At 64.0% G+C, this 225,956-nt stretch carries 218 protein-coding genes, 3 tRNA genes and 1 riboswitch (2 of these 222 cut by a window edge); of the genes, 124 read left to right on the top strand and 97 right to left on the bottom strand.

The genetic code is table 11. From position 1 onward, the window contains the following. From DQG18_RS01610 to hemE, 7 genes are all read right to left on the bottom strand, one after another. Positions 1–789: the 5' portion of a ParA family protein gene (locus DQG18_RS01610; RefSeq protein ID WP_116652470.1), read on the bottom strand. The gene continues 12 nt to the left of window position 1, outside the view; only the first 789 of its 801 coding nucleotides appear in the window; it begins with the start codon at positions 787–789; its stop codon lies beyond the left edge, outside the window. A gap of 36 nt (positions 790–825) precedes the next feature. Beyond that, positions 826–1,494 carry a 16S rRNA (guanine(527)-N(7))-methyltransferase RsmG gene (gene rsmG, locus DQG18_RS01605; RefSeq protein WP_116652469.1) on the bottom strand — a complete coding sequence of 223 codons (669 nt, stop codon included), beginning with the start codon at positions 1,492–1,494 and terminating at the stop codon, positions 826–828. Next, positions 1,491–3,359, bottom strand: coding sequence for a tRNA uridine-5-carboxymethylaminomethyl(34) synthesis enzyme MnmG (mnmG, locus tag DQG18_RS01600; RefSeq protein ID WP_116652468.1), 1,869 nt, complete (start codon positions 3,357–3,359; stop codon positions 1,491–1,493). The genes rsmG and mnmG overlap by 4 nt, the downstream gene beginning before the upstream one ends. A gap of 104 nt (positions 3,360–3,463) precedes the next feature. Beyond that, the gene (mnmE, locus tag DQG18_RS01595) at positions 3,464–4,783 is read right to left on the bottom strand and encodes a tRNA uridine-5-carboxymethylaminomethyl(34) synthesis GTPase MnmE (protein WP_116652467.1); all 1,320 of its coding nucleotides are present in this window, start codon (positions 4,781–4,783) and stop codon (positions 3,464–3,466) included. Between the two features lie 45 nt (positions 4,784–4,828). Beyond that, complete coding sequence (gene rho / locus DQG18_RS01590) at positions 4,829–6,094, bottom strand: transcription termination factor Rho (RefSeq protein ID WP_116652782.1); 1,266 nt, start codon at positions 6,092–6,094, stop codon at positions 4,829–4,831. A gap of 174 nt (positions 6,095–6,268) precedes the next feature. After that, on the bottom strand, positions 6,269–6,703 hold the full coding sequence (hemJ, locus tag DQG18_RS01585; RefSeq protein ID WP_116652466.1) for a protoporphyrinogen oxidase HemJ: 435 nt from the start codon (positions 6,701–6,703) through the stop codon (positions 6,269–6,271). Beyond that, positions 6,700–7,737 (bottom strand): uroporphyrinogen decarboxylase, encoded by a 1,038-nt coding sequence (gene hemE / locus DQG18_RS01580; RefSeq protein ID WP_116652465.1) that lies wholly within the window; start codon positions 7,735–7,737, stop codon positions 6,700–6,702. The genes hemJ and hemE overlap by 4 nt, the downstream gene beginning before the upstream one ends. A gap of 473 nt (positions 7,738–8,210) precedes the next feature. On the opposite strand from hemE, the gene DQG18_RS01575 reads away from it, so the two are divergent. The 4 genes from DQG18_RS01575 to dnaQ are packed head-to-tail and all read left to right on the top strand — an operon-like array spanning position 8,211 to position 10,958. Then, positions 8,211–8,834, top strand: a complete 624-nt coding sequence (locus DQG18_RS01575) for a Maf family protein (protein WP_116652464.1) — start codon at positions 8,211–8,213, stop codon at positions 8,832–8,834. Continuing rightward, the gene (locus DQG18_RS01570; protein WP_116652463.1) at positions 8,831–9,661 is read left to right on the top strand and encodes a shikimate dehydrogenase; all 831 of its coding nucleotides are present in this window, start codon (positions 8,831–8,833) and stop codon (positions 9,659–9,661) included. The genes DQG18_RS01575 and DQG18_RS01570 overlap by 4 nt, the downstream gene beginning before the upstream one ends. A gap of 1 nt (position 9,662) precedes the next feature. Beyond that, positions 9,663–10,253, top strand: coding sequence for a dephospho-CoA kinase (gene coaE / locus DQG18_RS01565; RefSeq protein ID WP_116652462.1), 591 nt, complete (start codon positions 9,663–9,665; stop codon positions 10,251–10,253). A 12-nt stretch (positions 10,254–10,265) separates the two neighbouring features. Further along, a complete protein-coding gene (gene dnaQ, locus DQG18_RS01560) occupies positions 10,266–10,958 on the top strand; it encodes a DNA polymerase III subunit epsilon (protein ID WP_116652781.1) in 693 nt (230 codons plus the stop codon). Between the two features lie 234 nt (positions 10,959–11,192). On the opposite strand, the gene secB is transcribed toward dnaQ, so the two are convergent. Next, complete coding sequence (gene secB, locus DQG18_RS01555) at positions 11,193–11,717, bottom strand: protein-export chaperone SecB (RefSeq protein ID WP_116652461.1); 525 nt, start codon at positions 11,715–11,717, stop codon at positions 11,193–11,195. Positions 11,718–11,845: 128 nt separating this feature from the next. After that, positions 11,846–12,274 (bottom strand): FxsA family protein, encoded by a 429-nt coding sequence (locus tag DQG18_RS01550; RefSeq protein ID WP_116652460.1) that lies wholly within the window; start codon positions 12,272–12,274, stop codon positions 11,846–11,848. Between the two features lie 220 nt (positions 12,275–12,494). Between DQG18_RS01550 and DQG18_RS01545 the strand changes: the two genes are divergently transcribed. From DQG18_RS01545 to DQG18_RS01535, 3 genes are read left to right on the top strand one after another with little or no spacing between them, the layout of a single operon-like run. Beyond that, on the top strand, positions 12,495–13,214 hold the full coding sequence (locus tag DQG18_RS01545; protein ID WP_116652459.1) for a Tim44/TimA family putative adaptor protein: 720 nt from the start codon (positions 12,495–12,497) through the stop codon (positions 13,212–13,214). Between the two features lie 24 nt (positions 13,215–13,238). Continuing rightward, the gene (locus tag DQG18_RS01540) at positions 13,239–13,853 is read left to right on the top strand and encodes a Smr/MutS family protein (RefSeq protein ID WP_116652458.1); all 615 of its coding nucleotides are present in this window, start codon (positions 13,239–13,241) and stop codon (positions 13,851–13,853) included. Then, positions 13,850–14,221 (top strand): helix-turn-helix domain-containing protein, encoded by a 372-nt coding sequence (locus DQG18_RS01535; RefSeq protein WP_116652457.1) that lies wholly within the window; start codon positions 13,850–13,852, stop codon positions 14,219–14,221. Before DQG18_RS01540 ends, DQG18_RS01535 begins: the two co-directional genes overlap by 4 nt. Before the next feature lie 186 nt (positions 14,222–14,407). Here the strand turns inward: DQG18_RS01535 and hslU are convergent, their stop codons facing one another. The 3 genes from hslU to hslV are packed head-to-tail and all read right to left on the bottom strand — an operon-like array spanning position 14,408 to position 16,751. Next, the gene (hslU, locus tag DQG18_RS01530; RefSeq protein ID WP_116652456.1) at positions 14,408–15,721 is read right to left on the bottom strand and encodes an ATP-dependent protease ATPase subunit HslU; all 1,314 of its coding nucleotides are present in this window, start codon (positions 15,719–15,721) and stop codon (positions 14,408–14,410) included. After that, entirely contained in the window at positions 15,714–16,226 is a 513-nt protein-coding gene (locus tag DQG18_RS01525; protein WP_116652455.1) for a GNAT family N-acetyltransferase, read from the bottom strand. The genes hslU and DQG18_RS01525 overlap by 8 nt, the downstream gene beginning before the upstream one ends. Then, entirely contained in the window at positions 16,227–16,751 is a 525-nt protein-coding gene (gene hslV / locus DQG18_RS01520; protein WP_116652454.1) for an ATP-dependent protease subunit HslV, read from the bottom strand. A 233-nt stretch (positions 16,752–16,984) separates the two neighbouring features. Here hslV and hisB point away from each other — a divergent pair, with 233 nt between their 5' ends. The 8 genes from hisB (at position 16,985) to coaA (ending at position 21,862) form a co-directional block, all read left to right on the top strand. Continuing rightward, on the top strand, positions 16,985–17,572 hold the full coding sequence (hisB, locus tag DQG18_RS01515; protein ID WP_116652453.1) for an imidazoleglycerol-phosphate dehydratase HisB: 588 nt from the start codon (positions 16,985–16,987) through the stop codon (positions 17,570–17,572). Between the two features lie 41 nt (positions 17,573–17,613). After that, positions 17,614–17,982, top strand: coding sequence for a DUF2628 domain-containing protein (locus tag DQG18_RS01510; protein ID WP_116652452.1), 369 nt, complete (start codon positions 17,614–17,616; stop codon positions 17,980–17,982). After that, positions 17,979–18,629, top strand: a complete 651-nt coding sequence (hisH, locus tag DQG18_RS01505) for an imidazole glycerol phosphate synthase subunit HisH (RefSeq protein WP_116652451.1) — start codon at positions 17,979–17,981, stop codon at positions 18,627–18,629. Before DQG18_RS01510 ends, hisH begins: the two co-directional genes overlap by 4 nt. Continuing rightward, positions 18,626–19,357: a 1-(5-phosphoribosyl)-5-[(5-phosphoribosylamino)methylideneamino]imidazole-4-carboxamide isomerase gene (gene hisA / locus DQG18_RS01500; RefSeq protein WP_116652450.1), complete on the top strand. Its 732-nt coding sequence runs from the start codon at positions 18,626–18,628 to the stop codon at positions 19,355–19,357. The genes hisH and hisA overlap by 4 nt, the downstream gene beginning before the upstream one ends. Next, entirely contained in the window at positions 19,354–19,686 is a 333-nt protein-coding gene (locus DQG18_RS01495; protein ID WP_116652449.1) for a hypothetical protein, read from the top strand. The genes hisA and DQG18_RS01495 overlap by 4 nt, the downstream gene beginning before the upstream one ends. A gap of 106 nt (positions 19,687–19,792) precedes the next feature. Further along, on the top strand, positions 19,793–20,581 hold the full coding sequence (hisF, locus tag DQG18_RS01490) for an imidazole glycerol phosphate synthase subunit HisF (RefSeq protein WP_116652448.1): 789 nt from the start codon (positions 19,793–19,795) through the stop codon (positions 20,579–20,581). Further along, positions 20,578–20,901 (top strand): phosphoribosyl-ATP diphosphatase, encoded by a 324-nt coding sequence (locus DQG18_RS01485; RefSeq protein ID WP_116652447.1) that lies wholly within the window; start codon positions 20,578–20,580, stop codon positions 20,899–20,901. The genes hisF and DQG18_RS01485 overlap by 4 nt, the downstream gene beginning before the upstream one ends. A 13-nt stretch (positions 20,902–20,914) precedes the next feature. Continuing rightward, positions 20,915–21,862, top strand: a complete 948-nt coding sequence (gene coaA / locus DQG18_RS01480; RefSeq protein WP_116652446.1) for a type I pantothenate kinase — start codon at positions 20,915–20,917, stop codon at positions 21,860–21,862. A 292-nt stretch (positions 21,863–22,154) separates the two neighbouring features. On the opposite strand, the gene DQG18_RS01475 is transcribed toward coaA, so the two are convergent. Next, positions 22,155–23,156 carry an adenosine kinase gene (locus DQG18_RS01475; protein WP_116652445.1) on the bottom strand — a complete coding sequence of 334 codons (1,002 nt, stop codon included), beginning with the start codon at positions 23,154–23,156 and terminating at the stop codon, positions 22,155–22,157. Positions 23,157–23,225: 69 nt separating this feature from the next. After that, complete coding sequence (nth, locus tag DQG18_RS01470; RefSeq protein ID WP_425454201.1) at positions 23,226–23,882, bottom strand: endonuclease III; 657 nt, start codon at positions 23,880–23,882, stop codon at positions 23,226–23,228. 90 nt (positions 23,883–23,972) lie between these two features. On the opposite strand from nth, the gene DQG18_RS01465 reads away from it, so the two are divergent. Then, positions 23,973–24,455 carry a DUF2244 domain-containing protein gene (locus tag DQG18_RS01465; protein WP_116652443.1) on the top strand — a complete coding sequence of 161 codons (483 nt, stop codon included), beginning with the start codon at positions 23,973–23,975 and terminating at the stop codon, positions 24,453–24,455. 54 nt (positions 24,456–24,509) lie between these two features. Further along, the gene (locus DQG18_RS01460) at positions 24,510–25,379 is read left to right on the top strand and encodes a methylated-DNA--[protein]-cysteine S-methyltransferase (RefSeq protein WP_425454200.1); all 870 of its coding nucleotides are present in this window, start codon (positions 24,510–24,512) and stop codon (positions 25,377–25,379) included. Between the two features lie 368 nt (positions 25,380–25,747). Here the strand turns inward: DQG18_RS01460 and DQG18_RS01455 are convergent, their stop codons facing one another. From DQG18_RS01455 to hrcA, 8 genes are all read right to left on the bottom strand, one after another. Then, a complete protein-coding gene (locus DQG18_RS01455) occupies positions 25,748–26,362 on the bottom strand; it encodes a 2,3-bisphosphoglycerate-dependent phosphoglycerate mutase (protein WP_116652441.1) in 615 nt (204 codons plus the stop codon). 22 nt (positions 26,363–26,384) lie between these two features. After that, positions 26,385–27,194: a 4-hydroxy-tetrahydrodipicolinate reductase gene (gene dapB / locus DQG18_RS01450; RefSeq protein ID WP_116652440.1), complete on the bottom strand. Its 810-nt coding sequence runs from the start codon at positions 27,192–27,194 to the stop codon at positions 26,385–26,387. Further along, positions 27,191–27,892 carry an orotidine-5'-phosphate decarboxylase gene (gene pyrF, locus DQG18_RS01445; RefSeq protein ID WP_116652439.1) on the bottom strand — a complete coding sequence of 234 codons (702 nt, stop codon included), beginning with the start codon at positions 27,890–27,892 and terminating at the stop codon, positions 27,191–27,193. Before pyrF ends, dapB begins: the two co-directional genes overlap by 4 nt. An 82-nt stretch (positions 27,893–27,974) precedes the next feature. Continuing rightward, the gene (locus tag DQG18_RS01440) at positions 27,975–28,526 is read right to left on the bottom strand and encodes an NADPH-dependent FMN reductase (protein WP_116652438.1); all 552 of its coding nucleotides are present in this window, start codon (positions 28,524–28,526) and stop codon (positions 27,975–27,977) included. 128 nt (positions 28,527–28,654) lie between these two features. Further along, positions 28,655–29,782 (bottom strand): molecular chaperone DnaJ, encoded by a 1,128-nt coding sequence (dnaJ, locus tag DQG18_RS01435; RefSeq protein WP_116652437.1) that lies wholly within the window; start codon positions 29,780–29,782, stop codon positions 28,655–28,657. A gap of 344 nt (positions 29,783–30,126) precedes the next feature. Beyond that, complete coding sequence (gene dnaK, locus DQG18_RS01430) at positions 30,127–32,040, bottom strand: molecular chaperone DnaK (protein WP_116652436.1); 1,914 nt, start codon at positions 32,038–32,040, stop codon at positions 30,127–30,129. A gap of 212 nt (positions 32,041–32,252) precedes the next feature. Then, the gene (grpE, locus tag DQG18_RS01425; protein ID WP_116652435.1) at positions 32,253–32,900 is read right to left on the bottom strand and encodes a nucleotide exchange factor GrpE; all 648 of its coding nucleotides are present in this window, start codon (positions 32,898–32,900) and stop codon (positions 32,253–32,255) included. Between the two features lie 92 nt (positions 32,901–32,992). Further along, positions 32,993–34,072, bottom strand: a complete 1,080-nt coding sequence (gene hrcA / locus DQG18_RS01420; RefSeq protein ID WP_245958332.1) for a heat-inducible transcriptional repressor HrcA — start codon at positions 34,070–34,072, stop codon at positions 32,993–32,995. Between the two features lie 117 nt (positions 34,073–34,189). On the opposite strand from hrcA, the gene rph reads away from it, so the two are divergent. From rph to hemW, 3 genes are read left to right on the top strand one after another with little or no spacing between them, the layout of a single operon-like run. Then, a complete protein-coding gene (rph, locus tag DQG18_RS01415) occupies positions 34,190–34,912 on the top strand; it encodes a ribonuclease PH (RefSeq protein ID WP_116652433.1) in 723 nt (240 codons plus the stop codon). Next, positions 34,909–35,544, top strand: a complete 636-nt coding sequence (rdgB, locus tag DQG18_RS01410; protein WP_116652432.1) for an RdgB/HAM1 family non-canonical purine NTP pyrophosphatase — start codon at positions 34,909–34,911, stop codon at positions 35,542–35,544. Before rph ends, rdgB begins: the two co-directional genes overlap by 4 nt. Continuing rightward, entirely contained in the window at positions 35,541–36,692 is a 1,152-nt protein-coding gene (gene hemW / locus DQG18_RS01405) for a radical SAM family heme chaperone HemW (protein ID WP_116652431.1), read from the top strand. Before rdgB ends, hemW begins: the two co-directional genes overlap by 4 nt. Here hemW and DQG18_RS01400 read toward each other — a convergent pair. After that, positions 36,689–37,993 carry a penicillin-binding protein activator gene (locus DQG18_RS01400; RefSeq protein ID WP_116652430.1) on the bottom strand — a complete coding sequence of 435 codons (1,305 nt, stop codon included), beginning with the start codon at positions 37,991–37,993 and terminating at the stop codon, positions 36,689–36,691. The two genes, hemW and DQG18_RS01400, sit on opposite strands and share 4 nt — an antisense overlap. Before the next feature lie 86 nt (positions 37,994–38,079). On the opposite strand from DQG18_RS01400, the gene rsmI reads away from it, so the two are divergent. The 4 genes from rsmI (at position 38,080) to DQG18_RS01380 (ending at position 41,216) form a co-directional block, all read left to right on the top strand. Further along, entirely contained in the window at positions 38,080–38,961 is an 882-nt protein-coding gene (rsmI, locus tag DQG18_RS01395; RefSeq protein WP_116652429.1) for a 16S rRNA (cytidine(1402)-2'-O)-methyltransferase, read from the top strand. Further along, entirely contained in the window at positions 38,930–39,307 is a 378-nt protein-coding gene (locus tag DQG18_RS01390; RefSeq protein WP_116652780.1) for a YraN family protein, read from the top strand. The genes rsmI and DQG18_RS01390 overlap by 32 nt, the downstream gene beginning before the upstream one ends. Positions 39,308–39,331: 24 nt before the next feature. Further along, entirely contained in the window at positions 39,332–40,273 is a 942-nt protein-coding gene (gshB, locus tag DQG18_RS01385) for a glutathione synthase (RefSeq protein ID WP_116652428.1), read from the top strand. Between the two features lie 316 nt (positions 40,274–40,589). After that, a complete protein-coding gene (locus tag DQG18_RS01380; protein WP_116652427.1) occupies positions 40,590–41,216 on the top strand; it encodes a MarC family protein in 627 nt (208 codons plus the stop codon). 18 nt (positions 41,217–41,234) lie between these two features. On the opposite strand, the gene DQG18_RS01375 is transcribed toward DQG18_RS01380, so the two are convergent. After that, positions 41,235–42,077, bottom strand: a complete 843-nt coding sequence (locus DQG18_RS01375; RefSeq protein ID WP_116652426.1) for a glycoside hydrolase family 25 protein — start codon at positions 42,075–42,077, stop codon at positions 41,235–41,237. A gap of 92 nt (positions 42,078–42,169) precedes the next feature. Continuing rightward, positions 42,170–42,556, bottom strand: a complete 387-nt coding sequence (locus DQG18_RS01370) for a response regulator (RefSeq protein ID WP_116652425.1) — start codon at positions 42,554–42,556, stop codon at positions 42,170–42,172. Positions 42,557–42,768: 212 nt separating this feature from the next. Between DQG18_RS01370 and DQG18_RS01365 the strand changes: the two genes are divergently transcribed. Further along, a complete protein-coding gene (locus DQG18_RS01365; RefSeq protein WP_116652424.1) occupies positions 42,769–44,292 on the top strand; it encodes a YifB family Mg chelatase-like AAA ATPase in 1,524 nt (507 codons plus the stop codon). A 221-nt stretch (positions 44,293–44,513) separates the two neighbouring features. Here DQG18_RS01365 and DQG18_RS01360 read toward each other — a convergent pair whose 3' ends face one another. The 3 genes from DQG18_RS01360 to DQG18_RS01350 form a co-directional block, all read right to left on the bottom strand. Then, positions 44,514–46,088 carry a peptide chain release factor 3 gene (locus DQG18_RS01360; protein WP_116652423.1) on the bottom strand — a complete coding sequence of 525 codons (1,575 nt, stop codon included), beginning with the start codon at positions 46,086–46,088 and terminating at the stop codon, positions 44,514–44,516. 437 nt (positions 46,089–46,525) lie between these two features. Then, positions 46,526–47,821 carry an isocitrate lyase gene (gene aceA / locus DQG18_RS01355; RefSeq protein ID WP_116652422.1) on the bottom strand — a complete coding sequence of 432 codons (1,296 nt, stop codon included), beginning with the start codon at positions 47,819–47,821 and terminating at the stop codon, positions 46,526–46,528. A 326-nt stretch (positions 47,822–48,147) separates the two neighbouring features. Continuing rightward, positions 48,148–48,375 carry a hypothetical protein gene (locus DQG18_RS01350; protein ID WP_157969955.1) on the bottom strand — a complete coding sequence of 76 codons (228 nt, stop codon included), beginning with the start codon at positions 48,373–48,375 and terminating at the stop codon, positions 48,148–48,150. A 169-nt stretch (positions 48,376–48,544) separates the two neighbouring features. Between DQG18_RS01350 and DQG18_RS01345 the strand changes: the two genes are divergently transcribed. Together DQG18_RS01345 and DQG18_RS01340 are read left to right on the top strand one after the other, a co-directional pair. Then, entirely contained in the window at positions 48,545–49,948 is a 1,404-nt protein-coding gene (locus DQG18_RS01345; protein ID WP_116652420.1) for a helix-turn-helix domain-containing protein, read from the top strand. A 105-nt stretch (positions 49,949–50,053) separates the two neighbouring features. Then, entirely contained in the window at positions 50,054–50,479 is a 426-nt protein-coding gene (locus tag DQG18_RS01340) for an organic hydroperoxide resistance protein (RefSeq protein ID WP_116652419.1), read from the top strand. 117 nt (positions 50,480–50,596) lie between these two features. On the opposite strand, the gene DQG18_RS01335 is transcribed toward DQG18_RS01340, so the two are convergent. From DQG18_RS01335 to DQG18_RS01320, 4 genes are all read right to left on the bottom strand, one after another. Then, positions 50,597–52,192, bottom strand: coding sequence for a glycoside hydrolase family 43 protein (locus tag DQG18_RS01335; RefSeq protein ID WP_116652418.1), 1,596 nt, complete (start codon positions 52,190–52,192; stop codon positions 50,597–50,599). A gap of 188 nt (positions 52,193–52,380) precedes the next feature. Beyond that, positions 52,381–53,688, bottom strand: coding sequence for a xylose isomerase (xylA, locus tag DQG18_RS01330; protein ID WP_116652417.1), 1,308 nt, complete (start codon positions 53,686–53,688; stop codon positions 52,381–52,383). Continuing rightward, the gene (gene xylB / locus DQG18_RS01325; protein ID WP_116652416.1) at positions 53,685–55,151 is read right to left on the bottom strand and encodes a xylulokinase; all 1,467 of its coding nucleotides are present in this window, start codon (positions 55,149–55,151) and stop codon (positions 53,685–53,687) included. Before xylB ends, xylA begins: the two co-directional genes overlap by 4 nt. A 138-nt stretch (positions 55,152–55,289) precedes the next feature. Then, entirely contained in the window at positions 55,290–56,333 is a 1,044-nt protein-coding gene (locus tag DQG18_RS01320; protein ID WP_198669623.1) for a LacI family DNA-binding transcriptional regulator, read from the bottom strand. 155 nt (positions 56,334–56,488) lie between these two features. Between DQG18_RS01320 and DQG18_RS01315 the strand changes: the two genes are divergently transcribed. The 15 genes from DQG18_RS01315 to DQG18_RS01245 all read left to right on the top strand — a co-directional run bounded on the left by DQG18_RS01315 (position 56,489) and on the right by DQG18_RS01245 (position 73,668). Next, positions 56,489–57,355, top strand: a complete 867-nt coding sequence (locus DQG18_RS01315; RefSeq protein ID WP_116652414.1) for a GNAT family N-acetyltransferase — start codon at positions 56,489–56,491, stop codon at positions 57,353–57,355. A 51-nt stretch (positions 57,356–57,406) separates the two neighbouring features. After that, positions 57,407–60,124: a DNA mismatch repair protein MutS gene (gene mutS, locus DQG18_RS01310; RefSeq protein WP_116652413.1), complete on the top strand. Its 2,718-nt coding sequence runs from the start codon at positions 57,407–57,409 to the stop codon at positions 60,122–60,124. Next, positions 60,084–62,900, top strand: a complete 2,817-nt coding sequence (locus DQG18_RS01305) for a [protein-PII] uridylyltransferase (RefSeq protein WP_245958331.1) — start codon at positions 60,084–60,086, stop codon at positions 62,898–62,900. The genes mutS and DQG18_RS01305 overlap by 41 nt, the downstream gene beginning before the upstream one ends. Next, on the top strand, positions 62,897–64,459 hold the full coding sequence (gene murJ / locus DQG18_RS01300) for a murein biosynthesis integral membrane protein MurJ (RefSeq protein WP_116652411.1): 1,563 nt from the start codon (positions 62,897–62,899) through the stop codon (positions 64,457–64,459). The genes DQG18_RS01305 and murJ overlap by 4 nt, the downstream gene beginning before the upstream one ends. 49 nt (positions 64,460–64,508) lie before the next feature. Beyond that, complete coding sequence (trpS, locus tag DQG18_RS01295; protein ID WP_116652410.1) at positions 64,509–65,540, top strand: tryptophan--tRNA ligase; 1,032 nt, start codon at positions 64,509–64,511, stop codon at positions 65,538–65,540. A 79-nt stretch (positions 65,541–65,619) separates the two neighbouring features. Next, on the top strand, positions 65,620–66,120 hold the full coding sequence (locus DQG18_RS01290; RefSeq protein ID WP_116652409.1) for a universal stress protein: 501 nt from the start codon (positions 65,620–65,622) through the stop codon (positions 66,118–66,120). Between the two features lie 110 nt (positions 66,121–66,230). Further along, a complete protein-coding gene (locus DQG18_RS01285; RefSeq protein WP_116652408.1) occupies positions 66,231–66,797 on the top strand; it encodes a NifU family protein in 567 nt (188 codons plus the stop codon). Between the two features lie 139 nt (positions 66,798–66,936). Next, positions 66,937–67,533 (top strand): tRNA (adenosine(37)-N6)-threonylcarbamoyltransferase complex dimerization subunit type 1 TsaB, encoded by a 597-nt coding sequence (tsaB, locus tag DQG18_RS01280; RefSeq protein ID WP_157969954.1) that lies wholly within the window; start codon positions 66,937–66,939, stop codon positions 67,531–67,533. Continuing rightward, on the top strand, positions 67,530–68,009 hold the full coding sequence (gene rimI / locus DQG18_RS01275; protein ID WP_116652406.1) for a ribosomal protein S18-alanine N-acetyltransferase: 480 nt from the start codon (positions 67,530–67,532) through the stop codon (positions 68,007–68,009). Before tsaB ends, rimI begins: the two co-directional genes overlap by 4 nt. A gap of 34 nt (positions 68,010–68,043) precedes the next feature. After that, a complete protein-coding gene (locus tag DQG18_RS01270; protein ID WP_116652405.1) occupies positions 68,044–68,481 on the top strand; it encodes a Fur family transcriptional regulator in 438 nt (145 codons plus the stop codon). A 223-nt stretch (positions 68,482–68,704) separates the two neighbouring features. Then, positions 68,705–69,499, top strand: coding sequence for a lysophospholipid acyltransferase family protein (locus DQG18_RS01265; RefSeq protein WP_116652404.1), 795 nt, complete (start codon positions 68,705–68,707; stop codon positions 69,497–69,499). A 14-nt stretch (positions 69,500–69,513) separates the two neighbouring features. Beyond that, the gene (miaB, locus tag DQG18_RS01260) at positions 69,514–70,899 is read left to right on the top strand and encodes a tRNA (N6-isopentenyl adenosine(37)-C2)-methylthiotransferase MiaB (protein WP_116652403.1); all 1,386 of its coding nucleotides are present in this window, start codon (positions 69,514–69,516) and stop codon (positions 70,897–70,899) included. Between the two features lie 48 nt (positions 70,900–70,947). Continuing rightward, entirely contained in the window at positions 70,948–71,979 is a 1,032-nt protein-coding gene (locus DQG18_RS01255) for a PhoH family protein (protein WP_116652402.1), read from the top strand. Beyond that, positions 71,976–72,458 carry an rRNA maturation RNase YbeY gene (gene ybeY / locus DQG18_RS01250; protein ID WP_116652401.1) on the top strand — a complete coding sequence of 161 codons (483 nt, stop codon included), beginning with the start codon at positions 71,976–71,978 and terminating at the stop codon, positions 72,456–72,458. The genes DQG18_RS01255 and ybeY overlap by 4 nt, the downstream gene beginning before the upstream one ends. 154 nt (positions 72,459–72,612) lie before the next feature. Beyond that, on the top strand, positions 72,613–73,668 hold the full coding sequence (locus tag DQG18_RS01245; protein WP_245958330.1) for a hemolysin family protein: 1,056 nt from the start codon (positions 72,613–72,615) through the stop codon (positions 73,666–73,668). Between the two features lie 187 nt (positions 73,669–73,855). On the opposite strand, the gene DQG18_RS01240 is transcribed toward DQG18_RS01245, so the two are convergent. The 3 genes from DQG18_RS01240 to DQG18_RS01230 form a co-directional block, all read right to left on the bottom strand. Continuing rightward, on the bottom strand, positions 73,856–75,445 hold the full coding sequence (locus DQG18_RS01240) for an MBL fold metallo-hydrolase (protein WP_116652400.1): 1,590 nt from the start codon (positions 75,443–75,445) through the stop codon (positions 73,856–73,858). Positions 75,446–75,448: 3 nt separating this feature from the next. Further along, the gene (locus tag DQG18_RS01235; RefSeq protein WP_116652399.1) at positions 75,449–76,000 is read right to left on the bottom strand and encodes an ActR/PrrA/RegA family redox response regulator transcription factor; all 552 of its coding nucleotides are present in this window, start codon (positions 75,998–76,000) and stop codon (positions 75,449–75,451) included. Between the two features lie 72 nt (positions 76,001–76,072). Beyond that, a complete protein-coding gene (locus DQG18_RS01230) occupies positions 76,073–77,413 on the bottom strand; it encodes an ActS/PrrB/RegB family redox-sensitive histidine kinase (RefSeq protein ID WP_116652398.1) in 1,341 nt (446 codons plus the stop codon). Positions 77,414–77,646: 233 nt separating this feature from the next. Between DQG18_RS01230 and DQG18_RS01225 the strand changes: the two genes are divergently transcribed. Both DQG18_RS01225 and DQG18_RS01220 read left to right on the top strand, forming a co-directional pair. Beyond that, on the top strand, positions 77,647–78,072 hold the full coding sequence (locus tag DQG18_RS01225; protein WP_116652397.1) for a DUF2852 domain-containing protein: 426 nt from the start codon (positions 77,647–77,649) through the stop codon (positions 78,070–78,072). A gap of 172 nt (positions 78,073–78,244) precedes the next feature. Further along, on the top strand, positions 78,245–78,979 hold the full coding sequence (locus tag DQG18_RS01220; RefSeq protein ID WP_116652396.1) for a M48 family metallopeptidase: 735 nt from the start codon (positions 78,245–78,247) through the stop codon (positions 78,977–78,979). A 231-nt stretch (positions 78,980–79,210) separates the two neighbouring features. Here DQG18_RS01220 and DQG18_RS01215 read toward each other — a convergent pair whose 3' ends face one another. From DQG18_RS01215 to mutM, 7 genes are all read right to left on the bottom strand, one after another. Further along, entirely contained in the window at positions 79,211–81,265 is a 2,055-nt protein-coding gene (locus DQG18_RS01215) for a transglycosylase domain-containing protein (RefSeq protein ID WP_116652395.1), read from the bottom strand. 167 nt (positions 81,266–81,432) lie between these two features. After that, positions 81,433–83,862 (bottom strand): DNA topoisomerase (ATP-hydrolyzing) subunit B, encoded by a 2,430-nt coding sequence (gene gyrB / locus DQG18_RS01210; RefSeq protein ID WP_116652394.1) that lies wholly within the window; start codon positions 83,860–83,862, stop codon positions 81,433–81,435. Positions 83,863–83,962: 100 nt separating this feature from the next. Further along, on the bottom strand, positions 83,963–85,084 hold the full coding sequence (recF, locus tag DQG18_RS01205) for a DNA replication/repair protein RecF (RefSeq protein ID WP_116652393.1): 1,122 nt from the start codon (positions 85,082–85,084) through the stop codon (positions 83,963–83,965). 84 nt (positions 85,085–85,168) lie between these two features. After that, on the bottom strand, positions 85,169–86,287 hold the full coding sequence (dnaN, locus tag DQG18_RS01200; RefSeq protein ID WP_116652392.1) for a DNA polymerase III subunit beta: 1,119 nt from the start codon (positions 86,285–86,287) through the stop codon (positions 85,169–85,171). Between the two features lie 152 nt (positions 86,288–86,439). Continuing rightward, entirely contained in the window at positions 86,440–87,864 is a 1,425-nt protein-coding gene (dnaA, locus tag DQG18_RS01195) for a chromosomal replication initiator protein DnaA (RefSeq protein ID WP_425454209.1), read from the bottom strand. Positions 87,865–88,666: 802 nt separating this feature from the next. Continuing rightward, positions 88,667–88,933, bottom strand: a complete 267-nt coding sequence (rpsT, locus tag DQG18_RS01190) for a 30S ribosomal protein S20 (protein ID WP_116652390.1) — start codon at positions 88,931–88,933, stop codon at positions 88,667–88,669. Positions 88,934–89,089: 156 nt separating this feature from the next. Further along, entirely contained in the window at positions 89,090–89,971 is an 882-nt protein-coding gene (mutM, locus tag DQG18_RS01185; protein WP_116652389.1) for a bifunctional DNA-formamidopyrimidine glycosylase/DNA-(apurinic or apyrimidinic site) lyase, read from the bottom strand. A 215-nt stretch (positions 89,972–90,186) separates the two neighbouring features. On the opposite strand from mutM, the gene ubiE reads away from it, so the two are divergent. The 7 genes from ubiE (at position 90,187) to DQG18_RS01150 (ending at position 96,529) form a co-directional block, all read left to right on the top strand. Further along, complete coding sequence (ubiE, locus tag DQG18_RS01180) at positions 90,187–90,951, top strand: bifunctional demethylmenaquinone methyltransferase/2-methoxy-6-polyprenyl-1,4-benzoquinol methylase UbiE (RefSeq protein WP_116652388.1); 765 nt, start codon at positions 90,187–90,189, stop codon at positions 90,949–90,951. A gap of 209 nt (positions 90,952–91,160) precedes the next feature. Beyond that, positions 91,161–92,705, top strand: a complete 1,545-nt coding sequence (ubiB, locus tag DQG18_RS01175; RefSeq protein ID WP_116652387.1) for a 2-polyprenylphenol 6-hydroxylase — start codon at positions 91,161–91,163, stop codon at positions 92,703–92,705. A gap of 3 nt (positions 92,706–92,708) precedes the next feature. Beyond that, a complete protein-coding gene (coaBC, locus tag DQG18_RS01170) occupies positions 92,709–93,923 on the top strand; it encodes a bifunctional phosphopantothenoylcysteine decarboxylase/phosphopantothenate--cysteine ligase CoaBC (RefSeq protein WP_116652386.1) in 1,215 nt (404 codons plus the stop codon). 122 nt (positions 93,924–94,045) lie between these two features. Next, positions 94,046–94,636 (top strand): hypothetical protein, encoded by a 591-nt coding sequence (locus DQG18_RS01165; RefSeq protein ID WP_116652385.1) that lies wholly within the window; start codon positions 94,046–94,048, stop codon positions 94,634–94,636. Next, complete coding sequence (gene dut / locus DQG18_RS01160) at positions 94,617–95,090, top strand: dUTP diphosphatase (protein ID WP_116652384.1); 474 nt, start codon at positions 94,617–94,619, stop codon at positions 95,088–95,090. The genes DQG18_RS01165 and dut overlap by 20 nt, the downstream gene beginning before the upstream one ends. Continuing rightward, positions 95,050–95,784 (top strand): DUF2259 domain-containing protein, encoded by a 735-nt coding sequence (locus tag DQG18_RS01155; RefSeq protein ID WP_157969953.1) that lies wholly within the window; start codon positions 95,050–95,052, stop codon positions 95,782–95,784. Before dut ends, DQG18_RS01155 begins: the two co-directional genes overlap by 41 nt. Before the next feature lie 10 nt (positions 95,785–95,794). After that, positions 95,795–96,529, top strand: a complete 735-nt coding sequence (locus DQG18_RS01150) for a HesA/MoeB/ThiF family protein (protein ID WP_116652382.1) — start codon at positions 95,795–95,797, stop codon at positions 96,527–96,529. 55 nt (positions 96,530–96,584) lie between these two features. Here DQG18_RS01150 and fabB read toward each other — a convergent pair whose 3' ends face one another. The 9 genes from fabB to DQG18_RS01105 all read right to left on the bottom strand — a co-directional run bounded on the left by fabB (position 96,585) and on the right by DQG18_RS01105 (position 103,287). Then, on the bottom strand, positions 96,585–97,814 hold the full coding sequence (gene fabB / locus DQG18_RS01145; RefSeq protein ID WP_116652381.1) for a beta-ketoacyl-ACP synthase I: 1,230 nt from the start codon (positions 97,812–97,814) through the stop codon (positions 96,585–96,587). Positions 97,815–97,858: 44 nt separating this feature from the next. Continuing rightward, positions 97,859–98,374 carry a 3-hydroxyacyl-[acyl-carrier-protein] dehydratase FabA gene (gene fabA / locus DQG18_RS01140; protein ID WP_116652380.1) on the bottom strand — a complete coding sequence of 172 codons (516 nt, stop codon included), beginning with the start codon at positions 98,372–98,374 and terminating at the stop codon, positions 97,859–97,861. Between the two features lie 133 nt (positions 98,375–98,507). Continuing rightward, positions 98,508–100,007: an RNA polymerase factor sigma-54 gene (gene rpoN / locus DQG18_RS01135; RefSeq protein WP_116652379.1), complete on the bottom strand. Its 1,500-nt coding sequence runs from the start codon at positions 100,005–100,007 to the stop codon at positions 98,508–98,510. Positions 100,008–100,107: 100 nt separating this feature from the next. After that, on the bottom strand, positions 100,108–100,860 hold the full coding sequence (lptB, locus tag DQG18_RS01130; protein WP_116652378.1) for an LPS export ABC transporter ATP-binding protein: 753 nt from the start codon (positions 100,858–100,860) through the stop codon (positions 100,108–100,110). Further along, complete coding sequence (locus DQG18_RS01125) at positions 100,857–101,375, bottom strand: LptA/OstA family protein (protein WP_116652377.1); 519 nt, start codon at positions 101,373–101,375, stop codon at positions 100,857–100,859. Before DQG18_RS01125 ends, lptB begins: the two co-directional genes overlap by 4 nt. Beyond that, positions 101,372–102,037: a hypothetical protein gene (locus DQG18_RS01120; protein ID WP_116652376.1), complete on the bottom strand. Its 666-nt coding sequence runs from the start codon at positions 102,035–102,037 to the stop codon at positions 101,372–101,374. The genes DQG18_RS01125 and DQG18_RS01120 overlap by 4 nt, the downstream gene beginning before the upstream one ends. 20 nt (positions 102,038–102,057) lie before the next feature. Continuing rightward, positions 102,058–102,672: a ribonuclease D gene (locus DQG18_RS01115; RefSeq protein WP_116652778.1), complete on the bottom strand. Its 615-nt coding sequence runs from the start codon at positions 102,670–102,672 to the stop codon at positions 102,058–102,060. Positions 102,673–102,779: 107 nt separating this feature from the next. After that, a tRNA-Leu gene (locus DQG18_RS01110) sits at positions 102,780–102,866 on the bottom strand. 70 nt (positions 102,867–102,936) lie between these two features. After that, entirely contained in the window at positions 102,937–103,287 is a 351-nt protein-coding gene (locus tag DQG18_RS01105; protein ID WP_116652375.1) for a GFA family protein, read from the bottom strand. 183 nt (positions 103,288–103,470) lie between these two features. Between DQG18_RS01105 and DQG18_RS01100 the strand changes: the two genes are divergently transcribed. The 10 genes from DQG18_RS01100 to DQG18_RS01055 all read left to right on the top strand — a co-directional run bounded on the left by DQG18_RS01100 (position 103,471) and on the right by DQG18_RS01055 (position 113,852). Further along, positions 103,471–104,436 (top strand): complex I NDUFA9 subunit family protein, encoded by a 966-nt coding sequence (locus DQG18_RS01100; RefSeq protein WP_116652374.1) that lies wholly within the window; start codon positions 103,471–103,473, stop codon positions 104,434–104,436. 140 nt (positions 104,437–104,576) lie between these two features. Then, positions 104,577–105,257 carry a glutathione S-transferase family protein gene (locus DQG18_RS01095; protein ID WP_116652373.1) on the top strand — a complete coding sequence of 227 codons (681 nt, stop codon included), beginning with the start codon at positions 104,577–104,579 and terminating at the stop codon, positions 105,255–105,257. Continuing rightward, positions 105,254–106,372 (top strand): tRNA epoxyqueuosine(34) reductase QueG, encoded by a 1,119-nt coding sequence (queG, locus tag DQG18_RS01090; protein ID WP_116652372.1) that lies wholly within the window; start codon positions 105,254–105,256, stop codon positions 106,370–106,372. The genes DQG18_RS01095 and queG overlap by 4 nt, the downstream gene beginning before the upstream one ends. Further along, positions 106,369–107,241: a Rossmann-fold NAD(P)-binding domain-containing protein gene (locus tag DQG18_RS01085; protein ID WP_116652777.1), complete on the top strand. Its 873-nt coding sequence runs from the start codon at positions 106,369–106,371 to the stop codon at positions 107,239–107,241. Before queG ends, DQG18_RS01085 begins: the two co-directional genes overlap by 4 nt. 31 nt (positions 107,242–107,272) lie before the next feature. Continuing rightward, a complete protein-coding gene (gene rbfA, locus DQG18_RS01080; protein ID WP_116652371.1) occupies positions 107,273–107,680 on the top strand; it encodes a 30S ribosome-binding factor RbfA in 408 nt (135 codons plus the stop codon). 12 nt (positions 107,681–107,692) lie between these two features. Beyond that, positions 107,693–108,610 carry a tRNA pseudouridine(55) synthase TruB gene (truB, locus tag DQG18_RS01075; RefSeq protein ID WP_116652370.1) on the top strand — a complete coding sequence of 306 codons (918 nt, stop codon included), beginning with the start codon at positions 107,693–107,695 and terminating at the stop codon, positions 108,608–108,610. A gap of 78 nt (positions 108,611–108,688) precedes the next feature. Beyond that, positions 108,689–110,434 carry a sensor histidine kinase gene (locus tag DQG18_RS01070; RefSeq protein WP_116652369.1) on the top strand — a complete coding sequence of 582 codons (1,746 nt, stop codon included), beginning with the start codon at positions 108,689–108,691 and terminating at the stop codon, positions 110,432–110,434. Between the two features lie 154 nt (positions 110,435–110,588). Then, complete coding sequence (gene rpsO / locus DQG18_RS01065; protein ID WP_116652368.1) at positions 110,589–110,858, top strand: 30S ribosomal protein S15; 270 nt, start codon at positions 110,589–110,591, stop codon at positions 110,856–110,858. 300 nt (positions 110,859–111,158) lie between these two features. Then, positions 111,159–113,294, top strand: a complete 2,136-nt coding sequence (gene pnp / locus DQG18_RS01060) for a polyribonucleotide nucleotidyltransferase (protein WP_116652367.1) — start codon at positions 111,159–111,161, stop codon at positions 113,292–113,294. Between the two features lie 129 nt (positions 113,295–113,423). After that, positions 113,424–113,852 (top strand): YciI family protein, encoded by a 429-nt coding sequence (locus DQG18_RS01055; protein WP_116652366.1) that lies wholly within the window; start codon positions 113,424–113,426, stop codon positions 113,850–113,852. Positions 113,853–114,144: 292 nt separating this feature from the next. On the opposite strand, the gene DQG18_RS01050 is transcribed toward DQG18_RS01055, so the two are convergent. Continuing rightward, a complete protein-coding gene (locus DQG18_RS01050) occupies positions 114,145–115,152 on the bottom strand; it encodes a 2-hydroxyacid dehydrogenase (protein ID WP_116652776.1) in 1,008 nt (335 codons plus the stop codon). 156 nt (positions 115,153–115,308) lie between these two features. Here DQG18_RS01050 and DQG18_RS01045 point away from each other — a divergent pair, with 156 nt between their 5' ends. Continuing rightward, entirely contained in the window at positions 115,309–115,878 is a 570-nt protein-coding gene (locus DQG18_RS01045; protein WP_245958328.1) for an SH3 domain-containing protein, read from the top strand. An 18-nt stretch (positions 115,879–115,896) separates the two neighbouring features. Here the strand turns inward: DQG18_RS01045 and irrA are convergent, their stop codons facing one another. After that, positions 115,897–116,337 carry an iron response transcriptional regulator IrrA gene (irrA, locus tag DQG18_RS01040; RefSeq protein WP_281270367.1) on the bottom strand — a complete coding sequence of 147 codons (441 nt, stop codon included), beginning with the start codon at positions 116,335–116,337 and terminating at the stop codon, positions 115,897–115,899. A gap of 223 nt (positions 116,338–116,560) precedes the next feature. On the opposite strand from irrA, the gene hpf reads away from it, so the two are divergent. Continuing rightward, positions 116,561–117,130, top strand: coding sequence for a ribosome hibernation-promoting factor, HPF/YfiA family (gene hpf, locus DQG18_RS01035; protein WP_116652364.1), 570 nt, complete (start codon positions 116,561–116,563; stop codon positions 117,128–117,130). A 95-nt stretch (positions 117,131–117,225) separates the two neighbouring features. Beyond that, positions 117,226–117,690: a PTS sugar transporter subunit IIA gene (locus DQG18_RS01030; protein WP_116652363.1), complete on the top strand. Its 465-nt coding sequence runs from the start codon at positions 117,226–117,228 to the stop codon at positions 117,688–117,690. A gap of 59 nt (positions 117,691–117,749) precedes the next feature. Here the strand turns inward: DQG18_RS01030 and DQG18_RS01025 are convergent, their stop codons facing one another. Continuing rightward, on the bottom strand, positions 117,750–118,049 hold the full coding sequence (locus tag DQG18_RS01025) for a DUF1150 family protein (RefSeq protein WP_116652362.1): 300 nt from the start codon (positions 118,047–118,049) through the stop codon (positions 117,750–117,752). A 13-nt stretch (positions 118,050–118,062) separates the two neighbouring features. Next, entirely contained in the window at positions 118,063–118,485 is a 423-nt protein-coding gene (locus tag DQG18_RS01020) for an Hsp20 family protein (RefSeq protein ID WP_116652361.1), read from the bottom strand. A gap of 123 nt (positions 118,486–118,608) precedes the next feature. Between DQG18_RS01020 and DQG18_RS01015 the strand changes: the two genes are divergently transcribed. From DQG18_RS01015 to DQG18_RS01005, 3 genes are all read left to right on the top strand, one after another. Continuing rightward, positions 118,609–119,457: a glycosyltransferase family 2 protein gene (locus DQG18_RS01015; RefSeq protein WP_157969952.1), complete on the top strand. Its 849-nt coding sequence runs from the start codon at positions 118,609–118,611 to the stop codon at positions 119,455–119,457. A gap of 106 nt (positions 119,458–119,563) precedes the next feature. Beyond that, positions 119,564–120,031, top strand: a complete 468-nt coding sequence (locus DQG18_RS01010; protein WP_116652359.1) for a TadE family protein — start codon at positions 119,564–119,566, stop codon at positions 120,029–120,031. Continuing rightward, positions 120,003–121,742, top strand: a complete 1,740-nt coding sequence (locus DQG18_RS01005) for a pilus assembly protein TadG-related protein (protein ID WP_198669622.1) — start codon at positions 120,003–120,005, stop codon at positions 121,740–121,742. The genes DQG18_RS01010 and DQG18_RS01005 overlap by 29 nt, the downstream gene beginning before the upstream one ends. A 213-nt stretch (positions 121,743–121,955) precedes the next feature. On the opposite strand, the gene DQG18_RS01000 is transcribed toward DQG18_RS01005, so the two are convergent. Both DQG18_RS01000 and DQG18_RS00995 read right to left on the bottom strand, forming a co-directional pair. Then, positions 121,956–122,031: transfer RNA gene (locus tag DQG18_RS01000), tRNA-Ala, on the bottom strand. A gap of 166 nt (positions 122,032–122,197) precedes the next feature. Continuing rightward, positions 122,198–122,629: a TIGR02300 family protein gene (locus DQG18_RS00995; RefSeq protein ID WP_116652357.1), complete on the bottom strand. Its 432-nt coding sequence runs from the start codon at positions 122,627–122,629 to the stop codon at positions 122,198–122,200. A gap of 227 nt (positions 122,630–122,856) precedes the next feature. Between DQG18_RS00995 and aroA the strand changes: the two genes are divergently transcribed. The 8 genes from aroA (at position 122,857) to trpB (ending at position 130,640) form a co-directional block, all read left to right on the top strand. Further along, positions 122,857–124,206 (top strand): 3-phosphoshikimate 1-carboxyvinyltransferase, encoded by a 1,350-nt coding sequence (gene aroA, locus DQG18_RS00990; protein ID WP_116652356.1) that lies wholly within the window; start codon positions 122,857–122,859, stop codon positions 124,204–124,206. After that, a complete protein-coding gene (locus DQG18_RS00985) occupies positions 124,203–124,847 on the top strand; it encodes a (d)CMP kinase (protein WP_116652355.1) in 645 nt (214 codons plus the stop codon). Before aroA ends, DQG18_RS00985 begins: the two co-directional genes overlap by 4 nt. A gap of 226 nt (positions 124,848–125,073) precedes the next feature. Further along, the gene (gene rpsA, locus DQG18_RS00980) at positions 125,074–126,777 is read left to right on the top strand and encodes a 30S ribosomal protein S1 (protein WP_116652354.1); all 1,704 of its coding nucleotides are present in this window, start codon (positions 125,074–125,076) and stop codon (positions 126,775–126,777) included. A gap of 139 nt (positions 126,778–126,916) precedes the next feature. Beyond that, entirely contained in the window at positions 126,917–127,855 is a 939-nt protein-coding gene (sppA, locus tag DQG18_RS00975) for a signal peptide peptidase SppA (protein ID WP_116652353.1), read from the top strand. Between the two features lie 70 nt (positions 127,856–127,925). After that, positions 127,926–128,207 (top strand): integration host factor subunit beta, encoded by a 282-nt coding sequence (locus tag DQG18_RS00970; protein WP_116652774.1) that lies wholly within the window; start codon positions 127,926–127,928, stop codon positions 128,205–128,207. Positions 128,208–128,397: 190 nt separating this feature from the next. Further along, a complete protein-coding gene (locus tag DQG18_RS00965) occupies positions 128,398–128,748 on the top strand; it encodes a lipopolysaccharide assembly protein LapA domain-containing protein (RefSeq protein WP_116652352.1) in 351 nt (116 codons plus the stop codon). Positions 128,749–128,753: 5 nt separating this feature from the next. Continuing rightward, on the top strand, positions 128,754–129,407 hold the full coding sequence (locus tag DQG18_RS00960; protein ID WP_116652351.1) for a phosphoribosylanthranilate isomerase: 654 nt from the start codon (positions 128,754–128,756) through the stop codon (positions 129,405–129,407). A 12-nt stretch (positions 129,408–129,419) separates the two neighbouring features. After that, the gene (gene trpB, locus DQG18_RS00955) at positions 129,420–130,640 is read left to right on the top strand and encodes a tryptophan synthase subunit beta (protein WP_116652350.1); all 1,221 of its coding nucleotides are present in this window, start codon (positions 129,420–129,422) and stop codon (positions 130,638–130,640) included. An 80-nt stretch (positions 130,641–130,720) separates the two neighbouring features. On the opposite strand, the gene DQG18_RS00950 is transcribed toward trpB, so the two are convergent. Beyond that, positions 130,721–130,794 (bottom strand) — tRNA-Gly (locus DQG18_RS00950). A 415-nt stretch (positions 130,795–131,209) separates the two neighbouring features. On the opposite strand from DQG18_RS00950, the gene DQG18_RS00945 reads away from it, so the two are divergent. The 3 genes from DQG18_RS00945 to DQG18_RS00935 all read left to right on the top strand — a co-directional run bounded on the left by DQG18_RS00945 (position 131,210) and on the right by DQG18_RS00935 (position 134,256). Further along, entirely contained in the window at positions 131,210–132,247 is a 1,038-nt protein-coding gene (locus DQG18_RS00945) for a glycine betaine ABC transporter substrate-binding protein (RefSeq protein WP_116652773.1), read from the top strand. 84 nt (positions 132,248–132,331) lie between these two features. Further along, a complete protein-coding gene (locus DQG18_RS00940) occupies positions 132,332–133,201 on the top strand; it encodes an ABC transporter permease (RefSeq protein ID WP_116652772.1) in 870 nt (289 codons plus the stop codon). Beyond that, positions 133,201–134,256: a quaternary amine ABC transporter ATP-binding protein gene (locus DQG18_RS00935; protein WP_116652349.1), complete on the top strand. Its 1,056-nt coding sequence runs from the start codon at positions 133,201–133,203 to the stop codon at positions 134,254–134,256. The genes DQG18_RS00940 and DQG18_RS00935 overlap by 1 nt, the downstream gene beginning before the upstream one ends. Before the next feature lie 272 nt (positions 134,257–134,528). On the opposite strand, the gene DQG18_RS00930 is transcribed toward DQG18_RS00935, so the two are convergent. Next, positions 134,529–135,641, bottom strand: a complete 1,113-nt coding sequence (locus DQG18_RS00930; protein WP_116652771.1) for a 2'-deoxycytidine 5'-triphosphate deaminase — start codon at positions 135,639–135,641, stop codon at positions 134,529–134,531. 247 nt (positions 135,642–135,888) lie between these two features. Further along, positions 135,889–135,969, top strand: a riboswitch (SAM riboswitch). Positions 135,970–136,011: 42 nt separating this feature from the next. Here DQG18_RS00930 and metZ point away from each other — a divergent pair. Beyond that, a complete protein-coding gene (gene metZ, locus DQG18_RS00925) occupies positions 136,012–137,217 on the top strand; it encodes an O-succinylhomoserine sulfhydrylase (RefSeq protein WP_116652770.1) in 1,206 nt (401 codons plus the stop codon). A gap of 398 nt (positions 137,218–137,615) precedes the next feature. Here metZ and DQG18_RS00920 read toward each other — a convergent pair whose 3' ends face one another. Further along, a complete protein-coding gene (locus tag DQG18_RS00920) occupies positions 137,616–138,164 on the bottom strand; it encodes a GcrA family cell cycle regulator (RefSeq protein WP_116652348.1) in 549 nt (182 codons plus the stop codon). 485 nt (positions 138,165–138,649) lie between these two features. On the opposite strand from DQG18_RS00920, the gene DQG18_RS00915 reads away from it, so the two are divergent. From DQG18_RS00915 to DQG18_RS00895, 5 genes are all read left to right on the top strand, one after another. Next, positions 138,650–139,837 (top strand): aspartate aminotransferase family protein, encoded by a 1,188-nt coding sequence (locus DQG18_RS00915; RefSeq protein ID WP_116652347.1) that lies wholly within the window; start codon positions 138,650–138,652, stop codon positions 139,835–139,837. A gap of 48 nt (positions 139,838–139,885) precedes the next feature. After that, on the top strand, positions 139,886–140,812 hold the full coding sequence (gene argF, locus DQG18_RS00910) for an ornithine carbamoyltransferase (RefSeq protein ID WP_116652346.1): 927 nt from the start codon (positions 139,886–139,888) through the stop codon (positions 140,810–140,812). A 46-nt stretch (positions 140,813–140,858) separates the two neighbouring features. Further along, positions 140,859–141,848, top strand: a complete 990-nt coding sequence (locus tag DQG18_RS00905; RefSeq protein ID WP_116652345.1) for an Hsp33 family molecular chaperone — start codon at positions 140,859–140,861, stop codon at positions 141,846–141,848. Between the two features lie 483 nt (positions 141,849–142,331). Then, positions 142,332–143,723: an efflux RND transporter periplasmic adaptor subunit gene (locus DQG18_RS00900; RefSeq protein ID WP_116652344.1), complete on the top strand. Its 1,392-nt coding sequence runs from the start codon at positions 142,332–142,334 to the stop codon at positions 143,721–143,723. Next, complete coding sequence (locus DQG18_RS00895; protein ID WP_116652343.1) at positions 143,723–146,878, top strand: efflux RND transporter permease subunit; 3,156 nt, start codon at positions 143,723–143,725, stop codon at positions 146,876–146,878. The genes DQG18_RS00900 and DQG18_RS00895 overlap by 1 nt, the downstream gene beginning before the upstream one ends. Before the next feature lie 7 nt (positions 146,879–146,885). On the opposite strand, the gene DQG18_RS00890 is transcribed toward DQG18_RS00895, so the two are convergent. The 9 genes from DQG18_RS00890 to DQG18_RS00850 all read right to left on the bottom strand — a co-directional run bounded on the left by DQG18_RS00890 (position 146,886) and on the right by DQG18_RS00850 (position 157,013). Next, positions 146,886–147,314, bottom strand: a complete 429-nt coding sequence (locus tag DQG18_RS00890) for a PACE efflux transporter (protein WP_116652342.1) — start codon at positions 147,312–147,314, stop codon at positions 146,886–146,888. Between the two features lie 101 nt (positions 147,315–147,415). Then, positions 147,416–149,158, bottom strand: a complete 1,743-nt coding sequence (locus DQG18_RS00885) for an ABC transporter ATP-binding protein (RefSeq protein ID WP_116652341.1) — start codon at positions 149,156–149,158, stop codon at positions 147,416–147,418. Between the two features lie 252 nt (positions 149,159–149,410). Beyond that, on the bottom strand, positions 149,411–150,103 hold the full coding sequence (gene phoB, locus DQG18_RS00880; RefSeq protein WP_198669621.1) for a phosphate regulon transcriptional regulator PhoB: 693 nt from the start codon (positions 150,101–150,103) through the stop codon (positions 149,411–149,413). Between the two features lies 1 nt (position 150,104). After that, a complete protein-coding gene (gene phoU, locus DQG18_RS00875; RefSeq protein WP_116652340.1) occupies positions 150,105–150,806 on the bottom strand; it encodes a phosphate signaling complex protein PhoU in 702 nt (233 codons plus the stop codon). Between the two features lie 12 nt (positions 150,807–150,818). Further along, on the bottom strand, positions 150,819–151,649 hold the full coding sequence (gene pstB / locus DQG18_RS00870) for a phosphate ABC transporter ATP-binding protein PstB (RefSeq protein ID WP_116652768.1): 831 nt from the start codon (positions 151,647–151,649) through the stop codon (positions 150,819–150,821). Between the two features lie 35 nt (positions 151,650–151,684). Further along, entirely contained in the window at positions 151,685–153,049 is a 1,365-nt protein-coding gene (gene pstA / locus DQG18_RS00865; RefSeq protein WP_116652339.1) for a phosphate ABC transporter permease PstA, read from the bottom strand. After that, positions 153,049–154,425, bottom strand: a complete 1,377-nt coding sequence (gene pstC / locus DQG18_RS00860) for a phosphate ABC transporter permease subunit PstC (RefSeq protein WP_116652338.1) — start codon at positions 154,423–154,425, stop codon at positions 153,049–153,051. The genes pstA and pstC overlap by 1 nt, the downstream gene beginning before the upstream one ends. A 61-nt stretch (positions 154,426–154,486) precedes the next feature. Then, entirely contained in the window at positions 154,487–155,500 is a 1,014-nt protein-coding gene (locus tag DQG18_RS00855) for a PstS family phosphate ABC transporter substrate-binding protein (protein WP_116652337.1), read from the bottom strand. A 241-nt stretch (positions 155,501–155,741) separates the two neighbouring features. Next, positions 155,742–157,013 (bottom strand): sensor histidine kinase, encoded by a 1,272-nt coding sequence (locus DQG18_RS00850; protein WP_116652336.1) that lies wholly within the window; start codon positions 157,011–157,013, stop codon positions 155,742–155,744. Positions 157,014–157,207: 194 nt separating this feature from the next. On the opposite strand from DQG18_RS00850, the gene ppk2 reads away from it, so the two are divergent. Together ppk2 and DQG18_RS00840 are read left to right on the top strand one after the other, a co-directional pair. Further along, a complete protein-coding gene (ppk2, locus tag DQG18_RS00845) occupies positions 157,208–158,050 on the top strand; it encodes a polyphosphate kinase 2 (protein ID WP_116652335.1) in 843 nt (280 codons plus the stop codon). A gap of 35 nt (positions 158,051–158,085) precedes the next feature. Beyond that, positions 158,086–159,006: a sugar kinase gene (locus tag DQG18_RS00840; RefSeq protein ID WP_198669635.1), complete on the top strand. Its 921-nt coding sequence runs from the start codon at positions 158,086–158,088 to the stop codon at positions 159,004–159,006. A gap of 120 nt (positions 159,007–159,126) precedes the next feature. Here the strand turns inward: DQG18_RS00840 and DQG18_RS00835 are convergent, their stop codons facing one another. Further along, entirely contained in the window at positions 159,127–159,669 is a 543-nt protein-coding gene (locus tag DQG18_RS00835) for a DUF924 family protein (RefSeq protein WP_116652333.1), read from the bottom strand. Between the two features lie 79 nt (positions 159,670–159,748). Here DQG18_RS00835 and DQG18_RS00830 point away from each other — a divergent pair, with 79 nt between their 5' ends. Together DQG18_RS00830 and DQG18_RS00825 are read left to right on the top strand one after the other, a co-directional pair. Continuing rightward, positions 159,749–160,846, top strand: a complete 1,098-nt coding sequence (locus tag DQG18_RS00830; RefSeq protein WP_116652332.1) for an ATP-dependent DNA helicase — start codon at positions 159,749–159,751, stop codon at positions 160,844–160,846. A 163-nt stretch (positions 160,847–161,009) separates the two neighbouring features. Then, positions 161,010–162,131 (top strand): NADH:flavin oxidoreductase/NADH oxidase, encoded by a 1,122-nt coding sequence (locus tag DQG18_RS00825; protein WP_116652331.1) that lies wholly within the window; start codon positions 161,010–161,012, stop codon positions 162,129–162,131. A gap of 14 nt (positions 162,132–162,145) precedes the next feature. On the opposite strand, the gene DQG18_RS00820 is transcribed toward DQG18_RS00825, so the two are convergent. Then, complete coding sequence (locus DQG18_RS00820; protein WP_245958327.1) at positions 162,146–164,536, bottom strand: glycoside hydrolase family 2 protein; 2,391 nt, start codon at positions 164,534–164,536, stop codon at positions 162,146–162,148. 11 nt (positions 164,537–164,547) lie between these two features. After that, complete coding sequence (locus DQG18_RS00815) at positions 164,548–165,423, bottom strand: helix-turn-helix domain-containing protein (protein ID WP_116652766.1); 876 nt, start codon at positions 165,421–165,423, stop codon at positions 164,548–164,550. Positions 165,424–165,522: 99 nt separating this feature from the next. Here DQG18_RS00815 and pobA point away from each other — a divergent pair, with 99 nt between their 5' ends. Next, on the top strand, positions 165,523–166,695 hold the full coding sequence (gene pobA, locus DQG18_RS00810; RefSeq protein WP_116652330.1) for a 4-hydroxybenzoate 3-monooxygenase: 1,173 nt from the start codon (positions 165,523–165,525) through the stop codon (positions 166,693–166,695). A 76-nt stretch (positions 166,696–166,771) separates the two neighbouring features. After that, a complete protein-coding gene (locus DQG18_RS00805) occupies positions 166,772–167,287 on the top strand; it encodes a DUF2937 family protein (protein ID WP_157969951.1) in 516 nt (171 codons plus the stop codon). A 309-nt stretch (positions 167,288–167,596) separates the two neighbouring features. Here DQG18_RS00805 and DQG18_RS00800 read toward each other — a convergent pair whose 3' ends face one another. Beyond that, positions 167,597–169,516, bottom strand: coding sequence for a heavy metal translocating P-type ATPase (locus DQG18_RS00800; protein WP_245958347.1), 1,920 nt, complete (start codon positions 169,514–169,516; stop codon positions 167,597–167,599). 95 nt (positions 169,517–169,611) lie between these two features. Beyond that, entirely contained in the window at positions 169,612–170,535 is a 924-nt protein-coding gene (locus tag DQG18_RS00795; RefSeq protein WP_116652327.1) for a LysR family transcriptional regulator, read from the bottom strand. Between the two features lie 201 nt (positions 170,536–170,736). On the opposite strand from DQG18_RS00795, the gene DQG18_RS00790 reads away from it, so the two are divergent. From DQG18_RS00790 to DQG18_RS00780, 3 genes are all read left to right on the top strand, one after another. Beyond that, a complete protein-coding gene (locus tag DQG18_RS00790) occupies positions 170,737–170,958 on the top strand; it encodes a heavy-metal-associated domain-containing protein (RefSeq protein ID WP_116652326.1) in 222 nt (73 codons plus the stop codon). 86 nt (positions 170,959–171,044) lie between these two features. Beyond that, positions 171,045–172,994, top strand: a complete 1,950-nt coding sequence (locus DQG18_RS00785) for a heavy metal translocating P-type ATPase (RefSeq protein WP_116652325.1) — start codon at positions 171,045–171,047, stop codon at positions 172,992–172,994. A 95-nt stretch (positions 172,995–173,089) separates the two neighbouring features. Then, the gene (locus DQG18_RS00780; RefSeq protein ID WP_116652324.1) at positions 173,090–173,734 is read left to right on the top strand and encodes a DUF924 family protein; all 645 of its coding nucleotides are present in this window, start codon (positions 173,090–173,092) and stop codon (positions 173,732–173,734) included. Positions 173,735–173,738: 4 nt separating this feature from the next. Here the strand turns inward: DQG18_RS00780 and DQG18_RS00775 are convergent, their stop codons facing one another. After that, a complete protein-coding gene (locus tag DQG18_RS00775) occupies positions 173,739–173,954 on the bottom strand; it encodes a heavy-metal-associated domain-containing protein (RefSeq protein ID WP_425454199.1) in 216 nt (71 codons plus the stop codon). 161 nt (positions 173,955–174,115) lie between these two features. On the opposite strand from DQG18_RS00775, the gene DQG18_RS00770 reads away from it, so the two are divergent. From DQG18_RS00770 to nagA, 11 genes are all read left to right on the top strand, one after another. Beyond that, a complete protein-coding gene (locus DQG18_RS00770) occupies positions 174,116–176,647 on the top strand; it encodes a heavy metal translocating P-type ATPase (protein ID WP_116652322.1) in 2,532 nt (843 codons plus the stop codon). A gap of 68 nt (positions 176,648–176,715) precedes the next feature. Then, the gene (cueR, locus tag DQG18_RS00765) at positions 176,716–177,168 is read left to right on the top strand and encodes a Cu(I)-responsive transcriptional regulator (RefSeq protein ID WP_116652321.1); all 453 of its coding nucleotides are present in this window, start codon (positions 176,716–176,718) and stop codon (positions 177,166–177,168) included. Positions 177,169–177,273: 105 nt separating this feature from the next. Beyond that, positions 177,274–178,554 carry an extracellular solute-binding protein gene (locus DQG18_RS00760; RefSeq protein WP_116652320.1) on the top strand — a complete coding sequence of 427 codons (1,281 nt, stop codon included), beginning with the start codon at positions 177,274–177,276 and terminating at the stop codon, positions 178,552–178,554. Between the two features lie 84 nt (positions 178,555–178,638). Then, entirely contained in the window at positions 178,639–179,529 is an 891-nt protein-coding gene (locus DQG18_RS00755; RefSeq protein WP_116652319.1) for a carbohydrate ABC transporter permease, read from the top strand. Next, the gene (locus tag DQG18_RS00750; RefSeq protein WP_116652318.1) at positions 179,526–180,365 is read left to right on the top strand and encodes a carbohydrate ABC transporter permease; all 840 of its coding nucleotides are present in this window, start codon (positions 179,526–179,528) and stop codon (positions 180,363–180,365) included. The genes DQG18_RS00755 and DQG18_RS00750 overlap by 4 nt, the downstream gene beginning before the upstream one ends. Further along, positions 180,362–181,243 carry an ROK family protein gene (locus DQG18_RS00745; RefSeq protein WP_116652317.1) on the top strand — a complete coding sequence of 294 codons (882 nt, stop codon included), beginning with the start codon at positions 180,362–180,364 and terminating at the stop codon, positions 181,241–181,243. Before DQG18_RS00750 ends, DQG18_RS00745 begins: the two co-directional genes overlap by 4 nt. Then, positions 181,240–181,986, top strand: coding sequence for a GntR family transcriptional regulator (locus DQG18_RS00740; RefSeq protein ID WP_116652316.1), 747 nt, complete (start codon positions 181,240–181,242; stop codon positions 181,984–181,986). The genes DQG18_RS00745 and DQG18_RS00740 overlap by 4 nt, the downstream gene beginning before the upstream one ends. A 19-nt stretch (positions 181,987–182,005) precedes the next feature. Next, positions 182,006–182,797, top strand: coding sequence for a sugar isomerase domain-containing protein (locus DQG18_RS00735; protein WP_116652315.1), 792 nt, complete (start codon positions 182,006–182,008; stop codon positions 182,795–182,797). Positions 182,798–182,861: 64 nt separating this feature from the next. Then, positions 182,862–183,971, top strand: coding sequence for an ABC transporter ATP-binding protein (locus DQG18_RS00730; protein ID WP_116652314.1), 1,110 nt, complete (start codon positions 182,862–182,864; stop codon positions 183,969–183,971). Further along, positions 183,971–184,996 carry an SIS domain-containing protein gene (locus DQG18_RS00725; RefSeq protein ID WP_116652313.1) on the top strand — a complete coding sequence of 342 codons (1,026 nt, stop codon included), beginning with the start codon at positions 183,971–183,973 and terminating at the stop codon, positions 184,994–184,996. The genes DQG18_RS00730 and DQG18_RS00725 overlap by 1 nt, the downstream gene beginning before the upstream one ends. Then, positions 184,993–186,162, top strand: coding sequence for an N-acetylglucosamine-6-phosphate deacetylase (gene nagA / locus DQG18_RS00720; RefSeq protein WP_116652312.1), 1,170 nt, complete (start codon positions 184,993–184,995; stop codon positions 186,160–186,162). Before DQG18_RS00725 ends, nagA begins: the two co-directional genes overlap by 4 nt. Here the strand turns inward: nagA and DQG18_RS00715 are convergent. From DQG18_RS00715 to DQG18_RS00665, 10 genes are all read right to left on the bottom strand, one after another. Beyond that, entirely contained in the window at positions 186,135–186,701 is a 567-nt protein-coding gene (locus DQG18_RS00715) for an NADPH-dependent FMN reductase (protein WP_116652311.1), read from the bottom strand. The two genes, nagA and DQG18_RS00715, sit on opposite strands and share 28 nt — an antisense overlap. A 111-nt stretch (positions 186,702–186,812) precedes the next feature. After that, entirely contained in the window at positions 186,813–187,007 is a 195-nt protein-coding gene (gene ccoS / locus DQG18_RS00710) for a cbb3-type cytochrome oxidase assembly protein CcoS (RefSeq protein WP_116652310.1), read from the bottom strand. Further along, a complete protein-coding gene (locus DQG18_RS00705; protein WP_116652309.1) occupies positions 187,000–189,216 on the bottom strand; it encodes a heavy metal translocating P-type ATPase in 2,217 nt (738 codons plus the stop codon). Before DQG18_RS00705 ends, ccoS begins: the two co-directional genes overlap by 8 nt. Continuing rightward, positions 189,213–190,007, bottom strand: a complete 795-nt coding sequence (locus DQG18_RS00700) for a DUF2189 domain-containing protein (RefSeq protein ID WP_116652308.1) — start codon at positions 190,005–190,007, stop codon at positions 189,213–189,215. Before DQG18_RS00700 ends, DQG18_RS00705 begins: the two co-directional genes overlap by 4 nt. Before the next feature lie 210 nt (positions 190,008–190,217). Next, positions 190,218–191,084: a cytochrome-c oxidase, cbb3-type subunit III gene (gene ccoP, locus DQG18_RS00690; RefSeq protein WP_116652306.1), complete on the bottom strand. Its 867-nt coding sequence runs from the start codon at positions 191,082–191,084 to the stop codon at positions 190,218–190,220. Next, positions 191,081–191,245, bottom strand: coding sequence for a cbb3-type cytochrome c oxidase subunit 3 (locus DQG18_RS00685; RefSeq protein WP_425454198.1), 165 nt, complete (start codon positions 191,243–191,245; stop codon positions 191,081–191,083). The genes ccoP and DQG18_RS00685 overlap by 4 nt, the downstream gene beginning before the upstream one ends. Next, positions 191,245–191,976, bottom strand: coding sequence for a cytochrome-c oxidase, cbb3-type subunit II (ccoO, locus tag DQG18_RS00680; protein ID WP_116652304.1), 732 nt, complete (start codon positions 191,974–191,976; stop codon positions 191,245–191,247). Before ccoO ends, DQG18_RS00685 begins: the two co-directional genes overlap by 1 nt. A gap of 4 nt (positions 191,977–191,980) precedes the next feature. Further along, positions 191,981–193,633 carry a cytochrome-c oxidase, cbb3-type subunit I gene (gene ccoN, locus DQG18_RS00675; protein WP_116652303.1) on the bottom strand — a complete coding sequence of 551 codons (1,653 nt, stop codon included), beginning with the start codon at positions 193,631–193,633 and terminating at the stop codon, positions 191,981–191,983. Between the two features lie 180 nt (positions 193,634–193,813). Beyond that, a complete protein-coding gene (locus tag DQG18_RS00670; RefSeq protein WP_116652302.1) occupies positions 193,814–194,503 on the bottom strand; it encodes an NnrU family protein in 690 nt (229 codons plus the stop codon). Positions 194,504–194,581: 78 nt separating this feature from the next. Then, positions 194,582–195,022 (bottom strand): pseudoazurin, encoded by a 441-nt coding sequence (locus DQG18_RS00665; RefSeq protein ID WP_116652765.1) that lies wholly within the window; start codon positions 195,020–195,022, stop codon positions 194,582–194,584. 303 nt (positions 195,023–195,325) lie between these two features. Here DQG18_RS00665 and nirK point away from each other — a divergent pair, with 303 nt between their 5' ends. From nirK to DQG18_RS00650, 3 genes are all read left to right on the top strand, one after another. Further along, positions 195,326–196,477 carry a copper-containing nitrite reductase gene (gene nirK, locus DQG18_RS00660; protein WP_116652301.1) on the top strand — a complete coding sequence of 384 codons (1,152 nt, stop codon included), beginning with the start codon at positions 195,326–195,328 and terminating at the stop codon, positions 196,475–196,477. Positions 196,478–196,665: 188 nt separating this feature from the next. Further along, entirely contained in the window at positions 196,666–197,544 is an 879-nt protein-coding gene (locus tag DQG18_RS00655; RefSeq protein WP_198669620.1) for a formylglycine-generating enzyme family protein, read from the top strand. A gap of 81 nt (positions 197,545–197,625) precedes the next feature. After that, positions 197,626–198,324 carry a Crp/Fnr family transcriptional regulator gene (locus DQG18_RS00650; protein WP_116652299.1) on the top strand — a complete coding sequence of 233 codons (699 nt, stop codon included), beginning with the start codon at positions 197,626–197,628 and terminating at the stop codon, positions 198,322–198,324. Here the strand turns inward: DQG18_RS00650 and DQG18_RS00645 are convergent. Continuing rightward, positions 198,248–198,496 (bottom strand): DUF1858 domain-containing protein, encoded by a 249-nt coding sequence (locus DQG18_RS00645; RefSeq protein WP_281270377.1) that lies wholly within the window; start codon positions 198,494–198,496, stop codon positions 198,248–198,250. The genes DQG18_RS00650 and DQG18_RS00645 overlap by 77 nt on opposite strands. Before the next feature lie 184 nt (positions 198,497–198,680). Between DQG18_RS00645 and DQG18_RS00640 the strand changes: the two genes are divergently transcribed. Next, complete coding sequence (locus DQG18_RS00640) at positions 198,681–199,880, top strand: NnrS family protein (protein ID WP_116652297.1); 1,200 nt, start codon at positions 198,681–198,683, stop codon at positions 199,878–199,880. Beyond that, the gene (locus DQG18_RS00635) at positions 199,877–200,278 is read left to right on the top strand and encodes a YbaN family protein (protein WP_116652296.1); all 402 of its coding nucleotides are present in this window, start codon (positions 199,877–199,879) and stop codon (positions 200,276–200,278) included. Before DQG18_RS00640 ends, DQG18_RS00635 begins: the two co-directional genes overlap by 4 nt. On the opposite strand, the gene DQG18_RS00630 is transcribed toward DQG18_RS00635, so the two are convergent. The 7 genes from DQG18_RS00630 to DQG18_RS00600 all read right to left on the bottom strand — a co-directional run bounded on the left by DQG18_RS00630 (position 200,273) and on the right by DQG18_RS00600 (position 205,969). Next, positions 200,273–201,262: a hypothetical protein gene (locus DQG18_RS00630; RefSeq protein WP_157969950.1), complete on the bottom strand. Its 990-nt coding sequence runs from the start codon at positions 201,260–201,262 to the stop codon at positions 200,273–200,275. The two genes, DQG18_RS00635 and DQG18_RS00630, sit on opposite strands and share 6 nt — an antisense overlap. Further along, positions 201,262–201,525: a spike base protein, RCAP_Rcc01079 family gene (locus tag DQG18_RS00625; RefSeq protein ID WP_116652294.1), complete on the bottom strand. Its 264-nt coding sequence runs from the start codon at positions 201,523–201,525 to the stop codon at positions 201,262–201,264. Before DQG18_RS00625 ends, DQG18_RS00630 begins: the two co-directional genes overlap by 1 nt. A gap of 82 nt (positions 201,526–201,607) precedes the next feature. Further along, positions 201,608–202,411 carry an aldo/keto reductase gene (locus DQG18_RS00620; protein WP_245958326.1) on the bottom strand — a complete coding sequence of 268 codons (804 nt, stop codon included), beginning with the start codon at positions 202,409–202,411 and terminating at the stop codon, positions 201,608–201,610. A gap of 72 nt (positions 202,412–202,483) precedes the next feature. Then, positions 202,484–202,762 (bottom strand): hypothetical protein, encoded by a 279-nt coding sequence (locus tag DQG18_RS00615; RefSeq protein ID WP_116652293.1) that lies wholly within the window; start codon positions 202,760–202,762, stop codon positions 202,484–202,486. A gap of 401 nt (positions 202,763–203,163) precedes the next feature. Next, positions 203,164–203,634 (bottom strand): hypothetical protein, encoded by a 471-nt coding sequence (locus DQG18_RS00610; protein ID WP_116652292.1) that lies wholly within the window; start codon positions 203,632–203,634, stop codon positions 203,164–203,166. A gap of 154 nt (positions 203,635–203,788) precedes the next feature. Beyond that, positions 203,789–204,913 carry a 5-methyltetrahydropteroyltriglutamate--homocysteine S-methyltransferase gene (locus tag DQG18_RS00605; protein ID WP_116652291.1) on the bottom strand — a complete coding sequence of 375 codons (1,125 nt, stop codon included), beginning with the start codon at positions 204,911–204,913 and terminating at the stop codon, positions 203,789–203,791. Positions 204,914–205,045: 132 nt separating this feature from the next. Further along, on the bottom strand, positions 205,046–205,969 hold the full coding sequence (locus DQG18_RS00600) for a methylenetetrahydrofolate reductase (RefSeq protein WP_116652290.1): 924 nt from the start codon (positions 205,967–205,969) through the stop codon (positions 205,046–205,048). Positions 205,970–206,199: 230 nt separating this feature from the next. On the opposite strand from DQG18_RS00600, the gene DQG18_RS00595 reads away from it, so the two are divergent. The 4 genes from DQG18_RS00595 to DQG18_RS00580 all read left to right on the top strand — a co-directional run bounded on the left by DQG18_RS00595 (position 206,200) and on the right by DQG18_RS00580 (position 210,130). Beyond that, positions 206,200–207,159: a VOC family protein gene (locus tag DQG18_RS00595; protein WP_116652289.1), complete on the top strand. Its 960-nt coding sequence runs from the start codon at positions 206,200–206,202 to the stop codon at positions 207,157–207,159. A gap of 153 nt (positions 207,160–207,312) precedes the next feature. After that, positions 207,313–208,161 (top strand): formyltetrahydrofolate deformylase, encoded by an 849-nt coding sequence (gene purU, locus DQG18_RS00590; RefSeq protein WP_116652763.1) that lies wholly within the window; start codon positions 207,313–207,315, stop codon positions 208,159–208,161. A 302-nt stretch (positions 208,162–208,463) separates the two neighbouring features. Then, positions 208,464–209,330, top strand: coding sequence for an NAD(P)-dependent oxidoreductase (locus DQG18_RS00585; RefSeq protein ID WP_116652288.1), 867 nt, complete (start codon positions 208,464–208,466; stop codon positions 209,328–209,330). A 65-nt stretch (positions 209,331–209,395) separates the two neighbouring features. Next, positions 209,396–210,130: a GntR family transcriptional regulator gene (locus DQG18_RS00580; protein ID WP_116652287.1), complete on the top strand. Its 735-nt coding sequence runs from the start codon at positions 209,396–209,398 to the stop codon at positions 210,128–210,130. A gap of 128 nt (positions 210,131–210,258) precedes the next feature. Here the strand turns inward: DQG18_RS00580 and DQG18_RS00575 are convergent, their stop codons facing one another. From DQG18_RS00575 to DQG18_RS00565, 3 genes are all read right to left on the bottom strand, one after another. Next, positions 210,259–210,570: an antibiotic biosynthesis monooxygenase gene (locus DQG18_RS00575; RefSeq protein WP_116652286.1), complete on the bottom strand. Its 312-nt coding sequence runs from the start codon at positions 210,568–210,570 to the stop codon at positions 210,259–210,261. 78 nt (positions 210,571–210,648) lie between these two features. After that, positions 210,649–212,211 (bottom strand): autoinducer-2 kinase, encoded by a 1,563-nt coding sequence (gene lsrK, locus DQG18_RS00570; RefSeq protein ID WP_116652285.1) that lies wholly within the window; start codon positions 212,209–212,211, stop codon positions 210,649–210,651. Beyond that, on the bottom strand, positions 212,208–213,155 hold the full coding sequence (locus tag DQG18_RS00565) for a sugar-binding transcriptional regulator (RefSeq protein ID WP_116652762.1): 948 nt from the start codon (positions 213,153–213,155) through the stop codon (positions 212,208–212,210). The genes lsrK and DQG18_RS00565 overlap by 4 nt, the downstream gene beginning before the upstream one ends. Positions 213,156–213,361: 206 nt before the next feature. Between DQG18_RS00565 and lsrA the strand changes: the two genes are divergently transcribed. From lsrA to DQG18_RS00540, 5 genes are all read left to right on the top strand, one after another. After that, complete coding sequence (gene lsrA, locus DQG18_RS00560) at positions 213,362–214,855, top strand: autoinducer 2 ABC transporter ATP-binding protein LsrA (RefSeq protein ID WP_116652284.1); 1,494 nt, start codon at positions 213,362–213,364, stop codon at positions 214,853–214,855. Continuing rightward, entirely contained in the window at positions 214,848–215,897 is a 1,050-nt protein-coding gene (locus DQG18_RS00555) for an ABC transporter permease subunit (RefSeq protein WP_116652283.1), read from the top strand. The genes lsrA and DQG18_RS00555 overlap by 8 nt, the downstream gene beginning before the upstream one ends. After that, entirely contained in the window at positions 215,894–216,913 is a 1,020-nt protein-coding gene (locus tag DQG18_RS00550; RefSeq protein ID WP_116652282.1) for an ABC transporter permease subunit, read from the top strand. The genes DQG18_RS00555 and DQG18_RS00550 overlap by 4 nt, the downstream gene beginning before the upstream one ends. Next, positions 216,910–217,932: an autoinducer 2 ABC transporter substrate-binding protein LsrB gene (lsrB, locus tag DQG18_RS00545; RefSeq protein WP_116652281.1), complete on the top strand. Its 1,023-nt coding sequence runs from the start codon at positions 216,910–216,912 to the stop codon at positions 217,930–217,932. The genes DQG18_RS00550 and lsrB overlap by 4 nt, the downstream gene beginning before the upstream one ends. Before the next feature lie 72 nt (positions 217,933–218,004). Continuing rightward, positions 218,005–219,252, top strand: coding sequence for a class II aldolase/adducin family protein (locus DQG18_RS00540; RefSeq protein WP_116652280.1), 1,248 nt, complete (start codon positions 218,005–218,007; stop codon positions 219,250–219,252). A 204-nt stretch (positions 219,253–219,456) separates the two neighbouring features. Here the strand turns inward: DQG18_RS00540 and DQG18_RS00535 are convergent, their stop codons facing one another. Beyond that, entirely contained in the window at positions 219,457–220,221 is a 765-nt protein-coding gene (locus DQG18_RS00535) for an IclR family transcriptional regulator (protein ID WP_157969949.1), read from the bottom strand. On the opposite strand from DQG18_RS00535, the gene DQG18_RS00530 reads away from it, so the two are divergent. The 6 genes in view from DQG18_RS00530 to DQG18_RS00505 are tightly spaced (at most 51 nt apart) and all read left to right on the top strand, a layout consistent with a single transcriptional unit that may run on beyond the window. Further along, positions 220,214–221,359: an ABC transporter substrate-binding protein gene (locus DQG18_RS00530; protein WP_157969948.1), complete on the top strand. Its 1,146-nt coding sequence runs from the start codon at positions 220,214–220,216 to the stop codon at positions 221,357–221,359. The genes DQG18_RS00535 and DQG18_RS00530 overlap by 8 nt on opposite strands. A 33-nt stretch (positions 221,360–221,392) precedes the next feature. Continuing rightward, positions 221,393–222,163 (top strand): ABC transporter ATP-binding protein, encoded by a 771-nt coding sequence (locus DQG18_RS00525; protein WP_116652761.1) that lies wholly within the window; start codon positions 221,393–221,395, stop codon positions 222,161–222,163. After that, complete coding sequence (locus DQG18_RS00520) at positions 222,160–222,924, top strand: ABC transporter permease (protein WP_116652277.1); 765 nt, start codon at positions 222,160–222,162, stop codon at positions 222,922–222,924. Before DQG18_RS00525 ends, DQG18_RS00520 begins: the two co-directional genes overlap by 4 nt. Beyond that, positions 222,924–224,114 carry a thiolase family protein gene (locus DQG18_RS00515; RefSeq protein WP_116652276.1) on the top strand — a complete coding sequence of 397 codons (1,191 nt, stop codon included), beginning with the start codon at positions 222,924–222,926 and terminating at the stop codon, positions 224,112–224,114. The genes DQG18_RS00520 and DQG18_RS00515 overlap by 1 nt, the downstream gene beginning before the upstream one ends. A gap of 51 nt (positions 224,115–224,165) precedes the next feature. Then, positions 224,166–225,323, top strand: a complete 1,158-nt coding sequence (locus DQG18_RS00510) for an acyl-CoA dehydrogenase family protein (RefSeq protein WP_116652275.1) — start codon at positions 224,166–224,168, stop codon at positions 225,321–225,323. A gap of 37 nt (positions 225,324–225,360) precedes the next feature. Further along, a protein-coding gene (locus DQG18_RS00505; RefSeq protein WP_245958325.1) for a class I adenylate-forming enzyme family protein crosses the window boundary here: on the top strand, positions 225,361–225,956 show its beginning. The gene runs 922 nt beyond the window's last position; 596 of the gene's 1,518 nt are visible here — the first part of the coding sequence; it begins with the start codon at positions 225,361–225,363; its stop codon lies off the right edge, out of view.

The following is a 225,956-nucleotide window of genomic DNA, read 5'->3' as shown; positions in this document are numbered from 1 at the left end:
CAACTGCCGCTCGCGCTTGATGACTTCGGTGGCCAGCCGCAGATAGGCCTGGCTGCCCGCGCATTTGAGATCGTAAAGAAGCGCCGGCTTGCCATAACTGGGCGCCTCACTCAGCCTTACGTTGCGCGGAATGACCGTATCATAAACCAGCCCGCCCATATGCTCGCGGACATCGCTCAACACCTGCTCCGAGAGGTTGTTGCGCTTGTCATACATGGTCATCACCACGCCCTGGATCGACAGGCCCGGATTGAGAGTCGAGCGGATTTGTTCAATGGTTTGAAGCAGTTGACTTAACCCCTCCAGCGCAAAGAACTCGCATTGCAGCGGCACCAGCACCGCATGGGCGGCCGTCAGGGCATTGATGGTCAAGAGATTGAGCGAGGGTGGACAATCGATGAGCACATAGGTGACCGGCCGCCCCTCGATCAGCACTTCACCGGCCGAGCGCAGCGCTTCGCGCAAGCGGAAGGCCCGGTCGCGTTCATTGGCGATGGTCAGCTCCACCCCCAGAAGATCCATGGTCGAGGGCACGACGGCCACATTGGGCACGTTTGTCGCGACCGCTGCCTCGGCAACGCCGGCTTCTCCCAGCAAGAGGTCGTAGGAAGAGCGCTCACGCTGGGCGCGCGAAAGACCCAACCCTGTGGACGCATTACCCTGCGGATCGAGGTCGACGATCAGCACCCGTTCGCCGATCGCAGCGAGGGCGGTTGCCAGATTGATCGCCGTCGTCGTCTTGCCGACGCCGCCCTTTTGATTGGCAAGAGTAAGAATACGCGGTTGCATGTGGCCTCCGAACCCCCAAAAAGGGCTCATTTCCGATCACGTGATCCGTTCAAGGGCAGAAATTTCGAGAATGACGCCCTGAGGATCGACCTTACCGGGATGCTTTACCACATCGCTGCGCCAGACTGAATCCGCTTGCCGCAGTTCTTCACCATATTCCCGTCCCTTATGGAGAAACCCCCGGGTTCCCTCCTGCCAGAACGGCGCAATATAGCCAAACAACACTGGCAGACCGGCCAGCGCGCGGGCGGTAACCGCATGAACCGGGCCGATTTTGGGCTTTTCGGCCTCTTCGATCCGCACGGTGTGGACAGTGGCCGGAAGGTCGAAATCCCGGATAACGGCCCGCAAGAACGCGCATTTACGGGCCCGCGATTCGATCAAATGAAGGTGAACGGGCCGATCCTTGAGCGCAATTGCCAGCGGCAGGGCCGGAAATCCGCCTCCCGAGCCGATATCAAGCAGATTGGCCGGCGCATGGGCGCGCAAATGCGCATCCATCAGTGGAAGAAGTTGCAGCGAATCAAGAATATGGCGTTCCCAGAGAACAGAGACTGTTTCACGTGAAACCAGATTCTGCATCCCCTGCCATTTCTCGACGCTTTCACCAAACGCTTCCAGATCGGCAAGCACGGCCTCAGGCAAACGACCGAAAAACGGCTCGTAGGGTTCAAGCGTCGTGCGGCGGGCAGAAGAACCGGTCATCCCGCCTTCCTGTTGTCCATGGTCCCCCGGCGGATCACCGCCAAGATCAGCGTCACCGCCGCAGGGGTGACGCCCTCGACCCGCTGGGCCTGGGCGATGGTCTGCGGCCGTGCATCGATCAGCTTTTGCTTCATCTCGTTGGAAAGTCCGGGCAGAGTGGCGTAATCGAGCCATTCGGGGATCTCCCGCGCCTCGTCGCGCTGCACCGCCGCGACATCCGCCCGCTGCCGCTCGAGATAGACGGCGTACTGCGCATCAATCGCCAGTTGCTCGTAAGTCTTTGTTTCCATTGCTGAAACATCCGGCCAGATCGCCTCGATCTGGGCGCGGTCGGTGGTTGGATAGCTCATCAACTGGAAGGCGGTGCGGCGCACGCCATCGGCGTTGACGCTCACCCCGGCCCGTCGCGCCTCGGTGGGCGTCACGGCCAGCGACTGCAGGAAGGTGCGGCCCCGATCGAGCTTTTCCATGCGGGCGGCAAAATGGGCCCGTCGGGCTTCGCCGACAAGACCGATATCGACGCCAAGCTGCGTCAGCCGCTGGTCGGCATTGTCCACCCGCAAATGGAGCCGGTACTCGGCGCGGGAAGTGAACATGCGATAGGGTTCGGTGACGCCTCGCGAAATAAGGTCGTCGATCATCACCCCCAGATAGGCGTTGGTGCGCGAGAGGATCAGCGGCGCGCGGCCGAGCGTTGCGAGCGCCGCATTGGCCCCGGCCAGCAGTCCCTGCGCGGCGGCTTCCTCATAACCGGTCGTGCCGTTGATCTGGCCGGCCAGATAGAGCCCCGGCAGCGCGCGCAACATTAACGAGGGGGAAAGTTCGCGAGGATCGACGTGATCGTATTCGATGGCATAACCGGGCCGCTTTATAACCACGTTTTCGAGCCCCGGCATGGTCTGGAGGAACGCAAGCTGTACCTCTTCGGGCAGCGAACTCGAGACCCCGTTGGGGTAGACCGTCGTATCGTCCAGCCCTTCGGGTTCGAGAAAGACCAGATGGCTGTCCTTGTCGGCAAAGCGTACCACCTTGTCCTCGATTGAGGGACAATAGCGCGGGCCCTTCGAATGGATGCGCCCGCCATAAAGCGCCGAACGGGAGAGGTTCTCGGTGATGATGCGGTGCGCTTCGGGCGTGGTCCGGGTTTCAAAGCAGGTGATCTGCGGCGTCGTGATCGCCTCGGTCAACGCCGAAAACGGCTCGGGCGGATTGTCCCCCTCCTGCTTTTGAAGGACGGAAAAATCGATGGAGTTCGCATCGAGCCGGGCCGGGGTGCCGGTCTTGAGGCGCCCGAGCCTCAGGCCGAGCGCCTCAAGGCGCACGGAAAGCCCCAATACCGGCTTTTCACCGGCCCGGCCGGCGGGAAAGCTTTCTTCGCCCTGATGGATCAGCCCGCGCAGAAACGTTCCGGTCGTGAGGACCACGGCCCGCGCACCGATCCTCCGGCCATCGAGCAACACGACGCCCCGCGCCGCGCCATCCGTGACGATCAGATCGTCCACCTCCCCCTCGATAATGTCGAGATTGGGCGTTGCCACGAGTTCGGCCTGCATCGCTTCGCGGTAAAGCTTGCGGTCCTGCTGGGCGCGGGGGCCGCGTACGGCAGGACCCTTGCGGCGATTGAGCACCCGGAACTGGATGCCGCCCCGGTCGGCGACGCGCGCCATCAGCCCGTCAAGCGCATCGATCTCACGCACCAGATGCCCCTTGCCCAGCCCGCCGATGGCCGGGTTGCAGCTCATTTCGCCGATGGTTGCAAACCGATGGGTAACGAGCGCAGTCGGCACACCCAGCCGCGCCGAAGCCGCCGCGGCCTCGGCCCCGGCGTGCCCGCCCCCGACAATGATCACCGCGTAATCGCTCATGGCACCCAAGCTTGTTGTTTCACGTGAATCGCGTTGTGTTCATCTTCTGCCCTGTTTCACGTGAATCCTTCTTGCAGCATCGGCGCCAGGGCGTTTCACGTGAATCATTTCCCGATGCAGAAACCGGCGAACAGCCTGTCGAGCACCATTTCGCTGTCGATCAGCCCGACCAGACCGGCCAGACTATCGGATGCGGCCCGCAGATCCTCGGCACACAGTTCGGGTTGCTCGATATGGGTAATGGCGCTTTCGATGGCAAGCACGGCAGCAGCAATCGCGTCACGATCCCTTAAATGGCTGACAAGGCTCGCTTCGCCGGTCCCCAGATGGCTGTCAATATGGCGTTCGAGCCGTTTTAGCAAGTCCGGCATGCCCTCTCCGGTCCTGACCGACAAGGAAAGATCGGCTGTGGCCGTCGTGATGTCCAGATCGGATTTCGTGCCGATGGTCCAGAGCGGGGTTTCCGACAGGACGGGCGTGCCACCGGGCGGGGCCGTGTCGGGGGCCGTGAGCCAGAGGACGAGATCGGCGTTCTCCATGGCCTGCCGGGCGCGCTTTATACCCTCGGCCTCCGCAAGACTGTCGGTGTCGCGCAAACCCGCCGTGTCGGTCAACACGACCAGCCTGCCACCCAGATCGATCAGGACGTCGCGGGTGTCGCGGGTGGTGCCCGCTTCGGCAGTGACAATGGCAAGGTCCGAGCCGGCAAGCGCGTTCAAAAGGCTCGATTTTCCCGCGTTGGGCGGGCCGGCAAGGACGATCCGGAACCCCTCACGCACGATGCGGCCGCGCGTAAACCCCGCCAAAGCCTCGGCGAGTTGGGCCTTGAGGGCCAAAAGCCCTGGCGCGAAGTGATCGGGAAGGGTAAAGGGGACGTCGTCTTCGTCGGAAAAATCGAGGTGGGCCTCAATCTCGACCCGCGCGGCCAAAAGGCCGTCACGCCAGACGAGAATCTGCCCGGCGAGCCCGCCCTCCAGCCGGGCCAGGGCCTGACGGCGCTGGTGTTCGGTCTCGGCGGCCAGAAGATCGCCGAGCCCCTCGATGGCGGTGAGATCGAGCTTGCCGTTTTCAAAGGCGCGCCGGGTGAAATCTCCAGCCCCGGCCAGCCCGATTCCCGGTATCGAGCTGAGCGCATCGAGGATGGCCTTGACCCCGGCGGGCGAGCCATGGACCTGGAGTTCGGCGCAATCTTCCCCGGTAAAGGAACGGGGCGCGGGAAAGACCGCAACGATCCCCTTGTCGAGCAGCAGCCCCGAACCTGGATCCCTGAGCGGTAACAGCGCCATATGGCGCGGCGCGGGCAGTTTTCCGCACAGCGCCCTGACCGCATCGAGGCTCCGAGGCCCCGACAGCCGGATGACCGCCACGCCCGAGGGCAAGCTGCCCGAGGAAAGCGCAACAATCGTTCTATTGGCCTGGGGCATCGCTGAGGACCGGATAAACGACCGCCGACCGCGCCTGGACGGCGATCAGGTGTTCATCGAATCGAAAAATTCGCCGTTGGTCTTGGTCTGGCGGAGCTTGTCGAGCAGGAATTCCATGGCATCGACCGTCCCCATGGGATTGAGGATGCGGCGCAGTACGTACATCTTGCGCAGCACATCGGGTTCGACCAGCAGCTCTTCCTTGCGGGTGCCGGACTTGGTGACGTCGATGGCCGGGAAGACGCGCTTGTCGGAAACCTTGCGGTCGAGCACAATTTCCGAGTTGCCGGTGCCCTTGAACTCCTCGAAGATCACCTCGTCCATGCGGCTGCCCGTATCGATGAGGGCCGTCGAGATGATGGTGAGCGATCCACCGTCCTCGATATTGCGCGCCGCGCCGAAAAAGCGCTTGGGGCGCTGGAGCGCATTGGCATCGACACCACCGGTCAGCACCTTGCCCGAGGACGGGACGACCGTGTTGTAGGCGCGGCCCAGCCGGGTGATGGAATCGAGCAGGATCACCACGTCCCGCTTGTGTTCGACCAGGCGCTTGGCCTTTTCGATGACCATTTCGGCGACCTGCACGTGGCGTGAGGCCGGTTCGTCAAAGGTCGAGGAGATGACCTCGCCCTTGACCGAGCGCTGCATGTCGGTGACTTCCTCGGGCCGCTCGTCGATCAAAAGCACGATCAGATAGCACTCGGGATGATTGCTGGCGATAGATTGTGCAATATTTTGCAACAGTACCGTTTTACCGGTACGGGGCGGCGCAACAATGAGGGCACGCTGTCCCTTGCCGAGCGGGGCGACCAGATCGATGACGCGGGCCGAACGGTCCTTGAGCGTGGGATCGTCGATTTCCATGCGCAGCCGCTCGTCGGGATAGAGCGGGGTGAGGTTGTCGAAATTGATCTTGTGACGGACCTTTTCGGGTTCCTCAAAATTGATGGTGTTGACTTTGAGCAGCGCAAAATAGCGTTCGCCTTCCTTGGGCGAACGGATCTGACCCTCGACGGTATCCCCGGTACGCAGGCCGAAACGGCGGATCTGGGAGGGGCTGACATAGATATCGTCAGGACCGGGCAGATAGTTCGCATCGGGCGAGCGCAGGAAACCGAACCCGTCCGGCAGGACCTCAACGACCCCCTCCCCGATGATCTCGACGTCGCGCGAGGCCATCTGCTTCAATATCGCAAACATCAGCTCCTGCTTGCGCAGGGTGTTCGCGTTCTCGATTTCGAGCTCTTCGGCATAGGACTGCAGTTCGGCCGCTGGTTTGGCCTTGAGGTCCCTGAGCTTCATGAATTCCATGATCAGCCTTTTGGGGGATTGGGGAAGGACAAGAGAAAGGAAGGGGGCGGGTACGATCGCCGCCTGAAAGGTCACAACGAATGTGTGAGTTGAGCGATTCAATAACCATTCGCTGGCGCGATTGCAAGCAGAACCGCTCTGGATGGCGCGGGGAATTTCCCCCGCGCGCCCCGCTCAGAACGGCTTGACGATCACCGCAACCACGATGACGATCATCAAAACGGTCGGAATTTCGTTGATCGCCCGGAAATAGCGGGCCGACTTGGTGTTCCGGTCCTGGGCGAACGCTTTGAGGTGCCGGGCCAGCAGCCCGTGATAGCCTGAAAGCAGAATGACGAAGACCGCCTTGAGCCACATCCAGCCGGCTGAAAAATCGACCACCTTGAAATGAAAGGCGAGCGTCAGCCCGAAAAGCCAGCTTGCGATCATCGCCGGGGTCATGATGGCCCTCAACAGCCGTCGCTCCATCACCTTGAAGGTTTCAGAGGTCTCCGATCCCTTGGCCGCGTCGGCGTGATAGACGAAAAGCCGCGGCAGATAGAGCGACCCGGCCATCCAGGCGATGACCGAGATGACGTGAGCGGCGAGCGTTATGGCGTACCAGTTCATGCTTTGACGATATCGATGAGGCGGGAGACGTTTTCGATCGGGGTCTGGGGCACGATGCCGTGCCCGAGGTTGAAAATATGGGGGCGATGGGCAAAGCCGTCAACGATTTCCCGCGCCCGGCTTTCCATCTGCGCCCCGCCGGCCACCAGCCGCAAGGGGTCGAGATTGCCCTGGACGGGGATTTTGGAGTCGAGGTTCTCGTTGGCGAAGGCAAGCGGCGTCGCATAATCGAGCCCGATGACATTGACCCCGGTTTCCCGTGCAAACCGGCCGATCATCCCTGCCGCGCCGCGCGGAAACCCGGTGATCACCGCATCGGGAACCGCGGCGCGCACCTTCTCCACCAACGCCTTGTTGGGCGCAATCACATAAGATTCAAAGGCGTTTTCATCGAGATTGAGTGCCCAGCTCTCGAAGATCTGCACCATATCGGCACCGGCTGAAAGCTGGGCGATAAGATAGGTGGCGGAAACCTCGACGAGAAGATCGATGAGCCGCGCAAAGGCCTCCGGGTGGTTGAGCGCGAAAAGCCGGGCGGCGGCCTGATCGGGCGAACCCCGTCCCCCGATCATATAGGTGGCAACGGTCCATGGCGCGCCGCAGAACCCGATAAGGGTCTTTTCCGGCGCCAGTGCGGTTTTCGTTCGTTCAAGCGTTTCAAAGACCGGGGCGAGATGGCCAAGGACCGCATCGGGGTCGAGCCGTCCCAGCGTCTGCGGGGTGATGGGATCGAGAACCGGGCCTTCACCCTTTTCAAAGCGCACGTTCTGGCCAAGGGCGTCGGGGATGACGAGAATATCCGAAAAGATGATCGCGGCATCGAGATCGAACCGCCGCAAGGGCTGGAGAGTGACCTCGCTTGCCAGTTCAGGTGCATAGCAGAGATTGAGGAACCCGCCGGCCTTTTCGCGGACTTCCCTGTATTCGGGCAGGTAGCGTCCCGCCTGGCGCATGATCCAGATGGGTGGTTTTGGCTGGCGCAAGCCGCGCGCCGTATCGAGCAACGGCTTTCCCGTCGGTGCTGGTGCGGTCATTGAAATCCTCGTGGGGCGCGCTTGGCGCCGGAACAAAGAAAGGCTGGGCCCTTAAATAAGACTCTCAAAAGAGTCTGCTTATTCTTCTTGGCTGTGTTTTGCACCAATTGTGCCGGCCCCACAACCGGACGGGCCAGCCCGGCGCTGCGGCATGATGCCCTTCTCGACCTGCGTGGAAAACCAGCGCCGCAAAAAAGGAAAAATCCCGGATAGCGCCGCCCGTTAAGGCTTTGTTAACCTCTAGCCCTGTGCATAGTTAACCGAACGTTAACCATAACCGCCCCCTGCTTCCGGGACAAATATCCCCGTTCTTTTCCACATCCCTTCAAACCGTCCACAGCTTAACCACCTGTTAACCAATTCCCGCCCAGCGGGCATAATCTTATCCACGCCGCCCGGCCCGGCCCGAACCGCTTTCCCTTTGGACAACGGTGTGGAAAAAGCGGACTCCGAACCATCCGGATTGCCCAGCCATGCTGATCCTTGCCTCCAAAAGCCCGACGCGTAAAACCCTGCTCGATGCTGTGGGTATCGCCTTTTCCGTCCAGACCGCCCCGGTCGATGAACGGGCGATTGAAAGCCATCTTGCGGTGGACGGCGCCGGCAAGGCCGATATCGCCCTGGCTCTGGCGCGCGAAAAGGCGCTGGCCGTGAGCCGGACGCGCCCGCAGGCTCTGGTGATCGGCGCCGACCAGACGCTCGATTGCGAGGGGCTCGACCTCCACAAGCCCGATTCACGTGAAACGGCCCGCCGCCAGTTGCAGGAGCTGGCCGGGCGCACCCATCACCTGCACGCCGCCGCGGCGCTCGCAAGGGGTGGTGATATCGTCTGGGCGGCGCGCGACAGCGCGGAAATGACCATGTGCGATTTTTCCGCCGCCGAGCTTGAGCATGTTCTCGATCTCGAGGGGGAGGCTATTCTAGGCTCGGTCGGCGGCTACCGGCTCGAAGGGCCTTCGGTGCGGCTCTTTTCTGCGGTAAAGGGTGACTACTTTACCGTGCTCGGCCTGCCGCTTCTTGCCCTGCTCGACGGCCTGCGCCGTCACGGTCCAGAATTGCTTGGGCCGAAATCCTTTGACCCCGGAACCGGAAAATGACCATCAAAGCCTTCGTCATCGGCCACCCGATCGCCCATTCCCGGTCGCCTCTCATCCATGGCACCTGGCTTACGCGGCACGGTATCGATGGCAGTTACGAGCCCATCGATGTCGCCCCCGAGGGTCTCTGGGCTTTCATCGATGCCTTGCGCAAGGGTGCGTTCGTTGGCGGCAACGCCACCATCCCGCACAAGGAAGCGCTGGTCTCGCTCTGCGACGCGGTCGACCCGCTGGCCGAAAAGATCGGCGCGGTCAATACGCTCACCGTCAGCAATGGCCGGATTCTGGGCTCCAATTCCGATTATCTGGGGTTTCTTTCAAACCTCGATGCGACCGGCCCCGGATGGGACGAAAACCTTGAACGGGCGATCGTCCTTGGCGCAGGGGGCGCCTCGCGCGCCATACTGGCCGCGCTCGAGGCGCGAAAAATTCCCGATATCGTGCTGCTCAACCGCAATCTGGCGCGGGCCGAAAGCCTTGCGGCCGAGTTCGGGGGCAATATCACCCCGGCCCCGCTCGATGAGTTTGCCCGCTTCGCCCCGGCGGCGGGGCTGGTGGTCAACACCAGCGCGGTGGGAATGGGCGGTACGCGCTTCGAGGGGCTCGACCTTGGGGCGCTGCCCGGCCACGCGGTGGTCAACGACATCGTCTATACCCCGCTCGTCACCCCGCTTCTGGCCGATGCAAAGGCGCGGGGCTTGCGGACAGTCGATGGTCTGGGCATGCTGCTTTATCAGGCCGTCCCCGGCTTTGCCGCCTGGTTCGGCACAACTCCCGAGGTGACGCCCGGCTTGCGCGCAATCGTGCTCGGGGCGATGGGGCAATGAGATGCTGCGGGTAGGGCTCACCGGGTCGATGGCGACCGGCAAATCGACGGTCTTGGCGGAAATCGCAAGACTTGGCATCCCCACCTATTCGGCCGATGCCGCCGTCCACGCACTTTATGCCGGCGAAGCGGTTCCCCTGATCGCGGCGGCGTTTCCCGGCACGGTGACGAGCGGCGAGGTCGACCGCAAGAAACTGGGGCGGGCGCTTGCCGACCGGCCCGAAAGCCTGGGCGAACTGGAATCCATCATCCACCCGCTGGTGCGCGAAAAGGCGATCGATTTTCTCGATGCCGCCGAGGCGCAAGGGGCGGACATCGCCGTGATCGAGATCCCGCTTTTGTACGAAACCGGGGCCCGCTACGGGCTCGACCGGGTGATCGTCACGGCCTGCGATCCGGCCATCCAGCGCCAACGGGCGCTGGCCCGGCCCGGGATGAGCGGGGAAAAGCTCGATTTTCTCCTTTCCCGCCAGCTCGATCAGGCCGACAAGAAAGCCCGTGCCGATCACGTCATCGACACGTCGGGGACGATGGACGATACGATCGCACGGACGCGGGCCGTGATCGAACTGTTGCGGACCCAAAGGCGATAGGGGCGAAAAATGCTGCGCGAGATCGTGCTCGATACCGAAACGACGGGGCTCTCCCCCCAGGGGGGTGACAAGCTGGTGGAAATCGGCTGCGTCGAGCTGGTCAATCACGTGCCGACCGGCAGGAACCACCACGTCTACATCAACCCCGAGCGCGACATGCCCGAGGAAGCCTTCAAGGTGCACGGGCTCTCCGAGGATTTTTTGCGCGACAAGCCGGTTTTCGCCGATGTGGCGGCGGCCTTTGTCGATTTTCTCGAAGACTCCACCCTCATCATCCACAACGCGCCTTTCGATATGGGCTTTCTCAACGCCGAACTCGCGGCGGCGGGCCGTCCCAAACTCACCAATCCGGTGATCGACACGGTGATGCTGGCCCGAAAAGTCCATCCGGGCGCGCGCGTCAGTCTCGATGCGCTCTGCAAGCATTACGGCATCGACAATTCGCGCCGCACGCTGCACGGCGCGCTGCTCGATTCGGAAATCCTCGCCGAAGTCTACCTCGAACTGATCGGGGGGCGTCAGGTGGCGCTGGCGCTTTCGGCGGAGGCGCAACTGAGCCAGAAGGTGAGCGGCCACCGCGCCCCGGCGCGCCAGAGGCCAGCGCCCCTCTCCCCGCGCATCACCGAGGCCGAACACGCCGCCCACCTCGCCTTTGTCGCGGCGATGGGTGAAAAGGCCATCTGGGCGCAATACGAAGAGGGCTGACGGAACGGCATGGCCGGCGTCGTGGTGGGACCGTGCTGGATTGCCGGCAATAAATGCCGGAATGACATCGGTGTGGCCGGCACGATCCCAGCCCCCATCTCCAATGTCATCCCGGGATTTATTCCCGGGGACCAGAGCGATGCAAACCGGGTCCGATTTCATTAAAAACCGAAGAAAAAACCCCGGCGGGGGTGAGCCGCCGGGGTTTTTATCGTTTACAGCTCAAGTCCGGCCCTAATTGACCGTTGCGGGCGCCTCGCCATCGCCGCCCGCCTGCTTCTGGCGCTCGGCGGCCGCCGCAAGGTTGCGCCGGAAGAGCGCAAGGAAATCGACCGGCTCGAGCATCAGGGGCGCGAACCCGCCTGACTGGATGGTCGAGGCGAGGACCTGGCGCGCAAAGGGGAAGAGCAGCCGCGGGCCTTCGACCATCAGCAGCGGGGTCAACTGGTTTTCGGGCACGTTCTTGACGCGGAACACCCCGCCATAAACCAGCTCGACCGCATAGACCACGGCGCCCTCGCGCTCGGTCTTGACGTTGAGGCCGATCTCGACGGCGTAGGATTCGTCGGACTGCTTTTTGACCTGAACGTTGATGTTGACGTTGGAGGTCGGTGCCTTGGCGCCGGGCAGAAGCGAGGCGGGCGCGTTCGGGCTTTCAAAGCTCAGATCCTTGATATACTGCCCGGCAATGCCGAACTGGGGCGCGTTCGCCGGATCGGTTGCCGCGGCGTTTTCCGGGTTCGGTTTGTCCTCAGCCATTTTGGTCCTTCTTATGCTCAAGAATGTGCCGGGCCCGTCCTGCGGGGGCGGCACGCCGGATTGGGCGTCTGGCTAGCACTTTTGGCGTTTCATCACAAGCCGAGCGGGCCGGGAGCACGGCAAAAGCCCTAGCGCCAGGAATCGGGATCGAGGTCGATCGATTTGGTCCCCGGACCCGGCTGCGATGGCCGATAGCTCGAGACCACCACCATGTTGCGGCTCAAAAGCGCGTAAAGGGCGCCGCGCACCGGCGGGACGAGCAGCAAGAGCCCCACCGCATCGGTGACGAACCCCGGTATCACCAGAAAGAGCCCGGCCAGCGCCAGCATCATGGCCTCGGCAAAAGCCTTGGCGGGCACCTCTCCGCGCGCCATCATTGCCCGGGAGTCAAGAATCAGTCCCATGCCCTGCCAGCGGATGACGAGCATCCCGGCAACGGCCGTCAGAACGATCGCGGCCAGGGTCGCCAATATCCCGATCTGCCCGCCGACCCAGATAAAACCGGCGATTTCGATAAAAGGCACGAGCATGAGGAAAATGACGATGAGGCGGCCCATTGGCTCCCCTTTCCGCGGGTGATCGCGTATGCTTGTTCAGGTCGGGGGCGCTTGAAACTGGTTTGCACGCGCCGATTGCTTATATATAGGTCAACCGGATTTCAGTTTCGACCCGTCCCTTGCCGCAATCGGACGTTTCTTTCCGGTGTGGCGGCCCTTGTGATCGGGGACGGAAAAGCGCGGGGGCCTGCCCCCCGCATGGGAGCTAAGAAAAAGACTCATGGGCGAATTCCTCGATTTCCCGACCATTATCGTCATCGTCGTCGCCATCGTCGTGCTTTTGCGGCTGCGCTCGGTGCTGGGCACGCGCACCGGCAATGAGCGCCCGCCTTCGGTGCGCTATGAAAACATCTCGCGCACCCGGCCCAGCAATGACGACACCGTCATTCCATTGCCCACGCGCAAACCCCAGGCGCCCGACGCCGATGCCGAGCGCGCCCAGCGCAAGCTCGAGGCCGAGATCGAAAAATATGCCCAGGGCAAGCCGGCCATCGCCCAGGGGCTCAGGGCTGTCGCCGAGGCCGATCCCAATTTCACGCCCAAGAGCTTTATCGAGGGCGCCAAATCCGCCTATGAGATGATCGTCACCGCCTATGCCGCGGGCGACCGCAAGTCGCTCAAAATGCTGCTCGACAAGGACGTCAACGACAGCTTCGAGACAGCGATCGCCGAGCGCGAGGCGCAAGGGCACACGGTCGAATTCACCTTTGTGGGCCTGTCCAACATCGAATTTACCGAGGTCGAGCTCGACCGGCGCAACGCCATCGTGACCCTGAGGATCGATGCCGAAGTGGTTTCGATCACCCGCGACAAAGAGGGCGACGTGGTCGAGGGCACGCCGGGTCAGGTCGTTGCCATCGCCGATGAGTGGACCTTCATGCGCAACACCCGCTCGCGCGACCCCAACTGGAAGCTGGTTGCGACCAACGATCTCGAATAGTTCTGCAAGAAGGCGTCTTTGGCCATGGCGCGCAAACCGCCCGGAGCGCCCAGGGGCAGGAAATCGGGGGCCCTGCGTGACATCGTCCTTTGGGCGGCGGTGGGCGAGACGGTCGACCCGTTGGCGCGGCGCAAGAGCACCGATCCGCGCGCCGCGCTTTTAAAGGCGCTCGAAACCCCCGGCCCCGCCGAAAAGAAAAAGCCCGTCCCCGATCTGCCGTCCTTTGCCGCCCCGCCTCTGCCCTCGCGGGGGGCCCTGATCGCCGCATCGACCGTTCCCGCATGGCAAAAACCCATCGAACCCAATCTCAGGCGCCGGGTCGAGCGCGGGCGCGAGCCGATCGATGCAACGCTTGACCTGCACGGCATGACGCAGGTCCGCGCCGAGGCAGCGCTCGAACGTTTCGTCAAGGCCTGCGCCGCGCGCGGCGACCGCACCCTGCTGGTCATCACCGGCAAGGGGATCAAAAAGACCGGCTATCTGCAATTGGAGCAGAAGGGCGTGCTGCGCGAAATGGTGCCGCGCTGGCTCAACGCGTGTGACCTCGCCCCGCTGGTCGCCGGGATCGAGACCGCCCATCAGGGCCATGGCGGGGGCGGGGCGCTTTACGTACGCTTGAAACGCAGGAGAACCACATGACCCCGCTGGGCGCCAAACTGCGCCGCCTGCGCGCCGAGCGCGGCATTGCCCTCAAGGACATGGCGAAGGCCCTCAACGTTTCGAGCGCCTATCTCTCGGCGCTCGAACACGGGCACCGGGGCAAGCCCACCTGGTTCCTCGTCCAGCGCATCATCGCCTATTTCAACGTCATCTGGGACGAGGCCGAGGAAATCCAGCGGCTGGCCGAGATCTCGGACCCCAAGATTTCCATCGACACCGCCGGCATGGCGCCCGAGGCGACCGAATTGACCAACGTCCTGGCCCGCGAGATCGGCCGGCTCGAGGTGGCCGATTTGAAGGCCCTGCGCGACGACGTTGTGCGGCGGGCGGTGCGGGACAAGGGATAGCCAATGCTTCTCCCAAGAAAATAGTGGCATCGCTCTGGACCCCGGGAATAAATCCCGGGGTGACATTGGAAAAGCGGGAAATCTTGCAGAAAACACCATTGTCATTCCGGGATTTATTCCCGGCAATCCAGTGCGATTTCTCCAGAATGGCGGAAGCCAGGCGTTTCCGCGAGAACCTGAACTACTCTAAAGAATATACCGGCTGAGATCCCGGTCCCCGGCCATGCGGCCCACAGTATCGCGTACCGTTTCGCCGGTGATGGTGAGCGCGGTTCCGCCCTTGTCGGGAGCGGTGAACGAGATGTCCTCGACGAGTTTTTCAAGTACCGTCTGGAGCCGCCGCGCTCCGATGTTCTCGATGCTGCCATTGACCTCCACCGCCACATCGGCGATGGCCTCGATGGCATCGGGGGTGAACTCGAGGGTCACGTCCTCGGTGCCCATCAACGCCACATATTGCCGGATCAGCGAATATTCGGTGTCCGAGAGGATCTCTATGAAATCGGCACGGCTCAGCGCCTGCAATTCCACCCGGATCGGCAGGCGGCCCTGAAGTTCGGGCAGAAGGTCCGAGGGCTTGGAGACGTGGAAGGCGCCCGAGGCGATGAAAAGGATATGGTCGGTCTTGACCGGCCCGTATTTGGTCGCAACGGTCGTCCCCTCGATCAGGGGCAGCAGGTCGCGCTGCACGCCCTCGCGCGAGGGCCCGCCCGTCACCCCGCCTTCCTTGGCCGCGACCTTGTCGATCTCGTCGATAAAGACGATGCCGTGGTTTTCGACCAGCTCGATCGCTTCGGCGGTCAGCTTGTCCTGGTCGAGCAGCTTGTCGGCCTCCTCGTTGATGAGGATATCGTAGCTGTCCTTGACCTTGACGGTGCGCTTCTGCCCCTTGTTGCCGAACGCCTTGCCCAGCATGTCGGAAATGTTGATCATCCCCGCCCCGCCGCCCGGCATGCCGGGAATGTCGAACATGGGGAGCCCTTGCGGGGGGCCTGTCACCTCGATCTCGATATCCTTGTCGTCGAGCTCGTTGGCGCGCAGCTTCTTGCGGAACGCGTCGCGCGTCGAGGGCGTCGCCGATTGCCCGACCAGCGCATCGATGACGCGTTCCTCGGCGTTGAGGTGGGCCTTGGCCTTGACTTCAGTTCGCTTCTTGTCCTTGACGATCACCAGTCCCGCCTCCACGAGGTCGCGGATCATCTGCTCGACGTCGCGCCCCACATAGCCCACTTCGGTGAACTTGGTGGCCTCGACCTTGACGAAGGGCGCCTGGGCCAGCCTTGCGAGGCGGCGCGAGATTTCGGTCTTGCCCACGCCCGTCGGCCCGATCATCAGGATGTTCTTGGGGCTGACCTCGCGCCGCATGTCCTCGGGCAGTTGCTGGCGGCGCCAGCGGTTTCGGAGCGCAATGGCGACGGCGCGCTTGGCGTCGGCCTGTCCAACGATATAGCGGTCGAGTTCGGAAACGATCTCGCGGGGGGAAAAACTGTTTTCACTCATCTTCTTTGTCCAAAAAGCACACCATCTGGTGCTCGTCGATAAATCTGCCATCCACCAAAAGCGCGCGCGGCTGCGTGCCATAGGTGGAAAACCCGAAACGCTCATAAAGCCGCAGCGCGGGGCGGTTTTCCGTCCAGACGCCCAGATGGACCTGCAGCGCACCCTCGGCCCGCGCATGGGCGAGAACGGCGCCGATCAGCAGGTCCGAAGTGCCCTTGCCGCGCGCCGGGGGGCTGACGTAAACGCCGAAGATCCAGCCCAGATGCCGGGTCTTTTCACCCGGCTGGGGCAGGTAATTGGCGCAGGCGACCAGGCGGTCCGCGTCAAAAACCCCGAAAAACGCCCGTTCGCCGGCCAAGAGCGCCTGCCAATCGGCAACGGGCCGATCCCGGGCCTCTTCAACCGATTCTCCGAACGCCACCGGCGTGTCGGCCAGCGCCTCGAGCCGCAGGCCGCGATAGGCTTTCGCATCGTCCGGGCCGAGCCGCTTGACACTCAACCCCATCTAGGCGGTCTCGAGGGTTTCGACGGTGAGATCGCCATTGGTGTAAACGCAGATGTCGGCGGCGATCTTCATGGCGGTACGCGCGATATCCTCGGCGCTGTTCTCGCTTTTGGCGAGTGCACGCGCCGCGGCCAGCGCGTAATTGCCGCCCGAACCGATGGCCGCGATCCCGTCTTCGGGGGAAAGCACATCCCCCGTGCCGGTCAGGATCAGCGTGTCGGTCTTGTCGGCAACGATCATCATGGCTTCGAGCCGGCGCAGATATTTGTCGGTGCGCCAGTCCTTGGCCAGTTCGACGCAGGCCCGCATGAGCTGCCCGGGATATTGTTCGAGCTTGGCTTCGAGCCGCTCGGAGAGCGTAAAGGCGTCGGCCGTTGCGCCCGCGAACCCGGCGATCACCGCGCCGCCGGCCAGCCGCCGCACCTTTTTTGCCGAATGCTTCATGACCGTCTGGCCCAGCGTGACCTGCCCGTCTCCGGCCAGCGCCACCGCGCCGCCCTTGCGAACCGATACGATTGTCGTCATCGGATTTGCCTTTCAACTCCTGGTGTGGTGCATCTCATCTTTGGTTGTCGCGCTTCCGAACCGCAAAAGTGGATACCACTTGTGCTGGAAACGCTCCCGCGACGCACGCCCGTTGGCCCTTTATTTAGGGTCGTACGGCATAAATGCAAATCCCTGGACGGCACCGGGGGGCTTTTCGCCGGCGAGGCGACCTGTTACAGCCATGGCGACGTTCAATCTGGAGGGCACGGCCCATGCGCAAGGCGAGCCTTGAGCGCAAGACCAATGAAACCGAGATCGCCGTTTTTGTCGATCTCGACGGCACGGGGCGGCGCGAGATCGAAACCGGGGTCGGCTTTTTCGATCACATGCTCGACCAGCTTTCGCGCCATTCGCTGATCGACATGACGGTTGCGGCCAAGGGGGACCTTCATATCGACGACCACCACACGGTCGAGGATGTGGGGATCGCGCTCGGGCAGGCGGTGCGCGAGGCGCTGGGCGACAAGAAGGGGATCGTGCGCTATGGCGCGTCCGATCTTGTGATGGACGGCACGAAATCCTCGGTGGCGCTCGACGTTTCGGGGCGTCCGTTCCTCGTCTGGCGCGTCGAATTCACCAGCCCAAGGATCGGCGCGTTCGACACCGAACTGGTGCGTGAGTTCTTCCAGGCCTTTGCGATGAACGCCGGGATCACCCTTCACGCCGAGACGGCCTATGGCGACAACAATCACCACGTCGCCGAAAGTCTTTTCAAGGCACTGGCCCGTGCCTTGCGGCAGGCCCTCGAGATCGATCCGCGCGCAGCGGACGAAATTCCCTCGACCAAGGGCGCGCTTTAGAGCGTTAATGAAGACCTGGAGCGACGCGATGAAGAGCGACCATGACGGTATTTGCCATTCATTCCAGACCCGATGACGGGCCCGAGGCCATCGCCGCCGTGCCCGACCGGTTCGTGTGGACGGCGTTTATCCTGACGCCCGTCTGGGCGCTGGCCAAGCGCGCTTTCTGGTTTTTCGCCCTCTGGCTGGCCGTTGCCGCGGGCCTGTGGTTCGCGCAGACCCATATCGGGGCCGATGCCGCGCTCCTGCTTTATCTCGTCTTTGCCCTCTGGTCCGGTTTTGCCGCCCCTGCGATTGCTTCGCGCGCGCTCAAGCGGGCCGGCTGGCTCACCCATGGCGATCTTGCCGCCCCCGATCTCGAGACCGCCGAGCGCATGTGGCTCGAGCGGGTCTATGGGCCCCGCGCGTGAGCGGGACGCTCGCCATCGTCGATTACGGCGCGGGCAATCTGCGCTCGGCGCAGAAGGCGTTTTCGCGCGCCGCCGGGGAGACGGGCGTTGAAATCCTCGTTACCGCCGACGCTGAAAAAGTCGCCAGGGCCGACCGTATCGTGCTGCCGGGGGTGGGCGCCTTTGCCGATTGCATGGCCGGGCTCGCCGCCGTGCCGGGGATGGTCGAGGCGCTCGAGGACGCTGTTCTCAAGAGGGGCCGCCCCTTTTTCGGCATCTGCGTCGGCATGCAGCTTCTGGCCAGCATCGGGCGCGAAAAGGTCGAGACCAACGGGCTTGGCTGGATTCCCGGTGCCATTGAAAGACTGGTGCCGGCCGATCCGGGGCTCAAGATCCCCCATATGGGCTGGAATACCCTGAGGCTCGAAAAGCCCCATCCCCTGTTCGACGGCATAGAAACGGGCCCCGAAGGGCTGCACGCCTATTTCGTCCATTCCTACCATTTCGTGCTCGAAAATCCCGACGACCGGATTGCGCTGACCGATTACGGCTTGCCCGTCATCGCGGCGGTGGGGCGCGACACCGTCTTCGGCACCCAGTTCCATCCCGAAAAGAGCCAGGCGCTCGGCCTTGCGCTCATTTCCAACTTCCTCAAGTGGACGCCATGATTTTATTTCCCGCCATCGATTTGAAAGACGGCCAGTGCGTGCGCCTGAAACTGGGCGACATGGATCAGGCAACGGTCTTTAACGACGATCCCGCCGCCCAGGCGAAAAGTTTCGAGGAGCAGGGGTTTGAATATCTGCACGTGGTCGATCTCAACGGCGCCTTTGCCGGAGAGAGCGTCAACGGGGCGGCGGTCGAGGCGATCCTTGCGGCGGTCGATTTTCCCGTGCAGCTCGGCGGCGGCATCAGGACGCTCGCCCATATCGAAGGCTGGCTCGAAAAGGGGCTGGCCCGCGTCATTCTCGGCACCGTCGCGGTGCGCGACCCCGAGCTCGTCAAGGCCGCCTGCAAGGCTTTTCCCGGCCAGGTGGCCGTGGGGATCGACGCACGCGGCGGCAAGGTGGCGGTCGAGGGCTGGGCGGAAACCTCCGAACTGGCGGCAATCGAGCTGGCCGCGCGCTTCGAGGGGGCCGGGGTCGCCGCGATCATCTATACCGACATCGACCGCGACGGTGTCTTGAAGGGCATCAACTGGGAAGCGACATTGGAACTGGCCAGTGCCACCGCCATCCCGGTCATCGCCTCGGGCGGGCTGGCCTCGATGGACGACATCGCGCGCATGACCCGGCCCGACGCGCAGATCCTCGAAGGCGCCATTTCGGGCCGCGCGCTCTATGACGGGCGCATTGATTCACGTGAAGCACTGGCGCTGTTGCGGGCGGCGGTGTGACCGCGCCCCGGCGGCGCTTCCCCTGGGGGCGCTATGTGGTCCTTCTTGCCGTCATCGCCCTGCTTGCGCTCTTTCCGGTGGTTTCGGTCTATGTGGCGTATCTTGTCGCGGACGCCAATGGATGCAGGCTCGACGAGGCAGGCGTCTACCCCTGCAGCGTTTACGGCGCGGATGTCGGGGGGTATCTGGCCTTCATGGCGCTGCTGGGCTGGCTGATGCTCGCCAGCGTGCCGCTGGGCGGCATAGCCCTATGTCTATGGTCGGCAGCGCTTCTCATCCACCTCACAATCCGCTACATGCGGGGAAAAAGGGAAAAACCGCAGCCATGACCCTTAAAGCCCGAATAATCCCTTGTCTTGACGTGAAGGATAGCCGGCCTGCCCGCAGCGGCGCAGCCGCGAGGACAGCGAAAACTGAAAATGGAGCGGCCGTCCGATGGCGCTGAAGGTCCGTATCATCCCCTGTCTTGACGTAAAGGACGGCCGCGTCGTCAAGGGCGTCAATTTTGTCGATCTGGTCGATGCCGGCGATCCCGTCGAGGCGGCGATCGCCTATGACGCGGCGGGGGCCGACGAACTCTGCTTCCTCGACATCGCCGCCTCCCATGAGGGCCGCGAGACGATTTTCGACGTGGTGGCGCGCACCGCCGAACACTGCTTCATGCCGGTGACCGTGGGCGGCGGCATCAGGAGCATCGAGGATATCCGCAAGCTGTTGCTTTCGGGCGCCGACAAGGTCTCGATCAATTCCGCCGCCGTCGCCGACCCCGATTTCATCGCCCGGGCCGCCGACAAGTTCGGTAACCAGTGCATCGTCGTTTCGGTTGACGCCAAGCGCGGCCAGAGCGGCACCTGGGAGATCTTCACCCATGGGGGACGAAAGCCCACCGGGATCAATGCGGTCGAATTTGCCACAAAGGCCGTGGAGCACGGGGCGGGCGAACTGCTGGTGACCTCCATGGACCGGGACGGCACGCGGGAAGGGTTCGATCTCGATTTGACCCGCGCCATTGCCGACGCCGTCGAGGTGCCGGTGATCGCCTCGGGCGGGGCGGGAACCCTCGATCATCTGGTCGACGGCGTCCTCAAGGGTCACGCCGCCGCCGTCCTTGCCGCATCGATCTTCCATTTCGGTACCTATACGATCGGGGAGGCCAAGGCCCATATGGCGCGGGCCGGCATTCCGGTGCGCATGGACCAGCCCGAAAGGGAAAAAGCACGATGAGTTTTAGTATCGAGGCGCTCGAAAAGCGTCTGGCCGAACGCGCTTCGGCTTCACCCGAGGAAAGCTACACCGCCCGGCTCGTTGCGGCGGGCGTTGAAAAATGCGCACAAAAGCTCGGCGAGGAGGCGGTCGAAACCGTGATCGCCGCGCTGGGTGCCAACGAGGCGGAACTGATCAAGGAAAGCGCCGATCTCATCTACCACCTTCTGGTGCTGCTGCGCGCCCGGGGGGTGGAGCTTTCCGAGGTGATTGCCGAACTCGACCGCCGCACGGCGATGAGCGGGCTGGCCGAAAAGGCCGCGCGACACAAGAAGGGTTGAGCGGAAACCACCGATGTCCCAAAGGCTGAGCTACGCGCCCTATATCACCTTTACGATTCAAGAGTGGGCAAGGCTGCGCGCCGACGAGCCGATGACGCTCGAGGCGGCAGACATCAAAAGCCTGCGCACCCTCAACGACCCCATTTCGCTCGCCGAGGCCGAGATCGTCTATCTGCCCCTGACGCGCCTCTTGTCGTTTTACGTCGAGGCGATCCAGAACCTGCACGCGGTGTCCTCGCGCTTTCTGGGTCACAACGGCAAGAAGGTGCCCTTCATCATCGGGGTGGCGGGCTCGGTCGCGGTGGGCAAATCGACCACGGCCCGCATCCTGCGCGCGCTTTTGCGGCGCTGGCCCTCCTCGCCCCGGGTCGATCTGGTCACCACCGACGGCTTCCTTTACCCCAACAAGGTGCTCGATGCGCGCGGGCTGATGGAGCGTAAGGGGTTTCCCGAAAGTTATGATCGGGCCGCGTTCGTCGATTTCCTCGCCGCGATCAAGTCGGGCAAGCCCCGGGTATCCGCGCCCGTCTATTCCCATCTGGTCTATGACGTGGTGCCGGGGGAGCAGGTGGTCGTCGAAAGCCCCGACATCCTGATCGTCGAAGGGCTCAACATCCTCCAGCCGGGCGATCTGCCCCGCGCGGGAACGCCCATCGTCTTTGCCTCCGACTTCATCGATTTTTCCATCTATATCGATGCCGACGAGGCGGTGCTCGAAGACTGGTATGTCGAGCGCTTCATGAAACTGCGCCAAACCGCCTTCCGCGACCCCAAGAGCTTTTTCCGGCGCTTTGCCGAACTCTCCGAACCCGCCGCCATCGGCACCGCGCAAACCATCTGGACCAATATCAACCTGCCCAATTTGCGCGAAAACATCCTGCCCACCCGCAGCCGGGCCGATCTGGTGCTCAAAAAAGGCGCCGACCACGCCATCCACGAAGTGGCGCTGCGTAAAATCTAGATCGTTTCGGGTTTCGATCGAAACGATCGGCTTGTCTCCGTCGCTATCCCGGGCTCGACCCGGGATCCATAGCAAACCATCCAGCACAGTGGACTTTGCAGCATGGGCCCCGGCTTTCGCCGGGGCAGCAAAGGAGCTTGAGGCAGATTCCGACAAAATCCGAAATGCTCTGGAGCTCCGGGCCACTCCAATTGTAAGTTCTCCGTCGTCACCCGGTTTATCCGGGTGACCCAGTCGCCCCGAGCGCTCGATTGCCCGGGACACGCCGGGCAATGGCGGAGGAAATGGATACTTAGACCGCGATCCCCTCGCCGCGCGCCATGGCCTTCAAATCCGCAACGGGCCGCGCGCCGATATGGGAGATGACTTCGGAGGCGGCGAGGCAGCCCAGTTTCAACGCCTCTTCCATCGACTGCCCGCGCGCATTGGCCAAAAGGAAACCGGCCGCGAAAAGATCGCCCGCCCCGGTCACATCGACCACCTCGTCCACCGGGAAGGCCGGGACCGAGACGATCTCGCCATTGGCGATCGCCATCGCCCCGCGCGACCCCATGGTGACGGCGGCGACCTCCGCGTCCTTGGCCAGTTCGCGCACCGCGACGTTGATGTCGTCGGTCTCATAGAGCGCCTTGGCCTCCTCGATATTGGCAAAGACGTAATCCATGGTTTTCGAGCGGATGAGATCGAGGAACTCGGCCCGGAAGCGGTTGACGCAGAAGGGATCGGAAAGCGTGATCGCTGCGGCGCGCTCGTTCTTGTGGGCGAAATGGGCGGCAAGGACGAACGCCTTCTTGGCCTCGGGAGGGTCCCACAGATACCCCTCCATATAGGTGATCGCCGCCGCGCCCACCGTCTCCTCGACGATGTCGGTCTCGTTAAGGTGCTGGCAGGCGCCCAGATAGGTGTTCATGGTGCGCTCGCCATCGGGGGTGACGAGGATCATCGAGCGCGCGGTGGCCGGGCCGTCGACCAGATCGTCGGTGCCGAAATGAATGCCGTGCCTTTCAAAGTCGGTGCGAAATATCGCGCCCAGCTCGTCATCGGCGACCTTGCCCACGAACGCCGCCCGCCCGCCGAGCGCTGCGACCCCCGCAGCGGTGTTGGCCGCTGACCCGCCCGGAATCATCTTCTTGTCGCCCGGCATCCGGGCGTAAAGATCGGCGGAACGTTCGGCATCGATCAGGTGCATGATCGATTTGGTCATCGCTTCGCTGGTGATGAAATCGTCGGGAACGGGGGCGATCACATCGACGATGGCGTTGCCGATGGTCAGGACGTCGAACCGGGTAGTCATCGGCACTCCGAATGGTTTTATGAGCCTTGCCCATCGCTTAGGCCAAGCCGGGGCGCGGTGCAACCGCCATCAGACCGTGGTCTTGGCGGGGTAGCGGCACCACTGGGCGATGATGCAGCGCCAGCATTCGGGCTTGCGGGCCTTGCACACATAGCGCCCGTGCAGGATCAGCCAGTGATGGGCGTGCAGCAGATAGTGTTCCGGCACGCGCTTTTCGAGCTTTTTTTCGACTTCGAGCGGGGTCTTGCCGGTCGCGAGCCCCGTGCGGTTGCCGACCCGGAAAAGATGGGTGTCCACCGCGATGGTGGGCTGGCCGAACCCGATATTGAGCACCACATTGGCCGTCTTGCGCCCCACCCCGGGCAGCTTTTCGAGCGCCTCGCGGGTGGAAGGGACGTCGCCGCCATGCTCCGCGATCAGCATCCTTGAGAGCAGGTAGACGTTTTTCGCCTTGTTGCGGTAAAGCCCGATGGTGCGGATATGCTCGCGGATCGCATCCTCGCCCAGCGCCACCATCTTTTCGGGCGTATCGGCGATCTCGAACAGGGCCCTGGTTGCCTTGTTGACGCCCACATCGGTCGCCTGCGCCGAAAGCACGACGGCCACGAGGAGGGTGAAGACGTTGACATAGTCAAGCTCGCCCTCGGGCTCTGGATTGTCGCGCGAAAAGGCCGCGAAGATTTCGGCGATCTCGGCTTTGGAGGGCGTGCGGCTTTTTGTGCTCAAGGAAAAACGGGCTTTGCGGTTGTGTTCTGGCCTCCATCGTCTTTTAGTCAATGGGTTGCATCAGGCAAGCCCCGGGGCCAATTATAGACGATGGACGCCACCCACGACGGACAAAACCCTCTCTTTTCAGCGCTCCTCACCCCCCACCGGTCGATGGACGGCAGGGGCCTGCGCTGGGTCATCGCCCTTGCCGCTGTGATGGCCTCGATCCCGGGGCTGACCTTTTACGCCATGGGCGCCTGGCCGATCGTGGGGCTTTTGGGGCTCGACGTGCTGGTGCTGTGGTGGGCGCTGTCGGCTTCGCTCAAATCAGGCGACGCCTATGAGGAGATAACCCTTTGGCCCGACGCGCTCGACATCCGGCGCGTGAGCGCCAAGGGCAGGGAAACCAGCGTTTCGTTCAATCCCTTTTACGTCCGGCTTGCGGTGGTGCGCGACAGTGACAACCGGGTAACGGCCTTGAGGCTTGTGACGCGGGGCGGGGAGACCGAGATCGGGCGCTTCCTTACCCCCTCCGACAAGGACCAGTTCGCAAGGGCCTTTGCCAACGCGCTTCATCGCGCCAAGACCTGACGTCAAAAACGGGTCGTCATCTCTTCGTCCCGACCCTAGATTGGGGTTATGAACATGAACCTTGCCATAAACATCCCCGATCCCGCCGCAAGCACCTACGGGCAGATCGCGCGTGCGATTGAATACCTCTCGACGCCGGGCCCCGAGACCCCCGACATTGCCGGGCTCGCCAACGCGCTCTCGATGAGCGAGCGCGCGCTGACCGAGATGTTCCGCAAATGGTGCGGGCTGACCCCGAAAAGCTTTGCGCAGGCCGTGGCGCTCGACCATGCGCGCAAATTGCTGCGCGAGAACATGAGCGTGCTCGATACGACCTACGAGGTGGGGCTGTCCGGCCCCGCCCGGCTCCATGATCTGTTCGTCACCTACGACGCGGTGCCCCCCGGCATCTACCGGGCGCGGGGCGCGGGCCTCGAAATGGCCTGGGGGCTGGCTCCCTCGCCTTTTGGGCAGGTGGTGTTGATGACGACGCAATATGGCGTTGCCGGCATCGCCTTTGCCGATGAAGGGCGCGAAGAGGCTGCCTTTGAGGATCTGGCCGGCCGCTGGCCCAATGCCCGATACCGGCGCGACGACAGCGCGGTGCTGCCCGTCGCCCGGCGCATTTTCGATCCCGTTCACTGGAACCCGGACCAGCCCGTGCGGTTGGTGATGATCGGCTCGCAATTCGAGATCAAGGTCTGGGAAACGCTTTTGAAGGTGCCCGCCGGGCACGCCGCGACCTATGGCGAGATCGCCCGCTCGATCGGCAAGCCATCCGCCGCGCGCGCCGTGGGCCGGGCGGTGGGGCGCAACCCCATTTCCTTCGTCGTCCCCTGCCACCGCATCGTGGGCTCCACCGGCTCGCTCACCGGCTATCACTGGGGGCTGGTGCGCAAGCGCGCCATATTGGGCTGGGAGGCAGGGCTGATTTCTGGCGGATAGCGCCTGCGCCCAAGTCGGGCACCGATGCTTCGGTTCCATCGCTTCCATGGGCAGGGCTATCGCATATGGATTTGCGCGTGTGGCATCACCCCTCCCCATCAAGGGGAGGGTGTTTCCTTTGCTTGGCCGTCTTCCTACGCACAAGGCCAGCACCTCCCCCCTTGTGGGGGAGGCTGGGAGGGGAGAGCTCTGCCCCTCAAGGGGAGGGGGCGAAAGAGGCGGGGCTGGTTTCCGGGGGGTAAGCGATAAGCCGGACGAGCCAAGCGAGGACCCCGCGCAACGTTTTGCGCGCCCCGCCGGAGGGCCAGCGAAATCCATAGGGCGGATCTAGCCCGTCATGGATTTCGCGGTGCGGCCCGTGAGGCAGATCAAAGCTCCTCGGTCGAAACCCGCTTGCCCGCCGCATCGATCCCGTAAAGGATCGGCGCGCCGGTGGCGATTTCGCGCTTGAGGATCGCTTCCTCGTCCAGCTCTTCGAGCACCATCACCAGCGCGCGCAGGGAGTTGCCGTGGGCGGTGACGAGCACGGTCTTGCCGGCTTTCACCAGCGGTTCGATCTCGGCCTCGTAATAGGGCAGGACGCGCGCGGCGGTATCCTTGAGACTTTCGCCCCCCGGCGGGGGCACGTCATAGGAGCGGCGCCAGATATGGACCTGTTCCTCGCCCCATTTTTCCCGCGCGTCGTCCTTGTTGAGCCCGGCCAGATCGCCATAGTCGCGCTCGTTGAGCTTTTGGCTGCGGTGGATGGTGAGCTCGGTAATCCCCATTTCCTTGAGCATGAGGTCGAGCGTGCGCTGCGCGCGGGTGAGATCGGACGTGAAATAGGCGTCCGGCACGATGTTCTTTGCCTTGAGCGCCTGCCCGGCCTTTTTGGCTTCCTCGATCCCCTGCTCGGTCAGACCGGGATCCTTCCAGCCCGTGAACAGATTGAGAAGATTCCACTCGCTCTGGCCGTGGCGCACGAGGATGAGGGTGCCGGTCATGGTCTGCCTTTCAGATTTATCGTCAGTCGAGGCCGAGGACGTCGGCCATTGAATATAGTCCCCCGGGCTTGTCTTGCGCCCAGAGCGCGGCGCGGACCGCGCCATTGGCGAACAGCGCGCGGTCCTCGGCCACATGGGAGAGCACAAGGCGTTCGGCCGGGCCCGCAAGGATCACCGCATGATCCCCGACCACCGACCCGCCGCGCAGGGTTGCAAAACCGATCGTCCCCTCTTCGCGCGCGCCGGTATAGCCCTCGCGCGACATGACGGCCTTGTCCTTAAGCGTAATGCCGCGCCCCTCTGCCGCCGCCTCGCCGAGCAAGAGCGCCGTCCCCGAAGGAGCATCCACCTTGTTGCGGTGGTGCATTTCGAGCACCTCGATGTCGAAATCGGGCGCAAGGCTGGCCGCGGCGCGCCTGACGAGCGCGGCAAGGAGGTTGACCCCCAGGCTCATATTGCCCGATTTGACGATCCTTGCCCCCGCTTCGGCGGCCCTTGCGATCGCGGCGTCCTCGGCTTCCGAACATCCCGTGGTGCCGATGATGTGGATGAGCCCGCGCCCGGCGATTTTTTCCGCCAGCGCGACGCTTGCCGCCGGCACGGTGAAATCGAGCACCGCATCGGCCATCTCAATCGCGGCGTCGATGTCGTCGGTGATGGCGACCCCTAGCGGCTCGAGCCCGGCATGGACCCCGGCGTCCCGTCCGATCAGCGGGGCGCCGCTGCGCTCGAACGCTGCGGCAAGCTCCGTTCCGGGGTGGGCGGCGACGGCCCTGATGTTGGCGGCGCCCATGCGCCCGCCCGCGCCCGCTACCGCGATTTTAAGGCTCATGGCGCGCCCTCTCCTGCCGTGGCCATTTCGGCCAGAATGTCTTGCGCGGTCCGGCGCGGGTCGGGGGCGGCGATGATGGGGCGCGCAACGACCAGATGGCTGGCGCCCGCCCGCACCGCGTCGCGGGGCGTCATCACGCGCTTCTGGTCGCCCGAGGCGCTGCCGCCCGGGCGGATGCCGGGGGTGACGACGGCCATGCCGGGCCCGACGATCTCGCGGATCTTCCTCGCCTCGAATGCCGAGGCAACGAGCCCGCCCATCCCCGCATCGCGCGCCTGGGCGGCGCGGCGGGCAACGAGGTCTTCGATGCTCAGGCCATAGCCGGCGTCCCTCACATCGGCTTCGTCCATCGAGGTGAGGACCGTGACCCCGAGCAGGCACAGTGGCGAGCCCGCCGCTGCCCGGACCGCTGCCGCCATCGCCTTTGGATAGGCGTGGAGCGTGAGCATCGTCGCGCCCGTCCGGGCAATCGCGGCGACGCCCTTTTCCACCGTGTTGTCGATATCGAGGAGTTTTAGATCGAAAAACACCCGCTTGCCGGCGGCGATCAGCGCCTTGCCCAGCGCAAGCCCGTCTCCGCCATAAACGAGCTGGTAGCCGATCTTGAAGAAATCGGCGGTCCCGTCGAGCTGCTCGACAATTTTTTCGGCGTCATGGCGCGTGGAAACGTCGAGCCCGACGATCAACTCTCCGGCCATTGGCGGTGCTCCCCCGATTGTCCTGGGTGTAGTGTTGCCCCGAATTGCCATGGAACCGCATGGCGCGCAAGGGTGGGTTGGATCAGATTCCACCGCGCGAAAAATGCGTCAGCTCCGCGACCATCCGGTCCATCTTTTTCTCGATCGGCTTTTCGGCGATCTTGCCGTCCTCGGTGAAGGCCGTGCTGGACGGGCCGATGCCCAAAAGGGTCGGGACGACGAGCGTACCGATCTTGGTGAGCGAATCGCGCAAGTGGGACTGCGCCCAGATGGTCCCGTACTTGCCCGACGAAACCCCGCCGACACCGAACACTGCATGGGCGAATGGCCAGGGCTCGACCCGCGAGAGCCAGGTGATGGTGTTGACCAGAAGCGGGGGCAGACCGCCATTGTATTCGGGCGTTGCGATGAAGACGATGTCGTGGCTGGTAAAGAGTTTCGCCAGCGCCACCGCGCTTTTGGGTACGTTGTCGGGTTCGAGATCCTCGTTGAAGACCGGCATCTCGAAATCCTTGAGCGAGATCGCCTCGACCTCGACCCCCGCCGCTTTCAGCCGCTCGCCCACCAAGGCCTGCAAATGCTCGTTATGCGATCCCTTGCGGATCGACCCTGAAAGCGTGAGCGCGGTGGTCATGGCAGGCTGTCCCCCTTTTTAGAGTGTTTCCAGCATAAGTGGTATCCACTTATGCGGTTCGGAAACGCGATATAAAAAAGACCTAGAGCCCCAGTTTTGAGTCCATCAAAACAGGGGCTCTAGCATCTTCAAGCCTCGAACATCTTCTTGAGCTTGTCAAAGAAACCTTCCGATGTCGGCGAGGTATTGGCGTTGGAGATCGCCTGGAATTCCTCGAGCAGTTCGCGCTGGCGCGCCGAGAGCTTTTGCGGGGTCTCGACATCGAGCTGGACGTAAAGATCGCCCACCTGCGACGAGCGCAGCACCGGCATGCCCTTGCCTCTGAGCCGCACGCGGTTGCCCGGCTGGGTGCCGGGATCGACCTTGACGCGGGCCCGGGTGCCTTCGACGGTCGGCACCTCGAAATCGCCGCCCAGCGCCGCCGTCACCATCGAGATGGGAACGCGCGCGTAAAGGTCCGCGCCGTCGCGCTGGAACAGCTGGTGGGGCCTGACCGAAACGAAGATGTAAAGATCGCCCGCCGGCCCGCCGCGCAGCCCCGCCTCGCCCTCACCCCCCAGCCTTATGCGCGTACCGTCCTCGATGCCCTTGGGAATGTCGACGCTGAGCGTACGGCTTTTCTGCCTCCGCCCCTGCCCGTGGCAGTCCGTGCAGGGCTGGTCCATGGTTTCCCCGCGCCCATGGCACTGGGGACAGGTCTGCTGGATGGTGAAAAAGCCCTGCGAGGCGCGCACCTTGCCGTGCCCGTTGCACATCTTGCAGGTGGAAAAGCCGGTGCCGGGCTTGGCGCCCGATCCATCGCAGGTCTCGCAATGAACCAGCGTCGGCACGTCGATATCGACGCTGGTGCCGGTAAAGGCGTCCTCGAGGCTGATTTCGAGATTGTAGCGGAGGTCCGAGCCGCGCTGGCGCCCGTCGCGCGAGCGCTGACGGCCGCCGCCCCCGCCCATGAAATCCCCGAAGATGTCCTCGAAGATATCGGACATCGAGGACGAGAAATCCTGCCCGAACCCCTGCCCCCCGGCCGCGCCATTGAAGGCTGCGTGCCCGAACCGGTCATAGGCGGCGCGCTTTTGCGGGTCCTTGAGGGTGTCGTAGGCTTCCGACACTTCCTTGAACCTGGCTTCCGCCGCCGAATCGCCGGGATTGCGGTCGGGGTGGAACTGCATGGCGAGCTTGCGGTAGGCCGATTTGAGCGCGGCCTCGTCGCAGCTCTTCTCGACCCCGAGCACGGAATAAAAATCTGCCTTGGACATCTAGAGGCCCCCGTTCCCATCAAAGGCGCTGTCATTGGATATGCTTCGGCTAACGCCGAATCCCCCCTCCCCTTGCTGCGCTCGCAAGGGTCCACTGGACCCTTGCGTTCCGGCGATGCCGGAACCGCTTGCAAGTCCCCCACAAGGGGGGAGGTGCTTGCCTTGTGCGTAGGGAAGTATCCAGGAAAAGGAAGCACCCTCCCCTTGATGGGGAGGGGTGGGGAGGGCTGAGGCGGGGTGAAGCCACAAGCGCGAATGCATATGCGATAGCTCTACCTTCAAGGGAATGGCAGAAGGCCCCGGATCGATGTCCGGGGCCTTTGCCCAGTGATTCACGTGGAACGTCATGCCGACTTCTTGTCGTCGTCGTCGTCCTTGACCTCTTCAAAGTCCGCATCGACCACGTCGTCCTCGGCGGCGTCCGCGGTCGCGGCGGCTTCGGCGGCCTCCGCCTGGCTGGCCTGATACATGGCTTCCCCGAGCTTCATGGACGCCTGGGCCAGCGCGTCGGCCTTGTCCTTGATCGCCTCGGCGTCATCGCCTTCAAGGGCGGTCTTGGCTTCGGCGATCGCGGCCTCGATTTCGGCCTTCACGTCCGCGCTCACCTTGTCGCCGTGTTCGGCAAGCGACTTTTCGGTCGAATGGACGAGGCTTTCGGCCTGGTTCTTGGCCTCCACCGTCTCGCGGCGCTTCTTGTCGGTTTCAGCGTTGGCTTCGGCGTCCTTGACCATCTTCTCGATGTCGTCGTCCGAAAGCCCGCCCGAGGCCTGGATGCGGATCTGGTGCTCCTTGCCGGTGCCCTTGTCCTTGGCCGAAACGTTGACGATGCCGTTGGCGTCGATATCGAAGGTGACCTCGACCTGGGGCACGCCGCGCGGCGCGGGCGGAATGCCCACCAGATCGAACTGGCCCAGCATCTTGTTGTCCGCCGCCATTTCCCGCTCGCCCTGGAACACCCGGATCGTCACCGCCGACTGGTTGTCCTCGGCGGTGGAGAACACCTGGCTCTTCTTGGTCGGGATGGTGGTGTTGCGATCGATCAGGCGCGTAAAGACACCGCCCAGCGTCTCGATGCCCAGCGAGAGCGGGGTCACGTCGAGCAGCAGCACATCCTTGACGTCGCCCTGGAGGACACCCGCCTGAATGGCGGCGCCCATGGCCACGACCTCGTCGGGATTCACCCCCTTGTGCGGCTCCTTGCCAAAGAAGTTCTTCACTTCTTCCTGCACCTTGGGCATGCGGGTCATCCCGCCCACCAGAACGACCTCGTCGATCTCGCCGGCGGAAATCCCGGCATCCTTCAACGCGGCGCGGCACGGCTCGATGGTGCGCTTGACCAGATCCTCGACGATCGACTCGAACTTGGCGCGGGTGAGCTTTAGTTGCAGGTGCTTGGGGCCCGAGGCGTCCGCCGTGATGAACGGCAGGTTGACCTCGGTCTGGGAGGCCGAGGAAAGCTCGATCTTGGCCTTTTCGGCGGCTTCCTTGAGCCGCTGCAGCGCCAGCTTGTCGCCGCGCAGGTCGATCCCCTGCTCCTTCTTGAACTCGTCGGCCAGATAGTCGACCAGCCGCATGTCGAAGTCTTCGCCGCCAAGGAAGGTGTCGCCATTGGTGGATTTGACCTCGAAGACCCCATCCCCGATTTCAAGGATCGAGATATCGAAGGTGCCCCCGCCAAGGTCATAGACCGCGATGACCCCCGATTCGCGCTTTTCAAGCCCATAGGCGAGCGCGGCGGCGGTCGGTTCGTTGATGATGCGCAGAACCTCAAGGCCCGCGATGCGGCCCGCGTCCTTGGTCGCCTGGCGCTGGCTGTCGTTGAAATAGGCCGGAACGGTGATCACCGCCTGGGTGACGTTTTCCCCCAGATAGCTTTCGGCGGTTTCCTTCATCTTGGTGAGGATCATCGCCGAGATTTCCGACGGCGAGGACTTCTTGCCATCGACCTCGACCCAGGCGTCGCCATTGTCGCCCTTGGAGATCTTGAAGGGGACGAGCTTTTTATCCTTTTCCACCATCGGGTCGTCATAGCGGCGCCCGATCAGGCGCTTGACCGCAAACAGCGTCCCTTCCGGGTTGGTGACCGCCTGGCGCTTGGCCGGCTGGCCCACAAGGCGTTCTCCGTCGGGGCTGAACGCCACCATCGAGGGCGTCGTGCGCGCGCCTTCCGCGTTTTCGATCACCCTGGGGGTCTTGCCGTCCATGACGGCGACGCACGAATTGGTCGTGCCCAGATCGATACCGATTACCTTAGCCATTCATAATGCCTCTCTTTTACGAGCGAACCCTTTGGTCTGACCCTTCCGCCACTGCCGCGCCCGTTTCGAGCGGCATCGCAACAGATGATCGAAAAAGGCCGGGTTCCTCTTGGGATGCGTTGGTCCAAACTGCCCATATCCGGGCCTTGCTGCTATATAAGCAGGGGCCCGGACCCCTTCAAGCTTGCCGGATGGGGGATTTTCCCGCCGGTTCAGGCGGTCTTGTCGACCCCCTCGCCGGAGTCGGGGTCGATGCCGGTTTCCGGTTCCGGGGCGGGGGTCGCGTTGCGCCTGGGGCCGCCCTTGGAAACGCCCACCATGGCGGGCCGCAGCACCCGCTCGCCAATGGCGAACCCGGCCTGGACGACCTGGACGACGGTGCCCTCGGGCACCGAGGGATCGGGCACCTCGAACATGGCCTGATGCCTGTGTGGGTCGAATTTCACGTCCTGCGCCTCGATGGGGGTCACCCCGTTCTTTTGCAGCAGCCGCTGCATCTCGCGCTCGGTCATCTCGATTCCCTCGATGAGGGATTTGAGCGAGCCGTCCGCGTTCTCGCGCGCTTCGGCGGGCACGGCCTGCAGGGCCCGTGAGAGATTGTCGGTGGCCACCAGCATGTCGCGGGCGAACCCGGTGATGGCATAGGCGCGCGTATCGGCGATTTCACGCTCGGTGCGCTTTCTGAGGTTTTCCATCTCGGCCGCCATGCGCAACACCTTGTCGCGCAACTCGGCGTTTTCCGCTTCCGCGGCAGCGAGCAGTTCTTCGGCGGTCGGCCCGGCCGCGGCAGCCGATTGCCCGGCGTCCGTTTCCGGATTTTCGTCGGCCGCGTTGGCCGGATCCTGATCGTTGGTCATCATCACGCTTTGAAAAAGGTGTCAGGGAAAAATGGATTGTCCGCCATATCGGCCAGCGGGGGGCGAAATTCAACCCCCGTCGCAGACCCGCCCTTTTATTTCCGCCCGATCAGGCGGCTGACCACGTGGGCGGTGTAATCAACGACGGGCACGATGCGCGCATAGTTGAGCCGGGTCGGCCCGATGACCCCCAATACCCCCACCACCTTGTCGGTGGCGTCCTTGTAGGGGGAAAGCACCACCGATGACCCCGAGAGCGAAAAGAGCTTGTTTTCCGATCCGATGAAGATGCGCACCCCTTGCGCGGCCTCGGCATCGTTCAACAGCTCGATCAGCCCTTTTTTCGATTCGATCTCGTCGAAAAGCTGGCGCACCCGCGCCAGATCACCGGAGGCCATGGTGCTGTCAATGAGATTGGCGCGCCCGCGCACGATCAGCGTCGGGGGGCCGGCCTCGGCCTCGATCATCGAGGCGAGCCCGGAATCGACGAGCCTGCCGGTGATCTCATCGAGCTCGCGCGCCTGTTTCTCGTTCTGGGCGTCGATCGCCTCGCGCGCCTGCTTGAGCGTCTTGCCCGCGACGTGATGGGCCAGATAGTTCGACGCCTGCTGCAGCGCGCTCGGGGTCAAGCCCGGCGGCAGCGCGATGATGCGGTTTTCCACCTGCCCGTCCTGGCCCACAAGGATGGCCATGGCGCGTTCGGGATCGAGCCGGACGAATTCGATATGCTTCAAGATCATGTCGGCCTTGGCCGCGATCACCAGGCCCGCACCATGGGAAAGCCCCGAGAGCAGCACGCTCGCCTCGTTGAGCAGGTCCTCGATCTTGCCGGCCCGCGCCCCGCCCTCGATATTGCGCGAAATGTTTTCGCGCTCCGTCTCGTCCACCGCGCCCACTTCGAGCATGGCGTCGACAAAAAACCGAAGGCCTTCCTGGGTGGGGGCGCGGCCCGCCGAAGTGTGCGGGGCGGCGATCAGCCCCAATTCCTCGAGATCGGCCATCACATTGCGCACCGAGGCGGGGGAAAGCTGCATGTCGAGCATTTTGGAGAGCGCGCGGCTGCCTACCGGCTCACCGGTTTCGATATAGCGCTCGACCAGCCTGCGGAAAATATCCTGGCTGCGCGCTGAAAGCGCTTCGAGAAAATCCGATGATCGCGGGTCGGGCCTGTGCATATTCACCATTTAGGAAAAAACAGGACCCGCGCCAAGGGCGGTGCGCTTGTTCGGCGGCCAACGAGGCGTTAAGAGGCGTTTAACCATTTTCGGAAGACCAGAACAAAAGAGTTTCCCATGCGGCCCAGCGGACGCGCCCTAGATCAGTTGCGCGAAGTTTCCTTGTCTCCGGGCGCTGCGCCCCAGGCGGAAGGCTCATGCCTTGTCGCGTTCGGGCGCACGCGGGTTCTGGTCACGGCAACCGTGGAAACAACGGTGCCCTCCTGGCGGCGCGGCATGGGCGAGGGGTGGGTGACCGCCGAATACGGCATGCTGCCGCGCGCCACCGGCACGCGCACCCGCCGCGAGGCGGCCAGCGGCAGGCAATCGGGGCGCACCCAGGAAATCCAGCGCCTCATCGGGCGGTCCTTACGCGCCGTGGTCGATCTGGCAAAGCTGGGCGAAAACCAGATCATTTTGGATTGCGACGTGCTCGAGGCCGATGGCGGCACCCGTACCGCCGCCATCACCGGTGCGTTCGTTGCGCTCAGGCAGGCGGTGGACTGGATGGGCGCTCGCTCTCTCTTGAAGGCCGATCCGATCCGCGATCACGTGGCGGCGGTCTCGTGCGGGGTTTATCGCGGGACCCCCGTGCTCGATCTCGACTATCTCGAGGACAGCGAAGCGGAAACCGATGCCAATTTCGTTCTGACAGGCGACGGGCGGTTCGTTGAAATCCAGGGCACCGCCGAGGGCGAACCCTTTTCGGCCGACCAGTTCGCGCAGCTCCTGGCGCTGGCGCAAAAGGGTATTTCCGAACTGGTCGTCCTCCAGAAAGCGGCGCTGGAGGCGGCAGGATGAGCGATTTCAGGCTTTCACGCGGCGACCGGCTGGTGCTCGCGACCCACAATGCGGGCAAGCTGGCCGAATTTCAGGACATGCTCAAGGATTTCGGCCTCGATATCGTCTCGGCGGGTGAACTGGGGCTCGACGAGCCCGAGGAGACCGGCACGAGTTTCATCGAGAACGCGCGCCTGAAGGCCCACGCGGCGGCCCGGGCCACCGGCACCGTCGCGCTTTCCGATGATTCGGGGATTTCGGTCGACGCGCTCGACGGCGCGCCGGGGGTCTATACCGCCGACTGGGCCGGGGTGCCGCGCAATTTTCTGAACGCCATGCAAAGGGTCGAGGACCTTCTGGCCGAAAAAGGCGCGACCGAACCCGATCAGCGCCGCGCCCGGTTCAATGCGGTCTTGTGCCTCGCGCTGCCCGATGGGCGCGACATGATCTTTGAAGGCATCGTACCGGGCACGCTGGTCTGGCCGCCGCGCGGCGATCTGGGGCATGGCTACGACCCTGTATTCCTGCCCGATGGTCACCAAAAAACCTTCGGCGAGATGACGCCGGAGCAAAAGCATTCCTGGGCGCCCGGCAAGGAGGGGCTTTCCCACCGCGCCCGCGCCTTTGCCAAATTCGTAAAGGCCGTCCTTTGAGCGCCAACACCGCCTTCGGGGTCTATGTGCACTGGCCGTTCTGCGCGGCCAAATGCCCCTATTGCGACTTCAACTCCCACGTCCATCGCGGCGCGTTCGACGAGGAGAGTTTCGTTTCCGCTTATATACAGGAAATCGAGACGACGGCGGCCCGCGCGCCGGGGCGGCTGGTGGAATCGATCTTTTTCGGCGGCGGAACCCCCTCGCTGATGAACCCCCGATCGACGGCTGCGATCCTCGATGCGATCGCCAAAAACTGGCAGGTCTCCGACACCGCCGAGATAACGCTCGAAGCCAACCCCACCTCGGTCGAGGCGGACCGTTTTCGCGGCTACCGCGCCGCCGGGGTCAACCGCGTTTCGCTCGGCGTCCAGTCGCTCAGGCCCGAACCGCTGGCGCGGCTGGGGCGGCTCCACACCGTCGATGACGCGGTGGCCGCCGTAAGGCTCGCGCAATCGATCTTTCCCCGTTCGAGCTTTGACATCATCTACGCCCGCCCCGACCAGACGCTCGATCAATGGGATGACGAGCTGACCGACGCGCTGGCGCTTTCGGCGGGCCATCTCTCGCTCTACCAGCTCGGCATCGAGCCCGGCACGCGCTATTTCGATCTGTTTCGGGCTGGAAAGCTCAAAATGCCGTCCGAGGACCTTTCCGCCGATATGTTCGAGCTGACCCAGGCGCGCACCGTGTCCTACGGACTGCCCGCCTACGAGATTTCCAACCACGCACGGCCCGGCCAGGAAAGCCGCCATAATCTCATCTACTGGCGCTATGGCGAATATGCCGGGATCGGGCCGGGCGCCCATGGAAGGCTGCTGATCGGCGGGGTGCGCCACGCAACGGCGGCCGAGAAGATGCCGTTCAAATGGTGGGACAAGGTGATGGAGGCCGGCGACGGGCTGGTCAATGACGACAATCTCACCTGGGACGAGGAGGGGGACGAATATCTCGTCATGGGCCTGCGTCTGCGCGAAGGGATCGATCCCAACCGCTACAGGGCCCTCGCCCGCCGTCCGCTGACCGAGATCCAGATCGCTCACCTGATGGATATCGGCTTTATCGAAACCCTCTCCAATGGCCGCTTGCGCGTGACCGAAAAGGGCTGGCCGGTGCTCGACGCAGTGGTCGCGGATCTGGCGGCCTAATAAGCGCGCGGCAAAAGACTGCTGCCCACCGGGGGAATAGCGCCGCCGCCCGCCGATGAGCCCGCCGCGTTCCGCGTCAATCCGCCGAGGCGGGCCGGATCGGCGATCTCGGCCCCTCCCGCCGCTACCCGGTTGATGACCAGCCCGTATTCCCCGCGCCCGTCGTAATGGAAACGGAACAGCCCGTCGCGGCCATTGAAGCCGGCGGGCGAAAGCAGCACATGGGGGCCATAGCGCGGCTGGGTCCCCGAGAGCGCCGAATTGGAGGCCAAAAGCACCGCCGAATAGGCGATCGTTGCAAGCTGGCCGGGTTCGCTCCCGAACCGGGCGCGATAATCGGGCGTGATCGCTTCAAGCCCCGCCGGATCGATGGAAGGGTAGAACGCACCCGCAAGCCAGAGTTGGGAATGGATGGGGCCGTCCCCCGCCCATTCGCTCGACCCCACAATCATCAGCTGTTCGCGCGGCACCCCCGCCGCTTCGAGCAGGATGGCAAAGCTGGGGGCCGTGGCGCGGTCGGGCAGAAAGAGCGTATCGATCTGCCCGGCCATCATTTGCGGCACCAGGGCCTCGACCTGCCTGCGCGCCTCGGCCTCATTGGCAAAGGCAAAAACCCCGCGCACCGGCATGCCCAGTTCGCGCGCCGCGCGCTGGAAGGCATCCCCCATCGCCTCGCCATAGGCGTTGGCGGGCACCAGCGCCGCCGCCGCGCGTTTGCCTTGCGCGCGGGCAAAGGAAAGTCCGCGCATGGTTTCGGTTTCGGGCAACACCGATAAAAGGTAAACGCCGGGCCGGGCCACCGAACCGGTGTTTGAAAACCCGATCAGCGGAATATTGGCGGCCTGCGCCACCGCGCCCGCGCCCCGAACGGCGCCCGCGCGCAACGGCCCCAGAACAAGGCTTGCCCCTTCATCGACCGCCTCTTGCGCGGCGGCGCGGGCGCGGGTCTCGTCGGCCCCGGAATCCTTTAAGACGATATGGATATTGGCCGCCCCCGACCGCTCGATGAAATCGACCGCCAGCCGCGCGCCATTGGCCATGGCGCGCCCCGCACTGGCCGCGTTCCCTGCGCCCGAAAGCGGCAGGATCAGCGCAACCCGCACCGGCCCCCTGCCGATCACCTCGCCCCGCGCCGGGGCAAGCGTTGAGGATGCGGCGGCCGGCTGGGCATCGGGGGCGGGAAAATCGAGCCCACGCGGCAGCCCGAATTCGGCGGACGGCGAACAGGCTGCAACGCCAAGCGTTGCCACGCCCAGAGCGAAGCGGGCCAGAACGAAAAGCGGGTTGCGGGTTGCGGCCATGGTGGCCCGGAGTCTGACCTGATTCGCCGCCTCGACAAAGCACCCCGCCCCGCCTAAGACTGCCCTTCGGGAAAAAGGGGCCGGATTTGACGTCAAGCCATTACGCCATAGCCAGCCAGACCATTGCACCGGTGCGGCCCGCGCCGGGGCTTTATCTCGTCGCCACCCCGATCGGAAACCTTCGGGATATCACCCTGCGCGCCCTCGATATTCTGGCCAGCGCCGATCTGGTGCTGTGCGAGGATACGCGCCACACCGCCCGGCTTTTCGATGCCTACGCCATCAGGACCCCGCGCTCCCCGCTCCATGAGCACAACGAGCGCGCGCGGGTCGCCGACATTCTTTCGCGGCTCGAAGCGGGCGCGGTGATCGCGCTGGTGTCGGACGCTGGCACCCCGCTCTTGTCCGATCCCGGCTTCCCGCTGGTCCGCGCCGCGCGCGAAAAGGGCCTGCCGGTCTTTCCGGTCCCCGGTCCTTCCGCACTGCTCGCGGCGCTGGCCGGCGCGGGGCTGCCCACCGATGCCTTTTCCTTTTTCGGCTTCCTGCCGCCAAAAACCGGCCAGCGCGTCAACGCGCTTTCCCCCCTCGCCGCCCACCCCGAAACGCTGGTCTTTTACGAATCCCCCCGCCGGCTGGGCGCGGCGCTCGCCGATATGGCCAAAGCGTTCGGTACGGGCCGGCAGGGCGTGGTCGCGCTGGAGCTGACCAAGAAATTCGAGCGCTTTATCCCGGGCACGCTGGGCGAACTCGCCGACCGGTTTTCGGGCGAGACAAAGGGCGAGGCGGTGATCCTCGTTGCCGGCGCGGCCAAGGGGGAGACGGCGGGCGCCACCGACTGGCGCGCCGAACTGGAAGCCGCCCTCAAGGACAATCCGCTGCGCGTCGCGGTGGACGAGATCACCGCCCGGCACGCCCTCAAGCGCAAGGAGGTCTATGATGCCGCGCTCGCGCTCAAAGCCCGCACCTGAACGCTTGCGCGCCGAACGCGCCGGGCGGCGCGCCGAGACGCTGGCCGCGCTCTATCTGAGGCTCAAGTGCTTCTCTATCCTCTCACGGCGTTTAAAGACCCCGGTTGGGGAAATCGATATCGTCGCGCGGCGGGGCGCGCTGCTGGTCTTTGCCGAGGTCAAGCACCGCAAATCCATCGACGCTGCCGCATTCGAGGCGGTCAACACGGCCCGGATCGCAAAGGCCGCACAATGGTTCCTTGCCACCCGCCCCGAATTTTCAGGGCTGGATTGCCGATTCGATGTCATAGTGCTGGCAAAGGGCCGCTGGCCGCACCATCTGGAAAATGCCTTTTCCCTGTCCTGATCTTTTACGTCCCGGAGTTCTTCCATGCCGCTTTCCATCGCCGTCCAGATGGACCCCATCGAAACCATCAACCCCCTGGGCGATTCGAGCTTTGCCCTGATGCTCGAAGCCCAGGCGCGCGGCCATGAGCTGTTCTATTACACCCCCGCCTCGCTCGCCCAGCGTGGAACGAGCGTCACCGCGCGGGTGCACGCCATCAAGGTCGACGACAAGGACAAGGGCCTCCATTTCGCGCTTGAGGACTGGCAAAAGACCGACCTTGCAACGCTCGACGTGATCCTGCTCCGCCAGGACCCGCCTTTCGACATGCACTATATCACCACCACCCACATGCTCGAGCTGGTCCACCCCAAGACGCTGGTGGTCAACCACCCGCGCGAGGTGCGCAACGCCCCGGAAAAGATCCTCGTCACCAGCTTTCCCGACCTGATGCCCGATACCCTCATTACCCGCGACGAACGGGAAATCCGCGCCTTTCGCGCCGAATTCGGCGATATCGTTCTAAAACCCCTGTTCGGCAATGGCGGGGCGGGCGTGTTCCGCATCAAGCCCGACGACGAAAATCTCGGCTCGCTCCTTGAAATGTTCGAGGCCAATTTCCGCGAACCCTTCATGGTGCAGCGCTATCTCCCCGAGGTAAGGAAGGGCGACAAGCGCATCATCATCGTCGATGGAAAGCCGGTGGCCGGGCTCAACCGCGTGCCCCAGGAGGGCGAAGTGCGCTCCAACATGCACGCTGGCGGTCGGCCCGAGCTTTCCGAATTGACAAAACGCGAACACGAGATCTGCGAGATCATCGCCCCCGAGCTTAGAAAGCGCGACCTCATTTTCGTGGGCATCGACGTCATCGGCGATTACCTCACCGAGATCAACGTCACCTCCCCCACCGGGATTCGTGAGGTGAAGCGCTTCGGCGGCCCCGACATCGCGGCGATGATCTGGGACGCCATCGAGGCGAGGCGCTAGCGTTTCCAGCATAAGTGGATACCATTTATGCGGTTCGGAAACGCGATATAACAAAGACCTAGAGCTCCTGTTTTGATTCCATCAAAACAGGAGCTCTAGGGTGTTTCAGGTTTTGATGGAAACGCAAATACGGCGGACGCGCTTTGCATCGCACTGGACCCCGGGAATAAATCCCGGGGTGACATTGGAGATAGAGATTGGGATCGTGCACCGACCCGCACCATTTCCACCAAAGCCTGAAAAGACCTGGGAGCGCTTCCGGCAAAAGTGGGCGCGACAGGGAGGAAACTGATTCACGTGGAACAGGGGGGCTGAAATGACCGCGACGTTCTTTGTCGCCTTTGCGACCTTTTTCGCAACGGTCGGGGTGGCCGACATCGCCTTCATCTTTGCCGGACTCACCCAGGGCAATACCAGCCGCGAGCGGTTCGTCTTTGCAACGCGCGGCGTTGCGATCGCCACGGCCATCCTGCTGTTTTTCGGGCTGGTGGGCAGCGTCATCCTCGATCTGTTCGGCATCACCCTACCCGCCCTGCGGGTGGCGGGCGGCATCCTGTTGCTGCTCATTGCCATCGACATGGTGTTCGCGCGCCATTCGGGCGGCACCGGGACGACCGACGAGGAAGAGGCCGAGGGCCGCACGCGCCGCGATATTTCCGTCTTTCCCCTCGCCATGCCGCTCCTGGCCGGGCCCGGCGCGATCAGCGCGGTGATCCTTCTGACCACCGGGGCGGGGAGCGATATCGAGTTCTGGCTGGTGCTCGTGGCGCTGGTCGCGACGCTCTTTATCGCCTGGCTGACCCTTTTGGTCGCCATTCCGATCCAGAAGCTCATGGGCCTGACCGGGCTGTCTGTCCTCACCCGGATCGTGGGGATACTGCTCACCGCGCTCGCCGTGCAGTTCGTCTTCGACGGCATCCGCGATTCGGGGCTCCTGGGATAGAGCCCCGACACACATCGATTATTTGAGGATCGTGCACCGGCCCTGGCTGGCCAGCGCATGGTAATTACGCGGGTCGCACCCGGTCATGAAGAACTGGATCCAGTCCTGTTCCGAACCGTTGAAGGCATTGCGGTCCACCCCGCCGCGCACCCCCGGCACGAGCCCGGTCTGGGTATACTGCCAGAAGGTGAAGGGGCGGTTCTTGTAGCGCTCGTGGGGTTGGGCGGCGACCGAGCGCAGCCACATGGGGTTGTCGAGCGGCACGCCCTCGAGCACGTCGCGGTGGAAATTGATGTCGGTATAGATGATCGGCACCTTGCCGGTATGGGCTTCCATCCCGGCGAGCATGATGCGCACCTTTTCGAGCACCTCCTCGCGGGTCAGCGAGTGGCGGCAGGACGATCCGTTGTTCCATTCAAGATCGAGCACCGGGGGCAGCGCATCGGTTTCCGCCGGAACGTTGGCGGCAAACCACGCCACCTGTTCGGATGCAGGCCGGCACCAGTAAACGAAGTGATAGGCCCCGCGCGGAATGCCCGCCTCGCGCGCTTTGCGCCAGTTCTCGTGAAAGCGCGGGTCGAGATGGTCGCCCCCGTCGGTCGCCTTGATGAAGGCAAAGCGGGTTCCGGCCCGCGCCACCGCCTGCCAGTCGATCGTGCCCTGATGCCGGGAGACGTCGATGCCGTGGATGGGCATCGAATGGGCCCGCGCCACCCCCGGATGGGGTTTGCTGTCGCCTTTCGAGGGATAGTAGTTGTGACCGCACGCCGCGAGCGTGCCCGCCAGCACCAGCCCCCCCAGCAATGCCAGGACCCCGCGAGCCGGAATTTTGCGCGAGATGGACAGGGCGGCGAGGCGCATGGCGGCAGAATCCCTTCAATTTGCATAAAATGCCGAGTGAAAGGGTTTCTTGCCGCCTTTTCCGTTAAGGCGGCCCTCACAAAAAGCGTTAATCAGGCGTTAAGGCCCTTGCGCCGCCGTGCCGTCAGCGCCCGCGCCCGTGCAATGACGGCCCGCGTGTCATAGGGCTTGGCGAAAAACCGCCTGGGGTCGAGCCCCCCGGCCCGGCGCTGCCCGGAAGTGACCAGCACCGGAAGATCGGGCCGCGTCTCGGCCACCATCCGGGCAAGGTCGAGCCCGTCGTGGCGGCCCGGGGTTTCGATATCGGTGAAAACGAGCCCGATATGTCTCCGCTCGGCGAGAATATCGATCGCTTCATCGGCGGTGCCCGCCTCGATTACCGCGAACCCGGCGTCCGAAAGCGCCAGCGCGGTATCGAGCCTCACAAGGGGGTCGTCCTCGACCACCAGAACGGCCCCGCCGGTATATGTGGTTTTCATCTTTTTTCTCCTGCCTCCCCGCCCGTCATCTGCAAATGGGGGCGGAAGGACTGATCTTTTTTCCTTTCCCGTTCAATGCTGCCGCAGCCACGCTGGTTCCCGGGTATCGGGCCGTTCCTGTGCAAATGTTCTATAAATGTTCTTGCCGATCCCCTCTAGCGCTGCTAGCCTTGCTCATAAAGTCTGAGCGCGCCGGAGCCATAGGGGGTGGCATGGCCACGTCGATCACGACTGTCGCATTCGAGGGCATAAGGGCCGTCCCCGTTGACGTACAGGTGCAAATCTCGCCCGGCCTGCCCAGATTCAATATCGTGGGCCTGCCCGACAAGGCGGTGGGCGAAAGCCGCGAGCGGGTGCGCGCCGCGCTGATCGCCTCGGGGCTGGCCCTGCCCGCCAAGCACATTTCCGTGAACCTGGCTCCCGCCGATCTTCCCAAGGAGGGCAGCCATTACGATCTGCCCATCGCGCTGGGCCTGATGGCGGCGATGGGCGCCATCCCCGCCGATATGCTCGAAAGCTATTTCGTTCTGGGGGAATTGGCGCTCGACGGGCGCGTTTCGCGTGTTCCCGGCATCCTGCCCGCCGCCATTGCCGCCAACGCCGAGGAAAAGGGCATCATTTGCCCTTCTGCCTGCGGGCCGGAAGCGGCATGGGCCAGCCCTGATATCGACATCATCGCGATTGAAAGCCTTTTTGCGCTGGTCAATCATCTGGCCGGGCGCCAGATCGCGGCGCGTCCCGTTCCGCAAAAGGCGCTCGCCGTCGAGGGCGAGGACGATCTTTCCGACATCAAGGGGCAGGAGGTGGCGCGCCGTGCGCTCGAGATCGCGGCGGCAGGCGGGCATAATTTCCTGATGATCGGGCCGCCCGGTGCGGGAAAATCCATGCTCGCCCAGCGCCTGCCTTCGATCCTGCCCGCGCTCTCGCCCCTCGAAATGCTCGACGTCTCGATGATCGCCTCGATCGCGGGAAGCCTGCGCAACGGGGCGCTTTCGGACCGCCGCCCGTTCCGCGCCCCCCACCACTCCGCCTCGATGGCCGCGCTCGTCGGGGGCGGGCACAACGCAAAGCCCGGCGAGATTTCGCTCGCCCATAACGGCGTGCTGTTTCTCGACGAATTGCCCGAATTCCAGCCTCAGGCGCTCGACAGCCTGCGCCAGCCGCTCGAAACCGGGGAAACAGTCATCGCCCGCGCCAACGCGAAGGTCTCCTACCCGGCCCGCGTCCAGCTCATCGCCGCCATGAACCCGTGCAAATGCGGCATGGCGGGAACGCCCGGCCACACCTGCCGCCGGGGCGACCGATGCGCCGCCGACTATCAGGGGCGGATCTCGGGTCCGTTTCTCGACCGCATCGACATCAGGATCGACGTACCCGCCGTTTCGGCCGCCGACATGCTCGCGGGGGCAGGCGCGGGCGAAGCGAGCGCGGCGGTAGCGGCCCGGGTCAAAAAGGCCCGCGATATCCAGCGCGCCCGGTATCAGGCGCTGGGCGCTGCGGGCACCTTTACCAACGCCGCGGCCTCATCGCGGCTGATCGAGACGGTGGCCGCCCCTGACTCCGAAAGCCGCGCGCTTCTTTTGAAAGCCGCCGAAGCCTTTTCGCTCTCGGCCCGCGCCTATCACCGGGTCCTGAAGGTCGCGCGCACCCTCGCCGATCTTTCGGGCAGCCAGGCGGTGCAAAAGCCCCATATCGCCGAAGCGCTGAGCTACCGGCTCAACATGGCGGCCAGTTAGATCGGTTCAGGTCTTGATGGAAACGGCATGCCGGGGCGGTTGGGGTTGGATCGCGCTGGATTCCTGGGAACGGGTCCCCGAATGACATTGGCGGTTTTGGCCGATACCTGCCCCATTCCCGCTTGTCACCCCGGGATTCATTCCCGGGGTCCAGACCGAACCCACCGCAATCGCGAGCCTCGAGGAATCCGTCAAACCCTGACGCTCCAGGAAAAAATTCCTCAGGCCGCCTCGCCCCGGTCCTTGGTCGCCATGAACCCAAGTTCGGGGAAATCCTTGGCGCAGCGGTCGATCTCCCACTGGCTGGGGGCGAGAAACACCGGGTCGCCATAACGGTCCTCGGCGATGTTGAGCCGATGGAGCGCGGCAAATTTCTCGAACTGGGCCTCATCGCTGACCCGCACCCAGCGGGCGGTGACATATTGGGTCGGCTCGATTCGGATGGGCACCGAATATTCGGCCAGCGCCCGGCTGGTGAGGACTTCGAGCTGCAACGGGCCGACCGCCCCCACATAATAGCCCGCCCCCAGCGAAGGCTTGAACACCTGCACCACGCCCTCCTCGGCCAGATCGGTGAGGGCTTTTGCGAGCTGCTTGGTCTTTGAGGCATCGGCCAGATGCACCCGCCGCAACAGTTCGGGGGCGAAATTGGGAATGCCGGTGACCGTCACGTCCGGCCCCTCGGTCAAGGTGTCGCCCACCGAGAGCGTGCCATGATTGGGTATGCCCACCACGTCCCCGGCCAGCGCTTCGTCGGCCAGTTCGCGCTCGCGGGCGAAAAAGAACATGGGGTTGGCGATCTTGAGATCCTTGCCCGAGCGTACGTTCTTTAGCCGCATGCCGCGTTTAAGGCTCCCCGAAGCGACGCGCACGAAGGCGACGCGGTCGCGATGGTTGGGGTCCATATTGGCCTGCACCTTGAAAACGAAGCCCACGCATTTGTCCCCGGCCGGATCGACCGGCTCCGGCTTTGCCGGCTGGGCGCGTGGCGGCGGCGCGAACCGGCACACCGCCTCGAGCAGGTGCCTTACCCCCACGGCCTTCAGCGCCGAACCGAAATAGACCGGGCTCAGATGCCCGGCCAGGAACGCCTCGCGCTCGAAGCGGGGCAGCGATTCGCGCGCCAGCTCCAGCCCTTCGATCGCGCCGCTTATGGCAAGGTTCTGCGAGCCGGCGAACCTCTCCACCAGCGCCTCGACCCCCGGCGCGTCGTCGGAAATCGCGCCATCGGGGGAGACGAACCGCCCCCCCTCGAGATCGATCATCCCGGAAAAATCCACCCCCGCCCCCACCGGCCACATCATGGGCGCGGTGTCGAGCGCCAGCGTTTCCATGATTTCATCGAGGATTTCGAGCGTATCGCGCGCCTCGCGGTCGATCTTGTTGATAACCGTGATGATGGGGATGTCGCGCAGGCGGCACACCTCGAAAAGCTTCCGGGTCTGCGCCTCGATGCCCTTGGCCGCGTCGATCACCATGATCGCCGCGTCGACCGCGGTGAGGGTCCGGTAGGTGTCCTCGGAAAAGTCCGCGTGGCCCGGGGTGTCGAGCAGGTTGAGCGTCAGCCCCATATGTTCGAAGGTCATGACCGACGAGGTGATCGAGATACCGCGTTTCTGCTCGATCTCCATCCAGTCCGAGCGCGTGCGGCGCCGTTCGCCGCGCTCCTGCACCTCGCCGGCCAGATGGATGGCCCCCGAGGATAAAAGCAGCTTTTCGGTCAGCGTCGTTTTACCGGCGTCCGGGTGCGAGATGATGGCAAAGGTACGGCGCGAAAGATGGCCTGTGGCGGTCAAGCGATGAACTCCGGGGGCTCGCGGGAAGATTTTCTCGCCGCTCTCCTATCGCAAAACCGCCCGCTTGCGAAGCCATGCGATTCGGGGCTTGCCGGGCCCGGGTGTCCTATATCCGCGGCACTCGATGGGGTTGGTTTTATTGCCCGGCCGGTTCGCTTGTGGCAGGGCCTCCCTTCGGGGGGGGGCGATCGGTTCAGGTTCCGATGGAAACGGCATCGTTTAAGGCTCTCGCGATTGGGGCGGGCATCGGCCAAAATCGCCAATATCGGTCCGGGACTCGTTCCCGGAAAACCAGTGCGATCCAACCCCAATCGCCCCGGCAGGCCGCTTCCATCAAAAGCTGAACCGCCCCCCGCGCCAGCATAGAAAAAAAGGATTCACGTGAAGCAATCGCAATGCTTCACGTGAATCACGAAGGGCGTGAATTGAGCCGCCGGTCAGTGGAACTGGGCCGTTTCGGTTGAGCCCGACATGGCGGTGGTTGCAGCCTTGCCCTGGCTGATCGCGGTGGCCACCGCGTCGAAATAGCCGGTGCCGACCTCGCGCTGGTGGCGCGTTGCCGAAAAGCCGTGCGGCTCGGCGGCGAACTCGGCCTGCTGCAGTTCCGAATAGGCCGCCATGCCGCGCGCCTTGTAACCACGCGCCAGGTTGAATGTGGTGAGCGAAAGGTTGTGGAACCCGGCCAGCGTGATGAACTGGTATTTATAGCCCATGGCGCCCAGCTCGCGCTGGAAGGCCTCCATCTCGCTTTCCCCCATATATTTCGCCCAGTTGAACGAAGGCGAGCAGTTATAGGCCAGCATCTGGTGGGGGTGTTCCTTGCGGATCGCCTCGGCAAAGCGCCTGGCGTCCTCAAGCGAGGGCGTCGAGGTCTCGCACCAGATGAGGTCGGCATAGGGCGCATAGGCGAGCCCGCGCGCGATCGCCGCCTCGAACCCGCCCCTGAGCCGGTAGAAGCCTTCCTCGGTGCGCTCCCCGGTGATGAACGGGGCGTCGTATTCGTCGATATCTGAAGTGATGAGCTGGGCGGCCTCGGCATCGGTGCGCGCCATGATCAGCGTGGGCACGTCCATCACGTCGGCGGCGAGCCGGGCGGCGTTGAGGGTGCGCACGAAGGTGCGGGTGGGCACCAGCACCTTGCCGCCCAGATGCCCGCATTTCTTCTCGCTTGCCAGCTGATCCTCGAAATGGACCGCCGCCGCGCCCGCCTCGATCATCGCCTTCATCAGCTCAAAGACGTTGAGCGCCCCGCCGAATCCGGCTTCGGCATCGGCGATGATGGGCACGAAATAATCGATATCGGCCTCGGACTTGCCCTCGAACCGCTCCATGGTCTGGATCTGGTCGGCGCGCTGCAGCGCCTTGTTGATGCGCCTGACGATCGCGGGGACCGAATCGGCGGGGTAGAGCGACTGGTCGGGATACATGTTCCCGGACGTGTTGGCGTCCGCCGCGACCTGCCAGCCGGAAAGATAAATGGCCTTGAGGCCGGCCTTCACCTGCTGGGTGGCCTGATTGCCGGTAAAGGTGCCCAGTGTCGGCAAATAGTCCTCTTTTTGAAGCAGCTCCCAGAGCCGCCGCGCCCCGTTCTCGGCCAGCGTATGGCGGATGGAAAGCGAACCTTTGAGCTTTACGACATCGGCGAGCGTATAGTCCCGCCGGACGGTGCGCCAGCGGTCCGGGGCCCAATCAGGGGCCGGGAAGGTCTCGGGTGTGTGGGGTTTATCGAGCATTTCTGAAAGTCTCCTCGGTTAATAGAGTCTGGTGGGGTTGGTTACCTCTGCAGCCCCCTCATCCGACCCGGCTTTGCCGGGCCACTTTCGTCATTCAAATCGCTCCACCGGAGCGATTTGCCCTTCGGGACATTCCTCAATCCCACAAGGGGAGAAGGGGATTCGGTGGATATATCGGCTCTTGTGCCCCCTCTCCCCTCGTGGGAGAGGGGCCGGGGGTGAGGGGGCAGCGATGCAGGCGGATAGCGCCAAGGTCGTTTCAGGTTCTGGAAACGGCCCGCCGCAACCGCGGGAACGTCGACGATTCCGTCAAACACTGATCTGCTTTAAGCCCCGGCCCGCCGCGCAAAGGTCGCCGCGATCATCGTCGCGCCCTCGAACAGCGTTTCGCCTCCGGCCAGGGTAAAGCTGTGCCGCCCCCCGCGATGGACGATGGCGTATTGGCGTTCGGCGAGCCCCTGGGCGGCAAAGCTGGCCATCACTTCGGCCATCGATGGCGCGATGATGGTGATGAAGTCTTCCTCGCCGGGGCTGGTGGTGGTCATAGCGGTCATCGCCTTCTCTCCTCAAAACAGGTTGCAAGCGTTGCGCCTGCGCTTGAGTAAAGAATTGACAAGAACGGCGTTTGTTGCAAGAAAATACGTTAAATCAGCATGTTAAGCTGCAAAGTCTTGCAAAGAATTGCATCGGAAACTGTAAAGTTTGTAAAGAGGAGGGCCGGGTATGGCCGCGAGCGAACCGCAGATCGGGGGCAGGCTGAGGCGCCTGCGGCGCCTGAAGAAGGTGAGCCAGGCCCAGCTCGCCGAGGCGCTCGCCATATCGCCCAGCTATCTCAATCTGATCGAGCACAATCGCCGCCGTATCACCGTGCCGCTCCTGTTCCGGGCGGCCGGCTATTTCGGGGTCGAGCCGGGCGAGCTGGCCGAAAGCGATGACGGGCGGCTGGCCGGGGACCTGATGGAAGTGTTCGGCGACGATATCTTCGCCGACGCCGATCTCACCAATCACGATATCCGCGATCTTGCCGCCAGCCACCCCGCCGTCGGGCGCGCGGTGCTCAAGCTGTTCGACCACGTAAAGCATCTGCGCCGCCCCGAGACCCATGTCGAGGCGGCCCATGAGACGGGCCACAATGTGGTGACCGAAGCCGTCTCCGATTTTCTCCAGGAAAACGCCAACCATTTTCCCACGCTCGAAGCCGCCGCCGAACGCGTCCGCCACGATATCGACAACGCCGCCGAGGGGTTCGAGCAAGGGCTCAGGGCCTGGCTTTTCAACGTCTTCGGCATCGAGACGCGGCTGGTGTCGCTCCCCAATGGCGTGATGCGGCGGCTCGCGGACGGGGGGCGCGTGCTGTCGGTCGCCGATACGCTCGAGCCCGAATCCGCGCTTTTTGCCATGGCCCAGCAGGCAGCGCTCCTATGCGCGGGGACCGAGATCGATCACCTGATCGAAACCAGCACCCTGCCCCAGCCCGATGCCATTCCCCTCGCCCGCAACGTGCTGGCCTCCTATATGGCGGCGGCGCTAATCATGCCCTATGAGGCGTTCTTTACCGCCTGCCGCGACACGCGCTACGACATCGAGCGGCTGGGGCGGCGCTTCCGCGCCAGCTTCGAGCAGGTCTGCCACCGGATGACGACCCTCCAGCGCCCCGGCATGGCGGGCATTCCCCTCCATCTGGTGCGCACCGATATCGCGGGCAACATCTCCAAGCGCTTTTCGCTTTCGGGCATCCACATCCCGCGCCATTCGGGCGCCTGCCCGCGCTGGAACGTCTATTCGGCGTTCCTCAATCCCGGCCAGATCAACATCCAGCTCTCGCAAATGCCGGACGGGCAGCGCTATTTCTGCATCGCGAGAGCCATCGCCAAAGGCGGCTACGCCCACAACGCCCCGCGCCGTCACATCGCCATCGGGCTGGGGTGCGCCATCGCCCACGCCCCGGCCATGGTCTATGCCGACGGCATCGATCTCGACGCCCCGGCGGGCGCGGTGCCCATCGGGGTCGGCTGCCGCATCTGCCCGCGAAAGGAATGCGGCCAGCGCGCCCACCCCCCGGCCGATCACCGCTTTTCCGAATCGACCGCCGAGCGGCTGGAAAACCTTTATATGCAGCGGGGCTGAACCCGGCGTGTCCCGGCCGCGTTGTCGAAGGGGGGTGATTCGACCGGGTGGAAAAATCGTCTAAACTACACCTCCTCCCCGCCAAACCAGCCAAGGAGCATGGACATGGAAATCCTTTATACGGCACACGCAACCGCAACCGGCGGGCGCGAGGACGGCCACTCGAGGACCGATGACGGCAAGGTGGACGTCAAGCTCTCGACGCCAAGGGAAATGGGCGGCTCGGGCGGCGCGGGCACCAATCCCGAACAGCTCTTTGCCACCGGTTATTCCGCCTGCTTTCTTGGCGCCATGAAAGCGGCTGCCGGCAAGGACCACAAAAAGCTCCCCGACGATTCATCGGTCTCGGCCGATGTGGGGTTTGGCAAGCGCGACGACGGCGAGGGCTTCGGGCTCAAGGTGACGCTCACCGCCAGGGTGCCCGGCATGAGCGCCGAGGAGGTCCGTGGCCTGATGGACCGCGCCCACGTCATCTGCCCCTATTCCCACGCCACCATGGGTAATATCGAGGTCAATCTCGTCGCCGGGTAGGCGCGCAAGCGCCGGTCCCTCCCTCGCCTCCCCGGCGAAAGCCGGGGTCCATCTTGCCTCACTGCTCGCGGCTGCAATGGGTCCCGGCTTTCGCCGGGACAGCGAAGGGGGGTGCCGCTACCGCAGCGGCCTGTAGGTGAAATAGGAAAAATCCGCCGGCCGCGCGCTGCCGTTGAGATCGTGCGCGGCCATGCCGATGAAGGCCCCGGTAAAGCTGCCGTGCTCGGCGTGCCCCCCGCACTCGTCCGAAAGGATCGAGGCATCGAGCGGAGGCCCCGCTTCCTGCCAGTCGCCCTTCGGTTCCGCCCAGTAAAACTGCAGCCGCCCATTACGGATCGCGGCCTTGAGCCGGATGGCTCCGGTCCGGAGCAGGGCGATGGGCGCGCCGGCAAAGGTGAGATTCCCGTCCGGGTGGCTGGCGAGCGAACTCATCAGCAACAGTTCGCGCTTGCCGTTCTCGTCCCCGCTCACCGCGCAATAGTGGAAATTATAGCGCCCGTAATAGGCGATGAGCCCGGCGAACTCGCGCTCGTCGGCCGGATCGAACGTCAATTCGGTCTCGGCCTCGTAATCGAAATGGGTCTGGCGGCGCGCCACCAGCGCCTGCTCGAACCACGAGGCGATCGATTCGCGTCCGAACAGACGCAGCCCGTTGTCTGTTATCTCGAAGATACGGCCGGTGTCCGGCGTTCTGAGCCACTGGAAATCGATGTCGAGCGGCGTGCCCGCCTCAAACCGGTAGTGCTTTTCCGCCCAGAAGGCCTCCTCGTCCCATGTGCCGGGCAGATCGACCTCGGCGGCGGGCACATTGGTGCCGTGCTTGAGATAGAGCCAGTCGTCCTCCTTCCACACCGCCTCCTGGATCGCCGTCTCCCTGCCCAAGACGCAGCGGCGCTTCTGGGTCGTGGGGCGGCCCGTCAGGTGAACGATATAGGTGCGTCCGTCCGGGGTCTCGACGATGTCCCCGTGCCCGGCCCGTTGCAGCGGGTTGAGCGGTGTGTCCTTGGCGGTGACGATATATGTGTCCGGGTGCAGCTCATACGGCCCCTCGATCGTGCGCGAGCGCGCAAGGGTGCAGGCGTGGTCATACCCCGTGCCCCCCTCGGCGGTTAAAAGATAATACCAGCCATTGCGCCGATAAAGATGCGGCCCCTCGACGAGCGCCAGTTCGGTGCCCCTGAAGATGTTCCTGCGTTCCCCCACGAGTTTTTGGGTTTGGGGGTCCCATTGCTGCAGCGCGATCCCGGTAAACTTGTGGGTGCGGCCCCGGTGGTCCCAGAGCATGTTGAGGAACCACTTTTTTCCGTCCTCGTCGTGAAACAGCGAAGGATCGAACCCCGAGGAATTGACGTAAACCGGGTCCGACCACGGGCCCATGATGTCGGTTGCGGTGACGATATAGTTGTGCGCGTCCTTGAACGAGCCGTCCTTGCGCTTGACGTCGGTATAAACCAGCCAGAATTTTTCCCCGTCATGGGAAAGGCACGGCGCCCACACCCCGCAACTGTCTGGATTGCCGCGCATGTCGAGCTGGCTCTTCCGGTTGAGCGGCCGGGCGATCAGCGTCCAGTTGGCGAGGTCTTTCGAGTGATGGATCTGGACGCCCGGATACCACTCGAAGGTCGAGGTCGCGATGTAATAGTCCTCGCCCACCCGGAGGATGGAGGGGTCGGGGTTGAAGCCGGGCAGGATGGGATTGGGGCGAACGGGCATTTTGTGGGGTCTCCTCCCCTTTGGCGGGCACGGCTGCACCGCTGCACCCCTCATCCGACCTCCGCTTTGCTCCGGCCACCTTCTCCCTCAAGGGGAGAAGGGTAACCCTGCGGATGTCTCGGCTCTTGAGCCCCCCTCTCCCCTTGAGGGAGAGGGGTTGGGGGTGAGGGGTGCTGCGATGCTTGCCGTCAAACGAAACGATTAACGAGGTTCTCGAGATATTCCTGTCGGCCCGATCTTGGCTGCGGGTTGATATTATCCCTTTCGACCCTCGCCGCGATCTCGGCAAGGCTGAGCTTTCCATCGAGCATGTCTCGCCCGAGCCCCGCGTTCCAGCCCGCATAGCGTTCGTCGAGCCGCCGGTCGAACTCGCCGTCCGCGATCAGCGCCACCGCGCCCTTCAACCCGCGCGCCAGCGTATCGAGGCCCAGGATATGGCCGTGCAGCAGGTCTTCGGCGTCGAGCGACTGGCGGCGCACCTTGGCGTCGAAATTGAAGCCGCCCTTGCCCAGCCCCCCTTGCTTGAGGATGTAATAAAAGGCCAGCGCCATTTCCCCCGGATTGTTGGGGAAGTGGTCGGTGTCCCAGCCCGATTGCAGATCGTTGCGGTTGGCATCGACCGAGCCGAGGATGCCCAGTGATGATGCCACGGCCAGTTCGTGCTCGAAGGAGTGCCCGGCAAGAAAGGCATGGCCCACCTCGATATTGCACTTCACCTTCTTTTCGAGCCCGTATTTCTCAAGAAAGCCATAGACCGTCGCGACGTCGTAATCGTACTGGTGCTTGGAGGGCTCCTGCGGCTTGGGTTCGATGAGGATCTGGCCGGTAAAGCCGATCTTTTCGGCGTGCTCGATCACCAGCGTCAGGAAACGGGCCATCTGGTCCTGTTCCCGGCCGATTTTTGTATTGAGGAGCGTCTCATAGCCCTCGCGGCCGCCCCAGAGCACGTAGTTCTCCCCGCCCAGCTCGTGGGTCAGCTCGAGCACGTTTTTGACCTGCCCCGCCGCATAGGCGAAGATTTCCGGGTCCGGGTTGGTCGCCGCCCCTGCCATGTAGCGGCGGTTGGAAAAAAGGTTTGCCGTGCCCCAGAGGAGTTTCGTGCGGCTGGTTTCCATCTTTTTGGCAAAAACTTCCCCGATGGCGCGCACGTTTTTATTGCTCTCGGCGAGCGTTGCGCCTTCGGGCGCGATGTCGACATCGTGGAAGCAGAAGAAGGGTGCGTCGATCAGCTCGAAGAACGCGAACGCCACTTCGGCCTTGAGCCTTGCGCCCTCCATGCCCTTGTCAAACCAGGGACGCTCGAAGGTACGCCCGCCGAACGGATCCCCGCCTTCCTGGGCAAAACTGTGCCAATAGGCAATGGCGGGGCGGATATGGTCTTCCATCCTTTTGCCGGCGATGATTTCGTCCTTGTTGTAATGGCGGAAGGCCAGCGGGTTCCGGCTTTCGGGGCCCTCGAACTTGACCTGCGACAGGCCCTTGAAAAAATCGGTCATAGGGTGCGGGCCTCCTCGATGCCCTCATAAAGCGCGCGATAGCGCCGGTAGTGTTGATCGTATGCCGCCGACAACGCGGTGTCGGGGGCGATGGTGGTCCTGATCGGCGGCATGGTCATCACCTGTGCCGGATCGGCGCCGGTCGCAGCGCAAAGACCCAGACGGGCGGCGCCCAGCGCGCCGCCGAAATCGCCGTCCACGGGGACCGCGATCTCCATATCAAGATTGGTGGCCAGCATCTTGAGCCAGAGCGCCGATTTCGACCCCCCACCCACCGCAAGCAGCCGGTCGATCTTCGTGCCCGCATCGGCCAGCACGCGCTGGCAGTCGCGCATGGCGAAGGTGACGCCTTCCATCACGGCCTGCGCCAATTGGGCGGTGTCGGTGGATTGGCTGAGCCCCACAAAGCTCCCGCGCGCATCGGCGTTGTTGTGCGGGGTGCGCTCGCCCGAAAGATAGGGCAGGAAGATCTCTTCGCCCGGTCCCGAAAACTGGGCCTCGGCCTCGCCCGAAAGTTCGGCCTGCTTTTTCCCCGTGATGCGGGAAAGCCAGTTAAGCGAATCGGTCGCCGACAGGATCACCCCCATCTGGTGCCAGGTGTCCGGGATGGCGTGGCAGAAGGCGTGCACCGCCCCTTGCGTATTGGGCGAGAATTTTTCGTTGGAGACGAACAGCACACCCGAAGTGCCCAATGAGACAAAACCCTCGCCGGGCCGGATCGCGCCGATCCCGCAGGCCGCCGCCGCGTTATCGCCCGCCCCGCCCGCGACGATGACAGGCCCCGTCATGCCCCAGCGCGCGGCAAGATCGGATTTGAGCTGGGCGGACGGCGCCGAGCCTTCGACAAGGCGCGGCATGTGCTCGCGGGCGAGCCCGGTGACGCCCAGAAGCTCGTCCGACCAGTCGCGCTTTGCCACATCGAGCCAGAGCGTTCCGGCGGCGTCCGACATCTCTTCGACGTGCTCGCCGGTCAGCAACAGCCGCACATAGGCCTTGGGCAGCAGGATTTTTTTGATTTTTTGGTAGATATCGGGCTCGTTCTTGCGCACCCAGGCGATTTTCGGGGCGGTGAAACCGGGCATGGCGATATTACCCGCGATATCGCGCAGGGAAGGAAGCGCGGCTTCCATTTCCGCGCACTCGGCCGCCGAGCGCCCGTCATTCCACAAGATGCACGGGCGCAGCACGTCATCGTTCTCGCCCAGAAGCGTTGCCCCGTGCATGTGGCCGGACAGCCCGATGCCCTTGACCGCCGCCAGTTCCCTTGGGTGGCTTTGCTTGAGCGTGTCGATGGCGCCCAGCGCTGCCGTCCACCAATCGGCGGGGTTCTGTTCCGACCAGCCGGGTTTGGGGCGCACCGGCTCGACGGCGGGGGCGGACGCTTCCCCGAGCGGAGTGCCGTCCCCTCCGATCAGCAGCGCCTTTACCCCCGACGTGCCGATATCGAGACCAAGATAGGTCATCTTCCCAATCCTCCCATACGCCGCGACGATGATTTTGGCGTACGTACCTCATTTCATTCCGCCGCTTCAATCCCGTGACGGCGCGGAGGTCCGTTCCCGGGCGGGCAGCGTTGCAGCTTCAGGCTGTGTAACCCTCACCTAGCGCAGATTATCGCGCAAGAAAACCTTAATCTCAATGGGGGTTTCGGGCGGGGCGGCGTCGGGCCCCAGCACCAGCCGCCGCATCGCCGCCCATACCGCGCGCACCTCGTCTTCCGGGCTCTGGTCGAGCACCACGTCGATCACGCCCGAACCAAGGCCGGCCCGCGTCGGCCCGGTGAGTTCATGGGCGACGAACCGCACCTTGCCCGCCAGCCCCGCCTCGGCGAGCGCCATGATGAGCCCCGCATTGCCCGCTCCCACATTATAAACCCCGGCGATGTCGGGGTTCTCCCGGAAAAAAGCCAGCGCATTTTCATAGGTGAGCGCGAACGCGTCCTGCCCCTCGATCGGCCCCGATATCTCAAGGCCGGGAAATTCGCTGCCGATGATGTCGCGGAACCCCGAAACGCGCTCGGCGTGGTCGATCAGCCCCATCGATCCGGCCACCAGCACCACCCTGCCGCCATTGGGGCAGAACCGCCCCATCAGCCCGCCCGCCGTGCGCCCCGCCGCCACGTTGTCGATCCCGACAAACGCGTGGCGGGCCGAACCGGGCAGGTCCGAAACCAGCGTCACGATCTTCAATCCCCGCCCCACCGCCCGCGCCACCGCCGCGTGCACGGCCGGCTTGTCGATGGCAACGATCACCGCGCCGTCATGGGTTTCCGCATCGATCGCATCGAGTGCGTCGGCCAGCGCCTGGGCGTCGATCGAGCGGATGCGGTCAAGTTCGAACACCATGCGTTCGCCCCGCGCCTGCGCGCCGACGGTCTCGACCGCCTCGGCGAGCCTGGCCATGAACTGGTTGGTGCCTTCGGGCAGAATGAACGCCAGCCTTATGTCGCGCGCCCGCGCCAGCATCGAGGCCGTGAGATCGCGCCGGAACCCGATCCGGGCGATGGCCTCCTCGACGCGCGCAACGGTTGCGGGCCGGACGCCGGGGCGGCCATTGAGCACGCGGTCGACCGTTGCCAGCGACACCCCCGCCGCCCGCGCCAGATCGTGGACCGTTATCCGCCCGCCTGCTGCCTCGATCGCCAAACCGCCTCCGCAAAAGTGCCAAAACCAGAAAAGAGGTACGCTACTCATTGCAGCCCGGTCCCGAACCCGTCAAGCCTTGGCGAGCGATTTTGCCCGCGCCCCGACCTGGGTTATAAAATCGGGGCGAAAGCCCGCTCACAGGACCTGTTTTCCCCTTGGCCTCCACCGCCCCGTGCCACACCAAAGCCTTTCCCGATGACGCGCCCTTTCTGGCGCGCATGGGCTCGCTCGAAGTCCGGCTGGCGACAAGCGATGAGGAAAAGCGCGCCGCCTGGGCGCTCCGCCATAGGGTCTTCGTCGCTGAACGCGGCCTTGCCCTCCATCCTGCGGGGCTCGAAACCGACCGGTTCGATCCTTTTTGCGATCACGTCATCGTCCGCGACCTTGCCCATAGGGGACCCGGTGGTCTCCCCCCTGTCGTTGGCACCTATCGTGCCCTGCGGCCCGAAAAGGCGGTCGAGGGGTTTTACGCCGACGCCGAATTCGACCTTGCCCCGCTTTTCGCGCGGCATGGCGGTTTGCGCTTTTGCGAGGTCGGGCGCTCCTGCGTTGCCCGGCCCCACCGCACCAAGCGTACGCTCGAGGCGCTCTGGCGGGGGCTTTTCGTTTACGCGAGGCGGCACGGGATCGACGTCTATTTCGGGGCGGCGAGCTTTCCGGGCACCGATCCCGCGCCGCACGCCATGGCGCTCTCCTGGCTGTGCCACAACGCTGCCCACCCGCACTGGTCCGCACCGGCCCGCCCCGCCGGCGCGGTTGCGATGGACCGTATCGCCCCGGCGGCGATCGATGCCCGGGCCGCCCTGCGCGACATGCCCCCGCTTTTGCGCGGCTATCTGCGCATCGGCGCCCATGTGGGCCGGACCGCTTATATCGATCCGGTTTTCAGCACCATCGACGTCCTCGTCCTCGCCCCGCTCGCCAACGCGCCCATCCTCTGGCGCCGGCGATTTGAAACCCTTACCGGAGAAGGCTTTGACAACCGCGGCGCCCCGGTTGGAATCGCCCCCGATATGCTCTAGGTTCCCTGATTTTCAGCTCCTCGGCCCTTGGCGAGACCGTTCGGAACGCTCATGGATACATCCGCGCAACAGGCAGCTTCTCCGGCGCCCCAAACGGGGGCGCTCACGCCCATGATGGCGCAGTATTTCGAGATCAAGGGCGTCAATCCCGGTTATCTCCTGTTCTACCGCATGGGCGATTTTTACGAGCTGTTCTTCGAGGACGCCGAGATCGCCGCCCAGGCGCTGGGCATCACCCTCACCAAAAGGGGCAAGCACCAGGGCGAGGATATTCCCATGTGCGGGGTGCCGGTCCACGCCGCTCAGGACTATCTCAAGAGGCTGATCGGACTGGGCCACCGCGTCGCGGTCTGCGAGCAGGTCGAGGACCCCGCCGAAGCCAGAAAACGCGGGTCGAAATCGGTCGTCAGGCGCGATGTCGTAAGGCTCGTGACCCCCGGCACCCTCACCGAGGACGACCTCTTGCCCCGGGGCGGCAACAATTTTCTTCTCGCCATCGCCCGCATCCGGCACGGGGACGAAGGCTTCGCGCTCGCCTGGACCGACATTTCGACCGGTGAGATGCTGGTCACCGATTGCGCGCCCGAGGCGCTCTCCGACGAGATCGGCCGCATCGATCCCGCCGAAATGATCGCCCCGGCACCCCTTGCCGACGATCTGGCCGCCGAGCGCGCCCTGCCGCCTGATCTCATCTCCCGTCTCCTTGCCCGCGACCCGGACCATTTCGATTCCGAAACGGGCGCGCAAACCCTGCGCGACGCCTTTCCCGGCGCCGTCGATCCCACCGCGTTCTCGCGTCCGGCCCGCGCCGCGCTCGGGGCGCTGATCTCCTATGTCGCCGAGACCCAGAAGGCTTCCGGCGTGGCGCTCCGGCCCCCGCTTTTCCAGCACGGCGCGGCCCATATGCGCATCGACATGGCGACCCGCGCCTCGCTCGAGCTTCTGGTCACCCAGCGCGGGGAAACGAAGGGCGCGTTGCGCGACGCCATAGACATGACCGTCACCCAGGCCGGGGCCCGCGCCTTTGCCCAGCGCCTTGCCGCCCCGCTGGTCGATGCCGAGGCGATCAATGGCCGGCTCGACATGGTCGAGCGGCTGGCGGGCGACACGGAGCTGATCGCCAATCTGCGTGCCGCGCTGAAATCGGCCCCCGACATCGCCCGGGCGCTGACCCGGCTCCATCTCGATCGCGGCGGCCCGCGCGATCTTTCCGCCATCGGGCGCGCCATCGCGCAGGCCCGGACGATCGCGGCAACCCTATCTGCTTCGGTCACCGATCTTGCCCCCCTGCCGCAGGGGCTCACCGGCATCGCCGAAACCCTCGACGGGGCGCCCCAGGATATCGCCGATGAACTGGCGAGGGCGCTCGCCGACGAGGTGCCGCTTTTTGCCCGCGACGGCGGGTTCGTTGCTACCGGATACGACGCCGATCTCGATACCCAGCGCCAGCTCGGCTCGGAAAGCCGCAAGGTCATTGCGCAATTGCAGGCCGAACTCATCGCGCTGACCGACCTCAAATCGCTCAAGATCAAGCACAACAACGTGCTCGGCTTTTTTGTCGAAGTGCCCGCCAGCCATGGCGGCAAGCTGATGAACGGGGCCCACGACAACCGCTTCATCCACCGCCAGACGCTGGCCAACGCCATGCGGTTCACGACCTCCGAGCTTGCCGATCTCGAAGGCCGTATCGCGCGGGCCAACGACATCGCGCTCGGGATCGAAACGAAAATCTTTGCCCGGCTGCGCGAGACGGTACTGGCCCGGTCCCCCCTGCTGCAAGCGGTGGCCGACGCCCTCGCCGCCCTCGACGTCAGCACAGCGCTCGCCCTTCTTGCCGTCGAGCGCGGCTATGCCAGGCCGAAAATCGATACCTCCATGGCGTTCGAGATCGAGGCGGGCCGCCATCCGGTGGTCGAGCGCACCCTCGCGCGCGAGGGCAAGAGTTTTGTCGCCAATGATTGCGCGCTGTCGGGCGATGGCGACGAAGGGGGCCAGCTCTGGCTCGTCACCGGCCCCAATATGGGGGGTAAATCGACCTTTTTGCGCCAGAACGCCCTGATCGCCATCCTTGCGCAGATGGGCGCGTTCGTTCCCGCCCGTTCGGCCCATATAGGGGTGGTCGACCGGGTCTTTTCCCGCGTGGGCGCCTCCGACGACATCGCTTCGGGGCGCTCGACCTTCATGGTCGAAATGGTCGAGACTGCTGCGATCCTCGATCGCGCCACCCGCCGGTCTCTCGTCATCCTCGATGAGATCGGACGCGGCACGGCGACGTTCGACGGGCTTTCGATCGCCTGGGCGTGCGTCGAGGCGCTGCACGAGACGACCGGCTGCCGCGCGCTGTTTGCAACCCACTATCACGAACTGACGGCGCTCTCGCAGACGCTTTCGCGGGTTTCCAACCACACGATGAAGGTGCGCGAATATCAGGGCGATGTGGTCTTTCTCCACGAGGTTGGGCCCGGCGCTGCGGACCGCTCCTACGGCATCCAGGTGGCCCGGCTCGCCGGGCTCCCCGCGCCCGTTATCGCGCGCGCGAAAAATGTGCTCGAAACGCTCGAGAACAAGGGCACCGTCAATCCCGCCACGGCGCTCGGCGACCTGCCGCTTTTCGCCCAGACCCCCGCGACCCCGATCTCGCCTCAACCTCGTGATAACCCGGTCCTTGCTATGATCGAGACCGCGCGCCCCGATGAGATGACCCCGCGCGAGGCGCTGGAATGGATTTATGAGCTCAAGAAAGCGCGACATGCCGACGGTGATCGCTGAACGCGAGACGACAAGGACGCGCGCAAAAACGGCCCTCGATGCCGGGACGATCCTTGAGGGCGTCCTCGAAGCGCTGGGCGACACGGACCCTTCGAGCCCCGAGGCCCGCGCGCTGGTGCTCGACCATTTGCGCGTAGCGCTCAAGGCGGCCCGCCAGGCGGCCGAAGCCGAACTGATCGCAACCCATAAGGGGACAAGGTGCGCCCAGGCTATCTGCGCCGCCCAGGACGAGATCGTCCGCGCCGCCCATCTCTGGGCCACAAGCTACGTCTTCCCCCATCACCCCCCCTCCCGCTCCGAGGCGCTGGCCATTGCGGCGGTGGGCGGGTACGGGCGCGGCACGCTGGCGCCGGGTTCGGACATCGACCTCCTGTTCATCCTCCCCGAAAAGCAGACGCCCTGGGGCGAGAGCGTCACCGAATTCGTCCTCTACATGCTCTGGGACCTGGGCCAGAAGGTCGGCCACGCGGTGCGGTCGGTCGAGGATTCGATCCGCATGGCGCGCTCGGACATGACGGTGAGGACCGCAACGCTCGAAAGCCGGTTCCTGACCGGTGACAAGGCGCTGTTTAACCGTATGCGGACCCGGTTCGAGGATGAGATCGTCGCCTCCACCGGCCCCCAGTTCATCGCCGCCAAGATGGCCGAGCGCGACGCGCGGCACGAGGCGCAGGGCAACACCCGCTACGTGGTCGAACCCAACATCAAGGACGGCAAGGGAGGCTTGCGCGATCTCAATACGCTTTACTGGATCGGTAAATATTTCTATCGCGTGGGGACGGCGGCCGAACTGATCGGCAAGGGGGTGTTCTCGCGCGCCGAATACCGGCTGTTCGTGCGCGCCGAGGATTTTTTGTGGGCGGTGCGCTGCAACCTCCATTTTCTCTTGAAGCGCGCCGACGACCGGCTGACCTTCGAGATCCAGCAGGAAATGGCCGAACGGCTGGGCTATGCGGGCCGCGCCGGCATGCTGGGGGTGGAGCGCTTCATGAAGCGCTATTTCCTCGTCGCCAAGGATGTGGGGGATCTGACCCGCATCTTCTGCACCAGCCTCGAATTTACCCACGCCAAGCGGGTCTCGGGCTTCGGGCGCGTCTCCGCTCGGCTCGGGGCGAACCGCACCGTCATTCGCGGGGAAACCGATTTCGTCCTCGAGCACGGCCGTATCACCGTCGCGCGGCCCGAAGTCTTCGAGGACAACCCGGTCAATCTCTTGCGCATCTTCCAGGTGGCGGGCCGCGAGGGGGTGATGTTCCACCCCGACGCGCTCAAGAAGATCACCCGCTCGATGCGCCTGATCGATGCAAGGCTGCGCGCCAGCCCCGAGGCCAATGCGTGCTTTCTCGATATCCTCACTTCCCCCGAATCGGTCGAGCGCGTGCTGCGCCGCATGAACGAATCCGGGGTTTTGGGCCGGTTCGTGCCCGAATTCGGCAAGATCGTCGCCCTGATGCAGTTCAACATGTATCATCACTATACGGTCGACGAGCACCTGATCCGCGCCGTGGGCGTGATGGCCGATATCGAAAACGGCAAGCTCAGGGACGACCTGCCGCTCACCTACGAGCTTCTGCCCCATCTGTCCGACGTGCGCCTCGTCTATGTCGCGCTGTTTTTGCACGATATCGCCAAGGGCCGCCCTCAGGATCACTCGGTGGCCGGCGAGGCCATCGCGCGAAAATTCTGCCCGCGCCTTGGGCTCTCGCCCGCCGAAACCGATACCGTCGCCTGGCTGGTGCGCCATCATCTGGTGATGAGCGAGATCGCGCAAAGCCGCGATATCCAGGACCCCGAAACGGCGAGAAGCTTCGCCGAGATCGTCCAGTCGCCCCAGCGGCTCGCGCTTTTGATGATTCTCACGGCCTGCGACATCAAGGCGGTGGGACCGGGGGTGTGGACCGGCTGGAAGGGCTCGCTCCTGCGCGCGCTTTATTACGCGACCGAACCCCTGCTCTCGGGCGGGCACTCCCAGGTCTCCCAGCGCGACCGGGTGCGCGACGCGCAAGAAGCGCTCAAGACCGCCCTCAGCGACTGGCCCCGGGACGGGCTCGAAGATTATCTCAAGCGCCACTACACCAATTACTGGTTGCGGGCCGAACCCGAGCTTCAGGTCGCCCACGCAAGGATGATCGAACGGGCCCGGGCCCGAAGCTCCGCCTTTGCCGGGTCGATTGCCATCAAGAGCTTTGAATCGATCACCGAAGTGTCGTTTTACACCCCCGACCACCCGCGCCTGCTCTCGCTGATCGCGGGGGCCTGCACCATGTCGGAAGCCTCGATCATCGGCGCGCAGATCTTTTCGACCCGCGACGGGCACGCGCTCGACACCTTCCGCCTGCGTCGCGCCTTTGCCACCGACGAGGACGAAAAGCTCCGCGCCAACCGCATCATCGAAACGGTGAGGGCGCTGCTTGAGGGGCGCAAATACCTGCCCGCCGACCTCGGCCACGGCTCGCGCTACAACAAGCGCCTGCAGCCCTTTTCGGTGCCCACCGAGATCATTATCTCCAATTCGCTGTCGAGGAAATTCACCGTCATCGAGATTTCCGGGCTCGACCGCACCGGGCTGTTGTTCCACCTCACCCGCGTTCTGTCCGATCTCAACCTCACCATCGGCTCGGCCCATATCGGCACCTATGGCGAAAAGGCGGTGGACGTTTTCTACGTCACCGACCTGACGGGCGGAAAGATCGTCTCCAGCACCCGTCAGCGCCGCATTCGCGAGGCGCTCGAAGCGGTGTTTGCCGCCGGCGCGAACGAAAAGGCCCGGCGTTGAACCTCTATCGGAACTTTTTTTCCGTCTCGGCCATGACGCTTCTGAGCCGGGTGTTCGGCTTTGTCCGCGACATGCTGATGGCCGGTGTTCTGGGCGCAGGACCCGCCGCCGACGCCTTTTTCGCAGCCTTCCGCTTTCCCAATCTTTTCCGCCGGCTCTTCGCCGAAGGGGTCTTCAACACCGCCTTCGTGCCGCTTTTCGCCCGCGCGCTCGAGGAGGAGGGGAAAGAAGCGGCCCGCGAACTGGCCGCGCGCATCATCTCCTGGCTCGTGGTCTTTCTCGTCGCCGTCACGGTTCTGGCCGAGATTTTCATGGAAGCGCTGCTCATGCCCTTCGTGCCGGGGTTCCTGAGCGATCCCGAAAAATTCGAGCTGACGGTGCTGCTCACCCGTATCTGCTTTCCCTATCTTGCCTGCATGAGCCTGATGGCCGCCTATGGGGCGATACTGAACGGGCTGGGAAAATTCCTCGCCGCCGCCTTTGCCCCCGTGCTCCTGAACATCGTGACCATCATCGTTCTTCTGGGGTTGGTGCTCTATCAGAGCGGCAATCCGGAATTCGACGCCATCTGGGTCGCGATCGGGGTGATGGCGGGCGGTGTCGTCCAGCTTTTGCTGGTCGTCTGGGCGGTGAGGAAAACCGGCTTTACGCCGCGCTTTTCGCTTCCCCGCATCGATCCCGCAATCCGCCGTTTCTGGTTTCTGGCGGTGCCCGCCATCTTTGCCGGCGGCATCACCCAGATCAATATTTTCGTCGGCACCATCATCGCTTCACAGGCCGACAGCGCCATTTCCTATCTTTATTACGCCGACCGGCTCTACCAGCTGCCGCTCGGCATCATCGGCATCGCCATTTCGGTGGTGCTTTTGCCCGAGCTGGCGCGGCACCTCAAAGGCGGGCGGCTGGCCGAGGCGGACCGCTCCCAGCAATCGGCGCTGCTGATCTCGATGCTCCTGAGCCTTCCCGCCGCCACCGCGCTGGTCGTCCTTGCCGTGCCGGTCATCTCGGTGCTGTTCGAGCGCGGGGCGTTCGATGCGGCGGCAACGCTCGCCACCGCCGATGCGCTCATCGCCTTTGCCTGGGGCCTGCCCGCCTTTGTCCTGATCAAAGTCTTCCAGCCTGGTTTTTTCGCCCGCGAGGATACCCTCACCCCCACGCTCCTTGCGGCCATATCGGTGGCGGTCAATATCGCGGTCTCGCTGGCGCTTTTCCCCGCGCTCGAACATGTGGGCATCGCCATCGCCACCAGCGTCTCGGCCTGGCTCAACACCATCATGCTTGCCGGGCTCTTGTGGCGGCGCGGGCATTTCCAGCTCGGCGCGCCCCAGTTGCGCCGCCACGGCCTCATCCTGGCCGCCGCGCTCATGATGGCGCTGCTCGTCTGGGGCACGTCTTTCGTGCTTGCCCCCTGGCTCGCCCCGCAATCGGGGCTTGTGGCCAAGGGTCTGGCGCTCGCAGCTTTGGTGGGGCTTGGGCTCGTGGTGTATTTCGGCCTCATCCACGTCACCGGCGTCCAGCGGCTCGGGAGTCTGCTGGGGCGCTTGCGGCGGACGGGCTGAGCGGCTAAACCGGCGTTTTCCCGCACCGCCAGGCTCACAAAGAAAAACCATGTCCATCAAAAATCGCGTCTTTTCCGGCATCCAGCCCTCGGGCGACCTGCACTTGGGCAATTATCTCGGCGCCATCCGCCGTTTCGTGCCGCTGCAGGAAACCCACGAGTGCATCTATTGCGTCGTCGACATGCACGCGATCACCGTCTGGCAGGACCCCGACGAGCTTCGCCGCGCCACCCGCGAGGTCGCTAGCGCCTTCATTGCGGCGGGGATCGATCCCAAAGCCCATATCGTTTTCAACCAGAGCCAGGTCATCCAGCACGCCGAACTGGCGTGGGTCTTCAACTGCATCGCGCGGATCGGCTGGATGAACCGCATGACCCAGTTCAAGGACAAGGCGGGGAAAAATTCCGAGAACGTCTCGCTCGGGCTTCTGGCCTACCCCTCCCTGATGGCCGCCGACATCCTGCTCTACAAGGCCAGCCACGTGCCGGTGGGCGACGACCAGAAGCAGCATCTGGAACTGACCCGCGACATCGCGGCCAAATTCAACAACGACTATGCCGCCTCGATCGCCGCGGAAGGGCTTGCCGAAGAGTTCTTCCCCCTGACCGAGCCGCTGATCGCCGGGCCCGCCACGCGCATCATGTCGCTCCGTGACGGGAAAAAGAAAATGAGCAAGTCCGACCCCTCGGACGCCTCGCGCATTTCCCTGCTCGACGATGCCGACGCGATCGCCAAAAAGATCAAGCGGGCGACCACCGACCCCGAACCGCTCCCCTCGGACGAAAAGGGTCTTGAAGGGCGCCCCGAGGCCGACAATCTGGTCGGCATCTACGCCGCGCTCTCGGACAAATCCAAGGCTGACGTCCTCGCCGAATTCGGCGGCGCCGGCTGGGGCGTCTTCAAGCCCGCGCTGGCCGATCTCGCCGTTTCGGTACTCGCGCCCATGGCCGGGGAAATGCAGCGGCTGATCGATGACCCCGAAACCATCGACGCGGTGCTGCGCGAGGGCGCCGACCGCGCCCGGGTGCTGGCCGAGGAGACGATGACCCAGGTGCGCCGGATCGTGGGCTTCATCCGCTAGGATCAGCGTTTTGCTTGCGCCCCGCTCATGGCCTGTGGCAGCATGGCCCCTTCCGGGAACGACGAACGGATGATCGCGCTTGGCCGAGACCCAGGACCACGACGGCAACGACAACGAATACAAACGCAAATTCCTCGTTGTCGTCGATGACACCCCCGAAGCGGCCAAGGCGGTGACCTTTGCCGCCCTGCGCGTGCGCCGTACCGGCGGCACGGTGGTGCTTTTGTCCATCATCGAGCCCGACCACCACCAGCACTGGCTGGGGGTCGAGGAGATCATGCGCTCCGAAGCCTGGAACGCGCTCAATACCCTGCAATCGCGCCAGGTGGCGCGCATCGCCGCCTTCGGCTCGATCAAGGTGGAAAAGGTGATCCGCGAGGGCAAGAAGGTCGACGAGGTGGAAGCCCAGATCGCCGAGGACCCCGATATCGCCATTCTGGTGCTCGCCGCTGCCGATTCCGCCGAAGGCCCCGGCCCGCTCGTCGCCTCGATCGCCACGCGCGGCGCCAATGCCTTCCGCGTGCCGGTGACCGTCGTGCCGGGCACCATATCGGACAGCGACCTTGCCGCCTTGTGCTGAAACCCGGCCCCGCGGCGCCCCCGATCGGCGCCACCCCCTTGCATTTGGCGCTCAAAAGACTATTTTGGAACCATTCTAAAGAGTTTTTCGCCCGCAACGAGGCCCGAGCCATGTTCATCCAGACCGAAGCCACCCCCAATCCGGCAACGCTCAAATTCCTGCCCGGCCGCGAGGTTCTGGCCGGCGAACCGCGCGATTTCCGCGATCCCGGCACCGCCCGCATCTCTCCGCTCGCTTCGGCTGTCTTTCTGGTCGATGGCGTAACGGGCGTGTTCCTGGGCGCCGATTTCGTCTCCGTCACCAAGGACGACGCGGTCGAGTGGTCCCATATCAAGCCCGCCATCCTCGGCGCGGTGATGGAACATTTCATGAGCGGCAAACCGATCCTTGCCGAAAGCGCGGCGGCGGACGCCGCCCCCCGGGTCGAGGAGTTCTTCGAGGACGAGGACGTCGAGACCGTCGAGGTGATCAAGGAATTGCTCGACACCCGCGTGCGCCCTGCCGTTGCCATGGACGGCGGCGATATCATCTTCCGCGGCTATCGCGAGGGTACGGTGTTCCTGCACATGCAGGGCGCCTGCTCGGGCTGCCCCTCGTCCACCGCGACGCTGAAATCGGGCATCGAGAACCTGCTGCGCCATTTCGTCCCCGGCGTCGAACAGGTCCAGCAGATTTAAATTCAGGACAACCTGCCCTTTCGCCCCGGCCACCGGCCGGCGGTACGGGCAAAAAAGCTCCGGCCTCACACCTGAGACCCAAGGCCCTGCAAGCCCAATCCGCTTGCGGGGCCTTGCTTTTGGTTCTATCGGAATGGCCATGACCACGCCCCTGACCCTTGCCATCGACACCTCCCGCGAGCGCCTGCAACTGGCGCTGGTGCTGGCCGACGGCCATGTCGATGCCGACATCGCCGATATCGCAAAGGGCCACGCCGAGATCATCATGGACCGGATCGGGGGGCTGCTTTTGCGCAACGGGCTCGCCCATAAGGACCTTGAACGGGTGGCGGCCACCACCGGCCCCGGCTCGTTCACCGGCTTGAGGATCGGGCTTTCCGTGGCCCGCGGCCTCGGCCTTGCCCTTGATATCCCCGCCATCGGCGTTTCGACCCTCGCCGCCATATCGCTCGGCCACGGGGGCGGGGGCGAGATCATCCTCGATGCGGGGCGCGGCGAGGCCTATGTGCAGCGCTTTTCGGCACCCGGCGTTGCAATGGATGAACCCTGTCTCACCGACCTGTCATCCGCGCTCGCCGCCGCCGCCCGATCGGCCCCCGACGATTGGCGCGTCGATGTCGCCGCCTTGGCCCGCTTCGCCGCCAGTGCCGACCCGCAGGCCTTTCCCTCCGATCCGGTCTATATCCGCCCTGCCGATGCCAAGCCCCAGACGAGGGGCAAGGTGGCGCGCCGATGAGCATCTGGATGGCGCCCGGCGGGCTGCATGTCGCGCTCGGGGAACCCCGCGACGCCCAAGCCCTGGCAAAAATCCACGCGGCGGGGTTTTTTCGCGGCTGGCCGAAAAACGATTTCGCCTCCTATCTCGCCGATCCCCGTATCACCCCCGCCTATGTCGTGATCGACAAACGCCGTGCGGTCCACGGTTTTCTGATGCTGCGGCTTGCCGGCGATGAGGCCGAACTGTTGACCATCGCCGTCGATCCCGCGCGGCGCGGCAGGGGGCTGGGGCGGGCGCTCCTCGAAGCGGGATTTTCGGACCTCGCGGCCACCCCGATAAGGCGCATGTTCCTCGAAGTCGATGAAACCAACGCCAGCGCCATAGCGCTTTATGATCGCTTCGGGTTCACCCGCATCGGCACCCGCAAGGGGTATTACCCCAAGGCCGACGGGAGCGCGGCGACCGCGCTTGTCATGCGCGCCGATCTCGGCTAACCCGATACCGTCACGACAAAGGCGGGAGTGGCGCATGGGAACGGGTCCGGCCGCTGAGGCAACCCTTGAAGAGCAGTGCGTTGCGCGCAACATGCGCATGACCGAGCAGCGCCGGGTGATCGCCCGCGTGCTCGAGGCCGCGTCCGATCATCCGGACGTCGAGGAACTCTACCGCCGCGCCGCCGCGATCGACCCGAAAATCTCGCTTTCGACCGTTTACCGCACCGTCAACCTGTTCGAGGAAGCCGGGCTCGTCACCAAGCACGATTTCAAGGACGGCCGGGCGCGCTTCGAGCAGATCCCCGACGAACACCACGACCACCTGATCGACATCCGCTCGGGCAAGGTCATCGAATTCCGCAACGAGGAAATCGAGGCGATCCAGGAAGTGATCGCCAAGAAACTCGGCTACAAGCTGGTCGACCACCGGCTCGAACTCTACGCGGTGCCGCTCGGTGACAAGGATGGTTAACGCGGGTGCCGGAGGCTTTGCGCGCTGTAGGCTGATCCGGCCTTGGCCTCATGCATCGCAGCACCCCTCATCCGAGCTTTCGCTTACGCGAAAGCCCACCTTCTCCCTCAAGGGGAGAAGGGGATTCCGTGGATGTTTCGGCTCTTGAGCTCCCCTCTCCCCTTGAGGGAGAGGGGCCGGGGGTGAGGGGTGCGGCGCGCAAGCGCCGTCACCGGTTCCTCAATTGATCCTCCGCGTTCTCTATCTCTCCTTCCTCACCATCCCCTTCCTCCTCGTCGGCGCGCCCGTCCAGTTCGTGCTCATCAAGGCCGTCCCGCGTCTGTCGCACCTCCTGCCGCAACTCTTCCTGCGTCTGGTCGCCTTCGGGCTGGGCCTCAAGATCACCGTCCACGGCAGGCCGGCCGCCGGTCCGGTGCTGCTTTTATCCAACCACATCTCCTGGCTCGACATCGTTGCGATCGGCGCCACGGTGCCCGTGCGGTTCGTCGCCAAATCCGAGGTCGCGGCCTATCCGCTGGTGGGGCTTTTCGCGCGGCTGCAGCGGACCATCTTCGTTGATCGCGCCAGAAGGGCCGAGACGGGCCGCATAGCGCGGGAAATGAGCGGCGCGCTTGGGGCGGGCGATGCCGTGCTGCTCTTTGCCGAGGGCACCTCCGATATCGGCACCCACGTCCTGCCCTTCAAATCCGCCCTGGTCGGCGCGGCGGAAAAGGCGATTGCCGCAAGGGGCGGCAAAGCCGTCGCCATCCAGCCGCTCGCCATCGCCTATGGCGCCATCTCGGGCCTGCCGCTGTCGCGCAACGAGCGGGGAAAGATCGCGTGGGTGGGCGCTATGGGGGTTCATGACAATCTGGGCGCCATCCTCGGTTCGGGGCTCAAATCGGTCTCCATCGCCTTTGGCGCGCCGCTTGCCGGCCAGAATGGCCGCAAGGCGCTGGCCCGGCAAGCCGAGGGGCAGGTGCGGCAAATGCTCGTTGCGCTCAACCGTGGACTGGCTTTGCCAAGGGCGGGGGATTGATGTAAAGGGGCGCAATGAGCGCGAAATCCACACCCCGGAACCAGCCCAGAAAGGTCTTCATCAAGACCTATGGCTGCCAGATGAATGTCTATGACTCCGATCGCATGGTCGATGCGCTGGGCGCCGATGGCTATGTCGAGACCAAGGTGATGGACGACGCTGATCTGGTTTTGCTCAACACCTGCCATATCCGCGAAAAAGCCTCCGAGAAGGTGTTTTCGGAACTGGGCCGCATCCGCGATTTCCGCGATGAACGCGGGGCGGGGGCCAAAAAAATGCTGATCGGGGTCGCCGGGTGCGTCGCCCAGGCCGAAGGCGAGGAGATCATGGCGCGCGCGCCCGCCGTCGATCTCGTCATCGGCCCGCAATCCTACCATCGCCTCCCCGATCTCGTCTCCAGAGCCCATAACGAGCGCGTGATCGACACCGAATTTCCCGAGGAAGACAAGTTCGCGCATCTGCCCGCCCCCAAAAGGGAGGTGACGATCGCGCGCGGTCTCACCGCCTTCCTCACCGTTCAGGAAGGATGCGACAAGTTCTGCTCGTTCTGCGTCGTTCCCTATACGCGCGGCGCCGAAGTCTCACGGCCCGTCGCTCAGGTGCTCAATGAAGCCCGCGGGCTGGCCGGGGCGGGCGTGCGCGAGGTGACGCTGCTGGGCCAGAACGTCAACGCCTATCACGGGCTCGATGACAAGGGCCGCCCGGTGGGGCTCGGGGCCCTGTGCCACATGCTCGCGGAAATCGAGGGGCTCGAGCGCATCCGCTACACCACCTCCCACCCCCGCGACATGGATGACGAACTGATCGCCGCCCACCGCGACCTGCCGCAATTGATGCCCTATCTGCACCTGCCCATCCAGTCGGGCTCAGACGGTATCCTCAAGGCCATGAACCGCAGGCACACGGCGCGCCAGTATCTCGACCTCATCGATCGCATCCGCGCGGCGCGTCCCGATATCGCGCTTTCGGGCGATTTCATCGTCGGATTCCCCGGCGAGACCGACGCCGATTTCGCCGATACGCTGGCGATCGTCGAAAAGGTCGGCTACGCCTCGGCCTATTCGTTCAAATATTCCATCCGCCCCGGCACGCCCGGCGCCGAAATGGACAATCAGGTCGACGAGGCGGTGAAAACCGAGCGGCTTGCCGCCCTTCAGGCGGCCATCACCCATAAGCAGCAGGCGTTCAACGCCGGCTGTGTGGGGCTGACCCTGCCGGTTCTGATGGAAAAGCCCGGCCGCATGCCCGGTCAGGTCGCCGGACGCTCGCCCTATCTCCAGCCCGTCCACGTTATGGCGGACGCCGCGCTGATCGGGCAGATCGTGCCGGTGAACATCACCGCGCAGGGAAAAAATTCACTTTCGGGCACAATTGTCACAGCGGATCGATTGGCTGTCTGATAGCGTTGTTGGGTGTTGGCGGCCCCATTGCCGTCCGGAGCTTGGCGTTTGATACGAAATCTGCGGCCCGACCGATCCCCCGCCTCCAGCCTCGAACTGGCCTTCGAGGATAACCGGCTCGTCTCCCAGCTTTATGGCGAATTCGACCAGAACCTCGCCCTCATCGAGCAGCGACTCGGGGTGGAGGCCAATTCGCGCGGCAACCACGTCATGCTGCGCGGCGGGCCGGGCCCGGTCGATCAGGCGCGCCGCGCGCTCGAATCGCTTTACGACATGCTCGAGGAGGGCAAGCCGGTTTCCCCCGGCGACGTCGATGCGGTGATCCGCATGATCGAGACCGAGGACAGCCAGCTTTCGCTCCCCACGCTCGAGAAAAAGGGCAAGGTGCGCATGGCCCAGATCGCCACGCGCAAGGCGACCATCGTTGCAAGAAACCCCGCCCAGGACGGCTATATCCGCGCCATGGACCGGTTCGAGCTGATCTTCGGGGTCGGCCCGGCGGGCACCGGCAAGACCTATCTGGCCGTGGCATACGCCGCAACGCTGCTCGAGCGCGGCGAGATTTCGCGCATCATCCTCTCGCGCCCGGCCGTCGAGGCAGGCGAGCGGCTGGGATTCCTGCCCGGGGATCTCAAGGAAAAGGTCGATCCCTATCTGCGTCCGCTTTACGACGCGCTTTACGACATGATGCAGCCAGAGGTGGTCGAGCGCTGTCTGGTGGCGGGCACCATCGAGGTCGCCCCGCTCGCCTTCATGCGTGGGCGCACGCTCTCCAACGCGGCGGTCATTCTCGATGAGGCCCAGAACACCACCTCGATGCAGATGAAGATGTTTTTGACCCGGCTGGGCGAGAATTCGCGCATGATCGTCACGGGCGACCCCACCCAGGTCGATCTACCGCGCGGGGAGAAATCGGGGCTGGTCGAGGCCCTGCACCTGCTTTCAGGCGTCGAGGGCATCCACATCTCGCGCTTTTCCGACAAGGACGTCGTGCGCCACGAACTGGTCGCGCGGATCGTGCGCGCCTATGAGGGCGCCACCGGAAAGCCGCCATCGGGCGAAGGGCCGCTCGCGGTTTGAGCTTCCCCCTCGAGATCGATATCGCTATCGAGGCGGGCGGCTGGCCCGACGGGCTCGAACCGCTCGCCCAGGGTGCCCTCCGGGCCGCGCTCAAGGGTTCGGGCCATGCCCTTTCCGGGCCCGCCGAATTGAGCGTGCTCCTCACCGACGATGCCCATCAGCGCGCGCTCAACCGCCAGTGGCGGCAAAAGGATGCCTCCACCAACGTCCTCTCCTTCCCCCTGCTCGACCCCGACGCGCCCCTGGAAGGGTTGCTGGGCGATATCTCTCTTGCCCATGAAACGCTGTTGCGCGAGGCGGACGCGCTTTCAAAGCCTTTTGAAGATCATTTCGTCCATCTTCTGGTCCACGGCATGCTCCATATTCTGGGCTTCGACCACGAGACCGAAAGCGAGGCTCTTGTCATGGAACGACATGAGACCGATATTATGCTGGAATTGGGCTATGCCGATCCTTATGATGGGCAGGAGCTTTTATGAGGGCCGTGCCGCCCTTTTTCAGAACGGCACGATGCGCAATGTGAAATGGAGTGCCGCCGGATCGGACGCCTCGAGTGAGATTCGCGAAAAGTTGCAGACTTTTCCGGTTCGATCTCACGACCAAGCAAAAACGAGCTGTCCTCCGCACCCCGCAATGAACGACATAGATCAACCTAGCGCCGCGGCGCAACGGCCGCATCGCCCCTCGGGCGACAACACTTTACCCACAAATGACAAGCGCCCCTCGATATGGGCAAGGCTGCGCGCGCTCCTGTCGGCGCGCTCATCCTCGCTGCGCGCCGAGATTCAGGAGGCGCTCGAGGCCCCCGAGCAGACCGAGGAAGACGGCTTTTCGGCCTCCGAGCGCACGATCCTGCAAAACGTGCTCAAGCTGGGTGACATGCGCGTCGAGGACGTGATGGTGCCGCGTGCCGATATCGAGGCGGTGGATGCCCAGGTGATGGTGGGCCAGGTCATCGCCCGGTTCCGCGAGGCGGGCCATTCGCGCATGCCGGTGTTCGAGGAAAGCCTCGACAATGTCGTGGGCATGATCCACATCAAGGACGTGCTCGACCGGGTGACCGAGGCGGCAAAGCCCGCCGCCGGAAACGGCAATGGCAGCGGCGCTGCAACCAGCCCCGTCAAGTTCGTCACGCCCGCCCTCAAGCAAAAGATCGGCAAGCTCGATCTGGTGCGCAAGGTGCTGTTCGTGCCGCCCTCCATGCCCGTGACCGATCTTCTGGCCTCCATGCAGGCCACCCATATCCATATGGCCGTGGTGGTGGACGAATATGGCGGCACCGACGGGCTGGCGACCATCGAGGACCTGCTCGAAGCGGTGGTCGGCGACATCGAGGACGAGCACGACGAGGACGATTCGGCCGCCCTCAAGACCATCGACGAGGACACCTTCCTTGCCGACGCGCGGGTCGAGCTGACCGAACTGATCGAGACCATCGGCTCCGACTTCGACCCCGGCGCCTATGCCGAGGACGTCGATACGCTGGGTGGACTGATCTTTGCGCTGGCCGGGCGCGTGCCGGTGCGCGGTGAGGTGGTTTCAAAGCTCAAGGGTTTCGAGTTCGAGATCACCCGCGCCGACCCCCGCCGCGTGCGCCAGGTCCGCATCACCCGCAAAAAGCGCAAGCAACGCCTCCTGATCGCCGGCCCCAAGACCGAAGCCGCCCCCGAGCAGCGGGTGGCCCAATAGGCGCGCAGCCCCAAGGGACCGTGGTTGTGTCAGCCGCGGTCTGGACCCCGGGAATGAATCCCGGGGTGACTTTGAAGAGCATTGATGCCGGACAAGAACATTATTGTCATTCCGGGATTTATTCCCGGAATCCAAGGCGATTTCACCCTCATTTCGGGATTTTCCGATCCTGTCGAAACGGGAAGCGTTAACTGCCGGCCAGCGTTTTCTTGAGCGTTTCCATTACCCTCGCGCGTTCCTCGTCATCGGCCGCCGCGCGCAGGCGGTCCGACAGGGAAATGATGAATTCGGCATAGGCATTGTGCCAGTCATGGACCATCTGTTCGTGGCTGATGCGCTTGGTTGCCGAATGGACGATTTCGCCCGCCCGGCCCGCCAGAAGCGTCACGGCATCGTCGAGTTCGGGCAGGATCACCTGGTCGGACGCCAAGCCGTTTTGCAGCAGGGCCGTTCTCAGCGTCTGGCGCGGCTCCTCGTCGCCATGAACGAGGAATACGGCCCCCGCCACGGGCTTGCGCTTTTCGATCCAGTCGAGAAGTTCGGAATGGTCCGCATGGGCCGAATAGTTCTGGATGGTCCGCACCGTTGCCCGCACCGGCACCAGAGTGCCGTGGATGCGCACTTCTTTCGCGCCGGACTGGATGACCTGCCCCAGCGTGCCCTGCGCCTGATAGCCCACGAACAGGACGGTGGCGTTGTGGCGGAAAAGATTGTTGCGCAAATGGTGCTTGATGCGCCCCGCCTCGGCCATCCCCGAGGCCGACATGATCACCGCCCCGCCATGGATGGCGTTGAGTCCCTTGGATTCCTCGACGTCCTCGATGATGCGGAAGCGCGGGTCGGCGAACAGTTCGTCAGCCGAAAGGTCCATGTCCTCGAACCCGTCCGCGAACTTGCCGAACACCCCGGTCACCCGGCTGGCAAGGGGCGAATCGAGCGCCACGAGGCTGGGGTTGATGGTCCCTTGCTTGATCAGAACCCCGATGTCGTGCAGCAATTCCTGGCTGCGCTCGACAGCGAAGGTGGGGATGATGAGGTTGCCCCCGCGTGCCATGGCGTCGTTGATTTCCGTTGCCAGCGCCGCGCGGCGATTTTCCAGCGTATAGGCGTCTCGCTCGCGCCCGCCATAGGTCGATTCGCACACGACGTAATCGAGCCCGGACGGGGATTCGGGTTCGAGATAGAAGGTCTTTTCATTGGGCCCGATATCGCCGGAAAAAAGGATGCGGACGGGGCGTTCCCCGCCATCCTCGATCTCCACCTCGATCGAGGCCGAGCCAAGAATATGCCCCGCGTTCCAGTAGCGCGCCCGCACCCCCGGTCCGGGTGCGATCCATTCGCCATAATCGACGTCACGCAGGTGCTTGAGGGCTTTTTCGGCGTCTTCGAGTTCGTAAAGCGGCTCGGCGGGCGGCTCGCCCCGGCGCTGGCGCTTCTTTGTTTCGCGCGCCGCCTCGCTTTCCTGAATGCCCGCCGCGTCGGCCAGCAGGAATTTGAGCAGCCCATTGGTGGGCGCGGTCGAAAAGATCGGGGCGCGCGACCCGTTGCGGTACAGCCGGGGCAAAAGCCCCGAGTGATCGATATGGGCGTGGGTGAGCAGCACGTAATCGATATCGGAAGGGGTGAAGGGGAAGGGCTTGTAGTTGAGGTCGCGGACCGATTTGTTGCCCTGGAACAGCCCGCAATCGACAAGGAACGCCCCCTTGTCGTGGGTGATGCGGTAGCATGAGCCGGTGACCGTTCCGGCCGCGCCGAAAAAGGAAAGCTGGACCGCCATGATCTATCGCGGCGCCCGTTTGGCGAGGATGCGTTGCAGCGTGCGCCGGTGCATGTTGAGCCTGCGGGCGGTTTCCGAGACGTTGCGGTCGCACAATTCGTAAACCCGCTGGATATGCTCCCAGCGCACCCGGTCGGCGCTCATGGGGTTTTCCGGCGGCTCGGGCTTGACCGCCTCATCGGCCAGAAGCGCCTTTACGATATCGTCGGCGTCGGCCGGCTTGGCCAGATAGTCGACCGCGCCCAGCTTTACCGCCGTCACCGCCGTCGCGATATTGCCGTAGCCGGTCAGGACCACTGCGCGCGCATCGGGGCGCTTTTCATGAAGCGCCGAGACCACCTCGAGCCCGTTGCCGTCCTCGAGGCGCAGATCGACCACGGCAAAGGCGGGCGGGCCGGCCTTCACCGCCGCGAGCCCCGCCGCGACGCTCTCGGCCACCGAAACGATGAATCCGCGCTTGTCCATGGCGCGTTCGAGCCGGGTGAGAAAGGGCTGGTCGTCATCGACCAGAAGCAGCGTGCGCTCGCTCTCGTCAAGGCCGGACAGATCGGTCATCGCATGAACTTTCCGCTGTTTTTTCTTTCTTTTATCGCCAAACCGGCGCCAAGGTCAAAGCCGTTCGCCCGGCTATTCCGCCGCCGCCTCGAGCACGGCGCGCGCCCAGGAAATCTCGACGCAGGCGTGCCCGTTGGGTTTTGCGTTGAAAAACCGCAAGCTTGCCCCCGTGCGCTCGAGCAGCGTCTTGGCGATGAAAACGCCCAGGCCCAACCCACCTGCGCCGTCCGGGTCGCGCGGGTCCGGCTCGCCTTTTTCGCGCCAGCGCGAGGTCAGGAACGGTTCGCCCAGCCGGCTCAGAAGTTCGGGCGCAAAGCCCGGTCCGTCATCGGTGATGGTGATGGTGGCGCGCTTTGCGTCCCATCCCGCCCCGATGGTCACTTCCCGCCGCGCGAACTGCACCGCGTTCTCGATGAGATTGCCCAACCCGTAAAGAAGACCCACATCGCGCGGAACGACAGGCTCTTCACCCCCATGTCCAAGGCGGGCGATGGAGATGGATTTGCCCGCCCCCGCTGCCGAGCCTTCATGCGGCTTGGTCAACTCGGCGATGATGTCCGAGAGCGGCACGTTGTCGAAGATGGCCGCCCCCGTGGGCTTGAGGCTGCGCAATTTGCCAAGGATGGCGCGGCAGCGCGCCACCTGATCGAGGATAAGGTCGAGATCGGCGGCCAGATCCGCGTCCCTGGCCTCGCGCCTCACTTCCTTGGCCGCAAGGGCGATGGTTGCCAGCGGGGTGCCCAGCTCGTGCGCGGCGGCGGCGGCCAGCCCGTCGAGGGCCGAAAGCTGCTGCTGGCGCGACAGCGCCAGTTCGGTCACTGTCAGCGCATCGGCAAGCTGGCGCGCCTCGTGCGCCACCTTGTTGATATAGCCGGCAATGAACCCCACCCCGCACAGGATCGCCGCCCACACCCCCAAAAGATAGAGCGCCGGCGGTGAAAAGGGCGCGGCGGGGTCCCAGGGGATCGGCAGGTGAAACAGCGCCAGCGCCGAGGCGATGAGTGCCACCAACCCCACCAGCAGCAGCGTTTCGCGCGAGGGCAGCGTCGAGGCCGAAACCGAGACGGGAGCCAGCAATAGCAATGCAAAGGGGTTGCCCAGCCCCCCGGTGAGATACAAAAGCCCCCCCAGTTGCAGGCAGTCGAAGGCAAGCTGGTAAAAGGCCAGGCGGCTGTTTGGCCGGTGCCCGGGTCCGAAGCGCACCAGAAGTCCGGTGTTGATCGCAACCGAAGCCGCGATCAGCACGAGGCAGGCGATGAGCGGCAAGCGATAGCCGAGCCCGAAATGGACGATGAGAACGCTCAGCAACTGGCCGGCGACCGCCAGCCAGCGCAGCAGAACCAGCGTTCCGAGCCTTAAGGGCCGCGCCGCGCGCGGAATGGGGAAAAGATCGGGTTCAGATAAAACGCTCATCGTGGGACGGGTCCTTTTTTGCGCGTGGGCGTTTTGTTAGGCGCTCTAAGTGGGCACCACTTATTCGGTTCGGAACCGCGATAAATCAAAGACTTGGAGCTTCCGTTTTGATTTCATCAAAATAGGAAAAGCTCTAGCACAGGATTTCAAGAGGAAAAAATCGCAAATCTTCGTCTTGATCGCGCGCCCCCGCTTTCCCAAATGACTCTCATTCGAGACTGGAGACACCGACAATGAACACCGCATTGATCAAACCCGAGTGGTCCGCGCTGACCATCGCGCTGATGGTGCTCGGCTTCATCATCTTCTGGCCTCTGGGATTTGCCGTTCTGGCCTATATCCTGTGGGGCGAATATTTCGGCGGCAGCAAGGAGCAGGCCGAAACCTGGCTCAAGAACAAGAAGGGCGCCTTCAAGTCCAGGGGCGGCTGCCATGGCCGCGCCCGGCATCGCCACCAGGCCACCGGCAACGCGGCTTTCGATGACTACCGCGCCGAGCAGTTGCAGCGCCTTGAGGACGAGCGCCGCAGGCTCGAAGAGGAACGCGAGGCTTTCGAGCAATATCTCGCCAATCTTCACAAGGCCCGCGACCGCGAGGAATTCGACCGCTTCATGCGCGAGCGCAATGCCGGCCCCGCCGAGGGTGGCCAGGCGTACTGACAAGACTGAAAAAATACCCATCGGGCCTTCGGGTTTCCTCCTCCCGTCCTGAAGGCCCCAACGGCACACGCCCTTCCCTCCGGCGTGTGCCGTCTTTTTTTCTCCGCCCGGTCCCGCCGCAAGGCATAATGAGCCCAGCGAATCGTGTCTTTTTTAAAGGATCGGTGTCCCGATGGGGCTCAGAACCCTTTTGAACCCCCGCTTTCCGGCCAGCGTTGCGCTCAGCATCGATGGCAGGGATGTCACCGTTGCCGTCAGGGTCTCGGACCGGGCCAAAAGCTATCGGCTGTCGATTTCTCCGCGCTCGGGCCCGGTGCTGACCGTTCCCCGCCGGGGCCGCTGGGCCGATGCCGAAGCGTTCCTCGTCCGCCATACCGGCTGGCTGGGTGCAAGACTTCAAAGCGCATCTCCAGCCGCAAGGCTCGAAGACGGCGGCAGCGTGCCCCTGCGCGATGTCGCCCACCGCATCGTTTCGCTCGACCGCCCGCGCGGGCTCGTCATGCGGATCGAGGGGGCGGATGGCCCCGAAATCCACGTGCCCGGCGGGTCCCTTCATTGTCGGCGGCGCCTCCTCGACTGGCTCAGGGCGCAGGCCCGCACCGATCTTGAAGCGGCCTGCGCCATCCACGCGGCCAATCTGGGGGTTGAGGTGGCCGGGATCGCGCTGCGCGACCAGTCCTCGCGCTGGGGCTCGTGCTCGTCGGCGCGAAGGCTCAATTTCAACTGGCGGCTGGTGATGGCCCCGCCCTTCGTCCTCGACTACGTCGCCGCCCACGAGGTCGCCCATATCCTCGAAATGAACCACGCCCCCCGCTTCTGGCGCACCGTCGAACGGACGCTCCCGGACTATGAAAGAGGCAGGGCCTGGCTCAAGGCCAACGGGCAGGGCCTGATGGCGATCGATTAGAGCGTTTGGAGTTTGGCTGAATCATCGGCGTGGCGGCGGCTTTGCTCTGGACCCCGGTAATAAATAACGGGGTCCAGCGCGATCCGGGCCCAACCATCCGGCATATCGTTTCCATCAAAGACTTGGAGCTCCTGTTTTGATTCCGCCAAAACAGAAGCTCCAGGTGATGGAAAATTTTAACTGAACGGATTGAACGCGATCCGTTCAATCCGTTCAGTTATGATCCGGCCGTCAATTTGCGAAGATCGAATTGAGCAGGGTGCCGATATTGTCGTTGGCCGGCGCCTGCCCCTCTTGGGGCACGTAGACCGCGTTGGGGTCCGCCACCCGGTCCTGAAGGCGCACATAGGAGCCCGGCAGGTCGGCGACCTGCAAGCCCTCATGGGCCTTGGTCATGAAATTGCGCCAGATCTGGGCGGGCACCTGGCCGCCATAGACGCTGGTCGAAGAATCGTCGTCATTGCCCAGCCACACCCCGCCGACCCAGTTTGCCGTATAGCCCACGAACAGGGCATCGCGGTTGCGTTGCGAGGTGCCGGTCTTGCCCGCCATCGGCCAGTTGCCCAATTGGGCGCTACGCCCGGTGCCCGCCTCGACGCCGGTCCTGAGCATGTCGTTCATCATGCCCACCTGCTCGCTGGTCATCACCTGTCCGGGCCCGGAAGGGACCGCTTCATAGAGCACATCGCCATCGGTGGTGGTGATGCGCGTTATGACATTGGCGATCACCCCGTGCCCGCCATTGGCAAAGGGGGCATAGCCCGCCGTCAACTCGAGCAGCGAAACCTCCTGGGTGCCCAGCGCAATGGCCGGCACGGCCATGAAATTGGAGGAAAAGCCCATGCGATAGGCGGTCTCGACGATGTTTTCGGGGCCCACATCGATGGCCAGCCGGGCAGCGACCGTGTTGATCGAATAGGCGAGCGCATCGCGCAGCAGCACCGGTCCGACATAGCGGTCGTTGGAGTTCTGCGGCGACCAGCCATTATACTCGAACGGCTCGTCGATCATCAGCGTGTCCGGCGTATAGCCCTGCTGGAGCGCTGCGAGATAAACGAAGGGCTTGAAGGCCGACCCCGGCTGGCGGCGCGCCGTCACCGCGCGGTTGTACTGGCTCTGGGTATAGTCCACCCCGCCCACAAGCGCCCGCACCCGCCCCTCGGTGTCCATGGCCACCAGCGCCGCCTGGTTGAAGTTGCGCGCCTCGGCATATTCGAGCACCGCCTCGCGGATCACGAATTCGGCGTGCTTTTGCAGTTCCCAGTCGATGGTGGTCTGGACGACCACGTCCTCATGCACTTTGCCCAGATAGGCGTTCATCAGCGTTTCCACCCAGTCCGCCACGTAATATTCCGAGCCCGCCACGCGGGTCGGCACGCTGGTGCGGTCCTCGTCGATAGCGGCGGCGTCCGCCTCGGCCTGGGTGATGTGGCCCTCGCGCACCATGTTGGCGAGCGCCAGCCGCTGGCGTTCGATGGCGCGTTCGGGGTGGCTCTTGGGGTTGTAGGTCGAGGGCGCCGGCAGGATGCCGGCCAGCATCGCGGCCTGTCCGAGCGAAAGGTTGCGCGCCGAAATTCCGAAATAGGTCTGCGCCGCCGCCTCGATCCCGGTCGCGCCCGAACCGAAATGAACGCGATTGAGATAAAGCTCGAGAATTTCTTCCTTGGTGTAATGATTTTCGAGCCAGACCGCGAGCAGCGCCTCCTGCACCTTGCGGCCCAGCGTCTGGTCGGGGGTCAAAAACAGGTTCTTTGCCACCTGCTGGGTGATGGTCGAGGCCCCGCGCGTCACGCGCCCGGCGCGCACGCTTTCGACCGCGACCGAAGCAAGCCCGATGGGATCGACGCCGAAATGGGAAAAAAAGCGCCTGTCTTCCGAGGCGATCACCGCCAGCGGCACGTAATAGGGCAGTTCGTGATAGGAAAGCGCCTCGCCCCCGGTCTGGCCGCGGTTGGAGAGCAACTGCCCGTTGGAGGCCAGCACCCGGATATTGGGCGGACGCTCGGGCACCGCCCAGGTGTCGGACGAACCCAGTTCCGCGCCGTAATAAAGGATGATCCCGCCCACCGCGATGCCGCCCAGAATGGCCATCGAGAAGGCGAAATAGATGGTGCTGATGAAAAACCCGCCAACCCCGGAGCGGCGCTTTTTCGGCTTTTTCGGTCCCCTGGGCGGGCGTCCCTTTTGCGGCTTGGCCGCAGGCCTGGCGCTGCCGGGTTTTTTGCCCTTGCCGCTATCGATGCGGTCATCGGGGGAAAGGCGAAGGTCCATGGGCGGTTCACTCATCGGGCCACGTGGGGATCATCATGGGCAAGGAACGGGAGCGGGGTGCCGATAGATGTCGTGGCGATGCGGCATGCCCCTTGGTTGCAAACGTTCTTCGTCCTCAATTGTGGCCGGTTTATGCGTCTGTTTCCACTCCGGATGAAAGGTGTTGCATCGGAGCAACGCCGTCAGATGTCGAGGTTGGAGACCGAAAGTGCATTGTCCTGGATGAAGTCGCGGCGCGGCTCGACGAGATCTCCCATCAACTGGGAAAAGATATTGTCCGCATCGTCGGTTTCCTTGACCTGGACCTGCAGGAGCGTGCGCGCATCGGGGTCCATGGTGGTTTCCCAGAGCTGTTCGGCGTTCATCTCGCCCAGCCCCTTGTAACGCTGGAGCGAAACGCCCTTCTGCCCGGCGCTTATCATGGCTGAAAAGAGCGAGCGGGGCCCGTAGATCTCGGTCGATACGTCCTTGCGGGCAAGAGTCGGCACCCCGCCATAGATCTCGTCGAGCTTGCCGGCCAGCGCCCGCAGCTTGCGCGCATCGGCGGACCCCAGAAGCGCGGCATCGAGCGCATGGGATTCGGCAACGCCCCGGACGACGCGGGTAAAGACATAGCCCCCCTCCCCGTCGAGTTCGGCTTTCCAGGTCCGTTCGGTTTCGTCCGACATGCGGTTCAACCGGTTGGCGACCCGGTCGGCCAGCCCCTGGGCGGCGGCCGTGTCTTCCATGGCGGCGGGATCGAGCGCGCCCACGACCGCGGCCTGCTCGATCATCTGGCGGTTGTATTTGGTGTTCTGGGCATCGATCAGGTGGAAAAGATCGCGCGCCTGCTCGACGATCCCCAAAAGGTCGGCACCGGCATGGGCAAAGCCCGCCCTTGTGGTCAGAACCGCGTCCTCGACCCCGGAGGCCAGGAGATAGTCCTCGCGCGCCCGCTCGTCCTTCAAATATTGTTCCGAGCGTCCGCGCGTCACCTTATAGAGCGGGGGCTGGGCGATATAGAGATGGCCGCGCTCGATCAATTCGGGCATCTGGCGGTAAAAGAAGGTCAGCAGCAGCGTGCGGATATGGGCGCCGTCCACGTCCGCGTCGGTCATGATGATGATCTTGTGATAGCGCAGCTTGTCGGGGTTGAACTCCTCACGCCCGATCCCGGTGCCGAGCGCCGTGATGAGCGTCCCAACCTGATCCGACGAGATCATGCGGTCGAACCGGGCGCGCTCGACATTGAGAATCTTGCCGCGCAGGGGCAGCACGGCCTGGGTGGCGCGGTCGCGGCCCTGCTTGGCCGACCCGCCCGCCGAATCGCCCTCGACGATGAAGATTTCCGCCTTGGCCGGATCGCGCTCCTGACAGTCGGCGAGCTTGCCGGGGAGCGAGGAGATTTCCAGCGCCGATTTGCGGCGGGTCAACTCACGCGCCTTGCGCGCCGCCTCGCGGGCGGCGGCCGCTTCGGCGACCTTCGAGACGATGGCCCTGGCTTCGCCGGGGTGTTCCTCGAACCACTGGTTGAGTCTGTCGTTGACGACACTCTCGACGACCGGACGGACCTCCGAGGAGACCAGCTTGTCCTTGGTCTGGGAGGAGAATTTGGGATCGGGCACCTTGACCGAGAGCACGCAGGTCATCCCCTCGCGCGTGTCGTCGCCGGTCAGCGAGACCTTTTCCTTTTTAAGCACGCCGCTTTGCTCGGCATAGCCCGTCACCTGCCGGGTGAGCGCGCCCCTCAGGCCTGCAAGGTGCGTGCCGCCGTCGCGCTGGGGGATGTTGTTGGTAAAGCACAGCACGTTCTCGTGGTAGCCATCGTTCCACCACAGCGCCACCTCCACCGTGATGCCGTCCTTTTCGGCCGAGATGAAGATGGGGGGATCGATGAGCGGCGTCTTGTTCTTGTCGATATAGCGCACGAACGCTTCGAGCCCGCCCTCGTAGTGAAGGTCGGCCTCGACCGGTTCGGGGTGCCGCAGGTCTTTGAGGATGATGTGCACACCCGAATTGAGGAAAGCCAGTTCGCGCAGCCGGTGCTCGAGGGTCTTGTAGTCGAATTCGATCATGGTGAAGGTTTCGGGCGAGGGCATGAAGCTCACCTCGGTGCCCGAGCGGCCCTCATAGGCGCCGGTGACCGCCAGCGGCGCGTCGGCCACCCCGTGGGTGAAGCTCATCTCGTGCACCTTGCCCTCGGCGCGGATCTTGAGCTTGAGCCAGACCGAGAGCGCGTTGACCACCGAAACGCCGACCCCGTGCAGGCCGCCCGAGACCTTGTAGGAGTTCTGGTCGAACTTCCCCCCCGCATGGAGCTGGGTCATGATCACTTCGGCCGCCGACACCCCTTCTTCCTTGTGGATGCCGGTGGGAATGCCCCGCCCGTTGTCGGTGACGGTGACCGAGCCATCGGCGTTGAGCGTGACGGTCACGAGATCGGCGTGGCCGGCCAGCGCCTCGTCGATGGCGTTGTCGACCACCTCGGTGACCATGTGATGCAGGCCCGTGCCGTCGTCGGTGTCCCCGATATACATGCCGGGGCGCTTCCTGACCGCATCGAGGCCCTTGAGGACCTTGATCGAATCCGCGCCGTATTCGCCAGTGCCGGAAAGCTCGGGTGTATCGCTCATGGGAAGAGAATCAGCTCTTTTTGGGACAGATGAATCTTCTATCCGATCCGCCCCCGTTCCCCAAGTCTTTGGAGCCCGATTGCGCCGGATTTGTTGGGGTTTAACCGCCCAGCGGGGCCACGTGGCCCTCGCTGACCGAAAAACGCTGCGCCCGGGCGCCAAGTTCGTCGAAAAGCACCGGATCGGTTCCCGTCATCCAGCATTGGGTTTCGAGCCGTTCGAGCGCATCGAACAGGGCCGCCCGGCGCCTGGGATCGAGATGGGCGGCGATCTCGTCGAGCAAAAGGATCGGGGTGATCCCGGTCATCTGCTGGACGAGCCGCGCGTGGATCAGCACCAGCCCGATCAGCAGCGCCTTTTGCTCGCCCGTCGAGCACAGCCCCGCCGGCATCGCCTTGCCGCCATGGGTGACGGCAAGATCGACCCTGTGCGGTCCCAATGTGGTGCGTCCCGCCGCCCGGTCAAGGGCGCGCGCATCCCTCCAGCGCGCGATCAGCCCGGCTTCGAGCGCGCTCGAGGTTTCGGGCGCAAAATCCTCGAAAAGCGGGGAGAGGTCGAAAAGCGCTTCGGGGAATCCGGTGTCTGCGACATTGGCCGTCATCACCGCCTGCAGATGGCCAAGCGAATCGGTGCGCGCGAAATGGACGGCGCTGGCGATCTCGGCCATCTGCGCCTCGATGGCCGACAGCCAGGCCGGGTCGCCCCCCTCATCGAGCAGCCGGTTGCGCTGGCGCATGGCCTTGTCGAAATCATTGACCGCCGCCGAATGGCCGGGAATGAGGGTCGTCACCAGCCGGTCGAGGAATCGCCGCCGGTCCGAGGCGGGGCCGGAAAAAAGCCCGTCCATGGCCGGGGTCAGCCACAGGATGCGCAGATAGTCGCTCATCTCCTCGACCGAACGCGCATTCGCCCCGTTGATGCGCACCCGCCGCCCGCCCGCATCGCCTGTTGCGCCGGTTCCGATATCGGCGGGCCCGAAGGGAGTCTCGATGGTCGCGGCCACCGCCCATATCCCGTCGCTGCCCGAAAGCGCCAGCGTTTCAAAGGCGGCGCGGCGCAACCCCCGTCCGGGCGAGAGCAGCGAGATAGCCTCGATGAGGTTGGTCTTGCCCGCCCCGTTCTCGCCCACCAGCACCACATGGCGCGGATCGAGGTCGAGCGCGGCGCTGGTGTAGTTGCGAAAGGCCGAAAGGCGCAGGCGGGAGATGTAGCGGTCGGGCATGTGGTCTGGCGAATAGGGAACAGGGAATAGCGAATAGGGCGGGCCAATCGGCTATTGGCTATTCGCCACTCACTATTCGCTCCCTTATACCCGCATCGGCATCAGGACGAACAGCGCCTGGGTGTCCCCCTCTTCGCGGACCAGGGTCGGCGAGCCTGCGTCGTTGAACAGGAACACCGCGTTCTCCGTGCGGATCTGGGAAATGATCTCGAGCAGGTAGCGCGCGTTGAACCCGATCTCGAATCCTTCGAGATCGAACCCGGCGGGCAGTTCCTCGTTGGCGGTGCCGTGGTCGGGATTGGTGACGGTCAATTCGAGCTGGCCGGGGCTGAGCGCGAGCTTCACCGCCTTGCCGCCGCGCTCCGAGGCGATGGTCGAGACGCGGTCGACGGCGCGCGAAAGGCTGTCGCGGTTGATCACCAGCTCCTTGTCGTTGTTCTTGGGCGTCACCCGCTCGTAATCGGGGAACGAGCCCTCGATGAGCTTGGAGAGCAGTACGACCCCGCCAAGGGTGAAACGAATCTTGGTGTCGGACAATTCCACCGTCACCTCGCCCTCGATGCCGTCGAGAAGCTTTAAGACCTCGGCGACGGTCTTGCGCGGCACGATGATGCCGGGCATGCCCGCCGCGCCCTTGGGCGCCTCGGCCTCGACCCTGGCCAGCCGGTGCCCGTCGGTCGCCACCGCCCGCAGCACCACGCCTGCCTCGCTGTCGACCGTGTGCATGAAGATGCCGTTCAGATAGTAGCGGGTCTCTTCATTGGAGATGGCGAACTGGGTGCGCTCGATCAGATCCTTGAGCGTTTCGGCGGGAATCGCGAAGGTGTGGGTGAAGGCGCCCGATTTGAGGTCCGGGAACCCGTCGGGGTTGAGGCACTGGAGGTGGAAGCGCGAGCGGCCCGAGGAAATCTGCATCTGCTCGTTGCCATCGGTTTCGAGCACGACGTCGGCGCCGTCCGAGAGCTTGCGCACGATCTCGTAAAGCGTGTGGGCGGGCACGGTGGTGATGCCGGGCGTGCCGGTCATGGCCGGAACCGTCTCGGTCACCTCGATGTCGAGATCGGTGGCGCGCAGGTCCAGTCCCTCGGCGGTGGCGCTCATCAGGACGTTGGCAAGGATGGGATAGGTATTGCGCCGCTCGACCACGCGGTGCACATGCCCCAGCGATTTCAACAGATGGTTGCGCTCAAGCGTGACCTTCATCGCTTACCCTTACCGTTTTCAAAACCGTTCGCCGTCCGGCAAAATACCGGGCGCAGACCCTGCATCGCTTGGGCGCAAAAGGCAAGGCCCCAGCCTGTCGCAGGGGCCTTAAACCAGAAGGGTTTCAAGAGATTTTTACGCGGGCGCGGGGCCTACTCCTCGAGCATGCGTTTTAGGAGTTCGATCTCCTGGGTGAGTTCGCCATCCTCGCTCATCAATTGCTCGACCTTGCGCACCGAATGCAGGACCGTGGTGTGGTCGCGCCCGCCGAACCGGCGCCCGATCTCGGGCAGCGAGCGCGCCGTCAGCGATTTGGCCAGATACATGGCGATCTGGCGCGGGCGCACCACGTCGCGCGAGCGGCGCGAGGAGAGCAGGTCGTTGCGCGGCACCTTGAAGTGGCGGGCGACGATCTTCAAAATATCCTCGATCCGGACGCGCGGGGCCTCGCGGTTGCGGATGAGGTCCTGGAGCGTCTTTTCGGCCAGCCCCACCGTGATGGGCTCGCGGGTGAGCTGGTTGGCGGCCACCAGCCGGTTGACCGCCCCGTCCAGATCCCGCCCATGCGAGACGATGGAGCGGGCGACATAGTCGATGACCGCGTCGGGAAACACGACCCCCGAGAAGCGCGCGGCGGCCTGGTTGGCGCGCTTGGTGACGATGGCGCGGCGCAGTTCGGCATCGAACGGGGCGATGGGAATGACCACCCCGCCCGAAAGCCGGGAGCGCACGCGGTCGTCGAGCATTTCGAGATCGCGCGGAGGGGCGTCGCCCGCCACAACGATCTGCTTGGTGCCCGAAATGAGCGTCGAGAGCGTATGGCCGAACTCGGTCGCCGACTTGCCTTGCAGGAACTGCATGTCGTCAATCAGCAAAAGGTCGATGCGCCTGAGCCACTCCTTGAAGGCCAGCGCCGACTGGTGCTTCACGGCGGTCATGAAGTGGTACATGAAATGATCGGCGGTGAGATAGACGATATTGCGCGTGCCTTCAGCCGCCCCCGCCGCCCAGGCGATGGCGTTGAGAAGGTGGGTCTTGCCCAGCCCCACGGTCGAATGGATATAGACCGGATTGAAGGTCACCGCGTTGTTGGCGGCGGCCGATGCCACCTGCCGGGCCACCCCCAGCGCCATCTCGTTGGCGCTTCCGGCAACGAAGCTCTCGAAGGTGAGCTTGCGGTCGAGCGCGCTGCCCACCAGCGCGTCGGGGCGCTGGACGAGCGGCTGGGCCATCTGGGTCAAAGGCTGGACGGGCCGCACCTCGGCGGGCGCCGTGTCCTGGCTGTCGGGTTCGGCCTGGGCCACGAGCCGGGGGCGGGCCTGCCCGTTGACCCTCACGGTGATATGGAGCCGGGCGATCGCGGAATCCTCGGCGGCGAACGCCTCCATGATCTTTTCGAGATAGTTGGACTGGATCCAGGAGCACAGGAATCGGGTGGGAACGGAAAGGTGGGCGAGATCGCCGACCACTTCCTCAAGTTCGAGCCGGGCGAACCATGAGGTGAATACATCCTCGCCCACCGCTGCCCTCAGCCGCGCCCGCACGCGCAACCACACCTGATCGGCGTTCACCGCCATAGCTTTCACCCCGCTTTTCGCCCCTGCCGCCTCGCGCGGTTCGGTCCCCGCGTTCTGGTCTTGTCCCTGCGGCCGGTTTCCCCAAGTCGCGCGATCGGTTGCCGCGATCGATTCCATTTTCGTTGAGCCTCTTCTTAACAGTTGGGCCGCCCGTCCCCGGCAGCCGATTTCCCCATTCTTTCCGTCCGCTTCCGGACAACAGAACTCCCTCACCCCACGAGTTCAATCGTGGGGATGGGTGTTACAACCAAGTTGAAAGCGGCGCCGGGGCGCCATCGGGCATGACCGAAACGCGTCATGCCGAAATAATGTCGGAAATTTTTAAAGGAGCATGTCTGCTGGAGTATCCGGCTTCGGCAGTAAAGTGCTTATGCCAAGATGTGATCCGTGCATTCCTACCCCCGTTATTTCCAGGCAGCGGTTGCGTTCGTCTTGAAGTCCGCCGCTCTCGTTTTCGTCCAATGGGGCCATTTTAGACAGCCAAATTTTAGCGCACAACCGCTGAATTCGTCAAAATTGGGCTTGACTCGCATTCCTGCCGGGCCGGGGGTTTTGTCGCCGTCGTGGAGGGAAAAGTAAGGGTATGTGACTCCTTGCTGAATCAAGTCCCGAAGCCCTGCGGCACAGCCGGATTAATTTTTCTCCCCCCGCGTGGCAAAGGCCAGGGACGAGGTGACAATGACGGATGGATGACGGAATCGTCTTTGAGATTCAGCCCACGAAAAAGCCCTCACGAGGAGGGCTTTGGAAACTTGTTCTAACCGCTTCTTGTATACATCGGGCGCGGAAAACGTCGATTCGGTCAGGCGCCGATGGTCTTGACCCGCCGTGCGAGCCGGGAAACCTTGCGGCTGGCCATGTTCTTGTGGAACACGCCCTTGCCGGCGGCGCGCTGGAGCTCGGATTCGGCAGTCCTGAGCGCGGCGGCGGCCTCGTCCTTGTTGCCCGCCGCGATCGCTTCCTCAACCTTGCGCAGGAAGGTGCGGACGCGGCTGCGGCGCGCGGTGTTGACAGCGGTCCGCGTTTCGATCTTGCGGGTGGCCTTCTTGGCCGAAGGGGTATTTGCCATTCTTTATCGTCTTTCCTCGTGGCGCCCGGCCAAGCCAGCCGGGGAAAATGCCTTGCGTGCTCATTCCCGCTTATGAAAGAGGCGAGCACAACCGGAATGGCCGGGGCGCTGCCACGGCCGGTGAAGGCCGCTCTATAGGGGGGCGCCTCAAAAGAGTCAATGCTGACAGGAGGGGCAGAAAAAGCTCGAACGCCCCGCCTGGACGATGCGGGCGACAGTGCCCCCGCACCGGGGTTTCAGACACGGCTCCCCCTCGCGGCCATAGACGGCGAAGCTGTGCTGGAAATAGCCCGGGGTGCCGTCCGAGGTGCGAAAGTCGCGCAAGGTCGATCCGCCCGCCTCGAGCGCTTCCTCGAGCACGCCGCGGATGGCGGGCACGAGGGCCAAAAGCTCCGTGCCCGGCGCGCCATTGAGGGCAACGACGCTCCCGCCGGGCCGCCTTGGGTCGATCCCGGCGCGGTGGAGCGCCTCGCATACATAGATATTGCCCAGCCCGGCAATGATCCTCTGGTCGAGCAGCAATGTCTTGATCGGCCCCTTGCGGCCCTGGAGCGCGCTGGCCAGCCCATCGGCGCTCAACTGATTGCCGAGCGGTTCGGGCCCGAGGGGGGCGGTAAACGGGTTGGCGGCGTCCGGCGCGTAAAGTCCCATGAACCCGAAGCGGCGCGGATCGGCATAGGAAAGGGTGAGCGGCCCGTGATGGGGGTGGACGAGCCGGGCGGCAAGATGGACGTGACGCCCGCTTTTATCCCCCTCATCGCGCCGGGAGGGCTCGGCGATCGGGTGATCGGACACCAGATACGCCCCGGTCATCCCCAGATGGGTGAGCCAGACCGCGCCGCCCGAAAGGGTAAAAAGCAGATATTTGGCGCGCCGGTCGAGCGTTTCGATGGTCTGGCCGGCAAGCGCTGTGGCGAACCCCTGGGGAAAGGCAAAGCGCAGGTTTTCCCGGTAGAGCGTCACCCTCTCGATCCGCGCGCCTCTGAGGAAGGGATCGAGCCCGCGCCTTACCGTTTCAACTTCCGGCAATTCGGGCATGGGATTTTACTGACTCTTTGGAGGATGCGACGCGGCTGAAACTTGGTCCGTTCGGATCACGTTTCAGCTCATTTATATATCGATCGTGCGGCCGAACCGGAAAAGCCTTCAACTTTTCCTGACCGCACTCCATCCATTCCACGCGCCCGAGGCTTGCTTTATGGTGGCCGCGAGGGTCATAACCCCTTTGAGGCGCGCAAAACAAGAGACCGGACATGCAAGAGGCCCAGACCACCACCCATTTCGGCGCCCGCACCGTTCCCCTCGCGGACAAGCAAGGGCTGGTCAACGACGTCTTTTTCAAGGTCGCCTCGCGCTACGATCTGATGAACGACCTGATGAGCGGGGGCGTGCACCGGCTCTGGAAGGACCGGATGGTCGCCCGCCTCGCCCCGCCCCGTCAGGGCGCCCGCCCCTATCGCGTGCTCGACATGGCCGGGGGGACCGGGGACATCGCCATGCGCATCCTCGATGCCAGCCACGGCCATGCCGAGGTGACCGTTTCCGACATCAATGGAGAAATGCTCGCCGTAGGCGCCGAGCGCGCGAAGGGCTGGCGCTACCCCTCAAGGGTGAAATTTGTCGAGGCCAACGCCGAGGAGCTGCCCTTCCCCGATCGGAGTTTCGAGGCCTATACGATCGCCTTCGGCATCCGCAACGTGCCGCGTATCGACAAGGCGTTGAAGGAAGCCCACCGGGTTCTGGTGCGCGGCGGGCGGCTGCTGGTGCTCGAATTCTCAAGCGTCGACCTGCCGGGGCTCGACAAGGTCTACGAGCTTTTTTCCGATCACGTCATCCCGCCCATGGGAAAGCTGGTGACCGGGGATGCGGACCCCTATCGATATCTCGTCGAATCGATCCGCAATTTTCCAAAACCCGAGGTGTTTTCCTCCATGATCGCCGAGGCCGGGTTCAGGCGCGTGACCCATACGCCATTGTCGGGCAACATCGCTGCGCTCCACGGAGCCTGGAAACTCTAGCGCGATGAGGGTTTGGCGGAACGGGCGGGGTCAGGCGCCAATGGGACTTTTGCACTGGTCCCCGGGAATAAATCCGGGGGTGACATCGGAGAATGGGGTGGACTTGCAAAAAACATCAATGTCATTCCGGTATTCATTACCGGAATCCAGAGCGGTTTCGCCCGATACACCTGCCGGTCCGCACCCGAAAAAAGCTGAAACGGTCTAGCATGGGATTGGGCGCTTATTTCCGGCTGGTGCGCGCCGGTTTCGTTCTGGCGCGCGAGGGGGCGTTCTCGCTGGCCGAGGATCAGCCCATCCCGCCATCGGCAAAGGCTCTTGTCGGCTTTGCCCGGCTGATCGAAAAGCGCGAGGTGCGCCGGACCGGGCGCGTGGCAAGGCTGGCCAACGCCCTCAACCGGCTCGGCCCCACCTATGTCAAGCTCGGGCAATTGCTCGCCACCCGCCGCGACATCGTGGGCCCGGACGTCGCCGACGATCTGGCAAAACTCCAGGACGCCATGCCGCCCTTCGACCCCGCGCTCGTGCCGGGATTGCTCAAGGAAGCGCTGGGCGACAAGGCCGAGGCGCTGACCGATATTTCTCCCCCGGTCGCCGCCGCCTCCATCGCCCAGGTGCACAAGGCAACGCTCGTTCATGAGGATGGGCACAAGGAAACCGTTGCGGTAAAGCTGCTGCGCCCCGGCATCGAGGCGCGCTTCCGGCGCGATCTCGACGGGCTTTACGCGCTGGCCGGCGCCGCCGAACGCATCGTGCCCGGCGCCAGACGCTTCCGGGGGCGGCACGTGGTCGATACCCTTGCCCGGTCCGCCGCGCTCGAAATGGATCTGCGCATGGAGGCCTCGGCCATTTCCGAAATGGCCGACAACACCAGGGACGACCCCGGCTTTGCCGTGCCGGTCGTTCACTGGGGCCAGTCGGCGCGCTCGGTGCTGACGACCAACTGGATCGAGGCCATCCCCGTGCGCGAGACGGCGCGCATCGATGCGGCCGGGCTTTCCCGGCCCGATCTCGCCCACGCGCTGGTGCGCGGCTTTTTGCGCCACGCCATCCGCGACGGCTTTTTCCACGCCGACATGCACCCGGGCAATCTGTTCGCCGACCCCGGGACCGGGGCGATCGTGGCGGTCGATTTCGGCATCATGGGCCGGCTCGGCAAGCGCGAGCAGCGCTTTCTGGCCGAGATTCTCTATGGCTTCATCCAGCGCGATTACGACCGCATCGCCGAACTCCACATCGAGATCGGCTATGTGCCCTCGACCCATGCGATCGCCGATTTCGCCCAGGCCCTGCGCGCCATCGGCGAGCCGCTGGTGGGGCGGGCCGCCGACGAGATTTCGATGGCCCGGGTTCTGGGGCAACTGCTCGATGTGACCGAGCTGTTCGATATGGAGGCGCGGCCCGAACTGGTGCTATTGCAAAAGAACATGGTGCTGGTCGAGGGCACGGCGCGCATGCTCGACCCGCGCTTCAACATGTGGGACGCCGCCGAACCGGTGGTGGGCGAATGGGTGCGGCGTGCCGTAGGACCGATCGGGCGGGGCGAAATTCTTCTCGATGAGGGCAGGGCGCTTCTGGGCGCGGTCCGCCGCCTGCCCGGGATCGCCGCCCGCGCCGAGCGCGTGCTTGCCGATATCGAGGCCGACCAGCAAAGGGCGCGAACGCGCGATCCCTTGCTGACGGCGCTCAAATGGGGTGGACTGCTGGTTCTGGGCCTTGCGGCCCTCGTGCTCCTTTTTCAGCTTGTGGGATAGGCCATGCTCGCCGGAAAGCACATCCTCGTCATCATCTCGGGCGGTATAGCGGCCTATAAGGCGATCGAGTTGATCCGCCTCATCCAGAAGGCGGGCGGCACGGCGCAGGCGATCCTGACCCAAAGCGCCACCCATTTCATCTCCCCGCTCACCGTCTCGGCGATCTCGGGCCGCCCGGCGCTGACCGAGCTGTTCGACCTCACCCGCGAGACTGAGATCGGCCATATCGAGCTTTCCCGCTCGGCGGACCTGATTGTGGTTGCGCCCGCCACGGCCAGCCTCATCGCAAGGATGGCCAACGGGCTGGCCGACGATCTCGCCTCCACCTGCCTTCTGGCCACCGACACCGATATCCTTGTCGCCCCGGCCATGAATGTGCGGATGTGGGACGCCGCCGCGACCCGGCGCAACATCGCGCTGCTGGAAGCGGACGGGGTGAAGATCGTCGGGCCCGACGCGGGCGAAATGGCCTGCGGAGAATATGGGCCGGGCCGGCTGGCCGAGCCCGAAACCGTTCTGGCGGCAATCGAGGGATATTTCTCACAAAGCTCCGCGCTCCGGCCGCTTGCCGGCAAAAAGATCGTCGTCACCTCCGGGCCGACGCGCGAGCCCATCGACCCGGTGCGTTATATCTCGAACGCCTCCTCGGGCAAGCAGGGCGTCGCCATCGCCGAGGCACTGGCCGGGGAGGGGGCGGATGTGGTGTTTGTCACCGGGCCCGCCGAGGCGGCGAGCCCCAGGGGATGCACCATCGTCCCGGTCACAACGGCGCTCGAGATGGAAGCGGCGGTCCAAAAGGCATTGCCCGCCGCCGGAGCGGTCTTTTGCGCGGCGGTCGCCGACTGGCGCGTCACCAACCCGTCGGGTCAAAAGTTCAAGAAGGACGCGGACGCAACCCCGCCCCGGATCGAATTTGCCCCCAATCCCGATATCCTCAAGACCGTGGCCGCACTGCCGGAAGGAAAACGCCCGCGTCTGGTTGTCGGCTTTGCCGCCGAAACCGGCGATCTCCGCGCCCGCGCCCGCGCCAAGCGGGAGAAAAAGGGCTGCGACTGGCTGCTCGCCAACGATGTGAGCCCGGGCAGCAGGGTCTTTGGGGGCGAGGACACCGCGATCCTCTTTTTTTCCGATGAAGGGGAAGAGGACTGGGGAGCGCTTTCAAAGCACCAGGCCGCCGCCCGCCTGGCTAAACGTATGGCCCTGACGCTCAAGGACTAATTTCTCGTCCCCCGCTTGCCTTGGCGGCGGTTTGCAGCGAGAGTGCGGGAAAATACGGGACCGCCGCCCATGAGCGCGGCAGAGGGTCTGGACAACAGGGTTTGGACGACGAAAGGTACACAATGCTGCATTTTCCCCTTGTACGGCTTTCGGGCGCGGCCGCGCTGGCGCTCTCGCTGGCCGCCTGCATGGACATTTCGATGGAAGTGGAGGTCCTGAGCCAGAGCGAGGCCAAGGGCACCATGGCCACAACCGTGGGGGCGGACATCTATCAAATGCTCGCCGCCCAGCAGGATGAGACCGATGAGGGGTTCTGCGACGATGGTGAACTTGTCGAGACGCCCGAGACCGTCTCGTGCGTCACCACCACTTCGGGACCGTTTGACGAGTTCGAGATGGGCGACGACGGCGAGAGCCCCACGATCGAGGCGATCGGGGGCGGCCAGGTCCGCGTCAGCTTCCCGCTCGGCGGTCTTGCCGACGAGATCGGCGAAGGGGTGGGCGCGGGCGAGGACCCCGAGACGCTGGCCATGATGGCCTCGATGTTCGAAGGCGCGCAGATCACCCTGACCATATCGGGCGGTCCGGTCCTCGATACCAATATGGAACTGGCTGCCGATGGTAATTCGGCGGCCCTGACGATCATGTTCACCGAGCTTTTGACCGGCGATCTCGATCTGCCCGAGGAGGCCTATGCCGTCGTCCAGAAATAGGGCGGTGGTCCGGCTCGAATGGTTCGCGCACGGCAAGGGACTGGCCTTGCCCGCGCGGCAGACGGCGGCGGCGGCCGGATACGATCTTTGCGCCGCGCTGCCTCAAGGCGAAGCGTTCGTTCTTGCGCCGGGCGCCCATGGGCTGGTGGCATGCGGCTTTGCGCTGGCCCTGCCCCCCGGTTTTGAAGCGCAGATACGTCCGCGTTCGGGGCTGGCGGCCAAGTCCGGCGTCACCGTTCTCAATGCGCCCGGCACCATCGATGCGGATTATCGCGGCGAGGTGAAGGTCATTCTCATCAATCACGGCGCAGCCCCTTTTGCCGTCAGGCGCGGCGACCGCATCGCCCAGATGGTGATTGCCGAGGTCGCGCAAAGCGAAATTGTCGAAGTCGAGGAACTCGAGGAGACGGCGCGTGGACAAGGTGGTTTCGGCTCTACGGGCGTGGGCGCTTAGCATCGGGCTGGCGCTTGTGCCGGGTGTGGCGATGGCGGCGGAAAGCGCGCAGTTCAACGCGCTGGGCTTTTCCGCCGACGGGCGCTATTTCGCCTTCGAGCAGTTCGGTATCCAGGACGGCTCGGGCTTTCCCTATACCGACATCTTCCTCATCGATCTCGATAGCGACAGCTTTGCCGGCGGCACCCCGGTGAGGGCGCGCATCAATGAGGAAACCGCGCCGCTCTCGGTGGCGCGTCAGAAAGCGTTTTCCGAGGCTGGCGAGGCGCTCAACGCCCATGACATCACCCGCCCAGCCATCCCGATCGTCCTCAGGGGCGATGGTGCGCTTAACGATGAGGGGCTCACGATCACCTATGGCCTGCCCTCTTTCGGGCTGGCGCAAACCCGGGGTGAGTTCACCCTCAGCCTCGATATCTTCAAGGCGCCCTCGACGGTCGATTGCGAGCTTTTCGAGGGCGATCCGATGGGTTACGCGCTGACCCGCGAGGCGGACGGCGAAATGGCCCAAATCCATCGCGACACGCGCGTACCCGCTTCGCGCGGCTGCGTCGTCACCTATAAATTCTACGGCGTCTACCTGCCCTTCGAGGCCTATGAGCACGATTCGGCGGTCGCGGTGCTTTCGGTGTGGGCGCACGGCTTTGAAGGTCCCGACCGGCGGTTCATCGCCCTGCCCGTCGGGGACCGCTGACAAAAAAGCGATGACGCTGACGCCTGACGAAAGCGCCCGTTACGCCCGCCATCTGGTCTTGAAAGGGATCGGGGGACCGGGCCAGCAACGGATCAAGGCGGCACGGGTGCTGGTCGTGGGGGTCGGGGGGCTGGGCAGCCCGGTCATCGCCTATCTCGCCGCCGCCGGGGTGGGCGTTCTGGGAGCTGTCGACCCCGACACGGTTTCGCTCTCCAACCTGCAGCGCCAGATCCTTTTTTCCGACGCCGATGCGGGGGCGCTCAAAACGGAAGGGGCGGAGCGCTTCGTTTCCGCGATCAACCCCCATGTGCGGTTCACCGCCCATCCCGAATGGATCGATGAGGACAACGCCGCGGGGATCATCGGGGGCTATGATCTGGTCCTCGAGGGCACCGACAGTTTTCCGACCAAGCGCCTCGTCGCCCAGGCCTGCGCGGCGGCGAAAATCCCGCTGGTCACCGGATCGCTGGGCCAGTTCGACGGCGCGCTTACCGTTTTGATGCCCTACCGCGGCGCCAACCCCGGTTTTGCCGATCTCTACCCCCAGGACCCCTCGCCCGAGGACAGCCCGCCGTGCGAACTGGCGGGCGTGCTCAACGTCCTGCCGGGGGTGCTGGGGACGATGATGGCCAATGAGGCGCTGAAACTGATCGTGGGGTATGGGGAGCCGCTGACCGGCAAGCTGCTCGTTTATTCCGCACGAAGCGGGGAGACGACGGTGCTGCGATACGGCAAGGGCCCGTGATATCTCCCTCATCGCCCACGGGCGATGAAGGAAAAACAGCGCAGGAGCGGGTGGTTCAGACCAGGTCCGGGTGCCGGAAGACCAGCGTTGCGTTGGTGCCGCCGAAACCAAAGCTGTTCGAGAGCACGATGCCCAGATCCACGTCGTCGCGGCGCTGGCGCAGGATGGGCATGTCCGCGAATTCGGGGTCGAGCGTTTCGATATTGGCGCTTTCGCAGATGAAGCGGTGCTTCATCATGAGCAGTGAATAGATACACTCCTGCACGCCCGTTGCGCCCAGCGAATGCCCGGTCAGCGACTTGGTGGCCGAAAGGGGCGGGCACTTGTCCTCATTGCCGAACACTTCGCGCAGCGCCTCGATCTCCTTTTTGTCTCCGACCGGCGTGGAAGTGGCGTGGGGGTTGATGTAGTCGATCTTTTCCCTGACCGTTTCGAGCGCCATCTTCATGCAGCGCACCGCGCCCTCGCCGGAGGGGGCGACCATGTCGTAGCCATCCGAGGTCGCGCCATAGCCGACGATCTCGCCATAGATCGTCGCGCCGCGCGCCTTTGCGTGTTCGAGTTCCTCAAGCACGAGCACGCCCGCGCCGCCCGCGATCACGAACCCGTCGCGATTGGCGTCATAGGCGCGCGAGGCGGTCTGGGGGGTGTCGTTGAAGTTCGAACTCATCGCGCCCATGGCGTCGAACAGGTTCGACATCGACCAGTCGAGGTCCTCGTGCCCGCCGGCAAAGACGATGTCCTGCTTGCCGAGCTGAATCTGTTCGTAAGCATTGCCGATGCAGTGCTTGGAGGTGGCGCAGGCCGAGGAAATCGAATAGTTGACGCCAAGGATGCCGAAAGCGGTGGCCAGCGTTGCCGAAGCGGTCGAACTCATCGCCTTGGGCACGGCCAGCGGCCCGATGCGCCTTGGGCTCTTGTTGGTGCGGGTGATGTCGGCGGCCTCGACCACCGCGCGGGTGGACGGCCCGCCCGAACCCATGACGATCCCGGTGCGCGGGTTCTTGATGTCTTTTTCCTCGAGCCCGGCCATCGCGATGGCTTCGGCCATGGCGATGTAGTTCCAGGCCGCGCCCTTGGCCATGAAGCGCGTCGTGCGCCGGTCGAGAACGGAGAACGGATCGAGCGTGGGGGCGCCATGCACCTGGCAGCGGAACCCGTATTCGACATAGTCCTCGGCGCGCGAAATACCGGGCCGCGCGGCCTTGAGGCTATCGAGAACCTCCGGGATAGTGTTCCCGATCGAGGAAACGATCCCCATTCCGGTGACGACAACGCGCTTCATCTTCGCCTCTTCTTTTCTGGCCCCTGCCAACTGGCTTGAGTCTTTTAAAGGCTGCCCATGTCGGTAAAAAGGCCGACCCGCATGTCCTTGGCCTCGTATATGGTGCGCCCGTCGGCCTTCACATAGCCGTCCGCGATCCCCAGCGTGAGCTTGGAGCGCATGACGCGCTTGATATCGACGCCATATTCGACCGACTTGACGTCATTGGTGATCTGCCCGGTGAACTTGATCTCGCCGGCCAGCGCGCGTCCACGCCCCGGCGAGCCGGTCCAGCCGAGGAAAAACCCGGTCATCTGCCAGAGCGCATCGAGCCCCAGACAACCCGGCATCACAGGGTCGTTGTGGAAATGGCATTTGAAGAACCACAGGTCCGGCGTGACGTCGAGCTCGGCGCGCACCTGGCCGCGCGAAAACGCGCCCCCCTCCTCATCGATCCGCGTGATGCGGTCGAACATGAGCATGGGCGGCAGGGGAAGCTGTGCATTGCCCGGCCCGAACAGCTCTCCGCGCCCGCAGGCCAGAAGCTCTTCGTAGTCGTAGGAATGGGCACGGTCCGCCATGGGCTCCCCTTTGTTGAATGCAAACCTGTGTAGAGGGCATTGCCCAAGGGGGTCAATAGAGCATTTGGGTATAGCTCACAGGCTGGCGGGGCTTTTCCACGGTCCTTGAGGGGCGGGAGCGGGGCGGGCGCCTTCAGGCCATCTGCGCCTTTTTCTGCCGGCGCCGGACGACCGACGAGGCGATGTTCATCCCCTCGCGGTATTTGGCGACCGTGCGCCGCGCCACCTCGATCCCCTGTTCGGCCTTGAGCGTTTCGGCGATCGTGTCGTCCGAAAGGATCGCGGTGGGGCTTTCCGCGTCGATGAGCTGTTTTATGCGGTGGCGCACGGCTTCGGCGGAATGGTCCTCGCCGCCGCTGGCCGAACCGAGCGCGGTGGTGAAGAAATATTTCATCTCGAACAGCCCGCGCGGGGTCGCGACATATTTGTTGGCGGTGACCCGCGAAACGGTCGATTCGTGCATCTCGATGGCAGCGGCGACCGTCTTGAGGGTCATGGGGCGGAGGTGGGCGACGCCGCGCTCGAGGAACCCATCCTGTTGTTTGACGATCTCGGTCGCGACCTTGAGGATCGTCTGGGCGCGCTGGTCAAGGCTCCGCGTCAGCCAGTTGGCGGTTGCAAGGCAATCGACCAGAAAACTCTTTTCCCCCGCATCGCGGGTCTTTTTCGAGACCGAGGCGTAATAGGTGCGGTTGACCAGCACCCGAGGCAGCACATCGGCATTGACCTCGACCTGCCAGTTGCCTCCCGGCCCGCGCCTCACGAAGACATCGGGGATCACCGCCTCGACCGGCGCGCCATCGAACGCCCGGCCGGGCTTGGGATCGAGCGCGCGCAATTCGGCCAGCATATCGGCAAGGTCCTCCCGGCTGGCCCCCAGCGCCTTGCACAGCCCCGAAAGATCGTGGCTTGCGATCATCTCGAGCCGCGCAAGGAGCCCCGCCATCATGGGGTCGAGCCGGTTCCTGTCGCGGAGCTGGATGGCAAGGCATTCCCCCAGATCGCGCGCGAAAACCCCCACCGGATCGCAGCCCTGCAGTTTTGCGAGCACCGCCTCGATCGTTTCGACCGGCGCGCCGAGTTGTTCGGCGATCCCCGCGCAATCGGCAACGAGGTAGCCGCGCTCGTCGAGATTGTCGATGAGGCTCCGGGCGATCAGCCGCTCGGCGGGGTCCTTGACGATCAGCGCCACCTGCCCGGCCAGATGATCGGCAAGCGTGGGCTTTGCCGGGACGTACTGGTCGATATCGGGGGCATCGAGCCCGGCATAGGCGGACTTCCCTTCCGGCCACATATTCGATTGCGACAGCGAATCCTGGCCCGACTGTTCGGGAAAGACGTTGGCGACATCGGTGTCGAGACTGTCGGCGATCGAGACGGCGCTTTGCAGTTGCGCGCCCTGGTCGACCACGTCCTCATAGGGATCGATCTCGGCGGGCCGCTCGCGCTCGAGCGGGGTATCGCCATCGCCGCCATCCTCGCGTTCGAGCAGCGGATTGCGCAGCAGTTCGGCATCGACAAAGGCCGAAAGCTCCAGATGGCTGAGCTGCAAAAGCCGGATCGAGGCCATCAACTGGGGGGTCAGCGTCAATGTCTGGGATTGCCGGACGTCGAGCCGCGGCGATAGCGCCATGATCAAAAATCCCCACTTGCCATCGAGAACCGGGCGGAGAGGGGATTCTAGGAGATTCTATTCCCCCATACAAGTTTTGTGCCATCTGGCGGGAGCGAGCCTAGAGCGTAAAGCTCTCGCCCAGATAGACCCGCCTTGCGTCGGGGTCGGCCATGATGGTTTCGGGGCGGCCCTGGATCATAACCTTGCCCCCATGGATGAGGTAGGCCCGGTCGACCAGCCGGAAGGTCTCGCGCACCTGATGGTCGGTGATCAGGACCCCGATCCCGCGTCCCGTCAATTGCTTGACCAGCCCCTGGATATCGGCGACCGCGATGGGGTCGATCCCTGCGAAGGGTTCGTCGAGCAGCATGAATTTGGGGTCGGCGGCCAGCGCCCGTGCGATCTCGACCCGCCGCCGCTCGCCCCCCGAAAGCGCCAGCGCATCCGCGTCGCGCAGGTGGGAAACGGAAAATTCCTCGAGCAGCGCATCGAGCCGGGCATGGCGTTCGCGCCTGTCCCTTATATGGCCTTCGAGGACGGCGAGGACGTTGTCCTTGACGCTCAGCCCGCGAAAGATCGAGGCTTCCTGGGGCAGATAGCCGATGCCGAGCCGTCCGCGCTGGTAAAGAGGCAGATGGGTGATCGGCAGTCCGTCGAGCAGCACTTCGCCCTTGTCGGGCCTGACCAGCCCCATGATCATGGTAAAGACCGTGGTCTTGCCCGCCCCGTTGGGGCCGAGCAGGCCCACCGCCTCCCCGCGCCGCACAGCGATCGAGACGTCGCGCACGACGGCCCGCTTTTTAAAGCTCTTGGCCAGACCGTGCGCCACGAGCCAGCCGGTCTGGTCGATCCTTGCCCCGCTGGTGCTCATCCGCCGCCCGGGGTGAAGACGCCGGTGACGCGCCCGCCGGACGCGCCGGGACCGCTCGAGAACGAGGAGGTGCCCGCCCGGGTGTCGATGACCAGCCGCTGGCTTTCCACCGTGCCCGATGCGTTGACCACGACGACATCGCCGGTGAGCGTCAGGGTGCGGGCGGAAAAATCGTAAAAAGCCTCGTTGCTCTGGGCGGTCTGTCCGTCAAATATCATGTCGATGCGCCCGCCCGAGGCGGTGAAGTTTTCAAGATCGCTCGGCCCGCCCTCGCCATAGACCGCCAGCACCCGGGGGCCACGCATTTCCATCGTGCCCTGGATGATGACGACATTGCCGGTAAAGAGCGCGGTGTTCTCGTCCTCGGCGATTTCGAGCGCGTCGGCGGAAATGTTGACCCGTTCGTCGGCCTGGGCCGAAAGCCCGCCGAACCCGGAAGGGTCGGCGGCGGTCTGGGCCGCGGCGGGCGTTGCGCTGGCCAGCACCGCAAGAAATATCGTATGGATCGGTTTCATAAGCCAGGCTCCTGGGCGAAGGGGTCGCGCTCTTGTCCATCGTCGGGCGCCGGAATCATCTGCAGGCGCACGCCGCCAAACTGCCAGATCGCGCCGCCCATGTCGTGCCTCATCGTTGCCGCATCGAGCCGGTTGCCGCCCGAAAAGGTGAAACGCACCGGCCCGTCACTGGTGATGATCTGGCCGGGCCAGTCCACCTCGACGCCTGCCAGCACACCGGCCGCCCCGGTCGAATCGGTGACGAGCACGTCCTCGTTGGAAACCAGCCGCTCGGCGCTCATCGTCCATTGCGCGGTCGAAAATTCGATTTCGGCGCGGTAGCCGCCCCCGCCGGCAAGATCGACCCTGAGCCCGTAAAGATCGGCGATGTCGAGATCCCCGATCCGGCTTTCGGCGCGTTCGGCGTTCATCTTGTAGACCGTTCCGGTCGCCGTGCGCCCCTCGAAACGCGGCGCGGCGATGACCAGCGTATCGTTTTCGAGCCTGATCCCGGCGACCGGCAGGGCATCGGCGACCATCGAAACCCCGATCTGGACCACCGGGATCGAAAGGAGCAGTAAGGCGAGGGCCGGCACGGCAACCCGCAGGACGCCGATGCGCCGGTTATGCCGGGCGAGGCGGGCATGGATGTCGTGCCGTATGCCGGGGTTTGCCGCGCTCATCGGGACCTCACCCTTTTTAATCAGCTATGGGCAAAGATATCGGTTTCGGGCCAGCCGGCCAGATCAAGCCTTGCCCTTGTGGGCAGGAAGTCAAAGCAGGCTTTCGCCATGTCGGCCCGGTCCTCGCGCGCCAGCATGCGGTCGAGATGGCGGCGCATGTCGTGGAGATAAAGAACGTCCGAGGCCGCGTAGTCGAGCTGGGCCTGGGTCAGCGTTTCGGCGCCCCAGTCCGAACTTTGCTGCTGCTTGGACATATCGACCCCCAAAAGCTCGCGCGCCAGATCCTTCAACCCGTGCCGGTCGGTATAGGTGCGCACGAGCTTTGAAGCGATCTTGGTGCAATAGACCGGCTCGGGCATTACCCCGAACGCGGCATAAAGCGCGGCCATGTCGAACCGGGCGAAATGAAAGAGTTTTGTGACGCCGGTATCGGCCAGAAGCGCCTTGATGTTTGGAGCATCGGTCTGGCCCGGCGCGATCTGGACGATGTCGGCGGTGCCGTCGCCCGGCGAGAGCTGCACCACGCACAACCTGTCGCGCGCCGGGTTGAGCCCCATGGTTTCGGTGTCGATGGCCACCTGGCGGCCATAGCGGGAAAGATCGGGCAGGTCGCCCTTGTGCAGCCGCACGCTCATGATCCCGGTCGCTCCCTCGCGCTTTATGGAATGGTGCGGGCTTGATGCCACAGGCAACACCCCCTTGCCTAGCCCGGCAAGGGCGAAAACCATATCGGGTCGAGAGATGGTGCCCGGAAGAAGACTCGAACTTCCACTCCCTTGCAGGAACCAGCACCTGAAGCTGGCGCGTCTACCAATTCCGCCATCCGGGCAACGGCGCAACTCACTAGAGCGGCCCCGGGGGTTTGTCAATGAGAAGCAGAGGGCGCCGGCGATTTTGTTTCAGTAAGAAGCGCCGTCGAAGCTGGTGACCGTATCGGGATCGTACTCTGCGCCCTCAAGGCAGTTGACATTGACCATATAGAGCGCGTTGCCCTCGCGGTCCCGGCCATTGGCGAAGGCCTCGACCCCGCACACCGAGCAGAAGGTGTGATCGATGACCTTCTTGTTGAAGCGATAGCTCGTGAGCCGGTCCTTTCCGCTCACCAGCGTAAAGTTTTCCGCCGGGACCGGTTGCAGCACCCAGCCCAGACGCCGGCAGCGCGAACAGTTGCAGCGCAGGAGCGAATCGAGTTCGGTCTGCGCGGAAAACCGCACGGCGCCGCAATGGCAGCTGCCTTCATAGATCGGCATCGAGGTCCTCCGGTGTCTTCGTCAAGATCAGAACAAATATAGAACAAGTAGTTTGCCCCGGTCAAGCGCCGCTCGAGGGGCGCGCATCTGCGCCATCAAAGCGATTGAAACCGGGCGGGGCGGGGGCTAAAAGCCTTTGATGTCAGTATCGGCCACAATTTTATCAGACAGGGCACCTCACCGATGAGCGAAACGGGCAAGCTGGTCACGGTCTTTGGCGGATCGGGTTTTGTGGGTACGCAACTGGTGCAGGAACTCGCCCGGCGCGGCTATAGCGTGCGGGTCGCCGTCCGCCGCCCCGATCTTGCCGGCCATGTGCGCATGTACGGCTTTCCGGGCCAGATCCAGCCGGTTCAGGCCAATCTGCGCTACCCCCAGTCGGTGCTTGCCGCCGCGCGCGGATCATCCGTGGTCATCAATCTGGTGGGCATTCTTTTTGAAAAGGGCCGCCAGAAATTCCGTGCCGTTCAGGCCATGGGCGCCAAAAACGTCGCCGAGGCGGCCAAGGCGGCGGGTGCCGAACGCCTGATCCACATGTCGGCCATCGGCGCGGACGCCGGTTCGCCCTCGGCCTATGCCCGCTCAAAAGCTGCCGGTGAGGCCGAAGCGCTCAAGGCCTTCCCCGGCGCCATCATCGTGCGCCCCTCTCTCATCTTCGGGCAGGACGACAATTTCTTCAATCTCTTCGGGATGCTCGCCCGCATGTCCCCTGTCCTGCCGGTCATCCACGGCGAGACGAAATTCCAGCCCGTCCATGTCGGCAACGTCGCCGAGGCGATGGCCAATCTCGTCCAGGGCGCGGGCAAGCCGGGGGCGGTCTATGAGTTCGGCGGGCCGGAAGTCGTGACCATGCGGGAAATTCTCGAGCGCGTGAACGCCGAAACGCTGCGCAATCGCCCGCTCGTGGCCCTGCCTGCGGGAATGGCGAAACTGATGGCGTCGCTGGCCGCTATCCTGCCGCGCCCGCTCCTCACCTCCGATCAGGTGGTTCAGCTGGGCATCGACAATGTGGTGTCGCAGGACGCGGCAAGGGCAAAACGCACGCTTTTGGCGCTCGGGGTCACCCCCACGACGATCGATGCGGTGATCCCGACCTATCTGTGGCGCTTCCGCAAGCATGGCGAGTTCGACCGCCGGATCGCGGCCTGAGCGTTAACAGGCGCTTAACCGATAATGGCCAATTGGCGGCATAACAGGAGCCGGGGCATAAAAAGACCTTGATTGACGCCCATGACGGGCGGCTAAATCCACAGCGATCACGTGTTGTCCGGGAGCGAGAAGCGCCGCCCATGCCCCAGCTTTTGCATCACAAGCTCGATCCCAATTCGCGCATCATCCGCCTCATGCTCGCCGAATACGGCATCGAAGTGGAGCTGGTCGATACCGCGCCCTGGCGGCGCGATCCCGATTTTCTCGACATCAACCCCGCCGCCACCGTGCCGGTGATGCTCGACGAGCCGTTTGCGCCCGTCGTCGGGGTTCTGGCCGCGATTTCCCATGTCGAGGCCAATTTTGGCCCGGAAAACCACATCGAACCGCTTTTGCCCGAGCACCCCGGCCAGCGCGCCGAAACCTGGCGGCTGCTCGAATGGGTGCTTTTGAAGCTCAACGCGGAAGTGACGACCTATCTGCTTGAGGAAAAGCTCATCAAGCGCGATTTGCGTTCGGGCGCGCCAGACCCCGCCGTGCTGCGCATCGCCAAGGCCAATCTCAACGAACATCTGGCCTATTTCTCCTGGCTGCTCGCAACCCGCCGCTGGCTGGCCGGGGAGGTGATGACGGTGGCCGATTTCGCACTCGCCGCCCATTTTTCGGTCCTCGACTATATGGGCGATATCGACTGGGCCAGGGCGGGGGACGCCAAGGACTGGTACGCGCGCATCAAGTCGCGCCCCGCCTTCCGCCCGCTGCTTGCCGACCGCGTGGTCGGCATGCCCGCCGCGCCCGCCTATGCGGACCTCGATTTTTGAGCGCAGACGTCCAGAGCATCGTCCGGGAGCTGCGCGCCCGCGCCTCTGCTCTGGGTTTTGACGCCTTCGGCATCGCGCCGGCCTCGGCCCGGCCCGATCTGGAGGATAAATTGCACACCGCGCTGGCCCGCGGCTGGCACGGCGACATGGAATGGATGGCCGAAACCGCGGAGCGCCGCGCCCGGCCGCAAAACCTCTGGGCCGATGTGCGCTCGGTCATCATGGTGGGGATCAATTACGGCCCCCGGACCGATCCCCTTGGCCGGCTCGCCGACACGAGGCTCGCCAATATTTCCGCCTACGCCCAGATGCGCGACTACCACGATGTGGTCAAGGGCAAGATAAAGGAGCTGGCCGGGCTTCTGGCCCGCCGCGCCGGGGCCGAGGTCAAGGTGTTCGTCGATACAGCCCCGGTGATGGAAAAGCCCTTGGCCGAAGCGGCCGGGCTCGGCTGGCAGGGCAAGCATACGGTGCTGGTGTCGCGCCAGTACGGCTCGTGGCTCTTTCTGGGCGCGATCTATACCAGCGCCGACCTGCCCCCCGATGCCCCGCACGCCGAAAGCTGCGGCACCTGCACGCGGTGCCTCGATGTCTGCCCCACCGATGCCTTCCCCGCGCCCTTCCAGCTCGATGCCCGCAAGTGCCTTGCCTATTATTCGGTCGAGCACAAGGGCCAGATCCCGCTCGCAATGCGCGAGCCCATGGGCAACCGGGTGTTCGGGTGCGACGATTGCCTGGCGATCTGCCCGTGGAACAAGTTCGCAAGCAGCGCGCGCGAGGCAAAGCTTCAGGCGCGCGACGAAATCGCCGATCTGAGCCTTGCCGACCTGCTCGCGCTCGACGATCCGGCTTTTCGCCGCGCGTTTTCCGGTACCCCGGTCCGGCGGCTGGGCTGGGCGCGGCTGATGCGCAACGGGCTGGTCGCGGCGGGCAACAGCGGGGACAGGACCCACCTGCCGCGTGTGCGAAAATTTCTCGATCACCCCGACCCGCTGATCAGGGGGATGGCGGTCTGGGCGCTCAAAAAGCTCGATCCCGGCGAGGCGGGCGCACGCAAGGCAACGGCACGGGCGGTGGAAACCGATCCCGGAGTGAGGGCGGAATGGAGCAACTGAACGTTCTGGTCTTTGGTGCGGGCTTTTCGGGGCTGGCGGCCATCGAGGCGATAAGATGGCGCAACCCCACGGCAAGGGTTGCGGGCACCACCCGCGACCCGGCAAAAGCCGCCCGTCTCGACGCGCTGGGCATTGCCGCCCACCTTTTTGACGGCGCTCCCGACCCGGCTTTGGAGGACGCGATCCTCGGGGCGACCCACATTCTGGTGTCGATCGCGCCCGGTGCGGGCGGCGACCCGGTGCTCGATGCGGCCTCCGGGATCGTCGAAAGGGCGAAAGACCTGCAATGGATCGGCTATTACTCCACCATCGGGGTTTATGGCGATGCGGGCGGGGATTGGATCGACGAGAGTTTCCCGACCCGGGCCCTCAATGCGCGCATCGACTGGCGGCTGAAGGCCGAAGCGCAATGGCAGGCGCTCGCCCAAAGTCGCGGGGTGCCGCTGGCCATCCTGCGGCTGGCCGGGATTTACGGGCCGGGCCGGTCGGCTTTCGACAAGCTCCGCGCCGGCACCGCACGGCGGATCGTCAAGCCCGGACAGGTCTTCAACCGCATCCATAACGCCGATATCGGCGAGATCACGGCGCTGGCCGCCGCACGGGGGCTTGAGGGTATTTTCAATATTGCCGATGACGAACCGGCGCCGCCCCAGGACGTGGTTTGCCACGCGGCGGCCCTGCTGGGCATCGATCCGCCGCCCGAAACCGATTTCGACACCGCCGATCTCCCCCCGCTCGTGCGCTCGTTTTATGCCGGCAACCGCCGCGTCGCCAACGGCAAGATCAAGGCCGCGCTGGGCTATGCAATGGGCCATCCCACCTATCGCGACGGGCTCGCCGCCATCCTTGCGGCGGAAAGTGGGCGTTGACGGGGGCCCAAGAGAAGCTTATCTCGCGCCCATGGCTAAGAAGGCAAAGACATCGGCACCGTCCCAGCGCATGCTGCGCGTTGCAGAACGCGTGCGGCATGAAATCGCGTCCCTGTTGCAGCGCGGCGAGATCATCGACCCGCTGCTCGAGGTGAGCACGATCACCGTCCCCGAAGTGCGCATGACCCCCGATCTGCGGATCGCCAATGTCTATGTGATGCCGCTGGGCGGGGAAAATACCGCCGATGTGGTGGATGCGCTCAATACCCACGCAAAATTCATCCGTGGCCGGGTGGCCCCGCTGCTCAACCTCAAATACGCGCCCGAATTCCGCTTTTTCGTCGACACGACCTTCGATGAATATGGCCGGATCGATGCCATCCTGCGCTCGGATCGCGTGCGGCGCGATCTCGAGGCGCGCGACGACGAAGAAGAATAAGGAAACCGACCGGTGAGCCAGGCTCCGCAAAAGCGCCCAAAGCGCAATCTCTCGGGCTGGCTGGTCTTTTCCAAGCCCTATGACATGTCCTCGACTGAGGCGGTGGGCAAGCTGCGCTGGCTCTATGGCGCCAAAAAGGCCGGACACGCCGGAACCCTCGACCCCTTGGCCACCGGCATCCTGCCGATCGCCTTCGGCGAAGCCACCAAGACCGTGCCCTATGTGCAGGACGGCATAAAGCTCTACCAGTTCGATATCGTCTGGGGCAGCCAGACCTCGACCGACGACATCGAGGGCGAGGTGATCGCAACCTCCGACGTGCGTCCCGAAAGGGCCGCGCTCGAAGCGGTCCTGCCGCGCTTTACCGGGCTTATCACGCAGGTCCCTCCAGCCTTTTCGGCCATCCGCATCGGGGGCGAGCGCGCCTATGATCTGGCGCGGGCCGGTGAAACGCCCCAGATGCCGCCCCGCGAGGTCGAGATCGAGACGATCGAGATCGTCTCCCACGGCCCCGAAAGATCGCGCCTTGCGGTCACCTGCGCCAAGGGCACCTATGTGCGCGCATTGGCCCGCGATATCGCCGAAGCGCTCGGGACCAGGGGCCATGTCGGCGCGCTGCACCGCGCGCGGGTAGGCGAATTTTCCGACGAGATGGCGGTCAGCCTTGAGAGCATCGAGGCCCTCGAGGGCGCTGCGCGGGACCAGTTCCTCCTCCCGGTCGCCGCCGGGCTGTTCGACCTGCCCGAAATAAGGCTCGATGAGCGTCAGGCGGCAACGATCCGGCTGGGCAATCCGGTGCTTCTGACCGGGCGGGATGCGCCGGTCGCGCTCGAGGAGGCCTGGGCGAGCTGCCGGGGCGAGGCGGTGGCGGTCGGTTTTGTCGAAAAGGGCCAGTTCAAGCCCCGCCGCGTCATCCTTGCGGGTGGCTGACCGGCTTATGACCTTTACCCGGGCGGGCTGACAGGTTACCTCTTGGCGCTCAAGTCGAGGTTTTCGGACGGACCCGGAATGAGCGTAAACGCAGCGGAAAAACCCGCGCCGCAGAACGGGGACCGGACCGCCGTGCCACCAAAGCCCCCCTTGCGCCGGTCCTATCCGGTTCTGATCTATCTGATCGTGCTCGTTGGCGTGCTCGTCGTGCCGATCCTGGGATTCACCGCCGTTCTGCTCCAGCGCCACAACGTCGCCCAGGAGGAGATCGTCGAGACCTTCACCGTCGCCACCACCCGTTCGGTGGTGCAGGCGGTCGAGCGCGAAATCGCCGGGATGATCACGACCCTGCGCGTTCTCGCCCGCGCCGAATCCCTGCTCGAAGGCGACCTGGCAGCCTATCACGCCCACGTGCAGGCCGCGCTGGCCGGTACGGGATCGAACCTTCTCCTCGTGGATACAGCCCTCAGGCAGTTGATCAACACCCGCGTCGCCTACGGCGCGCCGCTGGGACCTATGTCCGACCCCCAGTCGGCACTTCGTGCTTTTGCGACCCCCGACGCCATCGTTTCCGAGCTGTTTTTCGGGGCCACGGCCGATCGTTACGTGTTCAACGTCATGATGCGCCGGGAGCCGCCCAACGAAGACCAGGTGGTGATCCTCACCCAGGAAGCCTCCAGCCTTTCCACCGCGCTTTTGACCCGCGAACTGCCGCAGGGCTGGCACGTCGCGCTGGTCGACGGGCACAACCGGGTCATCGCCGCTTCCCAGGACAGTGCCGTGGTAGGCGACACGCTGTTCGTTCCCCTGCTCGAAGGCACCGGCACCTCGATGCGCTGGCGCGAGCGGCCGATCGACGGCGAAAGCTACAGGACCATCACCCAGCGCTCGATCCTTTCGGGCTGGTATGTGGTCGCCTGGGCGCCGGTCTGGGTGGTTCAGCAGCCGTTGCGCTCATCGCTTTTGTGGCTGCTGGCGGGTGGAGCGGCGCTCATCGGCATCGCCGCAATCGCCGTCTTCATCCTTGCGCGCCGCATCGCGCGCTCGGTGCGCGGGCTGGCGCGCGAAGCCAAGCGGCTCGGCTCCGGCGCCGATTTCGAGCCCACCTATTATCCCGTACTCGAGCTTTCCCAGGTTTCCCAGGCGCTGGCCGATGCCGCCCGTCAGCGCAAGAGCGCCGAAACCGAGGTGCGGTTCCTGATGCGCGAGGTTGCGCATCGCTCCAAGAACCAGTTGACGGTCATCTCGGCCATGGCCAAGCAGACGGCGCAAGGGGCCGAGACGGTCGAGCAGTTCGTCGAGGGCTTCCAGCATCGCATCTACGGGCTGGCGCGTTCCACCGACCTGCTTTTGACCCACGGCACCCAGGGGATCGGGCTGCGCGAGTTGATCAGCGCCCAGATCGATCCCTTCCGGCCCGAAAATCCGGCGCGCGTCACAAAGACGGGCCCCAATATCCTGCTGAACGTGCAGTCGGCGCAGGTATTGGGCATGGCCGTCCATGAACTGGCAACCAACGCGGCCAAATACGGTGCCTTTTCGGCGCCCGACGGCACGCTGGTGGTGGACTGGAACCGCGCGGGCGCCGGCAGGCTCCATGTTTCGTGGCGTGAGACGGTACCCGGCTTTGCCCCGCCGCGCGAGCGCAAGGGGTTCGGTACGGTGGTGCTCAAGACCATGGTGAGCGGTGCGCTCAAGGCCGACGTCGAACGCCGCATTCACGACGATGGCATCGAATGGGTGTTCTCGATCCCGCTCGCCGAGATCGATCCCGACCGCCAGCCCGCCGGAATCGAGGACGAGCCCGATAGCGGCGAGGTCTGACAGGGGCGGCGCGGAAATAAGCGCTTCTCTTTTTGCCCCATTTGCCCTATAGGGACCCCGATCGGCGCGGCATCGCCCGCCCGGTTCATAAGGCCATACCTGGACGACATCCCGGCTATGGCGGCTTTTCCTCCTTGAATAGAAAGGACTCCCGATGTCGATCACTCCCGAGCGCAAGGCTGCGCTGATTGCCGAATATGCAACCAAGGCCGGCGACACCGGTTCGCCCGAAGTTCAGGTTGCGATCCTCACCGAACGCATCAACAACCTGACCGAGCACTTCAAGGGCCACGCCAAGGACAATCATTCCCGCCGCGGGCTTCTCAAACTCGTTTCCACCCGCCGCTCGCTGCTCGACTATGTCAAGCGCGGCGACGAGGCGCGCTACCAGAGCCTGATCGGAAGGCTCGGCATCCGCCGCTGAACGAAAATCTTGCGATGCGGGACCGGCCACCGGCCCCGCATCGGCGTTTTGAACAGGCGCTTTCCGGCATGGAGCCGGGACCGCTCGTAAAAGCCGGAAAAATCCGGCGCAACCGGCCTGGCGCCCCTTTTGGGGCATGGCAGGATCGCCGGGAACTTCGCAAACCCAAATCTTGCCGGAGTTCCTCGCCATCTTGTCCATGTTCCGTCCAGAGGGCGTCCCGGCCCTTTATGCTGCCCCCGTTTCCCGCGCCGGCGATGAACCGGCCGGGTGAGGGGCGCGTTGAAAGGACGAAAGCCAATGGCTATCAATTTCGATTATCACAAGGTCGAACTCGACTGGGGCGGCCAGCCCCTGACGCTCGAAACCGGCAAGGTCGCCCGTCAGGCCGATGGTGCGGTGGTCGCAACGCTGGGCGAGACCGTCGTGCTCGCCACCGTGGTTTCGGCAAAAGAGCCCAAGGCAGGCATCGATTTCTTCCCGCTGACCGTCAACTACCAGGAAAAATACTTCGCCGCGGGCAAGATCCCCGGGGGCTATTTCAAGCGCGAAGGCCGCCCGACCGAAGCCGAGACGCTCACCTCGCGCCTCATCGACCGCCCGATCCGCCCGCTGTTTCCCGCCGGATACAAGCACGAAACCCAGGTCATCATCACCACGCTCCAGCACGATCTGGAAAATGAGCCTGACGTTCTGGCGATGGTTGCGGCCTCGGCTGCACTGACCATCTCGGGAATTCCCTTCATGGGCCCGATCGGTGCGGCGCGCGTGGGCTACATTGACGGCGAATACGTGCTCAACACGCCCATCGACAGGCGGTCGGATTCAAAGCTCGACCTCATCATGGCCGGCACCGCCGACGCCGTGTTGATGGTTGAGTCGGAAGCCAAGGAGCTTTCCGAGGAAGTGATGCTGGGCGCGGTGATGTTCGGCCACGCCCAGAGCCAGAAGGTGATCGATGCGATCATCAAGCTGGCCGAGCTGGCCGCCAAGGAGCCGCGCGAGTTCGAGCCCGAGGACCAGTCGGCGCTTGAAACCGAAATGCTCGCCTTCATCGAAGCCGAACTGCGCGACGCCTACAAGAACACCGACAAGCAGACCCGCTATGGCGCGGTCGATGCCGCCAAGGCCAAGGTCAAGGCGCACTTCCTGCCCGAAGAGGGCGAGGGCCGGTATACGCCCGAACAGGTCGGCGCGGTCTTCAAGTCGCTCCAGGCCAAGGTCGTACGCTGGAACATCCTCGACACCAAGACCCGCATCGACGGGCGCGATCTGGAAACGGTCCGTCCCATCGTCTCCGAGGTCGGCGTCCTGCCCCGCACCCACGGTTCGGCCATTTTCACGCGTGGTGAAACCCAGGCGCTGGTCGTTGCAACGCTGGGCACCGCCGATGACGAGCAGTTCATCGATTCGCTCGAGGGCACCTACAAGCAGAACTTCCTGCTTCACTACAACTTCCCGCCCTATTCGGTGGGTGAAGCGGGCCGCATGGGTTCGCCCGGCCGCCGCGAGATCGGCCACGGCAAGCTCGCCTGGCGCGCCATCAATCCCGTGCGCCCCTCGGCCGAAGAGTTCCCCTATACGCTGCGCGTCGTTTCGGAAATCACCGAATCGAACGGCTCGTCCTCGATGGCGACCGTGTGCGGCACCTCGCTTGCGCTGATGGATGCGGGCGTGCCGATGAAAAAGGCGGTGGCCGGTATTGCCATGGGCCTGATCCTTGAGGGCGAGAAATTCGCTGTCCTCTCGGACATCCTTGGTGACGAGGACCATCTGGGCGACATGGACTTCAAGGTGGCCGGCACCGCCGATGGCGTCACCAGCCTGCAGATGGACATCAAGATCGCCGGGATCACCGAGGAGATCATGAAGATCGCGCTGGCGCAGGCCAAGGGCGGCCGCACCCATATCCTCGCCGAGATGGCCAAGGCCATCGACACCGCGCGCGCCGAAGTGGGCGAATTCGCCCCGCGCATCGAAACCCTCAAGATCCCGACCGACAAGATCCGCGAAGTGATCGGCACCGGCGGCAAGGTGATCCGCGAGATCGTCGAAAAGACCGGCGCCAAGGTCAATATCGAGGACGATGGCACGGTGAAGGTCTCGTCTTCGGATGGCAAGCAGATCGATGCCGCCATCAAGTGGATCAAGTCGATCACCGACGAGCCCGAGGTCAACGCCATCTATCAGGGCACCGTGGTCAAGACCGCCGATTTCGGCGCTTTCGTCAATTTCTTCGGTTCGCGCGACGGGCTCGTGCACATCTCCCAGCTCGCCGACCAGCGCGTGGGCAAGACCACCGACGTCGTCAAGGAAGGCGACAAGGTGTGGGTCAAGCTGCTTGGCTTTGACGAGCGCGGCAAGGTGCGCCTCTCGATGAAGGTCGTCGACCAGGAGACCGGCAAGGAAAAGACCGGGGACGACAACGGGGACTGAGGCAGTCCGCCATCCTACCCATATCGGCCCGGCGCGTTTCGACGCGCCGGGCTTTTTTTATGCTGCCATGTCGGTCGGGCGCTCACCGGCGCGTCGTTTATCGTAGAGCGTTTTGAAGGAGAGAAAACCATGCGCTTCATGGTCATGATAAAGGCATCGCCCGATACCGAAAAAGGCGCCGAGCCGGAAGAGGGTCTGCTGCTTGCCATGGGCAAGTACAATGAGGAACTGGTCAAGGCCGGTATCATGCGCGAGGGCGGCGCGGGGCTGATGCCGACCGCAAGGGGCGCCCGCGTCCAGGTGAGGGACGGCAAGCCGCTGGTCACCGACGGCCCGTTCGCCGAAATCAAGGAAGTGATCGCCGGATTCTGGCTCTGGGAGTGCGCCTCGCTCAAGGAGGCCATCGACTGGGTCGCCAGATGTCCGATCGCTCACGGACAGGACCGCTTCGAGATCCGCCAGCTCTACGAGCTCGAGGATTTCGCCACCGAAGGCGAAGGCTATGAGCAGCACAGGAAGGTCGAGGCGGCGATGGCGGCCCAACAGCGTCAAGACTGAAAAACGGTTTTTTGCCGGCTCGTTTCAGATTTTGATGGAAACACCCAGCTTCCGCCATCCTGGAGGAATTGCGCTGGATTTCGGCAATAAATGCCGGAATGATAATGGTGTTTTCTGCTAACTCTCCCCCTCCAATGTCACCCCGGGATTCATTCCCGGGGTCCAGACCGAACCCGCCGCAATCGCCAGAGCCCCGACGATTCCGTCAAAACCTGAAATGCTTTAGCTCGGCGGACGGCACAAGGATCGCCTGTGAAACCCGCGGGGCTGACACTGGTGCCCGCGGCTTAGCCTAAATCGGCGATTTGGCGTCCGGCAGGACCCGGTGCGGGGGCGGGTGGCCGTCGAGGAAGGTGCGGATGTTGACGATCACCGTCTCGCCCATCTCGATGCGGCTTTCGAGCGTTGCCGAGCCCATATGGGGGGTGAGGATCAGCCGGTTGGCGCGCGCCAGTTCCAGAAGGCGCGGATTGACGCCCTTCTTGTGCTCGAAGACATCGAGCGCCGCTCCCGCCAGATGGCCCGTTTCGATCATTTCGGCCAGCCCCTCCTCGTCCACCAGTTCGGGCCGCGAGAGATTGACCAGCACCGCGCCCTTTTTCATGCGCGCCAGCCGTTCGGCCGAAAGGATATGAAAAGTGTCGCGCGTATGGGGGGTGTGGAGCGAAACGATGTCGGCGATCCCCAGCATCTCGTCGATCTCTGGCCACCAGGTCGCTTCGAGCGGTTCCTCGATCTGCGCCGATTTGCGCACGCGCCCGCAATAGTGGATCGAAAGCCCGAAGGCCCTGGCCCGCCGCGCCACCGCCATGCCGATCCGCCCCAGCCCCACGATGCCCAGCGCCTTGCCCGCGACGCGCTGGCCCAGCATCCATGTGGGCGACCAGCCCGACCATGTCCCGTCCTCGAGCAGGACCTGAGATCCCTCGATCAACCGGCGCGGCACCGACAGCATCAGCGCCATCGCCATGTCGGCGGTGTCTTCGCTGAGCACCGAAGGGGTGTTGGTGACCGTGATGCCGGCCTGATGGGCGGCCTCGATATTGATGTTGTCGAATCCGTTGCCGAACTGGGCGATCAGCCTTAGTGAAGCGGGGAGGCTGGCGATGAGGTCGGCATCGATCCGGTCGGTGATCGAGGAGACGAGCACATCGCAATCGTGTGCCCGCGCCACCAGCGCGGTGCGGTCGAGCGGGGTGTCGCCGATATTGACCTCGGTGTCGAACAGCGCGGCCATGCGCTCTTCGACAACGCCAGGCAGGCGGCGGGTGACAAAGACCTTGGGGCGGGCGCGCGTCACACGATTACCGGATTTGAGGCCATAACTCGCCTGCCTTTCAGCGACCATTAATTCGGGTGCGCTACTCAATAGAAAAAAAGCGCTCGCGTGGAAAGCCCTGCCCGTCGCGGGGCCGGGGCGCAAAGCCGCCCCGCGATCATGGGAACCGTATAGAAAATGCCAGTCTTGACCCTGCCCTTTGCCCGCCTTGCCGCCGCCGCCATGCTGGTTCTGGGGCTCGTGGCGCTGCCGGCCGGACCGGCGCTGGGGCAGGGCGAAACGGTCACCGGCCCGTCGACCGGCCTGCCGCTGCCGCGATTCGCATCGGTTTCCAACGCCGGCACCAATGTGCGCGTCGGCCCGGGCACGCGCTACAATATCGCCTGGGTGTTCCTAAAGAGCAGCGTGCCTGTGGAAATCGTCCAGGAGTTCGATGTCTGGCGCAAGATCCGCGACGTGGAAGGCGCCGAAGGCTGGCTGCACCAGAGTCTGCTCTCAGGGACGCGCACGGCGATCGTCGCCCCATGGTCGGACGCGGGACAGGTGGCGCTGCGCGCCGACGACGATCCCGAGGCAAGTGCGCGCGCCTGGCTTACCCCCAATCTTATCGTCACGCTCAATGGCTGTACCGGGACGGTCTGCGAAGCCCAGTTGACCCACGCGGACAAGAACGGGCGCAGCACCCAGTACAGGGGCTTTGTCGAGCAATCCGCGCTCTGGGGTGTTTATCCGGGCGAGGCTTTTTAAGACGCCAGACACGGAGCGTCAGCGGTTGCCCTTCACCCGCACGATCACGTCGACATGGGTCACCGTCATGCCCTCGGGCGCCTCGGGGAGCCCGCTGATCTGGATCGAGTTGGAGGGGATATCGATGATCCGCTGCTCGTCCTCGATGAAGAAGTGGTGGTGGTCGGTGGTGTCGGTATCGAAATAGGAGCGCGACGCATCGATCGAGATTTCGCGCAGCAGGCCCGCCTGCCGGAACTGGTGCAGCGAATTGTAGATCGTGGCCAGCGAGACCTGCACGCCCGCTGTCTCGGCCTCGGAATGAAGCTGCTCGGCATTAACGTGGCGGTGTTCGCCCGAAAACAGCAGTTCGGCCAGCGCGAGGCGCTGCCGGGTGGGCCGCAATCCGGCCATGCGCAGCACGGCCATGAGGCACGGGCCGCGGGAGGTTTCGGTCGGTGCAGGTCCGGTTCGGCTCATAAATCGGGCCTATCGCTCAGTTTTACACTCATTCCCTTATAGTCAGCCGGTCCATCAGAGACAAGCGGCAGGGCCCGCCGGGGTTTTGCACCGGCGGCCCGGCTCGGGCCCGGAAGCGATTGCCAGCGCCAAGAGACGGGTCTAGACTCGATGGTACGGACACGGGCGCACCAAAGCGCCGGTTCCCTGTGGCTATCGTCAACGAAACCGGGAGGTTTTCCCCATGGCCCTTCGAGTCTCTGGAAAGAATATGGATGTCGGCGAATCGCTGCGCGGCAAGGCGGTCGATTATTTCGATGCGATGGTGGGGAAGTATTTTGACGGCGGCTATAACGGGCACCTTACCCTCGAGCCAGAGGGTATCGGGTTCCGCGCCGATTGCCAGGTCCACCTCGATACCGGCGTGATCCTCCAGGCGAGCGCTTCGGCAAACGATGCGACCGCCGCTTACGAGGCCATGACCGGTCATATCGAAAAGCGCCTGCGCCGGTACAAGCGCAAGCTCAAGAATCACCGCAGGAACGTCAATGGCAATGAGGGCGACTATGCCGCCTATGTCCTTGCCGCCCCCCAGGGCACCGAGGAAATCGACGAGGATTTCGCGCCCCCGGTGATCGCCGAATCCACCGAAAGCCTGAGAACCATGAGCGTGGGGGATGCGGTCATGGAGATCGACCTCACCGGAGCTGATGTAATTGTGTTCCGACATGCTGGACATGGGGGCATGAATGTGGTTTACCGCCGCGCTGACGGAAACATTGGATGGATTGATCCATCGCTCTCTTCAAATTGAGCGCGTGTCAGACCCGGTCCGCAGCGTCAAGGCGGCGGTGACCTGACTCCAGAGACATGATTCTCCACGCCCACAAACACCCGAAGGCACGATAAATGGAACTTGCTGACATTGTGTCGCAGGACGCGATCGTTCCCTGCGCGAAAGTCGCGAGCAAACGCCAGCTCCTCCAGCTTCTGGCCGAAAAGGCGTCCGAGCTGACCGGTATCGACACGGCGGTGATCTTCGAGACCCTGGCCAATCGCGAGCAGCTCGGTTCGACCGGGCTGGGCAGCGGCATCGCCATCCCCCACGGCAAGATCAAGGGTCTTGCCGGGGTCACGGCGGTCTTTGCCCGTCTGTCCCAACCCATCGATTTCGATGCGGTGGACGACCAGCCGGTCGATCTCGTCGTGATGCTGCTTGCCCCCGAAGGGTCGGGCGCCGACCACCTCAAGGCCCTGAGCCGCGTGGCGCGCCTCTTGCGCGCCGAAGGCGTGGTCGATCGCCTCCGCACCACCAAGGACGAGGCAAAGCTGCGCGATATTCTGGTGACCCCGATCGAGGCGAACGCCGCCTGAGGCTCCCTGCGCCGGGTCACCCCGACAAACCGGGTGGTGACGGCGGGGAAAGTTCGCCGCTAATGTAGCGTTGCCAGGCTCACTTCGTGCCCGTCGATCCAGTCGAGGATCGCCTCGCGGCTGTCCGCGATCAGTACCGGCGCGCCATCGGCGCTCATCAGCAACTCGAGCACCTGCTCGGTCGGGGCAAGGCCCGCCTGGGGGATGAAATGGGCAAGCTCGCCCGCCCGCATCTGACGCCAGAAGACGATATCTCCCGCGCCCAGCGCCGCAAATTCAGCCGGCGTCAGGATCTTGAGCGGTTCGGCCGCGTGCCCGGGGGCATCGGTGAACGCGCGTTTTTCATTGGCCTTGTTCATAACGCATACCTTTCTATTCGATCGACGTGATGTCGATCCGGCGCGCCACGGGCTTTGTGACAGGCCGGTACACGGTGATGGCAAGCAAGCCGTTTTTAAGCTCGGCGCCTTCCACCCGCATGCCGTCGGCAAGAAGGAATGTGCGCTGGAACTGTCGCGCGGCAATGCCGCGGTGCAGGTACTGGCGCGCACCATCCTCGGTCTGCCGACCCCGCACGATGAGCTGATTATCCTCCGCAATCACTTCCAGATCGTTACGCGCGAACCCGGCAACGGCGATGGCGATGAAATAACGCTCGCCCTCGCCCTCAACGGCTGTGCGTTCGATATTGTAAGGGGGATACCCTTCGGTGGCCTTGGCCAGCCGGTCGAAGCGTTCCTCGAACGCGTCGAACCCCAGCAGGAACGGTGCGGAAAACAGCGATACGCGGGACATTTCGTCGGTCTTTGTCCTTGATGATCAAGCAACGTGCCACCGGGCCCGACTTCTCAGCACCGCGATGGTCTGGCTATGATATGGGTTCAGGACGCCAACGTTCAAGTGAACCCCTGCCCCGCCATGACACAAGCCGCCGAACCCGTCTCCATCGTCATGCCCGCTTATGGGGCGCAGGCAACGATCGGCTGGGCCGTGCAATCGGTTCTCGACCAGACCTACAAGGCGTTCGAGCTCATCATCGTCGCCGATGACGACACCGATTACGAGGCGGTGCTGGGCCGGGAGGGAATCGCCGATCCGCGCCTTGTCTTTACCGCGAGCGGTGCAATCGCGGGCGGGGCTTCGCCGGCCCGCAACATCGGGATCGGGAAATCGCGCTATCGCTATGCGGCCCTGCTCGATGCCGACGACCGCTTTGTGCCCCGGAAGCTCGAAACGATGATGCCCGCCGTCATCGCCCACGGACTGGCATCGAGCGCGCTCAACATCGCGTTGCCGGACGGCAAGGTTCTGCGCCGGGTGGGGGCGGGAGGGGACCGGCTGCTGACGCCGTCCGACTACAAGTTCACCAATTTTTCCGGCGATTCGATGCTGGTCTACGACCGCCGGCGCGCCGATCCGCGCTTCGATCCGCCCATGATCTGGATGGCGGACCTCGATTTTCTCCTGCGTCTGTTTGAGACGATCCCGGCCTGCTACCATTTCGGCACGCCGCTTCACGATTACGTCAAGATGCCGCTTTCCCAGTCCAACGCCCCCGACGTCGCCGAAAACATGATCGCCAGCAAGACCCTTTTGCGCGACCGGCTGGCCTCGGGCTATTACCGCGAACCCTATGAGGGGGCGTTTTCGGGCGTCGACCGGTTTTTGGAGCTTTCGCTCGCCGCCGAACGCGGTTTTGCCCCCGACCCGGCAAAACCGGCTTCGCTGTTCGAGGACCATATCGAGCCGCTGCTCAGGCAGCGATAAAACCCTGATCGGGGTTTTACGGCGCTGCCCGTAAGCCATCCCCAAACCTTCACCGTGCAAGCCTTCCCCCTGCCGCCTCCAAACGGCTCTTTCCAAGGGGTGGACAATGGCGCGTGGACGAAAGCATGAAGCAAGCCGGTTCGGGGACGCGGGGGGTGCCTCCGCCGTCGAATTTGCCCTGGTGATGCCGGTCTTCCTGCTGCTGGTGCTCGGCGCGCTTGCCTATGGCATCTATTTCGGCGCGGCCCATTCGGTCCAGCAACTGGCCGCCGATGCCGCCCGGGTGGCGGTGGCCGGGCTCGACGATTGCGAGCGGGGAGACCTCGTCCGCACCTATATCGACGATAACGCATCGAGCTATGTGCTGATCGAGCGCCACCGGCTCTCGGTCAGCGCCGCGCAAAGTTCCGCCGATCCCGGCCAGTTCCTGGTCGAACTGGCCTATGACGCTTCGAGCCTGCCGGTGTGGAACATCTATCCGCCCATCCCCATGCCGGGCAAGACCATCCGCTACGTCTCGACCATCCGCAATGGAGGGGAAGGCCATGGCCCGCCGCTGCCATGCGATCGCTGATTTTTTGCGCGCGACGGGCGGCAATATCGCCGTTTCCGCAGCGCTGCTGTTTCCCCTGCTGCTCGCCGCCGCCGCGCTGGTCGTCGACGAGGCGGCGCTTTATCATGAAAAGCGCCAGATGCAGGCCGCCGTCGATCTTGCCGCCATCCACGCCGCCGCCGATCCGCCAAGGGCGCTGGAGTTGGCCCACCAGACGCTTCTGGACCAAAAGGCGGTCGATGCCGCGATCCCGCTTGCCGAACTGGCCGCCCCGACCGGACCCCTGCGCGTCCAGACGGGGCGCTATACGCCCGACCCCGCACTGGCGGCCGGCGCGCGTTTCGAGCCCGGCGTCAGCCCCGCCAACGCGGTGGCGGTGCATCTGCGCGCGCCCGGAACGCTCCATTTTGCGCGGCTTTTCATGGACGAGGCGCCCGACATCGCAACGAGCGCGCTGGCCAGCGCCACCCCGCGCGCCGCCTTTTCCATCGGCTCGCGGCTGGCGCGCCTCGATGAAGGGCTCGTCAACGCGCTTCTGGGCCAGCTTTTGGGCACGCAGCTTTCGCTGAAGCTGCTCGATTATGAGGCCATCGCCAGCCTCGATATCGGGCTTTTGGACTTTCTCGATGCGCTCGCGGGGAAAATCGGGGTGTCCGCCGGCACGTATGGGGCGGTGTTGGGCGCAAATGTCGCGCTCGCCGACATCGCATTGGCGCTGGCCGCCGCCGCGGGGGGCACCGATCCGGCGGTACTCGACCTGCTGGCCGATCTGGCGGGTGTGATCGATGACGGTCTTTTCGTCGAAATGGCAAGGCTGGTCGCCGCCGACGGACTTGCCGGGGTGGCGGTCGGCACGCCCATGGCCGGCGCGGCTGCGACGATCAACGCGTTCGACCTGCTGACCGCCGCCGCGCTGCTTGCCGACGGCCAGCGACAGGCCGCCTTCGCGCTCGAACCGGGCCTGCCGGGCATTGCCGGGGTCACGGCGCATCTTGCGGTGGGTGAGCCGCCCCAGGCGGCGTGGTACATTTATGGGCCCACGGGCAGTGTCGTGCGCACCGCGCAGGTGCGATTGAAGTTCGATATCGACATCGGCGGTGAATTTGACGGTGGTTCGGGCGGCGTTCTGGGCGATCTTCTCGGCGGTGTTCTGGGCATCGTCCCGCTCCAGATCAGGTTACCGGTCTATGCTGAACTCGCCTTTGCCCAGGCGGAACTGGCAGCGCTCGATTGTCCGGCCGGACGTCCCGATCTGGGCACGGCGACGCTCGCGGTGCGGCCGGGTGTCCTGCGGCTTGCGGTGGGCGAGACCGTCCCGGGCAGCTTTTCCGATACCGCGAGCCCGCTCGTTGTGACGCGCGGGGCGATCGTCAATGTCGCGGGGCTGGCAAGGGTCACCGCGCTGGCCGATGTCCAAGTGGCGCAGACCAGCGCGCATAGGGTCCGGTTTTCCCATGCCGATGTGGAGAACGGCACGGTCAGGACCGTGGGCACGACGACGCCGATTGCCTCGCTCACCCCGTCCCTGCTCAGCCGCCTCGATCTCAGGCTCGAGCCCTTCACCGTGTCCCTGGGCGGCGTTCTGGGCAGGGTCGAAACCCTTCTTGGGCCCGTGACGAACGCGCTCGACAGGATTCTTGTGACCCTTCTGGGGGTGATGGGGCTCTCGGTCGGCGAAGCCGATGTGCGCATGCACGGCTTTGACTGCCGCGCGGCAACGCTGGTCGGCTAGACCGCTTCAGGCTTTGATGGAAACGATCGGCTTGCCTCTGTCGCTTTCCCGGCGAAAGCCGGGAACCATAGCGGACCATCCATCAGAGAGCGTGTTGAAACATGGCCCCCCGGCATTCGCCGGGGAAGCGATGGGAGAGGGTGACTGCTTCCGTCAAAATCCGAAGCGATCCAACTCTCTGATTCCTGATGTCTGAAATCTGACTTCCGGAATTGGTGGAGCCAAGCGGGATCGAACCGCTGACCTCCTGCATGCCATGCAGGCGCTCTCCCAGCTGAGCTATGGCCCCATCTCTTAAGTGAGATCGCGTTCGATCTCACGATGCCCGAAGGTCGCTCTCTCGGACGGCGGCGAACCTATGTGAGAGTGCCGGGGGAAGCAAGAGCAAAATTTCGCCCCCGGCACAAATTGTGACGCCCCGGACCCGTGAGCCGGAGGCGGCAGGGCAAAACCCCTTATCTTTCGTCTTCGTCGACCTCGACGTCGAAATCGATCTGGTCGTCCTCGTCGTCCGTTTCAAGGAAGGTGTCGTCGTCGTCCCCGCCCAGATCGTCCTCGACATCGACATCCTCGACGTCCGGAATCTCGTCGCCCTCATCATCATCGTCGTCGTCATTGTCCTCGGCGTCGTCGAGCGAAATGACTTCGGCGCCGGCGGCCTGCGCGGCGGGATCGATATCGGCCTCTTCGCTCGCCTCCTCGTCCTCGGCCTTTTCGGCGGTCTTGGCGCCGAATTTGACCGACGCCTTTTCGTTCGCCGCTTCAAAGAACGACAAGGGATAGGACTTGCCCGTATAGGGCGAGACGATCGGGTCCTTGTTGAGATCGTAGAATTTCTTACCCGTTACAGGGCAGGTCCGCTTGGTACCGCGTTCATCACTGGCCAAGGCAATTCCCCATAGGCTTATTGAAGGGTTTGTCGGTGCGGGAAGTCTCCAGGCCGGTTTCCGGACCCCCGCCCCATATTGCCCGTCCGGTTACCTTGAAATTTTCGGCCCTGTCAAACCCAAAATGCGTGATCGCGTCCGTGCCGTTGGCACCCCGCCCCGATCATGCTAATGCCGGGCGCGATCAACCTCATCGCGCCGCAAGGCCCAGCCAAGGGTTTTACCCAGTGTCACACGCCCTTCCTCCCCGTTCCCGTTCTGCCTCCGGTGGCGGCGCTCTCAATGGCACGATCAGGGTGCCGGGCGACAAATCGATCTCCCATCGCGCCATGATGTTCGGTGCCATGGCGCGCGGCCGGACCACGGTTTCAGGCCTGCTCGAGGGCGACGATATCCTGGCCACCGGCAAGGCCATGCAGGCGCTGGGCGCGCGGATCGAAAAGGCGGGCGATGTCTGGCATATCGACGGGCTGGGTGTGGGCGGTTTCCTCGCGCCCGAGCACGATCTCGATTTCGGCAATGCGGGGACCGGTGTGAGGCTCGCCATGGGGCTGGTTGGCACTTCGCCCTTCGCAACCCGTTTCGTGGGCGATGCTTCGCTCACCGCCCGCCCCATGGGGCGCGTGCTCGATCCGCTGCGCGCCATCGGGGTCGAGGTGATCGAACACCACGACAACCGGCTGCCCATCGCCCTGCGCGGCCCCCGAACCCCGCTGCCCATCCGCTATCGCGTGCCCATGGCCTCGGCCCAGGTCAAGAGCTGCATCCTTCTGGCCGGGCTTGTCATTCCCGGCGAGACGGTGGTGATCGAGCCGGTGATGACCCGCGACCACACCGAAAAGATGCTCGAAGGATTCGGCGCCGATATTTCGGTTGCGACCGATGCCCAAGGCGTGCGGACCATCACCGTCATGGGCCTGCCCGACCTCAAGGGCCAGGAGCTCATCGTCCCGGGCGATCCGTCCTCGGCCGGCTTCCCGCTGGTGGCGGCGCTGATCGTGCCCGGCTCGGACGTCGTGATCGGGAACGTGCTGATGAACCCCACGCGCACCGGGCTCATCGATACGCTCGTTGAGATGGGTGGGGACATCGCGATCGAAAACCGCCGCGTCTCGGGGGGCGAGGAGATCGCGGACCTGCATGTCAGATATTCGCGGCTCAAGGGCGTGCGCGTGCCCGAGAGCCGCGCGCCTTCGATGATCGATGAATATCCGGTGCTCGCGGTGGCCGCCGCGTTCGCCGAGGGGCGGACGGAAATGCCCGGTATCGAGGAATTGCGCGTCAAGGAATCCGATCGCTTGGCGGCGGTGGCGCGCGGGTTAGAGGCCAATGGCGTTGCCTGTGAGGAAGGCCATGACTATCTCGTCATCGAGGGCAAGGGCCGTGTGCCGGGTGGCGGCACGGTCGAAACCCATCTCGACCACCGCATCGCCATGAGCTTCCTCGTCATGGGGCTTGCGTCGGACAACCCCGTGACGATCGATGACGACCGCATGATCGCCACCAGCTTTCCCAGCTTCATGGATGATTTCACCCGGCTGGGCGCCAGCTTTTCACCCGACGGGGAAGCGGCGTGATCATCGCCGTCGATGGACCCGCCGCCTCGGGCAAGGGCACGATCGGGGCGGCGCTGGCCGCCCATTACGGCCTGCCCCATCTCGATACCGGCCTGCTCTATCGCGCGGTGGGCGAGGCGGTCGCCGCCTGGATCGACGATCCGCAGATCGAAGCCATCGCCACTCGCGCCGCCCAGGCGCTCGATCTCGATGCGCTCGATGGCGAAAAGCTCATCGGCGCGGACGCGGGCGTAAGGGCGAGCCGGATCGCGGTCTTTCCCGGCGTCCGGCAGGCGCTGTTCGATGCCCAGCGCGAATTTGCCCTCAAGCCGGAGGGCGCGGTGCTCGACGGGCGCGATATCGGCACGGTGATCGCGCCCGAGGCCGACGCCAAGCTCTTTATCGTCGCCGATGCCCAGATCCGCACCGAACGGCGCGCTCGCCAGCTCGAGGCGCGCGGGGCGACCGTCGACAGGGCAAGGATGCTCAGGGACATCACCGCGCGCGACGCGCGCGACGCCGCCGCGCCCCATGGCGGATTCCGGCCCGCCGACGATGCGGTCTTGCTCGATACGTCCAATTTGGATATAGAGGCCGCCATCAAGGCAGCCATCGCAGTGGTCGAGGCGGCCATTGCCCGCAAGGCGGCGTCCCGGACGTAAAGGGAAAAGCCAAATCCAAACTTGCGGCTCTGGAACCGTAGCGGACCTGCGGGGAAGCGTTGTAGACGCCTCCCAGCTTGCCGGCTGAAAGCCCTAACATTGCGCGATGAGATGTCCGCGCGGCTCCCCTTGGGGTGCCGAGGCGGGCTGTGGCCATTGCGGGGCGATAAATAGTCAACACCAACCCAAGAAATGTTCCGGGGCTGTCCCCCGGATCGGAGTTTTAATGGCCAACCAGACAGCATCCGCTGAAGATTTTGAAAAGCTCCTGCTCGAGAGCTTCCAGGACATCGACCCCGCCGAAGGCACCGTGGTCAAGGGCACGGTCGTCGCGATCGAAAAGGATCTCGCGATCATCGACGTGGGCCTCAAGACCGAGGGCCGCGTGCCCCTGAAGGAATTCGGCCAGGCCGGCCGCGACGGCACCATCACCGTGGGCTCGGAAGTCGAGGTCTATGTCGACCGCGTCGAGAACGCCATGGGCGAGGCCGTCCTTTCCCGTGAAAAGGCCCGCCGCGAGGAAAGCTGGGTGCGCCTCGAAGCCTTTTACGACAAGGGCGAAAAGGTCGAAGGCCAGATCTTCAACCAGGTCAAGGGCGGCTTCACCGTCGATCTCGATGGCGCCGTGGCCTTCCTGCCGCGCTCGCAGGTCGATATCCGTCCCATCCGCGACATCGCCCCGCTGATGAACGTTCCCCAGCCCTTCCAGATTCTGAAGATGGACAAGCGCCGGGGCAATATCGTGGTTTCGCGCCGCGCCATCCTCGAGGAAAGCCGCGCCGAGCAGCGCTCCGAGATCGTCCAGCAGCTCGAAGAGGGCCAGGTGGTCGAGGGCGTGGTCAAGAACATCACCGATTACGGTGCGTTCGTTGACCTTGGCGGTATCGACGGGCTGCTGCACGTCACCGACATCGCGTGGCGCCGCGTCAACCACCCCAACGAGGTGCTCTCGATCGGCGAGACCATCAAGGTCCAGATCATCCGCGTCAACCAGGAGAGCCACCGCATCTCGCTGGGCATGAAGCAGCTTCAGGCCGACCCGTGGGAAGGCATTGCCGCCAAATACCCGATCGGGGCCAAGTTCACCGGCCGCGTCACCAACATCACCGACTACGGTGCGTTCGTGGAACTGGAGCCGGGCATCGAAGGCCTGATCCACGTCTCGGAAATGAGCTGGACCAAAAAGAACGTCCATCCGGGCAAGATCGTCTCCACCTCCCAGGAAGTCGAGGTGATGGTGCTCGAGGTCGACCCCGAAAAGCGCCGCATTTCGCTCGGTTTGAAGCAGACCCTCGCCAATCCGTGGGAAAGCTTTGCCGACAAGTTCCCCGTGGGCGCCGAGATCGAGGGCGAGGTCAAGAACAAGACCGAGTTCGGTCTGTTCATCGGGCTCGACGGCGATGTGGACGGCATGGTCCACCTTTCCGACCTCGACTGGAACCGTCCGGGCGAAGAAGCGCTCGAGGACTATAACCGCGGCGATATCGTCAAGGCCAAGGTTCTCGACGTCGATATCGAAAAGGAGCGCATCTCGCTCGGTATCAAGCAGCTCGGCACCGATTCCTTCGAGGCTGCTGCAACCGGCGCGGACGGGCTGCGCAAGGGCGCCATCGTTACCTCCGAAGTCACCGCCGTGACCGATGGCGGCCTCGAGGTGCGGATCGCCGATACGGACCTCACGGCCTTCATCCGCCGTTCGGACCTGAGCCGCGACCGCGAAGACCAGCGCCCCGAGCGGTTTGCTGTCGGCGAAAAGGTCGATGCGCGCATCACCCAGTTCGACAAGAAGACCCGCAAAATCGGCCTTTCGATCAAGGCGCTCGAAATCGCCGAGGAAAAGGAAGCGGTGGCCCAGTATGGCTCGTCCGATTCCGGTGCTTCGCTCGGCGACATTCTTGGCGCGGCCCTCAAGGGCCAGGACAAGAAGTAACACGCATTGTGTGTTCGACTTTCAGGAGGCCCGCGCTACCGCGCGGGCCTTTCTCGTTTCGGGGACGGCGCGCGGCTTGCATTGGCCCCCGTGAGTCGTTAGCCCTATCCGCTCTCACGCGCATGTCGAAAGGCCATAGATGACCCAGCTTGGCGACGATCCCCTCCACGCCATCCCCGCGACCCGCGCCATAAGGCGCTCGCGCGGGCGCTGGCGGATTTTTGCCTTTCTGGCGCTTGCTCTGGCCATTCTCGTCGGGGTTTCGCGCTTCGGCCCCGATTTTTCCGCCCCCGGCGAGGCGGTTGCCCGGGTCGAAATCAACGGCACCATCGCAACGGATCGCGACCGGACCGAGCGGATCGCCGCGCTTGCCGACGACGACAGCGTCAGGGCGGTGATCGTTGCCATCAACAGCCCCGGCGGCACGACGGCGGGCGGCGAGGAGCTTTACGAGGCGCTGCGCGCCCTGTCGTCGGCAAAGCCCACTGTTGCCGTCATCAACGAGCTTGGCGCCTCCGCCGCCTATATGACCGCCATCGGCACCGATCATATCCTTGCGCGCCGGCTCTCGATCGTGGGCTCGATCGGCGTTCTCTACCGCCATGTCGACGCCGGACGGCTGCTCGACACCATCGGCATCGATCTCGACAAGATCGCCTCGGGACGGCTCAAGGCCGAGCCCGAATTCGACGCTCCCATGAGCCCCGAAGTCCGCCGCAGCCTCGAGGCGCTGGTCGAGGACAGCTTTGCGTTTTTCCTCGATCTGGTCGCCGAGCGGCGCGGATTGACCCGTCCCCAGGCGCTGGCGCTGGCCGATGGCCGCATCATGACTGGGCAGATGGGGCTTGAAACCGGGCTTGTCGACGCGCTGGGCGGGGAGGCCGAGGCGCGCCAATGGCTCGACGAGACCCATGGCGTCGATACCGGGCTTGCCGCCTTCACCGCATGGCCGCCGCCCTCGCGCACCGGCTGGCTGCGCCAATGGCTGGGCCATGGCGCCGCCGACGCGCTGGGGCTGGGCGCGGGCGGGGCGATCGCGCTTGACGGGCTGATCTCGCTTTGGCACCCTTCACCCTGAAAAAACAAAGGCGGAACAAGGCACAATGGTGCCGGCCAGCCCAAAAACGCGCCGGGAGGCGCATCATGGAATGATCAAGTCCGAACTTGTTGAAAAACTTGCCGCGGAAAATCCGCATCTGTTCCATCGGGACGTCGAAAACATCGTCAATGCGATCCTTAACGAGATCGGCGATGCGCTGGCGCGGGGGGATCGGGTCGAGTTGCGCGGCTTCGGGGCGTTCTCGGTCAAGAACCGCCCGGCGCGTCAGGGCCGCAACCCACGCACCGGCGAACAGGTCGCGGTGGACGAGAAATACGTGCCCCAGTTCAAGGCGGGCAAGGAAATCCGCGAGCGCCTCAACGGCAAATAGATCGCGGGTCCCGGATTCATCGCGCTTGCGGACCGGATCAATGATATCCATCTAGAGCGTTTACAGAACAGGTGGATACCACTTGTCCGGTTCGGGAACGCGATAAATCAAAGACCTGCTGGAGCTTCTGTCTTGATTCCATCAAAATAGAGGCTTTAGGCTGGAAACGCTTCAGGGAAAGACGATTTCAATGCGCAAACGCATCATCGGCTGGCTCGTGCTCGTGCCGCTTTGCGCGATCATCTTCATCTTCGCGCTGGCCAACCGGCACATGGTCGCGGTCAATTTCAACCCGCTGGTCTCCGCCGCCGAGGGGACGGCGGGCTATGGCGTGCCGCTATTTCTCGTGATCTATGCGGCGCTGTTTTTCGGCATCGCGCTGGGCGGGATTGCCGTGTGGTGGACGCAAGGGACCCATCGCCGCTCCGAAAAGCGGCTCAAAAGGGAAAATGTGCAGCTCAAGGCCGACCTCGACGCGGCCCGCCGCGCTCCGGCCCGCGAGCCCGACCCCGCGCTTGCCGCCGCGGACGACCTGGCCTGATCTCCATGGCTTACGATCCGGTTATCAAGATCTGCGGGATCAGGACCCCCGATATCCTCGACCACGTCATTGCCGAGGGTGCGGCGATGGTGGGCTTCAACGCCTTCCCAAAAAGCCCGCGCTTTATCGAAGGGGCGGGCATGGCGGACCTCGTCAAAAGGGCCGCCGGGCGGATCGAAACCGTCGTCCTTTTGGTCGATCCCGATGATGCGGCTCTCGATGCCGCCGCCGCGAGCGGGGCGGGCTGGCTGCAATTGCATGGCCGGGAAACGCCCCGAAGGCTTGAGGCGGCGCGGGTGCGGACGAAAAAAAAGATCATCAAGGCGCTTCCCGTCGGCAGCGCCGAAGACGTTGCGGCCATCCCCGCTTATGCCCGGGTCGCCGACCGGCTGATCCTCGATGCAAAACCGCCCGCTGATGCCACACGGCCCGGCGGGCTGGGCGCAACCTTCGACTGGACGCTGCTCACCGGGCTTGACCGGTCCATCCGCTTCATGCTTTCGGGTGGCCTCGACCTCGACAATGTGGCGCGGGCCATACGCGAGGTCAGGCCCTTCGGGCTCGATGTCGCCTCGGGCGTCGAGCGCGAAAAGGGCGTCAAGGACAAGGCGCTGATCTCGGCCTTCATCGCCAATGCGCGCGCCGCGGCGCGGGAGTGAAAGAAAAGAAAAATGAACAAGCAACCCGCCAATTCCCTGCGCCAGGGGCCCGACGAGAACGGCAAGTTCGGCATTTTCGGCGGACGGTTCGTCGCCGAAACGCTGATGCCGCTCATCCTCGACCTCGAAAAATCGTACCGCGCCGCGCAAGAGGACCCCGAATTCCTTGCGGAAATGGACGATCTGCGCACCCATTTCGCGGGCCGTCCCTCCCCGCTTTATTTCGCCGAGCGCATGAGCGCGGAACTGGGCGGCGCGCGCATCTATTTCAAGCGCGAGGATTTGAATCATACCGGCTCGCACAAGCTCAACAACTGCCTCGGCCAGATCCTTTTGGCCAAACGCATGGGCAAGACGCGCATCATCGCCGAAACGGGGGCCGGGCAGCACGGGGTGGCGACCGCCACGGTCTGTGCGCGGTTCGGGCTGCCCTGCACGATCTTCATGGGCGCCACCGACGTCGAACGCCAGATGCCCAACGTCTTGCGCATGAAGATGCTGGGCGCCGAGGTGCGGCCCGTCACCGCCGGTGCGGGCACCCTCAAGGACGCCATGAACGAGGCGCTGCGCGACTGGGTGACCAATGTGGACACCACCTATTACCTGATCGGCACCGCCGCCGGGCCCCATCCCTATCCCGAAATGGTCAGGGACTTCCAGAAGGTGATCGGAGAGGAAATCCGCACCCAGATCATGGAGATGGAAGGCCGTCTGCCCGACGCGCTGGTCGCCTGTATCGGGGGCGGCTCCAACGCCATCGGCACCTTCCACGACTTTCTCGACGAGCCGGGCGTCAGGATTTTCGGCGCGGAAGCGGCTGGGTACGGGCTCGATGTCGAAAACGGCCACGCCGCCTCGATGGCCGGCGGGCGTCCGGGGGTTCTGCACGGCAACCGCACCTATCTCCTCCAGGACGAGGACGGGCAGATTCTCGAGGGCCATTCGATTTCCGCCGGGCTCGACTATCCCGGCGTCGGCCCCGAACACGCTTTCCTGCGCGATACCGGCCGCGTCTCCTATGTACCGGTCACCGACCAGCAGGCGCTCGACGCCTTCATGGCCTGCACCAAGTTCGAGGGCATCATCCCCGCGCTTGAAAGCGCGCACGGGCTTGCTCATGTGATGGAACTGGCCCCTGCCATGAAGCCCGACGAGGTGATCGTCCTGTGCCTGTCGGGCCGTGGCGACAAGGACGTGGAATCGGTCGGCAGGCAGCTCGGCATGACGCTCTGAGCCTGATGGGCACCGTAAGGGCGCTCGCGCGGCCGGGTGCGATCTGTTGGCTATGTTTCGCGGTTAAGCAGAGGACAAAATGGAGCGGGTGAAGGGAATCGAACCCTCGTCGTAAGCTTGGGAAGCTTCTGCTCTACCATTGAGCTACACCCGCATCCTTAAGGACCAGAGCAGGCCGGAAAATGATCCGGCAGCATCCGGTGCCATCGCTCGCTTCTAGCTGCAATTGTGCCGCCGGGCAAGGCCATTGGCAGTTGCGCCGCTTTGAAATTCGGCGGACGACCTGCCGCTTTTCTGCCTGACCTGCGGGAGCGGGGGCAGGCTCGGAAAGCATCTTTTTCCAAAAAAACACAATCGATTTTTGTCAACAAAGTGGCGCTATCAGTTCTTGGGCAGATTTCCCGAATACAAAAAAAGTAATATGTTTAAAATTATGATTCTGATCCGGATGTAAACGGAGACATTCTTTCTTCTCTTATACAGTTGTCTTTCAAGTATTCGTTGATTTGACAGGGAAACCGCACGTTGTTAGCGTCCGCGCCACTATAAACATGGCTGGAGGCATCATTATGCTTTTTAAATCGGGTGGCGTTGCCGCCGCGATGGGTGTTGTCGCACTCGCAGGGACGCTTTTTGCGACCACATCCATACCGGCGCTTGCGCAGGAAACCACTTGCGGCACCGACCGTAACATCGACATCGCCGAAATGACCTGGCCCTCGGCCGCAGCCCTCGCCCATATCCATGCGATGATTCTGGGCGAAGGGTTCGGCTGTAATGTCGAGGTCGTGGCGGGCGATACGGTCCCGACTTCCGCCTCCATGCTCTCGCGCGGCACCCCGGCGCTGGCGCCGGAATTGTGGACCAGCGCCATCGAGGAGCCCTGGGAGCGCGGCATCGAGGAGGGCATCGTCGTCCAGCTTGCCGACGCCATCACCGACGGCACGGTCGAGGGCTGGTTCATCCCCCGCTATACACTGGAAGCGCATCCCGAACTGACCACCGCCGAGGCGGTGATCGAGCATCCGGACCTGTTCCCCGACCCTGAAAACCCCGGCGAGGGCCGGCTTTATTCCTGCCCGCCGGGCTGGGTGTGCGAACTGTCCACTTCGGCGCTGTTCGAGGCGTTCGACATGGAAAACAAGGGCTGGAACCTCTTTTCCCCCGGTTCGGGCGGCGCGCTCGATGCTTCGATTGCAAGGGCCTTCACCCGCGAGGAGCCGATCCTTTTTTACTATTGGGGTCCGACCTCGATCCTTGGCCAGTTCGACGCCGTTCAGCTTGACCTGGGCCCGGTCGATATCGAGGCCTATACCTGCAATACCGACACCGATTGCCGGGAACCGGCCGGTGTGTCGGCCTATCCGTCCTCCCCGGCTGTGATCGGAGCTGCCGCATGGCTGCCCGAGGAGGCGCCCGAGGTTGCGGCCTATCTGGCCAAGGCGGGGCTCACCAATGCCCAGATCAGTTCGCTCCTCGTTTATGGCGAGGAGAACATGGCGGACGCTGCCGAGACGGCCGAGAACTTCCTGCGCACCGAACAGGACCTGTGGACCTCATGGGTCCCCGACGACGTCGCCGAGCGCGTGCTGGCCAGTCTTGGCTGAAGCTGAAAGCCGATAACACTTAATCGCGGCCGGGCCATCGCCCGGTCGCGTTTCCTTTTACGGGCAACAGCACAAGGGATGGCAATGTTTCCCGAACTGATCGATACGCGCCCCCTCCGCCGCGCAGTGGATGACGGGCTCAACTGGGTCGTGCGCAACTGGGGCGGCGAGCTCGAGGCGGCGGCCTATCCTCTTTTGATGTTCCTCAACTGGATCGAGCGCCTGCTGCTGGCAACCCCGTGGTGGCTCATCGTCGCCATCCTCGTGGGGCTGGCGTTCCTCGCCACCCGCAACTGGAAACTGCCCGTCGTGGTGCTGGTGGCGCTCGTGTTCATGGGCATCATGGAGCTCTGGCGCGACGCCATGGTGACGACGGCGCTGATGCTGGCCGCAACGCTGACCGCGATCGTCATTTCCATCCCCATCGGGGTCTGGATGTCGCGCTCGATGCGGGTCCGCCAGATCGTGACCCCGGTGCTCGACCTCATGCAGACCATGCCCAGCTTCGTCTATCTCATTCCCGCCGTCATGATCTTTGGGCCGGGCAAGATCCCGGCGCTGCTCGCCACCATCGTTTATGCCTCCCCGCCCCTGATGCGTCTCACCGATCTGGGGCTGCGCAATGTCGACCCGGCGGTGATGGAAGCCAGCCGTGCCTTTGGTGACACCCCCACCCAGCGTCTGTTCGGCGTTCAGGTGCCGCTTGCGCTCCCCACCATCCTTGCGGGCGTCAACCAGACGACCATGATGGCGCTCGCCATGGTGGTGATCGCCTCGATGATCGGGGCGGGCGGGCTCGGCTATCAGGTGCTGCAGGGCATCGGGCGGCTCGAGGTGAGCCGGGGCCTTTTTGCCGGGCTCGGCATCGTCGTGCTCGCCATCGTTTTCGACCGCATCACGCAAGCCTATGGCAAACGGCTCCAGGAGCGGTTTGGTCTCGGGGAGGTCCGGTAATGGATACCAACGGCACGACAGCAGACCTCGCCATCACCATGCGTGGGGTCACCAAGATTTTTGGGCCCGCCCCCGAAACGGCACTCGCCCTTCTCACAAAAGGCAAGTCCAAGACCGAGGTACAAGCCGAAACCAACCATGTCGTGGGTCTGGACGATGTGAGTCTGGACATCGAACGGGGCCAGATTTTCGTGGTCATGGGGCTTTCGGGATCGGGAAAATCCACCCTCATCCGCCACGTCAACCGCCTGATCGACCCGACTGCCGGCAAGATCGTCGTCAATGGCGAGGACGTGCTCTCGATGAGCCTTGACCAGTTGCGCACCTTCCGGCGCACCTCGATCGCCATGGTGTTCCAGAAATTCGGGCTGCTCCCGCACCGCTCGGTGCTCAGCAATGTCGCCTATGGCCTTGAGATTCGGGGCGTCGGGAAAGCCGAGCGGCTGGAGCGGGCAGCCCATTGGGTCGAGGTGGTGGGGCTGTCGGGCTATGAACGATCGCGCCCCCGCCAGCTTTCCGGTGGCCAGCAGCAGCGCGTGGGGCTCGCCCGGGCGCTGGCCATGGACACCGACATATTGTTGATGGACGAGGCGTTTTCCGCCCTCGATCCGCTGATCCGTTCCGGCATGCAGGAACAGTTGATCGAGCTGCAGTCCTCGCTCAACAAGACCATCCTGTTTATCACCCATGATTTCGACGAGGCGCTCAAGATCGGCAACCGTATCGCGGTGCTCAAGGATGGCGCGGTGCAGCAGGTCGGCAAGCCCGAGGAAATCGTGCTCAACCCGGCCAACGCCCATATCGAGGAGTTCGTGCGCGACGTGAACAAGGCCCGTGCCATCCACGTGCGCACCATCATGGAAAAGGGTGCGTTCGAGCCTTGCGAGCACACCGTCCCCATGGATGCCCGCTGCGAGGACGTGCTGCCCTGGTTCGCCGAACACCAATGGGTCGGCGTCACCAATGCCGATGGCGGCCAGATCGGCCGCGTGAGCGCGAGACAGGTGATCCGGGCGCTGGCGAAATATTCGCCGGATGTGGCCGATCCGGTCTGAGATGGGCAAGCTTTTTTAGCCGGCATCGCTGCCCCTTCTCCCGACCCATTCCCACGGGGCAGAGCTATCGCATATGGATTTGCGTGCGTGGCTTCACCCCTCCCCATCAAGGGGAGGGTGTTTCCTTTTCCTTGGCTGTCTCCCTACGCACAAGGCCAGCACCTCCCCCTTTGTGGGGGAGGATGGGAGGGGGGATTCGGCGGCAGCCGAACCATATGCGATATAACAACCCCACGCCGGGGTGAGGGGGCCAACGATGCCGGAAACGCGCCTCAACCCTCAGCCGGAAACGCCCTGAAATGCTTTGAAAGCTTGAGGCTCTGGGCCTGATAGTTGGACCCCAGCGCGGTGCCGTAAAGCTCGGCGGGCCGCTCGGCCATCTTTTCATAAAGCAGCCGCCCCACGGTCTGGCCGTGGCCCAAAAGAAACGGCACCTCGCGGCTCCGCACTTCCAGCACGGCGCGCGAGCCCTCCCCGCCCGCCGCCGAATGGCCGAAGCCGGGATCGAAGAACCCGGCGTAATGGACGCGGAACTCACCCACCAAAGGATCGAACGGCACCATCTCGGCGGCGTAGTCGGGGGGCACGTGAACACTCTCGCGTGAAACGAGGATATAGAACTCGTCGGGATCGAGGATCAGCTCGTTGTCGCCGCGATTATAGAGCGGCTCCCAGTAGTCGAGCACATCGAGCGCGTCCTTCCTGTCCACATCGACCACCGCCGTGTGGCGCTTGGAGCGGAACCCGATCAGCCCGCCGCGCCCGTCGCCCTTGAGATCGATGGATAGTGCCACGCCCTCGCCCACATCCATGTTGGGGTCGAAAACCAGCGTTTCCTTCTTGTGCAGCGCCTTGTGCTGGGCGATCGAGAGGCGCGGATTTCCCGAGCGGAACCGCATCTGGGACAGCCGCGAGCCGGTCCTTACCAGCACCGGGAAGGTACGCGGCGAGATTTCGATATAAAGCGGGCCCTTATAACCGGCCGCCACCGTATCGAAGCTGCGCGCGCCGTCGGTGATGACGCGGGTGAAGATATCGAGCCGTCCGGTCGAGCTCTTGGGGTTGGCGGCCGCCGCCACCTCTTTGGGCAGGTCGAGGCTTTCGAGCAGCGGGACGATATAGACGCAGCCGCGCTCGAGCACCGCCCCCTTGGTGAGATCGATTTCGTGCAGCTTTAGGTTTTCCACCCGCTCGGCCACCGTCTTTTCGGGACCGGGCAGAAAGCTCGAGCGCACGCGCAGCGCCTTTTCGCCCAGCCGCAGGTCAAGGCTTGCGGGCTGGACCTGATCGGCGTCGAACTTCTTGCCCGAAGCAATGGCGCCGGTCCTCGCGAGTGCCTTGATGAGCCGCGCCGAAAAAATCCCCTGTGGCCACGCTTCGCTCATCCTCACCCGCTCCTTTTCCTCGCGCATGCCAAACTCCGTATGTCACCCCGGGATTTATTCCCGGGGCCCAGCGCGGAACCACCAACGCGCTCAGTGTATGCCGCTGCCGCTATTCTGGATTCCGGCAATGAATGCCGGAATGATATTGGAGAGAGCAGCAATATCGTCTGGTTCAGGCTTATCAACCGGGGCGATTGACGCCAAGCCGCATTTGGGTCTAACAACATCGCTGTCCGCAGCTTTTAGGCTCCGGCGAGGTGGTGATTTGGCCGGTCCGATTGCAGGCCACCTTAAAACAAGCTGCTAAAGAGACCCGTTTTCCGCCGGCCGCGATCGCACGCGTGCCGGTTTTTTCGTTTCGAGGTGGCCCATGCCCAAGGAAAAGAACCCGCTTTACGACCACAGGCGCCGCAAGGCGCAGACCATGCTGGTTCACGGCGGTATGGAGCGCAGCCAGTACGGAGAAACCTCCGAGGCCATCTTTTTCAATTCCGGCTTTGTCTATCCCACTTCCGAAGGCGCCGAAGCGCGCTTTGACGGCACCGAGCCCGGCCACATCTATTCGCGCTTTTCAAACCCCACCGTCGAGACGTTCCAGACGCGCGCCGCGCTGCTCGAAGGAGCCGAGGCGGCGCGCGGCACGGCCTCGGGCATGGCCGCCGTCACGACGGCTGTGCTCAGCCAGGTGCGGGCCGGCGATCATGCGGTTGCCGCCCGGGCGCTGTTTGGCGGGTGCCGCTACGTGATGGAAGACTATCTGCCGCGCTGGGGCGTTGAAACGACGCTCGTCGATGGCCGCGACCCGGAAAATTTCACCCGCGCCATGCGGCCCAACACAAAGCTGGTGTTCGTCGAAACCCCGACCAATCCAACGCTCGATCTGGTGGATCTGAGGGCCGTCGCCGATATCGCACACGCCCATGGTGCGGTGCTCGTCGTCGATAACGTCTTTGCCACCCCCATCTGGCAAAAGCCGCTCGAACTGGGCGCCGATCTCGTCGTTTATTCGGCGACCAAGCATATGGACGGGCAGGGACGCGCGCTGGGCGGGGTCATCCTTGGCCGCAGGGAGCTGATCGAGGGCGATATCCACACCATCATCCGCCAGACCGGACCCTCCATGTCCCCGTTCAACGCCTGGGTGCTGCTCAAGAGCCTTGAAACCCTGCCACTCCGCGTCAAGGCGATGACCGATGGCGCGGCCAGACTGGCCGATTTTTTTGCCAGCCACCCCAAAATCGAGCACATAAGCTATCCCTTCCACCCCAGCCATCCCCAGCACGAACTGGCGAGGCGCCAGATGGGCGGCGGCTCGACGCTGATCGCCCTCACGGTAAAGGGCGGCAAGGAGGCGGCGTTCCGGATGGCCGACGCGCTGGCGATCGTTGCGATCTCCAACAATCTGGGCGACGCCAAATCGATCATCTCCCACCCCGCAACCACCACCCACCAGCGTTTTTCGGACGATGCAAAGGCCGAAATGGGCATCAGCGCGGGCCTGCTGCGCCTGTCGGTGGGGCTGGAAGATCCCGACGACCTCATCGCCGACTTCACCTACGCGCTCGACGAGGCATAGGGCGCGGCCTTTTCGCCAAGCGCTACACCTGCCCGTCGTCGGGAGTGTGTACCGAGGTTTTCCATCGCCTTCCTCTCCCTTGAGGGCAGGGCCAACGTATATGCTTCGGCTTACGCCGAATCTCCCCTCCCAACCTCCCCCACAAGGGGGGAGGTGCTGGCCTTGTGCGTAGGGGAGCAGCCAAGCCAAGGAAACACCCTCCCCTTGATGGGGAGGGTGGGGGAGGGGTGAGGCCACACACGCAAATCCATCTGCGATAGCACTCCCTCAAGAGGGAGGGAGCGAAAGAGCCGGAGCGCGCGCCTTCTCTCAAAAGTCCAAGTAAACGCTCCCCGTCATTGCCCGCTTTATCCGGGCAACCCGGCCTAAACCCTGCCGGATAGCGAGGGGGAACTCGATCAGCGCTTCTTGCGCTCGACCTGGTGATAGGCGCGGCGGGCGTGGAACTCGCAGTAGGGCTTGCCCTCTTCCGCATTGCGGCCGCAGAAATGGAACTCGCTCGACATGGGATCGCCGATCGGCCACTTGCAGGTCTTTTCGGAAAGCTGGAGCAGGGAAATGCGCTCCTCGGGCGGGATGTAAAGCTCGGTGGCTCGGGTCTGCACCTCGGCCACCGTCTCGGTTTCAAGTTCGGTGTCGATCTTGAGGGCGGTGGCGCCCACTACCGGTGCGGCGCTGGTACGGCGCTGGCTCACCGCGCTGACGCTGGCGCGCGCGGCCGGCCCTGCACCCGATGAGGGTCGGCGAGGCGGCGCTGCGCGCGGCGCCTTGGGGCGCGAGGCGACATTGGCGGGCTTGGCGCGGGCCGAAAGTTTGAGCCTGTGCACCTTGCCGATCACCGCGTTGCGCGTTACCCCGCCACTCAACTCCCCGGCGATCTGGCTGGCGCTCAGGCCTTCCATCCAGAGTTTCTTGAGAAGGGCTACGCGTTCGTCGGTCCAGGTCATGATCGATAAGGCTCCCAAGCTGAATGACGATTCAGAGTCCGATCCCGTGCCGCGAGACGCGTCCGCGGGCCGAGATACTAGGTCTCGTAGAGTGATTGGGGTCCGCACACGAGATATCGTGCTCCCAATGGCGGCCATCCTACACAAGCGGTGGAATCGCTTGCAAGAGAGCCAAGCGAGTTTCCCAAGATAATCCCCGTGCAATTGCGAACGGGGATGGAAATCGGGGAAAGCTGTTGCACGCGGCACACAGCCCGCCCTCCCCGCAATGGCTAGCAGCAGATTGTGGCCAGTGTGAGTCCAGACCCGCCGGGAGGGCCGGAAACAGGGCATTCTCGCACGCTCCATCATTGACTTTTCTGGCGTCCGGGATCATAAGCGGACAAGGAAAAGCGCGTGTCTGGACCGATTGGCCGGGCGCGTTTTTCGTTTTGGGGATATCCCTTTCGTCACGACGACACCAATTCGAGAAGGTAGCATTCAGCATGTCTGCGCTCTACGGCACGTATGCCCGGTCCGAACTCGCCTTTGTGCGGGGCGAGGGCATGCGATTGTACACCGCGGACGGCACGGCCTATCTCGATTTCAACGCGGGGATCGCGGTCAACGCGCTCGGCCATGGCGATCCGCACCTTGTCGAGACCATCAAGGCCCAGGCCGAAAAGCTCTGGCACGTCTCCAATATCTACGTGATCCCCGAGCAGGAACGGCTGGCCCGGCGGCTGGCCGAGGCGACCTTTGCCGACAAGGTGTTCTTCACCAATTCGGGCGCCGAGGCGCTCGAATGCGCCATCAAGACCGCGCGGCGCTATTTCTGGGACAAGGGGGAAACGGAACGGGTCGATATCATCGGCTTTGCCGGTTCCTTCCACGGGCGCACCACCGCGACCATCGCGGCGGCGGGCAACGCCTCCTATACGGAGGGTTTTGGCCCCATGCCCGGCTACAAGCATATCGAGCCGGGCGATCTGAAACGTGTCGAGGCGGCGATCGACGAGAAGACCGCCGCGATCCTTATCGAGCCGGTGCAGGGCGAGGGCGGGGTCACGGCGTTCTCCGACGCCTACCTCCAGGGGCTGCGTGCGCTCGCCGACAGGCACGGCATCCTCCTGATCTTCGACGAGGTCCAGTGCGGCTATGGCCGGACGGGCAAGTTCTTTGCCTTTGAGTGGGCCGGGGTCACCCCCGACATCATGGCGGTCGCCAAGGCCATCGGCAACGGCTTCCCGCTCGGGGCCTGCCTTGCCACCGAAGAGGTCGCCAGATGCATGGTGCCGGGCACGCATGGCTCGACCTATGGCGGCAATCCCTTGGCCTGCGCGGTGGGCAATGCCGTTCTCGACCGCGTGCTCGCGCCGGGCTTTTTCGAGCATGTCGAGGCCATGGGCAAGGTGTTGTCGCGCCATCTTCATCAATTGATGCAGAAATATCCCGGCCTCATCACCGAGGTGCGGGGCAAGGGCCTGATCGCCGGGCTCAAGATCACGCCTCCGGTCCGCGACTTTGTCCAGCGGCTGCGCGATCACAAGCTGCTTGCGGTGGCGGCCAGCGACAATGTCCTGCGCCTTCTGCCGCCCCTGATCGTCACCGAAGCCGAGATCGAGGAAGCGGTGGCGATCCTCTCGGACGCCTTTGCCGAACTCGAGACGGAAAGCGCCAACGCGGCCCAATAAGGCCCGCGTCTTCATTCGACAGCATCGATTTTCAAGGACCAGTCAATCATGACGGGACAGCCAAGACATTTTCTCGATCTCAAGGATTTCTCCCACGACCAGTTGCGGGTCATCCTCGATCTGGCCCACGCCCTCAAGGGCCGGCTGAAGGCCGGGGAACGGCCCGCGCTTTTGAAGGACAAGGTGCTCGCCATGATCTTCGAGCGCCAGTCGACCCGTACCCGCGTCTCGTTCGATGTCGGCATGCGCCAGCTCGGGGGCGAAACGCTGATGCTGACGGGCCAGGAAATGCAGCTCGCCCGCGAGGAAACCATCGAGGATACCGCGCGGGTGATGAGCCGGTATGTCGATGCCATCATGATCCGCATCCTCTCCCACGACGACCTGCTCGATCTCGCGGGCGCCTCGGGCGTGCCGGTCGTCAACGGGCTGACGCGCCGCTCGCACCCCTGCCAGGTGATGGCCGACCTCATGACCTATGAAGAGCATCGCGGGCCGATCGCGGGCAAAAAGATCGCCTGGGTCGGGGACAGCAACAACGTGCTGGCGTCATGGGTTCACGCTACCGCTCTGTTCGGCGCAACGCTCTCGATCGCCTGCCCGAAAGAATACTGGCCCGATCAGGGGCTTTTGTCCGACATCGCGGCAGCGGGAGACGCCGTCTCGCTGGGCACCGACCCGGCCGCCGCCACGAAAGATGCGGATCTCATCATCACCGACACCTGGGTCTCGATGGGCGATACCGACGAGGGTGAGCGCCGCCGCATCTTGAAACCTTACCGGGTCGATCCGAAATTAATGGCCAACGCCAACCCCGAAGCCCTCTTCATGCACTGCCTGCCCGCCCATCGGGGCGACGAGGTTACCGACGAGGTGATCGACGGTCCTCAATCGGTGGTGTTCGATGAGGCCGAAAACCGGCTCCACGTGCAAAAGGCGATCCTTTGCTGGGTCTTCGGGATCGAAACCATCTGAAAGCCCGCGCCCCCACATCCATCGCGGCGCGGCACAAGGAAAATCCATGAGTCAGAGCACCCTCGAACAGTTCGGCCTCAACCGCCCCGAAAGCGGAGACGACGTTGCCGTACCCTTTGCGCTCGAGACGCTGGACAGCCGGGGGCGCGTCGTGCGCCTGGGCGATGCGCTCGATACGATCATTTCGCGCCACGGCTACCCCGAACCGGTCGCCCGTCTTCTGGGCGAGGCAACGACGCTGGCCGCGCTGATCGGCTCCTCGCTCAAATTCGAGGGCCGGTTCATCCTTCAGTCGCGCACCGATGGGCCGGTGAGCCTTCTGGTCGTCGACTTCGACACCCCGGACGGGTTGCGCGCCTATGCGCGCTATGACGCCGAAACCATCGAAAAGGCCGCCGCCGAGGGCCGGGCAAGCCCGGCCGAACTGCTGGGCAAGGGCATTCTGGCGCTGACGGTCGACCAGGGCGTCCACATGGACCGCTATCAGGGGATCGTCGAGTTGGGCGGCGATGACGGGCTCGAAGAGGTCGCCCATACCTATTTTCTCCAGTCCGAGCAGATCCCGACCCGCGTGCGGCTGGCGGTCGCCGAATATTCCGAGCGCGGCACGCCCGGTTCGTGCTGGCGTGCCGGGGGCGTCCTGCTCCAGCACCTGCCCGAAAGCGGGACGCCGCACATGGCCGACCTGCCCGGCGACGGGGATTTCGCCAATGAGCAAACCGCCGATCCCGATTTTGTCGAGGACGATAGCTGGACCGAGGCAAGAGCGCTGCTCGACACCGTGACCGATGCGGAACTGGCCGACCCCGACCTTTCCGCCGAACGGTTGCTGTTCCGCCTCTACCACGAGACGGGGGTGAGGGTCTTCGAGCCCCAGATCCTGCTTGAGCGCTGCACGTGCTCGGCCGAGCGGGTCGAACAGATGATCTATGATTTTACGCCCGAGGACCGGGCCGAAATGGTCGTCGACGGGCAGATCGAGGTGGTGTGCGAGTTCTGCTCGACCCACTATCATTTCAATCCCAACCAGTTCTGAGGCGTTTCAGGTTTAGTCGGAAACAGCCTCTCACTCTCCCCTCGCTTTTCCGGCGAAAGCCGGAAACCATCGCGAAACCTCAACTTGCGCGGGTTTTCAAGCATGGACTCCGGCTTTCGCCGGAGAAGCAAACAGAGCGTTTGGCCGATTCCACTAGATCGCATCAGGTTTTGACGGAATCATCGAGGTTCCTGCGATTGCGGCGGGTTCGATCTGGACCCCGGGAATGAATCCCGGGGTGACAAGCGGGAATGGGGCAGGTATCGGCCAAAATTACCAATGTCATTCCGGGACTGGTTCCCGGCAATCCAGTGCGATCCATCCCCAACCGCCCCGGCAGGCCGTTTCCATCAAAACCTGAAACGATCTAAAGCTGGAACCGCTCCTGGATCAGCTTTCCAAATCCTTGCGAAAAGTTCATTTGAGCGCAGGGAAATGAGCCTGTAGCTTGCGCCAAACGCTCCAGTTCAGGGATCGCCTTCATTGGACAAGACCGGCGGGCCGGATGCGGCACACCATTCCGCATCCGGACAAAGCCCCACCTCCGTGCAGGACCGCCCGAAAAAGCGGTTCGGCATTCTTTCGGCGCTGGCCCGGTTCGCCATCGCGCTGCTGGTGGTGGGGTTCGCCCTCTATCAGGTGATGGGATGGGTCGCCAGCCGTCCCGAGGCGCCCCAGCGCATCAACCGCGAGCGGACCTTCACCGTCAACGCCGTCACCCCCGCCTATGGCACCCATGGCGCCGACATCACCACTTTCGGGCAGGTGGTCGCCGCCCGTACGCTCGATCTGCGCGCCCAGGTCCAGGGGCGGGTCATCGAGGTTTCCCCCCGCTTTGTTGCGGGCGGGGAAGTCGAGGCGGGCGAGCTTCTGGTGCGGATCGACCCCTTTTCCTATGACGCGGCGGTCCTCGAGGCACAGGCGGCGATCGCCAATGCCGAGCTTTCTCTGGCCGAGGCACGTGAGGCCAAGACCCTCGAGGAACGCAACATCACCACCGCCCGGTCATCGCTGGCCGCCGCCGAAACCGACCTGGAGCGCGCCCGGTCCCTGCTCGCCTCGGGCGCGGCGACCCAGCAGACGGTCGATACCCGCGCGCTCACCGTCGCCGAGCGCCAGCAGGCGCTCAATCAGCGCGAAGCCAACCTTTTTACCCTCGATGCGCAGATCCTGCGCCAACAGGCCGCCATCGCGCAGGCCGGCCACGAACTCGATTTGGCCGAACGCAACCGCGCCAATACCGAGATAACCGCCCCGTTCGACGCCACGGTCACCGCCAGCGCGGTGACCGAAGGGGGCTATGTCAACGCCAATGAAAATCTCGGCTCGCTCTATGAGACCGCCGCGCTCGATGTTCATTTCATGCTGTCCGACCGCCAGTTCCGGGACCTTTCAGCGACCGGGATCGTCGGCCGGGCGTTGACGGTCTCGTCCTCGGCCCGCGCCACTCCCGGCCAGTCGCGTGGCACCATCACCCGCGTTGCCGCCGAAGTCGATCCCTCGACGGGCGGCATCATGGTCTTTGCCCGGCTCGACGCCGACGGCGCCCGTCAGTTGCGGCCCGGTACCTTCGTTTCGGTCGCCGTCGAGGGCGTTGCCCATGAGCGGAGCCTTTTGATCCCCGAAACGGCGGTCTATGACGAGGACCATCTTTATGTGATCCGCGACGGCCGCATGGCGGCAGTTCGGGTGGACATCCTTGCCCGTAGCAATGACCAGTTGATCGTCCGGGCCGAGATCGCCGAGGGCGAGCGCATCATCACCTCGCGGCTCTCCCAGGCGGGCGAGGGGGTGGCCGTTGCCGTTGAAGGCGAGGAAAGCACACCGGCTGGCGGCGGCACGTTCATGCGCGGTGGACCCGGGGGCGGCGGCTGATGCGCCCTTCGCCCGAAGCCTCGCGCGGGTTGCTGGCCGGATTTGTCAGGCACCACAACGCCGCCAATCTGCTCATGGTCCTTTTCATTCTCTTCGGGGCCTGGGGGCTTGCGAACCTCAACCGGCAATTGATGCCCAATACCGAGATACGGTCGATCACCATCGGAGTGACCTGGAGCGGAGCGACCGCCGAGGACGTCGAGCGCAACGTCATGCTGCTGATCGAACCCGCCGTCCAGGGCATCGACGGCGTCATCTCCATGAACTCGTTTGCGCGCGAGGGGCGCGGGCAGATCACGCTCAATTTCGAGCGCAACGTCAATATGCAGAACGCCGAGCGGCTGGTGCAGTCCGCCGTCTCCTCGGTCGGCAACCTTCCCTCCGGGGCCAGTACGCCCACCGTCTCGGCGCGGCGTTTTTTCGACCCGGTGGCCGCGATTGCCATTTCGGGCCCCTTCCCCGAAGAAGCGCTCCGGCACTATGCCCGCGAAATCCGCGACGGCTTGCTGGCAGCCGGCGTCGACAGGGTCGATTTCACAGGCTATCGCGACCGGCAATTGCGCATCGAGGTGGACGACGCCAAGCTCCGCCAGCTCGGACTTACCCTCGCCGATCTTTCCAACGCGCTCTCCCCCAATTTCAACGATCAGCCATCGGGAACGCTGAGCGGCGATTTCGACGCCCAGATCAGGGCCGCCGCGCGCGAGCTTTCGACCCGGCAGATCGCCGAGACGGAAATCTATTCCTCCGCCACCGGGCAGGTGCTGACCTTCGGAGACGTCGCGGCCATCTCCGATGCATTCAACCCCGATACACCGCTCGGTTATATGCGCGGCGAGCCCGCGATCAAGCTCCAGGTCTCGCGCGCCGCCAATGCGGACACGGTCACCACCTATGAGGCGGTGCGGGCCTATATCGACCAGTTGCAGCCGACCCTGCCCAATTCGCTCAACGCCGTGGTGTTCGACGCCGCCGCCGAACAGGTCAACCAGCGCCTTGCGCTGCTGATCTCCAACGGGCTCATGGGCTATCTGCTCGTCCTCGTGGTTCTCTTTGTCTTTCTGGACATGCGCGTTGCCTTCTGGGTGGCCTCCGGGGTGCCGATTGCGCTTCTGGGCGGGCTGGGGGCGATGTATGCGCTGGGGCTGACCCTCGACATGATCTCGATGTTCGGGCTGATGATGATGCTGGGGATCATCGTCGACAACACCATCGTCGTGGGCGAACACACCTCGACGCTCTATGCGCGGGGCCTTTCGCGTTCCGAAGCGGCCATCAGCACCGCCACCCGCATGGCCCCGCCGGTCATCGCCATGTCGCTGACCACCATGGCCGCGTTCGCGCCGGTGTGGCTGGTGGGCGATGTGGTGGGCCAGATGATGGCCCCGCTGCCGGTGATCGTCGTTGCGGTGATGGTGGCGAGTCTGCTCGAGTGCTTTTTCATCCTGCCGGGACACCTCGCCCACTCCCTGCCGCGCCAGCGCAGGCGCCCGGGCTGGTTCCGGCGCAATTTCGATGCCGGCTTTGCTTATTTCCGCGACCGCATGTTCGGGACCGTTGCCCACTGGTCCTATTCCTGGCGCTACCTGACCGCCGCCATCGCGCTGGCCATCACCATCAGCGCGCTGGGGCTCTTGATGTCCAACCAGTTGCGGTTCGACTTCTTCCCCACGACCGAGGCGGAAAGCTTCAACGTCTCCGCCCAGTTCCAGGCCGGCATCCCGCAAAACGAGATGGCCGCCGTCATCCAGGAGATCGAGGACGCGGTGTCCGAGGTCGAGCACAGTCTTACCCCCGATGGCGAGGACCTGATCGTCACGACCTATGCCAGCCTCGACCTCGAGGAAGGGCGCGCCAATTTCAACGTCTATCTCACCCCGTCCGAAGAGCGTTCCGTGCGCACGCCCGTCATCACTCAGGCGTTGCGCGACAACCTCCCTGCGGTGGCGGGCGTCGAAAGCATCGGCATCCGCGAATCCCGGGGCGGACCACAGGGTCAGGCCATCGACATCCGCTTCGTGGGCCGCGACGCGGCGACCCTCAAGCGCGCCTCGGAAACCCTCCAGGACGTCCTTGAGGGCTTCCCGGAGGTCAATTCGGCCATGGACACGCTATTTTACGGCAGTCCCGAGCTGATCATGACGCTGAACGCGCGCGGCACGGGGCTGGGGTTCGACCTCGTAACGCTGGGCACGCAAGTGCGCGATGCCTTCCAGGGCCGCACCGCAGGCACTATCGCCGCCCACGAGGAAGAAATCACCGTAAGGCTGATCAGGACCACGGAGGCGACCGGCTCGGCGGCGCTGCGTGAGATGTGGGTGCGCGCGCCCGGCGGGGCCTATGTGCCGCTCGATTCGATCGTCGAGTTTTCCGAGCGGCAGGGTTTTGCCTTCATCGCCCGCGAGAACGGCCGGACGGCGGTATCGGTGCGGGCCGATGTCTCCGAGGGCGCCGACGCGGGCGAAATCCTTGCCCGGCTCGAAGCCGACTACCTGCCCCGGATTGCCGCCGATTACGGCATTTCCTACGAGTTTGGGGGCAGGCAGGCCGAACAGAACGCGGCGTTCGCCGATCTCGCGATCGGGGCGGTTTTCGCGTTGGCGGTGATGTATGTGATCGTTTCCTGGGTGTTCGCCTCGTGGTTCGCCCCGATCGCGGTTATGATCATCATCCCGTTCGGCATCGCGGGAGCGATCTGGGGCCACTATCTTCTGGGTCATAGCCTGACGGTCGTTTCGATGATGGGCATGCTCGGGCTGGGCGGAATCCTTATCAACGCCTCGATCGTCATGATCGCGCGCATGAACGAAAGGTTGGCGGAGGGCGAGGGGCTGCGCGAAGCCGCCGTGGGTGCGTCCCGCGACCGGCTGCGGGCCGTGATCCTCACATCGCTCACAACAATTGGCGGGCTTCTCCCGCTGATCTTTGAAAAGAGCCTTGTCGCCCAGTTCCTGATCCCCATGGCGCTGACCATCGTCTCGGGCCTGTCGGTGGCAACGCTTCTGGTGCTATTCCTCGTCCCCGCCATTCTCGGGATCGGCGCCGACATCGCCGCCTTCCTGCGCTGGCTGTTCCTGACGCCCAATGCTCCCACGTTCCGCGAGATGATCGCCGGACAGCATCATCGGAACCAGCCTCGGGCGCCCGCGCAATAGAACGGCGCTACCGTGTCTTGTGCCACTCGGGGAGCGGGAACAGGCGGTCGTAGGCCAGGTTGAAGACATAGGCATAGACCAGATAGAAAAGGGCGAACGCGGCGTCCATCACCAGGGCTTCGAGAAGCGAAATCTGGAGATACCAGGCGATGAACGGCAGGAGGACGATCAAAAGTCCCAGCTCGAACAGCGCGGCGTGAACGATCCGCATGCGGCGCGATTTGAGGGTCGTGCCGGTCATGCGCTTGTGGGCGTGGTCGAAGATCAGGTTGTAAAGATAGTTCCAGCCCGTCGCCAGTGTGGCGCCCACGATACCGATCACGCCGATGTCGCCCATGGGCTTGGAAAAGAACAGCGCCCCGAGCGGGATGACGAGAAAAAGCCCGATGATCTCAAAGCTCAGAGCGTGGCGGATACGGTCCCAGACGCTACGCATGAGGTTTAACCCTTTCAACCGGGCCGTCCCGAAATGCTTCCCATGATGGGGGTGAGGCCGTCCTCACGCCGGCCCCTATCTAGGACGGGTGGCGTCCGGTTTCAAGCCGGCTCGCCTGCCACCAGATCGTCGGTGGTGAACTGGATGGCGTGCAGCCTTGCGTAAAGCCCGCCGCGCGCGACCAGCGCCTTGTGGGTGCCCTCCTCAACGATACCTTGGGCCGTGACGACGAGGATGCGGTCGGCGTTGCGGATGGTCGCTAGCCGGTGCGCGATGACGAGCGTCGTGCGCCCCTCGGCGAGCTTTGCGAGCGCCGCCTGGATTTCCCGCTCGGTCTCCATGTCCAGCGCCGAGGTCGCCTCATCGAGAATGAGGATGGGCGGGTTTTTCAGGAACACCCTTGCGATCGCCAGCCGCTGCCTTTGCCCGCCGGACAGTTTCGCCCCGCGTTCGCCCACCAGCGTATCGAGCCCGTCGGGCAGGCTTTCGATCACCCGATCGAACTGCGCCTTGCGCGCCGCCTCCATGATCTCGGCATCGCTCGCCCCGGGCCGGCCATAGGCGATGTTGTCGCGAATGGTTGTACCGAAGACAAACGCGTCCTGCTGCACGATACCGATCTGACTGCGGAGCGAAGCAAGGGTCATGTCGCGGATATCGGTGCCGTCGATGGAGATGGCGCCACGATCGATTTCGTAAAAGCGCGGCAGCAGCGAACAGATCGTCGTCTTGCCCGCCCCCGAGGGCCCGACCAGGGCGACCGTCTGCCCCGCCCCGATCCGCAGGTTCAGCCTGCTCAAAACCGGACGGTCCTGCTGATAGGCGAAATCGACATCTTCAAAGACGATATCGCCGCGCAAATGCGTAACCGCGACCGCGCCGGGCCGGTCGACGATGTCGGGTTTGGTGTCGATCAGCTTGCAGAAGCGCTTGAACCCGGCGATGCCCTTGGGATAGCTCTCGATCACCGAGATGATCTTGTCGATGGGCCGGAACAGCACGTTGACCAGCAGCAGGAAGCCCACGAAGGCGCCATAGCTCATCTCCCCGAACATCACGAGCGCGGTGCCCGCCAGCATCACCAGAAGCTGCACGAGGCTCTTGGAGAGATACGAAATCGAGATCGACGCCGTCATGATCTTGTAGGCGTGGAGCTTGGTGGTCCGGTAATTCTGGTTGTCGCCTTCGAAAAGCTTGCGCTCGTGGTCCTCATTGGCAAAGGCCCTGACCGCCCGCACCCCGCCGATGCTTTCCTCGATGCGGGTATTGAAATCGCCCACACGGCGGTAGATGGCGCGCCAGGTCTGCGTCATCTCCGCCCCGTATTTCCAGACGATGAACATGGCAACCGGCACGACGAACAGGGTTAGCGCGGCAAGTTTCAAATTCATCAGCGCCATGATGACGAAGGCCCCGATGAAGGTCATGATGGCGATGAACACGTCCTCGGGCCCGTGATGGGCGATCTCACCGACCTCCTCGAGATCCTTGGTGACGTGGGTGATGAGGTGCCCGGTCTGGTTGTCGTCGAAATAGCGGAAGGAGAGCTTTTGCAGGTGGTCGAAGGCCTGCCGCCGCATGTCGGTCTCGATCCCGATCCCCAGCGCGTGCCCCCAATAATTGACGATCGAGAGCAGGACGGCGTTGAGGATGTAGACGAGCAGCAGGATACCCGCCGCGCTAAGGATCAGCGTCCAGTTCTCGCTGGGCAGCAGCCGGTCGACGTAAAGCTGGACGACCACGGGAAAGCCGAGTTCGAGCAGCCCCGCGACGACGGCGCAGCCGAAATCGAGAAGAAACAGCCCCTTGTAGGGCGCATAATAGGAAAAGAAACGGCGGAGCATGGCGGGGGCAACTATGGTTGGCCCTTCCCCTAGCCGTTTAAAACTAACCGATCAAGTCAAGTTTTGGGGTTCGGCCCGTCAGCCCGGATGGTTTGATCGAAATGATCGGCTTGTCTCCGTCGCTATCCCGGGCTCGACCCGGGATCCACAGCGAACCATCCAACATGGTCAAAATTTGCAGCATGGGCCCCGGCTTTCGCCGGGGCAGCGAAGGTGCTTGAAGCCGGGCAACGACGGAAGGGAAAGAATGGATCAGGCGAACTTCTCGTCAAACGCGTAGCCCGCCCCGCGCACGGTGCGGATGGGGTCTTTGGCGCGGCCGCGGTTTATGGCCTTGCGCAAACGCCCCACATGGACGTCTACCGTGCGTTCATCGACATAGACATCGGTGCCCCACACCCCGTCGAGCAGTTGCTCGCGCGAATAGACCCGGCCCGGATTGCCCATCAGGTATTCGAGCAGCCGGTATTCGGTGGGCCCGAGGTGGATTTCCTTGCCCGCCCGCCGTACGCGATGGGTCGTGCGGTCGAGTTCGATGTCCCCGGCCTTCAAAATCGCGGCGATCAGTTGCGGGTTGGAGCGGCGCAGCAGCGCGTTGACCCGGGCCAGCAGCTCGGGGATCGAGAAGGGCTTGACCATATAGTCGTCCGCACCCGTGGCGAGCCCGCGCACCCGCTCCTCCTCCTCGCCCCGCGCCGTCACCATGATGATGGGGACGGTCGCGGTTTCGGGCCGCGCGCGCAACCGGCGGCAGATCTCGATGCCCGATGCGCCCGGCAGCATCCAGTCAAGCAGGATGATGTCCGGCTTGCGTTCGGCTATGCGCAGCATCGCTTCCTCGGCGTCCTGGGCGGCGGCGACCCCGAACCCCTCGGCCTCGAGGTTATAGCGCAGCAATTCGACGAGATCGGCTTCGTCTTCGACGACAAGAACCTGCGGGATCATGTCAGGGTACCAGTTTCTCGCGCCGCAGGTCCTCGATGTCGGAGACCAGCGACTTGCCGGTGGCAAGGAAATAGGCTTGCTCGGCGATGTTGGTCGCATGATCGCCCACGCGTTCGAGATTTTTGCCGCAGAACAGCAGATGGGTGCACATGGTGATGTTGCGCGGGTCTTCCATCATGTAGGTCAAAAGCTCGCGGAACAGCGAGACATAGAGCGCATCGACATCGGTGTCGCGTTCGAACACCTCGACGGCCATGTCCTTGTCCTTGGCCGCGAACGCATCGATGGCGAGCTTGACCTGGCGCTGGGCGAGTTCGCCCATGTGCCGCATCCCGTTCTTGAACTGGACCGACATGGTCAGCCCCTCAAACTGGGTGGAGCGCCTTGCCGTCGACTTGGCCATGTCGCCGATGCGCTCGAGATCGTTGGCCACGTGGATCGAGGCGATGACCAGCCGCAGGTCGGTGGCGACCGGCTGACGGCGCGCGATAATCGACACCGCCTGTTCATCGATCAGGTGCTGCATGGCATCGATCTTCTTGTCGGCGGCGACCGTCGCCATGGCCAGTTCATTGTCGGCTCGCACCAACGCCTCGACCGCGTTGTTGAGCGCCTTTTCGACCAGCCCGCCCATCTCGGTGATCGCGCGGGCCAATTCGGTCAACTCGTCGTTATAGGCCGTAACGATATGTCCACTGTTCATCGCCGCTTCTCCTTAACCGATACGGCCGGTGATATAATCCTGGGTGCGCTTTTCGCGCGGATTGGTGAAGATCTCTTCGGTCGGCCCCTCTTCGATGAGCTTGCCCAGGTGGAAGAACGCGGTCTTTTGGGAGACGCGCGCCGCCTGCTGCATCGAGTGGGTGACGATGATGATGGTGTAGTTCTCGCGCAACTCGTCGATGAGTTCCTCGATGACGGCAGTGGCGATGGGATCGAGCGCCGAGCACGGCTCGTCCATCAGGATCACCTCCGGGCCCACCGCGATGGCGCGCGCGATGCACAGGCGCTGCTGCTGGCCGCCGGACAGGCCGGTGCCCGGCTGGTGCAGCCGGTCCTTGACCTCCTCGAACAGCCCCGCCTTCTTGAGCGAGGATTCGACGATCTCCTCAAGGTCGGCCTTGTTGCCGGCCAGCCCGTGGATGCGGGGGCCATAGGCGACGTTCTCGAAGATCGATTTGGGGAACGGGTTGGGCTTTTGAAAGACCATGCCGATCCGGGCGCGCAACTCGACCACGTCGAGGCGCGGGTCGTAAAGGTTTTCCCCATCGAGCGTGATATCCCCGCTCACCCGGCAGCCCTCTATGGTGTCGTTCATGCGGTTGATACAGCGCAGGAAGGTGGATTTCCCGCACCCCGAGGGGCCGATAAAGGCCGATACGGACTTTTCGGGAATATCGATGGAAACATCGAACAGCGCCTGCTTGTCACCGTAGAAAACGCTGACATCGTCGGTCCTGAGCCGGGCCGGATTGGCGGCGGGGTCTATGGTGCGCACCGTTTCTTTGACGGGCTCGGCCGGGACGGCGGTGGGGCTGGCGGACATGGCGAAAGGCGCTCCTGCGCTGAACGTGTCGGTGGTCATTTGCGGCGCTCCAGACGCTGCCGCAGGATAACGGCGATCGCGTTGAGCGTGATCATCAGGCCCAGCAGTACCATGATGGCTGCCGAGGTGCGCGCCTCGAAGAAATTGCGGTTCTCATTGCCCTGCCAGAGATAGATCTGCACCGGTAGCGCGCTCGACTGGTCGAAGGGCGTCGCGGGAATGGCTGCAACGAAGGCATTCATCCCGATCAACAGCAGCGGGGCGGTTTCGCCCAGCGCCTGGGCGACCCCGATGATGGTGGCCGTCAGGATTCCCGGGAAGGTGATGGGTAGGACATGGTGGAAGACCATCTGGGTTTTCGAGGCCCCCAGCCCCAGCGCGGCCTGCCGCAGCGATGGCGGCACGGCGCGCAGCGAGGAGCGCGTGGCGATGATGATGGTGGGCAGCGTCATCAGCGTCAGCACGAGCCCGCCCACGATGGGCGCCGAAAGCGGCAGCCCGAAATAGCGGATGAAGACGGCAGCGCCCAGAAGCCCGAAAACGATCGAGGGCACGGCGGCGAGGTTGTTGATATTGACCTCGATGAGATCGGTCAGCCGGTTTTTGGGCGCGAATTCTTCCAGATAAATGGCGCTCGCCACCCCGATGGGCACGGCGAGCACGATCACCACCAGCATCATGTAGAGCGAGCCGACAAAGGCGCCTGCAAGACCGGCGGCGGCAGGGGCGGCGCGGGAATCGACATTGGTGAAGATGTGCCAGGCGAAGCGGAACTCGATGGTGCCGTTTTCGAGCATCATGTCGGCAAGCTGGCGGGTGGAGGCGGCCAGTTGCTGGCGCGCATCGGGCAGGTTGCGGTCGATCGTGCCCTTGAGCCAGTTGTCGGTGTTGGCCGAAGCCAGCATATCGACGCTGACCCGCTGGCCGAGAAGGTTTGGGTTGGCAACGAACATGTCGCGCAACCGGTGCCGCTCACCGGCATCGATCAGCGCCAGCGCTTCACGGCTGCCGATTTCAAAGCCTTGCGGCGCGGCATTAACGACGGCATTCTCGACGATCCGGTTCCAGTTGGCCATGGTCACGGCGCGCTGCCAGCCCAGATGGGCGGCGCGATAATCGGCGTCCGACTGACCGGCCCCGCGCACGGGGGCGGGATCGAACGAAAGGATTTCGGGGTCGAAATAGACCTCGAGCGTCGCATTGGCCTGGGTGAAGGCGGGGTAGCCCTTGGAGATCACCATCCAGAACAGGGTGCCCACAAGGCCGAGCGCGATCAGGATCGCCCCGATCCCGAAGCCCCGGAAGAGCTTTTCGGTCAGGTGACGCCGCCCCAGCCCCTTTCGGATAGTCTCGCGGCGGGCCCGCGCGGCGGCATCGGTTGATGTGGTGGTATCGGCCATTATTCGTACTGCTCCCGGAAGCGCCGGACGATCATCAGCGCAACGACATTGAGCACCAGCGTCATTGCGAAAAGCGTAAGCCCGAGCGCGAAGGCGACCAGCGATTGCGGCCCGGCAAAATCGCTGTCGCCCGTGAGCTGGTTGACAATGGTGACGGTGACCGTCGAGATCGGTTCGGCGGGGTTGGCGCGCAGAATGGGCGAGTTGCCCGCCGCCATCACGACGATCATGGTTTCCCCAATGGCGCGCGAGATGGCGAGAAGGGTTGCGCCGACGATGCCGGGCAGGGCTGCGGGCAGCAGCACCCGGCGGATGGTTTCGTTCTGGGTTGCGCCAAGCCCGAGCGAGCCGTCCCGCATCGCCTGGGGTACCTGACGCAGAATGTCGTCGCTGAGCGAGGAAATGAAGGGGATGATCATGATCCCCATCACCAGTCCGGCGGTGAGCGCGCTGGTAGCGCGGATCTCGACCCCGATCGCCTGCCCCAAGGCGGCAAGGGCCGGGCCCATCGTCACCAGCGCGAAAAAGCCGTAGACGATGGTGGGGATGCCCGCCAGCACCTCGATCACCGGCTTGATGGTGTTGCGCATGCGCGGGGAGGCGTATTGGGACAGATAGATGGCCGTCATCAGCCCCACCGGCACCGCGACCAGCATCGCGATCCCTGCGACCATGATCGTGCCCCAGAGCAGGGGCAGGAGGCCGTACTGGCCCTGGGCGTCCGAGCCGGTCGAGGAAAAGCGCGGGTTCCAGACGGTGCCGAAGAAAAAGTCGAGCGGGTTGACGAAGGTGAAGAAACGGATGGCTTCGGTCAGGAGCGAGGCCACGATCCCGAAGGTGGTGAGCACCGCAACGGCGGAACAGGCAAGCAGCAGCCACCCGATGGCGCGCTCGACCGCGTTGCGGGCACGAAGCGCCGGGGTGATGCGCTTGCGGGCGTAAAGCAGGGCAAGGATGCCCAGACCGGCAGCGGCCCCCACGACCAGCAGGAGTGTCAGGAAGTGGAATTGCGCGTAGGTTTCGCCCGCCGCCGTTTCCCAGGGCGCGACCTCTCCGGCAACCCCGAAGCCCGAGGCGATGGCCTGGATGCGCGCGATGGCGATATTGAGCTGAGAGCCTTCGAGCGCGACGATGTCGGCGGGAAGCTGAGACACGATGAAGGCGCGCGAGACGCCGGGGCCGAACATGACCCAAAGCGCCAGAACGAGAATGGCGGGCACCAGAACCCAGAGCGCGACGAGCGCGCCGTGATATTGCGGGCGCGAGTGAAGCCTTGCGCCGTCGGCGGCAAGCAGCGCCCTGCTGCGCGAGAAGCCCTGCGTGTAGCCCAGTCCCATCAGAACCAGAAGGACGGCGGCGATCAGCATTGGGGTCATCGGGCGTCTCTTTGCCTGGTGGAAACGCGCGCGGCCGGCAGGGGCCGCGCGCGACGTTTTATCAGAGGCTTTCGCCGGCCTCGAAGGCGGCGAGGACCGCTGCGGTTTCTTCAGCCGGGGCCGGGATCAGGCCGGCGCCTTCGAGCGTGCCGCCCATACCGGCCATCTGGTCGGAGAGGAAGAACGCGACATACTCTTCAATGCCGGGAACCGCGCCGATGTGCTGGCCCTTGACGTAGAAGAACAGTGGGCGCGAAACGGGGTACTCGCCCGAAGCGATGCTCTCGAGCGAAGGCGTGATGCCCGAAACGGTCGCAACCTTGAGGGTGTCGCGGTTCTGATCGTAGAAGGACAGGCCAAAGACACCGACCGTGTCGGGGTTGGACTGGAGGCGGGCGAGGGTTTCGGTGTAGTCGCCGGCGATCTCGATCACGACGTCCTGGCGGAAACTGGTTTCGGCGCCTTCGGGAGCATCGGGCCAGGCGGCGGCTTCAAAGCCGGCCGAGGTGACGCGCTCCTCGAACACTTCGCGCGTGCCGTGGTTGCCGGCGGGGATGGCCAGCGAGATCGGCTGGTCGGGCAGCGAAGCGTCGATTTCGTTCCAGTTGGTGTAGGGATTGTCGACCCATTCGCCATCGACATAAACCTGGGCGGCGATGGCGGTGTAGACATGGACCGGCTCGAGCGCGAAATCACCCTTGTCGGCGGAAACGGCAAACACGATCCCGTCATAGCCGAACTGGACTTCGCGGATGTCGGTCACGCCAGCGGCGTTACAGGCTTCGACCTCGGCCGGACGGATGGGCCGCGACGCGTTGGCGATATCGATGGTGGCTTCACCAACGCCCTCGCAGAACTGGCGCAGACCGCCCGAGGAACCGCCCGAACCCACGACAGGGGTGTTGAATTCGGGGAACGCGGCGGAGAATTCCTCGGCCACGATCGAGGCGAATGGCAGGACGGTGGACGACCCGGCGATCTGGATGGTGTCGCGGCTCTGTGCGCTCGCGGCGCCGGTGCCGAACGTGGCGACCATGGCAAGCGCTGTGGCGCTGGCGTAAAGTGCGGTTTTCATGAATCTGGTCTTCCTTGGTGTCAGGAGCGTTGGGGCTCGGCCCCGGGGTGATGGTCCACCACCGGGGCGGCTCCATCGCGAACGAGCGCAACCTAAAACCCGCTGCTAACGCTTCTATGACACAGGCGTGACAGTTCAATGACGGTATATACCATTGAAATATAAGGCGAAACCTGAGCAGGGCCTGTGGGCAGCGTTGACGCCGGGTCCCATCTGTAACAATGAGTAAAGACCCAAAGCCTCAGCCCGGCAACAGGATTTCCACCCGCGTGCCCTCGCCGGGGCGCGAGCGGATCGAAAGCTCGCCATGGTGGCGCGAGATGATGTGCTTAACGATGGCAAGCCCCAGCCCGGTGCCCTTCTTGCCGCGCGTCGTCTCGCTGTCGACGCGGTAGAACCGCTCGGTCAGGCGCGGCACGTGCTCCTCTGGCACCCCCGGTCCGAAATCGGTCACCGTGATCGCATGATGGGTGCCCGAGCGCGACGCGCCCGCAACCAGCGCGATCTCGATCCTGCCGGCCGACCCGCCATATTTGATGGCGTTGTCGGCGAGATTTTCGAGCACCTCGAACAGTTCCTGGCGCTCGCCCCTGACCATGACGGGGCCGGCGGGCAGGTCGAGTTCGAGCGTGACGTCGTTCTTCTTGAGCCGGGCCTCGAGCGATTCCGCGACCTCGCGGACCAGAAGGGTCAGGTTGACCTCGCCGGTCGGCTTGACGTGCTGGCGCAACTCGATGCGCGAGAGCGAAAGCAGGTCGTCGATCAGCGCCGACATGCGTTCGGCCTGCCCGCGCATGATGTTGAGGAACCGGGCCCGCGCCTTTTCGTCGTTGGCCGCCGGGCCCTGCAGCGTATCGATGAACCCCATGAGCGAGGTCAGCGGCGTGCGCAGTTCGTGGCTCGCATTGGCGATGAAATCGCCCCGCATCCGGTCGGTGCGCTTCTGCTCGGTGAAATCGTAAAGCGAGATCACCATGAAGCCCGCTCCCTCATCGCCCTGGGGGCGGTAGGGCACGACGGCGGCGCGATACCAGACCTCGACGGGGCTGGTGATATGAAGCTCGGCGCGCTGGGCCGTGCGGGTTTCCCCGGCCTTGCCCACCGCCTCGACCAGTTCGGGATTGCGCAGGGTAAAGGCCAGCGGGTCGCCGATCCTTGCGCGCGGGAAATGGCTGGCGGCGGCAGGATTGGCATAGACGAGCACCGCCCGTTCATCGACCACGATGCACGGTTCGGCAAGCGTGTCGGCAAACCGCGTGACATTGGCATCGAGCGCGGCTTTGCTGTCCGTTTCCCCGTTGTCGTCCCGGGGCTGCCTGCCAAGGCGTGCCGCAATCGCGGTCACGATGCCGAGCCCGAAAATCGAGCCGAGTCCGTCAATGGGAGAAAGCCGTCCAAACGCCATCAGAGCACCCAGAATCACGACGCCGGCCACCCAGGCCATGAACGCCGGATGCGCCGGTAGTCTCACGCCGCGCCGCGGCAGGGAAAATCTCGCCGGGTCGGTCTTCATGCGCGATGAAGCATCCAGCTTGGCAATGACATATCGGGCATCCGTGACAACTCGATGATGACGCCAAAGGGCTTACCAGCTTGGCGCGGAACGCGTAAACAGGCAACAAAGCGTATAGAGTCTTTGATTTATCGCGTTTCCGAACCGAATAAGTGGTGGCCACTTATTCTGGAAACGCTCTAAAGGGAAGCGCCATGTCCGAAGCCTTCGATCTCGAAAACCCCCAATTGCCCGATGCGATAAGGAAAAGGGCGCTGGCGAGCGGCGGCTACCCCCACGAGGAAAAGCTCGGGGACAAGGCTTACAAAAAGCGCCTGCGCGCGCTCCAGATCGAACTGGTCAAGCTCCAGGCCCATCTGCTCGATACCGGCCAGCGCGTCCTGGCGCTATTCGAGGGTCGGGATTCGGCGGGCAAGGGCGGCACGATCAAGCGGTTCCTCGAAAACCTCAATCCCCGCAACGCGCGCACCGTGGCGCTGGCCAAGCCATCCGATCGCGAACTGACCCAATGGTATTTCCAGCGCTATGCCCGGCATTTGCCCGCCGGGGGCGAGATCATCCTGTTCGACCGTTCCTGGTACAATCGCGCCGTGGTCGAGCCGGTGATGGGGTTCTGCACCCCCGAGCAGACCCGGTCCTTCCTGCGCGAGGCGCCCCAGTTCGAGCGCATGATCGCCGAGGAAGGCATCCACGTCTTCAAGTTCTGGCTCGAGATCGGGCGCGAAATGCAATTGAAGCGCTTCCACGACCGGCGGCACGACCCGGTCAAGGTCTGGAAGCTTTCCCCGGTCGATCTGAGGGCTCTCGATCTGTGGGATGAATATACCGAGGCGCGCAACGCCATGTTCGCGGCGACCGATACCCCCGATACGCCATGGACCGTCATCCGCGCCAACGATAAGAAGCGCGCCCGGCTGGCCGCCATCCAGTCGGTGCTCTGGCCGATCGAATACAAGGACAAGGATTTTTCGGCCATCGGCGAGATCGACGACACGATCGTGCTCTCCCCCGAGGGCTTTCTTGCAGGGCAGCGATAGGATAAGCACCGCCGGGATTGGCCAGAGGAGAGCGCATAATGGGCAGGATCGTTTCCATCGGGGAAGCCATGATCGAGATGAGCGGGGGGGGCGAGGGCACCTACCGCATGGGCTTTGCCGGAGATACGCTCAACTCCGCCTATTACCTCAGGGCGCGGCTCGGCGCGGACTGGACGGTCGATTACTTCACCGCGCTCGGCGGCGATCTCTATTCGGGGCAGATGCGGGCCCATATCAAAGACCTGGGCATCGGCACCGGCCATATACGCGAAATCGCGGGCAGGCGCCCCGGGCTCTACATGATCCATCAGGCCGAGGGCGACCGCCATTTCACCTATTGGCGCGACACGTCGGCGGCAAAGCTTCTGGCCGACGATGAAGCTGCGCTCGATGCCGCGCTCGAGGGTGCCGATGTCGTCTATTTTTCCGGCATCACCCTTGCCATCCTCGCCCCCGAGGCGCGCACGCGGCTGCTCGATGCCATGGGCCGGCGCCGCAAGGCGGGCGCGAAGGTCTGTTTCGACCCCAACATCCGCCCCGTGCTCTGGGACGGCAAGGACGCGGTGATCGAGGCGCTGACAAGGGCGGCGGCGGTATCGACGATCGTCCTGCCCACCCACGAGGACGAGGTGCCCTATTTCGGCGACCCCGACGATCAGGCGACCGCCGAACGCTACCGCGCGGCGGGCGCCGATGAGGTGGTGGTCAAGAACGGAGGCGACCCCGCCCTGATCGTCACTGCGGGAGGGCAATGGCGCGTGCCGGCGCAGGAGGCGGAAAAGATCGTCGACGCCACCGGCGCAGGCGACAGCTTCAACGGCGGTTACCTCGCCGCGCGCCTTACGGGGGCAGATCCCGAAACGGCGGCGCAGGCGGGGCACGCGACCGCCGCCATCGTCATCGGGCATCACGGGGCGATCGTGCCGAAGGAAAAGCTGGGGTCGCTCCACAGCTAGGCTCCGATCCCGCCGCGCTGTTCATTATTTCCCTTCCGTCATTGCCCGGCCTGTCCGGGCAATCCAGCCCTTGGGGCACTGGATCACCCGGATAAACCGGGTGACGACGGGAAAGGCGCTCTAATACGCCTTGTCGCCCCGCCCGGCGATATAGGCGATCTCCTCGGGGGTCGAGTCCCGTCCCAGCGCCTTGTTGCGCAAGGGGAAGCGGCCGAATTTTTCGATGATTTCGTGGTGCTCGATGGCGTATGGGAGGTAGTCGTCATCGCCCAACCCCTTGAAAAGCCGTACGGATTCTTCCTGAATGACAAGGGATTCCGCGTGTTGGAAGGGCATATACAAGAACAGTCTTCCGTGCAGCTCCAGTTCCTTGTCGCACCCTTGGGCGATCGCTTCCTGGGCCAAGGCCAGCGCCATCGTGTCTGACGCGAAGGCGCGTGGATCGCCCCGGAACAACTGCCGCGAAAGCTGGTCGAGCAGGATGATCTCCGCCAGCCGGCCCCCGGCCGTTTTCCGCCATTCCCAAAGTTCGCACCGTGCCGCCCTGGCGTGAGTCGCCGAAAGCCGAGCGGCGCATTTCTCGTCGAACTCCGGGTCGCCCGAATACCAGTCTTCCGGTCCGTGCTCGGCAAACCAGAAATCGAGAACATCCTTTGGCTGCATCGAGTATTTCCTGTTTTGTTCACATGCCCGCGACGATACTGTCGGACCGAGATTGATTCCCTTGGAGTGTGGCCCGAAAATGGTCGTGTGGTCCAGCCAGCAGGACGAAGCGCTCAAAACCGTAGCCGCGTGGCTCAAGGACCCCGATGGCGCGCAGGTCTTTCGCCTGTTCGGCTGGGCGGGCACGGGCAAATCGACCCTGGCGCGGCATCTGGCCAGGGACGTCAAGACGGTCAAATACGCCGCCTTCACCGGCAAGGCGGCACTGGTCATGCGCAAGCGCGGCTGCCGGGGCGCCTCGACCATCCATTCGCTGATCTACACGCGTATATCGGAAAAGGAGGGCGAACCGCGCTTCGTGCTCGACCCCGAATCGGCGGCCGCCGACGCCGATCTCATCGTCATCGACGAGGTCTCGATGGTCGATGAGGTTCTGGGCACCGACCTTTTGAGCTTCGGCACGAAAGTGCTGGTGCTCGGCGATCCTTTCCAGTTGCCGCCCGTGCAGGGCGAGGGGTTCTTTACCGCCCGGGAGCCCGACATCATGCTCACCGAAATCCACCGGCAGGCCCGCGACAATCCCTTGGTGCGCCTCTCGCTCGATATCCGCGAAGGCAGGGGGCTCGATTACGGCACCTATGGTCAGAGCAAGGTGGTCCGGCGCACGGAGGTCGACCAGGCGCAAGTGCTCACCGCAGATCAGGTGCTGGTGGGGCGCAACAAGACGCGCCTTCACTACAACAACCGCATCCGCGAGCTCAGGAACCTGCCCGCCGAAATCCCGGTCAAGGGCGACCGGCTGGTGTGCCTGCGCAACAACCCGCAAAAACGCCTGCTCAACGGCCAGATCTGGACCGTCGCCGAGATTAAAAAGCGCGCCGGGGGCACACTGGAGATGACGCTGGACCCCGAGGAGTCCGACCGCACCGCCATCCAGACCAAGGTGCGCACCCACGAGGCGTTCTTTACCGGTGACGATGCGGAGATGAGCTGGCAACTTCGCCGCCAGTACGACGAATTCACCTATGGCTACTGCCTCACCGTCCACAAGGCGCAAGGCAGTCAGTGGGACAATGTCTATCTTTTCGACGAGAGCTTCGTCTTTCGCGAGGAAGCCGCACGCTGGCTCTATACCGGCATCACACGCGCCGCCGAACAGATCACCGTGGTGCGGTAAAGCACGACCCGTTGTCCAGCCCGGCTGCAATTGCATTGAATGCCGGCATCTGGTCAAAGATAACAATGCCTGGAAAATCACCTCCGGACCTACACTGAGATCGAACTCGATTGACGCGATGAATCGATTCCCATCGCCTCTTCAAGAAGAATGTGGAGCCCCCATGCCCGATCCCAAATTGTTCGCGCCATTGACCGTTGGCCGGTTGCAACTGCGCAATCGCATCACCATCGCGCCGATGTGCCAGTATTCGGCGGTCGATGGCCGCATGAGCGACTGGCACGTCATCCATCTTGGGCATCTGGCGCTTTCGGGAGCCGCGCTGCTGACCATCGAAGCGACCGCCGTTTTGCCGGAAGGGCGGATCTCCTATGGCGATGTGGGCCTGTGGGACGAGGCGACCGAGGACGCGATGGGCCGCGTGCTGGAAAGCGTGCGCCGCTGGTCCGATATGCCGATCGCGATCCAGTTGGCCCATGCCGGGCGCAAGGCCTCGACCGAGGTACCCTGGAAGGGCGGCGCGCAGCTTTCGCCCGATCATCCCGATGGCTGGCAGACGGTCGCGCCCTCCGCACTTCCGTTCAAACCCCATGAAAACACTCCGCAGAGTCTGGATCGGGAGGGGCTCCTCCGGGTGCGCGACGCTTTTGCAGCCGCGGCGGCGCGAGCGGCTCGGCTTGGGATCGACGCCATCCAGATTCATGGCGCCCATGGCTATCTCCTCCATCAATTCCTCTCCCCGCTCTCCAACCGCCGCGACGACGAATATGGCGGCAGCCTGGAAAACCGGATGCGCTTTCCGCTTGAAGTGTTTGATGCCGTAAGGAACGCATTTCCAGCCGATCGTCCGGTGACCATGCGGCTTTCGGGCACCGATTGGGTGGAGGGCGGCTGGGATATCGGGCAGACCATTGAACTGGCCCGGGCGCTGGAGGCGCGCGGCTGCGCGGCGATCAACATGTCGAGCGGGGGGCTCGACGCGCACCAGCAGATCGCGGCCGGACCCGGCTATCAGGTGCCGCTGGCCCGTGCCGTCAGGCAGGCGACCGGCATGCCCGTGGTCGCGGTCGGGCTGATCACCGGGTTCGAGCAGGCCGAGGCGATCATCGCCACGGGCGATGCCGACATGGTGGGACTGGCCCGCACGATCCTTTACAACCCGCGCTGGCCATGGCACGCCGCCGCGCATCTGGGCGCAAACGTCAGCGCGCCCGACCAATATCTGCGGTCGGCGCCGCAACAATATCGGGCGCTGTTCGACCTCAAGGAGAGCGGGGAGAGTTGAGGGGGGAAGAACCTTCAAGAGCCGTCCTCTATAGCGATCTCGACGCTCACCACACCGCCGCGCCCGCTTTCAACCCGCGCCATGGCCGTTCCCGGTCCCGTCGCCCGCAGCCAGAACGCGGTGGTTCCGCCCCTCAGGCTCACCAGCGATGGCCCGATCAGCTCCGCCGGGCCTTCGAGCCCAATCGTTACAGGCTCGAAGAGCCAGGGCAGGATGTTTCCCGCCTGATCGCGCGCCCGCACCGCCACGCGCACCGCGTCGAAAACGCCGATCCGGCTGCGGTCGGGTGCCACCTCCAGCCGGTCGAGCACCGGGTCGGCCACAAAGCGCACGGTCTTGACCGGCCTGCCCCCGATCAGCCCGGTGATGGTGCCGCCCTCCCATGGCGTGCCCCACGCCCCGAACTCTCCGGCGGAAAAATCATCACGCTCAAGCATCACCGGCGGGTGCGGCAGATGCGGAAAGCGCTTGCGGTCCGGCAAAAACCGGCGCGGCGCCTCGGACCCGAAGGCGATCTCGATCTCCTCGCAATTGGTCAGCACCATCAGCGGCAGGATGCCACCCGCATTGCGCTCGCCACGCGCCCAATGGGTGACGGGCTTTACGATCACTTCGTCCTCGGGTTCGCACTGGCTGGCATAGGCGAAGGCGGCAAATTTTGGCTCGCGGAACATGTCCATCACCCCATGATGGCAGATGCGGTCGCCGGCGCCGAAATCCTTGTGGGTGTTGTAATCGAAGGCGCACCAGCCGATGGCCCCCGCGATCTGCGGGTCGCCATAGGCGGCGTCGAGCACTTCGAGATGGCGCAGCACGTGCTCGGCCTGCCGCTGCTCGGGATCAAAGCTCTTGGTGGGGAACATGTGCCCGTTATATTCGGTAACGAGATAGGGGACGGGCGCGGCCAGCCCCGTCACCTCGGCGGGCGGGCGCAAGGGCGTGCGGGGGCGGTTGCCGCCCAGCTCTTCCTCGCCCAGCACGAAATCGTTGATGGTATAGACATCCTCGATAAGTTCGCTTTCGGCCAAAAACCGCACCCCGCCGGTCTGGCGCGTACTGTCCAGCTCGTGGGCCAGCGCGTTGGTGCGGGTATAAAATTCATGGTCGTCGCGGCTTTCGTTGATCCGCACGCCCCAGAGAACGATCGCCGGGTGATTCCAGTCGCGAGCGATCATGCGGCGGACGTTTTCGACCGCCTCGTCTTTCCACTCCTTGCCGCCGATATGCTGCCAGCCGGGGATTTCCTCAAAGACCAGCAACCCAAGCTCGTCGCACCGGTCCAGGAACCATGGCGATTGCGGGTAGTGAGCGGTGCGCACGATGTTGAGCTTGAGATCGCGCTTCAAGATCTCGGCGTCGCGTTCCTGCGCTGACCGCCCCAGCGCATAGCCCACATAAGGAAAGGACTGATGGCGGTTGAGCCCACGAAGCTTGAGGTGCCGCCCGTTCAAAAAGAACCCTTGTGACCGGAATTCGGCACTGCGGAACCCGAACCGCACCGCCGCCTTATCGCGCCCATGCGGGGTTTCGAGCACCAATTCGAGCGTGTAGAGCGCGGGATTGCCGATGTCCCACAGCGCAATGCCCTCAAGCTCGTCCAGCGCCAGCTCAATGGTTCCGCTGCACCCCTCATCCGACCTTTCGCTTCGCGAAAGCCCACCTTCTCCCTCAAGGGGAGAAGGGTAGCCGGGGCTCCCCGGTTCCTGAGCCCCCCTCTCCCCTTGCGGGACTTCGAGGCGATGGCGCAGCCACCAATCGCTCCAGTGGAGCGATCGGAGCCGAAGAAGGGTTTTGGGTGAGGGGTACAGCGATGCTTCAGCAATGGCCACCTCCCGCCCCTCGCCATCGAGAAGCCTTGCCGTCACTGTTCCCGACAGTGTCAAACCCTGCGGGTTGGAGATCTCCACCCGCACCTGCACCGATTTTTTCGCCGCCAGGGGATCGGGCGTCTCGACCTTGCAATTGCTCAGGAAGACCGGCGCGGTCACGCGCACCCACGCCTCGCGGTAAAGCCCCGCATAGGTCAGATAATCGATCTGGCCGCCAAAGGGCGGAATCCGGGGGTTCTCGCTGCCATCGACGGTGACGGAGAGGACGTTTTCCCCGTCCCGCAAGCGCCCGGTCAGCCGCGCCTCGAAAGGCGTATAGCCGTCGCTGTGCCGCGCGATCTCCTCGCCATTGAGGGCAACCCGCGCATCGGCCATCGCCGCCTCGAAGACGACGGCGATTTCCTGCCCCCTCCAGTCCGGGTCGGCGGTGAAGCGCTTTTCGTAGGTGAAGGCGCGCTGGTAGGCCGTCTCGTCGAAATAGGTGAGCGGCAGGTCCACCGCGTTGTGGGGGAGGCGCACGGAGCTTTGGCCCTCGAACATCCAGCCACCGCTAAAATCGATGAGATTCCGCCGCATCTGCGCCCGCCTTATCTCGAGGTGATCGTATTGCGCAGCGCCTTTGGGCTTTGCCCGACGCGCCGTGTGAAGAACCGGGAAAAATAGGCCGGGTCGGGATAGCCGAGCAGGATGCCGATCTCCTTGACCGAAAGCACCGAAAACTGGAGATAGCGCCGCGCTTCGAGTACAATCCGCCGCTCGATGACGCCAAGGGCTGATGCCCCGAAAATCTGGCGGCAGACGCGGTTGAGGTGGGTGGGGGTGATGCCCAGTCTCGAAGCGTAGAACCCGATCTTGCGGGTGTCGCGATAATGGGTGTCGACCAGCGCGAGAAAGGCGCGGCCGTGCCGTGCCGGGACCTCGCCCTCCTCGCGCGTGTTGCGTGTGGCGGCAAGGTCGAGCCGATAGAGCGAAACGAGCAAAAGCGTCAGTTGCGCGCGCAGCGCCGCCTCCTGGCCCGGCGCGCGATGGTCGGCCTCGGCGATCAGTCGCCTGATGGCGATATCGATCTGTCCCTTCCCCACCACCCCTTCGACGGGTTTTAAGATACCGGGGCGGTTGAGCCCGTGACTTTCCTCGCCGATATCGGCAAGCGCGGCCTGCACGTCGCGGGCGAAAAAGGTCAGCACCACTCCTTCGATGTCGGAGGAAAATTCAAAACCGTGCACCGAGAACGGGGGCAGGACCATGATGGCGGGCGGGGCGACCTCGACGGCTTCCCCGTCGATCACCACCGAGGCCCGGCCGTCCGAAACATAAATGAGCTGGTAAAGCGCATCGTGGCGGTGGGCGGCGATCCTGAAACCGTAGAGACGGGACCGCGAGGTGATGGTTTCCCAGTGCAGCCAATGCTCGCCATTGCTCTGCCGTTCGCCATAAAGCGCGTAAGTGGGGATCGCCGTCATGTTGGGATAATCCAACACTTTGTTGCGGCTGTCCATTGGCGGCGGGCGCGGGGAGGCGCAAAACTGCCGGCCAGGTTGTATACATGGGAGAATGGACACATGCGCACGCAGGTTGCGATCATCGGGGCGGGGCCTGCGGGGCTGACCTTGGGGCGGCTGCTCGAACGCGCCGGGATCGATGCGATCATCATCGAGCAGCGCAGCGCCGATTATGTGCTCGGGCGCATCAGGGCCGGGGTGCTCGAGCAAAGCTCGGTGGACCTTTTGCGCGCGATCGGCGCGGGCGCACGCATGGACGAAGAGGGGCTTTTTCACGACGGGGTGGAGTTGTCTTTTGACGGGGACACGCTGCGCGTCGATTTCAACGAACTGGTGGGCCGCCGGGTGATGGTCTATGGCCAGACCGAGGTGACCCGCGACCTGATGGACGCGCGTGCCGCATCGGGGGCCGTTTCCATCTATGGGGCCCAGGACGTCGCCATCCATGATTTCGACGGCGCCGCCCCGCGCGTCACCTATAAAAAGGACGGGCGGGATTTCGAGATCACGTGCGATTTCATCGCCGGGTGCGACGGCTATCACGGGGTGACGCGCGCATCGGTCCCGGCGGGCGCGGTCACCGGGTTCGAGCGCGTCTATCCGTTTGGCTGGCTCGGGGTTCTCGTCGACCAGCCGCCCGTTTCAGAAGAATTGATCTACGCCCATCACGCGCGCGGTTTTGCGCTGTGCTCGATGCGCTCGCAAACCCGGTCGCGCTATTATGTGCAGGTGCCGGCTGGCGAAGTGGTCGAGGACTGGTCCGATGACCGGTTCTGGGAAGAATTGCGCGCCCGCCTCAACCCCGAGACCGCCGAAACGCTCAAGACCGGCACGCCGATCGAAAAATCCATCGCGCCCCTGCGCAGTTTCGTTGCCGAACCCTTGCGCTTCGGGTCGATGTTCCTTGCCGGGGACGCCGCCCATATCGTGCCGCCCACCGGGGCCAAGGGCCTCAACATGGCGATCCACGACGTTGCCGTGCTCGCCGAGGCGCTGACCGAACGTTACGGGGAAAAATCGAACGCCGGGATCGACGCCTATTCGGCAAGAGTGCTCGAAAACACCTGGCGCACCGAGCGGTTCTCGTGGTGGATGACCCAGCTCTTGCACACCTTCCCCGAGACCGGCGATTTCGGCCGCCGCATCCAGCGCGCCGATTTCGATTATCTGAGGGTCTCGCGCATCGCCCGGCAATCGCTGGCCGAGAACTATACGGGCTTTAAGAGCGCCTAACCCCGAAGGCTTGCCGAAAACCGGTCCCGATCCCATGATAGACCCCTGGCGAAGAGGGCCGTGGAAGGGTTTTGGGATGAAACGGCTGATATGTCTTGCTGGGGCGGTCATCGGGGCGGCGGGCGTCTCGCAGGTCCCCGAGTTCTCTCAGCAATACGCCCAAAGGCTGGGCGGGGCGATCGACGAGCTTTCCGCGGTCATCGCGCGGTTCGACGCGGATGCGGCGGCGAGCGGGCTCAGCCGCACCGAAGGGCTGGAGCGCTATAGCGGCAGCCCCGACGCCTTTCTGGTCGATCGCGGGCAATCGATGGAAGCGGTCTTTACGCGGCACGGACAGTTCGTCGCCCAGCGCCGGGCGTTCGATACCGCCGCCCCGCTCGAAAAGCTCCCCGCCCTGACGCGCTATTTCGATACCGATGTGGGCGCGGCGGCGCTCGAAGATTATGAGCCCGCCATACCGGTCACCGCCGAGGGCCTCGCCTATGCAGCGATCGGGCTGGGGCTGGGTTATTCCGTGGTCTGGACGATCTGGACCCTTATCGCCGCCCCGTTCCGGCGGCGGCGCGAGGCGCCAAAGGTTCGCGCACATTAGATCGCTTCAGGTTCTGACGGAATTGTCGAGGTTCCTCTGATTGCGGCGGGATCGATCTGGGTGACAAGCGGGAATGGGGCGGCATCGGCCAAAGCCGCCAATGTCATTCCGGGACTCGTTCCCCGCAATCCCAGCGCGATCCACCCCCAACCGCCCCGGCAGGCCGTTTCCATCAAAACCTGAAACGATCCAAAAGCAGGACAGGGCTTGATGGGATCGCAAACGCCGTGGGTATGTTGGACCGCGCCGGACCCCACGACCGCGTTCAGCAATGACATCGGTGTTTTCGGCTGAAACCCGGCAGACCATTCACGCAGCCCGCCGCGCGATCTTTCTGTGATAGGCATGGCGTGGAACCGGTTGACCCATCGCCGGCGGTGAGGCCGGCGTCCTTCCCGTGCCGCGGATAGGGTCCCTGAGGAGCCGTAGCCCGTTCAGCACCACCAGAACCGTGCCGCCTTCATGGCCGATGACCGCGAGCGGCAACGGCAACTCGAAGAACAGGCCGCCAATGATCAGAACCGCCATGGCGCCGATGGCAAAGGTCAGGTTCTGGCGGATGATCGCCGCAGTCCGGCGGGCCAGCCGGTGCGCGTCGGCCAGCCTGCCCATGTCTTCGGAAAGCAGCGCGACATCGGCGGCCTGGAGCGCGACGTCCGAACCGGCAGCGCCCATGGCGATGCCCACATCGGCGCGCGCGAGAGCGGCTGCATCGTTGACGCCGTCGCCCACGAATGCCACCCGGCCCATCCCGGCAAGCTGGCTCACCATCGCGACCTTGTCTTCGGGCAGCATGTCTGCGGTGATCTCCTCGGGCTTCAGCCCAAGCTCGTCGCCGATCCGCAACGCCACCGGCAGGCGGTCGCCCGTCATCATGACGATCTTTTCGACCCCGCCCTCGCGCAGCGCGGCAAGGGCGGGTTCAGAGGTTGCGCGCGCCGTATCGGCGACGGTGAGCGCGCCCAGCACGCGGGAGTCCCGTCCGGCATAGATGACCGTCTGGGTATCGGCGGCCAAGGCCAGCAGCGCCGGATGATCGATAGCCGCTCCCATCTGGGCGGCAAGGCGCGGATTGCCCGCCCAAAGCTCGCTTTTGCCATCGCTGCCCACGATCCCCGCGCTTGGCCGCGTGGCGACATCGCTCACTTCTGCGGGCACGACACCGCGGAGGGCTGCCTCCTTTCGGATCGCCGCTGCGCTGTGGTGTTCGGAATGGGCCTCGAGACCGGCAAGCAACGAGAGGAAACCGTCCTCGTCGCCATCGAGCGCCACCATCTGCGTCACCGATGCCTTGCCCGTCGTCAGCGTGCCGGTCTTGTCGAAGGCGAAGGTGTCGACATCGGCAAGGGTTTCGAGCGCGGCGCCGCCCTTGAACAGCACGCCGCCGCGCGCTGCGGCCGAGAGCGCCGACAGGATCGCGGCGGGCACCGAGATGACGATGGCACAGGGGCTTGCCGCCACCAGCAGGGTTGCCGAGCGATAGAGTGCGTCTCCCCAGTCGCGTCCGAGCAGGTAAAAGACCGCAAAGGCAAGGGCGGCGCCCGCCATCACCGCGATGGTGTAGCGTTGCCCGAACCATTCGCTGAACCGTTCGGACGGCGCTTTGGCGGCCTGTGCCTCGGTGACCAGCGCAATCATGCGCGCCACTGTGCTTTCGGCGATCGTCTTGATCACCTTCGCCTCAAGAACGCCATCGATATTGACGGTGGCTTCAAAAATCTGCGCGCCGGGCTCCTTGGCGACCGGCATGGATTCGCCGGTGATATTTGCTTCATCGAGAGAGCCGCGGCCGCTGACGATGGCCGCGTCGGCGGGTACGCGCGCGCCGGGACGCAACACGACGATATCGTCCACTTCGAGGTCGGCAGCCGGAATTTCCGCGACCGTCCCATCCGGTCCCTTGCGCAACGCCGTCTCGGGGCGCAGCGCCATCAGGGCTTCAATGGCCCGGCGGGCGCGGCCAAGCGCGCGTTCTTCCAGCGTGGTCGAGATGCTGAAGAGCGTCAGTAGCACCGCCCCCTCGAACGGGGCGCCGACCGCCGCCGCCGCGACGGCCGCAACAACCATCAAAAGGTCGATATCGAGGATATGTTCCTGCCACAAGGTAACGCCCGCCCGCCAGCCTGCCGGCAGCCCGCCCGCCAGATAGACGAGAGAAAGCCCCACAAACGAGACAAGGCTGGCGGTATCGCCCTCAAGGGGCCACAGGGCGAGAATGGCCAGTATCATCCCGAGGACGGTGAGCGTCGTCAGGACAATCGAGCGATCGAGGTCGAAGAGGGTTTTCAAGGGCTTCTCCTTGCCGCCATCGCGGTTGTTCTCAATCATGGTGCGGATATGATTTCGGCGCCATCGCCGCCAAGCCTTCCTTCAAGAAGCGGCGCTTCCTTCAGCAGTGCATCGGCCAGGAAATCGAGGAGTGCCCGGATACGCGCCGTCCTGCGCAGATCTTCGTGAGTCAAAAGCCAAAGATCGAGGGTAAAATCGTCGGGCAGCGGCGCGACACGCGCAAGATCGGGCTCGAGATCGGCAATGCCGCACGGCAGCGGCGCAAGCCCCAGGCCCGCCTTGGCGGCAGCGAGGGCCGCCGCCACGGAATTGGCGCGCAAGGCTGGCGTAACGCCGGGCAGGAAACTGGTAAAACGCCGGACCAGTGCCGCGTGTTCGGCGTCAAAACCGATCCAGTCGTGCTGCGCAAGATCGGGCCCGATATGGCTGTCGTAATAATCGGCGCTGCCATAAACGGCAAAGACCAGCCTGCCGGCACGGCGGCCCACCAGGCTTTCCGGCGGCTCATTGCCGACGCGCAGCGCCACATCCGCCTCGCGCCGGCTAAGACTGAGCGTGGCATTGCCGACGACGAGTTCGATCTCGATGCCGGGATAGGCCTTGCGGAAGCTCGCAAGATGGCGCGGCAGAAGGCCAAAGGCGAGCATGTCGATGGTGGTGACGCGCACCGTTCCGCTCAGGCGCAGATCCTGCCCCGTCACCATGCGGCTCAGCCCCGCAATTTCATCTTCGACCCGTAGCGCTCCCGCCTGCATTTCTTCTCCTGCAGGGGTCAGCAGATAGCCATTCGGCAAACGTTCGAACAGGCGTACGCCCAATCCATCCTCGAAGGCGCCGATGCGGCGGAATACGGTCGAATGGTTGACGCCGAGTGCCCGCGCCGCGCCGGAAAGCGTTCCCGACCTTGCGACCGCAAGGAAGAGGCGCAAGTCATCCCAATTGCCGACCTGTGCGTTCACGCAAGAAATCCCTCAAGTTTTCGGGGGCAAGCTGCCTATACCTCCACTATAGACGCCTGTTCTCCTTATTACCAAGTCGTTATCCTGTGCAATTATGCAAGGGCAGCTTGTCCGGTTCGCCAATCGCGTTGCGGGATAAGGGACCATAGATAGGGAGCCGGGGCCGGGCCATTCCCCGCCCGTTCTGAAAGGAGACCGATCATGACCCAGAAGACCATTCTTCGCAGTGACGAACTGTCCTGCCCTTCATGCGTACCCAAGATCGAAAAGGCGTTGAATGCATTGCCGGGGGTTGAAAAGGCGCAAGTGCGCTTCAACACCGGCAAGATCGAGATCGAGCACGATCCCGCGCAATCGAGCGTCGAGGCGCTGGTCGATGCGGTGCGCGGAACCGGCTATGAGGCGCAGCCCGCCGCCTTCTGACCGGTGCATCCCCGCTCCCGCCGCGCCGCACCCCCCGCGCGGCGGGCCCGTTTCCCGAAGATGGATGAAGATGAAAGGAGGATGAGATGAGCACTCTCGTCACCAATATCAGAAGCGCCGTCGCGCATCCGGCGCAGCGGCGCTTCTGGCTGACTATCGGCAGTGGCGGATTGATAGCGGCCGGTCTTGTGGCGCGGTATGGCCTGGGGCTGGTCGAGGTGTGGACCGCGCTGATGGTCGCGGCCACCTTTCTTGCCGGCTCCGACATCGCCATCCGCGCCTGGCGTTCGCTGCGCGTGAAACATTTCAGTATCGAACTGCTCGTGACCGTTGCGGCGGTCGGCGCGCTGTTTATCGGCGAGGTCTGGGAGGCGGCGGCGGTCACTTTCCTGTTCATGTTCGGCGGCTGGCTGGAGGCCCGCACCATGGGGCAGACCCGTGGCGCGCTCAAGGCCCTGCTCGATGCAGCCCCCGCCACGGCGACGGTGCTGCGCGGTGGCGAGTCCGTCGAAGTGCCCGCACATATGGTCCGGCTCGGCGAGACCGTGCTGGTGAGGGCGGGGCAACGCATTCCTGTCGACGGCGAGGTAAGCGAAGGCACCGCCGCAGTGAGCGAAGCCGCGATCACCGGCGAGCCGATGCCGGCCGAAAAGGCGCCCGGTGCCCGTGTCCATGCCGGGACCATCGCCGAAAACGGCCTGCTGCACATCCGCGCCACCGGTGTCGGCGCCGATACGACCCTTGCCCGTATCATCCAGCGCGTCGAGGAAGCGCAGGAGGAAAAAGCCCCGAGCCAGCGCATGATCGAACGCTTCGCGCAGTGGTATACGCCTTCGATCATCCTGCTTGCCGCCGGCACATATGCGGTGACGCAGGACATTCGTCTGGCGCTGACGCTGCTTGTCGTGGGTTGCCCCGGGGCACTGGTCATCTCGACGCCCGTTTCCATCGTTGCCGGTATTGGCCGCGCCGCCCGGAGCGGCATTCTCATCAAGGGCGGACAACATCTGGAGAGTGCCGGCCGCATCGACACGCTGGCGCTCGACAAGACCGGCACGTTGACAGAAGGCAGGCCGCAACTTGCCGCGATCATCGCGCTCGGCAACGTTTCCGAAGCCGAACTCCTGCGCCTGACCGGCACCGTCGAAGCCGGCTCGACTCACCCGCTTGGCCGCCCCATCGTTGAGGCCGCGCGCCAGCAGGGACCGCTGCCGACGCCCGAGGCATTGCAGGAGCACGCCGGCATGGGGCTCAGCGCCCGCATCGACGGCCGCATGATCGCCGCCGGCAATCGGCGCCTGATGGATACGCTCGGCATCAGGCTGGAGACGGAAGGCGAAGCCGCCCTGGAGCACCTGCTCGCCAACGGCCAGACCCCGGTTCTGGTCGCCCGCGACGGTCGGCTGATCGGGCTGCTGGGCCTGTCCGACAGGGTTCGGGAGGGGGCAAAGGAAGCCATCGCCCGGCTGCGCGGCGTCGGCATCAGCCGCGTCGTGATGCTGACCGGCGACCAGCGGGGTGCAGCCGAAGCCATTGCCCGCGAGATCGGGATCGACGAGGTCCATGCCGGCCTGATGCCCGAAGACAAGCTCGATCTCATCCGGCAGATGAAGGCCGATGGCGCCCACGTCGCCATGGTCGGCGACGGCATCAATGACGCACCGGCGCTGGCCGCCGCCGACACCTCGATCGCCATGGGTGCGGCGGGCAGCGATGTCGCCATCGAGACCGCCGACATCGCTCTGCTCAAGGACGAACTGGGCAAGATCCCCGAGGCGATGGCGATCTCGCGGGCGACGCTGGGCAATATGCGCCAGAACCTCGTCATCGCGCTGGTGACGGTGGCGGGTCTGCTGGCGGGCGTGTTTTCCGGCAATGTCCACATGGCCGGCGGCATGCTGATCCACCAGCTCTCGGTGCTGATCGTCATCGCCAACGGCATGCGCCTCTTGCGCGTGCCCAAGGCCGCGGCCACCGGTGCCAGGGCCCCGAAGACAACCGGCGCCCGGCCCGCGGCGGCGGGCGCGCAAAGCTAAGGCCCCCCTCACAGACCTCGCGTCGGTGCGCGGGGTCTCTTGTTTTTGCCGCCTCGACCTCGTCACATTGCTCGCAACTGCCGGAAAGGATCGGCATGAATGCCATGACCGCCCCTTGGAACGACATCCTCGACTTCTGGTTTCCCGAAGGCCGCTCGCTGGGGGTGGAAGCGGAAACGCATCGCCATCATTGGTCATGGCGGCTGCATGGCGGGGCGGATAACGGGATCATCGCGCGCTTTGGCAACATCACGGCCAGCGCAGCGGCAGGCGATCTTGACGGGTGGGCCGCAGACCCCGAAGGCAGGCTGGCGCTTATTATCGTGCTCGACCAGTTTTCCCGTTCGCTCTGGCGCGGCGCCCCGCGCGCCTTCGCGCAGGACCCTGCCGCGCTGTCGCTGGCGATGGAAGGATTTTCAAATGGCCACTATGCCTCCCTGAACGCGCCGTGGTTCAGGGTCGTCTACAGCCAGCCTCTTGGCCATTGCGAAGGTCCCGATCACCTCGAGCGCATCGATCTGCTCATCAAGCTGCGCAAGCAGATCGCTGCAAAAGCCCCCGCTTCCCTTCAGCCGATCTACCAGTCGCTGGTGGAACAGGCCGGTGAGGTGCGCCGGATCATCGCCACCTTCGGCCGCCATCCCCATCGCAACCGGGTTCTGGCCCGGCAATCGACGCCGGCGGAGGAAAGCTATATTGCAAAGGAAGATTTTCCGCACCAAAGGGCGTTTCAGGGCTGATTGCTCAAGGAAGGGCATCTTTCCTTGCCGCATCTGCCGGATAGCCGGCTTGTTCGAGCGCGGCGAGAAGTGCCTGCTCCTGGGCTTTCGTAGTGACCCTGACGTTACGGGACGGCGGATCGGCAATCACCTGCGCCTCCGGATCGACGCTCAGGATGGCGTTGGTCACACGACGCGCGCACCCGCCGCACGTCATCCCGGGAATGATAAATTGCAACACGCGAACGCTCCTTGATGGTCTGTTCGCTGCCGAGGCTGAGCCTTGCCACGATGGCAAGGTCAAGTGCAAATATCGGAAGCGGAATCTCGCCCGGCGGTCTTGACCTTCCCATTGTTGGAAGCCCTATCTGGGGTGCAATGGATTTGAGAAGGAAGACTGCCATGATCAATGCCGTTCCATTGCGCAAGGAAACTGGCACGCTCAGCATCCCGGTCGAAGGGATGACCTGCGCGTCCTGTGTTTCCCATGTGGAAAAGGCCATCGCCAGGCTGCCGGATGTGGCAAGGGTCAGCGTCAATCTGGCAACCGAGCGCGCTGATGTCGCCTTTAACGGCGAGCCCGATGTGGCGGCGGTTGTCCGCGCAGTCGAAAGTGCGGGCTACGATGTGCCGGAAGTCGTAGTCGAGCTGGGCGCAACGGGGATGACCTGCGCGTCCTGTGTCGCCCATGTCGAAAAGGCGGTCATGGCGGTTCCCGGCGTCAACGCCGCCACGGTCAATCTCGCGACCGAACGGGTCAGCGTGCGTCACTTCGCGGGGCTCGCCTCCATCGAGGATATCGAGGCGGCGATCCGTCGCGCCGGTTACGAGCCGCACCGGATCGGCGGCGAAAACGCCGCAGCCGACCGGGAGCAGGAGGCCCGCGAGCGTGAAATGAACGGCCTTCGCCGTTCGCTCTTCATCGCAGCGGTGCTGACCCTGCCCGTTTTCGTCATCGAGATGGGCTCGCACCTCGTGCCTGCCATCCATGATCTGGTGATGCACACCATCGGCACGCAGACGAGCTGGCTGATCCAGTTCGTGCTCACCACCATCGTCCTTTTCGGTCCGGGCCGCCGCTTCTTTGAAAAGGGCGTGCCCGCCATGCTGCGCGGCACCCCGGACATGAATTCGCTGGTGGTTGTCGGCACGTCTGCCGCCTGGGCCTATTCGGTGGTCGCGACCTTTGCGCCGCAATTGCTGCCCGCCGGCACGGCCAATGTCTATTACGAGGCGGCGGCGGTCATCGTCACGCTGATCCTGCTTGGCCGCTATCTCGAAGCCAAGGCCAAGGGCCGCACTTCCGAAGCGATCAAGCGGCTTGTCGGGCTGCAGCCCCGTACCGCGCGCGTCGAGCGCGACGGCCAGACGGTCGAAGTGAAACTCTCCGATGTGCGCTCCGGCGATATCGTCCAGGTCCGCCCCGGCGAGCAGGTGCCCGTCGACGGCGAAGTGGTCGAGGGCAGTTCTTACGTCGATGAATCCATGATCACCGGCGAGCCGGTTCCTGTCGCCAAGGCGGCGGGCGCCGAAGTCGTGGGCGGCACGATCAACAGGACCGGCGCCTTCTCGTTCCGGGCGACCAGGGTCGGTGCCGACACCGTACTGGCGCAGATCATCCGCATGGTCGAGGAGGCGCAAGGGTCGAAACTGCCGATCCAGGCGCTGGTCGACAAGGTGACGGCATGGTTCGTGCCGGCCGTGATGGCGGTTGCAGCAATCACCTTCCTTGTCTGGCTGGTCTTCGGCCCGTCGCCTGCGCTCACCTTCGCGCTGGTCAACGCGGTGGCCGTGCTGATCATTGCCTGCCCCTGCGCCATGGGGCTGGCGACGCCGACCTCGATCATGGTCGGCACGGGCCGCGCCGCCGAGCTTGGCGTGCTGTTCCGCAAGGGCGAGGCATTGCAGGCGCTGCGCGATGTTGCCATCGTCGCGCTCGACAAGACCGGCACGCTGACCAAGGGCCGCCCCGAACTGACCGACCTCACGCCATCCGCCGGTTTCGGGCATGACGAGGTGCTGGCGCTGGTGGCCGCCGTCGAGGCCAGATCCGAACACCCGATCGCTGCGGCCATCGTAGCGGCGGCCGGGGAACGGGGCTTGCCGGTCGATAAGCCGGAAGGCTTTGAGGCGGTTCCGGGCTATGGTGTCGCCGCCACCGTCACCGGCCGCCACGTCGCGGTCGGCGCCGATCGCCATATGAAAAAGCTCGGACATGACGTGGCAGCGTTCACGCAGGAGGCCGCCCGGCTCGGTGGCGAGGGCAAGACCCCGCTTTATGCCGCGATCGATGGCAGGCTGGCGGCGGTGATCGCGGTTGCCGACCCGATCAAGGAGACGACGCCCGAGGCCATCCGCGCGCTGCACGATCTGGGGCTCAGGGTGGCCATGATCACCGGGGACAACCGCGCCACCGCCAAAGCCGTGGCGCGCCAGCTCGGCATAGACGAGGTGGTTCCCGAAGTGCTGCCGGACGGCAAGGTGAAAGCGATCCATGACCTGCGCGCGGGCGATCGTAAACTGGCCTTTGTCGGCGATGGCATTAACGACGCCCCCGCGCTGGCGGAGGCCGATGTCGGGCTCGCCATCGGCACGGGAACGGACATTGCCATCGAATCGGCCGATGTGGTGCTGATGTCGGGCGATCTGCGCGGCGTGGTGAATGCGATTGCGCTGTCGAAAGCAACGATCCGCAACATCAAGCAGAACCTGTTCTGGGCCTTTGCCTACAACGCCGCCCTCATCCCGGTCGCGGCCGGGGTGCTCTATCCGGTTTGGGGCACCTTGCTTTCGCCGGTGCTGGCGGCGGGCGCCATGGCGCTGTCGAGCGTCTTCGTGCTCACCAACGCTTTGCGCCTCAGGGCCTTCAGGCCCGTGCTCGCGGCAGAAGCCGATGCCCCAACCGAAGGGCCGAAAGTTCTGGCGGCCACCTGAACCGCTTGGGCGCAGAGGTGGGGCGCCCCATATGAAAGACGCCAAGGCGTCGAGAAAGGAAAAGACTCATGAATATCGGTGAAGCATCGCGGGCCTCGGGGGTCAGCTCCAAGATGATCCGCTACTATGAGCAGACCGGCCTCATCCCCAGGGCGGCGCGGCGCGACAGCGGCTATCGCGATTACGACGATACCGACGTTCACCGCCTGCGCTTCATCCGCAGCGCGCGCGATCTCGGCTTTACCGTCGAGCAGATCGGTGAGCTCCTTGCCTTGTGGAGCGATCGCGGGCGCGCCAGCGCCGATGTGAAGGCGCTGGCGCTCGATCACGTCGCTGCGCTCAAGCAAAAACAGGCCGAGATTGCCGCCATGATCTTAACGCTCGAAAACCTCGCCGAACGCTGTCACGGCGACGACCGGCCCGATTGCCCGATCATCGAGGGGCTGGCCGAAAACGATAGTGGCCCCGCCGCCAGGGCCAGGCCCCGCCGCTTCGGCAAGGTGGGTGAATGGCGCGCGTAGCGGGCGCCGCTCAAACAATCAAAACTCCTAGTTGACAGGACGACATGTTGTTATAACCTCTTTGCGCAAGGTCGGAGGACCTTTCCAGCTCAAAGGGAAACCATCATGTCTTTTCATCGCGCATTGCCGCTATCGCTGCTGATCGGCGTTTCGGGAGCCACTTACGCCCAGGCGGTCGAAATCAGCTATCTCACCCACTGGTCGCCTGAAACCGTCGCGCTGCTCGAGGGGGCAGCCGACCGGTATGCGCAAGAGCACCCTGACGTCTCGGTCTCGGTGCGCGCGGTTCCGTTCGGCGACCTGCTGACCACCATCCGCTCGCAGAGTGGGTCCTCGGGCCCCACCATTTCGGGCATTTACGACCTCTGGCTGCCCGAACTGGTCCGGGACGGGCTGGTCGACCCCGCGCCGCAAAACGCAACCGATGAGGTCCGGGCTGCCTGGCCGGCCGGCATCGCCGCCGCATCGACGGTCGAGGGCACCGTTTACGGCTATCCCAACGAGATCAACGTCTATGCCCTCAACTACAACAAGGCCCTGTTCGCCGAGGCCGGCATCGAGAACCCGCCGTCGAACTGGGACGAGTTCCTCGCCGCCGCCGAAGCGCTGACCGATCCCGGCAAGGGCCAGCAGGGTTTCGGGCTGATCAATTCGTGGAACTCGGGCGTCGTCCACCCCTTCGCGTCCTTCCTTGTGTCCAATGGCGGCGCGCTGATCGCCGATGGGGCGCCCGCCCTCGATACGCCCCAGGCCGGTGGAGTCTTCGGCCTTTACGACCAGCTTGCGTCCAATGGCTGGTCGCTGCCCGAAATGGGCACCGCCGATGCCAACACCACCGGCCCCTATCTCGATAATTTCGTCTCGGGCCGGACCGGCATGATCGTCATGGCCAACTGGTGGGAAAGCGCGCTGCGCGGCGGCATGGGCGATGATTTCGCCAATATCGGCACGGCCCCGATCCCGGTCGGCCCGTCGGGCGAGGCGCCGAGCTCGATCTCCTATTCGTGGCTGACGGTGGTCAACGCCTCGGCGACCGACGAGGAAAAGGCCGCCGCCTGGGATTTCCTCACCTGGCTCAACGGTGAAGGCACCGGCGAGGACGGCGCTTCGGCCATGGCCGATATCCTGATGTCCATGGGCATCCTGCCCTCGCGCACATCCGATGTCGAAGCCAACGCGGCCGCCCTCGACCGCGACTTCCTTGCCGGTTATGTTTCCGTGCTCGAAAACGCCCAGGCCTTCCCGCTTGTGCTCGGGGGCCAGGAGTTCACCGACGCTCTCCAGCAGATCATCGAAAGCCTCGAATACGGCCAGATCAGCGCAGAGGAGGCGCAGGAGACCGCCCAGGCCGACGCCGAAGTGATCCTCGAGCGCGCCAGCCGGTAACAGCAACCCTTCGACCGGGCGCTCGGGCGCCCGGTTTCCCCTCCCCGCCCAGGCGGGCGAACGACCTCTTTTCGCGGCCAGACCATGCGGACCATATCCCGATCCAATATTGCCGTCATGCTCGGGCCGGCCACCGCCCTGATCGGCTTTTTCATTCTCGTCCCGATGGTGCTCACCATCTGGCTCTCGTTTCACGAGTGGTCCTCGCAAACCGGCTTTTCCGCCGCGCGCTTCGTGGGCCTGCGCAATTTCGAGGATCTGTTTGCGCCCATATCGGTCGGCCGGGATTTCCGCCGCGCCTTTGTCAACACCGCCGTCTATACCGGAATTTCGGTGGTGGTGATGCTGCCGCTCTCGGTGTTGCTGGGCCTTGTCGTCCATCAGCGTGAGGTCCGGGGCGGGCAGTTTCTGCGCACGGTCCTGTTCGCCACCTATATGGTGCCCATGATCGCGGTCGCGCTGGTGTGGTCGAAACTCTATTCGCCCTCCGAAGGACCCATCAACCAGATCCTCGGCTGGGTCGGGATCGGCCCCCAGCCCTGGCTGTCATCACCCCAGACCGCGCTTTATGCGCTGATCGTGCTCAATATCTGGCAGCAGATCGGCTATTTCACCGTTCTCGCCGTTGCCGGGCTCACCCAGATCCCGTCATCGCTTTATGAAGCGGCGCGCATCGATGGCGCCAACCGGGTCCAGAGCTTTTTCGGGGTGACGCTTCCCCTGCTTCGCCGGACGCTCCTGTTTTCGACAGTGGTGGCGGTCATCAACGCGGTCCAGGTGTTCGAGCCGGTGGTGCTGATCACCCAGGGCGGGCCCGCCGGGTCCACCAACGTTCTCACCTACCATATCCGCCGCGTCGGCATCGAGCGGGCCCAGGGCGGCATGGGGTCGGCGATGGCGGTGGCGCTCATGCTCGCGCTCATCGTTGCCGTGGTCGCTATCTTTGCCTTCAACCGCAAGGGAGAAGAGCAATGACCGCCCGGCGCTTCGGTTTCGGCAGGCCGCTTCTGGCGCTGGTGATCATCGGCGTGGCGGTCATCGCCGCCTTCCCGCTGGTCTGGATGGTGCTTTCCAGCCTCAAGACCCCGCAGGAAAGCATGCAGGTGCCGCCCGTATGGCTGCCGCGCAGCCCCAATTTCGAGGCCTATCGCGAAGTCTCCGACGTGATCGATGCCGGGCGCTCGATGCTCAATTCAGCGATCATTGCCACCTCGGCCACCCTTGGCATTCTGATAACCTCGCTGATGGCCGGCTACGCCTTTGCCAAATACAGCTTCAAGGGGCGCGACACGCTCTTTGCCATCATGATTGCCACCATGTTCCTGCCGCCCATCGTGACGCTGATCCCGCTCTACCGGATCGTGAGCGAAATGGGGCTGGCGGGAACCCTTTTTGGTGTCATCCTGCCGCAACTGGGCAATGCCTTCGGCATCTTTCTCATGCGCCAGTTCATCGCCGGGGTCCCCAATGATCTGATCGATGCCGCGCGCGTCGATGGCGCCTCCGAGCTTCGGGTGCTGTTTACCGTCGTTGCCCCGGCCATCGTCCCGGCCATCGCGGCGCTGGCGCTTTTTGCGTTCACCTTCCACTGGAATACCTATCTCTGGCCCCTCACGGTGCTGCAGGGCAACACCGACAACTACCCAATCGTCCTTAGCCTCGGGCGCCTGCTCAGCTACAACCGGGGCGCGATGAACGCCGGGTTCGTGATGGCCGGCGCAACGCTTGCCGTCCTGCCGCCCCTTGTCCTGTTCGTCTTTTTGCAGAAATTCTTCGTCGACAGTATGGTCAGCACGGGAGTGAAGGGATGACCGGCGCCCTCGCCGTTGATCTGGGCGGCACAAATATCCGTGCGGCGGTTTTCCCCCGTGCCCCGCTCGGGCCCGATGCCGTGCCCGAACGCAGGCTGCACGCGGCAGCCCCGGCCAGCCTCGACCGGTTCGTCACGGCCATCCGCGCGCTTCTCGACGAGACAGCCGTCACCGCACTCGGCATAGCCATTCCCGGGCTGGTCGAAGGCGCCACCTGCCGGTGGGCGCCAAATCTCTCCTGGCTTGATGGCGTTGATCTGGAAAGCCTTTTTCCTGGCGTGCGGGTCAGCGCCGCCAACGACGCGCAATTCTCGCTTCTGGCCGAGGCCGCCGCCGGGGCGGCCCGCGGCACCGGCAACGCCATTCTTCTGGCCATCGGCACCGGCATCGGCTCGGGGCTGATGGCCGATGGGCGCATCGTCCGGGGCGTAGGTGGCGCGGCGGTTTCGTTCGGCTGGGCCTGCGCCCGGCACGATGAACCCGGCGACCTGCAGCATGGATGGCTCGAACGGCAGGCATCGGGCCGCGCCCTTGACCGGGCTGCCGCGCGATTGGGGCTTGCCAGCGGCGCGGCGCTCGTCGAGGCCGCCCGCGCCGGCAACACGGACGCCCTTGCTGCGCTGGAGGCCGCCGGCGAAATTCTGGGCGCCGCCCTTGCCGGCGCCGTTGCGCTGGCCGGAACCGAAAGGATCGTCATTGCGGGAAGCGTTTCTGCCGCGCTCGACCTCATCGGTCCCGCCCTTCTGGGCAAGCTCCATGCCCATCTGCCGCCGCATCTGCGCTCGGTCGCCCTTACGCCCGGCGCCTTCGGCGCGCATGCGGCCCTTTGCGGTGCGGCGTTTGCCGCGCATCAACATCCAATCTGGGGAACACCGTGAGCGACAGCTTGAGAATTCGGAAGCCCAACCGGAACCGTCCCGAACCGCTTTGGCATCAGGCCGAACTGGCTTTACGGGCCCTTATCACCGAGGGTGAATGGAAAAACGGCGACCAACTCCCCAACGAGACGCGCCTTACCGAAATGCTGGGGGTGAGCCGCATCACCGTGCGCCACGCCTTGCGCCGTCTCGAAGAGGCGGGGCTTTTGCGCCGGGAGCATGGGCGCGGCACGTTCGTGCGCCGCTCGACCATCGTCGCAGGGATGAGGGGGCTGACGAGCTTTACCGACGAGATGGCCAATCTGGGCGAGGTGATCGGGACCCGCGCGACCAGGGCCAGTGAAATCCCCGCCGACGAGGAGGTCGCAGAAGCCCTGCAACTGGGGATGGGCGATCCCGTGGTCCGGCTGCGCCGCCTCAGGCTCGGCGACGGCAATCCCATCGGCGTCCAGACCGCCTATATTCCCGACTTCCGCGTCCCCGGTTTCCTGCCGCTCGAAGGCGAGTTGGCATCGCTCTACAACACGCTGCGCGACCGCTACGGCATTGTGCCCACCGAGGCCGATGAACTCTATCGCGTCGGCGCGGTGGCCGAGGAAGACGCCGCGCTTCTCGAGGTCGAGCCCGGCACGCCCGCCTTCATCGTGCGGCGCACCACGTTCGATGCGAACGGTCCGTTCGAATACGTTCAGTCGACCATGCGCGCCGACCGCTACGAAATCCGCTCCAAACTGTTCTATTGAAAAAGAAAGGCCATCCCAAATGTCCCTCTATATTTCCAGGCTGATCCAGCTTGCCGAGGAAGCCGCCCAGGTCAACGACGAGGCGCTCGGCAAGGCCGCGGCGATCATGGCCGAGACCGTCGAAAAGGGCGGTCTGATCCATCTTTACGGCTCCGGGCACTCGGTGCTGCCCGCCCAGGAGACCTTCCCCCGCTATGGCTCCTATATCGCCTTTCACCCGCTCACCGACCCGCGTCTGATGTGGCACAGCGTTCTGGCCGCCGGGGGCGTGCGCGAACTGCTCTGGCTCGAGCGCACCGAGGGCTATGCGGAAAAATTCCTCGATCACCAGCCGATCAACGAGGGCGATACGCTCGTGGTCTTCGGCCACAGCGGCACCAACGCCTCGGGCATCGATACCGCGCTTTATTGCAAGAAGCGCGGCGTCAAGGTGATCGCCGTCAACAGCGCGTTCAACCGCCAGAAGCCCTCCAAGCACTCGACCGGCAAGCGGCTTGCCGATACCGCCGACGTCGTGATCGACACCCGTTCGCCGGTCGAGGACGCCATCGTCGATGTCGAGGGGTGGAGCCGTCCGGTGGGCGGGTCCTCGACGGTTCTTGCCATGATGCTGATGCATGAGATGTCGGTCCGCACGGCGGAAATCCTCGGGCGCAAGGGGATCGAGCTACCCGTATTCGCCTCGCCCACCATCGAGGGCGTGACGCTCAACGATACCGACGAAATCTATGGCCAGTACCGCGAAAAGCTGATCAAGGCGCAGGAAAAGCATCTCGATTTCTTCAAATCGCGCATGAGCGGCAAGGCATAGAGCCGAACCTTTGCGAAGGCGCGCCCGCCGGGCGCGCTTTCTCCCATGCTTGAAGGACCAGCCAATGGCCAGCGTAAAGCTTGAACGGGTCTCCAAATCCTATGAGGCCCTCACCGTTCTCGAAAACATCGATCTTGAAATCGCCGATGGCGAATTCTGCGTGTTCGTCGGCCCCTCGGGTTGCGGGAAATCAACGCTGCTGCGCATGATCGCCGGGCTTGAGGACATCTCCTCGGGCACGCTCTGGATCGGCGAGCGCAAGGTGAACGCGCTCTCCCCCAAGGAGCGCGGCATCGCCATGGTCTTCCAGTCCTATGCGCTCTACCCCCATCGGACAGTACGCGGAAATATGGAGTTCGGGCTCAAGCTATCGCGGCTGCCGCGCGCGGAAATCGACCGGCGCGTGGCCAAGGCGGCAAAGATGCTGCAGATCGAGCACCTGCTCGATCGCCGGCCCTCCCAGCTTTCGGGCGGGCAGCGCCAGCGCGCCGCGATCGGTCGCGCCGTGGTGCGCGACCCCTCGGTGTTCCTCTTTGACGAACCGCTCTCGAACCTCGATGCCGCGCTCAGGGTCAGCACCCGGCGCGAGATCGCCGACCTGCACCGCACGCTGGGCGCCACGATGATCTACGTGACCCACGATCAGGTCGAGGCCATGACCCTTGCCGACCGCATCGTGGTGCTCAGCGACGGCGTCATCCAGCAAGTGGGCACCCCGCTTGATTTATACGCAACCCCGGCAAACCTGTTCGTTGCCCGGTTCATCGGCTCGGCCCAGATGAACGTCATGAACGCAACCGTTGCCGGCCTTTCCAATGACACGATCACACTCGATGTCGCGGGGTTGGGAGCGGTTTTGATCCCCGCCCTTGGTCGCGTGCCCCTCGAGGGCGACCGGGTCAGCTTTGGCATTCGCCCCGAACATCTGGCCGTCGACCCCGAAGGGCCTTATAGAGCACGCGCCGAAGCGGCGGAAAACCTTGGCGACCACGTGCTCGTGGAAGCCGGATTGCCCGATGGCGAACCTGTCCTGCTCAAATGTGGCGCGACGGCCCGGATCGCGCGTGGAGACCAGATGAACTTTCGATTGAACGGCGTGGATGCCCATCTCTTTGACGCTGACGGTCTGCGGATCAGCCCCGCCCCCGGCCATGAGCCCACGGAGCCGGTCTGATGCAGATGACAGCCATGCGCCGCGAAATCGGCGAAATCCCCGCAGTCGTCGCCCATTTGCTGGGCGAGGGCCGCGATCCGATCATCAGGGCCGCCTCGGCGCTGCGCAAGGCCGATCCCCGGCTGATCGCAACGATCGCCCGGGGCTCGTCCGATCATGCCGCGACTTATCTCAAATATGCCGCCGGGCTGATGCTGGGCCTGCCCGTCGCAACGCTCGCGCCTTCGCTCGCCTCGATCTGTGGCGTCGATCTCAAGCTGGCCGGCGCCGCCGCCATCGGCATTTCGCAATCGGGCAAGAGCCCGGACCTCGTCGCCATGCTCAAAAGCGCAAGGCAGTCCGGGGCGACAACGCTTGCCCTGACCAATATTCCCGCTTCGTCCCTGGCCGAAATCTCCGACCACGTCATCGATATCTGCGCGGGGCCTGAAAGATCGGTCGCTGCCACCAAGACCTTTGTCACCTCGCTGGTTGCGGTGCTGGCGCTCGTCGCGCACTGGTCGGAAAACCCCGATCTTCTCGCAGCGCTCGATACGCTCCCCCACGATCTCGAACAGGCGCTCGGCTGCGACTGGTCCGGCTTGCTCGCCCCCCTCGCGGGCGCCCGCTCGCTTTACGTATTGGGGCGCGGGCCAGGTCTTGCCATCGCATCGGAAGCCGCGCTCAAGTTCAAGGAGACGGCGGGCCTTCACGCGGAAGCCTATTCGACCGCCGAAGTCCTCCACGGCCCCTCGGCGCTCGCCGTGGGCGGTTTTCCCGTCCTTGCTTTCGGCGCCATGGATTCCTGTCGCGCCTCCATCCTCGATACCGCCAACCGGCTGGCCGCCCAGGGCGCGAACGTCTTTCTTGCCGACGCGGACGCCGATTTCGGCCAGCGCCTGCCTGTCGCACGCACCGGCCACCCCCTTACTTACCCAATCGCCCAGATCGTCACCTTCTACGGTTTTGTCGAGGCGCTTTCCCGGCTGTGCCACTTCGATCCCGATCACCCGCCGCATCTTAACAAGGTCACCGCGACGCTATGACCGTCACCGCAATCGCCGCGCCGAAGATTTTCGATGGCCTGGACTGGCACGAGGACAGCCTCCTGCTGGTCGGGAACGGCAAGGTCATCGATATTGCCCGGCAAGCCGATGGCCCGGCCTTTGACCGTCTCGTCCGATGGAACGAGGGCATGATCGCGCCGGGGCTGGTCGATATCCAGACCAATGGCGGGGGCGGCATCCTGTTCAACGACGAGCCCAGCGTTGCCGGGCTCGAGCGCATCTGCGCGGCCCAGTTCGCCTTCGGAACCACCGCGCTCTTGCCCACCCTCATCACCGATACGCCCGACATCACTGCAAAAGCGGTACAGGCGGGCATCGATGCCGCGGCGCGCGGGGTAGCCGGATTTGCCGGGCTGCATCTGGAGGGCCCGCACCTTTCGGTCGCCCGCAAGGGCGCGCACAAGGCCGAATTCATCCGCCCCATGACCGACGCCGATCTCGAACGCCTCATCGCCGCCAAGGGCAATCTGCCTACGCTCCTTGTGACCGTCGCGCCCGAAACGGTAACATCCGGGCAGATCGCGGCCCTCACCGGGGCGGGCGTTCTCGTTTCGCTGGGCCATTCCGACGCCGACGCGGCGACGGCCCTTTCGACCTTCGATGCCGGGGCCAGCATGGTCACCCATCTTTTCAACGCCATGAGCCAGTTCGGCAACCGCGAGCCGGGGCTGGTCGGCGCGGCGCTTGCGGCTGGCGTCTGGGCGGGGCTGATCGCCGATGGCATCCACGTCCACCCCACGACCATCGCCGTGGCGCTGCGGGCGCATGAAGGCCCCGGCAAGATACTGCTCGTCTCCGACGCCATGGCGCAGATCGGCACCGACCTCACCAGTTTCAAGCTCAACGGCGCAACGGTCATCCGCAAGGATGGCGCCCTGCGGCTTGCCGACGGCACGCTGGCGGGGGCCGATCTCACCATGATCGACGCCGTGCGCTACATGCACAGGGCATTGAACATGCCCCTGGCGGAAGCGCTGCGGATGGCGTCGCTCTATCCCGCGCAGGCAATCGGGCGCGAGCGGGCTCTGGGCCATCTCAAGCCCGGTGCCGACGCATCGCTCGTTCACCTCAGCCCGGCGCTCGATGTGCTCGCGGTCTGGATTGCCGGGGCGGAAGTCTATTCGCCCCGGGGCAGGGCTGTATAAACGCGGGCAACGAACTGGTGGAACTCGGCCATGTAGTTGCGCAGGAAATCGCGCGTGCTCTCAACGCTTACCTCGCCCTCGTCATTGATGAGGTCGGGCGTAAAATGGATATAGGCCTCGGGGGCGTTCATCTGCGGGGAGTTGCAGAAACTCAGGACGCTGCGCAGGTTCTGCTGGGCGACGGCGGTCCCGATGGCGCCGATTGACGCCCCGATCACGGCGGACGGCTTGCGGGAGAACGAGTTCTGCCCCCAGGGCCGGCTCGCCCAGTCGATCGCGTTCTTGAGCCCGCCGGGGATCGCGCGGTTGTATTCCGGCGTCACGAACAGGATGGCGTCGTTGTCCGCGATCGCCTGCTTGAGATCGCGCGCGACGGGCGGGTAATCCTCGTCGTGATCGGCGCTGTAGAGCGGCAGGTCGCGGATGGGGATTTCATTCATTTCAAAACCGGGGTGGGCCAGACGGACCAGAGCGGCGGCAAGTTTTCGATTTATGGACGTGCTGGACAGGCTGCCGACGAAATAGCCGACTTTAAACATGGTGGTCACTGAAACCTCCCTTGGCGATGTGAGCAAAGATGACTAACGCCAAGTCAGGGCAATTCGATCCCGACAATCCTTTTGGGGAGGGGGCGTTGCAGCCCGTTGCGGTCAGCTTTCCGGTTTGTCGTCCTCGTCGTCCAGCCCCTTGCTGGGAACTACCGGGGCGTCATCGTCGAAAAGGATGCGCTCGGCGGCGCCGTCCAGGTCTTCATACTGGCTGGCCCTGAGCGACCACAGGAACACCCCAAGCCCGACCGCGCCCAGCGCGATGGAAACCGGAATGAGATAGAAAAAATCACCCATTGGCGTTCCGCCTCCGGGACATGGTCAGGCGGAGCGCGTTGGCGACCACCACCACCGAGGACCCCGACATGGCGATTGCCGCAACAAAAGGCGTCACAAAGCCCAGTACCGCGATCGGCAGCGCGATGACGTTGTAGACGAGCGAAAGCCCCAGATTCTGCTTCACCAGCCGCGCCGACCGGTCGGCCACGTCGAGCGTTGCCGGGATCGCGGCAAGGCTTTCATGCAGGAACACGAAATCGGCGCTGTTGCGGCCGATGTCGGCGGCGGTGGCGGGGGCCATCGAGACATGGGCCGCGGCCAGCGCCGGGCCGTCATTGAGCCCGTCGCCCACCATCATCGGCTTGCGCCCCTCGGCGATCAACTGTTCGATCCGTGCCAGCTTGCCGCCCGGCAGCATCCCGGCGGTGAACGTTGCGATGCCCAGCCGGCGCGCCAGCGGTTCCACCGCCTCGGCCCGGTCGCCGGAGAGAATTTCGATATCAAAGCCGCGTGCCCTGAGCGCCGCGATAGCGCTTTCGGCCTCGGGCCGGAGCACTTCGGCAAAGCGGAAAGCGGCGAGCAATTCGCCATTGCGCGAGAGGACTGTACCGCTTGCCGCGCCCTGGTCATCGAGCGCCCAGGCCGCGCGTCCCAGCCGGTAAAGGTCCGTGCCCTGCCGCGCCTCGACGCCCAGGCCGGGGTGTTCGGAAACGGCCGATATGTCCAGGCGCGGTTCGGGCAACCCGCGCGCCGCCCGCGCTATGGCACGCGAATGGGGATGGCCCGAGAACCCGCCCAGCGCCCCGGCAAGGGCCAGCGTTTCCGGGGCGATACCATCGGAATCGGCCAGTTCGGGGCTGCCCAGCGTCAGGGTTCCGGTCTTGTCGAACAGGATGGTATCGACGGTTGCGAGCCGCTCGAGCGCGCTGCCGTCCTTGAGCATGACCCCGTTCTCGAACAGGCGCCGCGCGGCGACCACATGGACCATGGGCACGGCAAGGCCCAGCGCGCAGGGGCAGGTGATGATCAGGACGGCGATGGCGATGGTGATCGACTGGTGCACCCCGCCCCCGGCCAGCATCCAGCCCAGAAACGAGAGGATTGCAGCGAAATGGACGACCGGCGCGTAATAGCGCGCAACCGTGTCGGCGATGCGGCGATAGGTGCTGCGGCCCGATTCCGCCGCCTCCATCATGCGGATCATCTCGGCGAGAAAAGAGGACTTTTCAGGCGCGGTGGCGCGGATTGTCAGGGGACCGGTGAGATTGAGGGTTCCGGCCTGAAGCGCCGTCCCCGAAGCGGCGCTCAGGGGCGCGCTCTCGCCATTGACCAGTGAAACGTCGATCTCGGACGCGCCCTCGATGACCGTGGCATCGACCGGAACGCGTTCGCCCGCCGCAAGAAGAATGGTCATGCCCGGCGTGATCTCGGCGATGGGGAGATAATCGCGCTCCCCGTTCCCGGACACCACCAGCGCCCCCCGCGCGGTCAGCCGGGCGAGCCCGCGTACCGCCTTGCGCGCCTTTTCGCGCATCATGTGGTCGAGGACGCGGCCGGCGAGAAGGAAGAACAACAGCGAGGTCACCGCGTCGAAATAGGCGTGCGGCGCGCGGGTCAGCGTATCATAGACGCTGAGCAGAAAGGCGAGCGCCACTCCTATGGTGATCGGCACGTCCATATTGGTGCGGCCGTGGCGCAGCGCGGTCCACGCGGACGTGTAAAAGGGACGCCCCGCATAAACCAGCGTCGGCAGCGCGATGATCCCGCAGATGAGGTGCAGGATGTCGCGGGTGCTGCCCTCGGCGCCGGACCACGCGCCCACCGAAAGCATCATGATGTTCATCGAGCCGAACGCGGCAACGGCCAGCGCCTTGATGAGCTGCCAGTATTCGCGGTCGCTTTCCTGGGTCGTATGGTCGAAAAGATGGGCCTGGTAACCCAGTTCCCCCAGCGTTCCGAACGCCCGGCGCACGGTGGCCGTGTCGTGGGTGCGCAAGGTGACGCGCCTGGTCGAGAGATTGACCCGCGCCTGCTCTACCCCGCCCAGCCGCCCGAGCGCGGTTTCGATCTTCTGGATGCAGCCGCCGCAATGGATGCCGGGCACGGACAACTCGGTCTGGATGAGATCGCCCTCGATGGTCCGGGCGGCCAGCCGAATCTCCTCATCGGCCGGACCGAGCGCCGCCACCGCGATATCGGTGAACTCGGACGGCGCGCAGCAGGTCATTTTTCCTCGTCGCGGATCGCCACATAGGCGTGCCAACTGGCGTGCCCCAGCAGCGGGAAGATGATGATGAACCCGGCAAAGGCGGTCACGAGCCCCACAAGAGTCAGGGCAAGAACAATTGCCCCCCAGACCAGCATCACACCCAGATTGTGCCAGGTGAGCGTCATGGACAGTCCCATGGCGGTAAAGGCGTCGAGCTTGCGGTCGAGCAGCATGGGGATCGAAAAGGCGCTGATTGCGAAACCGAGCGCCGCGAACAGCCCGCCCACCGCCGTTCCGACGCCGACGAGCGCCCAGCCCTGCGGATCGGACAGAAGCGTTTCGATGATGTGGTCGAGGCCGGGGAAGGGTTTGAGACCCCAGAACAGCGCATAGAGCAGGACCGCGGCCCGGATCCAGATCATGGCGAGCATCACAAGGATTGCGCCCACGAACAGGATGTGATGGCCGGTGCCGCGCCCGGGCCGGATCATGGTGGCAAGGGTGGGGGGCTCTCCGGCGGCGATCCGGCGGCTCTTTTCGTAAAGACCCGTGGCGAGCGCCGGGCCGACCACGAGGAACCCGGCCAGCGCCGGAAACAGGATATGGCCCAGATCGAAAACGACGATCCCCACGACCAGAAGCGCCGAGAGTACGGACACGCCCAACCCGTAGAGCAGGCTGATGCCCGGTGCGATCCAGAGGTCCCGCCATCCAGCGGCGAGCCAGTCGAGGGCCGCCGAAAGCGGCAGGTTGCGCCTGCGGTCTATGGCCCGGGGCAGCGCGGGAACGATAGGCGGAAGAACGGTCATGACAATCTCCTCAGCAGGAGGACCGGGCAGCGCTGTAGCCGTCGCCGGCATGGCCTGCCCTTAAATGGGGAATGCATTCGGGTTGCGAGTCGAACGAGACGTAGACGAGGTGCGCGTTGGCCAGGACCAGGACCGCGCACCCGAGAAGGATCGCCAGCCACAGCACCCAGCGCGACCTTGCGCGAGATGGCATGTCGAGCGGCCCGGTACTCATTGCACCGGTGTCCTCATGTCGTGGACATAAAGCGCCAGCAGGCGGGTTTCGGTCTCCGAAAGCCGGTCTTCCCAATGGGGCATGTGTCCGGCCCGTCCGTTGAAGATCGAACTGAAGACCGCATCGCGATCGCCGCCAAAGGTCCAGTACGGATCGGTAAGGTCGGGCGCGCCGAAATCGGTCACCCCGCGTGCATCCTCCCCATGGCAGGAGGCGCAGTTGAAGGCGAAGGTTTCCGCAACGGCGGGGTCCGTCTGCGCCTGGGGGTCGGAAAGCCCCAGCACGTGGCCGGTGAGCGCCACGATATCGGCGCGCGGCAGCATGCCGTCGCGTCCGAAGGCGAGCATCTGGGCGAACCGGGTTTCGGGATGGCTCGAATTGATGCCGACGCGGATGGTCTCGTGGATGGTCTCGACGTCGTCTCCCCACGCCAGACGGCCTTCGGCAATGTCGGGAAAGCCGGGCCCGCCCGTGCCCTCCGTGCCATGGCAGGCCGCGCAATTGTCGATGAAAAGCGTGCTGCCGGTTTCGCGAACGATGTCCATCAGCGCGGAGTCGGCAAGGCTCTCTTCAAGCGGCTGGCCATTGATCAGGTCCGTCCACTGGCTGCGCGCCATGCGCGCCTGCTCCACCTCGCGGTTGACGGTGTCGCGCTGGTCGACGCCCAGAAGGCCGCGCGTATACCCCGTGATGCCGGGCCATGCGGGCAGCAATATGGTCGAGATCACGAGATAGATCGCGCCGAGGACCAGCGCGGCGAACACCACTTTGGGCACGGGGGAGTTGAGCTCCTTGATCCCGTTCCATTCGTGTCCGGTGGTGATCTGTCCGCTGACAGGATCGCGTTCTGGCTGGTGGCTCATGGCCGGTCCTCCCCATCATCGAGCGGAGCCTGCTTGGCCCTGTCGAACTTTTTCTTGTTGCCCGGCCAGAATACATAGATCAGGACGGCGATCGCCATGGCGATGAGATAGAAAAGGCCGAACGACTTGGCCAGCCCCACCAGCGTCTCGTGATCGGGCATCACTCGGCCTCCGCCACTTGCGCGCCATAGGCAAGGTCGGTCAGCCGCCCCAGGATCTGGAGATAGGCGACCAGCGCATCCATCTCGGTGACGCGGGCACCATCGCCGTCGAACAGCGCTATATTGGTTGCCGCGCCATAGCGTTCGAGCACGCCCGAGGCCGCATCCGAATTGGGGTTGGCCTGCCCGAAGGCGTCGAGGGGCGCGTTGGCGATCTGTTCGTCCGTATAGGGCACGCCGACGGCGCGCATGGCCGAAAGATGGCCATCGAGATTATCGGTGCGCAACGGGGTGGTCATCAGCCAGCCATAGCGCGGCATGTTGGACTGGGGGACCACGTCACGCGGGTTGATGAGGTGGGCGACATGCCAGTCGTTGGAATATTTGCCCCCGACACGGGCGAGATCCGGTCCGGTGCGCTTGGAACCCCAAAGATGGGGGTGATCGTATTGCGATTCCACGGCCAGCGAATAGGGACCGTAGCGCTCGACCTCGTCGCGCAGCGTCCGGATCATCTGGCTGTGGCAGGCATAGCACCCTTCGCGCATGTAGATGTCGCGCCCGGCAAGCTCGAGCGGGGTATAGATCCGCATGTCGGGCGCCTCTTCCACTGTCTCGTCGATGGTAAAAAGCGGCGCGATCTCCACCAGCCCGCCGATTGAGGCCACGACGACGATGGCCAGGACGAAGCCGATGGTGCTCCTCTCGAGCTTGTAATGAAATCCGAACATCGGGCTACTCCGCGGGCTGGGCAAGCGCCTGCTTGCTCTGGGGGATATCGCCTTCGCTTTCGGTTTCCGCCTCGGCCGATGGCATGCGGATGGTCATCACCACGTTGTAAAGGGCGATGAGCGCACCGATCGCGAACATCGAGCCGCCGATGGCGCGGGCGATATAGTAGGGGTACATGGCGACCAGCGATTCAAGGAACGAATAGGTGAGGGTGCCGGTCTCAGAATAGGTCCGCCACATCAGCCCCTGGACGACGCCCGAGTTCCACATCGCAAAGACGTAGATCAGCGTGCCGGCCAGCGCGAGCCAGAAGTGCACCTCGACCAGCTTTTCCGAATAGATCCTGGACTTGCGCCAGATCCAGGGCACCAGCGCATAGAGCGAGCCGAAGGTGATCATCGCGACCCAGCCGAGCGCGCCGGCATGGACGTGGCCGACGGTCCAGTCGGTATAGTGCGAGAGCGAGTTGACCGGCCGGATGGCCATGAACGAGCCCTCGAAGGTCGTGATGCCGTAAAACAGCGCCGCCAGCGCCATGAAGCGCAGCACCGCGTCGTCACGCACCTTCTTCCACGCCCCGTTGAGCGTCATCAGCGCGTTGCCCGCCGAGGCCCAGGAGGGGATCAGCAGCACGACCGAGAACACCATGCCCAGAGTCTGCACCCAATGGGGGAGCGCGGTATAGTGCAGGTGGTGCGAACCCGCCCACATGTAAAAGAAGGTGATGCCCCAAAAGCTGATGATCGAGAGCCTGTAGGAAAAGATCGGGCGGTTGGCCCGCTTGGGCAGATAATAATACATCATCCCCAGGAACCCGGCGGTGAGGAAGAACGCCACCGCGTTATGCCCGTACCACCACTGGGTCATAGCATCCTGCACGCCCGAGAAGATCGAATAGCTCTTGGCTCCGGCCAGCGAGACGGGCACCGTGATGTTGTTGACGATGTGGAGCATGGCGACAACGAGGATGAAGGCCATGTAATACCAGTTCGCCACATAGATATGCGGCTCCTTGCGGCGCTGGAGCGTGCGCACATAGATGAGGAAATAGACCACCCAGACGATGACCAGCAGGATATCGGCGTACCATTCGGGCTCGGCGTATTCCTTGGACTGGGTGATGCCCATCAGAAGGCCGGTGGCGCCGAGCAGGCAGAACAGATTATAGCCAATGAGCACGAACCAGGGGCTGAGCTGGTCGGGCAGACGGGCGCGCGAGGTGCGCTGGAGCACGTGGAACGAGGTTGCGATCAGCGCGTTGCCCCCGAACCCGAAGATCACCCCGCTCGTGTGCACCGGCCGGATACGGCCAAAGCTGAGCCAGGGCACTTCGGGATTGATGTCGGGAAAGGCGAGCAGGAACGCGACCCATGCGCCCACCGTCATGCCGACAATCCCCCAGACCAGCGCCAGGATGATGCCCACCTTGGTGGGGTCGTCGTAATATTCGCTGAACCGTTCGGGGGAAGGCGCGGGCGCATCCCAGCCCCGTACCATCAGCGCAATGCCCACGAGCCCGAAGGCCAGCATCAGCCAGCCATGGCCGCCGATGAGGTCGTAGCGCCCGCCCACCGCAAGGGCCAGCCCGACCATCGCCAGGATTGAAAGGTAGATCAGAGCGAGAACCCGCTCGTTTCGGGTGAGTTGTGCCATCATCGGACCGGCGTGCCCCCAGAAGGTTGGTTCAGACCCATGACCGGCTGTAGCCCGGAGCAGGAATCACTGACAGTATATCTCATTTGGCGTCACAAGGTGCAGCCCCTATCATGGCCCATGCGGCACTTGTTTGATCTGTGTCAAAGAAGCGCAAGGCTGGCCTTCGTACCGTCTTTGCCCTCAATAGAGCGTGGCGGCCAGCGGGTCGGCCCCGAAGAGCACGCCATGCCCGCCCGCCAGAAGCCACCAGGTCAGCACGCCAGCCGCGCCGAACGCCAGGACCATCGGCACGTCGATGCGCAGGCGGTTGTATCCGGCAAGGGTGGCGGCAAAGGGGATGATCGAGGTTTCACGCGCAAAGGCGGGCCATTGCGGCCCGAGCCTCTTTCGTGCCCGGCGGTCTCCCAGCCAGAACCCAGAAGCGGCCAGCAGCGCCAGAATGGAGAACAATAGCAGCGAGCGCACGTCTCCATTGGGTGGAATATGGCTCAGGGCCCAAAGCAGCGCGCCCCAGAATACCGGATGGCGCGTCACAAGGACGATAGCGCCCTTGTCTCCCCCTTCCCCGGGAAACAGTCCCAGCGAAAGCGGATTGGCGGAAATGAGCCCGGCAACGATGAGGAACAGCGCGACAGGCGAGACGATGACCGTTACCCAGGCCTGCCAGCCCGCCGGCTCCCACAAGAGGACGACCGGCGCGTGAAGCGCGGCCCCGATCACCCAGACAAGGGTCACGATCGAGACAAGGGAATAGAGCGCGATGTAATTGGACTTGCCCAGCCGCGCGATCAGCCTGCCCCTCAAGCTCGGAAGGGCGGGAATGAAGTGGGTAAGAATGAAGACTGCAACGGCGAGGGCGAAATGGGACATGAGGGAAAACTTGGCAACCCAAGACAAATGAAAAGCGTCCGGCGCTGAGGCCGGACGCAAGTCTTGCACGCGAGGTGCCTAGAGGCCAAGCTCCGTATAGGCCGCCTCGAACCGCTTGCCCGCGACCGGCGGCTGGCGCACGGCCTTGACCTCTTCGATGTTGTGGGCGTCATCGCCCACCCGGATCAGTGCCACCATGCCCATGGCAAGGTGCGGCGTGCATTTGATCCCGTAGACCCCCGGCACGTCGAACGTGATCGCCGTCGTTTCGCTCAATTTGGTGCGGAAGGGCTCGGCGCCCTCCGGGACCATCCCGGCGATCGTTTCCGCATTGTGTCCCGGATCGACCGATACGAAGGTCACCGTATCGCCGGGTTCGATCTGCAGGGCGGCAGGCTCGAACACCATGTTTCCGGCCTCTCCGCGATTGAGCATCCTGACTTCGTGGTCGGCCGCAAAGGCAGGAAAGGCCGCAAGGGCGAGCGTGGCGGCAAAAAGGGCTGCAAAGGGCTTGTTCATGGCTTTTTTCTCCTTGGTCTGGACGCGTCCGGCGCATCCATTGGCCGGCTTATGCACCGCTACATTGCGCGCCACCTTGTTCTGGATCAAATAATCCCGGTGCATCTTGCCAAAATCAACTGGTGCGACAATCTGGCGCGCATCAGGTTTATTTATATTCTAAAGCTAACAAAGTGCGTCAATTTGTCATCGAGGTCGTTTATCGCCAAACATTTGAGCTAGATCAAAGTAAATCGCGGCGGTCTTCTTAAAAAGAACGGGCAAAACGGATGAAGCATCCGTCAAGCCAGGAGAAAAAAGAAGATGACCATAAACGACACAATCGCCCGCAGGAGCTTTCTTGCCGGAACCGCCGCTCTGGCGGCCGGGGTTCCGTTCGTTCTCAACAGGCGCTCGCTGGCTCAGGACGCTTCGCCCGTGACCGTTGCGGGTCTCGGGGGCGTGACCACCGATATCGACGCACTCGAGCGGGTCGAGATCGATCTGCTGCCTCCGCCCTTCGTCCATGCCCACGAACAGGTCGCGCCGGGTGCCCCCCGCGTTGTCGCCTTCCGCATGGTGATCGAGGAAAAGCCGATGGTGGTCGACGATCTGGGCACCACGCTCTGGGCAATGACCTTCCATGGCTCGATGCCCGGCCCGCTGATGGTCGTGCACGAGGGCGACTATGTGGAGCTGACCCTCGTCAACCCGGCAACCAGTGAGATGCCGCACAATATCGACTTCCACGCCGCGACAGGAGCGCTGGGCGGCGGCGCGCTGACCAACGTCTATCCGGGCGAGGAAGTGGTGTTGCGCTGGAAGGCCACGCGGCCGGGCGTCTTTACCTATCACTGCGCGCCCGAGGGCATGATCGCCTGGCACGTGGTATCGGGAATGACCGGCGCGATCATGGTCCTGCCCCGCGATGGTCTCAAGGACCACGAAGGCAAGCCCGTCGCCTATGACAAGCTGTTCTATGTCGGGGAGAACGACCTTTACATTCCCCGCGACGAGAACGGCAACTTCAAGACCTACGAGTCGCTTGGCGAAAGTTATGCCGACACCCTCGACGTGATGAAGGGCCTGGTCCCGAGCCATGTGGTGTTCAACGGACGGGTGGGCGCGCTTACCGGCGCCAACGCCCTGACCGCCAATGTCGGGGAAACGGTGCTGTTCGTCCACAACAGCTGTAACAGGGATACCCGTCCGCACCTGATCGGCGGGCACGCGGACCTGTTCTGGCCCGGTGGCGGGTTCGTCAATCCGCCCCAGCGCGACTTCGAGACCTGGTTCATCGCCGGCGGATCGGCGGCGGCGGCGCTCTACACCTTCCTCCAGCCGGGTGTGTACGCCTATGTGAACCACAACCTGATCGAAGCCGAGCAACTGGGCGCAACCGCCCACATACTGGTGGAAGGCGAGTGGAACGATGACCTGATGAAGCAGGTCGTTGCCCCGCGCCCCATCCAGTAACGCAAGGGAGGAGACTTGCGTGGCGGATGGCCCTCCCCGGACACCCGGCGGAGGGCCATTTCGCTTCAGAGCGTTTCCAGAATAGGTGGGCACCACTTATTCGGTTCGGAAGCGCGTTAAATCAAAGACTTAGAGCTTCTGTTTTGATGCCAGCAAAACCAAGGCTCTAAGGTAAAGGAACCCCGGACGTGACCCATACACAGACGATCAAAATTGCCGGCGCGGTGATGCCACCGCTTTTCGCCCTCACGGCGGTTCTCGCGGCCGCGGCGGTCTTTCTTGGCCCCACCGTCCCTGTCTGGCGTCCGGGTGGATCGCCGGCGACCGAGGTGGTGCGCGTTCCCGGCGGGCCGCTGCTTTATCGTGAGGCGGGCGCCTTTACGCTCGAGGGCCACGAGATCGACGCTCCGTTGACCCAGACCCATGTCGCCGGAACGCTCGAGGTCATGAAGTATCAGGTCTCGGCGGCCCAGTACGGGCTTTGCGTCGAAGAGGGGGCGTGCGCTCCGGCCGACAACTCCGCCGGCGCGAGCGCCGGCCTGCCTGTCACCGGGGTGAGCTATCTCGACGTCCAGAATTATGTCACCTGGTATGCGGGCGTCACCGGGCAGGACTGGCGGCTGCCCACCGATCTGGAATGGGCCCATTTTGCCCGCCTCGGTCCCGAGCCCGACGACCGGAGCGCTCCATCAGGCACCATGGCCGAACGCTGGCTCAACACCTACCGCCAGTCGGCGGCAAGCGGCCGGACGCCGGATCTGGCCGCAAGGCCCAGGGGCCATTTCGGCGAGAACGCGCTGGGGATCGCCGATATTGGCGGCAATGTCTGGGAGTGGACCGACACCTGTTTTGCCCGGGTCAACCTCAACGCTGCCGGAAACGTCATGTCGCGGCTCGAAACCTGCGGGGTGCGCGTCCTCGAAGGCCAGCACCGGGCCTATATGTCGGCCTTCGTGCGCGATGCCATTTCTGGAGGCTGCGCGGTCGGCACCCCGCCCGACCTTCTGGGCTTCCGGCTCGTGCGCGACGTGCCGTGGTACGATGGCCTGTTGCGACTATTTGACTGACCGGCGTCAAATCGTTGCCCGGCCCGGCTTTGCGCGCTAGTCTCGCCGCCAAATCAGGACGGGCACACATATCAGGGCGCAATGGCAGGCATCGATCGCGAGACAATCCGGGCCTTTCCGCTCTTTGCGACGGTCGATGACGCGACCTTCGAGGAGATGTGCTCCAAGGCCGTAACGCGGCACTATCCGGCGGGACGGCCGGTTTTCGAGCAGGGCGGAGACGCCCGCGAATTTTTCGTTCTGATCTCCGGGCGGCTGAAAGTCAGCCAGGTCACCGAAGACGGCCAGCAGGTGATGATCCGCATCGTCAATCCCGGCGACCTGTTCGGCATCGCCAAGGCTCTGCAGCGCACCGACTATCCGGGCACCGCGACCGCCGCCGTCGACAGCGCCGCGCTTGCCTGGCCCATGTCCTACTGGAGCCAGTTCATCGAGAACAGCGCCTCGCTCGCGGTCAACGCCATGCAGACGGTGGGACAGCGCCTCCAGGAATCCCATTCGCGCATCCGTGAAATGGCGACCGAGGAGGTCGAGCGGCGGGTCGCCCACGCGGTGTTGCGGCTCGTCCAGCAATCGGGGCGCAAGGAAGCGGACGGCATCCGTATCGATTTCCCCATTTCAAAGCAGGACATCGCCGAGATGACCGGCACGACCCTGCACACGGTCTCGCGCATCCTCACCGCCTGGGAGGGCAAGGGGCTGGTCAGGGGCGGGCGCCAGAAACTGCTCGTGCGCGACCCGCACGGATTGATGCTGCTGGCGGACGGGCAGTCGCACTGACCGGCCCCATCAGCGGAAAAAGCACCGCTTCGAGGTCCTCCCGGTCAAGCCCGTGCAGGTGTGCCGCGTCGGCAATGGTGTGGAACCCGGCAACCGGGCATCCCGCGCAATAAAGGCCCAGCCGGATGATGGCGGGTACGGTACGCGGCCATCGCCGCATGATTTCGAGCATGGTCAAATTGTCGTCCCCGGTCATCGGCACGGTCCTTTCACGCACTCGCCGGCAAGGGTCCGACCCTATGCACCCACCGCGCGCCAATCTTTGTGCAGGATCAAAGACCGGTGACGAGGGGGTTGCGACAAGGTAACATCGGTATTTGTCTTTCAAGGGTCTTGTCCCCGTGTTCTTCACTCCCATGGCCAGCGGCGCGATCCCGCGCGGCATAGCGACATCGGGCCCGGCGCTCCTTTCCTATGGTTTTCGGCCCTTTTTCCTGTTCGTCGGGTTCTGGGCCGTGGCGGCGATGGCCCTGTGGGTGGCGGCGCTGACACTGGGCTGGCCGGTGGGCGGGGCCTATGGGCCGGTCAACTGGCACGCCCACGAGATGGTCCTTGGCTATACGAGCGCGGCGCTGGCCGGGTTCATGCTGACCGCGATCCCCAACTGGACGGGGCGGCTGCCGGTTTCCGGCCTGCCGCTGCTCGGGCTGGTTCTCGTCTGGCTGGCGGGGCGGGCCGCCATGCTGTTCCCCGGCGCTCTGGGACTGGGCGTCTCGCTGGGGATCGAAGCGATGTTCCTGCCCCTCCTGTTCCTCGTTGCGCTGCGCGAGATCGTTGCGGGGCGCAACTGGAAGAACCTCAAGATCGTGCTGCCGCTCGCCGTGCTGTCGGGGGCCAATATCTGGTTCCACGTCGCGGTCGCCACCGGCGGGGACAACGCCATGGCCGGGCGGCTCGCCGTCGGCTGCTGGATCGTGCTCATCGCGCTCGTCGGCGGGCGGATCGTTCCCAGCTTCACCCGCAACTGGCTGGCCCGGCAGGGCTCGAAAACGCTGCCCATCCCGTTCGGCCGGTTCGACCAGATCGCCATCGCTTCCATGATCGTGGCGCTGCTCGCCTGGGTCGTGGCCCCGTTCGCGGCAGTTTCCGTCATTGCCTGCCTTGCCGCCGCGCTCCTTCAGGGCGTGCGGCTCTGGCGCTGGCGGGGCTGGCTTGCCGCGCGCGAGCCGATCGTTTTCATCCTTCACATCGCCTATGGCTTTATAGTCCTGGGCCTGTTCGCCATCGCGGCGGCGGGCACGGGCGCAATGTCTCAGGCCTCGGCGATCCACGTCTTTACGGTGGGCGCCATCGGCGGCATGACGCTGGCGGTCATGTCGCGGGCCGCGCTCGGCCACACGGGCCGTGCGATCGGGGCCAGCACCGCAACGGTCGCCGCCTATGTCTTTCTTTCGGCTGCGGCAATTATCCGCCCTGCCTCGGACCTTTTTCCGCAGTATTACTATACGGTCTTCGCGCTCAGCGGCCTGTTGTGGCTGCTGGCGTTCGCGGCCTTCCTTGTCGTTTACGCGCCCATCCTCCTGGCGCCGCGCGTCGCAAAACCGGACCGGGCATGAGCAGAGCCTTTTATTTCATTGCCGGACTGATCGCGCTGGCGTTTGGCGCGCTGGGCGCATTGCTGCCGTTGCTGCCCACCACCCCGTTCGTGCTGCTCGCCGCCTTCTGCTTTGCCAAAAGCTCGCCAAGGGTGCACCGCTGGCTCCTTGCCCACGGCTATTTCGGGCCCCTGGTCCGGAACTGGCAGGCCTCGGGCGCCATCGCGCGCCACCACAAGATCGCGGCGGCCCTGACGATGGCGCTGGCATTCGCCATCTCGCTCATGGCTGGGGTGGGGCTTTTCGTCCTCGGCATCCAGGCCATCGTTTTGCTTGTGGCCGGAACGTTCGTCGTGACTCGCCCCGATCCTGAAACGATCAGCGATCCGGCAAGGCTGGATTGGGGCCGGGACCTATAGGGCCGGCATCGCCGTCACCATGCGGTAGGCCTTGGAACTGCTGGCCGAAAGGATATGATCGCCGCCGATGTCCGGCAGAACGGCCTTCGATCCGTCCTCATAGACAAATTCGAGATCGAACCGCCCCTCCGGCAAATGGAGGGTCGCGATATCCGCGCTGCGGGTGGCGGTGGCCGTTGCGCCGGTCGCAAGGGGCGAGGAGAGCGTCTGGCCTTTCGTGGCCGTCGGCATCCTGAGCCCGATGCGGCGCGCAAGGCGCTGGCCGGCAAGGATGTTGTTCCAGGTGTAGAACATCTCGGCGAACGCCACCGCCGGGTCGGTCATCTGCTTGGTGATGTACTGGCGCTCATCGAGGGTGCCCAGATCGAAATTGTCGATGATGCCGCCCGAATTGTTGAGGAACGCCCCGCCCGCGTCACGCTCCTGGATCTGGAGGATGTTCTGGGCGGCGGTGCAGGTATCGCTGGGGTGGATTTCGAGCACTTGCGCATAAAGCCCCATCGTCCAGAAGTCGTCCTTTACGCCCGGCAGCGAGCACAATTTGAGCCCGCGTCCGATGGACGTTGACCCCGATACATTGTCGATGACCAGATCGAGGACGATGAGGGGCAGCCCGTCATGGGTGCCGGTCTCGACCACCGAAAGGGTGGTGTCCGCGCCGAGTGACAGCGACCAGCCCGTGGGGAGGGCACCATCCACCGCAGCGCCCTCAAGGGCGGAATTGACCGGGTGATAGGTTTCGGCGGGCTCGATCAGCAGGCCCTTGTTGGTGCGCCCCGCCTCGTCCGGTCCGAACTCCCGCCACCGGCCCGCGATGTCGCGGGCGTATCTGGCCGAGGGGCGGGCAAGGGAGAAGGCCGCGTCCGCCGCGATCTCCACCCCGCCGCGCATATAGCGGTTGGAGACGAAATCGGCGGCAAAACCCGCTCCCTCGTCCCACCAGCGCCGCACACCGGTTGCAGCCCAAAGCCCGATCCGGCCCATCAGAGCAGGCCCACGAGGCTGGCCGCGGTGGTTCCCGTTGCCTTCACGGCGCGGGCCCGAACCGGCAGCAGCGTGCCCGAGGGGATATTGGCAAAGACCAGTTCCGCCCCTGACACCAGCGTAACGCCGAGATCGCCGGCCACCCCCACATAAAGGGCGCGGGTTGGCTGGCTGAGTTCGGCGCTGTCGCTGGGGGTGATGGCAAAGCCGTGCATGGCCGGGCTTTCGAGGCTGGCCGAATGGTTCTTGAATCGGTCGGGCATGAGGCAGGGGCTCCAATTGCGGGTGCTGGTTCACCTGCAATGATGCCCCGCTTTCAGGACGCGTGGATAAGTGCCCGCCTTCCTAGATGTACTGCAACCGATCCCCGAGCGCGGAATAGTGCTTATTGAGCGCATTGATCGTCTCGACATCCCGCTCCGAAAGCTCGAAATCGAACACCTCGATGTTCTCGCGCTGATGCTCGGGCTTGCTGGCCTTGGGCAGCGGCACGGTGGCGCGTTCGAGATTCCAGCGCAGGACGATCTGGGCGGGGGATTTACCATAGGCCCGCGCGATCGAGCCCAGCCGTGCATCGTCGAGCATCGTGTGGCGGGTCAGCGGGCTATAGGCCTGGATGATGATCCCTTTATCGGCGCAATAGGTCCGCATGTCCTCGGAATGGCCGAACGGACTCCATTCGATCTGGTTGACCACCGGCACCTCCCCGCTCGCCGCGATGAGCTTGTCGATCTGGCCGGTCGAATAGTTCGAGACCCCGATATCGGCGGTAATACCCTCCTGGCGGGCCCGCATCAGCCCTTCCCAGAGCCTTTCGCCCACGCCCTCTTCGGGCGGGCGGTGGATGAGGATGAGATCGGCACTGTCGATCCCCAGTTCACCCACATTGCGTTTCGCCGATTGATAGGCGTCCTCGTCTTCCTCAACCTTGGTGACGATATAGACCTCGCCGCGCAGGATGCCGGAGCGCTCGAGCCCCTGGGCGATGCCCGGCTGGGTGCCGTAATCGCCCGAGGTGTCGATCATGGGGTAGCCGAGCGAGAGGGCGCTCTCTATGGCCTTTTCCGGCTCATCGAGCTTCCAGGTGCCGATCCCGATGATGGGCATGACGCGGCCGGTGTGAAGGGTGTTCATCGAATGGGTGTTCATCGTTTTTCTGTCTCCGCCGTCCCGCTTGGTCAGGACAAACGGGGGGAGCGGATCGAAGGTTCCTGCCCCCGGCTATCCCGACGCCAGCATGACAAGGACGGCAAAGCCTATGAAAACGGCAAGCGCGATCCCGACATAAAGGGCCAGCCCCGCCCAGCGCGTACGCGGCTGCCCGGAGGGGGCGGCGGGCTCCATCGCCAGCTCTTGCGGGCCGGGCGCGTTGCCCGAAGCCTCGGCATCGGTGCCCAGGGGCGCAGCGGCAGGATCGGGAAAATTGACCTTGTCGCCCTGCCCCTCGCGATCGATGGCGACACGCAGCTTGTCGGTGGTCGCAGGGGTCTTTTCGCTCATGCCTTGCCCTTTTCAAGTCCGGTCATTAGAGCGTCCCCAGAATAAGTGGCGACCACTTATTCGGTTCGGAAACGCGATAAATCAAAGTCTTGGAGACACTGTTTTGATTCTATCAAAACAGGAACGGCCCTAGATCGTTTCAGGTTTTGATTGAACCGGCACAGCGCGGCGCGTTTTGAAGGATCGCGCTGGATTGCCGGTAATGAATACCGGAATGACACTGGTGATTTTGGCAAGCTGCTGCCTAAAACTCCACCGTCACCCCGGGATTTATTCCCGGGGGCCGGACCGAACCCGCCGCAGTTGCGGGACCCCGACGATCCCATCAAATACTGACCTGCTCTAAGGAAAGCCGGCAGGGCGAGGCTCTGCCCCTTCCGGATCGGACGCAAGGCCATGGATTAATACCGTGCGGGCGGATCGGAGGCGGGAAAGGATTCATCGACCGTTTCGTCCACCTCGTCCCAATCCTTCCTGTCGTCGCGCGTGGCGTTGGGGCCGGCGGGGCGAATCTGGATGTTGCTCTCATCGGGACCCGCCGCTTCGCCATCCCGGAATGCGGCGGCCTGCCCGCCCTCGCTCCCGGGCTTGGGGGCCGAAGGCGCAGGATCGGCGCCTACCGGGCGCGTATCGGCTATCTCGTGCGCCGCGTCCCAGCTCGGCGCGCTGCCCTGCCGCGAATTGTCGTCGAGCCCAGGCAGGTCGGCCTGCACCTCCATCGCCTCGGGCGGCTCGACGGGTTCCCCTCCCGTTTCGGCCACGTCCTTGCGGGCCGTATCGGCGCTCTGACGCAGCGCGTCGGCCTCGTCGGCCTCGACTTCCTGTCGTGAACGGGTGTCGGGGGGCGCGGGCTTGCGATCATCTCCGGTCATCGCGGGTCTCCTGTTGGCAAAATGGCAACCAACAAAAGAACGCCTGCCGGCCCGGCCTGTTCCGGATGCGGGCAATCATCGGGACCCCGTCCCGATAAAAAAGCCCGGCGAGAACGCCGGGCCTTTCAAACTCTTTCATCCGGCAAGCCGAGCTCTAGACCTCGCCCCAGATCGCCTCGGCGGTTTTGACCACCAGTTCGAGCTTGCGCTTCTGATCATCGATCGTGATGTCATTGCCTTCCTCGGTCGAGGAGAACCCGCATTGCGGGGCGATGCCGAACTGGTCGAGATCGGCGTATTTGGCCACTTCGTCGAACTTGCGCCTGAGATCGTCAACCGTTTCCAGTTCACCAGATTTGGTGGTGATGAAGCCCGGCAGTACGCGCTTGTTACCCTTGGGCAAGAGGCGCAGCGGCTCGAGCCCGCCGGCGCGGTCGGTGTCGTATTCCATGAAATAGATATCGACGCCGGTCTTGTTGAACACCGCATCGGCCGCCGGATCGTATGCGCCCTCGGCGATCCAGGTCGATTTGAAATTGCCCCGGCACATATGCATGCCGATCATCATGTCGTCCGGGCGTCCGTCGATCGCATCATGCATCATCTTGGCGTACTGGTCGATCAGCCAGTCCGGGTCGAGCCCTTCGGCCTGCTTTTCGGCCCGGATCTTGGGGTCGCACAGATAGGCAAAGAAGATGTCGTCCATCTGCAGGTACCGGCACCCGGCCTCGTAAAAGGCATTCACGGCCTTCTTGTATGCCTTGGCGAGATCGGCGAATAACAGTTCGAGATCGTCGGCATAGGGCTTGTGGCCGATATCGGCCTTGGCGACGCGGAAATGGCAGCAGGAGGGGCCGGGGATCGAGATTTTCGGCATCACCGAGGTGTTGGCGGCGACGAACTTGAAATGCTCGAGCATCGGATGGTCGGCGGGGAAATCGACCGGGCCGGTAATGGTGGGAAAGATCGGCCTCGTATTGGCGCCCTTGAAGTTGTGGCCGGTCGCCACGTCCCGCTCGACGAACTTGAAGCCTTCGAGGTCTTCCATGAAATCGTAGTGCCAGAATGAGCGGCGCAATTCGCCGTCGGTCACCACCGGCAGCCCGACATCTTCCTGGAGCTTGATCGCCTCGCGGATCGCATCGTCCTCGACGGCGGTCAGCGCGTCCCGGCCGATCGATTTTTCGTCGTAAAATTCGTGGCGCGCCGTTTTCACCGCGTCGTTGCGCAGGAGCGAGCCGACATGGTCGGCGCGATAGGGCGGGGGCTTTACGGACATGTGCAGATACTCCTTGATGCCGCCAAGGTTCGCGACGGTGGACGGTGCTGTCCATGTACACAACCTTGCCCGGTGCGGGCAAGTCTTTGCTCGCCCGCAAAAGGCGCCCGGTTTTCAGCTCTGCAAGGGGCGCTACCCCGCCGCGGCCCTCACCGCCGGACCGCCATTCTCGGCCATCCAGTTGGCCGCCGTCTTGATCCCGCCCAGCGGGAAGACGTGCAGCCGGGAAATGAGGCTGTCGGGATTTTTCGCCTTATGGGCGGCGAGCCCGGCCACCACGTCGGTCGGCTCGTAGGGCACCAGCAGCTTGGTAATGTCGCGCGCCCGCTTTTGCAGCACCCCGATCGAGGGGCCCACACCGCACGAAAGCGCGAACTGGATCAGCGTCTGGAGCTTGGCGGGCCCGGCGATCCCGGCATGGATGGGGAGCGTGATGCCCATGTCGGCGATGCGCTCGGCCCAGGCGATCACCGCATCGGCGTCGAACGCGAACTGGGTGGCGATGGCCATCCGGGCATCGGTGCGCGCGGCGTAGTCCTGCTTGAACTTCAGCGCCTCGTCGACGATGGCGCTGCCGCCGTCCCTGTCGATATCCTTGTTGCCTTCCGGGTGCCCGGCGATGTGGAGGTCCGTAAAGCCGTATTTGTCGAACAGGCCCGTTTCGATGAGCTGGATGGAGCTGTCCAGCTCGCCGCGCGGGGTCGCGATGCCACCGCCAAGCAGCAGTGCCTGCCGGATATCGGCGGCGTCCTGATAGCGCTTGATCCAGTCCTCTAGCGTCGCCTTGTCGGGGATCGAGCGGGCCGGGAAGTGCGGCATCACGTCAAAACCCTCGGCGTGGAGCCGGGCGGCGGTGGCCAGCATGTCCTCAATGGGCGTGCCATCGATATGGGCAATATAGACGCGCGTGCCTTGCGGCAGGATGGCGCGGAAGTCCTCGACCTTGGCGGCGGTCCGGGGCATCACCTCGATCGAGAAGCCTTCGATCATGGCGGAAACCTCGCCGGTTTTCGGCGCTTTTTCGGCGTGCTTGGACCCGAAGTTCAAAATCGTCATGCCGGACCTCCTGATTTCACCATCATGTATACATCGTTTCGCAGGTCGGAATCAAGCGCCCTCGCCTGGATTCCCTTAAAATCGCGCCGTTCCCGCGCGATTTCCCATTGTGTGTATTTCTGGCCTGCCGCATAATGCATACAATAAAACGTCCATATCGGGGCTGGACCGCCCTTATATGGGGTCCTAATGTGCGCGGCGCCATCCCGGGTGGCCAAGGGAGGAAGCAAATGAGCGAGCCGATATTTGACGTTGCCCACCTCGGGCATGTGGAGGTCTATACCGACAGGTTCGAGGAGAGCCTCGATTTCTTCACGCGGGTCTATGGCCTGAAACTCTCGGGGCAGGAGGGGGGTTCGGCCTATCTGCGCGCCTGGGACGATTACGAATTTCATTCATTGAAGCTCACCCGCCATTCGACGACCGGGGTGGGCCATATCGCCTATCGCGTCTCTTCGCCCGAAGCCCTCGCGCGGCGTGTCAAGGCGATCGAGGCCTCGGACTACAAGGTCATCGGCTGGACCGAAGGCGATCTTGGGCACGGAAAGTCCTTCCGCTTCGAGGACCCGTTCGGGCACGTCTTCGAGCTTTATTGGGAAACAAGGCGCTACGCGCCCGACGAGGCCGACCGGCCCGCGCTCAAGAACATGGCGAGCCGGTTCCATGCGCAAGGCGCCTCCCCGCGCCGGCTCGACCACCTCAACCTGCTCGCCGCCGATGTGACGGCCTTTCGCGACTTCATGGTCACTTGCCTCGGTTCGCGCGTCACCGAACAGATCAGGCTCGACAATGGCCGGCTGGGGGGCTGCTGGTTCACGGTCAACAACAAGACCTACGATCTTGCCTGCACCGAGGAGCATGGCGGGGGCCATGGCCGGTTCCACCACGTCACCTACGCCACCGACCAGCGCGAGGACATTTTGCGCGCTGCCGACATCTTTTTGGAGAACGGGGTCCATATCGAGACCGGCCCGCACAAGCACGCCATTCAGGGCACGTTCTTTCTCTATGTCTGGGAGCCGGCGGGCAACCGGGTCGAACTTGCCAATGCGGGCGCGCGGCTGATCCTTGCCCCCGACTGGCAGACCGTCACCTGGACCGAGACCGACCGCAAGAAGGGACAGGCCTGGGGGCTCAAGACCATCGACACTTTCCACACACACGGCACCCCGCCGGTCCGGAAAGACTGAGCGTGACACCTAAGAGGGAGCGGGATCGCGCAAAATACACCAATGTCATTCCGGCATTCATTGCCGGAATCCCGAGCGATCGCGCCTCGCGTACCATGACAACAACGCTATCGAACGCGGCAACAGGACCTGGCCGCAATGGAGGCATTTGAAGTGACAGACTACATCCTCACCCTTTCGTGCGATAACCGCAGCGGCATCGTCGCGGCGGTGGCGACGCGGATCGCCACCCATGGCGGCGATATCTTCGAGGCGCACCAGTTCGACGATTCCACCACCGGCATGTTCTTCATGCGCGTGGGCTTTTCGATGCAAGGGGAGGACGCCGCGTTCCGGGCCGGGCTGGATGAGGAGATTGAGCGGTTCGGCCTCGATTACACGCTGCGCGTGGCGGGAGCAAAGCGCAAGGTGCTGTTCATGGTCTCCAAATTCGACCACTGCCTTGGCGATCTATTGTACCGCAACCGCATTGGCGAGCTCAACATCGACCCGGTGGCGATCGTTTCCAATCACCCGCGCGAGGCGCTCAACCTTACGCTGATGGAAAACATTCCCTACCATCACCTGCCGATCTCCAAGGACACCAAGGCGGAACAGGAAGCGCAGGTGAAGGCGATCATCGAGGAGAGCGGCGCCGAACTTGTCGTCCTGGCCCGCTACATGCAGATTCTTTCCGACGATTTTTCGGCCTGGCTTGCCGGGCGCTGCATCAATATCCACCACTCGTTCCTGCCCGGCTTCAAGGGCGCCAGGCCCTATCATCAGGCCCATGAGCGTGGGGTGAAGATGATCGGGGCGACCGCCCATTACGTCACCGCCGATCTCGACGAGGGGCCGATCATCTGCCAGGACGTCGAGCCGGTGAGCCATGCCGACACCCCCGACGACCTCGTGCGCAAGGGCCGCGACATCGAGCGCCGGGTCCTGGCCCGCGCCGTCACATGGCATCTGGAAGACCGTGTCCTGATCAACAAGACCAAGACGGTGGTGTTCACCAAATAGGCCGTTTCCAGCATAAATGGATGCGGTTCGGACCCGAAGGGCCGCGTAAGCGAAACGCGATATAATAAAGACTTAGAGCTCCTGTTTTGACGGAATCAAGAAGGACCGTGTCGGCGGAGGCGCCCTTCTGGTCCCCGGCAATAAATGCCGGGGTGACATTGGAGGGAGGGAGAGCTAGTAGAAAACACCATTGTCATTCCGGCATTTCTTGCCGGAATCCAGCGCGATTCTTCCAGGATGGCGGAAGCTGGGCGTTTCCGTCAAAACCTGTAATGCTCTAGCAGGGAGGCGGACGGATAAAGGTGCGTATCGGATTTCTGGGATATGGCGAGGCGGCGCGCGCCTTTCACGAAGGGCTGGCCCGGCCCGGCCTTTCGGTGTGCGCCCATGACATTCTGCTCGATGCCGATGAGGGGGCGATGCGGGCGGCGATGGAAGAGCGCGGCGCCACCCCCGTTTCGCTTTCAGGGCTCGCCGATATGGACTGGATCATAAGCGCGGTCACCGCCGACCAGAGCCTTCTCGCCGTCGAGCCACTCCTTGCCCGTCTGCGGCGGGGCCAGACGCTGATCGACATCAATTCGGTCTCGCCCGGGCGCAAGCGCGAGACCGCGCAACGGATCGAAGCGGCGGGCGGCCATTATCTCGACATGGCCGTGATGGCCCCCGTGCACCCGAAAAAGCACGCCACCCCGGTACTGATCGCCGGCGCGCCGGCAGCGGCCATGCTGCCGCATCTGCTCGATCTGGGCTTTTCCGCGTCCATCGCAGGGGAGGCGGCCGGCGCTGCGACCGCCATCAAGATGGTGCGCTCGCTGTTCGTCAAGGGGCTCGAGGCGATCACCGTCGAGGCCCTCCTAGCCGCGAGAGCCTCGGGGTGTTTCGACGAGATCCTCGCCTCGCTCTCGAGCTCCTATCCCGGCCTGGGCTGGCCCGATTTTGCCGCCTACCAGTTCGAGCGCACGACGCGCCACGGCAAGAGGCGGGCGGCGGAAATGGAAGAGAGCGCGGCAACGCTCGATGCCCTGGGCCTCAATGGCGGGCTGGCGCGCGAGATCGCGCGGGTGCAGGCGTTGATGGGGAAATCGGGGCCGGTTCTGGAGGGCGACGGCCTCGAAACCACCGCCGCAAATGCCCTCGAGGGCCGGCTTGCCGTGGACAAGCCCTGACCGCGTCTCGCCTTGCACCCCAGGCCGGTGCTATGAAACCTTGTGGGGAAAAACCGGGGAAGACAATGAAAAGCAGCGAAGTCGCAACCCATGGACGGCGGGCCGTCATCGAGCTGCGCGAGAAGATCATCAATGGCGAGTTGCCTGGCGGGATGCGTCTGTTCGAGGTGTCGCTGGCCGAATCGCTTCAGATTTCCCGCACCCCGGTGCGCGAGGCGCTCTCGCGGCTCGCCGAGGAGGGCCTGCTCGACCGGCTGCCCAGTGGCGGGTTCGTCGTCCGGCGCTTCGGCTATGCCGATGTGATCGATTCCATCGAGTTGCGCGGTGTACTCGAAGGCACCGCCGCCCGGCTTGCCGCCGAGAGGGGCGCCTCGCCCGAGGGCCTCAAGCGCATGCGCGAGATCGTTGCCCAGCTCGACACCTGTTTCGGGGTCGGCGTTGATGATGTCGATTTCGATACCTATGCCGATCTCAACGCCCGGTTCCATTCCGAACTGGCCGGGCTTTCGGGCAGCGAGGTCGTGCGGCGCGAGGTCGAGCGGTCCGCCGCGCTACCCTTTGCCTCGCCCTCTGCGTTCCTGCCCAACGAACTCGATATCGCCGCCTTCAAGCGCTCCCTGCGCTCGGCGCAGGACCAGCACCGCGCCATCCTCAACGCGATCGCCGCCCGCGAGGGCGCGCGGGCCGAGTTCATCGCCCGCGAGCACGCGCGCACCGCGCGCGGCAACCTTGAATACATTTTCAATCAGGACCCCGAACTGATCGAAAGAATTCCCGGGCTCGCGCTCATCTACCGGTAGAGTGTTTCCACAAGAAGTGGGTACTATTTATTGGGCTCGGGAGCGCGATCGCCGGTTATCGAATCGGGGCGAGCGGAGACGATGCCACAACGTCTCCGAGCTTGGTTGCGGGACAGATCACAGATGTCCTATGCCTCGCCTGGCATAAACTCGGCCATGACTGGATTGAAATACTGTTTGGTTCTGGGGCCATCGATGATCGGATCAATCCGACGCACACACTCAGAGTAATGCGGCGTTGACCGATGCGCCTCCAATGCCTCTGCGCCCTCAAAGACCTCATAGACAACGAACCGATGCTCGTCCTCGGGATCACGCAGGACATCGAACCGCAGATTGCCGGGTTCACGTCGCGTTCCCTCGTAGTTAATGCGGAAAGCGTCCAGAAACTCCTCCACATGACCCGGTTTGACCGTGATCGAAACCATCTGGATAAGCATTTTGATTACCTTTCTTGATTGCGCCAGAACCCAAGCCCTGGGCTTTGTGTCGTATCCTGAAGAACGGAATTGGAATTCTTAAAGACCTGGGGCCTTCCACATGGAAGTCGTGATGTTCTCGTCGACCAATTCGCGCTGCGCGCGATAGGCTCTGGCCCACCGCTCCCCCGCTTCGTCGTATAAAGGTTTAAGGTCCGCCTCCGGCTCGAATGTCCTGTCCCATTTGACCCAGCGATCCGCTGCTTCCTCATGGTCCCTGAAGGCACCGGCACCGATGGCGGCGGCGGCAGCGCATCCAAGCGCGGTAGCTTCCTTGACCTGCGGGGTAACGACGGGAAGCCCTGTCACGGTGGACAGAAGCTGCGCCCAATGAGGCGATTTCGCAGCGCCGGCAGCAAACACGATGCGTTCAGGAATTTCGGCACTGAGGGCGAAAATCGCATTGAGATTGCGTGCGGCCACAATTGCCGCATTTTCCTGCAGCGCCCGGAAAATGGCGGCCTTGCCGGCTCTTTCAGGGTCGATAGACAAGTTCAGCAGAGATGGCGCGGCATGGTACCACCGGCCATAGCGCATGACATCGGAAAGAATGGGGATGATCCCGTATGCGCCGGGCGGAATGGACAGGGATTGTTCTTCGAGCAGAGTATAGGCATCTGCGCCCGACGCGCGTGCGCGCGCCATTTCCTCCTGACCAAACGCATCGCGGAACCAGCGCATCGCGGCACCGACGAAAAAGCTGATGGCCTCTGCCTGATTCTGTCCTGGTATCACATGGGGATTGAACCGCAGATTCATTTGCGGATCGACCAGATCGGTGCCCACATTGACGATCTGTTGCCAGAACGTGCCGCCCAGAACAGCGCATTGTCCCTTGTTGACCAGCCCCAGGCCCGCGGTTCCGGTCTGGCAGTCCCCCCCGCCCATGACAACAGGCGTTCCGGCAGCTAGGCCCGTATGCCTGGCCGCCGTGGCAGTCACAGTGCCGATGACCGAGCCCGGCTCGACGATATGGGGGAGGATGGACGAACTCAGGCCGACCTTTTCGAGTTGCCCGACCGTCCAGTCTCGGGTGGCCAGAGAGAGCAGGCCGGTGGTGCCGCCATTGGAGGGGTCGCTGGCGATAACTCCGGAAAGCTGGGCCAGAACCCAGTCCGAGATCATCGATATCTTGTCGATCTGGCCATAGATCTCGGGCAGGTTCTCGCTCAGCCAGAGCAGGCGCGGCAATGCGCCCAGCGCAAACGTCTGGCCACTTTTGTCGTAAAGCGCCTTCTCGAATTCAGGCCGTTCGCGCTGCAGCCTGCGGACCTGCGAGACCGCGCGGCTATCAACATTGGCGCAGGCCCAAATGGCTGCTCCCGATGCGTCGTACGCAACGATGGCCTCGCGCATGCTGGTGGCGCTGACCGCAGCGATATCATCACCCGAAAGCCCCGCTTCGGCGATCGCCCGGTTGATGCATTGACCAAGCAGCAGCCAGTTGCGCTCGAGATCGAAGTCCATCGAGCCTTCAAAACGGGGGTCCGGTTTGTGCCACCATTCAGCCTGGCTGGCCCCGCGTTGTGCCCCGGTATCATCGAATATCACGGCACGGCCGCTTCCGGTGCCTGCATCGATTGCCAGATAGTATCGGCTCATCGCTTCTCTTCCTTTTCGGTGACCAGTGCCTCGGCGGTCGTTTCGTCGGTGACCAGTATCGAGGCGAACTTGCCCAGCAATGCTGCCCGGATTCCGCCAAGTTTCCCGGCTCCGCCCGCGACAGCCACAACTTTGGAGGATTGCGCCAGCGCTTCGAGACGTACCCCGATGACGCGCTCGTGGAATGGCAGATCGAGAACCCGGCCCTCGCGGTCGTAAAAGCGGCATAAAATATCGCCGACCGCGCCCTTGCGGCGCAGCGGCTCGACTTCGTCCGGCGAAACATAACCCGACCGCACGACGGTCGATGATTGGGTAAGTTCTCCTATCCCGACGAGCTGATAGGTTGCATCCAGTGCCATATCCAGCAGGTTCCGGATAGCGGGTTCGGTGCTCAGCGCCCGGGCGACATCGGGGTCCCCGACCACCAATGGTGCGGGAACCAGATGCACGTTGGCACCCCAGTTGGCCGCTCGCATTCCATCGACATACGTACCCACGCCTCCGGTCATGCTCACCAGCCCTATCCCGCGTTCGTTGGCGACGTGCCCGAGTTTTTGAATCGTGCTGCTCACGGTAGCGCCCCACCCTGCGGCGAGCAGATCGCCGGGGCGCAGTCTTTGCATGAGGAACTGGGCAGCCGCTTGGCCGAGCCGGACGCTTTCCTGTTCGCCGGCAAGGGCCGGGATCACATAGGCTTCCGCCAGCCCGTAACGGCGACGCAACACGTCTTCGAGTTCCATGCAGCGCTGATAGCGGGAGTTGATCTTGACATCGATCACCCCCGTGCGGCGGCCCATTTCGAGGAGCCGGGATACCTTGATGCGATTGAGATTGAGCCGGTTGCCGATCTCGTTCTGCGTCAGGCCGTCGTGGTAATAATACCAGGCAACTCGCGCGAGAATCTCGCTCTCGCTTTCAGCCAGTCCGTTGTCGTCCGTCACGTCTGCACCCCCGTTGAACACAATGATATTGTATGAAGCAATTGTTCACGTCAAGCTGTGGGCGGATTGAAAATTTCAGCATATTCTCGCGTTTTTGGCACCTGATCGGGCTCTTCCTGCTGGCCGGCTGCAACATTGATGAACAAATGTATTGACGCGTTTCAAATGATATGTTCGGATCGTCGCCAGGTGGAGGGCCCAGTTTTATGGCCAGCGATGACGCACATACGCTGATCCAGGTCAGGGATGTCTGGAAGCGATACGGCCCGGTTTCCGTGCTCAAGGGCGTTTCGATCTGCCTTCGCGCGGGCCAGATCCACGCACTGCTGGGCGGCAATGGCGCGGGCAAGTCGACCCTCATGAAAGTGATCGCAGGTCTGGTCAGCCCAAACGATGGTACGGTCGTGATCGGCGGCGAGCGCCTCGAGCGCCCGTCAGCCGCCAAAGCGCAAAGGCTGGGACTCTATCTTGTACCCCAGGAGGCGCATATTTTCGGCAACCAGACCGTTCTCGAAAACATCTGCATGGGGCTGGCAAAATCGCCATCGCAACTGCGTTCGCGGGTTATCGAGTTGATAAAGCAGCTCTCGGTATCGCTGGATCTGGACGCGCAGGCGGCAACGCTGGAAATCGCCGACCGCCAGATTGTGGAGATTTTGCGAGGGCTTGTTCGCCAAGCCAGGGTTCTCATCCTCGACGAGCCGACATCTGCCCTCACCCCTCATGAGGTCGAGGCGCTTTTTGCCCGCATGCGGGCGTTGGCGGCCAAAGGTGTCGGGATATTCTTCATTTCGCACAAGCTGCGCGAAATCCGCGAAATCTGCCACGATATTTCGGTGCTGCGCGATGGAGCCATCGTGCTTTCCGGTGCGCTCGGTGACTACGGGGACGATCAGATCGTGACCGCGATGACACGGGCCGGTACGGGTGCATCGCCTGCAGCCAGCACAGCGGTCAACGCTGCCAAGGGCGAAGCGCGCCTCGTGATCGACAACCTGTCGGGCGAAGGCTTTCGCTCGGTGTCCTTGTCGTTGAGCGGTGGGGAGATCGCAGGGCTGGCCGGTGTCGTCGGGGCAGGTCGAACCGAATTGGCCGAAACCGTGTTCGGTCTGCGTCGTGCGCATGGCGGTTCAATCTCGCTCGACGGCAAGGTGCTCGACAAGCGCGCGCCCGCCCGATGCGTTGATGCCGGGCTTGTCTATCTTCCCGAGGACCGCCAGCAATACGGGCTATTCCTCGATGCGCCGCTCTATTGGAACGCGTCATCCTATCTGATGCATAAACTGCCGTTCATGCTGAGCCCGAAACGTGAGCGCGAAGCTTTCTCGCGGTTCCGGGACGCCATGGACATCAAGTGCGAAAGCGCAGAGCAACCGGCACGCCGACTGTCGGGCGGCAATCAGCAAAAGGTGCTGCTGGCCAAGTGTCTGGCGGCCAAACCCAAGGTGTTGATACTCGATGAACCCACGCGCGGCGTCGATGTCGCCGCCCGCAACGATATTTACGCGCTTGTTCGCACCCTTGCCGCTGAGGGTGTCGCCATTCTTCTGATCTCCTCGGATTTCGACGAGATCGTCCACCTCTCGGACCGCATCCTGGTGATGGCGTTCGGAGAACTGGAAGGCACCCTGCCAGCGGGTTCTTCGGTCGATGCCATCGGCAAACTGGCGTTCGGAGCGCGGGAGCACGCCCATGTTTGAGCTGTTCGCCCGCAATCGGGTTGCCTCGCTGTTTGCGATCACCATTCTGACATTCGGCATCATCGGGGCCGCTGCTCCGGGTTTTCTCTCTGGCAACACGATTGCGGTCGTGATGGCCAACAGTCTGGTGTTGATGTTGATTTCGTTCGGCACCATGCTGGTCATCATCACGCGCAATATCGACGTTTCGAGTGGCTCGGTCCTGGGGCTGTCCGCTGCCGTTCTCGGGCTTGCGCTCAACGCAGGCATCAGCCTGCCGCTCGCTATCGGCTTATGTGTTCTCGTGGGCGCGGCGGCAGGTGCTCTCAACGGCGCGCTGGTGGCCGGGCTGGGTGTTCCTTCTATCGTTGCCACGCTGGGAACGCTGGGCCTTTATCGCGGCCTGATGCTGACGCTGACCGGTGGCCGATGGATCGAGGCGTTGCCGCAATCGATAAAATCTCTTGCCAGCAATCTGGGCTGGGGCGGCTCGGTCCTGACGATTATCGTTCTGCTGGTCTTTGCAGGGCTCTGGTTCTTCCTGCGGCGGACGCGGTCGGGCGGCTATTTCTTTGCCGTCGGCGACAATCGGGAAGCGGCGCGGCATCTCGGCATTCCCGCGCGCTGGATCGAGTTCAGTGCCTTTGTGGGGGCCGGTGCTTGCGCGGCGCTCGCGGGAGTCGTGTTTGCCGCGCAGATCGGTTTTATCCCAAATCAAGCGGGCAACGGCATCGAACTGAAGGCCATTGCGGCCAACGTTCTGGGCGGCGTCAGTCTGCTCGGCGGTGTGGGCTCCGCAGTGGGCGTGTTCATCTCTGTGATCTTTCTCACCGCAATCGATAGTGCGCTGGTTTTCCTGCGCATTCCTGCCTTCTGGAACGATTTCATTGCCGGGGCGATTCTGTTGAGCGTTCTGATGCTCGATGGCCGCATCCGGCTTGCGCTCGACAAGCGCATCCGTGCCAAGCGCTATGCAATCGGCCATGGCGGGCAGAACGCAAAGCCTGCAAGCAAAGAAAAAGCGGCGGAGAGTCTGCACGTTTCCTCGGAGGCCACGCGATGAAACGGCTTGTCCTGCGCTGGGAAGCGGTACTTGTCCTGATCCTGATACTCGAGTTCGTCGTGTTCGGGTTGATCAACCCACGGTTCCTCAACCCCTCGAATCTGCTCTACGGAACGTCGGATTTCATCCATATCGGGATCGTGGCCGTCCCGCTCACGCTGGTGATCATCGGCGGGGGGATCGATGTATCGTTCGCCTCGCTGGTGGGGTTGTGCGCCATCGTTTTCGGCGTGGCCAATTTCTTCGGCGTGCCGCTGCCCCTGTCCATTCTGGCGGCCCTGGCCGCCGGGGTATGCGCTGGAGCGATGAACGCTGCGATCATTCACTTCTCAAAGATTCAGCCCTTGGTCGTAACCCTCGGGAGTCTCTACCTTTTCGGTGGAGCTGCCACGGTTCTGTCAGGCGCTGTCGGTGCGGGCGGTTATGAAGGCATCGGCAATTTTCCCGGCATTTTCACAGAGTTCGGCTATCTTGAGGTCTTCGGCATCCCGGCCATGCTGATCCTGTTCGTGATCATGGCGCTGATTTTCATCGTATTGCTGCATTTCACACGGTTCGGCCGCTCGGTCTATCTCGTCGGCCAGTCCGAAAACGCTGCGCGCTATTCGGGCCTGCCGGTCGAGCGCATCCAGACGGTCACCTATTTGCTCACCGGCCTGTGCGCCGCGATCGCCGGGCTGATGCTCTCATCGTATTTCGGATCGGCACGCGTCGATCTTGGAACGGCGACCCTGCTGCCAGCGATCACGGCGGCCGTGCTCGGTGGTGCCTCGATCTACGGAGGACAGGGTTCGGTGCTGGGTACGGTCATCGCTGTATTCGTTATCGGCTTTCTGCAGCAAGGGCTGCAGATGGCCGGCGTGCCCAGTCAAGTTTCCAGCGCTCTCTCAGGCGGGTTGCTGGTGGGTGTGGTCGCATTGCGCCTCGGTAGTGCAATGCTGGCCGGTTTCGTTGCCCGGGGAAACAAGGCCATGGCGGCCAGATCCCGGCCTATTGTGGAGGAGAAAATCAAATGAGAAAAACTCTGAAAAGTATAGCCGTGCTGTCCACGGCGCTGGTTGCCTTGTCGGCAGGGTCCGTGCCTGCGATTGCCCAGGATATCGCCTTTATTCCCAAGCTCGTGGGTGTGGGCTTTTTCACCAGCGGCGGCCAGGGCGCGGTCGCGGCCGGCGAAGAGATCGGCGTGAACGTGACCTATGATGGTCCGACCGAGCCGAGCGTTTCCAGCCAGGTGCAGTTTATCAACAACTACGTCAACCAGGGCTACGACTCGGTGATCGTATCGTCCGTTTCGCCCGACGGTCTATGCCCGGCCCTCAAGCGCGCCATGCAGCGCGATGTTCTGGTCATGACCTGGGACAGCGACGTCGACCCCGAATGCCGCAGCTATTACATCAACCAGGGCACCCCGGAACAACTCGGTGGCATGCTCGTCGATATGGCGGCAGAAGATGTCACCAACGAGAATGCAAAGATCGCGTTCTTCTATTCCAGCCCGACTGTGACCGACCAGAACGCATGGGTGGCCGCTGCTCAGGAAAAGATCGCCACGGAATATCCTGGCTGGGAAATCGTGACGACCCAGTATGGCTATAACGATGCCCAGCAGTCCCTGCAGACAGCGGAAAGCATTCTGGAGGCCTATCCCGATCTCGACGCCATCCTGGCGCCCGATGCGAACGCGCTGCCCGCGGCCGCTCAGGCTGCCGAAAACCTCGGCCGTGAGGACGTCACCATCGTCGGCTTCTCGACCCCGAACGTGATGCGCCCCTATGTCGAGCGCGGCACGATCAAGCGCTTCGGGCTTTGGGACGTGACCGATCAGGGCGCGCTGTCGGTTTACGTGGCCGCACATGTGATCGAAAACGGTCCGCTCAACGTCGGCGACACGCTCGATGTGCCGGGCATGGGCACCGTGACGGTCGAACCCAACTCCATCCAGGGTTATGATTACGAAGCCGACGGCAACGGCATCATCCTGCTGCCAGAGCGCACAGTGTTCACAGCCGACAACATCAACGATTTCGACTTCTAATTCAGATATCGCAAACAAAACCGGGCCGCCTCGACATGTGGGCGGCCCGTCGCATTGGAACAGGGGTAAACGATGAAGAGCAGTTGGAGCGACGCACAAGCGCAGACTTTTGCGCAAAGGGCCGAAGCGGATGGATACGATCGGCAACTCGGATTGCGCATCTATACCTCGCAGATCATTGGACAGGATCCCGATCTGGTCATGCATGGAGGCGGCAACACCTCGGTCAAGGTGACCGCACGGGACGGCACACGGCTGATGCACATCAAGGGCAGTGGCTGGGATCTTGGCAATATCGAAGCCCCGGGTCTTCCCGCCGTGCGGCTGGAGCCGCTGCTGGGGATCAAGGATGGCCCGAAACTGTCGGATCCCGAGATGGTGCGCGCGTTGCGCGACGCACTGATCGATCCTTCAGCGCCCAATCCATCGGTCGAAGCCTTGCTGCATGGGTTCATCGACGAGGCTTTCGTGGATCACTGCCACTCCACGGCCGTGCTGGCGCTGGCCAACCAAACGGGTATGAAAGACCGCGTCAGGGCACTTTATGAAGGCCGGGTCGCTTTCGTTCCCTACGTCATGCCCGGGTTCGATCTTTCGATCGAAGGTGAAAAGATCTATTCCCGAAACACCGGTTGCGAAGGGCTATGGCTCGAAAATCATGGGCTTTTCACATTCGGCGCCGATGCCAGGACTTCGTATGAGCGCATGATCGAATTCGTCACGATCGCGGAGGGTGAGCTGAAAGCCCATCACGCCGGGCTGGCGCCAGCGCAAGATACCGATGCGGATGCCCCGGCCTTGCTGCTTGCGGGTCTGGTGGAGGTGCTCGGTGAATATGAAGGGCCGTTTGGCGCTGCGGCGGCCTGGGATTTCCGCTCCAATGCCGCAATCCGCTCCTATCTCGACCTCCCCGATCTTTGCAATATCGTACATCGTGGCACCGCAACGCCCGATCACGTCATCCGCATCAAGCCCTTCCCGCTGATCGTGAAACCGGATGCTGACAGAAGCGAAATGAGAACCGCAGTCGACTCTTACCGGACGCGTTACGCGGATTATTTCAACCGCAATGCGGCACTGGCGGATACAGACAAGATCATGCTCGACCCCCTGCCCAGGGTTGTTCTGATCCCTGGTGTGGGTCTTGCCGGTATCGCCCCCGATGCCAAGGCTGCTAAAATCGCGGCCGATCTTGCGGAACAAACGGCCCGGATCGTTTTGTCTGCCGAGCGCTATGGCCGATTCTCACCGATTGGTGAAAAAGACCTGTTCGATATGGAATACTGGTCGCTGGAGCAGGCCAAGCTTTCCAAGCAATAGAGTGCTGCGTTCCGAGGGAATCGTCGAGGCTCCTGCGATTGCGGCGGGTTCGGTCGGACCCGCGATGACAGGTGGAAACGGGGTCGGTATCAACCCAAGCCGCCAATGGCATTCCGCGACCCCGAACCCAGCGCGATCTCGCCACGGCACCGACCATACCGTTTCCATCAGGACCTGACACGGTCTGACCGTGCGGCACGGCCTTCAGACAAGAGACTTCATGCGATCGGATATCTTCTTTGCCATTTTCCAGGCCGTCTCACGATAATCGAGTGGCTCGAACCGGAAGGTCGGCCCGGCGACGACAAGACCCGCGATAGCGTGTCCCTGCTGGCCCTGGATCGGCACCGAGATCGCGCTGATGCCATCGACCGGAATGTCCCGCACGATCGCACAGCCCATCTGCGCCGCCTCCCCGATGGCCGCCTCGGTCGCCATCCGATCTTCCGCAGACAGCTGCAGGCCTTCCAGTTTCTGGAGGCGCTCCGCCTGTGACATTGTCGCCAGAATCATTCTGCCTACCGCTGAATTATGCAGCGGCAACCGCGTGCCGAGCTTGAGATCCACACGCAGAATCGATTCGGCTTCGACGCGTTGCAGCAAAACCACGCCATCGCCGCTCAGAACGCCGATCGAAGAGGTTTCGTGGACCTCGTCGACCAGTTCCTGGAGCAGCGGGGTGAGGGCAGGGCCGATTCCGATATTGGCCGCGGCCACGGTGCCTGCCTCCATCGTCCGCAACCCGAGCCGATAGCGCGAGGACATCTGATCCTGATCGATAAAGCCGCGCGACTGGAGCGTCGCAATCAATTGATGCGCAGTGCTTTTGGCGATTCCCAAGTGCCGCGCGATCTCGGTGACGCCCAGTTCCTCGCCGGGATGATCGATCAAAAATTCGATAATCTGCAATGCCCTGGCGACCGAGCCTACGGTCCGCGTCACGGGCCCGCCGGGTTTCTCTTTGGCCATATCCACCACTCCCCCACCACCTGGGCCCTTTACAGGCCACGGAAAACGTCTTAAGTTTATTTTTGCGAACAGCGTTCGTTATACGCGAACGTGGCATGGAAATGATCCGGTTTCAATAGGAAATCGCATCGGGAGGAAGAAAATGGGATTACATTGGAATAAAGCGGCGCTTGCCCTGTGTGCTGCCGTCACGCTCGGGCCGGCGTCCGTCGCGGCGAGCGAGCTTGGTGTGGTGACGATGTCGGTTGTGCCTTCGACGAGTTCGGCTGTGCTTTACGTTGCGCAGGATGGCGGCTATTTCGAAAAGCACGGCCTGGATGTCGAAATCGTCGAATTCACCAGCGGCGCGGAAGCCGAGCGGGCCATGGTGGCCGGCGCGGTCGATATGGGCGGCGGCGGTGTTGGCAGCACGCTCATCATGGCCAATCAGGGTATCGAGGCGACCAATATCGTCTTGTTTCAGGACAAGCCGATCTTCACCCTGGTCGTCTCCAGCGCGCTCGACGTCGAGCCGGGTGATTTTTCGGCGCTCAAGGGCAAGAATATCGGCATCAGTTCGCCCGGCAGCCTGACCGATCTGTTCCTGCGCATTGCGCTTCGGGATGCCGGGTTGAACCCGGACACCGACGTGACGATCGTTGGTACGGGTGGCTTGAGTGGGCATCTGCCGGCGCTTCAGGCCGGCCGGGTTGATGCCCAGATGACCTGGGAGCCGGCAACGGTCACCATCACCCATGAAGGCGCCGGCAAGGTATTCATGGATCTGCGCACCGACGAGGTTCCCGAGACTTTGCAAAATCTGCTCGGAAGCTCGCTGCAGGCCACCGATGAATGGCTGGGCGCCAGCGAGGAAAATCTGGAGAAAGCCAAGGCAGCCGCTCGCGCCATCGCAGAAGCAGCCCGTGATATCAAGGCCGATCCGAGCCTGATGATCTCCACGCTCCAGCAGATTTTCCCGTCTGTGCCCGATGACCTCCTGGCCGAAATCGCCCAGGTCGAGGCTGCGGCTTACAATCCCGTCATCACCGCCGAGGCCATCGCTCACATGAACGATGTCTATGTCGAGGCCGGTCTGATCGCTACGCCTGTTGCCTTTGAAGATCTGGTCGATCCGCGGCTTGCCGCGGAATGGGAATAGTCGGCCTCTCCAGCGAGCTAAGTGGAAGAAATGATGACGGCAGAAGCCAAGCTCCGGGTCGAGGGTCTGTCTCTTGATTTCGGCAATGACGAGCGCGGCTTGCGGGTGCTCGCCAATGTAAATCTGGATCTCAAGCGTGGGGAATTCTGCACAATTGTCGGACCTTCGGGCTGTGGCAAGAGTACGCTTCTGAACCTCATTGCCGGGCTGATGCCGCCGACCGGAGGCCAGTGCTATCTGGATGGCAAGCCCATCAAACCGGGCATGCCCAGCATCGGGTACATGTTCCAGAGCGACACCTTGCTGCCCTGGAACACCGCGCTCGAAAACGTGAGGCTGCCTCTGGAGGCCGTTGGCCGCAAGGATGAGGGGCTCTGCCTCGATCTTCTCAAGCGAGTGGGTGTCGGCGATTTCGCCGACGCCTATCCCTGGCAGCTATCCGGCGGGATGAAAAAGCGGGTTCAACTCGCGCGCCTGCTGGCCCAGCAGCCCGAAGTCCTCCTGATGGATGAGCCCTTCGGCGCGCTCGACGCCCAGACCAAGCTGCTTATCCAGGAGGAGTTGCTGCGTCTTTGGGAAAAGTCCGGCCTGACGGTTCTGTTCGTCACGCACGATCTGTCCGAGGCGATCAGCCTTTCCGACCGGGTGTTGCTGTTCAGTGCTCGTCCGGGACACGTCAAGGAAGAATATGAGGTGCCCCTGGCGCGGCCCCGGAACATCGAGGCCATCGTGCAGGATCCCCAGTATAACGACCTGTTTGTCCGGCTCTGGCGCAGCCTCAAGGAAGAGATTCAACTGTCGTGAACATCATACTCAATATTTACCGGGTGCTCCTGCTGGCTGTTCTGCTGGCCATCTGGGAAGGCGCGGCGAGTCTTGGCCTCGTCACCGAGTTCACCATGAGCCGTCCCTCGAGAATTTTCGCATGGCTGGGCGGAGCGCTGGTCGACGGGTTCTTCTGGATGAACATACTCGTCACCGTCCGCGAGACGCTGCTCGGCCTGCTCATTGGTGCCGTGCTCGGCATCCTCTCCGGCTTCGCCCTGGCGCAGTGGCGCGGCGCCTTCCGGCTGCTGGAGCCGTTCATCATGGCTCTCTACAGCCTGCCGCGCGTCGCCTTGGCGCCGCTGTTTCTGGTCTGGTTCGGCATCGGTGAAGGCTCGAAAGTGGCGCTGGCCGCTTCGCTTGTCTATTTCGTTCTGCTGCTCAATACCTATACCGGCATCAGGGAAATCGACCGCAATCTGGTCAATGCGGTGCGGACCATGGGGGCGAGCCGCGGCTTCATTGCCCGTCGCGTGCTGTTGCCATCGTCCCTCACCTTCATCTTTGCCGGGCTCAGGATCAGTATCGGCCTTGCACTTATCGGCACCATTGTCGGTGAAATGATCGCCGGCCAATACGGGCTGGGCCAGATGATCGCCCGGGCCGGCAACATGTTCGATACCGCCCAGGTTTTCGGCATCATCATCGTTCTGGCCATTCTCGCAGTCCTTGCCAGCGAGGGGATGAAACTCCTCGAGCGCTGGGTGATGCGCTGGCGTCCGACCACGGAGACACATTGATGCGCACAGTCAATATTTGCGGCGTCGGCATGACCCGCTTCGGAAAGTACCACGATCGATCGCTCAAGGATCTGGGGCGCGAAGCCGTGACGGCGGCCCTTGCCGATGCCGGGGTGGAAGCGCGCGATCTACAGGCGGCATTCGTCGGCAATTCCATGGCCGGGATCGTGACGGGCCAGGAGGCCGTACGCGGCCAGGTCGTGCTGAGCGCCATGGGCATTGGCGGCCTGCCGATCGTGAATGTCGACAATGCCTGCGCGTCGGGATCATCGGCGCTACACCAGGCCTGGATGGCCGTCGGTGCAGGGCTCTATGAGGTGGTGCTGGTGCTGGGCGTGGAAAAGCTTTTTCATCCCGACCGCGCCGTTACGCTGCGCGCACTGGCATCGGCGACCGATGTCGAAAAACTGTCCGGTGATGGCGGCGGCAGTGTGTTCCTGGAGGAGTCCAGCCAGAGGTTCGCCGCCTATATGGAACGGACGGGCGCAACCCTCCGGCATGTGGCCATGATTGCCGAAAAGAGCCATCGCAACAGCGCGCTCAATCCCCTCGCGCAATATCAGAACGCCTATAGCGTCGATGAAATTCTCGCCTCGCCTGTATCGGCGCCACCGCTGACCCGGCTCATGTGCTCGCCGATCGGAGACGGGGCCGCGGCCCTCGTGGTCTGCTCGGAAGCCTATGCGAAAAAAATCGGTCGTGCCGGAATCCGGATCGGCGCATCCGTTGTGAGGTCAGCGGGCAGCCCCGATGGCGTGGGCATCGCGGAACGCGGCGCGGATGCGGCCTATGAAATGGCCGGGATCGGCCCCGAGGAGTTGTCGCTGGCCGAGGTCCACGACACCACTGCGGCCAGTGAATTGATGCTCTACGAAAGACTGGGCTTCTGCGCTGCCAATGAGGGGCCCAAGCTGGTGGATACCGGCGCCATCCGGATCGGCGGCCATATGCCGGTCAATACCAGTGGAGGCCTGATCTCTCGCGGGCATCCGGTCGGCGCAACGGGCGTCGCCCAGATCGTCGAGATCACACAGCAACTGCGCGGGCAGGCCGGTCCGCGCCAGGTCAACGGTGCGCGTGTCGGGCTGGCGCATAACGCAGGGGGCACGGTCCTCGGTGAGCCCGCAGCGCTTTGCATTCACATACTGGTCGCGGACGACGCAGGGCAAACGCGCAATCTGGGCCAGTAAGGCTTCATCCCAGCGCTGCGTCGCCGACTTAATTCAGAAGAGGAATTTTCCATGCACGTGTTCACACCCGCGCAAATCTCCGTTCGTGACACAGCAGCCGAAGCTGCCCGCGAACTCTCCAAGATCATCATCGATATCGACCGCCAGACGGGCCACTCCAAGCAGTGGTGGGAGGGGCTGCATCTGCTGGAAAATGCAGGCTTGCTGCGCCTGCACATCCCGAAGGAAAAGGGGGGCGAAGGCGCAGATACCATGTCGCTGGTGCTGGCGCAGGAAGAGATCGCCAAGGTTGATGGCGGCTATGCCAACATCGTGTCGCACGAGGCCTGTGCCTATGCGATCTTCACCCATTGCCAGGACGAAGCGCTGCGCGAGCGCGCCATCAAGAGCATGGCCGAGGGCTCGCTGACCTGCATTGCGATCACCGAGCCCGATACCGGCGCCGACCTGGCCCAGATGAAGACGACGGCCGTTGCGGACGGCGATGGCTGGCTCATCTCCGGCCACAAGCGCGTTGCCTCGCTGGCTGGCGCCGCCGGCATGTATCTGGTGTTCGCTCTCACCGATCCGAGCCTGGGCACGCGCGGCATTTCCGCCTTCGTCGTCGATGCGGGTACGCCAGGGCTTTCTGTGGGCGAGGCCGATGAACTGATGGGTTTCCGCCAGCTGCCGCCGGCGGACGTGTTCTTTGACAATGTGCGGGTGACGCGCTCGCAGTTGCTGGGTGAAATCGGCGGCGCCTTCAAGCTCTTCGCGCAGGCCCTCAATCTGGGCCGCCTGGGTGGCGGCACGCAGGCCCTCGGCGTCGCCCAGGGCGCGTTCGAGCACGCCCTGGCCTATGCCAAGAAGCGTCACACCTTCGGCAAGCCGCTGATCGAGCATCAGGCGATCCAGTTCTCGCTCGCTGACATGGCAACGCAGATCGAGGCCAGCCGCGCGCTGGTCTATCAGGTCGCCCGCTGGATGGATGAGACCGACGATACGACCAGCCGCGAGGCCGCAAAGCTGTGCGCCATGGTCAAGATGCAGGCCTCGGACATGGCGATGAAAGTCACCATCGACGCCGTGCAGGTCTTCGGCGCCTACGGCAATTATCGCGAGAACCATGTCGAGCGCCTGATGCGCGACGCCAAGGTGACCCAGCTTGTCGATGGCCCCAATGAACTCATGAAGATGCGGATCGGCCATGCGCTGATCCGTGGCGTGTAACGCGATTTAGGGAGGCGAAGGGGTGTTGACTGGAGATATGCTGCGGCGTTCCGCGGAGCGCTTTCCGAGCAAGGCGGCGATCATCTGCCACGGGGTAGAGAAAAGCTATGGCGACCTGGACAGGGACGCCAACCGTTTCGCTCATGCCGTGCTCGACATGGGACTGGCCAAGGGCGCCAAGGTTGCCATTCTGTCGCGCAACCGCCCGGAATATGTGACGGCGTTCTTCGGCGCGTCGCGCACAGGCTGCGTCTTCGTCAATGTCTCGGTGCTCTATGCGCTAGAGGAACTGGTCTATGTCCTCGACAAGGCGGATGTGGAGGTTCTGCTGTATGAAGATTGCTTTGCCGACCGCGTGAAGCAGGCCGCCGAGCGCCTGCCCAGGCTCAGGCAGACGATCCTCATTGGCAGTGCGGCCGGCGACGAGCCGACCTTCGACGCCCTCCTCGCCAATTATCCCGATACCGATCCCGGCGTCGAGATCGACGAGGATGATCCCTTCTGCATGACCTATACGGGCGGTACCACCGGCCGTCCCAAAGGGGTTTTGGCCAACCACAAGAGCCGGGTGGTCACGGCGCATACGGTCGTCGTTGAAAGCGGTATCACGGAAAAGGACGTCGTGGCCGTCGT

Source organism: Pelagibacterium sediminicola (assembly GCF_003390885.1).
GTDB classification, from domain to species: Bacteria; Pseudomonadota; Alphaproteobacteria; order Rhizobiales; family Devosiaceae; genus Pelagibacterium; species Pelagibacterium sediminicola.
This window is presented reverse-complemented; position numbering and strand designations above follow the sequence as displayed.

Excerpts from the sequence above, each read along its gene's own strand:
- DQG18_RS01285 (WP_116652408.1), top strand. The coding sequence starts at position 66,231 with ATGTTCATCCAGACCGAAGCCACCCCCAATCCGGCAACGCTCAAATTC.
- DQG18_RS00745 (WP_116652317.1), top strand. The coding sequence starts at position 180,362 with ATGACCGGCGCCCTCGCCGTTGATCTGGGCGGCACAAATATCCGTGCG.
- secB (WP_116652461.1), bottom strand. The coding sequence starts at position 11,717 with ATGGCTGAGGACAAACCGAACCCGGAAAACGCCGCGGCAACCGATCCG.
- DQG18_RS00830 (WP_116652332.1), top strand. The coding sequence starts at position 159,749 with ATGGTCGTGTGGTCCAGCCAGCAGGACGAAGCGCTCAAAACCGTAGCC.
- lsrK (WP_116652285.1), bottom strand. The coding sequence starts at position 212,211 with ATGAGCCGATACTATCTGGCAATCGATGCAGGCACCGGAAGCGGCCGT.
- DQG18_RS00850 (WP_116652336.1), bottom strand. The coding sequence starts at position 157,013 with ATGAAGACCGACCCGGCGAGATTTTCCCTGCCGCGGCGCGGCGTGAGA.
- DQG18_RS01005 (WP_198669622.1), top strand. The coding sequence starts at position 120,003 with ATGGCCCGCCGCTGCCATGCGATCGCTGATTTTTTGCGCGCGACGGGC.
- phoU (WP_116652340.1), bottom strand. The coding sequence starts at position 150,806 with ATGAACAGTGGACATATCGTTACGGCCTATAACGACGAGTTGACCGAA.
- DQG18_RS00640 (WP_116652297.1), top strand. The coding sequence starts at position 198,681 with ATGGCCAGCGGCGCGATCCCGCGCGGCATAGCGACATCGGGCCCGGCG.
- DQG18_RS00685 (WP_425454198.1), bottom strand. The coding sequence starts at position 191,245 with ATGCCCGATCACGAGACGCTGGTGGGGCTGGCCAAGTCGTTCGGCCTT.
- DQG18_RS00510 (WP_116652275.1), top strand. The coding sequence starts at position 224,166 with ATGCACGTGTTCACACCCGCGCAAATCTCCGTTCGTGACACAGCAGCC.
- DQG18_RS00535 (WP_157969949.1), bottom strand. The coding sequence starts at position 220,221 with ATGGCCAAAGAGAAACCCGGCGGGCCCGTGACGCGGACCGTAGGCTCG.
- nagA (WP_116652312.1), top strand. The coding sequence starts at position 184,993 with ATGACCGTCACCGCAATCGCCGCGCCGAAGATTTTCGATGGCCTGGAC.
- DQG18_RS00825 (WP_116652331.1), top strand. The coding sequence starts at position 161,010 with ATGCCCGATCCCAAATTGTTCGCGCCATTGACCGTTGGCCGGTTGCAA.
- DQG18_RS00630 (WP_157969950.1), bottom strand. The coding sequence starts at position 201,262 with ATGGGCCGGATCGGGCTTTGGGCTGCAACCGGTGTGCGGCGCTGGTGG.
- DQG18_RS00945 (WP_116652773.1), top strand. The coding sequence starts at position 131,210 with ATGCTTTTTAAATCGGGTGGCGTTGCCGCCGCGATGGGTGTTGTCGCA.
- DQG18_RS00890 (WP_116652342.1), bottom strand. The coding sequence starts at position 147,314 with ATGCGTAGCGTCTGGGACCGTATCCGCCACGCTCTGAGCTTTGAGATC.
- mutM (WP_116652389.1), bottom strand. The coding sequence starts at position 89,971 with ATGCCCGAATTGCCGGAAGTTGAAACGGTAAGGCGCGGGCTCGATCCC.
- DQG18_RS01460 (WP_425454200.1), top strand. The coding sequence starts at position 24,510 with ATGAACCTTGCCATAAACATCCCCGATCCCGCCGCAAGCACCTACGGG.
- rsmG (WP_116652469.1), bottom strand. The coding sequence starts at position 1,494 with ATGACCGGTTCTTCTGCCCGCCGCACGACGCTTGAACCCTACGAGCCG.
- hrcA (WP_245958332.1), bottom strand. The coding sequence starts at position 34,072 with ATGCACAGGCCCGACCCGCGATCATCGGATTTTCTCGAAGCGCTTTCA.
- pnp (WP_116652367.1), top strand. The coding sequence starts at position 111,159 with ATGGCTATCAATTTCGATTATCACAAGGTCGAACTCGACTGGGGCGGC.
- DQG18_RS01540 (WP_116652458.1), top strand. The coding sequence starts at position 13,239 with ATGGCGCGCAAACCGCCCGGAGCGCCCAGGGGCAGGAAATCGGGGGCC.
- DQG18_RS00820 (WP_245958327.1), bottom strand. The coding sequence starts at position 164,536 with ATGCGGCGGAATCTCATCGATTTTAGCGGTGGCTGGATGTTCGAGGGC.
- ccoO (WP_116652304.1), bottom strand. The coding sequence starts at position 191,976 with ATGTTCGGATTTCATTACAAGCTCGAGAGGAGCACCATCGGCTTCGTC.
- DQG18_RS00735 (WP_116652315.1), top strand. The coding sequence starts at position 182,006 with ATGTCCCTCTATATTTCCAGGCTGATCCAGCTTGCCGAGGAAGCCGCC.
- DQG18_RS00580 (WP_116652287.1), top strand. The coding sequence starts at position 209,396 with ATGAAAAGCAGCGAAGTCGCAACCCATGGACGGCGGGCCGTCATCGAG.
- DQG18_RS00915 (WP_116652347.1), top strand. The coding sequence starts at position 138,650 with ATGTCTGCGCTCTACGGCACGTATGCCCGGTCCGAACTCGCCTTTGTG.
- argF (WP_116652346.1), top strand. The coding sequence starts at position 139,886 with ATGACGGGACAGCCAAGACATTTTCTCGATCTCAAGGATTTCTCCCAC.
- DQG18_RS00750 (WP_116652318.1), top strand. The coding sequence starts at position 179,526 with ATGACCGCCCGGCGCTTCGGTTTCGGCAGGCCGCTTCTGGCGCTGGTG.
- DQG18_RS01570 (WP_116652463.1), top strand. The coding sequence starts at position 8,831 with ATGACCATCAAAGCCTTCGTCATCGGCCACCCGATCGCCCATTCCCGG.
- DQG18_RS01345 (WP_116652420.1), top strand. The coding sequence starts at position 48,545 with ATGGCCGCGAGCGAACCGCAGATCGGGGGCAGGCTGAGGCGCCTGCGG.
- cueR (WP_116652321.1), top strand. The coding sequence starts at position 176,716 with ATGAATATCGGTGAAGCATCGCGGGCCTCGGGGGTCAGCTCCAAGATG.
- pstC (WP_116652338.1), bottom strand. The coding sequence starts at position 154,425 with ATGACCCCAATGCTGATCGCCGCCGTCCTTCTGGTTCTGATGGGACTG.
- xylA (WP_116652417.1), bottom strand. The coding sequence starts at position 53,688 with ATGACCGATTTTTTCAAGGGCCTGTCGCAGGTCAAGTTCGAGGGCCCC.
- aceA (WP_116652422.1), bottom strand. The coding sequence starts at position 47,821 with ATGCTCGATAAACCCCACACACCCGAGACCTTCCCGGCCCCTGATTGG.
- DQG18_RS00790 (WP_116652326.1), top strand. The coding sequence starts at position 170,737 with ATGACCCAGAAGACCATTCTTCGCAGTGACGAACTGTCCTGCCCTTCA.
- lsrB (WP_116652281.1), top strand. The coding sequence starts at position 216,910 with ATGAGAAAAACTCTGAAAAGTATAGCCGTGCTGTCCACGGCGCTGGTT.
- DQG18_RS01235 (WP_116652399.1), bottom strand. The coding sequence starts at position 76,000 with ATGACCGATCTGTCCGGCCTTGACGAGAGCGAGCGCACGCTGCTTCTG.
- ccoS (WP_116652310.1), bottom strand. The coding sequence starts at position 187,007 with ATGGGTGATTTTTTCTATCTCATTCCGGTTTCCATCGCGCTGGGCGCG.
- DQG18_RS01340 (WP_116652419.1), top strand. The coding sequence starts at position 50,054 with ATGGAAATCCTTTATACGGCACACGCAACCGCAACCGGCGGGCGCGAG.
- DQG18_RS00715 (WP_116652311.1), bottom strand. The coding sequence starts at position 186,701 with ATGTTTAAAGTCGGCTATTTCGTCGGCAGCCTGTCCAGCACGTCCATA.
- DQG18_RS00625 (WP_116652294.1), bottom strand. The coding sequence starts at position 201,525 with ATGCCCGACCGATTCAAGAACCATTCGGCCAGCCTCGAAAGCCCGGCC.
- gyrB (WP_116652394.1), bottom strand. The coding sequence starts at position 83,862 with ATGAGCGATACACCCGAGCTTTCCGGCACTGGCGAATACGGCGCGGAT.
- DQG18_RS00620 (WP_245958326.1), bottom strand. The coding sequence starts at position 202,411 with ATGAACACCCATTCGATGAACACCCTTCACACCGGCCGCGTCATGCCC.
- DQG18_RS00610 (WP_116652292.1), bottom strand. The coding sequence starts at position 203,634 with ATGACCGGAGATGATCGCAAGCCCGCGCCCCCCGACACCCGTTCACGA.
- DQG18_RS01375 (WP_116652426.1), bottom strand. The coding sequence starts at position 42,077 with ATGCGCCTCGCCGCCCTGTCCATCTCGCGCAAAATTCCGGCTCGCGGG.
- DQG18_RS01125 (WP_116652377.1), bottom strand. The coding sequence starts at position 101,375 with ATGAAACCGATCCATACGATATTTCTTGCGGTGCTGGCCAGCGCAACG.
- ubiB (WP_116652387.1), top strand. The coding sequence starts at position 91,161 with ATGGGATTGGGCGCTTATTTCCGGCTGGTGCGCGCCGGTTTCGTTCTG.
- DQG18_RS00770 (WP_116652322.1), top strand. The coding sequence starts at position 174,116 with ATGATCAATGCCGTTCCATTGCGCAAGGAAACTGGCACGCTCAGCATC.
- DQG18_RS00650 (WP_116652299.1), top strand. The coding sequence starts at position 197,626 with ATGGCAGGCATCGATCGCGAGACAATCCGGGCCTTTCCGCTCTTTGCG.
- DQG18_RS01305 (WP_245958331.1), top strand. The coding sequence starts at position 60,084 with ATGAGCTCAAGAAAGCGCGACATGCCGACGGTGATCGCTGAACGCGAG.
- DQG18_RS01150 (WP_116652382.1), top strand. The coding sequence starts at position 95,795 with ATGACGCTGACGCCTGACGAAAGCGCCCGTTACGCCCGCCATCTGGTC.
- coaA (WP_116652446.1), top strand. The coding sequence starts at position 20,915 with ATGTCCCAAAGGCTGAGCTACGCGCCCTATATCACCTTTACGATTCAA.
- ccoP (WP_116652306.1), bottom strand. The coding sequence starts at position 191,084 with ATGAGCCACCAGCCAGAACGCGATCCTGTCAGCGGACAGATCACCACC.
- DQG18_RS01380 (WP_116652427.1), top strand. The coding sequence starts at position 40,590 with ATGACCGCGACGTTCTTTGTCGCCTTTGCGACCTTTTTCGCAACGGTC.
- dnaK (WP_116652436.1), bottom strand. The coding sequence starts at position 32,040 with ATGGCTAAGGTAATCGGTATCGATCTGGGCACGACCAATTCGTGCGTC.
- pstA (WP_116652339.1), bottom strand. The coding sequence starts at position 153,049 with ATGGCCGATACCACCACATCAACCGATGCCGCCGCGCGGGCCCGCCGC.
- DQG18_RS01015 (WP_157969952.1), top strand. The coding sequence starts at position 118,609 with ATGACACAAGCCGCCGAACCCGTCTCCATCGTCATGCCCGCTTATGGG.
- mnmG (WP_116652468.1), bottom strand. The coding sequence starts at position 3,359 with ATGAGCGATTACGCGGTGATCATTGTCGGGGGCGGGCACGCCGGGGCC.
- DQG18_RS00605 (WP_116652291.1), bottom strand. The coding sequence starts at position 204,913 with ATGTCCGTAAAGCCCCCGCCCTATCGCGCCGACCATGTCGGCTCGCTC.
- DQG18_RS00805 (WP_157969951.1), top strand. The coding sequence starts at position 166,772 with ATGAAACGGCTGATATGTCTTGCTGGGGCGGTCATCGGGGCGGCGGGC.
- DQG18_RS01100 (WP_116652374.1), top strand. The coding sequence starts at position 103,471 with ATGAGCGAAACGGGCAAGCTGGTCACGGTCTTTGGCGGATCGGGTTTT.
- DQG18_RS01365 (WP_116652424.1), top strand. The coding sequence starts at position 42,769 with ATGGCCACGTCGATCACGACTGTCGCATTCGAGGGCATAAGGGCCGTC.
- sppA (WP_116652353.1), top strand. The coding sequence starts at position 126,917 with ATGACCCAGCTTGGCGACGATCCCCTCCACGCCATCCCCGCGACCCGC.
- hisA (WP_116652450.1), top strand. The coding sequence starts at position 18,626 with ATGATTTTATTTCCCGCCATCGATTTGAAAGACGGCCAGTGCGTGCGC.
- rpoN (WP_116652379.1), bottom strand. The coding sequence starts at position 100,007 with ATGGCGCTATCGCCGCGGCTCGACGTCCGGCAATCCCAGACATTGACG.
- DQG18_RS00700 (WP_116652308.1), bottom strand. The coding sequence starts at position 190,007 with ATGACCGTTCTTCCGCCTATCGTTCCCGCGCTGCCCCGGGCCATAGAC.
- coaE (WP_116652462.1), top strand. The coding sequence starts at position 9,663 with ATGCTGCGGGTAGGGCTCACCGGGTCGATGGCGACCGGCAAATCGACG.
- hemJ (WP_116652466.1), bottom strand. The coding sequence starts at position 6,703 with ATGAACTGGTACGCCATAACGCTCGCCGCTCACGTCATCTCGGTCATC.
- hemE (WP_116652465.1), bottom strand. The coding sequence starts at position 7,737 with ATGACCGCACCAGCACCGACGGGAAAGCCGTTGCTCGATACGGCGCGC.
- DQG18_RS00615 (WP_116652293.1), bottom strand. The coding sequence starts at position 202,762 with ATGAGCGAAAAGACCCCTGCGACCACCGACAAGCTGCGTGTCGCCATC.
- dnaA (WP_425454209.1), bottom strand. The coding sequence starts at position 87,864 with ATGGCGGTGAACGCCGATCAGGTGTGGTTGCGCGTGCGGGCGCGGCTG.
- tsaB (WP_157969954.1), top strand. The coding sequence starts at position 66,937 with ATGACCACGCCCCTGACCCTTGCCATCGACACCTCCCGCGAGCGCCTG.
- DQG18_RS00755 (WP_116652319.1), top strand. The coding sequence starts at position 178,639 with ATGCGGACCATATCCCGATCCAATATTGCCGTCATGCTCGGGCCGGCC.
- DQG18_RS00815 (WP_116652766.1), bottom strand. The coding sequence starts at position 165,423 with ATGACGGCGATCCCCACTTACGCGCTTTATGGCGAACGGCAGAGCAAT.
- DQG18_RS00665 (WP_116652765.1), bottom strand. The coding sequence starts at position 195,022 with ATGAACAAGCCCTTTGCAGCCCTTTTTGCCGCCACGCTCGCCCTTGCG.
- mutS (WP_116652413.1), top strand. The coding sequence starts at position 57,407 with ATGGATACATCCGCGCAACAGGCAGCTTCTCCGGCGCCCCAAACGGGG.
- DQG18_RS01335 (WP_116652418.1), bottom strand. The coding sequence starts at position 52,192 with ATGCCCGTTCGCCCCAATCCCATCCTGCCCGGCTTCAACCCCGACCCC.
- DQG18_RS00670 (WP_116652302.1), bottom strand. The coding sequence starts at position 194,503 with ATGTCCCATTTCGCCCTCGCCGTTGCAGTCTTCATTCTTACCCACTTC.
- fabB (WP_116652381.1), bottom strand. The coding sequence starts at position 97,814 with ATGAAGCGCGTTGTCGTCACCGGAATGGGGATCGTTTCCTCGATCGGG.
- DQG18_RS00575 (WP_116652286.1), bottom strand. The coding sequence starts at position 210,570 with ATGCTTATCCAGATGGTTTCGATCACGGTCAAACCGGGTCATGTGGAG.
- DQG18_RS01400 (WP_116652430.1), bottom strand. The coding sequence starts at position 37,993 with ATGGCCGCAACCCGCAACCCGCTTTTCGTTCTGGCCCGCTTCGCTCTG.
- DQG18_RS01475 (WP_116652445.1), bottom strand. The coding sequence starts at position 23,156 with ATGACTACCCGGTTCGACGTCCTGACCATCGGCAACGCCATCGTCGAT.
- pobA (WP_116652330.1), top strand. The coding sequence starts at position 165,523 with ATGCGCACGCAGGTTGCGATCATCGGGGCGGGGCCTGCGGGGCTGACC.
- rpsO (WP_116652368.1), top strand. The coding sequence starts at position 110,589 with ATGTCGATCACTCCCGAGCGCAAGGCTGCGCTGATTGCCGAATATGCA.
- DQG18_RS01230 (WP_116652398.1), bottom strand. The coding sequence starts at position 77,413 with ATGAGCGTTTTATCTGAACCCGATCTTTTCCCCATTCCGCGCGCGGCG.
- DQG18_RS01030 (WP_116652363.1), top strand. The coding sequence starts at position 117,226 with ATGGAACTTGCTGACATTGTGTCGCAGGACGCGATCGTTCCCTGCGCG.
- DQG18_RS01525 (WP_116652455.1), bottom strand. The coding sequence starts at position 16,226 with ATGGGGTTGAGTGTCAAGCGGCTCGGCCCGGACGATGCGAAAGCCTAT.
- DQG18_RS01465 (WP_116652443.1), top strand. The coding sequence starts at position 23,973 with ATGGACGCCACCCACGACGGACAAAACCCTCTCTTTTCAGCGCTCCTC.
- DQG18_RS01225 (WP_116652397.1), top strand. The coding sequence starts at position 77,647 with ATGAACACCGCATTGATCAAACCCGAGTGGTCCGCGCTGACCATCGCG.
- DQG18_RS01095 (WP_116652373.1), top strand. The coding sequence starts at position 104,577 with ATGCCCCAGCTTTTGCATCACAAGCTCGATCCCAATTCGCGCATCATC.
- trpS (WP_116652410.1), top strand. The coding sequence starts at position 64,509 with ATGTCCATCAAAAATCGCGTCTTTTCCGGCATCCAGCCCTCGGGCGAC.
- miaB (WP_116652403.1), top strand. The coding sequence starts at position 69,514 with ATGAGCGCGAAATCCACACCCCGGAACCAGCCCAGAAAGGTCTTCATC.
- rph (WP_116652433.1), top strand. The coding sequence starts at position 34,190 with ATGCGGCCCAGCGGACGCGCCCTAGATCAGTTGCGCGAAGTTTCCTTG.
- DQG18_RS00785 (WP_116652325.1), top strand. The coding sequence starts at position 171,045 with ATGAGCACTCTCGTCACCAATATCAGAAGCGCCGTCGCGCATCCGGCG.
- DQG18_RS01010 (WP_116652359.1), top strand. The coding sequence starts at position 119,564 with ATGGCGCGTGGACGAAAGCATGAAGCAAGCCGGTTCGGGGACGCGGGG.
- grpE (WP_116652435.1), bottom strand. The coding sequence starts at position 32,900 with ATGATGACCAACGATCAGGATCCGGCCAACGCGGCCGACGAAAATCCG.
- DQG18_RS00855 (WP_116652337.1), bottom strand. The coding sequence starts at position 155,500 with ATGAAAACCGCACTTTACGCCAGCGCCACAGCGCTTGCCATGGTCGCC.
- DQG18_RS01440 (WP_116652438.1), bottom strand. The coding sequence starts at position 28,526 with ATGACCACCGCGCTCACGCTTTCAGGGTCGATCCGCAAGGGATCGCAT.
- DQG18_RS00940 (WP_116652772.1), top strand. The coding sequence starts at position 132,332 with ATGTTTCCCGAACTGATCGATACGCGCCCCCTCCGCCGCGCAGTGGAT.
- DQG18_RS01165 (WP_116652385.1), top strand. The coding sequence starts at position 94,046 with ATGCTGCATTTTCCCCTTGTACGGCTTTCGGGCGCGGCCGCGCTGGCG.
- fabA (WP_116652380.1), bottom strand. The coding sequence starts at position 98,374 with ATGGCGGACCGTGCCCATTCCTACGACTACGAAGAGCTTCTGGCCTGC.
- rdgB (WP_116652432.1), top strand. The coding sequence starts at position 34,909 with ATGAGCGATTTCAGGCTTTCACGCGGCGACCGGCTGGTGCTCGCGACC.
- DQG18_RS00920 (WP_116652348.1), bottom strand. The coding sequence starts at position 138,164 with ATGACCTGGACCGACGAACGCGTAGCCCTTCTCAAGAAACTCTGGATG.
- pstB (WP_116652768.1), bottom strand. The coding sequence starts at position 151,649 with ATGTCCGCCAGCCCCACCGCCGTCCCGGCCGAGCCCGTCAAAGAAACG.
- ccoN (WP_116652303.1), bottom strand. The coding sequence starts at position 193,633 with ATGATGGCACAACTCACCCGAAACGAGCGGGTTCTCGCTCTGATCTAC.
- DQG18_RS00645 (WP_281270377.1), bottom strand. The coding sequence starts at position 198,496 with ATGCTCGAAATCATGCGGCGATGGCCGCGTACCGTACCCGCCATCATC.
- DQG18_RS00970 (WP_116652774.1), top strand. The coding sequence starts at position 127,926 with ATGATCAAGTCCGAACTTGTTGAAAAACTTGCCGCGGAAAATCCGCAT.
- rimI (WP_116652406.1), top strand. The coding sequence starts at position 67,530 with ATGAGCATCTGGATGGCGCCCGGCGGGCTGCATGTCGCGCTCGGGGAA.
- DQG18_RS01350 (WP_157969955.1), bottom strand. The coding sequence starts at position 48,375 with ATGACCGCTATGACCACCACCAGCCCCGGCGAGGAAGACTTCATCACC.
- metZ (WP_116652770.1), top strand. The coding sequence starts at position 136,012 with ATGCCCAAGGAAAAGAACCCGCTTTACGACCACAGGCGCCGCAAGGCG.
- mnmE (WP_116652467.1), bottom strand. The coding sequence starts at position 4,783 with ATGCCCCAGGCCAATAGAACGATTGTTGCGCTTTCCTCGGGCAGCTTG.
- lsrA (WP_116652284.1), top strand. The coding sequence starts at position 213,362 with ATGGCCAGCGATGACGCACATACGCTGATCCAGGTCAGGGATGTCTGG.
- dnaJ (WP_116652437.1), bottom strand. The coding sequence starts at position 29,782 with ATGTCCAAGGCAGATTTTTATTCCGTGCTCGGGGTCGAGAAGAGCTGC.
- DQG18_RS00600 (WP_116652290.1), bottom strand. The coding sequence starts at position 205,969 with ATGACGATTTTGAACTTCGGGTCCAAGCACGCCGAAAAAGCGCCGAAA.
- DQG18_RS01485 (WP_116652447.1), top strand. The coding sequence starts at position 20,578 with ATGAGTTTTAGTATCGAGGCGCTCGAAAAGCGTCTGGCCGAACGCGCT.
- DQG18_RS00885 (WP_116652341.1), bottom strand. The coding sequence starts at position 149,158 with ATGCTCCGCCGTTTCTTTTCCTATTATGCGCCCTACAAGGGGCTGTTT.
- dapB (WP_116652440.1), bottom strand. The coding sequence starts at position 27,194 with ATGAGCCTTAAAATCGCGGTAGCGGGCGCGGGCGGGCGCATGGGCGCC.
- nirK (WP_116652301.1), top strand. The coding sequence starts at position 195,326 with ATGACCATAAACGACACAATCGCCCGCAGGAGCTTTCTTGCCGGAACC.
- DQG18_RS01120 (WP_116652376.1), bottom strand. The coding sequence starts at position 102,037 with ATGAGCGCGGCAAACCCCGGCATACGGCACGACATCCATGCCCGCCTC.
- hslU (WP_116652456.1), bottom strand. The coding sequence starts at position 15,721 with ATGAGTGAAAACAGTTTTTCCCCCCGCGAGATCGTTTCCGAACTCGAC.
- DQG18_RS00705 (WP_116652309.1), bottom strand. The coding sequence starts at position 189,216 with ATGACCTGCTGCGCGCCGTCCGAGTTCACCGATATCGCGGTGGCGGCG.
- DQG18_RS01070 (WP_116652369.1), top strand. The coding sequence starts at position 108,689 with ATGAGCGTAAACGCAGCGGAAAAACCCGCGCCGCAGAACGGGGACCGG.
- DQG18_RS00965 (WP_116652352.1), top strand. The coding sequence starts at position 128,398 with ATGCGCAAACGCATCATCGGCTGGCTCGTGCTCGTGCCGCTTTGCGCG.
- DQG18_RS00540 (WP_116652280.1), top strand. The coding sequence starts at position 218,005 with ATGAAGAGCAGTTGGAGCGACGCACAAGCGCAGACTTTTGCGCAAAGG.
- trpB (WP_116652350.1), top strand. The coding sequence starts at position 129,420 with ATGAACAAGCAACCCGCCAATTCCCTGCGCCAGGGGCCCGACGAGAAC.
- DQG18_RS01545 (WP_116652459.1), top strand. The coding sequence starts at position 12,495 with ATGGGCGAATTCCTCGATTTCCCGACCATTATCGTCATCGTCGTCGCC.
- phoB (WP_198669621.1), bottom strand. The coding sequence starts at position 150,103 with ATGATCCCGCAGGTTCTTGTCGTCGAAGACGAAGCCGATCTCGTCGAA.
- hslV (WP_116652454.1), bottom strand. The coding sequence starts at position 16,751 with ATGACGACAATCGTATCGGTTCGCAAGGGCGGCGCGGTGGCGCTGGCC.
- rpsT (WP_116652390.1), bottom strand. The coding sequence starts at position 88,933 with ATGGCAAATACCCCTTCGGCCAAGAAGGCCACCCGCAAGATCGAAACG.
- DQG18_RS00895 (WP_116652343.1), top strand. The coding sequence starts at position 143,723 with ATGCGCCCTTCGCCCGAAGCCTCGCGCGGGTTGCTGGCCGGATTTGTC.
- DQG18_RS01220 (WP_116652396.1), top strand. The coding sequence starts at position 78,245 with ATGGGGCTCAGAACCCTTTTGAACCCCCGCTTTCCGGCCAGCGTTGCG.
- DQG18_RS00800 (WP_245958347.1), bottom strand. The coding sequence starts at position 169,516 with ATGATACTGGCCATTCTCGCCCTGTGGCCCCTTGAGGGCGATACCGCC.
- hpf (WP_116652364.1), top strand. The coding sequence starts at position 116,561 with ATGGCCCTTCGAGTCTCTGGAAAGAATATGGATGTCGGCGAATCGCTG.
- DQG18_RS00835 (WP_116652333.1), bottom strand. The coding sequence starts at position 159,669 with ATGCAGCCAAAGGATGTTCTCGATTTCTGGTTTGCCGAGCACGGACCG.
- lptB (WP_116652378.1), bottom strand. The coding sequence starts at position 100,860 with ATGAGCACCAGCGGGGCAAGGATCGACCAGACCGGCTGGCTCGTGGCG.
- ppk2 (WP_116652335.1), top strand. The coding sequence starts at position 157,208 with ATGTCCGAAGCCTTCGATCTCGAAAACCCCCAATTGCCCGATGCGATA.
- DQG18_RS00935 (WP_116652349.1), top strand. The coding sequence starts at position 133,201 with ATGGATACCAACGGCACGACAGCAGACCTCGCCATCACCATGCGTGGG.
- DQG18_RS01510 (WP_116652452.1), top strand. The coding sequence starts at position 17,614 with ATGACGGTATTTGCCATTCATTCCAGACCCGATGACGGGCCCGAGGCC.
- DQG18_RS01115 (WP_116652778.1), bottom strand. The coding sequence starts at position 102,672 with ATGAGCGTGCGGCTGCACAAGGGCGACCTGCCCGATCTTTCCCGCTAT.
- rho (WP_116652782.1), bottom strand. The coding sequence starts at position 6,094 with ATGGAATTCATGAAGCTCAGGGACCTCAAGGCCAAACCAGCGGCCGAA.
- DQG18_RS00525 (WP_116652761.1), top strand. The coding sequence starts at position 221,393 with ATGACGGCAGAAGCCAAGCTCCGGGTCGAGGGTCTGTCTCTTGATTTC.
- DQG18_RS00635 (WP_116652296.1), top strand. The coding sequence starts at position 199,877 with ATGAGCAGAGCCTTTTATTTCATTGCCGGACTGATCGCGCTGGCGTTT.
- DQG18_RS01105 (WP_116652375.1), bottom strand. The coding sequence starts at position 103,287 with ATGCCGATCTATGAAGGCAGCTGCCATTGCGGCGCCGTGCGGTTTTCC.
- DQG18_RS00780 (WP_116652324.1), top strand. The coding sequence starts at position 173,090 with ATGAATGCCATGACCGCCCCTTGGAACGACATCCTCGACTTCTGGTTT.
- DQG18_RS00905 (WP_116652345.1), top strand. The coding sequence starts at position 140,859 with ATGAGTCAGAGCACCCTCGAACAGTTCGGCCTCAACCGCCCCGAAAGC.
- DQG18_RS01535 (WP_116652457.1), top strand. The coding sequence starts at position 13,850 with ATGACCCCGCTGGGCGCCAAACTGCGCCGCCTGCGCGCCGAGCGCGGC.
- irrA (WP_281270367.1), bottom strand. The coding sequence starts at position 116,337 with ATGAGCCGAACCGGACCTGCACCGACCGAAACCTCCCGCGGCCCGTGC.
- DQG18_RS01045 (WP_245958328.1), top strand. The coding sequence starts at position 115,309 with ATGCCAGTCTTGACCCTGCCCTTTGCCCGCCTTGCCGCCGCCGCCATG.
- DQG18_RS00555 (WP_116652283.1), top strand. The coding sequence starts at position 214,848 with ATGTTTGAGCTGTTCGCCCGCAATCGGGTTGCCTCGCTGTTTGCGATC.
- pyrF (WP_116652439.1), bottom strand. The coding sequence starts at position 27,892 with ATGGCCGGAGAGTTGATCGTCGGGCTCGACGTTTCCACGCGCCATGAC.
- recF (WP_116652393.1), bottom strand. The coding sequence starts at position 85,084 with ATGCCCGACCGCTACATCTCCCGCCTGCGCCTTTCGGCCTTTCGCAAC.
- DQG18_RS01025 (WP_116652362.1), bottom strand. The coding sequence starts at position 118,049 with ATGAACAAGGCCAATGAAAAACGCGCGTTCACCGATGCCCCCGGGCAC.
- DQG18_RS00960 (WP_116652351.1), top strand. The coding sequence starts at position 128,754 with ATGGCTTACGATCCGGTTATCAAGATCTGCGGGATCAGGACCCCCGAT.
- hisB (WP_116652453.1), top strand. The coding sequence starts at position 16,985 with ATGCGCAAGGCGAGCCTTGAGCGCAAGACCAATGAAACCGAGATCGCC.
- DQG18_RS00930 (WP_116652771.1), bottom strand. The coding sequence starts at position 135,641 with ATGAGCGAAGCGTGGCCACAGGGGATTTTTTCGGCGCGGCTCATCAAG.
- DQG18_RS01455 (WP_116652441.1), bottom strand. The coding sequence starts at position 26,362 with ATGACCGGCACCCTCATCCTCGTGCGCCACGGCCAGAGCGAGTGGAAT.
- dnaN (WP_116652392.1), bottom strand. The coding sequence starts at position 86,287 with ATGAAGGTCACGCTTGAGCGCAACCATCTGTTGAAATCGCTGGGGCAT.
- DQG18_RS01550 (WP_116652460.1), bottom strand. The coding sequence starts at position 12,274 with ATGGGCCGCCTCATCGTCATTTTCCTCATGCTCGTGCCTTTTATCGAA.
- rpsA (WP_116652354.1), top strand. The coding sequence starts at position 125,074 with ATGGCCAACCAGACAGCATCCGCTGAAGATTTTGAAAAGCTCCTGCTC.
- DQG18_RS00550 (WP_116652282.1), top strand. The coding sequence starts at position 215,894 with ATGAAACGGCTTGTCCTGCGCTGGGAAGCGGTACTTGTCCTGATCCTG.
- DQG18_RS00595 (WP_116652289.1), top strand. The coding sequence starts at position 206,200 with ATGAGCGAGCCGATATTTGACGTTGCCCACCTCGGGCATGTGGAGGTC.
- DQG18_RS01020 (WP_116652361.1), bottom strand. The coding sequence starts at position 118,485 with ATGTCCCGCGTATCGCTGTTTTCCGCACCGTTCCTGCTGGGGTTCGAC.
- DQG18_RS01245 (WP_245958330.1), top strand. The coding sequence starts at position 72,613 with ATGAACGACATAGATCAACCTAGCGCCGCGGCGCAACGGCCGCATCGC.
- coaBC (WP_116652386.1), top strand. The coding sequence starts at position 92,709 with ATGCTCGCCGGAAAGCACATCCTCGTCATCATCTCGGGCGGTATAGCG.
- dut (WP_116652384.1), top strand. The coding sequence starts at position 94,617 with ATGCCGTCGTCCAGAAATAGGGCGGTGGTCCGGCTCGAATGGTTCGCG.
- hisF (WP_116652448.1), top strand. The coding sequence starts at position 19,793 with ATGGCGCTGAAGGTCCGTATCATCCCCTGTCTTGACGTAAAGGACGGC.
- rbfA (WP_116652371.1), top strand. The coding sequence starts at position 107,273 with ATGGCTAAGAAGGCAAAGACATCGGCACCGTCCCAGCGCATGCTGCGC.
- gshB (WP_116652428.1), top strand. The coding sequence starts at position 39,332 with ATGCCGCTTTCCATCGCCGTCCAGATGGACCCCATCGAAACCATCAAC.
- DQG18_RS01575 (WP_116652464.1), top strand. The coding sequence starts at position 8,211 with ATGCTGATCCTTGCCTCCAAAAGCCCGACGCGTAAAACCCTGCTCGAT.
- DQG18_RS00760 (WP_116652320.1), top strand. The coding sequence starts at position 177,274 with ATGTCTTTTCATCGCGCATTGCCGCTATCGCTGCTGATCGGCGTTTCG.
- DQG18_RS00730 (WP_116652314.1), top strand. The coding sequence starts at position 182,862 with ATGGCCAGCGTAAAGCTTGAACGGGTCTCCAAATCCTATGAGGCCCTC.
- DQG18_RS00725 (WP_116652313.1), top strand. The coding sequence starts at position 183,971 with ATGCAGATGACAGCCATGCGCCGCGAAATCGGCGAAATCCCCGCAGTC.
- DQG18_RS01055 (WP_116652366.1), top strand. The coding sequence starts at position 113,424 with ATGCGCTTCATGGTCATGATAAAGGCATCGCCCGATACCGAAAAAGGC.
- DQG18_RS01390 (WP_116652780.1), top strand. The coding sequence starts at position 38,930 with ATGCCGCGCTCGCGCTCAAAGCCCGCACCTGAACGCTTGCGCGCCGAA.
- DQG18_RS01370 (WP_116652425.1), bottom strand. The coding sequence starts at position 42,556 with ATGAAAACCACATATACCGGCGGGGCCGTTCTGGTGGTCGAGGACGAC.
- DQG18_RS01240 (WP_116652400.1), bottom strand. The coding sequence starts at position 75,445 with ATGGCGGTCCAGCTTTCCTTTTTCGGCGCGGCCGGAACGGTCACCGGC.
- DQG18_RS01270 (WP_116652405.1), top strand. The coding sequence starts at position 68,044 with ATGGGAACGGGTCCGGCCGCTGAGGCAACCCTTGAAGAGCAGTGCGTT.
- xylB (WP_116652416.1), bottom strand. The coding sequence starts at position 55,151 with ATGACCTATCTTGGTCTCGATATCGGCACGTCGGGGGTAAAGGCGCTG.
- ubiE (WP_116652388.1), top strand. The coding sequence starts at position 90,187 with ATGCAAGAGGCCCAGACCACCACCCATTTCGGCGCCCGCACCGTTCCC.
- DQG18_RS01215 (WP_116652395.1), bottom strand. The coding sequence starts at position 81,265 with ATGAGTGAACCGCCCATGGACCTTCGCCTTTCCCCCGATGACCGCATC.
- DQG18_RS00515 (WP_116652276.1), top strand. The coding sequence starts at position 222,924 with ATGCGCACAGTCAATATTTGCGGCGTCGGCATGACCCGCTTCGGAAAG.